This is a genomic window from Streptomyces sp. NPDC001700 (assembly GCF_053596435.1).
Genome location: NZ_JBSFGE010000002.1, coordinates 337,916 through 568,601 on the forward strand (window position 1 = coordinate 337,916; position 230,686 = coordinate 568,601).

The 230,686-nt window shown below is 72.2% G+C and carries 69 protein-coding genes and 1 tRNA gene (2 of these 70 cut by a window edge); 36 read left to right on the forward strand and 34 right to left on the reverse strand.

The window, feature by feature from the left end; all coding sequences use genetic code 11:
• A protein-coding gene (locus ACWC5C_RS04975) for an aspartate-semialdehyde dehydrogenase (protein ID WP_450873752.1) crosses the window boundary here: on the forward strand, positions 1-576 show its 3' portion. It extends 450 nt beyond the left edge of the window; only the last 576 of its 1,026 coding nucleotides appear in the window; its start codon lies beyond the left edge, outside the window; it ends in the stop codon at positions 574-576.
• A 205-nt stretch (positions 577-781) separates the two neighbouring features.
• Positions 782-3,355, forward strand: coding sequence for an aminopeptidase N (pepN, locus tag ACWC5C_RS04980; protein WP_450873754.1), 2,574 nt, complete (start codon positions 782-784; stop codon positions 3,353-3,355).
• A gap of 262 nt (positions 3,356-3,617) precedes the next feature.
• Here pepN and ACWC5C_RS04985 read toward each other — a convergent pair whose 3' ends face one another.
• The 6 genes from ACWC5C_RS04985 to ACWC5C_RS05010 form a co-directional block, all read right to left on the reverse strand.
• Positions 3,618-5,504, reverse strand: a complete 1,887-nt coding sequence (locus ACWC5C_RS04985; RefSeq protein WP_450873756.1) for a tetratricopeptide repeat protein — start codon at positions 5,502-5,504, stop codon at positions 3,618-3,620.
• A 21-nt stretch (positions 5,505-5,525) separates the two neighbouring features.
• Positions 5,526-6,500: an acyl-ACP desaturase gene (locus tag ACWC5C_RS04990; RefSeq protein ID WP_450873758.1), complete on the reverse strand. Its 975-nt coding sequence runs from the start codon at positions 6,498-6,500 to the stop codon at positions 5,526-5,528.
• Positions 6,501-6,737: 237 nt separating this feature from the next.
• A complete protein-coding gene (locus ACWC5C_RS04995; protein WP_385445900.1) occupies positions 6,738-6,983 on the reverse strand; it encodes a hypothetical protein in 246 nt (81 codons plus the stop codon).
• A 49-nt stretch (positions 6,984-7,032) separates the two neighbouring features.
• Positions 7,033-8,718 carry an alpha-L-fucosidase gene (locus tag ACWC5C_RS05000; RefSeq protein ID WP_450873760.1) on the reverse strand — a complete coding sequence of 562 codons (1,686 nt, stop codon included), beginning with the start codon at positions 8,716-8,718 and terminating at the stop codon, positions 7,033-7,035.
• 298 nt (positions 8,719-9,016) lie between these two features.
• Positions 9,017-11,230: a 4-alpha-glucanotransferase gene (malQ, locus tag ACWC5C_RS05005; RefSeq protein WP_450873762.1), complete on the reverse strand. Its 2,214-nt coding sequence runs from the start codon at positions 11,228-11,230 to the stop codon at positions 9,017-9,019.
• Positions 11,230-11,517, reverse strand: a complete 288-nt coding sequence (locus tag ACWC5C_RS05010) for a hypothetical protein (RefSeq protein ID WP_385445897.1) — start codon at positions 11,515-11,517, stop codon at positions 11,230-11,232. Before ACWC5C_RS05010 ends, malQ begins: the two co-directional genes overlap by 1 nt.
• Positions 11,518-11,943: 426 nt before the next feature.
• Here ACWC5C_RS05010 and ACWC5C_RS05015 point away from each other — a divergent pair, with 426 nt between their 5' ends.
• Positions 11,944-14,937, forward strand: coding sequence for a beta-N-acetylglucosaminidase domain-containing protein (locus ACWC5C_RS05015; protein WP_450873764.1), 2,994 nt, complete (start codon positions 11,944-11,946; stop codon positions 14,935-14,937).
• Between the two features lie 109 nt (positions 14,938-15,046).
• On the opposite strand, the gene ACWC5C_RS05020 is transcribed toward ACWC5C_RS05015, so the two are convergent.
• The gene (locus ACWC5C_RS05020) at positions 15,047-15,583 is read right to left on the reverse strand and encodes an HNH endonuclease (protein ID WP_385445894.1); all 537 of its coding nucleotides are present in this window, start codon (positions 15,581-15,583) and stop codon (positions 15,047-15,049) included.
• Between the two features lie 409 nt (positions 15,584-15,992).
• On the opposite strand from ACWC5C_RS05020, the gene ACWC5C_RS05025 reads away from it, so the two are divergent.
• The 14 genes from ACWC5C_RS05025 (at position 15,993) to ACWC5C_RS05090 (ending at position 34,796) form a co-directional block, all read left to right on the forward strand.
• Positions 15,993-17,087 (forward strand): mechanosensitive ion channel family protein, encoded by a 1,095-nt coding sequence (locus ACWC5C_RS05025; protein ID WP_450873766.1) that lies wholly within the window; start codon positions 15,993-15,995, stop codon positions 17,085-17,087.
• 128 nt (positions 17,088-17,215) lie between these two features.
• A complete protein-coding gene (locus tag ACWC5C_RS05030; RefSeq protein ID WP_450873768.1) occupies positions 17,216-18,439 on the forward strand; it encodes an ROK family transcriptional regulator in 1,224 nt (407 codons plus the stop codon).
• Positions 18,440-18,481: 42 nt separating this feature from the next.
• Positions 18,482-19,810 carry an ABC transporter substrate-binding protein gene (locus ACWC5C_RS05035; RefSeq protein ID WP_450873770.1) on the forward strand — a complete coding sequence of 443 codons (1,329 nt, stop codon included), beginning with the start codon at positions 18,482-18,484 and terminating at the stop codon, positions 19,808-19,810.
• Between the two features lie 11 nt (positions 19,811-19,821).
• Complete coding sequence (locus ACWC5C_RS05040) at positions 19,822-20,775, forward strand: carbohydrate ABC transporter permease (protein ID WP_450873771.1); 954 nt, start codon at positions 19,822-19,824, stop codon at positions 20,773-20,775.
• Between the two features lie 30 nt (positions 20,776-20,805).
• A complete protein-coding gene (locus ACWC5C_RS05045; protein WP_450873772.1) occupies positions 20,806-21,711 on the forward strand; it encodes a carbohydrate ABC transporter permease in 906 nt (301 codons plus the stop codon).
• Positions 21,708-22,970 (forward strand): 6-phospho-beta-glucosidase, encoded by a 1,263-nt coding sequence (locus ACWC5C_RS05050; RefSeq protein ID WP_450873774.1) that lies wholly within the window; start codon positions 21,708-21,710, stop codon positions 22,968-22,970. The genes ACWC5C_RS05045 and ACWC5C_RS05050 overlap by 4 nt, the downstream gene beginning before the upstream one ends.
• A gap of 77 nt (positions 22,971-23,047) precedes the next feature.
• Positions 23,048-24,097 carry an N-acetylglucosamine kinase gene (locus ACWC5C_RS05055; protein ID WP_450874006.1) on the forward strand — a complete coding sequence of 350 codons (1,050 nt, stop codon included), beginning with the start codon at positions 23,048-23,050 and terminating at the stop codon, positions 24,095-24,097.
• A 123-nt stretch (positions 24,098-24,220) separates the two neighbouring features.
• Positions 24,221-25,639, forward strand: coding sequence for a hypothetical protein (locus tag ACWC5C_RS05060; protein ID WP_450873776.1), 1,419 nt, complete (start codon positions 24,221-24,223; stop codon positions 25,637-25,639).
• A gap of 20 nt (positions 25,640-25,659) precedes the next feature.
• Positions 25,660-26,709 carry a glutamate ABC transporter substrate-binding protein gene (locus tag ACWC5C_RS05065; RefSeq protein WP_450873778.1) on the forward strand — a complete coding sequence of 350 codons (1,050 nt, stop codon included), beginning with the start codon at positions 25,660-25,662 and terminating at the stop codon, positions 26,707-26,709.
• A gap of 111 nt (positions 26,710-26,820) precedes the next feature.
• Positions 26,821-28,164 (forward strand): hypothetical protein, encoded by a 1,344-nt coding sequence (locus ACWC5C_RS05070; protein ID WP_450873780.1) that lies wholly within the window; start codon positions 26,821-26,823, stop codon positions 28,162-28,164.
• The gene (locus ACWC5C_RS05075; protein ID WP_450873782.1) at positions 28,157-30,664 is read left to right on the forward strand and encodes a tetratricopeptide repeat protein; all 2,508 of its coding nucleotides are present in this window, start codon (positions 28,157-28,159) and stop codon (positions 30,662-30,664) included. Before ACWC5C_RS05070 ends, ACWC5C_RS05075 begins: the two co-directional genes overlap by 8 nt.
• A gap of 3 nt (positions 30,665-30,667) precedes the next feature.
• Positions 30,668-31,969, forward strand: coding sequence for a PP2C family protein-serine/threonine phosphatase (locus ACWC5C_RS05080; protein ID WP_450873784.1), 1,302 nt, complete (start codon positions 30,668-30,670; stop codon positions 31,967-31,969).
• A gap of 145 nt (positions 31,970-32,114) precedes the next feature.
• Positions 32,115-33,482, forward strand: coding sequence for a vWA domain-containing protein (locus tag ACWC5C_RS05085; RefSeq protein WP_450873785.1), 1,368 nt, complete (start codon positions 32,115-32,117; stop codon positions 33,480-33,482).
• A 60-nt stretch (positions 33,483-33,542) separates the two neighbouring features.
• Entirely contained in the window at positions 33,543-34,796 is a 1,254-nt protein-coding gene (locus ACWC5C_RS05090; protein ID WP_450873787.1) for an FHA domain-containing protein, read from the forward strand.
• Between the two features lie 46 nt (positions 34,797-34,842).
• On the opposite strand, the gene ACWC5C_RS05095 is transcribed toward ACWC5C_RS05090, so the two are convergent.
• Positions 34,843-35,880, reverse strand: coding sequence for a methyltransferase domain-containing protein (locus tag ACWC5C_RS05095; RefSeq protein WP_450873789.1), 1,038 nt, complete (start codon positions 35,878-35,880; stop codon positions 34,843-34,845).
• 94 nt (positions 35,881-35,974) lie between these two features.
• Between ACWC5C_RS05095 and ACWC5C_RS05100 the strand changes: the two genes are divergently transcribed.
• Complete coding sequence (locus ACWC5C_RS05100; RefSeq protein WP_385445874.1) at positions 35,975-36,379, forward strand: globin; 405 nt, start codon at positions 35,975-35,977, stop codon at positions 36,377-36,379.
• Positions 36,380-36,411: 32 nt separating this feature from the next.
• Here the strand turns inward: ACWC5C_RS05100 and ACWC5C_RS05105 are convergent, their stop codons facing one another.
• The 7 genes from ACWC5C_RS05105 to ACWC5C_RS05135 all read right to left on the reverse strand — a co-directional run bounded on the left by ACWC5C_RS05105 (position 36,412) and on the right by ACWC5C_RS05135 (position 45,428).
• The gene (locus tag ACWC5C_RS05105) at positions 36,412-37,206 is read right to left on the reverse strand and encodes a hypothetical protein (protein WP_450873791.1); all 795 of its coding nucleotides are present in this window, start codon (positions 37,204-37,206) and stop codon (positions 36,412-36,414) included.
• Positions 37,203-37,664, reverse strand: a complete 462-nt coding sequence (locus ACWC5C_RS05110) for an acyl-CoA thioesterase (RefSeq protein ID WP_450873793.1) — start codon at positions 37,662-37,664, stop codon at positions 37,203-37,205. Before ACWC5C_RS05110 ends, ACWC5C_RS05105 begins: the two co-directional genes overlap by 4 nt.
• Before the next feature lie 4 nt (positions 37,665-37,668).
• Positions 37,669-39,333: an energy-dependent translational throttle protein EttA gene (gene ettA / locus ACWC5C_RS05115; RefSeq protein ID WP_450873795.1), complete on the reverse strand. Its 1,665-nt coding sequence runs from the start codon at positions 39,331-39,333 to the stop codon at positions 37,669-37,671.
• Positions 39,334-39,524: 191 nt separating this feature from the next.
• Entirely contained in the window at positions 39,525-40,958 is a 1,434-nt protein-coding gene (locus ACWC5C_RS05120) for a Cys-Gln thioester bond-forming surface protein (RefSeq protein WP_450873797.1), read from the reverse strand.
• 207 nt (positions 40,959-41,165) lie between these two features.
• Positions 41,166-41,618 (reverse strand): single-stranded DNA-binding protein, encoded by a 453-nt coding sequence (locus tag ACWC5C_RS05125; protein WP_385445868.1) that lies wholly within the window; start codon positions 41,616-41,618, stop codon positions 41,166-41,168.
• A gap of 163 nt (positions 41,619-41,781) precedes the next feature.
• Positions 41,782-43,815: a GTPase gene (locus ACWC5C_RS05130; protein ID WP_450873799.1), complete on the reverse strand. Its 2,034-nt coding sequence runs from the start codon at positions 43,813-43,815 to the stop codon at positions 41,782-41,784.
• Positions 43,812-45,428 carry a dynamin family protein gene (locus ACWC5C_RS05135; RefSeq protein WP_450874008.1) on the reverse strand — a complete coding sequence of 539 codons (1,617 nt, stop codon included), beginning with the start codon at positions 45,426-45,428 and terminating at the stop codon, positions 43,812-43,814. Before ACWC5C_RS05135 ends, ACWC5C_RS05130 begins: the two co-directional genes overlap by 4 nt.
• A gap of 383 nt (positions 45,429-45,811) precedes the next feature.
• On the opposite strand from ACWC5C_RS05135, the gene ACWC5C_RS05140 reads away from it, so the two are divergent.
• Positions 45,812-45,887, forward strand: a tRNA-Arg gene (locus ACWC5C_RS05140).
• Between the two features lie 5 nt (positions 45,888-45,892).
• Here ACWC5C_RS05140 and ACWC5C_RS05145 read toward each other — a convergent pair.
• Positions 45,893-46,441, reverse strand: a complete 549-nt coding sequence (locus ACWC5C_RS05145; RefSeq protein ID WP_450873801.1) for a MarR family winged helix-turn-helix transcriptional regulator — start codon at positions 46,439-46,441, stop codon at positions 45,893-45,895.
• Between the two features lie 336 nt (positions 46,442-46,777).
• Here ACWC5C_RS05145 and ACWC5C_RS05150 point away from each other — a divergent pair, with 336 nt between their 5' ends.
• The 4 genes from ACWC5C_RS05150 to ACWC5C_RS05165 all read left to right on the forward strand — a co-directional run bounded on the left by ACWC5C_RS05150 (position 46,778) and on the right by ACWC5C_RS05165 (position 52,981).
• The gene (locus ACWC5C_RS05150; RefSeq protein ID WP_450873803.1) at positions 46,778-50,605 is read left to right on the forward strand and encodes an amino acid adenylation domain-containing protein; all 3,828 of its coding nucleotides are present in this window, start codon (positions 46,778-46,780) and stop codon (positions 50,603-50,605) included.
• A 29-nt stretch (positions 50,606-50,634) separates the two neighbouring features.
• Entirely contained in the window at positions 50,635-50,859 is a 225-nt protein-coding gene (locus tag ACWC5C_RS05155) for a tautomerase family protein (protein WP_450873805.1), read from the forward strand.
• Positions 50,860-50,905: 46 nt separating this feature from the next.
• On the forward strand, positions 50,906-51,646 hold the full coding sequence (locus ACWC5C_RS05160; RefSeq protein ID WP_450873807.1) for a maleate cis-trans isomerase family protein: 741 nt from the start codon (positions 50,906-50,908) through the stop codon (positions 51,644-51,646).
• Positions 51,647-51,757: 111 nt separating this feature from the next.
• The gene (locus tag ACWC5C_RS05165; RefSeq protein ID WP_450873809.1) at positions 51,758-52,981 is read left to right on the forward strand and encodes an MFS transporter; all 1,224 of its coding nucleotides are present in this window, start codon (positions 51,758-51,760) and stop codon (positions 52,979-52,981) included.
• A 70-nt stretch (positions 52,982-53,051) separates the two neighbouring features.
• Here ACWC5C_RS05165 and ACWC5C_RS05170 read toward each other — a convergent pair whose 3' ends face one another.
• The 3 genes from ACWC5C_RS05170 to ACWC5C_RS05180 all read right to left on the reverse strand — a co-directional run bounded on the left by ACWC5C_RS05170 (position 53,052) and on the right by ACWC5C_RS05180 (position 55,752).
• Positions 53,052-53,318, reverse strand: a complete 267-nt coding sequence (locus ACWC5C_RS05170) for a GlsB/YeaQ/YmgE family stress response membrane protein (RefSeq protein WP_450873811.1) — start codon at positions 53,316-53,318, stop codon at positions 53,052-53,054.
• A 98-nt stretch (positions 53,319-53,416) separates the two neighbouring features.
• Positions 53,417-54,442 carry a hemolysin family protein gene (locus ACWC5C_RS05175; protein WP_450873813.1) on the reverse strand — a complete coding sequence of 342 codons (1,026 nt, stop codon included), beginning with the start codon at positions 54,440-54,442 and terminating at the stop codon, positions 53,417-53,419.
• A complete protein-coding gene (locus ACWC5C_RS05180) occupies positions 54,439-55,752 on the reverse strand; it encodes a hemolysin family protein (RefSeq protein WP_450874010.1) in 1,314 nt (437 codons plus the stop codon). The genes ACWC5C_RS05175 and ACWC5C_RS05180 overlap by 4 nt, the downstream gene beginning before the upstream one ends.
• 880 nt (positions 55,753-56,632) lie before the next feature.
• Here ACWC5C_RS05180 and tgmA point away from each other — a divergent pair.
• Together tgmA and tgmB are read left to right on the forward strand one after the other, a co-directional pair.
• Positions 56,633-56,824: a putative ATP-grasp-modified RiPP gene (tgmA, locus tag ACWC5C_RS05185; RefSeq protein ID WP_358617536.1), complete on the forward strand. Its 192-nt coding sequence runs from the start codon at positions 56,633-56,635 to the stop codon at positions 56,822-56,824.
• Positions 56,825-56,849: 25 nt separating this feature from the next.
• Complete coding sequence (gene tgmB, locus ACWC5C_RS05190; protein WP_385445858.1) at positions 56,850-57,782, forward strand: ATP-grasp ribosomal peptide maturase; 933 nt, start codon at positions 56,850-56,852, stop codon at positions 57,780-57,782.
• Between the two features lie 9 nt (positions 57,783-57,791).
• Here tgmB and ACWC5C_RS05195 read toward each other — a convergent pair whose 3' ends face one another.
• Positions 57,792-58,775 carry a zinc-binding alcohol dehydrogenase family protein gene (locus ACWC5C_RS05195; RefSeq protein WP_450874012.1) on the reverse strand — a complete coding sequence of 328 codons (984 nt, stop codon included), beginning with the start codon at positions 58,773-58,775 and terminating at the stop codon, positions 57,792-57,794.
• 97 nt (positions 58,776-58,872) lie between these two features.
• Positions 58,873-59,091 carry an MbtH family protein gene (locus ACWC5C_RS05200; protein ID WP_450873815.1) on the reverse strand — a complete coding sequence of 73 codons (219 nt, stop codon included), beginning with the start codon at positions 59,089-59,091 and terminating at the stop codon, positions 58,873-58,875.
• Between the two features lie 113 nt (positions 59,092-59,204).
• On the opposite strand from ACWC5C_RS05200, the gene ACWC5C_RS05205 reads away from it, so the two are divergent.
• The 3 genes from ACWC5C_RS05205 to crcB are packed head-to-tail and all read left to right on the forward strand — an operon-like array spanning position 59,205 to position 60,378.
• Positions 59,205-59,642, forward strand: coding sequence for a fluoride efflux transporter FluC (locus ACWC5C_RS05205; RefSeq protein WP_450873817.1), 438 nt, complete (start codon positions 59,205-59,207; stop codon positions 59,640-59,642).
• Between the two features lie 14 nt (positions 59,643-59,656).
• Positions 59,657-60,007: a DUF190 domain-containing protein gene (locus ACWC5C_RS05210; protein ID WP_450873819.1), complete on the forward strand. Its 351-nt coding sequence runs from the start codon at positions 59,657-59,659 to the stop codon at positions 60,005-60,007.
• Entirely contained in the window at positions 60,004-60,378 is a 375-nt protein-coding gene (crcB, locus tag ACWC5C_RS05215) for a fluoride efflux transporter CrcB (protein ID WP_450873820.1), read from the forward strand. Before ACWC5C_RS05210 ends, crcB begins: the two co-directional genes overlap by 4 nt.
• 22 nt (positions 60,379-60,400) lie before the next feature.
• On the opposite strand, the gene ACWC5C_RS05220 is transcribed toward crcB, so the two are convergent.
• Positions 60,401-61,336, reverse strand: a complete 936-nt coding sequence (locus ACWC5C_RS05220; protein WP_450873822.1) for a LysR family transcriptional regulator — start codon at positions 61,334-61,336, stop codon at positions 60,401-60,403.
• A gap of 83 nt (positions 61,337-61,419) precedes the next feature.
• Here ACWC5C_RS05220 and ACWC5C_RS05225 point away from each other — a divergent pair, with 83 nt between their 5' ends.
• From ACWC5C_RS05225 to ACWC5C_RS05235, 3 genes are read left to right on the forward strand one after another with little or no spacing between them, the layout of a single operon-like run.
• Complete coding sequence (locus tag ACWC5C_RS05225) at positions 61,420-62,166, forward strand: succinate dehydrogenase cytochrome b subunit (RefSeq protein ID WP_450873823.1); 747 nt, start codon at positions 61,420-61,422, stop codon at positions 62,164-62,166.
• Position 62,167: 1 nt separating this feature from the next.
• The gene (locus tag ACWC5C_RS05230) at positions 62,168-64,114 is read left to right on the forward strand and encodes a fumarate reductase/succinate dehydrogenase flavoprotein subunit (protein ID WP_450873825.1); all 1,947 of its coding nucleotides are present in this window, start codon (positions 62,168-62,170) and stop codon (positions 64,112-64,114) included.
• Complete coding sequence (locus ACWC5C_RS05235) at positions 64,111-64,857, forward strand: succinate dehydrogenase/fumarate reductase iron-sulfur subunit (RefSeq protein WP_450873827.1); 747 nt, start codon at positions 64,111-64,113, stop codon at positions 64,855-64,857. Before ACWC5C_RS05230 ends, ACWC5C_RS05235 begins: the two co-directional genes overlap by 4 nt.
• A gap of 76 nt (positions 64,858-64,933) precedes the next feature.
• Here the strand turns inward: ACWC5C_RS05235 and ACWC5C_RS05240 are convergent, their stop codons facing one another.
• On the reverse strand, positions 64,934-65,986 hold the full coding sequence (locus ACWC5C_RS05240) for a sulfotransferase (protein ID WP_450873829.1): 1,053 nt from the start codon (positions 65,984-65,986) through the stop codon (positions 64,934-64,936).
• Positions 65,987-66,451: 465 nt separating this feature from the next.
• On the opposite strand from ACWC5C_RS05240, the gene ACWC5C_RS05245 reads away from it, so the two are divergent.
• Positions 66,452-69,259 carry an AAA family ATPase gene (locus ACWC5C_RS05245; protein WP_450873831.1) on the forward strand — a complete coding sequence of 936 codons (2,808 nt, stop codon included), beginning with the start codon at positions 66,452-66,454 and terminating at the stop codon, positions 69,257-69,259.
• Between the two features lie 39 nt (positions 69,260-69,298).
• Complete coding sequence (locus ACWC5C_RS05250; RefSeq protein ID WP_450873833.1) at positions 69,299-70,960, forward strand: flavin monoamine oxidase family protein; 1,662 nt, start codon at positions 69,299-69,301, stop codon at positions 70,958-70,960.
• Between the two features lie 103 nt (positions 70,961-71,063).
• Here ACWC5C_RS05250 and ACWC5C_RS05255 read toward each other — a convergent pair whose 3' ends face one another.
• Together ACWC5C_RS05255 and ACWC5C_RS05260 are read right to left on the reverse strand one after the other, a co-directional pair.
• A complete protein-coding gene (locus ACWC5C_RS05255) occupies positions 71,064-72,473 on the reverse strand; it encodes a class I adenylate-forming enzyme family protein (RefSeq protein WP_450873835.1) in 1,410 nt (469 codons plus the stop codon).
• Between the two features lie 55 nt (positions 72,474-72,528).
• The gene (locus ACWC5C_RS05260) at positions 72,529-73,149 is read right to left on the reverse strand and encodes a thioesterase II family protein (RefSeq protein ID WP_385448916.1); all 621 of its coding nucleotides are present in this window, start codon (positions 73,147-73,149) and stop codon (positions 72,529-72,531) included.
• Between the two features lie 373 nt (positions 73,150-73,522).
• Here ACWC5C_RS05260 and ACWC5C_RS05265 point away from each other — a divergent pair, with 373 nt between their 5' ends.
• From ACWC5C_RS05265 to ACWC5C_RS05275, 3 genes are read left to right on the forward strand one after another with little or no spacing between them, the layout of a single operon-like run.
• Complete coding sequence (locus ACWC5C_RS05265) at positions 73,523-74,536, forward strand: ABC transporter ATP-binding protein (RefSeq protein ID WP_450873838.1); 1,014 nt, start codon at positions 73,523-73,525, stop codon at positions 74,534-74,536.
• Positions 74,533-75,999 carry an ABC transporter permease gene (locus ACWC5C_RS05270; RefSeq protein ID WP_450873840.1) on the forward strand — a complete coding sequence of 489 codons (1,467 nt, stop codon included), beginning with the start codon at positions 74,533-74,535 and terminating at the stop codon, positions 75,997-75,999. The genes ACWC5C_RS05265 and ACWC5C_RS05270 overlap by 4 nt, the downstream gene beginning before the upstream one ends.
• Positions 76,000-76,053: 54 nt before the next feature.
• The gene (locus ACWC5C_RS05275) at positions 76,054-76,992 is read left to right on the forward strand and encodes an ACP S-malonyltransferase (protein ID WP_450873842.1); all 939 of its coding nucleotides are present in this window, start codon (positions 76,054-76,056) and stop codon (positions 76,990-76,992) included.
• 95 nt (positions 76,993-77,087) lie between these two features.
• Here the strand turns inward: ACWC5C_RS05275 and ACWC5C_RS05280 are convergent, their stop codons facing one another.
• The 9 genes from ACWC5C_RS05280 to ACWC5C_RS05320 all read right to left on the reverse strand — a co-directional run.
• Positions 77,088-99,218: an SDR family NAD(P)-dependent oxidoreductase gene (locus ACWC5C_RS05280; RefSeq protein WP_450873844.1), complete on the reverse strand. Its 22,131-nt coding sequence runs from the start codon at positions 99,216-99,218 to the stop codon at positions 77,088-77,090.
• A 60-nt stretch (positions 99,219-99,278) separates the two neighbouring features.
• Positions 99,279-116,429 (reverse strand): SDR family NAD(P)-dependent oxidoreductase, encoded by a 17,151-nt coding sequence (locus tag ACWC5C_RS05285; protein ID WP_450873846.1) that lies wholly within the window; start codon positions 116,427-116,429, stop codon positions 99,279-99,281.
• A gap of 29 nt (positions 116,430-116,458) precedes the next feature.
• Entirely contained in the window at positions 116,459-126,055 is a 9,597-nt protein-coding gene (locus ACWC5C_RS05290; protein ID WP_450873848.1) for a type I polyketide synthase, read from the reverse strand.
• 56 nt (positions 126,056-126,111) lie between these two features.
• Positions 126,112-142,740, reverse strand: a complete 16,629-nt coding sequence (locus tag ACWC5C_RS05295) for a type I polyketide synthase (protein WP_450873850.1) — start codon at positions 142,738-142,740, stop codon at positions 126,112-126,114.
• 51 nt (positions 142,741-142,791) lie between these two features.
• A complete protein-coding gene (locus ACWC5C_RS05300; RefSeq protein WP_450873852.1) occupies positions 142,792-158,373 on the reverse strand; it encodes a type I polyketide synthase in 15,582 nt (5,193 codons plus the stop codon).
• 249 nt (positions 158,374-158,622) lie between these two features.
• Positions 158,623-163,572, reverse strand: coding sequence for a type I polyketide synthase (locus ACWC5C_RS05305; RefSeq protein ID WP_450873854.1), 4,950 nt, complete (start codon positions 163,570-163,572; stop codon positions 158,623-158,625).
• A 73-nt stretch (positions 163,573-163,645) separates the two neighbouring features.
• The gene (locus tag ACWC5C_RS05310; RefSeq protein WP_450873856.1) at positions 163,646-183,847 is read right to left on the reverse strand and encodes a type I polyketide synthase; all 20,202 of its coding nucleotides are present in this window, start codon (positions 183,845-183,847) and stop codon (positions 163,646-163,648) included.
• Positions 183,848-183,874: 27 nt separating this feature from the next.
• Positions 183,875-195,097 carry a type I polyketide synthase gene (locus tag ACWC5C_RS05315; protein ID WP_450873858.1) on the reverse strand — a complete coding sequence of 3,741 codons (11,223 nt, stop codon included), beginning with the start codon at positions 195,095-195,097 and terminating at the stop codon, positions 183,875-183,877.
• A 50-nt stretch (positions 195,098-195,147) separates the two neighbouring features.
• Positions 195,148-230,686 carry the 3' portion of a type I polyketide synthase gene (locus tag ACWC5C_RS05320; RefSeq protein ID WP_450873860.1) on the reverse strand. 3,530 nt of this gene lie beyond the right edge of the window, so the window shows 35,539 of its 39,069 coding nt (coding positions 3,531-39,069); its start codon lies off the right edge, out of view — the gene reads right to left on this strand; it ends in the stop codon at positions 195,148-195,150.

Consider the following 230,686-nt stretch of genomic DNA (forward strand, 5'->3'; position numbering starts at 1 on the left):
ACCACCTACCAGGCCGTCTCCGGCTCCGGGCTCTCCGGCGTCGCGGAGCTGGACAACCAGATCCGCAAGGGCGCCGAGCGCGCGGCGGAGCTGACCCACGATGGTTCGGCGGTCGACTTCCCCGAGCCGGAGGTCTACGCCCGCCCGATCGCCTTCAACGTGCTCCCGCTGGCCGGGAAGATCGTCGAGGACGGCCGGCTGGAGACCGACGAGGAGCAGAAGCTCCGCAACGAGAGCCGCAAGATCCTGGAGATCCCGGACCTGAAGGTCTCCGGCACCTGCGTCCGGGTCCCGGTCTTCAGCGGCCACTCGATCCAGGTGAACGCGCGCTTCGAGCGTCCGATCAGCGTCGAGCGGGCCGTGCAGCTGCTGGCCGGAGCCCCGGGCGTGGCCCTCAGCGACATCCCGACCCCGCTGCAGGCCGCGGGCCAGGACCCGAGCTTCGTGGGCCGCATCCGGGCGGACGAGACGGTCGAGAACGGTCTCGCGCTGTTCCTGTCCAACGACAACCTGCGCAAGGGCGCGGCGCTGAACGCGGTGCAGATCGCCGAGCTGGTGGCGGCCGACCTGAGCTGACGTGAGCTGACGCCCACACCTGCCCCCGGAGGGGGAGCGGCCCGTCGGCCGCTCCCCCTCCGGCGTTTCCCGGGGCGGTCGTACGGGGTGGTCGTACTGGCCGGTCATCTACCGGCGCGGACCGGTTCCGACGTGCGAGGATGGCAATCCGCCTGACGCATGGCGTACCACACATACCGCACATGACGAACGGGAGAGAGCCGACGTGCCTGGTACCAACCTCACCCGGGAGGAAGCGCGAGAGCGAGCGCGCCTCCTGACCGTGGACGCGTACGACATCGAGCTGGACCTGAGCGGCGCGCAGGAGGGCGGCACCTACCGCTCGGTGACCTCGGTGCGCTTCGACGCCGCCGAGGCGGGTGCGTCCTCGTTCATCGACCTGGTGGCGCCCACCGTCCACGAGGTGGTCCTCAACGGGGACGCCCTGGACCCCGCCGAGGTCTTCCAGGACTCCCGGATCGCGCTGCCGTCGCTGCTGGCCGGGCGCAACGAGTTGCGGGTCGTCGCCGACTGCGCGTACACCAACACCGGTGAGGGGCTGCACCGCTTCGTCGACCCGGTCGACCAGCAGGCGTACCTCTACACGCAGTTCGAGGTGCCGGACGCCCGCCGGGTGTACGCGAGCTTCGAGCAGCCGGACCTGAAGGCCACGTTCCAGTTCACCGTGACCGCGCCCGAGGGCTGGACGGTGATCTCCAACTCGCTGACGCCCGAGCCCAAGGACAACGTCTGGCGCTTCGACCCGACGCCGCGCATCTCGACGTACGTCACCGCGCTCATCGTCGGCCCGTACCACAGCGTGCACAGCAGCTGGGACGGCGGCGACGGCCGGTCGGTGCCGCTCGGCATCTACTGCCGTCCCTCGCTCGCCGAGTTCCTCGACTCGGACGCCATCTTCGCGGTGACGCGGCAGGGCTTCGACTGGTTCGAGGAGAAGTTCGACTACGCGTACCCGTTCGCCAAGTACGACCAGCTCTTCGTGCCGGAGTTCAACGCGGGCGCGATGGAGAACGCGGGCGCGGTGACCATCCGCGACCAGTACGTCTTCCGCTCCAAGGTGACGGACGCGGCGTACGAGGTGCGGGCCGAGACCATCCTCCACGAGCTGGCCCACATGTGGTTCGGCGACCTGGTCACCATGGAGTGGTGGAACGACCTGTGGCTGAACGAGTCGTTCGCCACCTACACCTCCATCGCCTGCCAGGCGTACGCGCCGGGCAGCAAGTGGCCGCACTCGTGGACCACCTTCGCCAACTCCATGAAGACGTGGGCCTACCGGCAGGACCAGCTGCCGTCCACCCACCCGATCATGGCCGAGATCAGCGACCTGGACGACGTCCTGGTCAACTTCGACGGCATCACGTACGCCAAGGGCGCGAGCGTGCTCAAGCAGCTCGTCGCGTACGTCGGCATGGACGAGTTCTTCCGCGGCGTGCAGGCGTACTTCAAGCGCCACGCGTACAAGAACACCCGGCTCAGCGATCTGCTCGGCGCGCTGGAGGAGACCAGCGGGCGCGATCTGAAGACCTGGTCGAAGGCGTGGCTGCAGACCGCCGGGATCAATGTGCTGCGGCCGGAGATCACCACGGACGCCTCCGGCACCATCACCGCCTTCGCGGTGCGGCAGGAGGCCCCGGCGCTGCCGACCGGCGCCAAGGGCGAGCCCACGCTGCGGCCGCACCGCATCGCGATCGGGCTGTACGACCTCGACGCGACCGGCAAGTTGGTCCGCTCCGAGCGGATCGAGCTGGACGTGGACGGCGAGCTGACCGAGGTGCCCGCCCTGGTCGGCACGAAGCGGTCCGCGGTGATTCTGCTGAATGACGACGACCTCTCGTACGCCAAGGTCCGGCTCGACGCCGATTCGCTCGCCGTCGTCACCGAGCACCTGGGCGACTTCGAGGCGTCCCTGCCGCGGGCGCTGTCCTGGGCCTCCGCCTGGGACATGACCCGGGACGGCGAGCTGGCCGCCCGCGACTACCTCGCGCTGGTGCTGTCCGGGGTGGCCAAGGAGTCCGACATCGGCGTGGTGCAGTCGCTGCACCGGCAGGTGAAGCTGGCGCTCGACCTGTACGCGGCCCCTGAGTGGCGTGAGGCCGGGCTCGCCCGGTGGACCGAGGCCACGCTGGAGCATCTGCGTGCCGCCGCCCCCGGCAGCGACCACCAGCTCGCCTGGGCGCGCGCCTTCGCGGCGACGGCTCGTACGGATGCCCAGCTCGATCTGCTCGCCGGGCTGCTGGACGGCAGCGAGACGATCGAGGGCCTGGCCGTCGACACCGAGCTGCGCTGGGCGCTGGTGGAGCGGCTTGCGGCTACTGGGCGCGCCGATGAGGCCGAGATCGCGGCGGAGCTGGAGCGCGACAAGACGTCGGCCGGTGAGCGGCACGCCGCCACGGCGCGGGCCGCGCGGCCTACGGAGGCCGCCAAGGCGGAGGCGTGGGCGTCGGTCGTCGAGGGCGACAAGCTTCCGAACGCGGTGCAGGAGGCTGTGATCGGGGGGTTCGTGCAGACCGATCAGCGGGAGCTGTTGGCGCCGTACAGCGAGAAGTACTTCGCGGCGGTCAAGGACGTCTGGAACGTCCGCAGCCATGAGATGGCGCAGCAGATCGCGGTGGGGCTGTACCCGGTGCTCCAGGTCTCCCAGGCGACGCTGGACGCCACGGACGCGTGGCTGGCGTCTGCCGAGCCCAGTGCGGCGCTGCGGCGGCTGGTGACGGAGTCGCGGGCGGGTGTCGAGCGTGCGCTCAGGGCGCGGGTGGCGGACGCGGACGCGGGCTGACGCGGCGCGTCGGCGGCAGTGCGAGCCCTTACGGCTCGCCCTGCCGCCGGGCCCTCCGGCGGGGGCTTCGCCCCCGGGTGCGGCCCGGTGGCCGGGGCGGCCCAGGCCGCCGCTGGCGGAGGTTTCGCCGCCGGGTGCGGCCCGGTGGCCGGTTTGTGCCCACCCGTTCCGCCCCGCGGAACGATTGCCCACAAACCGGCGGATTCGTCTGCGGCGAAGCCTCGTGGGGGGCCGGGGCGGGGTGGGGGAATGAGCGCCCCGGTCAGCTCAGGGGTGGGCACTCCGTCAGTACCTCGGCCGCCGCCTCGTCGCGGCCCAGCTCTACCAGGACCTCGGCCAGCTCGTGGCGGGGGTCGGGGAGGGCGTGGCGGGCCATGGGGCCGTACTCGCGCAGCAGCCGCGGATGGCGTTCGGCGGCCGTGCGCAGCCACCGTTCGGCCTCCTCCGGGCGGCCGAGTCCCCGTACGGCCTTGGCCAGCCAGTACGCGGCCTCCGCGTGGCCGCCGTCGTGCGCGGCGTGCAGCAGCGGTACGGCGTCGGCGTGGGCGCCTCGGCGGACCATGCTGCGGCCCGCGAGGAAGGCGGGCGGGACGAGGCCGGTGCGGGCGGCGCGTACGTACCAGCGCTCGGCCTGCTGCGGGTCGCCGCCGCGCTCCTCGGAGGTCCGGCCGAGCCACCACGCGGCGCCCCCGTGGCCGAGCCCGGCGGCGCGGTGGAACCAGATCTCGGCGGTGCGCCGGTCCCCGGCGTCCTCGTGGACGCGGCCGATGTCGTACGCGGCGGAGGCGTCGCCCTCGCCCGCGGCGGGTTCGTAGTACGGCACCATGAGCGTGCCCTTGGCGCCGCCCGCCTGGTGCAGCATCCGGCCGAGGGCGAGCAGGGCGCGCGGGGTGCCCGCCTTGCGGTACCACTCGGCGGCCTCGGGGAGCCGGTGGATGTGGTCGAGGGCCTCGGCGTAGGCGTACCAGGCGTCGGGCCCGCCGTCTGCGGCGCGGGCGCGCAGCGCGGGGAGGCGGTCGCGCCACTGGGCGGAGCCCTGCCGCGCGGGGTCGGCGCGGATGGCGGCGACGTCCTCCAGGGCTCTGATGACCCGGTCCTCGCTCTCCGAGAACGGGTCCCAGTTCTCCGGGTCGATGCCGGTGGACAGCAGCCACTCTTCGGCCTCGTCCAGCCGCCGCTGGCGGGTGCACAGCACGCCGAGGTTGTAGCAGGCCCAGAAGTGGCCGCCGTCCGCGTCGTCGGCGGTGCGGTACCAGGTCTCCGCGGCCCGCAGCTCGCCGCGCTCCTCGGCCCAGACGCCGAGCACGAACGCGGCGCCGTCGTAACCGCGTTCATGGGCGCGCTCGACCAGGGCGCGAGCCTCGTCCGAGCGAGCGGAATCGCGGGCGGTGAAGATGGCCTGGTCGACCAGGGCCTTGACGCTGCCGACGGCCGCGGCGCGGGCGTACAGCGCCTCGGCCTCGGCGACCAGGTGCGGGCAGGTGTCGTACATCCCCTGCCGCTCGGGGTCGAGCAGCGCGCGCAGCGCCTCGTACGCGGCGTCGGGGTCGCCCGCGGCCTCCGCTGCGGCGAGGGCGTCGCGCCAGCCCGCCAGCTCGTCGAGCAGGTCCTCGATGACCTTGCGGGTGCGGGTCGCGACGTCGTCGCCCTGGGCGGACGCCTCGGCCAGCAGCTCCAGGGCGGTGTCCCACTCGCCCCGGGCGGCCAGCATCACGGCGCCGTCGGTCTTGCAGGCGACACTGCCGAGCGCGGCCCCGCGCCGGTACCACTCCTCCGCACCGGCCGGGTCGCCCGCCTCCTGGAGGAGCCGGGCGAGCCCGAGGGCGCAGCCGCCGTCGCGGTCGGCGGCGGTCCGGTACCACCGCTCGGCCTCGGCGAAGTCGCCGCGGCCCTGGTGGCACACCGCGAGGGTGCGCGAGGCGTCCGCGTCCCCGGCGTCGGCGGCCCTGGCCCACCAGGGCAGGGCCTCGTCCAACTGACCGCGCTCCGTGAGGAGTTCGGCGTACGAGCGGTACGCGCCCGGCTCCCCGGCCGCCGCCGCGGCCCGCAACTCGGCTGCCTCGTCACGCCTTTCACCGTTTTCACGGCTGTCACCGGGGGTTTCCGCAGGAGCCGCGCCGGACGTCCCGTGCGAAGGATGATCGACCATCACCCGATGGTGCCAGAGTGATCAAGCCTGCTCGGCACGGGCCCTGCGCCGGGCCAGCAGCGCCTCGCGGCGCTCGTCGAACTTGGTGGCCTGGTCGTCGAGTCCGCCCATGTAGAGGCCCAGTTCCTCCTGCGCCTTGAGGCCGTCCGGACCGAGCCCGCCGATCTGCAGCACCTTGAGGAAGCGCAGCACCGGCTGGAGGACGTCGTCGTGGTGGATACGCAGGTTGTAAATGCCGCCAATCGCTATCTGCGCCGCGGCCCGCTCGAAGCCGGGCATGCCGTGACCGGGCATCCGGAAGCCGACGACGACGTCGCGGACGGCGCACATGGTCTGGTCGGGAGCCAGCTCGAAGGCCTTCGAGAGCAGGTTCCGGTAGAAGATCATGTGCAGGTTCTCATCGGTGGCGATGCGCGCCAGCATCCGGTCGCAGACCGGGTCGCCGGAGTGGTGCCCGGTGTTGCGGTGCGAGATGCGGGTGGCCAGCTCCTGGAAGGCGACGTAGGCCACAGTGTGCAGCATGCTGTGGTTGTTGTCGGACTCGAAGCCCTCCTCCATGTGGGTCATGCGGAACCGCTCCAGCTGCACCGGGTCGACGGCGCGGCTGGTGAGCAGGTAGTCGCGCATGACGATGCCGTGCCGCCCCTCCTCCGCCGTCCAGCGGTGCACCCAGGTGCCCCAGGCGCCGTCGCGGCCGAAGAGGGTCGCGATCTCGTGGTGGTAGCTGGGGAGGTTGTCCTCGGTGAGGAGGTTCACCACGAGCGCGATCCGGCCGACGTCGCTGACCTTGGACTGGTCGGGCGCCCAGGCCTCACCGCCCATGACCCCGTCGAAGTTGCGGCCGTCGCTCCACGGCACGTACTCGTGGGGCATCCATTCCTTGGCGACCTTCAGATGCCGGTTCAGCTCGGTCTCGACGACCTCTTCGAGTGCGTACAGGAGCTGGGTATCGCTCCACACGGCCTGACCGTTGCGGCTGGAGGGGGCGAGGGTCACTGCGAAGCTCCTGGGGACGGGAACGGCGGACTTTACCTACGGCTCCGTAGGTTACGACACCGTAGGTTAAAGCGAAAATAAACCGCTCCGGTCCCGGGCGTCGCGACCGCGGATACGGAGCGGACAGGGGAGCGGACACCGGAGGGGTCGCGCGGATACGACGAGGGCGCCCCCGGCCGTTCGGCCAGGGGCGCCCTCGCAGCGCCGTTCAGCGCTTCGTCTCTCGTTTGCCCGTCATCAGTCGGTCTGCTGCTGACCGGACTTCTTGTCACCCATCATGACGAGGCCCGCGATCACCAGGAACAGGAGGATCGGGGCGACGACGAAGAGGCCGAGCGTCTCGGCGACGCTCAGGCCCGGACCCGGGTCGTCACCGTCATCGCGGGTGAGCGCGAACGCGGGGGACGACATCAGCTGCATCGCCGTCGTCGCGGCGATGACGGCACCGGCGCGCACGGCGTTCTTTTTGACCTTGTAGCTCACATGTTCAAGCTATCGGACGCCCGCGAGTGGCGCGTGCGCGGGGTGGCCCTTAAGGCCCTTCCTGGGGTTTCTGCGCGCGGTGGACGGTCACCGGCAGCAGCTGTGGCGCGGCGCGGGTCTCCCGCACCCGCACCCGCACCGCGTCGGCGGTCACGGCCGTGGGCAGCGCCAGGATGCGCCGCGCGCCGATGGTGGTGCCGGAGGCGATGTCCCGCCAGGTCCCGGCGGTCCGCGCCTGTACGGTGAACGCCTCGACCCGCTGCCCCTGCCGGATGTCCTCGCCGAGCCGCACCCGGTCGAACGTCACGGGGTCGCCGCCGGTCGGCAGGCCGGAGCCGTAGGTGTTCCGTACGGCCGTCCCGAAGGCGGTCAGGGACGCGACGTCGGCGTCGTCGATCCGGCCGTTCTTGGCGGGCGGGACGTTGAGGAGCAGCGAGGCGTTGCGGCCCACGCTGCGCTCGTACAGGGACATCAGCTGCGCGGCCGTCTTGGGGCGCTCGGCGGGGTGGTGGAACCAGCCGGGGCGCAGCGAGACGTCCGCCTCGGCCGGGTACCACTGGAGGTACTTCACGCCGGGGGCGGTCAGCTTCGCGCGGGAGCCGATGTCGGCGTCGGTGGAGTCGTTCGGCAGCCCGCCGCCGATCACGGTCCCGGGGTCGACGGCGGACGGGGTCACCGACCACTCCGTCTCGCGGGCGACGCCGTCCTCGTTGCCCACCCAGCGCACGCCCTGGGCGCCCTGGAAGACGACGGTGTCCGGGGAGAGGGCGCGGATCAGCCGGAACCAGTTGGCGACGTCGTACTTCTGTGTGATCCCGGCGCCCGACCAGGGGTTCGCGCCGTCCAGCCAGAACTCGTCGATCGGGCCGTACTGGGTGAGGATCTCGTAGATCTGGTTGAGGTAGTACGCGTCGTAGTCGTCGGCGGTGAAGCGGAAGCTGGGGAGCTTGCCGGAGGCGACGTCGGCGGCACGGTCGTCGCCGGGCACGAGGGTCGGGATGGTGCGCTCGGTGGGCGTGCTGCCGTTGCCGTACCGGCCCTGCCCGGCGGGGGCGCGGCCCGCGTCCTCCAGCGCCATGCGCTCCGGCAGCGACAGCTGCCCGCCGTTCGCCTGCTTCTCGCGGACCTTCTCGACCCACTGGGCGTGCCAGGCGTGCGGCAGCTCGGCCCCGTCGGCGGGCGACAGGTACACCCCGACCTTGAGCCCCGCCGCGCGGGCCGCCTTCGCGTACGCCCCGAGCACGTCGCCGTCGGGGTTCTTCTGGTCAGGTCCACGGGTCCACCAGGGGCTGGCGGCCACGTCGTGCTGTGTGTAGCGGCTGGGGTAGAGCGTGAAACCGTCGTGGTGCTTGGCGGTGAGCATGACTTGGCTGGCCCCGGCCGCCTTGTACGCGGTCATCCACTGGCCGAAGTCGAGCGCGGCGGGGTCGAACCGCTTCGGGTCCTCGGTGCCGGAGCCCCATTCGCGGTTGGTGAAGGTGTTCATGCCGAAGTGGGTGAACGCGGTGACGTCGCGCTCCTGCCAGGCGGCTTGGCCGGGGGTGGGGACGGTGTGGGCGGCCTTCTCGATGATGCGGGCGGGGGTGTCGCAGGCCTCGATGACGTGCGTGTGTGCGTTGCTGACGGGGCCCTCACACCCGTCCTGGGCGGCGGCGCCACCACCACCCATGGGTATGAGCGTCGCTGCGGCGGCCATGGTGGCGAGGGCGAGGATGCGGAGTCTTCGGGCGGGCATGGGTCCCCTCCAGTTATGCGGTTGTGTCCATGACACCCTTCCCCGCACCGCGTGGCTACAGGCAGGCGCGGCCCGGTGGCCCGAGCCCCCCAGGCACCGGATGCGGGCCGCTGACCAAGTGCAGGCCGGTGGCCGGTTTGTGCCCACCCGTTCCGCCCTGCGGAACGATTGCCAACAAACCGGGGCACATGGGCCGCCCCCGCGCCATCGGCGCTCCAGCCCCGGCGGGGGTCCGCGGGCGCAGCCCCGGCGGGGGCCGGGGGCGGAGCCCCCGGTTTCGGGAAGGGGCGGGGTGGGGCTAGTCCGGCTCGGTCAGGGTCGTCATCAGGGCGTGGAGGCGGGGGGAGGCGGCCAGGGCCTCCAGGGTCATCGGCTTGCCCGCCGCGTCAGCGATCGGCAGCCGCCAGTTCGGATACTGATCCCACGTACCCGGCAGGTTCTGCGGCCGCCGGTCCCCCACCGCGTCCGGCAGCCACACACCCACCATCCGCGCGGGCGTGCGCAGCAGAAAGCGGTGGACGGCCCTGATCGCGGCCTCCTCGTCGCCCGGCCCCTCCGGCAGCAGGCCCAGCCGCCCCAGCAGCTGCGTCCACTCGGCGACCTCGGCCGCCTCGGCCGCCCGCTCGGCGGCGAGCGGGCGGGTGAGCAGGCCCAGCCGGTGGCGCAGGGCGACGTGGTCGCCCGTGAGGCGGGCCGCGGTGCTGGGGAGGTCGTGCGTCGTGGCGGTGGCCAGGCAGTCGGCGCGCCATTCGGCGGGGGCCAGCGGGCGGGCCGCGCCGCCGCCGTTCCAGTCGCGTTCGAACCACAGCACCGACGTCCCGAGCACGCCCCGCCCGGCCAGAGCCTCCCGTACGCCCGGCTCGACCGTCCCCAGGTCCTCGCCGATGACGACGGCACCGGCCCGGTGCGCCTCCAGGGCGAGCACGCCGAGCATCGCGTCCGCGTCGTACCGCACGTACGTGCCCTCGGTCGGCGGCCGTCCCTCCGGGACCCACCACAGCCGGAACAGGCCCATCACATGGTCGATGCGCAGCGCGCCCGCGTGCCGCAGCAGGCCGCGCAGCAGCTCGCGGTACGGGGCGTAGCCGGTGGCGGCGAGGGCGTCGGGGCGCCAGGGCGGGAGGCCCCAGTCCTGGCCACGGGAGTTGAAGGCGTCGGGGGGCGCGCCGATGGACATGCCGGAGGCGAAGACGTCCTGCAGGGCCCAGGCGTCGGCGCCGGACGGGTGCACCCCGACGGCGAGGTCGTGCACCAGCCCGATGCCCATGCCCGCGTCGAGCGCCGCGCGCTGGGCGTCGGCGAGCTGGCCGTCGGTGAGCCAGGCGAGCCAGGAGTGGAAGTCGGCGCGGTCCAGGTGCTCGCTCCGGGCGCGGGCGGTGCGGGCGGAGCGCGGGTCGGCCAGGCCGCCGGGCCAGGCGCGCCAGTCGGGGCCGTACGTATCGGCCAGGGCGCACCACAGGGCGTGGTCCTCCAGGGCCTGGCCGCGCTCGGCGAGGAAGTCGCAGTAGGCGGCGCGGCGGCCGGGGCTGAGGGGGACGGCCCGGACCAGCTCCAGGGCCTCGCGCTTGAGGGCCCAGACCGCGTCCCGGTCGATCAGCGCGCCGTCGCGCAGGACGGACGTACGGAGCGCGGCCGCGGCCTCCAGCAGCCGGTCGGCCCGCTCGCGGGCGGCGCCGCCCAGGTGGGCGTATTCGGGCACGTTCTCGACCCGCAGATGGACGGGGTCGGGGAAGCGGCGCGAGGAGGGGCGGTACGGGGACGGGTCGGTGGGGGCGGCCGGAGTGCCGGGCACCGCCGAGTGCAACGGGTTGAGCTGGAGGAATCCGGTGCCGAAGGCGCGCCCGGACCAGGCGGCGAGGTCGGCCAGGTCGCCGAGGTCGCCCATGCCCCAGGAGCGGGCGGAGAGCAGCGAGTAGAGCTGGACGAGAAAGCCGTGGCTGCGGGCCGGGGGCGACGGCATCCGGTCGGGGGCCACGATGAGGGCGGCGGTGGCGGTGCGCCCGTCGGGGGCGTGCGCGGTGAGGGTGTGCGTACCCAGGGGCAACCGCGCGCCCAGGGGTGATTCCGCGTCCAGGGGCGCATCCGGAGCCCAAGGCGCCCCCTCAGCACCCAGGGGAGCGCCCGGAGCCCATGGCGCGCCCAGCGGCGCGCCCAGGGGTAATAACGGGCGCTCGGCGGCCGCCGGCCCCCACCCGCGTGGTGCGCCGTCCTCGGTGCGCACGCGCAGCTCCGTGCCGTCGGGCAGGGCCTCGGCCAGGCCCAGGCCGTCGGGCAGGGCCTGGCGCGGCGTTCCGCCGGGGCGCAGGACCACGCAGGGGGGCAGCAGCCGGTCGCGCTGTCGGCGCTCGTGCCGGTCCAGCGCGTCGTTCACTGATCGGGGGGTGGAGGCGTCCACGCCCAGCGCGGCGAGTACGGCCACGACGGTGTCCTCGGGCACCTGGACGGTGCGGCCCGGGGCGGGCTCGTAAGAGGTGGCGACACCGTGCAGCTCGGCGAGCCGCGCTCTGCCCATCAGTACTCCATCGGCTCCATGGCCGCGCCCGTGCCGGTCCCGGCGGCGGTCGGCTCACTGGTCAGAGGCAGTTCGGTGGCGAGCGGGGGCTCGCTGGTCAGGGGGATGTTGTCGGCGTGTGGGGGTTCGCTGGTGAGGGGCGCCTCGGTGGCGACACCGGACCCGAAACCGTCCAGGCCGCACAGTCCGCAGTCGGGGTCGGAGACCCCGGCGAACGGGTCCGGCTCGCGCACGGCTTCGGGCACGCGTTTGGACAGGGCGGTGGGGAGAAGAGCTGACGCGGCCACACGGACCTCCGTGGGGTGTCGGCAGTGTGTCAATGACGAGCCCTACCCACTCAAACCAGCCGCAGACGTAAACGACACCCGGACGTGCCGTACGTCACACGCGCGGGACAGGCGATTTCGCGGTGGGGAGGGGTCGGGAACACAGAGCTTACGGACAGGGCCCGCCTTCATCCGTCAGACTTGCGGAGGCGACACGACGGCGCGCAGGGGGGCGGCTCCGCAGGGAGCGCACATCCGTCGGCACCACCGCGCTCGCGGCAATGCCGACAGTTCGGTCATGCGCGTTGACACCCCCACCAGCGTACTGGTGGGCTCGTCGCCGATTGGCGCCTTTTTGCGGCCAGATCGACGGGGCCAGCTATCTGAATCGAGGAGACGCCCGTGCACTTCCGGGGGAAGAGGCCGAGGGCAGTGGGGGCGACGGCCATGGCGGCCGCGGTCATCGGCGGACTGCTCGGCGGCGCCCAGGGGGCGAGCGCCGCACCCGTGGACGATCCCGGCACCGCCGGGGCCTCCACACCGGACACACCGGACCGGAACAGCACGGGGGACGTACCGCCCGTCTGGCCGCGGCCCCAGTCGCTGCGCGCGCAGGGGGCGGACGTGGCGATCCCCGGCGAGGCCACGCTCATAGCCGACGGCGACGCCGATCCGTACGCGCTGGACGCGCTGCGCGCCCTGCTGCACGACGCGGGGGTGCGTACGGTCAGCGAAGCCACACCAGGGGGCACACCCCCGGCGCGCGGGCTCGTGGTGCACGCCGGAGGCAAGGGCGCGCAGAGCGCGTTGCGGGCGCTGCGGGCGCCGGAGCGCGGCGACCTCCCGTCCGGCGGCTACCGGCTGGCCACCGGCCGGGTGGACGGGCGGGCCACGGTCGCGCTGGACGGCGTCGGGCAGGACGGCCTCTTCCACGCCGTCCAGACGCTGCGCCAACTGCTCGTCCAGCGGTCCGGACAGGAGGCCAGGGCCTTCGCCGGGGTCACCGTCCGCGACTGGCCCGGTACGGCGGTCCGCGGCACCACCGAGGGCTTCTACGGCTCCCCCTGGTCGCAGCGGGACCGGCTGGCCCAGCTCGACTTCATGGGCCGTACCAAGCAGAACCGCTACCTCTACGCGCCCGGCGACGACCCGTACCGCCAGGCCCGCTGGCGCGATCCGTACCCCGCCGAGCGGCGCGCGGAGTTCCGCGAGCTGGCCACCCGCGCCCGCGCCAACCATGTGACCCTCGGCTGGGCCGTCTCCCCCGGTCAGGAGATGTGTTTCTCCTCCGACAGCGACCGGAAGGCGCTGCTGAAGAAGGTCGACGCCATGTGGGCGCTGGGGGTGCGCTCCTTCCAGCTCCAGTTCCAGGACGTCAGCTACAGCGAGTGGCACTGCGACAAGGACGCCGACACCTTCGGCTCCGGCCCCGAGGCGGCCGCGAAGGCGCAGGCCACGATGGCCAACGCGCTGGCCCGCCACATCGCCGGGCGGCATCCGGACGCGACTCCGCTCTCGCTGATGCCGACCGAGTACTTCCAGGACGGCGACACCGAGTTCCGGCGCGCGCTGGCCGCCGAGCTGGACACCGCCATCGAGGTGGCCTGGACCGGCGTCGGGGTGGTGCCCAGGACGATCACCGGCGGTGAGCTGGCCGACGCCCGGGCCGCCTTCGGCCACCGGCTGGTCACCATGGACAACTACCCGGTCAACGACTACGCCCAGGACCGGATCTTCCTCGGCCCCTACACCGGCCGGGACCCGGCCGTGGCCACCCAGTCCGCCGCCCTGCTGGCCAACGCCATGGAGCAGCCGACCGCGTCCCGCATCCCGCTGTTCACGGCGGCCGACTTCGCCTGGAACCCGCGCGGCTACCGCCCCCAGGAGTCCTGGCAGGCGGCCATCGACGACCTGGCCGGGCCCGACGACAAGACCCGCGCGGCGCTGCGCGCGCTCGCCGGGAACGACGCGTCGTCGGTGCTCAGCGCCGACGAGTCCGCGTATCTGCGCCCCCTGACCGACGCCTTCTGGGCGACGGTCGGCCACACCGACGTGGAGCGGCTGGACCGGGCGGCGAAGCGGCTGCGCGCGGCGTTCGTCACCATGCGCGACGCCCCCGAGCGGCTGTCCGGGACGCTGGGCGAGGACGTACGGCCCTGGCTGGACCAGCTCGGGCGCTACGGCGACGCGGGCGTCCAGGCCGTGGACATGCTCACCGCCCAGGCGCACGGCGACGGCGACAAGGCCTGGACGGCGCGGCTGGCGGTGGAGGGGCTCCGCGAGAAGATCGCGGACAGCCGGGTCACGGTCGGGAAGGGCGTGCTGGACCCGTTCCTGAAGAAGGCCCTGGCCGAGGCGGACGGCTGGACCGGCGTGCACCGGTCGGGCAAGGAGAAGCTCCGTACGCACGAGGCCGACCGCGCGGCCGCCGACGGCAAGGCGACCACCACGGTGGTCTCCCCGGGCAAACCGGTCACCGTGCGCTTCGGCCGCACCCGCCCGCTGGCCTCGGTCTCCGCGCTCACCGGGCGGTCCGCCGAGGACTCGGGCACGGTCGAGGCCCATGTGCCGGGCGAGGGCTGGCGCAGCCTCGGCGCGCTGGCCTCGGACGGCTTCACCCAGGTCGGCGGCAAGGGCCTGCGGGCCGACGCGGTCCGGCTGAACTGGGCGGCGGGCACCACCCCGCCCACGGTGCACGAGATCACCCCCTGGTTCGCCGACACCCCGGCCGCCGCGCTGCGGCTGTCCCGGGGGTCCGTGGACGCGGAGGTCGGCGGGGAGTCCGCGACCATCGAGGCCGAGCTGACCTCGCTGCGCCCCGGCGATGTGAACGACAAGCTCACGCTGCGCACCCCGCAGGGCATCACGGCCCGGGCCCCCGAGGGGGTGACGGCCCCGCGCGGGGCCACGGCGACCGTCCGGATCGAGGTGTCCGTCGACAAGGACACCAAGCCGGGCACGTACGCCGTCCCGGTCCGCTTCGGGACGGAGAAGCGGATGCTGACGGTCCGGGCCTTGCCGCGCACCAGCGGCCCCGACCTGGCCCGCGCGAAGGGGACGAAGGCCAGCTCGTCCGGCGACGAGACACCCGACTTCCCGGCGTCCGCGGCCGTCGACGGCGACGCCAAGACCCGCTGGTCCTCCCCCGCCGAGGACGGCGCCTGGCTCCAGCTCGAACTGGCCCGCCCGACCCACCTCGGGCGGCTCGACCTGCGCTGGCAGGACGCGTACGCGGCGCGCTACCGGGTCCAGGTCTCGGCCGACGGACGCAACTGGCGCACGGCGGCGACCGTCACGGACGGCCACGGCGGCCGGGAGATGGTGGGGGTGGACGCCCCGGACACCCGGTTCGTCCGCATCCAGGGCATCGAGCGCGGCACCCGCTTCGGCTACTCGCTCTGGTCGGTCGCGGCGTACGCGGTGGAGAAGGGCAAGAAATAGCCCTTCGGCCCGCCCCCGGTGCTGGCCGGGGGCGGGCCGAAGCGGCGCGCCGGAGGCTGATCGGGCCTCAACGCGAATCGGGCCTCAACAAAGCACTGAGCCCGGTATCTCAGGCGGATTTGCCGTCGATCCGGGCCATCGCGTCGTCCGCGCCGAATGCCTCCAGGTACGGCATCCAGCGCGGGTCCCTATGGCCGGTGCCGATGATCCGCCAGGCGAGGCCGGACGGCGGCGCGGGTTGATGACGCAGCCGCCAGCCGATCTCGGCGACGTGCCGGTCGGCTTTGACGTGATTGCACCTGCGGCAGGCGGCGACCACGTTTTCCCAGGTGTGCTGCCCGCCACGGCTGCGCGGGATGACGTGATCGACGCTGGTTGCGACGCCACCGCAATAGGCGCATCTCCCGCCGTCGCGGGCGAACAGGGCGCGGCGGGTAAGCGGGACGGGCCCGCGAAAGGGCACCCTCACGAAGCGCTTCAGCCTGACGACGCTGGGAGCGGGTATCGCGTGGGTTGCGCTGTGCATCAGGGCGCCTGAGTCCTCGAGGCTGATGGCCTTGTCGTTGAGGACGAGAATGAGCGCGCGGCGGAGCGGTACGACGCCGAGCGGCTCGTACGACGCGTTGAGGACCAGGACATGCGGCACGGATGCCTCCTTGTACGCCGGCGGCGCGTGGCTCGCGCCGGGACGATCTCCCCCAGTTTCCCCTGAACCCTGGCCGGAACGCCACTATCACCGGGTTAACGGTTGAGAGGCATTTCCGCGTACCGCTCGTATACGGCCCGCACACACCGCTCACGGGGCCTTCAGAACTGCGTGGAGTGGCAAGAATCACGGCCCGGGCGACCCCGGAGCCGATCTTGTGGCCCTCCGGGAGATCCGGTGAGCGGCGGAAACCGCGAGCTGAGGCCGATCCCCCTGCTTTCGTGCGCCCCCCGAGCGCCTTCGCGCGCTCTCGAACACAGGAACGGCGGTTTCCCGCACCCGGCTACTGTGTGAAGGAATTGCGCGTGCGCTCTCCGCGCGGGCATGCCGTACACGAAGGGTTTCCGCTGTGTTCTGGTCCGCTGCTCTGGCCGCTGACTCGACGCCTCGTCCTACCGCCCCGACGACCCTGGACGATGCGCACCGGAGCGCCACCAACGCCGCGGGCTGGGTGGAGGAGAACTGGTCCACCTGGCTCAGCGTCGGGCTGCGTATTGCCCTGATCCTGGTGATCGCGTTCGTGCTCCGGACCGTCGTCCGGCGGGGGATCACCAAGCTGATAGAGCGCATGAACCGCACGGCCCAGGCCGTGAACGGCACGGCGCTCGGCGGGCTGCTGGTCAACGTCGAACGGCGGCGGCAGCGGTCCGCGGCCATCGGCTCGGTGCTGCGCTCGGTCGCCTCGTTCGCGATCATGGGGACCGCGGGGCTGATGATCCTCTCCGCCCTGCAGATCAACCTGGCGCCGCTGCTCGCGAGCGCTGGTGTGGCGGGTGTGGCGATCGGTTTCGGCGCCCGCAACCTGGTCACCGACTTCCTCTCCGGCGTCTTCATGATCCTTGAGGACCAGTACGGAGTGGGCGACTCGGTCGACGCCGGGGTGGCCTCCGGCGAGGTGATCGAGGTCGGCCTGCGCGTCACCAAGCTGCGCGGGGACAACGGCGAGATCTGGTACGTCCGCAACGGCGAGGTCAAGCGGATCGGCAACCTCAGCCAGGGCTGGGCGACGGCCGCGGTGGACGTGCAGATCCGCTCCGACGAGGACCTGGACCGGGTCCGCGAGGTGATCAACCAGGTCGGCGTGGACATGGGCAAGGACGAGCCGTGGAACGAACGGCTCTGGGAGCCGATCGAGGTGCTGGGGCTCGCCGCGGTCTATCTGGACTCCATGGTCGTCCAGGTCTCGGCGCGGACCATGCCGGGCAAGGCGCTCGGCGTCGAGCGCGAGCTGCGCTGGCGGATCAAGAAGGCGCTGAACGAGGCGGGCATCCAGCTGGTCGGCCACCCGCCCGAGGCGAACATGGCGACCGACGCGGCCGACGGGTCGGCGGGCATGAACGCGCCGTCCGCGCTGGCCAACCCGGACTCGCCGCAGTCCGTGGCGGCCAGCCCCCTCACACCGCCCGCGACGACGGCCCCGGCACCGGCACCTCCCACGAAGTGACGGCCCGAGCACACCGCGACAAGACACCAAATCCGGACGCTCCCACCCATTGACGCCACCCCCGCGCCGCCTTACCTTCCTCTTCATCGATAGGAAAGTTTCTTAACAGAGTGAGGCGGGGCACCACCATGGCGGCACCACCCCCCGGCAACACCCCAGGCGGCACCCCCGGGACCCCCCGGGTCCTGCGCGCCATGAACGACCGGGCCGCGCTGGATCTGCTGGCCGCGCACGGCCCGCTCACCCGGACCCGGCTCGGGGAGCTGACCGGGCTGTCCAAGCCGACCGCTTCGCAGCTGCTGACCCGCCTGGAGTCCGCCGGGCTGGTCCGGCCGACCGGCAATGTGACCGGCCGCCCCGGGCCCAACGCCCAGCTGTACGAGATCAACCCGGCCGCCGCCCATGTCGCCGCGCTCGCCGTCGACCAGGAGGGCATCAGCGCCGCCATCGCCGACATCACCGGCCAGGTGGTCGGGGAACACCGGGTGACCGCCCCCACGACCGACGAGTCGCTGACCGGCCGCACCGCGGAGCTGGTCGCCGAGGCCGTCGACGGCGCCCTGGCCGCGGCCGGGCTCGTACGGGCCGACCTGCACGGGACCGTCATCGGCACCCCCGGCGCGCTCGACCCGCGCACCGGGACCCTGCGGTACGCGCCGCACCTGCCGGGCTGGCAGTCGCGCGCCCTGCGGGACGAGTTGGCCGAGGTGCTGCACACCCCGATCGTCATCGAGAACGACGTCAATCTGGCGGCCGTCGCCGAACAGCACCACGGCGCCGCCCAGGACTTCGACGACTTCGCCCTCGTCTGGGCCGACGAGGGGGTCGGCGCGGCCATCGTGCTCGGGGGCACGCTGCTGCGCGGGGCCACCGGAGGCGCCGGGGAGATCGGCTATATGCCGCTGCCAGGGGCGCCGCTCGCCCGTGGCGGGCCGGACGCGGCGGCCCGGCCGGACGGGGGCGGCGGGTTCCAGAAGCTGGTCGGCTGCCCCGCCGTCGTGGACCTGGCCCGGGAGCACGGCATCGAGGCGCCCACGGCCGCCAAGGCGCTGACCGCCGCGCTGCGCACCCCGGGGGCGGGCGACGAGGTGCTGACCGAGCTGGCCCGGCGGCTGGCCACCGGGCTCGCCTCCGTGGTCGCGGTGGTCGACCCGGAGCTGGTGGTGCTGTCGGGGGAGGTGGCGCAGGCCGGTGGGGAGCGGCTGCGCGAGCTGGTCGAGACCGAGCTGACGGGGCTCGCACTGCCCCGGCCGGAATTGCGGATCAGCGATATCGAGGGGGATCCGATACTCATCGGCGCGCTGCGTCAGGCGGTCGCCGATGCCCGTAACACCGTTTTCGATACTGCCTGAGTTTCGTTACCGCTATTTCCTCCCCCGCAAGGAAGTACCGCCATGCCACCAAGACTGGCTGTTCTCGCGTCGGTGCTCAGCGCCGGTGCCCTTCTGCTGGCCGGTTGCGCCAATCCCCGCACCGGCAGCGCGACCGACGATCCGACCAAACCCGTCACGCTGAAGTTCTGGCACGGCTGGTCGGAGAAGAACGAGGTCAAGGCGATCGATGACAGCATCGCCCGGTTCGAGAAGCTCCACCCCAACATCAAGGTGAAGACCACCGGCAATGTCACCGACGCCACCTTGAACCAGGCCCTGCGGGCCGGCGGGAGCGACGCTCCGGACGTGGCCTCCTCGTTCACCACCAACAATGTCGGGCAGTACTGCTCGTCCGGGATGTGGGCGGATCTCGACCCGTTCATGAAGAAGACCGGGCTGGACAAGAACAAGGTCTTCCCCAAGACGCTCCTGGACTACACCAGTTACGACGGCGACCAGTGCGCCCTGCCACTGCTCGCCGACGCGTACGGCATGTACTACAACAAGGACGCGTTCAAGGAGGCCGGGATCTCCCGGCCGCCGCGCACCATGTCGGAGCTGAAGCGGGACGCCGTCAAGCTGACCAAGCGCACCAAGAACGGCGGTTATGAGCGGGTCGGCTTCATGCCGAACTTCCGGCTCTACCAGAACAGCCCGGACCGCCTCTTCGCCCAGTGGGGGCCGACCTACTTCGACAAGGACGGCAAGGCTCAGCTGGCGAAGGGAAGCGCCGCCAAGGACTTCTTCGCCACCACCCGGGATCTGGTGAAGAGCCAGGGCGGCTACGGTCCGCTGGAGAAGTTCCGTACGTCCTTCGGCGACGAGATGTCCTCGCAGAACGCCTTTCTCACCGGCAAGCTGGCCATGCACATGGACGGCGAATGGCGCGGCCTCTTCATGAAGGGTGCGAAGTTCAATTGGGGCACCGCTCCCCTGCCGGTCCCCGACGACCAGCCCGAGACCTACGGCCGGGGCTATCTCACCGGAACGGTGATCGGCATAGGACACAGCAGCAAACACCAGAACGCGGCGTGGGAACTGGTGAAGTTCCTGACCGCCGACACCAACCAGGTCGTCTCCTTCGCCAACGCCATTCACAACGTACCGTCCACCAAGGCCGCGCTCACCTCCCCCAAGCTCGACCCCGACCCCACCTTCCGCGCCTTCCTGGACATCGCGCAGAACCGCTACAGCACCGCCCTGCCCGCCTCGATCAACGGCGGACAGTATGTGGTCTCCCTCCAGGACTTCTCCTATGGCGTCGAAGAAGGCAAGAAACCCGATCTGGACAAGGGTCTGAGGGAACTGGACAAGGAAATCGACGCCGACAATCTCCAGGCCCAGAACTGACGGAGCGCGACATGGCCACAGTGATGAACAACCCCGCCCTGCGCCGCAAGGCCGTGCGCGAGCGGCTGCGCACCCTCGGTTTCCTCTCCCCCTGGCTGGTCGGTTTCACCGTCTTCTTCGGCTATCCGCTGGTCGCCACCGTCTATTTCTCCTTCATGCACTACAACCAGATCGAGACCCCGACCTTCGTGGGGCTGCGGAACTGGCGGTATGTGTTCGAGCAGATGCCACTGTTCGGCCCGGCGCTGTGGAACACGCTCTGGCTGGTCGTGGTGATGGTCGCGCTGCGGGTCGTCTTCGGCCTCGGCGTCGGCCTTCTGGTCACCAAGGTGAAGTCGGGCGTCGGTTTCTTCCGCACCGCTTTCTACCTTCCGTATCTGGCTCCCCCGGTGGCGGCCACCGTCGCCTTCGTCTTCCTGCTGAACCCCGGCACCGGTCCGGTGAACGACATCCTCGGGACGATCGGGATCTCCGCCCCCAACTGGTTCAACGACCCGACGTGGGCCAAGCCCTCGCTCGTCCTGCTGTCCCTGTGGGGCATCGGCGATCTCATGGTCATCTTCATGGCGGCGCTGCTGGACGTGCCGAAGGACCAGTACGAGGCGGCCGACCTGGACGGCGCCAACGCACTCCACAAGTTCCGCTACGTGACCTGGCCGTCGATCACCCCGATCGTGATGTTCGCGGTCGTGACGGGCGTCGTCCAGACCATGCAGTACTACACCCAGGCGCTGGTGGCCGGAAAGCTCGCCTCCGGCGTCAGCATCGGGCCCGGTTCGGTCATCCAGCCCGGCTATCCCGACCACTCCACCCTCACCGTGCCGCAGCTCGTCTACTCGCTCGGCTTCCAGAACTTCAACACCGGAGCCGCCTGCGTGCTGTCGCTCGTACTCTTCGCGATCGCGATGGCGGTGACGACGCTGCTGATGCGCCGGCGCGCCGGCCTGCTGTCGGCCGAGGACTGACCGGCCGAGGACTGAGAGGACCCGTCCGCCATGACCGCAACCACCACCATCACGGCGCCCTCCGCGCCCGTCCGTCCCCGCGCCCGGCGCTCCCCCGCCCCGGCCGCCCGCCGCCGCGCCGCGCTCCACTGGATCGCCGTGCACACCGTCGCCATCGCCGCGGCGCTCTTCTTCCTGCTGCCGTTCGTCTTCGTCTTCCTGACCGCCGTGATGAGCGACAGCCAGGCGATGAGCGGCGCCCTGTGGCCCACCGAATGGCACTGGTCGAATTACGCCGAGGTCTTCCGGACCCCCGGTTTCCTCGACTGGTGGCGCAATTCGCTGATGTACGCCGTGCTCGGCACCCTGTTCACGCTCTGTTCGTCCATTCCGGTCGCGTACGCGCTCGCCAAGTTCCGCTTCCGGGGCCGCCGTACCGCCATGCTTCTGGTCATCTCGACGATGATGCTGCCGCCGCAGGTCATCGTGGTGCCCATGTATCTGGTCTGGGCCCAGCAGTTCCATCTGTCGGGCTCGCTGTGGCCGCTGATCATTCCGATGGCGTTCGGTGACGCGTACTCCATCTTCCTGCTGCGCCAGTTCCTGCTGACGATTCCCCGGGAATACCTGGAGTCGGCGCGGGTCGACGGCTGCGGGGAGTTCCGTACGCTGCTGCGCGTCATCATTCCGATGGCGAAGCCGGGTATCGCGGCCGTCGCGCTCTTCCAGTTCTTCTACTGCTGGAACGACTACTTCGGCCCGCAGATCTACGCCGCGCAGAACCCGGGCGCCTGGACGCTCAGTTACGGGCTGGAGAGCTTCAAGAGCGCGCACAGCGTCAACTGGAACCTGACGATGGCCGCGACGTTGCTGGTCATGGCCCCCGTCATCATCGTCTTCTTCTTCGCGCAGAAAGCCTTCGTCGAGGGCGTCACACTGACAGGAGTCAAGGGTTGAAACTCGCAGTCGTGGGGGGCGGTTCCACCTACACCCCCGAACTCATCGACGGGTTCGCCCGGTTGCGGAATGTGCTCCCGATGGAGGAGCTGGTCCTGGTCGACCCGGCCGCCGACCGGCTGGAGCTGGTCGGCGGGCTCGCCCGCCGGATCTTCGCCAAGCAGGGCCATCCCGGGAAGGTCTCCTGGACCGACGACCTGGACAAGGGCGTGGACGGCGCCGACGCGGTGCTGCTCCAGCTGCGCGTCGGCGGGCAGGCCGCACGCGCGCAGGACGAGACCTGGCCGCTGGAGTGCGGCTGCGTCGGCCAGGAGACCACCGGCGCGGGCGGGCTCGCCAAGGCGCTGCGTACCGTCCCGGTCGTCCTGGACATCGCGGAGCGGGTGCGCCGCCGCAACCCGGACGCGTGGATCGTGGACTTCACCAACCCGGTCGGCATCGTGACCCGGGCGCTGCTGACGGCCGGGCACCGGGCCGTGGGCCTGTGCAACGTCGCCATCGGCTTCCAGCGCAAGTTCGCGAAGCTGCTGAACGTGGCGCCCGGGGAGGTGACGCTGGAGCACGTCGGCCTCAACCACCTCACCTGGGAGCGGTCGGTGCGCGTCGGCGGCCCCGACGGCGAGGACGTGCTGCCGGGGCTGCTCGCCGAGCACGGCGACGCGATCGCCGACGACCTGCGGATGCCGCGCGACCTGGTGGACCGGCTGGGCGTCGTCCCGTCGTACTACCTGCGCTACTACTACCAGCACGACGCCGTCGTACGGGAGCTGCGCACCAAGCCGTCGCGGGCGGCGGAGGTGGCGGCGATCGAGCGCGAGCTGCTGGAGATGTACGGCGACCCCGCGCTGGATGAGAAGCCGGAGCTGCTGAGCCGCCGCGGCGGCGCGTTCTACTCGGAGGCGGCGGTCGATCTGACCTCGTCGCTGCTGCGGGACAGCGGGGAGGTGCGCATCGTCAACGCGTTCAACGACGGCACCCTGCCCTTCCTGCCCGACGACGCGGTGCTCGAGGTCCCGGCGGCCGTGAACGCACAGGGCGCGAAGCCCCTGCCGGTGCGCCCCCTGGAGCCGCTGTACGCCGGGCTGATCGCCCATGTCACCGCGTATGAACACCTGGCGCTGGAGGCAGCGTTGAAGGGCGGGCGGGAGCGCGTCTTCCAGGCGCTGCTCTCCCACCCCCTCATCGGCCAGGTCGACTGCGCCGAGAAGCTGACCGACGACCTGATCGCGCACAACCGGGAGCACCTGGCGTGGGCCTGAAGCAGTCCGAACCGGCCGGTTCCGCACCGGCCTCCACCACCTCCGCCGTGCCGGGCTCCGCCGCGCCGGGGCCGTGCGTGCTGGCGATCGACGCGGGGAACAGCAAGACCGATGTCGCGCTGATCGGCCCGGACGGAACCGTGCTCGGCACGGCCCGCGGCGGCGGCTTCCAGCCGCCCATCGTGGGCACCGGGCGGGCCGTCGGCGCGCTCGCGCGGCTGGTGGAGGAGGCCGCGCGGCGGGCCGGTGGCACCGGCCCGCCGCGGGTCGGGCACGTCTCCGCGTGCCTGGCCAACGCCGATCTGCCGAGCGAGGAGAAGGAGCTGACGGAGGCGCTGACCGGCCACGGCTGGGGCGACACCGTCACGGTCGCCAACGACATCTTCGCGCTGCTGCGGGCCGGGGCCGCGGACGACGGCGAGCCGACCGGCGTCGCCGTCGTCTGCGGCGCCGGGATCAACTGCGCGGGGCTCGGCCACGGCGGGCGCACCGCCCGCTTCCCCGCCATCGGGCGGCTCTCCGGCGACTGGGGCGGCGGGGGCTTCCTGTCGGAGGAGGCGCTGTGGTGGGCGGCCCGCGCGGAGGACGGCCGGGGCGAGCCGACCGAGCTGGCCCGCGCCCTCCCGGCGCACTTCGGCCTGACCACGATGTACGAGCTGATCGAGGCCGTTCACCTGGGGCGGCTGGAGGCCTCCCACCGCTATGCGCTGACGCCGGTGCTCTTCGCGGTGGCCGCGAGCGGCGACCCGGTCGCGCGCGCGATCGTCGACCGGCAGGCGGAGGAGGTGGTCACGATGGCCACGGTCGCGCTGACCCGACTGGACCTGCTGGCCGAGGAGACGCCGGTGATCCTGGGCGGCGGGGTGCTCGCGGCCCGGCATCCGCAGTTGGACGGCCGGATCCGCGAACTCCTCGCGGAGCGCGCCCCGAAGGCCGCGCCCCGGGTCGTCACGGTCCCGCCCGTGCTCGGCGCGGCGCTGCTCGGCCTGGACCGCACCGGCGCGCCGCCGACCGCGTACGCCCGGCTGCGGGCGCACTACGACGGGGCTGCGGGGGCGGCGCCCGCCGAGGGCCGGATGGAAACTGACAGTGACGAAATGGGAACCGGGAGTCCCTCCCGAGCGTAATAAAAAGGGGAGCAAAGATCGCGATCCGAGCAAGATCCAGGCAAGACCGGTGACCTTGTCGGGGGGCGCGGTCCATACTTCTGCGGACAGTGACCGTGGGGTCCGGACCAAGGGGGAGGTCTCGTGTCACATCAGTCGGCTCTGTCGACCACCGGCAGACCCGCGCCGCCACCCGCGCCCGCGGCCCCGCCGCGGACCGCGTGGCGGGAGGGCCTGGACCGGTTGCGGACCGCGGCCACGACGGAGCCCGGGCGGCTGCGGATCATCGGAGCCGTGCTGGCCGCGCTGGTGGTGGCGTTCGGGGCGGTGACGGCCTGGCAGGTCTCCGCCCGGGAGACCGCGGCCGACGCGGTGGCCGAGCACAGCCAGCCGCTGAGCGCGGACGCCGCGCGGATCTACCGCTCGCTGGCCGACGCCGACACCACGGCGGCGAGCGGCTTCCTGGCGGGCGGCCGGGAGCCCGGCGCGGTGCGGCGGCGGTATGAGCGGGATATCGACACCGCGTCCGAGCTGCTGGTGCGCGCCGCGGCCAACACGGAGGGTTCGGCCTCGGCCCGCACCGAGATACGGAAGATCAGCCAACTGCTGCCGGTCTACACGGGGCTGGTCGAGTCCGCGCGCGCCAACAACCGCCAGGGCCTGCCGCTGGGCGGCGCGTATCTGCGGTACGCGAACGACACGATGCGCACCCGGCTGCTGCCCGCCGCCGACCGGCTGTACGAGGCGGAGACGGCCCGGCTCGGCGAGGACTACGGGGACGCGAAGTCCTGGCCCTGGGTGGCGATAGGGGTGGGCGTGGTCGCGCTGGCCGCCCTGGGCTGGGCCCAGCGCCGCAACTACCGGCGGACCAACCGGGTGTTCAACCACGGTCTGCTGGGCGCGTCCGCCGCCGCCACGGTGGTGCTGGTGTGGCTGGTGGCCGGTCATGCCATCGCCCGGGCCGAGCTGAACGACTCCGACGACCACGGGGCGAAGTCCCTGCGGGTGCTCAACGAGGCGCGGATCGCCTCGCTGCGGGCCCGCGCCGACGAGAACCTGACGCTGATCGCCCGTGGCGCGGTCGTCGTCGACAAGAACGGGGCCAACAAGGGCAAGGACGCCTACGAGGTCAGCTATGCCTCGCGGATGGCCGGGCTGGTCGGCAGCGGGTCCGGCGGCCCTCCCGCCGGGGGCAGCCTGCTGGACCGGGCGCGGGATCTCGCGGACGACGGCGGGGGCCGGGAGCCGGTGGAGGCGGCCGCCACGGCGGTCCGCGCGTGGCAGGCCCGCCACAAGGCGGCCCGCGGCGCCGATGACGCGGGCGACTACAAGGACGCGCTGGCGAAGGTCATCGGCGCCAAGGACAGCACGGGCGCGTCCTTCGACCGGGTGGACGACGAGCTGGCGAAGGCGCTGGACCATGAGCAGCGGCAGTTCCAGCAGGCCGCCGACAGCGGGCGCGGGGCGTTCACCGCGCTGGCGGTCGGGGCCGGGGTGCTGGCGGTGCTGGGCGCGGCGGGCGCGGTCCTGGGCATAGGCCGCAGGCTGTCGGAGTACCGGTGACGGCGACGGGGGGCGGAGACATGCGATCGGTGCGACGGGGATCAGCGCGGATGCGATCGGGGCTGGCCGCGGCGGTGTGCGCCCTCGGGGTGGCCACGGCCCTCGCGGGGCCCGCGCTGGTGGGCGGCGGGGGCGGCGGCTCCCAGGAGCCCCAGCCGTCCCAGCGGTCCCGCCTGGGGCCGCACTCCGTGGGGGACGGTGCCAAGGCGGCGGCAGAGAGCTGTGAGAAGCCGGAGGCGAGTCTGCGGCCGTCGTCGGCGAGCGGCCCGGCCATCAAGCGGATCAAGGAACGGAAGATCAACGGGCACAAGGTCGGCAAGCTGATCGCGGGCGTCGACCAGAACAGCTACCGCTGGGGCTATCGCGACCCCGCGACCGGTGAGCTGACCGGATTCGACATCGACCTCGTGCGCGCGATCGCCAAGGACATCTTCGGCGATCCGGACGCGGTCATCTATCGCACCATTCCGACCAGTCAGCGCATCAAGGCCCTCCAGCAGGGCAAGGTGGACATCGTGGTGCGCGCCATGACCATCAACTGCGACCGGATCAAGGACGTGGCCTTCTCCACGGCCTACTTCCAGGCCGGACAGCAGGTGCTGGTCCCCGACGACTCGTCCATCACCGGCTACAACACGACCCTGCGCGGCAAGAGGGTCTGCACGGCGCACGGTTCGACCGCCGAGGCCGTGCTGGACGACCCGGAAAAGGGCGTCAAGGCACTCGGTGCGATCAAGGTCAAGCTCGTCCCCAACCAGCTGGACTGCCTGGTCAGACTGCAGATGGGCCAGGTGGACGCGGTGATAACGGACAATGCGCTGGCGGCGGGCCAGGCCGCCCAGGACCCCTCCGTCAAGCTGGTCGGCCCCCGATTCACCGACGAGTTGTACGGCGTGGCGATGAACAAGAACGACGACGACCTGGTACGCCGTGTCAACAAGGTCCTGGCGGACTACCGCAAGGGCGGTGCCGACAGCCCCTGGCAGCGCGCCTACCGCACCTGGCTCGCGGAGGACTTCGGCAGCACACAGCGGAACCCGGCGCCTCCGGATCCGCTGTACAAGGACTAGAGGGAGTTATGGATTAGCGCCCGGTTCAGACGCGTAAGGATGTCGCAGCAGACGGATCACGCCTGACGGATACGGACACGGATTACGGACACGGACTCGGAGAGGTGATCGATGGGGGTCCCGGGACCCTTCCCCGGCGCCGCGGGGACACCCGAGGGGCCGGTCATGGGCCGCGAAGAGGTGGACCGTGCGCTGGCGAGGCTCGGCGCCGAGCACGAGGCGATCGAGACGTCGCTGCTCGCCCTCCAGGACCACGCGGGCAGAAGGCTGCTCGAAGGCGCCGAGCTGACGGGCGTCACCAAGGACCGGTGGGCCACCACCGAGCAGGCCATCTCCCTTCTGTGGAGCTACTTCGACGCGTACACGGACGCCCTCCGGCGCGCCCGCGAGGTGCGCTCCCGGCACCGCTGGTCCACCCCGGGTGAGCTGGCCGAGCTGACCGAGCTGCTGCGCGGCCCCGGCATCACCCTGCCCAGCACCGCCACGCTCACCGGTACGCCGCTGCTCAGCGAGCAGTTGAGCCTGGACCGGCTGGTCGACCGGATGAACCGCTGGTATGCCGAGGCGCTGGACGTCATCGTCACGGCCGACACCGTGTGGTCCGCGCTGCCCGCCCGGATCGACATGCTCTCCGCCGAGCTGCACCGCACCCGTTCGCTCGCCCACTCGGTCGGGGTGCGGCCCGGTGAGCACCCCTCGGGCGACGATCTGGAGCAGATCACCGCCGAGCTGACCGCGCTGCGCGCCGAGGTGGTCTCCGATCCGCTCGCCTTCTGGAAACCGGCCGCCGGGAGTTCGGCGCCCGGCGGCGGCATCCCCGACACCGTCCGCTACGACCGGGCCGCCCGCGCCCTGGACGACGTACGGCGCGAGATCGAGGCCGTCCTCGATGTCCGGCAGGACGCGGAGCGGCGTCTGATGCGGCTGCGCGATGTGCTGTCCCGCGCCGATCGCACCCTCGCGGAGGCCCGGCAGGCGCGCGGTGAGGTGCTGGCGAAGATCGCGGCGTCCGAGGTGCCCGCGGTCAGCGGCCCGCCGACCGCCCTGAACGAGCAGCTGGTCGCGGCCGCCGACTACCGGCGGCGCTCCCAGTGGCACCGGCTCTCCCCGCTGCTGGAGAGCCTGGAGCAGCGCGCCGACGACGAACTGCTGCGGGCCCGTGAGTCATTGACGGCGGTGACCGCGCCGCTCGCGGTCCGCGCCGAGCTGCGCGGGCGGCTGGACGCGTACAAGGCGAAGGTCGCCCGGCACGGCATGGCGGAGGACCCGCTGCTGGTCGAGCGGTACGACGCGGCGCGCCGGATGCTGTGGAGCGCCCCGTGCGATCTGCGCGTCGCCGAGCAGGCGGTCCTGCGCTACCAGCAGGCGGCCGCCGAGGCGTTGACACCCCGGCAGCCGGACCCGGCCGATCGCCGTCCCGCCGATCACGGCAGCGAGGGGGAGCGCTATGAGTGACACGGTCACCTGCCAGCGGCGCGAGTGCGGCGGGTCGTACGAGGACATGGGCGGCGGCGAGCTGTACTGCGACACCTGCGGGATGGCCCCGGTGGTCTCCCCGCAGGGCATGGTGAGTTCACCGCCCACCGGCGTCGCCGCCGGGGGCCAGGGCTCGGCCTCGGCCTCGTCGTCGTCCAGCACCTCTCGCTCATCCCGGCCGTCCCGGTCGTCGTCGTCCCGCCGCTCGGTGTCCGGGCGGCTGTCCCGCTCCTCCTCCGGGCGCTCCTCGCGTTCGGTCTCGGTGCGCGGCTCCGGCTCCTCCTCGACCTCCTCGGGGCGGAACGCGCTGGGCGCGGGCCTGGTCAGCGTCCCGGAGGTGCCGCGCCCCGATCCGCGTACGGCGGTGCTGGCCGACCCCGAGGTGCCGGAGCGCAAGCGGTTCTGCAGCCGGGGCGACTGCGGGGCGCCGGTGGGCCGCGCCCGCGGCGACCGGCCGGGCCGCACCGAGGGGTTCTGCACCAAGTGTGGCCACCCCTACTCGTTCGTGCCGAAGCTCGGCCCCGGCGACATCGTGCACGGGCAGTACGAGGTGGCGGGCTGTCTGGCGCACGGCGGGCTCGGCTGGGTCTATCTGGCCATCGACCGCGCGGTCTCGGACCGCTGGGTGGTGCTCAAGGGCCTGCTGGACACCGGCGACGAGGAGGCGCTGGCGGCCGCCGTCTCCGAGCGCCGCTTCCTCGCCGAGATCGAGCACTCCAACATCGTCCGGATCTACAACTTCGTCGAGCACCTCGACCAGAACACGGGCAGTCTCGACGGCTACATCGTCATGGAGTACGTCGGCGGCAAGTCCCTCAAGGACATCGCCAACGGGCGGCGCTCCCCGGACGGCAGGCGCGAGCCGCTGCCGGTCGAGCAGGCGTGCGCGTACGGGATCGAGGCGCTGGAGGCCCTCGGCCATCTGCACAGCCGCAATCTGCTCTACTGCGACTTCAAGGTCGACAACGCCATACAGCAGCAGGACCAGCTCAAGCTCATCGACATGGGCGCGGTCCGGCGGATGGACGACGAGGACAGCGCCATCTACGGCACCGTCGGCTATCAGGCCCCGGAGATCGCGGAGCAGGGCCCCTCGGTCGCCTCGGACCTCTACACGGTGGCGCGCACGCTCGCCGTGCTCACCTTCGACTTCCAGGGCTATACGAACGTCTTCGTGGACAGCCTCCCGGACCCCGAGCACATCGAGGTCTTCCGGCGGTACGAGTCCTTCTACCGGCTGCTGGTGCGGGCCACCGACCCCGATCCGGGGCGCCGGTTCTCCTCCGCGCAGGAGATGTCCGACCAGCTGACCGGTGTGCTGCGGGAGGCCGTGGCGCTGCAGACCGGGCGGCCGCGGCCCGCGCTGTCGACCCTGTTCGGGCCGGAGACCCGGGTGGTGGACACGCAGCTGTTCGCCGAGCACGGTCAGGATGCGTCCCTGCTGGGCGGCCGGGCGGCGGGCCGGGGCGCGCCGCCCGGCGGGCCCGTACCGCCGCAGGGGCCGCCGCAAGGACTGCCGCAGGGGCTGCCGACGCTGCCGCTGGCCGCCATCGCTCCGCTGGACACCCGGGCCGCCGCGCTCGCCCTGCCGGTGCCGCTGGTGGATCCGTCCGATCCGAACGCCGGTTTCCTGGCCGGGCTGCTGTCCGCCCCGCCCGCCGAGGTCGACGCGGCGCTGCCCACCGCGCCCGTCGACTCGCCCGAGCTGCGGCTGCGCCGGGTGCGCGCCCTGCTGGAGCTGGGCCAGGCGCAGGAGGCGGGCGTCGCGCTGACCGGTCTGGAGGCCGCGTACCGCGACGACTGGCGGATCGTCTGGTACCGGGGGGTGCACGCGCTGGCGATCCGCGACCACGAGACGGCCGCGCTGTCCTTCGACGCCGTCTACGACGCGTTCCCCGGGGAGCCCGCGCCCAAGCTGGCGCTCGGCGTCTGCGCCGAGGTGCTGGGCCAGCTGGACAACGCGGCGGAGTACTACCGGCTCGTCTGGGCGACCGATCCGAGCTTCGTGTCCGCCGCCTTCGGGCTGGCCCGGGTCCGGCTGTGCTCGGGGGACCGGGCGGACGCGGTGCGGGTGCTGGAGTCGGTCCCGGAGTCGTCGATCCACTTCACGGCGGCCCGGGTCGCCGCGGTCCGGGCCCGGCTGCGCCAGCGTGCCGCCTGGGAGGGGCTGTTGGCCGATCTGACAGCGGCCGCCCTCCAGGTGGAGCGGCTGGGCGAGTTCGGCCTCGACGCGGTGCGGCGCGAGCGGCTGTGCACGGAAGTCCTGGGCAGTGCCCTGGATTGGGTACTGTCCGGCAGCAGCGGCGCGCCGCCGGGCCAGACCCGGCCGCCGTTGCTCGGCAGCAGCCTGGACGAGCGCGGGCTGCGGTTCGGACTGGAGCGCTCGTACCGGGTACTCGCCAGGCTCGCGCAGCGCGGCGAGGAAAGGATCGAACTGGTGGAGCGGGCCAACCGCTACCGCCCCAGGACGTGGGTGTGATCGATGTCGCAGATGCCACAGCTACCGCAGCTGTCAGCCTGCCCGACCTGTGCAGAGCCGCTGGAGGCGGGAGACAACTACTGTGGCGGGTGCGGGGCCGACTTGTCGGCGGCCGTGCCGTCCCCGCGGCGGGAGCCTGAGGACTACCCGCTGGCAGCCCCGGCGCCGCCCCCGGTAGCCGACCCGCGGACCTCGGCGGCGCTCGACGCCCCGCACCCGCCGGGACCCGGCACGCAACCGACCACCCCCGCCGGTGTGTCCAACGGCGCGCACCCGCACACTCAGACACACACTCAGACGCACACGCACACCAGTACACGCACGGCAGCGAGCGCGGGCACCGGCACCGGGGCGGACCCCCGGCAGCCCGGCGGCGACAGCCGCCCCCGGTGCGCCGCGTGCCAGGAGGGCACCATCGACAGGGACGGATACTGCGAGCATTGCGGGCACGCGCAGGCGCGTGAGCGCGACCATATGGAGCGGGAGTTGGCGGGCGTCGCCGCGGCCAGTGACCGCGGCCTGCGCCACCACCGCAACGAGGACGCGTTCTCGGTGGCCACCGCCGCCCTTCCGGACGGCTCACCGGCCGTCGTCGCGGTGGTCTGCGACGGGGTCTCCTCGGCCACCCGCCCGGACGACGCGTCAGCGGCGGCCGCCCACGCGGCGGAGGAGTCGCTGCTCACCTTGCTCCCCCGGGGCACTCACCCCAAGGAGGCCATGAACGAGGCGATCGTGGCCGCCGCCGAGGCGGTCTCGTCGCTCGCCCTGGAGCCCGGCGTGCCGGCCCAGCACGAGGAGAACCAGCGCTATCAGAACGCTCCGGCCTGCACCATCGTCAGCGCCGTGGTCACCGGCGGGATGCTCACCGTCGGCTGGATCGGCGACAGCCGCGTCTACTGGGTGCCCGACGACCGGACGACCCAGCCCGCCCGGCTCACCGAGGACGACTCGTGGGCGGCCCAGATGGTGGCGGCGGGGCTGATGTCGGAGGCCGAGGCGTACGCGGACGAGCGGGCGCACGCCATCACCGGCTGGCTCGGGGCGGACGCCTATGAACTGGAGCCCCACACCGCCTCGTTCAAGCCCGACCGGCCGGGGGTCGTGGTGGTGTGCACCGACGGGCTGTGGAACTACGCCGAGTCGGCGGAGGAGATGGCCCGCGCGGTGCCGCCGGACGCCCGGGGCAGGCCGCTGCAGAGCGCGCGGGTCCTGGTGGGCCACGCCCTCAACGGCGGGGGCCACGACAACGTAACAGTGGCCGTGGTGCCGTTCCCCGCCGCGCCGGGAGGGGCAGGATCGGCCTGACGGCCCGAGGGGGGACGGGCTCCGGCCCGGAGGGGGAAGCGGGCTCCGGCTCGCGGGGCGGCTCCGGACGCCATCACTCCGCCCACGCTCTCGCGGCACGACGCTATGCCCGTACGTCCCTGTGGAGTGCCAAGGAGCGGATCAGATGGCCAATTTCTCCAAGTCCCAAGCGCCGCGGTTCTCGGTCGACGTCTATCAGAACGAGTACCTCCCGGAGGGAGGCCGTGAGGTCAACGCGATCGTCACGGTCACCTCGACCGGCGGCGGGACGACCGGAGGGATACCCATCTCCGCTCCCGTCGCCGCCCCGGGCCAGTACGCCCGGGGCGGCGACTCCACCGGCGCGGCCGTGGTGATCATGGTGGACTGCTCCGGCTCCATGGACTATCCGCCGACCAAGATGCGCCACGCCCGCGACGCGACCGCGGCCGCGATCGACACGGTGCGCGACGGGGTCGCCTTCGCCGTGATCGCGGGCACCCACAAGGCGGTCGAGGTCTTCCCGGGCAACGGGAGGCTGGCGATCGCCGATCCGCACACCCGCGCCGAGGCCAAGGACGCGCTGCGCGGGCTCTCCACGGGCGGCGGCACGGCGATCGGCACCTGGCTGAGGCTCGCCGACCGGCTGCTGGGCGCCGCCGATGTCGCGATCCGGCACGGCATCCTGCTCACCGACGGCCGCAACGAGCACGAGAAGCCGGAGGAGTTGCGGGCCGCGCTCGACGCCTGCGCGGGCCGCTTCACCTGCGACGCCCGAGGGGTGGGCACGGACTGGGAGGTCAAGGAGGTCACCGGGATCGCCTCCGCCCTGCTCGGAACGGCCGATATCGTGGCGAACCCGGCCGAACTGTCCACGGACTTCACGCGGATGATGGCGACGGCCATGCGGAAGGAAGTCGCGGACGTGCACGTGCGGCTGTGGGCCCCGGTGGGCGCCGAAGTGGTTTTTGTGAAACAGGTCGCACCCACGGTCGAGGATCTGACCGGGCGGCGCACCGAGGCCGGACCGCGCTCCGGCGACTACCCAACCGGGTCATGGGGGGACGAATCCCGCGATTACCACGTGTGTCTGAGGGTTCCGGCGGCGGAAATCGGCCAGGAAATGCTCGCGGCCCGGGTCTCCCTCGTCCTGCCGCAGCCGGACGGCCAGAGCCCTCCGGCCCCGCTGCCCCAGGGGCTCGTCCGGGCCGTGTGGACGGCCGACATGACCGCCTCCACCTCGATGAATCCGCAGGTCGCGCACTACACGGGCCAAGCCGAACTGGCACAGGTCATCCAACAGGGCATGGATGCGCGTAAGTCCGGCGATGTCGAGGGAGCGACCGCCAAGCTGGGAAGGGCCGTACAGCTGGCGAACACCTCGGGGAACAGAGACACGGCGAAACTGCTTGCGAAGGTGGTGGATGTGGTCGATGCGGCGGCAGGTACTGTGCGACTGAAAGCGAAGGTCGCGGAGGCGGACGAGATGACACTCGAAACACGCTCCACCAAGACAGTCCGCGTCAAGAAGTAGCACGAAGAGATCGCGTTACGGCAGAAATGCCAAGAACGGCACAAGAGGGGGATCACCGACATGCCGACTTGCCCTAACGGCCACCAATCGGCGGCCGACGACTGGTGCGAGGTGTGTGGCCACCGGATGTCGGGGACACCCATGCCCTCCGGCCCCGTCCCGCCGCCTCCGCCGCCCCCTCCGATGCCCGGCGGCTACGGCTACCCGGCCCCGGGCGGCCCGCCGCCCCCGCCCGGCGCGCCCTCCGGCGGCTACGGCTACCCCAGCCCCGCCCCGGCACCCCCGCAGCCGGGCGGCTACCAGCCGGAGACGTGCCCGCAGTGCCGTACCCCGCGTGAGGCGCAGGCGCCGTTCTGCGAGGAGTGCCGCTACAACTTCCTGACGCAGCAGCCCACCTCGTACGCCCCGCCGCCCCCCGGACAGGGCGGTTTCCCGCCGCCGCCCGGGCCGCCGCAGCCGTACGGACAGCAGCAGTACGGGCAGCCGCCGCAGGGTCCGCCCGGGCAGCCGCAGCCGCCGCACGGCCAGCAGCAGCCGCACCAGACCCACGGCGGCGACTACCAGGCCTCGCGCCCGTCCCAGGTCAACCGCCCTGCCGAGCCGCTGTCGCCGTCGCAGCCGAACCAGTCCTCCGGCCCGGCCTTCGGCTCCGCGGAGGACGACTGGCCGCTGGCGCCGCCGCAGGCGTCCGCGGGCGGCGCCCCGCCGCCCCCGGCTCCGGCCCCGCCACAGCAGCAGGGTTACGGCTACCCTCAGGCCCCGCAGCCGCCCGCGCCCCCGGCCCCGGCCCCGTCCTACGGCAACGAGGCGTACCAGGGCCCCGGCGCACCCCCGCCGCACGGCCAGCCCGGCCAGCCCGGCCCGTACGGACAGGGCGGCGGCCACACGCCCCCGCCCCCGGCCGGACCGGCGAACTGGACGGCGGTCGTCGCGCCGGACCGTGACTACTTCACGGCGATGATGCACCGCAGCGGCCCGGAGGCCGCCGGGCTGAACCTCCCGGCGTACTCCCCCGAGCAGCAACTGCAGCTGGGCGGCCAGCAGATCACCATCGGCCGCCGCCGCCACAGCACGGGCGAGGCCCCGGACATCGACCTCGGGCGCGCGCCCGAGGACCCGGGCGTCTCGCACCAGCACGCGGTCCTCGTCCAGCAGCCGGACGGCGGTTGGGCGGTCGTCGACCAGGACTCGACGAACGGCACGACGATCAACGGCGGCGAGGAGCCGATCCAGCCGTACGTCCCGATCCCGCTCCAGGACGGCGACCGGGTGCACGTCGGCGCCTGGACGACGATCACCGTTCGCCGAGGCTAGAGCCCAAGCGACATGTGGGCCGGGGCACTTCGCCCCGGCCCATCTCTCATCGGGCGACGTCCGCGCCCAGCGGCCAGGCGTACGCGCCCTCCGCGTCGTCCAGCCAGGCCCACTGCCGCTCGCCCCGCACCGTCACCCCGTAGCGCTCGCGGCCCGGCCGCCCCTCGTGCTCCCACAGCGCCAGCGCCTCGACCGGCTCCAACTGGCCCGCGGCCACGTTCAGCAGGAAGCGGAAGGAATCGTCCAGCAGCGGCCACGACGGCAGCCCGTGGGTGGGAACGGGCCCCGGCTTCCCACTGCCGCGCAGCGGGACGAAGTACGCGGGAGTGGCCAGAAAACGGCCCTCCGCATGCCGGGCGTCATGGACCCGCAGCACGATCAGCCCGGTGGCCAGCGGCATCAGCACCAGCGCCCCGGGCCGGCACTGACCGAGCCACGCGGACGGTACGGACGGCACGGCGCACGTCGCGATGATCCGGTCGTAGGGGGCCCGCGCGGGAGCGCCGCGCGCCCCGTCACCGGTGACGACGGCCGGACGGAAGCCGGCCGTGGCCAGATGTCTGCGGGCGGCCTCGGTGATCTCCGGGTCGAGGTCGACGGTCGTCACCCGGGTGTCGCCGAGCCGGTGGGCGAGCAGCGCCGCGTTGTAGCCGCTGCCCGCGCCGATCTCCAGCACCCGGTCCCCGTCCCGCACCCGCAGCGCGTCGAGCATCCGCGCCATCAGGGACGGCTGGCTGCTGGAGGAGATCAGCTCGCCGTCGCGCACCCGCGTCGCCAGGGGCGCGTCGGCGTACGCCCCGGCCAGCCAGCGGGCCCGGCGCAGTGGGTTCCGGTCGTCCCGCCACAGCCGGGTGGTGAGCGCCGCGCCGCCCGCCTCGCCCGCTTCGTAGTAATACGGCACGAAAAGATGGCGCGGAACCGCCTCGAACGCCGCCCGCCACCGTGGATCGGTGAGCCCGCCGCCCGCCATGATCTCCCGGACGAGCCCGTCGCGCGCCACGGCGGCCGCGTCGGCATGACGGTCGGGCCGGTCGCCCGTACGTCCGCGCCCGCCGCCCGTCTCCGTCACGCCCGTGCCGCCCATGCCTCCACTGTCCTGCGCCGGGGCCGGGCCCGCTACAGGTCCGCCGGGTCCTACGCCCCCTTACCTAGGGCGGGCTGTCTGAGAGCATGGAGGCGTGAAAGATATTCCGCGCGGCACACTTCAGGAGCAGACCTTCTACGAGCTGGTCGGCGGCGAGCCGACCTTCCGGCGCCTGGTGCGACGCTTCTACCAAGGCGTCGCGGAGGACCCGCTGCTCCGGCCGATGTACCCCGAGGACGATCTGGGCCCGGCGGAGGAGCGGCTGGTGCTCTTCCTCATGCAGTACTGGGGCGGGCCCCGCACCTACAGCGACAACCGCGGCCATCCGCGGCTGCGCATGCGCCACGCGCCGTTCACCGTGAACCGGGCGGCGCATGACGCCTGGCTGCGCCATATGCGGGACGCGGTGGACGAGCTGGAGCTGGCGCCCGACTTGGAGCGCCAGCTGTGGAACTACCTCACCTACGCGGCCGCCTCCATGGTCAACACCGAGGGCTGAGACCGCCCAGGGGCCGCCCAGGACGGGACCGCCTAGGCGGGCGTCACGGACAGCCCGGGCAGCCCTGACGTACGCACCGCGATCGAGCCGTACGGAGTACGCAGCCGCAGCCAGCCGCCCGCGGCGAGCAGGGCCAGCGGCTCGGCCGCCGGGGCGAGGGCGGTGGCACCACGGGAGCCGGTGGCGGCACCCGCGCCCGCGCTCGCCCGCGCGGGGCGCAGGAAGCCCAGCGACTGGGCGGCGTGCACGGCGCGCAGCGGCAGTCCGGTGTCCCCGAGCGTGCGGGACCAGATCTCGTGGCCGATGCGGTCGCGCTCGGCGCGCGTACGGCGCTCCTCGGGGAGCGCCTCGTCGCGGGCCCGGAACTCGGCGACCGCGGCCGCGACCGCCCGGCGCACCTCGTCCGTGCCGGGCAGCCCCGCCTCCCGGCGCCAGCCGCCGCGCGGCGGCAGCACTCCGGCCCAGGGCGGGCCGGTGACGGCTTCCGGCACGGCGACGGTGAGCCCGCCGGACGCCGTCCGGCCGGTGCCCGCCGTGTCCAGCGCGTCGGCGAACTGACCGGCGGAGACGGTGGTGTCCAGCGCCCCCGGCCCGCCGGGGGTCCCGGCGTCCGAGGCACCCGCCGTGCCGACGGCTTCCAGCCGTGCCGTGCGGATGGCCAGCACCTCGAAGGACGGCGGCCGGCCGAAGACGGCCAGCACCCCGCCGCCCGCCTGCAGCCGGACCGCCGCGGCGCGGTCGTAGTGGATCAGCCGGGCCAGGAAGGCGGCGAGGTCGGCCGCCTCCCCGGCGTCGGCGAAGTGGAGCTGCTGCCCGAATGCCGTCATACGGTGACGGCCCCCTCAGCTGACTTCCCGGCGCCCTTCCCGGTGCCCGGCTCGGGCTCCAGGTAGTCGGTCAGGAAGCTCTCCTCCTCGGACGTGACGCGGCGCGGCCGGCCCGCTTCGAGGTCGAAGGGGACGATGCGGGTGGCGGCCCGCACGTACACGGTCTCCTCGTCCTTGATCTCGTAGCGGAGGTTGATGTAGGCGGCACGGATATCCGTCACCCAGGTCTCGATGCTCACCGGCGTGTGCCGGTGGACGAGCGGCTTCAGATAGTCGATCTCGTGCCGGGCCACGACCACCCCGCCGGTGAACGCGTCACTCCCGTTACCCGGCGCCAGCCGCCACATGAAGTCGACGCGCGCCTCCTCCAGATAGCGCAGGAAGACCACGTTGTTGACATGGCCGAACGCGTCCATGTCGAACCAGCGCAGGGGGCAGGAGTAGATGTGCCGGGCCATCCAATCAGCCCCGGGTGAGCTTCTTGTAGGTGGCGCGGTGCGGACGGGCGGCGTCCGGGCCGAGCCGCTCGATCTTGTTCTTCTCGTACGACTCGTAGTTGCCCTCGAACCAGAACCACTTGGATTCGCCCTCGTACGCCAGGATGTGGGTGGCGACGCGGTCGAGGAACCAGCGGTCGTGGGAGACGACCACGGCGCAGCCGGGGAAGTCGAGCAGCGCGTTCTCCAGGGAGGACAGGGTCTCCACGTCGAGGTCGTTCGTCGGCTCGTCGAGGAGCAGCAGGTTGCCGCCCTGCTTGAGGGTGAGCGCGAGGTTGAGGCGGTTGCGCTCACCGCCGGAGAGCACCCCGGCCGGCTTCTGCTGGTCCGGGCCCTTGAAGCCGAAGGCGGAGACGTAGGCGCGGGACGGCATTTCGACCTGGCCGACGTTGATGTAGTCCAGCTCGTCGGAGACGACGGCCCACAGCGTCTTCTTGGGGTCGATGTTGGCGCGGCTCTGGTCGACGTAGGAGATCTTGACGGTGTCGCCGACCTTGATCTTGCCCGCGTCCGCGGTCTCCAGGCCCTGGATCATCTTGAAGAGCGTGGTCTTGCCCGCGCCGTTGGGGCCGATGACGCCCACGATGCCGTTGCGCGGCAGGGTGAACGAGAGGTCGTCGATGAGGACCTTCTCGCCGAACGCCTTGGAGAGGTTCTCCACCTCGACCACGACGTTGCCCAGGCGCGGGCCCGGCGGGATCTGGATCTCCTCGAAGTCCAGCTTCCGGGTCTTCTCCGCCTCGGCCGCCATCTCCTCGTAACGGCTCAGCCGGGACTTGGACTTGGCCTGGCGGCCCTTGGCGTTGGAGCGGACCCACTCCAGCTCTTCCTTGAGGCGCTTGGCGCGCTTGACGTCCTTCTGCCCCTCGACCTTGAGGCGGGCCTGCTTCTTCTCCAGGTACGTGGAGTAGTTGCCCTCGTAGCCGATGGCGCGGCCGCGGTCCAGCTCCAGGATCCACTCGGCGACGTTGTCCAGGAAGTACCGGTCGTGGGTAATGGCCACGACGGTGCCCGCGTACTTGGCGAGGTGCTGCTCCAGCCACTGGACCGACTCGGCGTCCAGGTGGTTGGTGGGCTCGTCGAGGAGCAGCAGGTCGGGTGCCTCCAGCAGCAGCTTGCAGAGCGCGACGCGGCGCTTCTCACCACCGGAGAGCTTGGTGACCGGCGCGTCGCCGGGCGGGCAGCCGAGGGCGTCCATGGCCTGCTCCAGCTGGGCGTCCATGTCCCACGCGTTGGCGTGGTCCAGGTCCTCCTGGAGCTTGCCCATCTCCTCGAGCAGCGCGTCGCTGTAGTCGGTCGCCATCTGCTCGGCGATCTCGTTGAAGCGATCGAGCTTGCCCTTGGTCTCCGCCACGCCGTCCTGGACGTTCTCCAGCACGGTCTTGGACTCGTCCAGCGGGGGCTCCTGGAGCAGGATGCCGACGCTGTAGCCCGGCGAGAGGAAGGCATCGCCGTTGGACGGATGCTCCAGCCCGGCCATGATCTTCAGCACCGTCGACTTACCGGCGCCGTTGGGACCCACGACACCGATCTTCGCGCCGGGCAGAAAGCTCAGCGTGACGTCGTCGAGGATCACCTTGTCGCCGTGCGCCTTGCGCGTCTTGCGCATGGTGTAGATGAACTCAGCCAAGAGAAACCGTCCGGCAGTCTGGTAGGTATCGATCTGCGGCCCGCGCCGCATGGGTGCATGCGGGCTCCGCCGCGTCCAGGGCAGAGACACCCCACCCCATCTTGCCGTACGGCAGGCCCGAGGCGGAAACCCATTGCTCGCCGCCCCGGCCCTTCCTCACCGTCCGTCGTCAGTAGTCACTCCACCGACGGTCACTCGCCCGTGGGGGACTTCTTCTTACGGACGAAGAAGATCGCGGCGCCGCCGACCACGACGAGCGCGATGGCGATGCCCGCGATCACCGGGGTGGTGCTGCTGCCGCCGGTCTCGGCGAGGTCACCGCCGGTGTCGTCGACGGCGGTGGTGTCACCGCTGACGACCTCGCCGGTGCCCCCGGCCGACGCCGGGCCCGCCTTGGTGGAGGGGCTGTCACTGTCGCCGCCGGTCGAGGTGCCCGCGGTCTTGCAGTCGAGGACCCCGGAGAAGGACTTCTTGAAACCGTTCGGGCCCCGGACGCTGAACGTGTAGCTCCGGTCCTCGTTCACCGGAACGGTGACGGTCTTCGACTGACCGGCCTCGACCGTGTACTTCTGATCCAGCAGCGAGAAGGTGAACGCCTCGTCGCCCTTGTTGGTCGCCGTGACGTCCACACCGCCCTCGGCGCAGTCCTTCTCGGCGGTGACGGCCGGGACCGCGCCCTCCTCCGCCCAGTGGGCGGTGGCGGAGGCGGAGACGGTGCTCTCGCTGGAACCGGCGAGTATCTGGGTCTGGCTCTTGGTGTCGCTGGAGAACGCGCGGCCGACCGGAACCTTGGTGGCGGCCTGGGCGGTCAGCGAGATGGAGCCGTCGTCCGCGCCGGACGGCACGTCGACGTAGACCTCGCCGCCGTTGGCGGCGCTGGTGATCGTCTTGCCGCTCTTGTCGACGAGCCTCGCGCCGGATTCGACGGCCTCGGTGCCCGGGGTCAGGGTGACACTCTCGGCGTTGGTGCGGACCGTGACCGGACCGATCGGCTCACCGGCCTTGCCGGAGACGGCGGACGGTTCGAGGCTCAGCGAGGCCTTGGGCTCGGCCAGGTTCCGCGCGCTCTTCTCCAGGTAGTCGGCGAGCTTCTCGGCCGCCGGGTCGACCGCGTCGACCTCCGCCCGGTCGGAGAAGCGCCAGATGGCGACCTGCGTACCGGCGGCCGCGGTCTTCTCGGTGAGGGCGCCGGAGCCCGCCTTCGAGGCGAGTTCGGCGAGGTCGTTCACCTGGGGGTAGGAGTTCTGCAGAATCCAGTTGATCTTGCCCGCTTCGCGGTTGTTGGCCAGTGAGGTCTGACTCCAGGGCTTTTCCTCGTACTTGGCCTTGCTCTGCGTCGGGTTGTGCAGATCGACGCAGTACGTCTGAATGCTGCCGCCGTTGTCGACCGCCATCTCGAAGAGACCGGCGCCGACCTCCTGGTCGCCCTTGCCGCCCTTTTCGTGGATGACCGCCTTGTCGAAGGTCTTGAGGCCGCTCAGCGTGGTGGTGGCCCCACCGCTTCCCGGAGGCACCTCGTCCGCGGCGGCGGCGCCGGCGCCGGCTATCGCGCCCACGGCGACCAGCCCAGACACCAGAACGGCGGCCGCGAATCGGGCGGCACCCCGCCTCTTCACAGAATTCATGGTTTCCCCTCCGGGCGAGCGCCGGTCAGTCGGTGCGCATCGCCAGCGAACTCAAAACTCAGTAACCCCCGTTGGGCACTCAGGGATCCTAGGGAGCGAAAAGCCGCGTGATCCCCGATTGGACCTGACCCCAACCGATCCGAATCGGAATTGTTATCTCGCCCACAGACCCCAAATGACCTGGGATTATCGATAAATCCCCCCTGGTCACGGCGACGTTGCCCCGGTCGGTGCGTTTAAAAGCGGTTTGGCCTGCGAGACCCGCCGGAAGGCGGAGGTACCGCGCGTGAGGTCATGCCCGACCGCCACCGCGTCGATCTCCGCGGTGACCCACCGCTTGGGTCCGCTCTCCCCCTCCCCCGCGCCCTGCCGGGCTCCCTCCCGCTCCCGCTCCTTCTCCCGCTCACGCACCCGCAAGGTGCCATGGACCAGCAGCGGTTCGCCGAGTGTCACCGAAGCGGCCACGTTTGCCGCGAGGGTGCGCCAGGCCCAGACCGTATAGAAGCTGGTGTACGCGTCCACCCAGCCGTCGCTCTTCCGGTCCCAGCGGCGCACCGTCGCCGCCAGCCGGAACCGGGCCACCGCGACCCCGGCCGCCGTCTCCCAGAAATCCGGCCGCGTCGCCGCGTTCCCCAGCACCGTCGTCCAGGTCTCGTTCATGCCCGCTCCCCCGATCTGCCGCGCTCCCCCGGCGGCCCACCGGACCGCCGACCCCCATGCTGCCCGCGATCCGCGCCCCTCGCCGGAGCCTGTGCACAACCCCCAGGCTGTGGATAACCCGCTCCCTCGTTCCGGTGAGCGGACCCCGTGCGTCACGTCCCCCTCAGCCCTCCCCCGCCGCGATCACGTACTGCGCCCGCACCTCCCGGTACCGCGCCAGCTCCGCGCCCACCGGACCCAGCACCCGCGCCCGCCCGCAGCCCACCGCCGCGTCCCGCAGCCGGGTCTCCGCCGCCCGGCCGTACCGCCGCGCGGGCCCCCGCGCCGCCATCCCGCACGCCCACGCCAGCCCCGTCCCGGCCAGCGCGCCACCCGCCGCCAGCGCCACGGGCGCCCACCACCCCGGCCCGCCGAACAGCCCCGCCACGGCCCCCACCAGCCAGACCACCGCCACCACCTGGAGCACCAGCAGCGCCACCTGGGCCGCCGCCATCGCCGACCACCACGCGGGCCGGGTGAGGCACTGTCCGCGCCGCGCCGCCGCCACCGCCTCGTCGACCGCCTCCGGCAGCCCCCGGCCACCCCAGCCCGCCGCCTCCCGCACCGCCTGCGCCCAGGGCCCGGGCAGCCCGGCCGTGGCCTCGTCGGCGAGCGTGCGCACGGCCTCCTCCACCGCGGGCCGGGCCGTGACCGCCTCCCGCTCCGCCGCCTTCGCCCGCGCCCCCGGGGCCTCCCGCTCGTCCTCCGCCCGTCCGCCGCCGGGCCCGCGACCCCGTACCAGCCGCCCCCACGGCGTCCCGCACGCCCACTGCGCGTCCCGCAGCCAGGCCCGCTCCGCGGCCTGCCCGGCCGCCGCCGCGCCCGCCGCCTCCGCCAGCCGGTCCTCGAACTCCGCCCGCGCCCGCCCGGTGAACCCGGCCGGTGAACCGTCCGCCACGTACTGCGGCCGCAGCCGCGCGGTCGTGCCGTCCACGTCCGCCGCCAGCCGCCGTTCCGCCGCGCCGCACTCGGCCGCGAGCCCGCCGAGCATGTCCCGCAGCTCCCCGACGCCCTCCCCGGTGAGCGCGGACAGGGCGAGCACCGCCGCGCCCGGCTCCCCGTGCTCGCCGAGCGCCAGCCCGTCCTCGTCCAGCAGCCGCCGCAGATCGTCCAGCACCTGGTCGGCGGCGTCGCCCGGCAGCCGGTCCACCTGGTTGAGGACGACGAACGTCACCTCCGCGTATCCGGCGAGCGGCCGCAGATAGCGCTCGTGCAGCACCGCGTCCGCGTACTTCTCGGGATCCACCACCCACACCACCGCGTCGACCAGCCCCAGCAGCCGGTCCACCCGGTCCCGGTGGCCCGGGGCGGCCGAGTCGTGGTCGGGCAGGTCGAGCAGGACGAGACCGCGCAGCGCCGGATCGTACGGATACGCCGGGCGGCGGCGGTCCACGGGCGGGATGCCGAGCCGGTCCAGCAGCCCGTCGGCGTGATCGGTCCACGCGCAGGAGAGTGGCACGGCGGTGGTCGGCCGCCGGATCCCGGCCTCGGAGAGCGGCGCCCCGGCGAGCGCGTTGAAGAGTGTCGACTTACCGCTTCCAGTGGCGCCCGCGAGGGCGACGACGGTGTGCCCGAGCGGATGCCGTCCGCGCGCGGCGGCCTCGTCCAGCACCCGCCCGGCCCCGGCGAGGGTGCGTCCGTCCAGCCGGGTTCGGGAGAGCCCCACGAGCTGGCGCAGGGCGTCCAGGCGCGGCCGCAGACTCCCGGCGGCGAAGCTGCGGGCGCCGGGCCCGAAGGGTCGCTCGTACGAGGCGTACGCCTCATAGGCCTCATACGCCTTATAGGGATCGCCGGAGCGGTAGTCACCGGCCCGGAAGTCAACGGACTGGTAGTCACCGGACCGGTAATCGCCCGACCGGAAGTCGCCCGACCGGTAAGGAACGCAGGACGGCTCGCGCGTCTGCCGCGCGTCATCGGTCCCGTACGGCTCGCACCGCTCGCCCTCGGGAGCGGTCCGTGCCGCCGGTGCCGCCGGTGCCGCCGGGCCGGGCACCTCCCGGGGGGCGCGGCGGGCGACCCGCCGCCCGGCGCGCCGGGCGATCAGCCCGTCGTCCCACGTCTGCCGCGCCCGCACCACACCCTCGGCGCCCGCGTCGTCCCCGTGCCCGCACTTGTCCCCGCCGTCGAGACCAGCAGCAGTAGCCGTCACGTCGGTCACTTCTCCTTCTGCAGTAGGGACAGCGCGGCGATCAGCTGGACCTGGTGGTCCGGGGTGACGTCCAGCGCGTCGAGCGGCGCGAGCCGCCGGTCGCGCTCCGCCTCCAGGGCGCGCGCGACGCAGCCGTCCAGCAGCCGTCCGCCTCGGTCGCCCAGCCGCAGCGCACGGTGCGCGCCCAGCGTCTCGGCGAGCCGTTCGCCCGCCTTACGGGCCCGCCGCCCGCCCAGCAGGGAGGCCACCAGAAAGGCGGCGACCTCGTCGGGCGTGTCGGGCCCGCCGCCGTCGGGGACGCGGGCACGGGTCTCCTCCTCGGCCAGCTCCTCGACGCAGCGGCGCCAGCGCCGTACGGCCACGCCGATCCGGTCCCCGGCCTCGCGCGCGTCGGCCGGGGCGAGCCCGGTCCTGGCGGCGGGATCCCGCTTCCCGGCCTCGGCGATCCGGTCGTCGGCGGCGGCCGCCGCGCTGCGCAGCAGGGTCGCGAGGGAGTCGGTGAGCGCCGTAAGAAGCTCATCGGGGGTGCTGTCGTGCGGTTGGCCGTGCCAGTGGGTGAGCGCGCCGCCCGCGAGGGCCGCGCCCGCGGCGATCTCCCGCCGCACCCGCTCGGCCGCCTCTCCGTACGCCCCCTCGACCCGCTGGACCAGCCGCACCGCCGCGGCGTGCTGGGCCGCGGCCGCACCGGCCAGTGCGGGCATCCGGGCCTGGAGCGAGGCGAGGACACCGGCCGCGGTGCGGGCGGCGGCGACGGTACGGGCCTGCGGGTCCTGGGCGTGCCGGGTGAGCCAGTCGCGCAGCGCGGCGACCGCGGTGGCCGGGAGCAGTCCGCTGCCGCCGCCCGCCGACTCGGGAAGCTCGGGGATGGTGAAACGGGGCACATCGCCGAGCCCGGCCGCCGTGAGGAGCGCGGCGTACTGACGTGAAACTTCGGCGGCGACCTGGTGCGGAACCCGGTCCAGCACGGTGACAAGTGTCACGTCGTACTCCTTCGCGGTCCGCAGCAGATGCCAGGGGACGGCGTCGGCGTACCGGGTGGCCGTGGTGACCAGCACCCAGATGTCGGCGGCGCAGATCAGTTCGGCCGCGAGATCGCGGTTGCGGGCGACGAGCGAGTCGATGTCGGGCGCGTCGAGCAGGGCGAGCCCCCGGGCGAGTCCCGGGTCGGTCTCGATCCGCAGCGCCGCGGGCCCCTCGCCCTCCCGGGCCCGTTCCTCCTCGTCGTACGGGCCCTCAGCGCGGTCTCCCTGGGCCGGTACCCAGACCCGGGTGAGCTGCGGAAGCACCCGTTTCCCGGCGAACCAGGAGTGATCGTCGGGGTGACAGACCAGCACCGGGGTACGGGTCGTCGGCCGCAGTACCCCGGCCTCCGTGACCCGTCGGCCGACCAGGGAATTGACCAGAGTGGACTTTCCTGCTCCGGTAGATCCGCCGATCACCGCCAGCAGAGGCGCTTCGGGGGCGCGCAACCGGGGCACGAGGTAGTCGTCCAGTTGAGCGAGCAACTCGGCACGGCTGCGGCGAGCGCGGTCGGCACCGGGAAGGGGGAGCGGAAAGCGTGCGGCGTCAACGCGGTCACGCAGAGCGGTCAGCGCGTCGAGCAGCCGGGGCCGTACGTCCAAGATCGCCACATGCGAAGAATGCCCGGTTTTGATCTCTTTTTGAAGCGTATGGTCACTCGTGCGCGTCAAAGAGACCCACCCGGATCACCTCAGATCGGACATGAGGCAGGCGGGGCGGACGGGGCTCAGGCATAACGAGTAGACAACACCCGCCGTTTGAGGCGTGAAAAACGATGCGAGTTTCGTACCTGCCTGCGATTATCGGACCGCTTCACTGAACCTCCACAACGTGCCACGGAGGTGAAGCAACCGGGGCGAGGCGCAGGGAGCCCTATCCTTGTCCCCGGCAAGGTCACGGATCCGCCGCGCCCGGCCACCGGCACCACGGCCGCACCGCGGGCCCGTCGGCACCCGGGGGCTCAGCAGTTCCAGGCCCACCACCGGCCCCCGTAGCTCAGTGGATAGAGCAGGCGCCTTCTAAGCGCTTGGCCGCAGGTTCGAGTCCTGCCGGGGGCGCCACTGGCTCACCGCCCCGGCGCGTTGGGGGGCGCCGCGTCGCCGAGGGAGAGCAGCAGCTTCCGCATCAGCTGCGACAGCTGCTCCTGCTCGGTCCGGTCCAGGGCGCTGAACAGGCGTTCCCCATTGCGGATATGCCCCTCCACCGCGTTGTCCACCAGCTCGAACCCCTCCTGGGTGAGTGAAATCACCATGCGGCGGCGGTTGGTGGGGTCGAGTTCACGGTCGACCAGGCCGCGATTCACCAGTCGGTCGACCCGGTGGGTGAGCGCCGGTGGCTTGATCATCATGGTCGCGGCCAGGGCTTTCGGGGACAAGGCGTACGGCGGGCCACTGCGCCGCAATGTTGCGAGTACGTCAAATTCCCAGCGCTCCATGCCCTCGGCGTCGAGGTGTTCCACCACTCCCCACTCGACGAGCCGGGTCGCACGGAAGAGCCGCCCCATCAGCCCCATGGACCAAGCGTCCAGGTCAGGGCGGCTTTCCGCCCACTGCTGAAGGATGCGATCGAGCGCGTCCTCGCCCTCCTCACGCACCTGTTCGTGATGCTCGTTCACCTCGCCGGTCCCATCTCTTCGAGGTGAGTTCAACATCGAACTATTTGACATGGAGCAAGCCTACTTTCTACGGTCAGTGGCTGTCAGACAGCTCTGGGTACGCAACGGGGGCACAACCAGGCGGGCCCTTGAGCACACAACCCTCGTCCATGCCCCTTGCCCGCGCCAGGCCCGGGATCCGTTCCGGTCCACAGCCCGGGCGGGGCCATGGTCCAGGGAGACCACCGAAGACCTGAACAGACCAGTCTCGTCATAACTGCTTGATCTCATCCGCCGGCGTTCGCGTCCGAAAGCCATCGCCGGAAGCCATCAACAGAGACAGCGGGAAGGTTTTTCATGCCTGTCGGAAATCACACCACTCTGCCTGCGCTTCTTCGAGCACAGGCCGCCGCACGGCCCGACGACATCGCGGTCGTCGCCGGCGACACCCACCTCACCTATGGGGACCTCCTCGACCGGAGCGCCCGTTTAACTCTTCGGCTCCAGAAGTCCGGCGTAGGCCGTGATCACCGTGTGGGGCTCTTCGCTGATCCGTCACTCGACCTCATCGTCGGCGCGTGGGGCATCCTGAGCGCCGGAGGCGCGTATGTGCCGCTCTCCCCGGACTATCCCGAGGAGCGGCTGCGCTTCATCATCGACAACGCCCGCGCCCAGGTCATCGTCTGCCAGCCGCATCTGGCCGACCGGCTGCGCCAACTCGCCCCGCCCGAGACCCTCGTCCTCACGGTGGACGAGGCCCTGACCGAGCTGCCGAGCGGGTCGCCGCCAACCCAGCCGGACCCACGGGAAGAGCCGCAGCCGGACGGGCTCGCCTACGTCATCTACACCTCCGGGAGCACCGGCAAGCCCAAGGGGGTGATGGTCGAGCACCGCAGCATCGCCGCCCAGCTCGGCTGGCTCCAGGAGTCCGGTCATCTCGGCGGCGGCACCGTCATCCTCCAGAAGACCCCGATGAGCTTCGACGCCGCCCAGTGGGAGATCCTCGGCTCGGCGTGCGGCGCCCGCGTGGTGATGGGCGCCCCGGGCGTCTACCGCGACCCGGAGGGGCTGATCGACACGATCGACCGCCACGGGGTGACCACGCTCCAGTGCGTCCCGACGCTGCTCCAGGCCCTGGTGGACACCGAGCGGCTGGGCGACTGCACCAGCCTGTCCCGGGTGTTCAGCGGCGGCGAGGCGCTCACCAGAGCACTGGCCTCGGAGTTCTTCGCGACGCTGCCGACGGCGCGGCTGGTGAACCTGTACGGACCGACCGAGTGCACCATCAACTCCTCGGCGTACGAGGTCGCCCCGGCCACCGTGGACGACGAACCCACCGTCATCCCCATCGGCGCCCCGGTCGCCCGCACCGGCTACCACGTGCTGGACGAGAGCCACCGGCCCGTGCCGCACGGCGAGACCGGTGAGCTGTACATCTCCGGTGTCCAGCTCGCCCGCGGCTATCTGCACCGGCCCGAGCTGACCGAAGAGCGCTTCGTCCACCTCGCGCCGGAGCCCGGGCAGGCCCCGGTGCGGCTGTACCGGACCGGCGACCTGGTCTCCCAGGCGCCCGACGGCATCGTCCACTTCCTCGGCCGGACCGACAGCCAGGTCAAGCTGCGCGGCTACCGCGTCGAACTGGACGAGGTCGCCCGCACCATCGAGAACCACGCCTGGGTCAAGCGGGCCGCCGTCCTGGTCAAGGACGATCCGCGCACCGGCTCCCAGAACCTCGTCGCCGCCGTGGAGCTGAACCCCAAGGAAGCCGCCCTGATGGACCAGGGCAACCACGGCTCCCACCATCAGTCCAAATCCAACAAGCTGCAGGTCAAGGCCCAGCTCTCCAACCCCGGGCTGCGTTCGTCCGAACAGCTCGCCGGGCGGACCCAGGTGGACCTTCCCGGCCGCGACGCGAGCCCGGAGCTGCGCCGCGAGGCGTTCGCCCGCAAGACCTACCGCTTCTACGAGGGCGGGGACACCAGCCGGGCACGCATCCTCAAGCTGCTCGACCACGGGGTGGACCCCTTCGCGTCGCGGCCGCTCGGCGATCTGACCCTCAGCGGTCTCGGCGCGATCCTGCGCTCCTTCGGGCAGTTCCACAGCGAGGAGCGGCTGCTGCCGAAGTACGCGTACGCCTCGCCCGGCGCGCTGTACGCGACCCAGATGTACCTGGAGATCGCGGGCATCGGCGAGCTGGCGGCCGGTATCTACTACTACAACCCGCTGGACCACCAGCTCGCGCTGATCCGCACGGTGAAGGGTGACGGATCCCCGCGGCTGAAGGTCCACTTCGTCGGCAAGCGGCAGGCCATCGAGCCCGTCTACAAGAACAACATCGGCGAAGTGCTGGAGTTCGAGACGGGCCATATGGTCGGCCTCTTCGAGCAGGTGCTGCCCGCCCATGGCCTGGCCATCCATCCGGACGGGTTCCATCCGGAGCTGCTGCCGCAGTTCGACGTGGCCGAGGACGACCACTACCTGGGCACGTTCGACATCCGGCAGAGCGACGGCCGTCAGCCGGACGACCCCACCGAGGTCTACCTCCAGGTGCATCCCGGGAAGGTCACCGATCTGCCGGGCGGTCAGTACCGCTACCGGTCCGGCGACCTGGAGAAGATCTCCGACGAACTGGTGCTGAAGAAGGACGTGATCGCCATCAACCAGGCGGTCTACGAGCGCTCCAGCTTCGGCATCAGCGCCGTCAGCCGGGCGGCCGAGCCCTGGCTGGAGTACATCGCGCTCGGCAAGAAGCTCCACCACCTCCAGGCCAACCAGCTGGGGCTGGGCCTGATGTCCTCCGGCTACAGCTCCAAGACCGGTCATCCGCTGCCCGCCGCACGGCGTCTGGACGCCATCCTGACCGAGTGCTCGATCCCGACCGGCGCCTCCTACTTCTTCGTCGGCGGCCGAATATCGGCCGAGCAGGAGGCGAGCGAGGGCATGGGCGAGGACATCGTCCATATGAAGGGCCCGACCGAGGTGATCAGGGACGACCTGGCCACCTATCTGCCGGACTACATGCTGCCCAACAAGGTCGTCGTCCTGGACGCGCTGCCGCAGACGGCCAACGGGAAGATCGACGTCAAGGCGCTGGCCGGCTTCGACGAGATGTCCCAGGGGCTGGAGAGCCGGGAGTTCGTGGCCCCGGAGACGGACATCGAGAAGGCCCTCGCCGAGCTGTGGGGCGCGGCGCTGAAGTACGAGCCCGTATCCACCGAGGACAACTTCTTCGAAGCGGGCGGCAATTCGCTCATCGCCGTGACCCTGGTCAACCGCCTCAACAAGCGATTCGGGACCAAGCTGCCGGTGCAGGTGCTCTTCGACGCGCCCACGGTCAGCCGCCTCGCCCCCCATGTCGACGGCACCGCCACCGGGGAGATATCCCGCTTCCTGCGGCTGCACCCCGAGGGCGGACAGTCGCCGGTCTTCTGCTGGCCGGGGCTCGGCGGCTATCCCATGAACCTCCAGCAGCTCGCCTCCGGCGCGGACGTCAACCGGCCGTTCTACGGAATCCAGGCGCACGGCATCAACGACGGCGAGACGCCGTACCCGACGATCCGTGACATGGCCGCGGCGGATGTGGCCGAGATCCGGAAAATCCAGCCGGAGGGCCCCTACACCCTGTGGGGCTATTCCTTCGGCGCCCGGGTCGCCTTCGAGACCGCGTGGCAGCTGGAGGACGCGGGGGAACAGGTGGAGAACCTGTTTCTGATCTGCCCCGGAAACCCCAAGGTCCGGGAGACGGAGGGGAAGCAGTACGGACGTGAGGCGACGTACCGCAATCCGGCCTACCTCACGATCCTCTACTCCGTCTTCACCGGCGGAATCAGCGGGCCCGACCGCGATCGGTGCCTCGAAACGGTCCGGCACGAGGACGAGTTCGTGGCGTTCATCCATGAACTCCTCCCGCAATTGGACGAAGCGCTCATCCGCCGGATCACCCGGATCGTGGAAGCGACGTACGAATTTGAGTACAGCTTCCGCGAACTGGCCGAGCGCAAGCTGAACACGCCCATCACCATCTTCAAGGCCACGGGCGACGACTACTCGTTCATCGAGGACAGCTCGGGCTATTCCGCGACCCCGCCGACCACGGTCGAGCTGGTCGGGGATCACTACAGCGTGCTGAAGAAGAAGGGGGTCGGTGAACTCATCTCGGCAATCCACACCCGCCTCGACAACTGATCCCCCAACTGATCCGCACGGAGGAAGACGTGCCTCATCTCAACATCAAGCACTTTCCCCTGGACGTCGGCGAAGAACAACGGAGGCAGCTCACCGAGGACCTCACCGCGCTGGTGATGCGGCACTTCGAGGTCCCCGAGGGCGCCGTCTCGATCGCACTGGAGCAGGTGGACCAGTCGTCATGGAACGACGCCGTCATCGTTCCGGAAATCATAGGGCGGCAGCACCTCCTCATCAAGGCCCCGGGCTACTGAGAATCAGCCCCAACTCACCGTCACAGCACAGCACAAGGAGCGCGATATGACCGACTGCCTCGGACCGCGTCTCAAAGTCGGCGTGGTCCTTCCGGCGACCAACACCTCCGTCCAGCCGGAAATGGAAGCCATGCGGCCGGAGGGGGTCACCAACCACACCGGGCGCATGCAGACCCAGGACACCTCGCTCACGGGCGGTATCGACGATCTGGTCAGCAGTTACCGGGAGTCGACCCACCGGGCGATCGACAGTCTGCTGCCGTGCAAACCCGACTGCTTCGTCATCGCTTTCTCCCCTGAGATCTACTGGGACGGCCCCGGCTCTCAGGACGAGGTGGTGGCTTCGATGAAGTCCGCCAGCGGGGGTCTTCCGGTCACCATGAGCCCGGACGCCTTCACCACGGCGCTGTCCCAATACGGCGCCCGGCGGCTCGGCGTCATCACCCCGTACGTTCCGGCCGGTGACGACTCGGTCAGCCGGTTCTTCACCGAATCCGGATATGACGTGGTATCGATGACGGGACTGGGGTGCAGCAGTCCGGAGCGGATCGCCCATGTGCACGAACCGGAGCTGCGCGAGGCCATCAAGGCCGTCGACACCCCGGACGTGGAGGCGATCGTGCAGGTGGGCACCAATATGGCCATGATGCGCGTCGCGGCCGGTGCCGAGGAATGGCTCGGCAAGCCGGTCATCTCCAACAACACGGTGCTCTATTGGCGGGCGCTGCGGCAGAACGGCATCGCCGACCGCATCAGGGGATTCGGCTCCCTGGCCGCGCAGTACTGAGCCACCGAGCGGTACCGAAATAACGAAGCAGCACTACATCACCGATAAAGCTGGGCGGGGGCGGCCTGAACGCCCCCGCCCGGCGCCGATTTGGAAAACAAGGAGACCTACGTGAGCAATACCGGCAGTGACACAACTGCCATCGACCCGCAGCGGGTCACCGACGGCGACCGGCTTCCCATAGGGAAACTGCTGGCGCTGACCACGGCCGGATTCCTGGCCATCATGACCGAGACGACGCCCGCGGGACTCCTCCCGCAGATCGGCGACGGCCTCGGCGTCTCCGAAGGGCTGGCGGGGCAGCTCGTCACGCTCTACGCGATCGGTTCCGTGGTAGCGGCCATCCCCGTCATCGCCGCCACCCGCAGTATGCGACGACGGCCATTGCTGCTCCTCTCGGTCGGCGGGCTGCTGATCTTCAACACGATCACGGCGCTGTCCACCAGCTACGAACTCACCCTCGTCGCCCGCTTCATCGCCGGTATGGCGGCCGGAGTCGTCTGGGGGCTGCTCGCCGGATACGGCAGGCGGCTGGTCCCCGAAAGCCTCCAGGGCCGGGCGCTGGCCATCGTCGGGGTGGGCCAGCCGGTCGCGCTGACCCTCGGGGTCCCGCTGGGCACCTGGCTGGGGTCGCTGTTCGACTGGCGCGGAGTGTTCTGGATCATGTCCGCCGTCGCGCTGCTGCTGGTCCTCTGGATCCGTGCGCTGGTCCCGGACTTCCCCGGTCAGACCGCCACCGAACGGGAGCCGATCCGGAAGATCTTCGCCCTGCCGGGCATCGCTTCCGTGCTGGCCGTGGTGCTCCTGTGGATCCTGGCGCACAACATCCTCTACACCTACATCGCACCCTTCCTGGAGCGGTCCGGTCTCGGTGGGCGCGTCGACCTCGCGCTGCTGGTGTTCGGCGCCGCGGCCATCGTGGGGATCTGGCTCACCGGAGTCCTGGTGGACCGCAAGCTGCGCCCGGTCACCCTGCTGAGCCTCGCCGGGTTCGCCCTCGCGTCCCTGGTGCTGGGCGTCGCGGGCTCGTCGGTGCCGCTGGTGTTCCTCGGCATCGTCATCTGGGGTGTGACGTTCGGCGGCGCGCCCACGCTGCTGCAGACCGCCAACGCCGACGCGGCCGGGGACGCGGCCGATGTCGCGCAGTCGATGTTCGTCACCGTCTTCAACCTCGCGGTCGCGGGCGGCGGGGTGTTCGGCGGTCTCCTCCTGGAGTCGACCGGCGCCGGGTCCATACCCTGGGTGCTGCTCGGGCTGGCCGTCCTGGCCACCGCCGTCGTCGCGCTGGCCCACCGGCACGGCTTCAAGCCCGGCCCCCGGGTCACCGACGGCTGAACCCCGCCGGCCTCCTCCCCTACGGACGTAGCGGAGGAGGCCGTTTCGCAGGACGCGCCGCCCGCCGCCGTCAGCGGCGGGAGTGGCCGAACAGCAGACGGTAGGCGATCAGCAGCACCAGGGAGCCGCCGATGGCGGCTCCCCAGGTGGCGGGGTCGAAGAACTGGTCGTCGATGGGCCGGTCGAGGAACTTGGCGGAGAGCCAGCCGCCGATGAAGGACCCGACGACGCCGATGACGGTGGTGCCGATCAGACCGCCCGGGTCACGGCCGGGGAGAAGGAACTTGGCGACGGCTCCGGCGATCAGCCCGAGGACGATCCAGCTCACGATGCTCATGGTGCGGTTCTGGCCTTTCGATGTCGCAGTACGGGACTTCGGCTGCCCGTTCCAACTTCTTTACCGGGCCACGGGGGTCAAACCTCGCGCCGGGCCGGTCAGGGCGCGTCCGATGCCGCCTCCCCCACCAGCTCCTCCAGAACGTCCGTCATGGTCACGAACCCGAGGACGGAACCGTCGTCGCCCGTCACCGCCGCCAGGTGCGTACCGGCGCCGCGCATCGCCGTCAGCGTGTCGTCCAGCGGGGTATCGGCCGGTACGCGGGTGACGGTGTGCAGGGCGGCGCCGGGGAAGGGCTGGTCGCGATCGGTGACGCCGAGGGTGTCCTTGATGTGGAGGTACCCCAGCACGGCGCCGCCGGGGCCGGTGACCGGCAGCCGGGAGAAGCCGGAGGCGGCCGCGGTGCGCTCCAGACGTGCGGGGGTGACCCGGTGGTCCACGGTGACCATCTCGCCGAGCGGGACCAGGATGTCCCCGGCCCGCCGGGTGCCCAGCTCCAGGGCGTCGCGCAGCCGCTCGCTGCCGGAGGCGTCGAGGAGGCCCGCGTCGCTGGAGTCCCGGACCAGGCGTATGAGTTCGGCGTCGGTGTAGACCGACTCGACCTCGTCCTTGGGTTCGACCTTCAGCAGCCGCAGCAGCGCGTTGGCGAAGGCGTTGACGCCGAAGACGACGGGGCGCAGCGCGCGGGTGACGGCGACCAGGGGCGGGCCGAGGAGCAGCGCGGTGCGCTCCGGGGCGGCGAGGGCGATGTTCTTGGGGACCATCTCGCCGATGAGCATGTGCAGATAGGTGGCCGCCGCCAGGGCGAGCACGAAGGCGATCGGGTGCACCAGGGGCCCGGGGACGCGGGCGGCGGCGAACACCGGCTCCAGCAGGTGGGCGATGGCCGGTTCGGCGACCGCGCCGAGGACGAGCGAGGAGATGGTGATGCCCAGCTGGGCGGTGGCCAGCAGGGCGGACAGGTGCTCCAGCGCCCACAGCACCGTGCGGGCGCGCTTCCCGCCTTCCTGGGCGCGCGGTTCGATCTGGCTGCGGCGCACGGAGATCAGGGCGAACTCGGCGCCGACGAAGAAGGCGTTGGTGAGCAGGGTGAGGGCGCCGATGGCCAGTTGGAGCAGGGTCATCGGGGGTCCTCCTCTGCGTGGGCGGCGGCCGGGGCGGTGATCCGTACGCGGTCGGCGCGGTGGTGGTCCACCTTGAGCACGGTGAGGTGCCAGCCGTCGGTCTCGATGCCGTCGCCCGCCTCGGGGATGCGCGCGAGGGCGGTGGCCATCAGGCCCGCGACGGTCTCGTACGGGCCCTCGGGCACGGTCAGGGCGATCGCGGACAGCTCGTCCAGCCGGACGGCGCCGTCCGCCTCCCAGGTGCCGGGGCCGGAGGGCACCAGGGCGGGGGTCTCGTCGGGGTCGTGTTCGTCGCGTACGTCGCCGACGACCTCCTCGACGACATCCTCCAGGGTGGCGACCCCGGCGGTGCCGCCGTACTCGTCGATGACGAGGGCCATGGTGTGCGCGCCGCGCAGCCGGTCCAGCAGCCGGTCCACCGGGAGGCTGTCGGGGACCAGCAGCGGGGCGGTGGTCAGCTCGGTGACCGGGGTGTCGGCCCGGCGGGCGGCGTCCAGCGCGAGGACGTCGCGGATGTGCACGGTGCCGACCACCTCGTCCAGGCTGTCGCGGTAGACGGGGAACCGGGACAGGCCGGTGGCGAGCGTGAGGTTGGCGGCGTCGGCGGCGCTCGCGTGCGCCTCCAGCGCCTGGACGTCCACCCGGGGGGTCATCACGTTCTCCGCGGTCAGCTCGCTCAGCCGGAGCGTACGGACGAACAGCTCGGCCGAATCGGGCTCCAGCGCGCCCTCCGCGGCGGAGTGGCGGGCCAGCGCGACCAGTTCGTCCGGGGTGCGCGCCGAGGCCAGCTCCTCGGCGGGCTCCAGTCCGGCGCGGCGCACCAAGCGGTTCGCGGTGTTGTTCAGGTGGTGGATCAGGGGGGCGAAGGCGGCGGTGAAGCCGCGCTGGGGGCCCGCGACCACCTTGGCCACGGCCAGCGGCCGGGAGATCGCCCAGTTCTTGGGCACCAGCTCGCCGATCACCATCAGGACGACGGTCGAGATCGCCACGCCCAGCACCGAGGCCACGGACGAGGCGGCGCCGCCAAGACCTGCGGCCCGCAGCGGGCCCCGCAGCAGGACGGCCAGCGAGGGCTCGGCGAGCATGCCGATCACCAGTGAGGTCACGGTGATGCCCAGCTGGGCGCCGGACAGCTGGAACGTCAGCCTGCGCGCGGCCTTGAGCGCGCTTCCGGCGCCCCGCTCGCCCGCCGCGGCGGCGCGCTCCAGCTCACCCCGCTCGACCGTGGTGAGCGAGAACTCCGCGGCGACGAAGACCGCGCAGGCCAGGGTCAGCGCCAAGGCCAGCAGGACCAACAGCACTTCGGTCAGCACGCCGGTCCCCTCTCTGTGCGCTCGGCGGACCGCTCACGGGTGGATATGGGGGCGCATAGGGGGGCGGATACGGACTCATGCGCATCCGGGTCGGGGCGGGGGGTACTGGGAGGGTCGTCCATCGCGGTGACCGCGACTCCTTCGTGGCTCGAGGGGCTGTTGGTAAAAGAACGGTAAAGCACGATCCGTGGTTCCCGCCCGTCGGCCCGGCACCCCGCTCTGGCAAGAGCCGCGGGGAAGTGCGGGCGACACCCGGCCAGTTGGCCGAATTGATCCACCCATGGCAGGGGCGTGGGAGTTGCTTTACCCGGCCGGAGCGTTCGGTCCGGCAAGAACGGTGAACGGCGCACAGAGAAGGAGTGAACGCCGCGATGGTGTTCAAACGACTGCCTGGTCGATTCGGCACCGAGAGCCCCTTCGTGGGCCCGGTACCGGCCGCCGGTCCGGTGCGCCCCGGCGGGCCGCCACGGGACGGGGCGCGAGAGACCCAGCTCACACAGGCGCTGCGCTGCGCCCTTGCGGCCGGGGAGATCGGAGTGGCGTTATCGGCCAACCCGGGCGGCCCGGATGGCGTCTTGAAGGCCGACAGGCAGGGCGGGTTGCCCGGGGAGAGGCACGGCACCCCCGGAAAAGCGGAGGTGGGGGCAGGGATGCGGCAGGTGACCGGCGTTCACGCCGGGGCCGTCGCGGCGCGGGCCGCGGACCGGAACCGGGGCATCGGTAATGGAATTGCGCGTGCGGTGTGACGTACTTCATGCTGTCACAGATCTGACATAACAGCGCGTAGCGAGACTCCTACCAATTTAGTACGTACTGTTGTGTGATGGTGCAGCTCATCTCGAAACAAGCGAATCCCGTGGAGCATTAGAGGTCAGTCATGAAGCCCTTCGCCCTGAACCACGCGGTCCCAGCCGAACAATCACCGGCTGTCATTCCGTACTCGTACAACGCCGCCCTGCAGCTGAATGTGCTGCCCGATGGACGCCCCGCCATCTCCGACCGGGGGGTGCTTCTGGAATGCGGCACGACGACCTCCACCGCGGGCTCCAAGACGCACTTCGACGACTGACCGTCCCCACCGACCCACGACGTCGATGACGGTACTCATCCTGACCTGCCAGGAGGATGTGACAGCGGACCTGGTGGTGTCCGAATTACGTGAGCGAAATGTCCCGCTGATCCGATTCGATCCCGCCGACCTTCCCGGTCAGGCAGGGATCTCCACCGAATTCGACCGCGGCGACTTCACCGGCTATCTGTCGACCGACGGCCGCCTGGTCAGCGTGAACAGCCTGCGGTCCATATGGGTGCGCCGCCCGGGGCAACCAGCGGCGCACGCCCCCGAGCCCTCCGAGTGGCTGACCGCCGAGTGCGGACAGGCCCTGTACGGAATGCTGTATTCCACCGAGGCGCGCTGGATGAACCATCCCAGTGCCGCCCAGTTGGCACGTTCCAAACCGTGGCAGTTGCGCACCGCCCATCGCAGCGGATTCGCTGTTCCGCCGACGCTCATCACCACCTATCCGCGTGCCGCCAAGGAGTTCGCCAGCCAGTTCCAGGACATCGTGGTGAAGACCGTCTCCGGCCCTCCGCCGGTCAATCCGCCCATCACACTGCCCACCACCCGTATTGACCCCGAGACGGATTTCTCGGGCGTCGCGGCAGGTGCCACGCTTCTTCAGCGCTACATTCCCAAAACGGCCGATATCCGGCTCACCTGCGTCGGCGGCCGTTTGTTCGCCGCCCGGAAGACAGCAGCTTCCGGGCAGGTTGATGGGAGGTATGGTTTCTATGGCCATCTATGGGACGCGGTGGACGTTCCCCACCGGATCGCCCGGGCCGTCCGGGAATACCTGACCTTTGGCGGTCTCGCCTACGGAGCTTTCGACTTCGCCGAGGACGAGGACGGCACCTGGTGGTTTCTGGAGTGCAATCAGGGCGGTCAGTTCGGGTTCATCGAGCTGGAGACCGGACAGCCGATCGCCGCCGCCATCGCCGACTGGCTCGCCGCGCCCCGTCCCGTCTGAGAGCGCCGCTCAGAGCGTCAGGACCGCGACGCCGTTCACCCGGTCGTTCGCGAGGTCGTCCAGCGCGGCGTCCGCGCGGTCGAAGGGGTACGGGGTGACCGTGGCGCGGATGTGGTGGGCGGCGGCCGCGGTGAGGAACTCGCGGCCGTCCTCCCGGGTGTTGGCGGTGACGCTGCGCAGGGTGCGTTCGTGGAAGAGATGGCGCTCGTACGTCAGCGCGGGGATGTCGGAGAGGTGGATTCCGGCGACGCTCAGCGTGCCGCCCGCGTCCAGCGCCTCCAGGGCCACCGGCACCAGCTCGCCCGCCGGGGCGAACAGGATCGCGGCGTCGAGCGGTTCGGGCGGCCGGTCGCGGGCGTCCCGGGCGGAGGCGGCGCCGAGTTCGAGGGCGAGGGCCCGGGCGGCCGCCGAGCGGGTCAGCACATGGACGACGGCGCCACGCGCGATGGCGACCTGCGCGGTGAGGTGCGCGGAGCCGCCGAAGCCGTAGATGCCGAGCCGTCCGCCCGCCGGGAGGTCGGCGCGGCGCAGCGCGCGGTAGCCGATGATCCCGGCGCACAGCAGCGGCGCCAGCTCCTCGGCGGCGTATCCAGCGGGCAGCTCATAGGCGTACGCCGCCGGTACGGTGACGTACGGGGCGTAGCCGCCGTCCGCGTCCCAGCCGGTGTAGACGGACGCGGGGCACAGGTTCTCCTGGCCGCGTACGCAGAAGCGGCACCGGCCGCAGGTGTGGCGCAGCCAGGGGACGCCCACCCGGGCGCCGGGTGCGGGCCCGGCGGTCCGCTCGCCCGCCGCGATCACCTCGCCGACGGCCTCGTGCCCGGGGACGACGGGGGTGCGGTGCGGCGGCAGGTCGCCGTCGCGGACGTGGAGATCGGTACGGCAGACCCCGCAGGCCCGCACCCGGACCAGCAGTTCACCGGCGGCCGGGCGCGGAATCGGCAGCTCTACCTGGTCGATCCGGCCCGGCGTGCGGACCACCCAGGCCCGCATGGTGCCCGGAATGTCAGCGTTCGCACCCGTCACACGCCCAACGTAACGCCGTGGCGGGGCCGCCTGCGATCAGGAACGGTCAGGACCGTCGGGACAGTCAGGACGCGGGGGCGTCCATCGCGGTCGCGAGGCTCTTCGGACGCATGTCGGTCCAGTGCTCCTCGACGTAGTCCAGGCACGCCTGGCGGTCGTCCTCGCCGTGGGCGACGGTCCAGCCCTCGGGCACCTCGGCGAAGGAGGGCCACAGGGAGTGCTGTCCTTCGTCGTTGACGAGCACGACGTAACGGCCGTCGGGATTGTCGAACGGGTTACTCATGGCTGTCTCCTGTCTCAACTGCTGTCCGGCACGCCTCACGATCTTCCGGCCCGACGGTACCGGCCGGGGACACGCGGCGTGAAGCCGCGCCCGCGCCACGTAGCCTGAATCGCATGGTGAAGGACGCACGACGGCCGCGGCGCGGCGCATGGCGCGGGCAGGGCCCGGTGGTGTGCGTGGTGGCGGTCGGCGGCGCCATCGGCGCGTCCGCCCGGTACGGGGCGGCCCTGCTGTGGCCGACCCCCACGGGCGCCTTCCCCTGGACGACGCTGCTGGTCAACGTGGTGGGCTGCGCGCTCATCGGTGTCCTGCTGGCGCTGATCGGCGAGGTGTGGGCGGCCCACCGGCTGGTGCGGCCCTTCCTCGGCACCGGGGTGCTGGGCGGGTTCACCACCTTCTCGACGTACGCCGTGGACTTCAGGCAGCTCGTCGTGGACGGCCACGCCGCGACCGGGGCGGCCTATCTGGTGGTGACGCTGCTGGCGGCGATGGCGGCGGTATGGGGCGCGGTGGCGGGCACCCGTCGGGTCATCGGGGCCGTTGGGGCGTAGGGCAGGAGCACGGGATGAACGCGAACGGACTGAGGCTGAGCGTCTTCGTCGGCGAGAGTGACACCTGGCACCACAAACCGGTCTTCGCCGAAATCGTGCATCGCGCACACCGGGCGGGGCTGGCGGGGGCGAGCGTGTTCCGCGGGGTGGAGGGCTTCGGCGCCTCGTCCCTGGTCCACACCTCCCGGCTGCTGTCGCTCAGCGAGGAACTGCCGGTCTGCGTGGTGATCATCGATACGGAGGAGCGGGTGCGGTCCTTCCTGCCCGAGCTGGAGGAGATCACCGGCGACGGTCCGGTGATCCTGGACCCGGTCGAGATCGTCCGCTTCCCGGAACGCGACGCCCCGGGAGGTGATGACCGGTGAACTGGCTCCTGGTGGTGGCGGGCGCGATGGTCGGCGCCCCGCTGCGGTATCTGACCGACCGGACGGTGCAGGCCCGGCATGACTCGGTGTTCCCCTGGGGGACGTTCGTGGTGAACGTGGTGGGGTGCGCGGTGCTGGGGGCGCTGACCGGGGCGGTGACGGCGGGGGCCGCGTCGTCACAGGTGCAGCTGCTGCTCGGGACGGGGCTGTGCGGGGCGCTGACCACGTACTCGACGTTCTCGTACGAGACGCTGAAGCTGGCGGAGGACGGGGCGCGCGGTCTCGCGGTCGCCAACGCGGTCGGCAGTGTGGTCGCGGGGGTGGCGGCCGCCTTCGCGGGCGCAGCGGCGGCCACCGCGCTCTGGGGCTGAGCGCGCGGCAGGATCAGCGAGGTCAGGGCAGCAGGCGGGTGCCCGGCGGGAGGCCCGGGAGGTCGTCGGCGTCGGCCAAGCGCAGATACGCCAGCAGCACCCGGCGCAGCTCGCGCGCGGCCCTCGGCGGGGCGACGTCCTTGCGGTGGGCGACCGCGATGGTGCGCCGCATCGCCGTGCCCGCGAAGGGCGTGACCCGCAGCCCCGAGCGCGCCGCCACCATGGCGGGGAGGACGGCGATGCCGAGCCCCGCCCGTACGAAGCCGAGCACCGCGTCCATCTCGCCGCCCTCGACCGTGAACGAGGGCTCGAACCCGGCAGCGCGGCAGGCCGCCGTGGTGAATTCCCGCAGGTCATAGCCTCGGCGGAACATCGCCATCGGCCGGTCGCGGAGATCCTCGACCCGGATCCGGCGGGCTTTCACGGGCGGCGGGGACGCGGGCGAGGAGGCGACCACCAGCTCCTCCCGCAGCAGCTCGGTGGCGGCGAGCGCGGGGGCCTGTCCTGGCAGCGGGGTGATGATCAGCGCGAGGTCCAGCTCACCGGCGGCGAGGGTGCGTACGAGGTCCTGGGAGCCGCCCTCGTCGATGATCAGCTCGATGCCCGGGAACTCGTCGTGGAAGCGGCGCAGCACATCCGGCACGAGGCTGGCGCACAGGCTCGGCGGGGCGCCGAGCCGCACCCGGCCGCGCCGGAGCTGGGCGACCTCCTGGACCTCGCGGCGCGCGGTCTCGGTGTCGGCGAGGATCTGGCGGGCCAGCGGAAGCAGCGCCTCCCCCGCGTCGGTGAGCGCGATGTGGCCGCGCGCACGGTGGAACAGCTCGGCGCCCAGCTCCCGTTCCAGCGCCCTGATCTGCTGGGACAGCGACGGCTGGGCGACATGGAGCCGCTCGGCGGCCCGGGTGAAGTGGCGGGTGTCCGCGACGGCGGCGAAATAACGGAGCTGCTGCAGCTGCACCCAGCGATCATAGGCATTGACTATGGAATCCAGCCATAGCATGTCTTGGACTAATCACCAGGGCGCTGCCTAGCGTCACAGACATGGCACTGGCGACACGGACGGACACGGGCCACGAGCGGCGGCCCGGCCAGAAGCGGAAGCCGCCGCGGAAGCCGTCCCTCATCGGCTCCGTGTGGCGGTCGACCATCGGTAAGAAGGCCGTGATGGCCGTCACCGGGCTGATCATGCTGAGCTACCTGGTGGCCCACATGTTCGGCAATCTGAAGGTCTTCTTCGGGCCCGGCGACCTCAACGGCTACGCGCACTGGCTGCGCACCCTCGGCGAACCGGTCCTCCCGTACGAGGGGTTCCTGTGGCTGGCCCGGGTCGGGCTGCTGGCCGCCGTCGTCCTGCACGGCGTGGCCGCGTACCAGCTCAGCCGCCGGGATCTGGCGGCCAGGCCGCGCGGCTACGCCCACCAGCGGCGGCGGGCGAGCTACGCGACCCGCACGATGCGCTGGGGCGGGGTGATCCTCGGGCTGTTCATCGTCTGGCACATCCTGGATCTCACGACGCTCACGGTGAACGAGCGCGCCGAGCCCGGCCATCCGTACGAGAACATCGTGGCGACCTTCTCCACCTGGTACGGCAACACCATCTACATCGTGGCGATGCTCGCCCTCGGCCTGCACATCCGGCACGGCTTCTGGAGCGCCGCCCAGACCCTCGGCGCGGGCCGCCCGCGCCGCGACCGGGCCCTCAAACTGGCCGCGAACGGCCTGGCTGCCGTCCTGACCTGCGGTTTCATCGCCGTACCCGTCGGCGTGATGAGTGGAGTGGTGAGCTGAGATGAACGCGTACACGGACTACGCAACCGGTGAGCCGATCGCCGACACCAAGGCCCCGGACGGGCCCGTCGAGGGGCGCTGGGACCGCCGACGCTTCGAGGCGAAGCTGGTCAACCCGGCCAACCGCCGCAAGTACACGGTCATCGTGGTCGGTACGGGGCTCGCGGGCGGCGCGGCCGGGGCGACGCTGGCCGAACAGGGCTACCACGTCGTGCAGTTCTGCTACCAGGACTCGCCGCGCCGGGCGCATTCCATCGCCGCCCAGGGCGGGATCAACGCCGCCAAGAACTACCGCAACGACGGTGACTCCGTCCGCCGCCTCTTCTACGACACCGTCAAGGGCGGCGACTTCCGCGCCCGCGAGTCCAATGTCCACCGGCTCGCCCAGGTATCCGTGGAGATCATCGACCAGTGCGTGGCGCAGGGCGTCCCGTTCGCCCGCGAGTACGGCGGGCTGCTGGACACCCGCTCGTTCGGCGGCGTCCAGGTCTCCCGCACCTTCTACGCCCGCGGCCAGACCGGTCAGCAGCTGCTGCTCGGGGCGTATCAGGCGCTCAGCCGCCAGATCGCGGCCGGGAGCGTGGAGATGCACGCGCGCACCGAGATGCTCGACCTGATCGTGATCGACGGGCGAGCCCGCGGCATCGTGGCCCGCGACCTGATCACCGGCCAGGTCTCCACCCACTTCGCGGACGCCGTGGTGCTGGCCTCCGGCGGCTACGGCAATGTCTTCTACCTCTCCACGAACGCCAAGAACTCCAACGCCACCGCGATCTGGCGGGCCCACCGGCGCGGCGCCTACTTCGCCAATCCCTGCTTCACCCAGATCCACCCCACCTGCATCCCGCGCTCCGGCGACCACCAGTCGAAGCTGACCCTGATGAGCGAGTCGCTGCGCAACGACGGCCGCATCTGGGTGCCGAAGGCGAAGGGCGACACGCGGCCGCCCGCCGCGATCCCGGAGGACGAGCGCGACTACTACCTGGAGCGGATCTACCCGGCGTTCGGCAATCTGGTGCCGCGCGACATCGCCTCCCGCGCCGCGAAGAACGTATGCGATGAAGGGCGCGGGGTGGGCCCCGGCGGGCAGGGCGTCTATCTGGACTTCGCGGACGCCATCGGGCGGATGGGCCGGGCGGCGGTCGAGGAGAAGTACGGCAACCTCTTCGAGATGTACCAGCTGATCACGGCGGAGAACCCGTACGAGGTGCCGATGCGCATCTACCCCGCCATCCATTACACGATGGGCGGACTCTGGGTCGACTACGACCTGCAGACCACCGTGCCCGGACTGTTCGCGATCGGCGAGGCCAACTTCTCCGACCACGGTGCCAACCGGCTCGGCGCCTCCGCCCTGATGCAGGGCCTGGCCGACGGCTATTTCGTCCTCCCCGCCACCATCAACGACTACCTCGCCCGCCATCCGCACGACGAGGTCGACCCGGCCCATCCGGCGGTGTCCGAGGCCCTGATGTCGGTGACCGACCGGCTGCGGCGGCTGCTGGAGAACGACGGCGACCGCACCCCCGACTCGTTCCACCGGGAGCTGGGCGAGCTGCTGTGGGACGAGTGCGGCATGGCCCGCACCGAGCCCGGGCTGCGCAAGGCGCTGGAGCGCATCCCGGCGCTGCGCGAGGAGTTCTGGCGGCGGATCAAGGTGCCGGGCCACGGCAAGGAGCTGAACCAGTCGCTGGAGAAGGCCAACCGGGTCGTCGACTACCTGGAGCTGGCCGAGCTGATGTGCCTGGACGCGCTGCACCGCGCCGAGTCCTGCGGCGGCCACTTCCGCGAGGAGAGCCAGACCCCGGACGGCGAGGCGGCCCGCGACGACGAGACGTTCTCGTACGCCGCCGCCTGGCAGTTCCATGGCACGGGTCGCGCGCCCGAGCTGCACCGCGAAGACCTGGTCTTCGAGTACGTCCACCCCACCCAGCGGAGTTACGCATGAGGCTCACCCTGCGGATCTGGCGCCAGCGCGGCCCCGAGGAGCCGGGCGCCCTGACCGTGTACGAAGTCGAGGGCATCTCGCCCGAGATGTCCTTCCTGGAGATGCTCGACACGCTCAACGAGCGGCTGACCCTGCGCGGGGAGGAGCCCGTCGCGTTCGACCACGACTGCCGCGAGGGCATCTGCGGGGCGTGCGGCATGGTGATCAACGGGCAGGCGCACGGGCCGGTGCGCACCACCACCTGTCAGCTGCACATGCGGCACTTCGAGGACGGCGACACCATCGACGTGGAGCCGTGGCGCGCCGCCGCGTTCCCCGTCGTCAAGGACCTGGTGGTGGACCGGTCGGCGTTCGACCGGATCATCGGCTCGGGCGGCTTCGTCTCCGCCCCGACCGGGAGCGCCCCGGAGGCGCACGCCACGCCCGTGCCGAAGCCGGTCGCGGACACCGCGTTCGAGCACGCGGAGTGCATCGGGTGCGGGGCGTGCGTGGCGGCCTGCCCCAATGGTTCGGCGATGCTTTTCACCTCGGCGAAGGTGACGCATCTGAACGTGCTGCCGCAGGGGCAGCCCGAGCGCGAGTCCCGGGTGCTGGACATGGTCGGCACGATGGACGAGGAGGGCTTCGGCGGCTGCACGAACACCGGTGAGTGCGCGACGGCCTGCCCGAAGGGCATCCCGCTCCAGTCCATCTCGACCATGAACCGGGAGTTCCTGCGAGCGAGCCTCAAGGGCCGCTCCTGAGAAGACGCGAGGCCCGGCAACGGCCCCCGACAGGGCCGTTGCCGGGCACTCGCGCTCTACGGGGGGGGTAGGCGCCCTACGGGTGGGCCGCCAGCGCCTCCATGCCCGGACGACAGGATTCGAGCAGCGGGGTCAGCTCCGCCTCGGGCAGCTGCCGCGCGGCACCGGGGCGGCCGCCGTCGAGCAGGGCGACGGACTCGTCCAGCCAGGCGCGGTGCGGTTCCACCCCGATGAACTCGGCCAGCCGGATCAGTTCCTTCTCCGGCTCCTCCAGCAGGGTCTCGTACGAGAGCCCGGTGCGCTGTGACGCCGGGACCGCCTCCAGCTTCCGCAGACCGTCGACGATCACACCGGACCAGATGGTGCCGAACGCGTCGAGCGGGATGGGGCGGTCCATCACCAGGGCCGGGTCCCACTCGTCGCCCAGCAGCGGAGCGAGGTCGGGCGGGAGCTGGTCCGCGTGGGCCGGGGTCAGCTCGAACGGCGAGTTCAGACCGCAGCGGGCGGCCATCTCATGCCCCAGCGGAAGCATGCGGAAGCTGACGTGCCGGCTCATGGAAACGGCGCAGTCAGGGCCTTCGCGGTAGAGGTGAACAAACCGCGCCTCGGGAAAAGCGCGGTGCATTTCCGTGACCCGGCCGATGGACATACCGCTGCGCTCGACGACGGTGCCGGGGTTGCCGAACCGTGAGCCGAGGGTGCCGAAGAGGGCCCACCAGTGATCCGCCGGACGGCGCGTGGGCCAGGAGGTGACCTCGGACGCCAACTCGTCGAAGAGCGCGTCCGGGTCGTCGGTCAGATGGGGCAGCGTCATGCCGCTGATGACCGGGATGCCGGTGGTCGCGGCGTCGAACCGCCGCTCGGGCAGCCGGTGGTAGAGGAACTCGGGCGGGACGACCCCATTCTTGATCAGAACATCGCTGACCGCGTTGGGCTGGGACAGATATTCCCAGAACTCCTGGCCGCTCAGCGGGGTCTCGCCCAGCACCTCCGGCACCTCGGCGGAGGGAATACTGGCGAACAATTCGTTGACACTGAGAACGTCTGGATGAAGATTAATGACCTTGGACAGGGCCGTCGAACCGCAGCGGCCGGTGCCAACGACGAATGTCAACTTCTGATTGAACACGCGTTCTTTCCTTACATTTGCTCGTGCAACTCGGCATCCCCATAGCGACCATGACGCACAAGGGAATCGCCTCACAACGCGACGGGAGAAGCGCATCGAGCGTTCCAGAGTTTCCGAAACTTTTGCGCAACCTACACATCCGACAGGGGCGTTACCCCCCGTCACGACCCGCCCCATCAGCGGTGAAGCCCGAGCCCAGCGGCCGTACGGGGCCTCACAACCCGGTTGCGACGCCGTAACCTTAATCGAACACATTCACCTGTGACGAGGCGGTCATCTTTTCGCATCAACAGCACTGCTAGAGTGCCCACTTACTCCACACCCCGAGTTGCACGGTTGGCAAGCCCCCAGCCTGACCGGGAGGAGTTGAGAGCGCACGTCAGAAGACGGTGCGTTACCAGGTGCACCATGCAAGGTGTTTAACCACCCCTGCGCACGAGTGAATTCGGGGAAGGTGTTTCGTACGTGTTGGTGGAGCGCGATCAGGAGATAGACCGGCTCAATCGTCTCCTCTTCGAGGACGCCCGGGAGGGAAGCCGACTCGCCGTCATCAGCGGTGCCGTGACGTCGGGAAAGACCGCGCTGCTGCACGCGGTGACGGACACCGCGGGTGCGCGGGGCGTCCGGGTGCTGCCCGCCGTCGCCTCCGCCTCGGAGCAGAAATTCCCGTACGCCGTCCTCGATCAGCTCTTCCAGGGCATGCCCGCGCGCCTTCGGCAGGCCCGGCCGGGGCCGGGTCTTGAGGCGTCCCCGAATCCGTACGGCCCTGACCAGGCCGACCTCCCGTTCCTCCAGGAATTCCACCGCACGCTCGAGGAACTGACCGAGGACGCCCCGCTGCTGATCGCGATCGACGACGTGCAGTTCGCCGATCTGCCGTCGCTGCGCTGCCTGGCGTACGGCATCCGCCGATGTCGCTCCGGGGCGCTGTCCGTCGTGGTGAGCCGCGGGTCGCTGACCGGGCCCGCCGCCCCGGCGCTTGATGAGCTGCTGCACGAGCCGAAGGTGTGCCACGTACGGCTCGCCCCGCTCACCGTCGCGGGCGTCACCACGCTGCTGACCGGGGAGTCGGGCGCCGAGGAGGCGGAGCACCACGCCGCCGCGTTCCACGACATGACGGGCGGCAACCTGCTGCTGCTGCGCGGCCTCCTGGACGACCAGTTCTCCCACATCGCCCGGAGCCCCCGGCACACCGCGCCGGGCTCCCCGGTGGCCGGGGAGCTGTTCCGGCAGGCGGCGCTGTCCTGCGTGTACCGCGGCGGCCCGGCCCACCGCCGGGTGGCCCACGGGATCGCCCTGCTGGGTGACGCCCTGTCCGTTCCCCTGCTGAGCAGGGTGATCGAGGTCGAGGAGCGGCTGGTACGGCGGTCCGTCGCGGCGCTCACCGAGGTCGGGATCCTGCACGACGGGAACTTCCGCAGCGACGCGGTGCGCACCGCGCTCCTGGAGGACCTGGAGATGGAGGAGCTGGGCCCGCTGCACCACCGGGCCGCCCGGCTGCTGTACGAGGAGGGCGCCGACCCCATCGACGTGGCCCGCCATCTGCTCAGCCACGAGGTGTCCGAGCCGGTCGAGGAGTGGATTCCGCAGGCGCTGCGGGACGCCGCCGAGCACGCGATCGCCGCCGACCGCCGGGAACTGGCGATGAACTGCCTGCAGATGGCCGCCGACCGCTGCGGCACCGATGAACGCGAGGGGCTGATCCTCCAGGCGACCATGGTCAAGGCCATGTGGCCGTTCAACCCGCTCTCCCAGATGCGGCGGCTCCAGGCGCTGGCCGGACCGGCCGGCAGCGGACTGCTGCCGACCCGGCACACCCTCGACGTGATCATCGGGCTGCTGGGGTTCGGACGGATGGACGAGGCTGCCGCCGCCCTCGGGCAGGTCAGCCGGACCGCCGCCGAGAACCCGGGCACCCAGCTCGACACGGCTCTGCGGAGCATCGGTCTCGCGCTCTCCACCACCTACCCCGACCACCCCGAACTGCGGCCCTTCCTGCACCAGGGAGAGCCCCTCGGCCCATGGGACGAGCACGCGCCGTCGCCGGACCAGGCCCCCGAGTCCCCTCAGCTCATCGCGCTCAGGGCGCTGCGTACGGTGCTGAACCGGGGCGCCGACGAGGGCGCCGTGCGGGCCGCGGAGCGGGTGCTGGAGACCGTCCAGCTCTGCGACCGGACGATGCTGACGGTGCACGCGGCACTGCAGACGCTCGTATACGCGGACCGCCACGCCTCCGCCGCCGCCTGGTGCGATCGGCTGATCGAGGCGACGGCGGAGCGCGGCGCCAAGGCGCTGCTGGCCTACTTCTGCGCGCTGCGGGCCCAGACGGCGCTGCGCGCCGGACGGCTGCGGGACACGATCCAGTACGCGGAACGGGCACTGGAGGAGCTTCCGGCCCGCGGCTGGGGCGTCACCGTCGGCATGCCGCTCGGGGTGCTGATCAACGCGCACACCGCGATGGGCGACCATGACGCGGCGGCCGAACTGCTGGCCCGCCCGGTGCCGGAGGAGATGTACCGGAACCGCTTCGGGCTGCACTACCTCTACGCCCGGGCCCGGCATCAGCTGGCCACCGGGCGCCAGCACGCGGCCCTCACCGACTTCCGCGCCTGCGGCGAGAAGATGGCCGCCTGGGGCCTGGACTCGCCCGCCACCCTGGCCTGGCGGCTCGGTGCCGCCGAGACCTGGCTGACCCTGGGCGGTCAGGAGCGGGCGGCCCGGCTGGCGGAGGAGCAGCTTGAGCTGACCGGTGAGGTCCCCTCCCGCACCCGTGGCGCCGCGCTGCGCGTGCTGGCCGCCACCCGGCCGCTGGCCGAGCGGCCCGCCCTGCTGGAGGAGGCGGTGGCGGCGCTGCGGTCGAGCGGCGGCTGTTACGAGATGGCGCGGGCGCTGGCGGATCTCGCCGAGGCGCACAAGCAACTCGGCGATCTGGACAGCGGCCGGCTGATGACCCGGCGGGCCCTGTGGCTGGCGGACAACTGCGGCGCCGAGGAGCTGTCCCGCTCGCTGCAGCGGACTCCGGGGCGCTCGGCGCTGTCGGAGGCGGCCCGCACCGGCGAGGACACCACCGCGTTCTCCGAACTGTCCGACGCCGAGAGCCGGGTGGCCGCGCTCGCCGCCTCGGGCTACACCAACCGTGAGATCGCCGCCAAGCTCTACATCACCATCTCGACCGTGGAGCAGCACCTCACCCGGGTCTACCGGAAAATCAACATAAGTCAGCGTCGGGATCTGCCCTCGAGCCTGGAATTCGATGTCGCCTACACCGCCTGATCTCCGCGCGGTACCGCTCGGCCCCAAGAGGTTCATCTCATGACGTCCGCGATCACGGCTGCCACGACGATGCTGGTGCCGGACTTTCCCTTCTCCTACGACAACTGGCTGCGCCATCCCGCCGGTCTCGGCGCCCTGCCGAGTGCGCGGCACGGCACCGAAGTCGCCGTCATCGGCGGCGGTATGTCCGGACTCACCGCGGCATATGAGCTGATGCGCCTGGGACTTCGTCCGGTTCTCTACGAAGCGGAGCAATTGGGCGGCCGGATGCGTTCCACCCCCTTTCCCGGGAATCCGGAATACAAGGCGGAAATGGGCGCCATGCGCTTTCCCGTCTCCGCGCGGTCGCTGTTCCACTACATCGACCTGCTGGGCCTGCGTACCCGGCCCTTTCCCAATCCGCTGGCACCGGCCACCCCGAGCACACTGATCGACCTGAACGGCGAGCGCGACCGGGCCCGCACGACCGATGACCTGCCGGACGTCTACCAGGAGGTCGCCGACGCCTGGGACAAGGCGCTCCAGGAGCGGGCCGAGCTGTCCACGGTGCGCGACGCCATCCAGCAGCGGGACACGGCCACTCTCAAGGCCGTGTGGAACCGGCTGGTCAGGGAGTTCGACGACCAGTCCTTCTACGGTTTCCTGGCCACCTCCCCCACCTTCCAGTCGTTCCGGCACCGGGAGATCTTCGGGCAGGTCGGCTTCGGCACCGGCGGCTGGGACACCGACTTCCCCAACTCGGTGCTGGAGATCCTGCGCGTCGTGGTCACCGAGGCCGACGACAACCAGGTCGGCATCGTCGGCGGCTCCTCCCAGGTGCCGCGCGGCCTGTGGGGGCACCGGCCCTCGGCGCTCGCGCACTGGCCGCGGGGCACCTCGCTGGCGTCGCTGCACGGCGGCCGGCCGCGCCCCGCGGTCACCCGGCTGCGGCGTACGGCGGACGGCGGCATCCGGGTGGCGGACGAGAGCGGCGCGGAGCGGGAGTTCCCCGCGGTGGTCTTCAGCCCGCATGTGTGGACGCTGCTGCACCGGATCGACTGCGACCCGGCACTGCTGTCCACCCCGCTGTGGACGGCGGTCGAGCGCACCCACTACATGGGCGCGTCCAAGCTGTTCGTCCTGGTCGACCGGCCGTTCTGGCGGGACACCGACCCGGCGACCGGGCAGGACGTGATGAGCATGACGCTCACCGACCGGATGCCGCGCGGGGTCTACCTCTTCGACGACGGGCCCGACCGGCCCGGGGTGATGTGCCTGTCGTACACCTGGAACGACGACTCGCTGAAGGTCGCCACCCTCCCGGCCGAGGAACGGCTGGAGCGGCTGCTGGGCCAGCTGGGCGAGATCTACCCGGACGTCGACATCCGCTCGCACATCGTCGCCGGACCGCTGACCGTCACCTGGGAGACCGAACCGCGCTTCATGGGCGCGTTCAAGTCCAACCTGCCCGGCCACTACCGCTATCAGCGGCGGCTGTTCACCCAGTTCATGCAGGAGGACATGGTCCCGGAGCAGCGCGGTTTCTTCCTGTGCGGGGACGACGTCTCGTGGACGGCCGGATTCGCGGAGGGCGCGGTGACCACGGCGCTCAACGCGGTGTGGGGGGTGCTCAACCATTTGGGCGGCGCCACGCCCCCGGACAACCCGGGTCCGGGCGACCGCTTTCCGGGGCTGGCTCCCATAGAGCTGCCGTACGACTAGGGGTTCCCCTAGGATCGGACTAGGGAATTCCCTAGACCCGAAATTCCCAGAATCGAAAAGGGGGCCGGTGCGTAAGCCCGGCCCCTTTCGTGTGCGTTCGCGGCTAGCCGCGCGCGACCTCTTCCAGGCGGCGCTTGTCCGGCTTCCCGTTGCGGTTGAGCGGGAAGGCGTCCAGCACCTCGACCCGGTTGGGCTGTTCGTAGACCGGCAGCACCTCGCACAGCCGCTCGCGCCAGTACTTGGCGTCCCGCCCCTCCTCGTCCTCGACGAAGAAGACCAGCTGCACATCGCCCCGGCGGCGCTCGTCGGGGAGCGGCACGATCCGGGTGGAGATGTGCGCGACGGCGGCCTTGCGCTCGATCAGCTCGGGGTAGAGCAGATAGCCGTAGCGGTGCACCGCGAACTTCCGGCCCAGGACGAAGAGGTTGTCGTCCTCGTCCAGGTAGCCGAGGTCGCCGGTGGCGTGCCAGCCGGTCGGCATGGCGTCGATGGTGCCGTCCTCGGCGACGTGGCCCTCCAGCGCGTCCGGGGTGTCGACCTCGATCTCACCGGCCTGGCCGGGGGCGGCCGGGACGCCGGACTCGTCGATGACGCGCAGCTTGATGCCGTCCATGGCGCGGCCGCAGGAGACCGGGTTCTCCAGGGTGGCGAAGGCGATGTTGCCCAGCTCGGTGCTGCCGTAGCTGTCCAGCAGCGGCAGCCCGAACTCGGCGGCGTAGCCGTCGGAGAGCGCGCCGTCGAGCGGTGCCGCGCCCGAGCAGAACATCCGGACCTGCTCCAGCCGCGCCCGCAGCGAGGGCTTGCGGCCGACCAGGTTGAGCATGGTGCGGTAGCTCGACGGGGTGGCGTCGAGCACCGTCGCACCGGTCCGCCCGGCCATCTCCACGGCCCGGTCCAGGCGCTTGTAGGGGGCGATCACCAGCGAGCAGCGGGTGAGCCAGGCGATGAGCACCATGGACAGCCCGTACTGGTGGGCGAAGGGCAGCAGCGGCAGCAGGACGTCGTCCTCCCGGTGCCCCACCTGGGCGGCGTTGCGCTCCAGGTTGGTCAGGAACTTACGGCCGGACTTGACCGCGCCCTTGGGCTCGCCGGTCGAGCCGGACGTCCACATGATGAGGCCGTCCTGCCGGTCGGCCCAGGCGTCGAACGACAGCTCACGGGTGCTGAGCGGGCGGCCCGCCGCCGGGGCGATCAGCTCGTAGAGGTTCACTACGCGGGCGTCGTCGTGGATCGGGGAGTCGTCGTCCACGAAGGCGATCCCGGCGCCGGTGCGCCGGGCTATCCGCCGGGTCTCGTCGGGGTGCTCCTGCTGGTCGATCAGCACGATGGAGGCGCCGACGTGCATGAGGGCGAACAGCACACTGACGTAGGCGGCGGAGTTGCCCGCCTTGAGGATGACGCGGTCGCCGGGGGCGACCCCGTGCTCGCGGATCACATCGGCGACGCGGATCGCGTCCAGCTCGAAGTCGGCCAGGGTCTGCACCGAGTCGAGCGCGTAGATCTTCGCGGTCATCGAACGTACTCTTTCCTTTTCACTCAGGAGTACGGGCAGCCCTGGGCTTGTCCCCCTAGGCTCCCTTGTCTTCGGCGCCGGTTTCCCACTCGGCATCGACGGTGGACTGCGAGAGCAACTGGTCGTGCACCAGGTTGACGACCTCGCGTCGACTCGAGTCGAGGTAGCCGTACGAGCCGGGAAACACCTCGAGGTCGAATCGTCCGCTCGTACGCCGCCGCCAGGCCCGTACGCCGCGCAGCGGGGTCCTGGGGTCCCCCTCACCTGCGAGGGCGACGATCCGGCAGCCGAGCGCGGGCGGCCCCAGGGTCATGCCCCAGTGCGCGGACCGGCCGGATACGAACAGGGTCAGCAGCGGCGTCCCGGTCTCCCGTTCCAGGCGCTCGGCCACGCGGTAGGCCAGGTCGGCGCCGGCCCGGTGGCCGAAGAAGGCGAGTGGGCGGTCCATCCACTCCCCCAGCGCACCGAAGATCCGGTCGGCCAGCTCCGGGGAGTCGGTCAGCCGCTCGTCGTCGCCGCCCTCACCGTCCTCGCCCCCGGCGTACAGGGGGTACTGGATCGCCAGCACCTCCACCGTGGGCAGCAACAGCTCGGACAGGGAGAGGTAGTACGCGGTGGAGCGGGCGGACTCCGGGAAACAGATCAGCCGGAAACTGCTCGGAGTTTCCGTTTGCAATATCCGAATAAGGCCCACATCATCGGGCTTGATCTGGCTCAAGGAGCACATCCCCGGGATTTCACTGAGGGGCCGGGCACGAGTACACGGTGGGGCGCGTCGACCACGCTCGTCCGAGGCGCTGACTCCGTGAGGCTATGAGCCCTTCTCCTGCGCCACAACCCCTAGTAACCGCTATTCGACGTACGGCTTATATGCGGGTACCGCGCCATCCCGGCGCGACATGGCGCAAGGGGCGCCCCCTTAAACCCCCTCACTTGCACCACCACCCCCTAAGGTGGGGTCAGTTAGGGGCTCCGAGTCAAGCGGCTGTGTTAAACATGAGGCAAAGAATGTTCTCCTCAAGCCAATTAAATTCGGTGCGACGACAGCGATGAACACAACACGTCCCATTGATTTCGCCGCCGTTGTCGACGGCTTGGTCAAGAAATACCCCGGGCGCCCCGTCCCGGCGGTCGACAATCTCAGCTTCACGGTGCGACACGGTGAGGTCTTCGGCTTCCTCGGCCCCAACGGAGCCGGCAAGACCACCACCATCGGCATCCTGACCACCCGGATCGCCCCGACCGGCGGACGCGCCTTCGTCCAGGGCGTCGATGTGATCGCCAGGCCCTCGGTGGCCCGGCAGTCCTTCGCCGTCGTGCCGCAGCGCAACAATCTCGACCGGTCGCTGACGATCCGTCAGAATCTCACGTTCCACGCCGGTTACCACGGGCTCTCCCGCGCGGAACGCGGTCGGCTGGCGGACGAGAGCCTGGAGTGGCTCGGCCTCAGCGACCACGCCAAGAACCGGGCGGACCAGGTCTCCGGCGGTCAGGCGCAGCGCGTGATGATCGCGCGGGCCCTGATGCACCGCCCCCGGGTGCTGTTCCTCGACGAACCGGCCACCGGCCTGGACCCGCAGTCGCAGATCTTCGTGCGCGACCGGATCGCTGATCTCAAGGAACGTGGCGTCACGGTGGTGCTCACCACCCACGACATGGAGGAGGCCTCCAGGCTGTGTGACCGGATCGGCATCGTCGACCACGGCAAGCTGCTCGCCCTGGACACCCCTGAGGCGCTGACCAGCAGGATGAGCAACACCGCCCTGACCGTGACGGTGCGGCCGCCGTACAGCGGTATGAACGGCGTGGTCCAGCTGGTGCAGAGCCTCGGTGTCGCGGAGCGGGTCGAGGTCCTGCAGCAGGGGGACCCCACCGCGCAGGGCGGACCCGAAGGCGACGGCACCTTCCGCATGAAGGTCTACAGCAACGCGTCGTCCTCCGTGCTTCTGCCCACCGTCATCAAGGCCCTGTCCGACACCGGCTGTGAAATCAAGGACCTGAATGTGAGCAAGGCGAGCCTGGAAGACGTCTTTGTCGAGCTGACGGGGAAGGAGATGCGATGAGCAACTCCGCACGCCCCCCGTCCTCGTCGGGCCAGAACACCGGTGGCGAGGCCGCTGAGGAGAAGCCCGAGGGCGCCGAGCGCCAGCCCACCGATACCAGGACCACGAACTTCAGGACCTCGGACTTCGGGGTCTCGGACACCAAGCCGGACGGGAACAGGGCGGCCGACCCGAGGGCAGCCGCTCCCAGGGCGGCCGACCCGAGGGCAGCTGACCCCAGGGCCTCCGACCCGAGGGCCACCGATTCGAGGGCCGCCGCTTCGAGGGCCGCCGCTTCGAGGGCCGCCGAGGACGACGGTTTCGAGGACACCCGGACCGCGCTCGTCCCGGCCAGGCAGCGCGCCCCGCTGCCCGCCGTCTCGGACCAGAAGACCCCCGCCGTCCCGCCGGTCAAGCACGAGGCCAAGCCGTACGAGGCCAGGCAGGAGGCCAGGCCGCACCCGGTCGGGGACACGGGCCCCCGGCAGAGCGACATCGGCGACACGATGACGCTGGTCATCAAGCCCATACCGGCCCCGTCGGCGTCCCAGGCCGCGCAGGACGCCAAGGCCGCGCTGAACAGCATCATCGCGGCGGCCGAGGCCCGTTCGCCCCTCGCCCCGCCCGAGCCGGAGCCCGAGCCCGAGCTCGAACTCGATCTGCCCGATGGGAAGCGCCGTGGCGGGCGCCACCGGCGCCGCGCCAACCGGTGGCGGACGTTCTTCTTCATCCTGTGGCGCGACATCTTCGTCACCGGCCGCGAGATCGGTCCCTTCCTGGGACAGGTCATCGTGGAACCGTTCTTCATGCTGTTCGTCTTCGGCAAGGTGCTCGGCGAGATCGGCATGACCCAGCCCGGGTTCCAGCAGGTGCTGCTGCCCGGTGTGGTGGCGCTCAACAGCTTCCTGGTCTCCCTGCAGAACACCGCGTTGCCCCTGGCGATCGACTTCTCCTGGACCAAGGAGATCGAGGACCGATTGCTCTCGCCGCTCCCGACCGGCCTGGTGGCGGTGGAGAAGGCGCTCTTCGGAGCGATGCGCGGGGTGATCGGCGCCCTGGTCATGATCCCGATCGGGCTGCTGCTGCTGGACGGCGTCTCCTGGCCGCTGTCCAAGATGCCGGAGACCCTGGGCATCCTCAGCCTCGGCGGACTGGTCGGCGGTGCGGTCGGGCTCACCCTCGGCACCCTGGCGCCCGCGCGCCACATCTCCATCGTCTTCGCCATGACGCTCACCCCGATCATGTTCACCGGGGCCACGCAGTTCCCGTGGCGGAGCCTGGACGGTGTCCGCTGGTTCCAGATCCTGTGCACGTTCAACCCGCTGACCTACGTCACCGAGGCGATGCGCGGGCTGCTGCTGCCCGACGCGCCCGGGGTGCCGCCGTCGATCCCGCTGTGGATCTGCGCGTGCGCCATCGCGGCGTCCCTCCTGATTTTCGGGTTCATCGGCATCCGGGGCTTCAACCGCCGGGCGCAGGACTGAGCGACGAACCACAGGACTGAGCGATCGCAGGTCCAGAGAGTAAGGCACCACACCATGACGGCATCCGAGCAGACCAAGACAGCCATTGTTTTCCCGGGCATGGGACCTTCCGGCTTCTCCGAGGTGGGCAGGTTCCTGACGCTCGACCCGTTCGCCCGGAAGCGGCTCGCCGAGGCCGACGAGGCGCTGGGCTACTCGGTCTTCGACCGGCTCCGCGACTCCGAGGACGACTACGACGAGGCCACTCAGGTCGCCTTCCTGGTGAACTCGATGGCCTCGGCGGACCGGGCGGAGCAGGAACACGGCCTCGTCCCGGACCTGTGCGTGGGCCCCAGCTTCGGGCAGAAGGCGGCGACGGCCTACGTCGGTTCGCTGCCGTTTCCCGAGGTGGTGCGGCTCACCGCGGAGCTGGCGCGCTGTGAGCACACGTACTTCACCGAGGAGTACCAGGACGCGGTCACCCACACCTTCGTCCGGACTCCGCAGGAGAAGCTGACGGACATCCTCGCCGCACTCGGTGAGCGCGGCGAGTGGTACGACTACTCCGGCTATCTGGACGACGGCTTCTTCATGGTCTCGCTGCGCGAGAAGGAACTCGACGGGTTCAAGAAGGCCATCAGCGAGGCCGGCGGCTACTCCATGTACACCATGGTCCCGGCGGTGCACGCGCCCGCGTTCGCGGAGCTGCGGCGCCGGGCCGCCGAGGAGATCCTGCCGAGGTACGACCTCCTGGACCCGAAGCTTCCCGTGGTCACCGACCAGGAGGGCACCATCGTGACCTCGGCCGGTGAGCTGCGCACGATGCTGCTGGACACCTTCGATCTGCCCATCCACTGGCCCAAGGTCGTGGACACGCTGAAGGGCGCCGGGGTGTCGAAGATGTACATCACCGGCCCGGACAACCTCTTCCACCGGCTGGACCGCACCAAGTCGAACTTCGAGGTCGTGACGGTGGGGCCGGGCAAGCGCTCGCGCCCCGCCCGTAAGCGCTGATCTGCTCCTACGTAACACCCGCACAGCTAAAGGGCCGGGCCCCGCCCCCTCCTCGGAGGGGGCGGGACCCGGCCCTTTCGGTGCCGGAGCGCCCGTCAGTCCGACAGCCAGTCCTCCACCGCTCGCGCGGTCGTACCGGCGTGGTCCTCCATCATGGTGAAGTGGTGTCCCGGCACATCGCGCACGGTGTGGGGCAGCTCCCAGTACGACCGCCAGTCCCCGTCGCGGGACCAGTCGAAGAACTGCTCCTCGGCCCGGACCAGCAGGGTCGGCGTCTTGACCTCGCGCGGCTGCCACTGTCCGAACAACCGGAAGTACGCGCCCATGGCCAGCAGCCGGGCGTCGTCCACCGGCACCGGGCCCGTGCTCCGCTCGCCGATCCCGGCCCGCAGACCGGGCTGGAGTGCCATGGCCGCCTCCGGGTCGTGCGAGTAGATGTCGAGCAGCACCACCGCGTCCGGGAAGACCCCGGTGCTCTCCAGCCGCGCCGCCACCTCATGGGCGAGCAGCCCGCCCGAGGAGTGGCCCAGCAGCACGAACGGCTGCCCGTCGGTCTGTCGCAGCACCGCCTCGGCCTGCGCCTCGATCACCGCCTCCGGGTTCGCCGGAAGCCGCTCCCCGGCGACGAAACCGGGGTTGCCCAGCGCCCAGACGTCCCGGTGGCCACGGAATCCGGCGGCGAACCGCGCGTACTGGTGCGGGCCTCCGATCGACAGGATCGAGGGGAAGCACACCAGCGCGGGCCGCGCGTCCCCGCTGGACAGCCGCACCAGCGTGGGCGCCTTGTCCAGCTCGGCGGCGCTTGAGAACGAGGGCCGGAACCGCGAGACCTCCATCAGCATCCGGGTGAACTCCCCCTGCTGACCGAGCTGTTCGGCTTCCCGCATCATCGCGCCGAACACGGCCGACGGCTCCGCGCCCGCCATCTCCGGCTGCCCGGCCGCCGACCCCGTACCGCCCTCGGCGGCCACCGAACCGGCCAGCCCGGTGAGCAGCTGCCGGGCGACCAGCTCGGGCGTCGGGTGGTCGAAGAGCAGCGTCGGGGGCAGCCGCAGCCCGGTCGCGGCATTGAGCCGGTTGCGCAGCTCGACGGAGGTCAGGGAGTCGAAGCCCAGCTCCAGGAAGCCACGCGCGGCGCCCACGGCCTCCGGGTCCTCGAAGCCGAGGACCACGGCGGCGTGGCCACGGACCAGGTCCAGCAGGGTCTTCTCCCGCTCCGCCTCGTCCTGCCCGGCCAGTCGCCGCGCCAGCGAGGGGCCACCCGCGTCGGCCGCCGCCGCCGCTGCCGTGCGCCGCTTGGGCATCGCCCGGACCAGTCCGCGGAACACGGCGGGCAGCGCGCCCTCGGCGGCCTGCTCGCGCAGCGGCGCGGTGTCCAGGTGGAGCGGTACGAGCACCGCCTCACCGTCGATCGCACACGCCGTGTCGAACAGCTCCAGACCGTCCCGCGAGGACAGCGGCGCCATCCCGGAACGCGCGATACGCCGTACGTCCGCGTCCGTCATGGTGCCGGTCATCGCGCTGCGCTGGTCCCACATGCCCCAGGCCAGCGAGAGGGCGGGCAGTCCGGCGGAGCGGCGCTGCGCGGCGAGGGCGTCCAGGAAGACGTTGGCGGCGGCGTAGTTGGCCTGGCCCGGAGCACCGAAGGTGCCCGCTACGGACGAGAACAGCACGAACGCGGTGAGGTCGAGATCGCGGGTCAGCTCGTCCAGGTTCCGGGCGGCGTCCACCTTCGGCCGGAACACCGTGTCGATCCGGTCCGGGGTGAGCGCGGGCAGCGGCCCGTCGTCCAGCACACCCGCCGTGTGCACCACGGCGGTGAGCGGATGCGCCGGGTCCACCTCGGCCAGCATCGCCGACAGCGCGTCACGGTCGGCCACGTCGCAGGCCGCGACGGTCACCTCCGCGCCCTGCTCCATCAGTTCGGCGATCAGCTCCGGCATTCCCTCGGCGCTGTGCCCCCGGCGGCTGCCCAGCAGCAGATGCCGCACCCCGTGCCCGGCCACCAGATGGCGGGCGAGCTGCCCGCCGAGGACACCGGTGGCGCCGGTGATGAGCACCGTGCCGTCCGGGTCGAACCCTGGCAGCCCCTCCGCTTCCGGAGCGGTGGCCACCTTGGCCAGCCGGGGCACGTACAGGCCGCCCGCACGGACGGCGAGCTGCGGCTCACCACTGTTCGCCGCCGCTGTGAGCGCGGCGGCCGGTGCCTTATCGCCGTCCAGATCCAGCAGCAGGAAGCGGTCCGGGTTCTCGGTCTGGGCGGTGCGGATCAGACCCCATACGGGCGCGTTCGCCAGGTCGGACACCTCGGCATCCGGGCGCGTGGCGACGGCGCCACGGGTGACGTACGCCAGCCGCGCCCCGGCGAAGCCCTCCTCCGCCAGCCACGCCTGCGCGCTCTCCAGCGCGGCGTGGGCGGCCAGCCTGGCGCCCTCGGCCACATCACCGGAGGTGGCGGCGGCGGTGGTGTGCGGGAGGAGGACGACGTCCGGCCGCTGCCCGCCGGAGGCCACCACGGCCGCCAGCTCGGCCAGATCGGGGAACACATCGCACTCGGCCCCGGTGGACTCCAGCGCGGCGATGAGCCCCAGGGTGTCCGTACCGACCAGGGCCCAGCGGGTGGCTTCGGGGGCCACCGAGGGCACCGGCACCGCAGTCCACTCCAGCCGGAACAGCGATTCGTGGTACGTCACTTGGGCCGCGTGCAGCTGCTCCGGGGCGATGCTCCGCAGCATCAGGGAGTCCACCGACGCGACCGCGCCGCCGTTCTCGTCCGCGACGGCCACGGCCACCGCGTCCGGCCCGGCCGGTGCGATCCGTACGCGCAGCGCCGTGGCGCCCGACGTGTGGAGGGTGACACCGCTCCAGGAGAACGGCAGCCGGATCCCATCGGAGTCGGCGCCCACGAAGTCACCCAGCGCCACGCCGTGCAGCGCGGAGTCCAGCAGTGCCGGGTGCAACCCGAACAGCGCGGCCTCGGTCTGCTGCCGCTGCTCCAGCCGGAGTTCGGCGAAGACCTCGTCACCGCGTCGCCAGGCGGCCGTCAGCCCCTGGAACGCGGGACCGTAGCCGATACCGGCGGCGGCGAACCGCTCGTAGAAGTCGTCCAGCTCGATGGCGACCGCTTCGGCGGGCGGCCATGCGGCCAGGGTCTGTGCAGTGTCGGCGGGCGCGCCGGAGGCGAGGACACCGCTGGCGTTACGGCTCCAGGGCTGGTCCTTGCCGTCGCCCCGGCCCGCGTCCGGCTCCGGGCGGGAGTAGACATCCAGCGTCCGGCGTCCGTCCGTGTCGGGCACGCCGACGGTCAGCCGCAGCTGGACGCCGCCCCGCTCGGGCAGGATCAGCGGCGCCTCAAGGGTCAGCTCCTCCAGCAGGTCACAGCCCACCTGGTCGCCCGCCCGGATCGCCAGTTCGACGAAGGCGGTGCCCGGCAGCAGCGCGGTACCGGCCACGGTGTGGTCGGCGAGCCAGGGGTGGGTGTGGAGGGAGAGCCGCCCGGCGAACAGGAAGCCGTCGGAGTCCGGCAGTTCGACGGCCGCGCCGAGCAGCGGGTGATCGGCGGAGCCCAGACCGGCGGAGGCGACATCGCCCACCGAGGCCGGGACCTCGATCCAGTACCGCTCATGCTGGAAGGCGTACGTGGGCAGCTCGACGCGCTGCGCGCCCGTGCCCGCGTAGTACGCCTCCCAGTCCAGCGCCACGCCCCGGGTGTGCAGAGCGGCAACGGCCGTCGTCAGCGCCTCGGCCTCGGGACGGTCCTTGCGGAGCGCGGCCACGAACGCCGCGTCCTCGGCGGTGACGGACTCCTGAGCCATGGCGGTGAGCACACCGTCCGGGCCCAGCTCGACGTACGTCGTCACGCCCTGCGCTTCGAGCGCGCGGACACCGTCGAGGAAGCGGACGGTCTCGCGGACGTGGCGTACCCAGAAGTCGGCCGTCACGATCTCCTCCCCGGCGACACCGCCGGTGAGGTTGGAGACCACCGGGATCTTCGGTGCGTGGTACGTCAGGCTCTCCGCGACCTCACGGAACGGCTGCAGCATCGGCTCCATCAGCAGCGAGTGGAACGCGTGGCTGACGGTGAGCCGCTTGGTCTTACGACCCCGCGCCTCGAAGGACGCGGCGACCGCGACGGTGGCATTCTCCTCACCGGCGACGACCACCGACGTAGGTCCGTTGAGGGCGGCGATGCTGACGCCCTCGGTGAGCAGCGGCGCCACCTCGTCCTCCGACGCCTGGACGGCGATCATCGCCCCGTCCGCCGGAAGCTCCTGCATCAAGCGGCCGCGAGCCGCCACCAGCTTCGCCGCGTCCGCGAGCGAGAGCACACCCGCGACATGCGCGGCGGCGATCTCGCCGATGGAGTGGCCGGAGACCATATCCGGCTTCACGCCCCACGATGCGACGAGGCGGAACAGCGCCACCTCGATGGCGAACAGCGCGGGCTGGGTGTACCCGGTCTGGTCCAGCGCGTCGGCGTCGTCCCCGAACACCACCGTCTTCAGCGGCTGTTCGAGGTGCCGGTCCAGCTCATCGCAGACCGTGTCCAGCGCCTCCGCGAACACCGGGTACGCCGCGTACAGCTCGCGCCCCATACCCAGGCGCTGGCTGCCCTGACCGGTGAAGAGAACCGCCACCTTGCCCCGGGTCTCCACGCCCTGAACCACTCCGGCAGCGAACTCGCCAGCGGCGAGCGCGGCGAGCCGCTCCAGGAAGGTCGCGCGGTCACCGGCGACGACGGCCGCCCGGTGCTCCAGCGCCGTACGGGACGTGGCCAGCGAGTAGCCGACCGACACCGGATCCAGGTCGGCGCGCTCGGCCACATGGCTGTGGAGCCGGGCGGCCTGAGCCCGCAGGGCGTCCTGGCTCTTGCCGGACACCACCCACGGCAGCATCGGAAGGGTCTGGGGCTCAACGGAGGCCGTGCTACCCGTCTTCCGTGGCTCCGGGGCCTGCTCGATGATGGTGTGCGCGTTGGTGCCACTGATGCCGAACGACGACACGGCGGCGCGACGCGGACGGCCGGTCTCCGGCCACTCCAACTGCTCGGTGAGCAGCGAGACCGCACCCATCGACCAGTCCACATGCGGCGACGGCTCATCCACGTGCAACGTCCTGGGCAACACACCGTGCTCAATGGCCTTGACCATCTTGATGAGCCCAGCGACACCGGCCGCAGCCTGCGTGTGCCCGAAGTTCGACTTCACCGAACCCAGCCACAGCGGGGCGTCCTCGTCGCGCTCCTGACCGTACGTGGCCAGCAGCGCCTGCGCCTCGATCGGGTCACCCAGCGTCGTACCCGTGCCGTGCGCCTCGACCGCATCGATCTCGGCGGCGGACAGTCGCGCGTTGGCGAGCGCCTGCCGGATGACGCGCTGCTGAGACGGGCCGTTGGGGGCGGTGAGGCCGTTGGACGCACCGTCCTGGTTGATGGCGGAGCCACGTACGACCGCGAGCACCGGGTGACCGTTCTTCCGCGCGTCCGACAGCCGCTCCACCAGCAGCATGCCGACACCCTCGCCCCACGCCGTACCGTCAGCGCCCGCCGCGAACGGCTTGCAGCGACCATCGGTCGCGAGCCCACGCTGCTTGCTGAACGCCACGAACGTACCCGGGGTCGCCATGACGGTGACACCGCCCGCGAGGGCGAGCGAGCATTCGCCGTTGCGCAGCGCCTGCACCGCCATGTGCAAGGTGACCAGCGACGACGAGCACGCCGTGTCGACGGTGACCGCCGGGCCCTCCAGGCCGAACGTGTACGACACGCGGCCCGAAGCGACGCTGCCCGAACTCGCGGTGCTGATGTAGCCCTCAAGACCATCGGGCGCGCGGTAGAGGAGCGATCCGTAGTCGTTGTACATCACGCCCGTGTAGACGCCGGTCTGGCTGCCCCGCAGCCCGGCCGGGTCGATGCCCGCGCGCTCGAACGCCTCCCATGACGTCTCCAGCAGCAACCGCTGCTGCGGGTCCATGGCGAGGGCCTCACGCGGCGAGATTCCGAAGAACACCGGATCGAAGTCGGGGGCGTCATGCAGGAAGCCACCGTTGCGGGCGTAGCTGGTGCCGCGCTGGTCCGGGTCGTCGTCGTAGAGCGACTCGATGTCCCAACCACGGTCGGTGGGCATGTCGGTGATGGCGTCGGTGCCGTCCACCACCAGCTTCCACAGTTCCTCGGGCGATGTCACCCCGCCGGGGAAACGGCAGCTCATCGCGACGATGGCGATGGGGTCGTCGTCGACCACCTTGGAGGCGACGACCGGTGCGGCCGCGTCCGACTGGCTGCCCTGGGCCTCGGCCCGCAGGAACGTGGCGAGGGTGATCGGGTTCGGGTAGTCGAAGATCAGCGTGGCCGGGAGGCGGACACCGCTGACCGAGGTCAGACGGTTGCGCAGCTCGACAGCCGTGAGGGAGTCGAAACCGACCTCGCTGAACGCACGCTGCGGTTCGACCGCTTCGGGTCCGGCGTAGCCGAGTACGGCCGCCACCTGCGTACGGACCACGTCCAGCACGATCGCCTCGGCCTCGGCGTCGGACGTCCCGGCCAGCTGCTGTGCCAGCGCGCCGGACTGCGCCGCCGCTGCCGCCTGAGCTGCCCGACGCGGCGGTACGCGCACCAGACCACGGAAGAGCGGCGGCAGCATCCCGACGCTCGCCTGAGCGCGGAGTGCGGCCAGATCGAGCGGCATCGGCACCAGCAGCGCCTGGTCAGCGGCGTCCGCGAGATCGAACAGCTCCAGGCCCTGATCGGGAGTGAGGGCGACGACACCACCGCGCCGCAAGCGGGCGATCTCCGCCTCGTCCAGCTCCCCGGTCATGGCACTGGCCTCGGCCCACAGGCCCCAGGCGAGGGAGGTGGCGGGCAGGCCCTGGGCACGGCGGTGCTGAGCGAGGGCGTCCAGGAACGAGTTGGCCGCCGCGTAGTTGCCCTGCCCCGCGCCACCGAAGACACCAGCGGCGGAGGAGAACAGCACAAACGCGGCCAAGTCCAGATCGGCCGTCAGCTCATGCAGGTTCCAGGCCGCGTCCACCTTCGGACGCAGCACACCCGCCATACGCTCCGGGGTCAGCGCCCCGATCACACCGTCATCCAGCACACCGGCGGTGTGCATCACGGCCGTCAGCGGATGCTCGGCGGGAACGGACGCGATGACGCCAGCCAGCGCGTCCCGGTCGGCCACGTCACACGCGACCCACCGCGCCTCGGCGCCCAACTCGGCCAGCTCGTCCGTCAGTTCAGCGGCACCGGGAGCCTGGTCACCACGGCGGCTGACCAGCAGCAGCCGACGTACACCGCGCTCGGTCACCAGATGGCGGGCGAAGAGATTGCCCAGCATGCCACCGGCACCGGTGATCAGCACCGTGCCGTCCGAACCGAACGAAGGGATCTCCTCGTCGGCGGCGGGAGCGGTGGCGCGGGCCAGCCTCGGAGCCTTGGCCGCGCCCTGGCGTACGGCGAGTTCCTGCTCGCCCGATTCCAGGGCGGCGGGGACGGCGGTGACCGAGTCCGGGTGGCCGTCGAGGTCCACCAGGATGACGCGGCCGGGATTCTCCGACTGCGCGGAGCGGATCAGGCCGGTCACGGTCGTCTGGGCCAGGCTGGTCGCCGGGTCGTCGGTGGCGGTGGCCACCGCGCCCTGGGTGAGGACGACCAGGCGCGAGTCCGCGAAGCGCTCCTCGGCCAGCCACGTCTGCAGCAGGGTCAGAGCGTGGTCAGCGATCTCGTGCGCCATGGCGACCGGCGAGTCGGCCTCGCCCGAGGGCGTCCGCGCGGACACCACCACATGGTCCGGGGCCGTGGCACCGGCCGCGATCGCCTCGGCCAGCGCGGCCAGATCGGCGTACGTCTCGGCCTCGACACCGAGGCCGGGGACGTCCGGGCCCACGACCGCCACGCGCCCGTTGAATCCGGACGCGGTCGGGACCGCGATCCAGTCCACCCGGAACAGGGCGTCCGCCGCGTCGCCACCGGCCTGATCGGCACCCAGCTGCTCGGGCGACACAGTGCGCAGCGCCAGCCGCTCCACCGACGCCACCGGAGCACCGGTCACATCAGCGAGCTGGAACGCCACCGTGCCGTTCCCGGCCGACGACAGCCGCACCCGCACGCTGTCCGCACCCACCGAATGGACGCGGACACCCGTCCAGGAGAAGGGCAGTCCGACCCCGTCCAGGTTCTCCGCCAAGTCGCCCAGGGCGATGGCGTGCAGTACGGCGTCCAGCAGCGCGGGATGCAGTCCGAACAGGTCCGCGCCGGGCTCGACGCCCTCGGGCAGCGCGACCTCGGCGTAGACCTCGCCGTCGCCGCGCCAGGCGGCCCGTACTCCCTGGAAGGCCGGGCCGTAGCCGAAGCCCGCCTCGGCCAGCCCCTCGTACAGGCCGTCGATCTCGATCCGCTCGGCACCGGCGGGCGGCCAGGCACTCAGCTCGAACGACGGGGCCGACAGCGGCGCGCTCTCCACGAGCACACCCGTGGCATGCCGCACCCACGGCACCTCGTCATCGCCCACATCGGGACGCGAGTGCAGGGCAAGGGCGCGGCGGCCGGAGCCGTCCTGGGCGGCCACGGCGATCTGCAGCTGAATCCCGCCGCGCTCGGGCAGGATCAGCGGCGCCTCAAGGGTCAGCTCCTCCACCAGATCGCAGCCGACCTGCTCACCGGCGCGTACGGCCAGCTCCACGAACGCGGTACCGGGCAGCAGGACCGAACCCATCACCGCGTGGTCGGCCAGCCACGGGTGCGTCTCCAGCGAAAGCCGCCCGGTGAACAGGAAGCCCTCGAAGTCCGGCAGTTCGACGGCCGCACCCAGCAGCGGGTGACCGGCGGCGCCCAGACCGGCGGAGGCGACATCGCCCACCGTGGCCGGGACCTCGATCCAGTAACGCTCGTGCTGGAAGGCGTACGTGGGCAGGTCCGTACGGCGTGCGCCGGTCCCCTCGAACACCGCGTCCCAGTCCACGGACACGCCACGCGACCACGCCTCACCGAGGGAGGTCCAGAAGCGGTCCAGGCCACCCGCGTCGCGGCGCAGCGAGCCGATCGCGGCCGCGTCCAGCCCGGCGTACTCGGCGGTGTCCTGCACGCCCATGGTCAGCACCGGGTGGGCGCTGGACTCGATGAACACACCGAAGCCCTCGTCCAGCAACCGCCGGACTGCGCCTTCGAGTTCGACGGTGCGACGGAGGTTGGTGAACCAGTACTCGGCGTCCAGCTCGGGGCCCTCGACCCACTCCCCCGTCACCGTCGACAGGAACGGCACCGTGGCCGCCTGCGGCTGTACGGGGGCCAGCAGCTCCAGCAGCTCATCGCGCAGCAACTCCACCTGCGCGGAGTGCGACGCGTAGTCCACCGGCACCCGGCGGGCGCGGACCTCATCCGCCTCGCAGGACGCCAGCAGCTCATCCAGGGCGGCCGGTTCGCCCGAAACCACCACGGCCGAGGGGCCGTTCACGGCGGCCACCGAGATGCGCTCCTCGCCCCACGGCGCGATCCGCTCCCGTACCTCGGACACCGGCAGCGCCACCGACACCATGCCGCCCCGACCCGCCAGCACCCGGCCAATGGCCTGGCTGCGCAAGGTCACCACGCGCGCGGCATCCTGCAGCGACAGAATCCCGGCCACGCACGCGGCCGCGATCTCACCCTGCGAGTGGCCGACCACGGCGGACGGCTCGACGCCGAACGAACGCCACAGCTCAGCGAGGGACACCATCACGGAGAACAGCACCGGCTGAACCACATCGACGCGCTCCAGCGACGGCGCACCCTCCGCACCCCGCAGCACATCCACCAACGACCAGTCGGTGAACTCCGCCAGAGCGGCGGCACACTCGTGGATACGGGCCGCGAACGCCGGTGCCGTGTTCATCAACTCCACGGCCATGCCCGCCCACTGCGAGCCCTGCCCCGGGAACACGAACGCCGTCTTGTCGGACGTCCCGATGCCCTGGACCGGAACCTCACCCTGGGCCAGCGCCGTCAGGGCGCGGATGAAGTCGTCCCGGTCGGTGCCCACCAGGACCGCGCGCCGATCGAAGGCGGCGCGGGTGGTGGCCAACGAGTAGCCGATGTCGGCCGGACGCAGACCCGGGTCGGCGTCGAGGTGGGCCAGCAGCTTGGCGGCCTGCGCGCGCAAGCCCGCCTCGCCCCTGGCGGACAGCGGCCACGGCAGCACACCGCCGGTCTCCGGGGTGTCCTGCTGCGCGTCCAGCTGCCGCTTCTCGGCGGGCGCCTGCTCGATGATGGTGTGCGCGTTGGTACCACTGATGCCGAACGACGACACGGCGGCGCGGCGTGGGCGGCCGGTCTCCGGCCACTCCAACTGCTCGGTCAGCAGCGAGACCGCACCCATCGACCAGTCCACATGCGGCGACGGCTCATCCACGTGCAGGGTCCTGGGCAACACACCGTGCTCAATGGCCTTGACCATCTTGATGAGCCCGGCGACACCGGCCGCAGCCTGGGTGTGGCCGAAGTTCGACTTCACCGAACCCAGCCACAGCGGCGCGTCCTCGTCGCGCTCCTGCCCGTAGGTGGCCAGCAGCGCCTGCGCCTCGATCGGGTCACCCAGCGTCGTACCGGTGCCATGCGCCTCGACGGCGTCCACCTCGGCGGCGGACAGCCGGGCGTTGGCGAGGGCCTGGCGGATGACGCGCTGCTGGGACGGGCCGTTGGGCGCCGTCAGACCATTCGAAGCGCCGTCCTGGTTGATGGCGGAGCCGCGTACGACCGCGAGGACCGGGTGGCCGTTCTTCCGCGCGTCCGACAGCCGCTCCACGAGCAGCATGCCGACACCCTCACCCCACGCCGTACCGTCAGCGCCCGCCGCGAACGGCTTGCAGCGACCATCGGTCGCGAGCCCACGCTGCTTGCTGAACGCCACGAACGTACCCGGGGTCGCCATGACGGTGACACCGCCCGCGAGGGCGAGCGAGCATTCGCCGTTACGCAGCGCCTGCACCGCCATGTGCAAGGTGACCAGCGACGACGAACACGCCGTGTCGACCGTGACCGCCGGACCCTCCAGGCCAAAGGTGTAGGACACCCGGCCCGAGGCCACGCTGCCCGAACTCGCGGTGCTGATGTAGCCCTCAAGGCCATCGGGCGCGCGGTGCAGCAGCGTGCCGTAGTCGTTGTACATCACGCCCGTGTAGACACCGGTCCGGCTGCCGCGCACGGTCCCCGGGTCGATGCCCGCGCGCTCGAACGCCTCCCACGACGTCTCCAGCAGCAACCGCTGCTGCGGGTCCATCGCGAGGGCCTCGCGCGGCGAGATCCCGAAGAAGACCGGGTCGAAGTGGTGGGCGTCGTGGAGGAAGCCGCCGTTACGGGCGTAGCTGGTGCCCCGCTGGTCCGGGTCGTCGCCGTACAGCGCCTCGGTATCCCAGCCACGGTCCGTGGGCATGTCGGTGATGGCGTCCGTGCCCTCGGTGACCAGCTTCCACAGGTCCTCGGGCGAGGCCACGCCACCGGGGAAACGGCAGCTCATCGCGACGATGGCGATCGGCTCGTCATCCCCCGCCCTGACAGCCGCGACCGGTCCGGCGACATCTTCCTGGCTGCCCTGGGCCTCGGCCCGCAGGAACGCGGCGAGGGCGATCGGGTTCGGGTAGTCGAAGATCAGCGTGGCGGGCAGCCGGACACCGCTGACCGAGGTCAGACGGTTGCGCAGCTCGACAGCGGTGAGCGAGTCGAAACCGACCTCGCTGAACGCACGCTGCGGATCCACGGCCTCAGGCCCGGCAAAGCCGAGCACGGCCGCCACCTGCGCACGCACCACACCCAGCACGATCGCCTCGGCCTCGGCCACGGAGGCCCCGGCCAGCTGCCGCGCCAACGCACCCGACCGCGCCGCCGCAGCGGCCCGAGCGGCCCGCCTCGGCGGTACGCGCACCAGACCACGGAAGAGCGGCGGCAGCATCCCCGCACCCGCCTGCTCACGCAACGCCGCCAGGTCGAGCGGCACCGGCACCAGCAGCGCCTCGTTGGCGGCGTCCGCGAGGTCGAACAGCTCCAGGCCCTGGTCAGCGGTGATGGCGCCGATGCCGCCGCGCTGGAGGCGGGCGATCTCCGCCTCGTCCAGGTCTCCGGCCATGCCACCGGATTCCGCCCACAGGCCCCAGGCGAAGGAGGTGGCGGGCAGACCCTGGGCACGGCGGTGCTGGGCGAGGGCGTCCAGGAAGGCGTTCGCCGCCGCGTAGTTGCCCTGCCCCGCGCCGCCGAAGACTCCGGCGGCGGAGGAGAACAGCACAAAGGCGGCCAGGTCCAAGTCCGCCGTCAGCTCATGCAGATTCCATGCCGCGTCCACCTTCGGGCGCAGCACACCCGCCATACGCTCCGGTGTCAGCGATCCGATCACACCGTCGTCCAGCACACCGGCGGTGTGCATGACGGCCGTCAACGGATGCTCGGCGGGAACGGACGCGATGACGCCAGCCAGCGCATCCCGGTCGGCCACGTCGCAGGCGACCCACCGCGCCTCGGCGCCCAACTCGGCCAGCTCGGCCGTCAGTTCAGCGGCACCGGGAGCCTGGTCGCCACGGCGGCTGACCAGCAGCAACCGACGCACACCGCGCTCGGTCACCAGATGGCGGGCGAAGAGATTGCCCAGCGTGCCACCGGCACCGGTGATCAGTACCGTGCCCTCCGCGTCGAAGACGGCGGGCTCCCGGTCGGTGGCGGGGGCGATGGTGGTCCGGGCCAGACGCGGAGTCATGACCGCGCCCTGGCGTACGGCAAGTTCCTGCTCGCCCGCTTCCAGGGCGGCGGGAAGAGCGGCGAGCGAGTCCGCGTGGTCATCGAGGTCCACCAGGATGACGCGCCCGATGTTCTCCGACTGCGCGGAGCGGATCAGGCCGGTCACGGTCGCCTGCGCGGGCTCGGTCACCGGGTCGTCGGTGCCCGTCGTGGACACCGCGCCCTGGGTGAGCACGACCAGGCGCGAGTCCGCGAACCGGTCCTCGGCCAGCCACGTCTGCAGCAGAGCGAGGACGTGATCGGCGCTCTGATGCGCCACGGTGGCAGGCGAGTCGGCCTCGCCCAAGGCCGTCCGCGCGGACACCACCACATGGTCCGGGGCCGTGGCACCGGCCGCGACCGCCTCGACCAGCGCGGCCAGATCCGCGTACGTCTCGGCCTCGACACCGAGGGCACCGAGGCCGGGGACATCCGCGCCCACGACCGCCACGCGCCCGTTGAATCCGGACGCGGTCGGGACCGCGATCCAGTCCACGCGGAACAGCGCGTCCGCCGCGCCGCCACGAGCCTGATCGGCACCCAGCTGCTCCGGGGACACCGCACGCAATGCGAGCCGTTCCACCGACGCCACCGGGGCACCGGTCACATCGGCCAGTTGCAGCGCCACCGTGCCGTTCGCGGCCGACGACAGCCGCACCCGCACGCTGTCCGCACCCACCGAATGGACGCGGACACCGGTCCAGGAGAAGGGCAGCGCGCCGCCCAGGTTCTCGGTCAGGCCACCGAGCGTGATGGCGTGCAGTACGGCGTCCAGCAGCGCCGGGTGGAGCCCGAACAGGTCCGCACCGGGCTCGACGCCCTCGGGCAGCGCGACCTCGGCGTAGACCTCGCCGTCGCCCCGCCAGGCGGCCCGCAGCCCCTGGAAGACCGGGCCGTAGCCGAAGCCCGCCTCGGCCAGCCCCTCGTACAGCCCATCGATCGCGATCCGCTCGGCACCCGCAGGCGGCCAAGCGCTCAGCTCGAACGACGGGGCCGACAGCGGCGCGCTCTCCACGAGCACACCCGTGGCATGCCGCACCCACGGCACCTCGTCATCGCCCACATCGGGACGCGCGTGGAGTTCGAAGGCGCGGAGACCGGAGTCGTCCTCGGCGCCCACGGCGATCTGCAGCTGGATTCCGCCGCGCTCGGGCAGGATCAGCGGCGCCTCAAGGGTCAGCTCCTCCACCAGATCGCAGCCGACCTGCTCACCAGCGCGTACCGCCAGCTCCACGAACGCGGTACCGGGCAGCAGCACCGAACCCATCACCGCGTGGTCGGCCAGCCACGGGTGCGTCTCCAGCGAAAGCCGCCCGGTGAACAGGAAGCCCTCCGCAGCGGCCAGGGACACGGCCGTACCGAGCAGCGGATGATCGGCCGAGCCCAGACCGGCGAACGTCACGTCGCCCACCGAGTCCGGGACCTCGATCCAGTAGCGCTCGTGCTGGAAGGCGTACGTGGGCAGCTCGACGCGCTGCGCGCCCGTACCCGCGTAGTACGCCTCCCAGTCCAGGGCCGCGCCCCGGGTGTGCAGGGCGCCGACGGCGGTCGTCAGGCTCTCGGCCTCGGGGCGGCCGGAGCGCAGCGCGGCCGTGAACGCCGCGTCCTCAGCGGTGACGCACTCCTGCGCCATGGCGGTGAGCACACCGTCCGGGCCCAGCTCGACGTACGTCGTCACGCCCTGCGCTTCGAGGGTGCGGACACCGTCGAGGAAGCGGACCGCCTCGCGGACGTGACGTACCCAGAAGTCAGCGGTGGCGATCTCCTCGGCGGAGACCACTTCGCCGGTCAGGTTGGACACGATCGGGAGGCGCGGGGCCTCGTACGACAGCCCCTGCGCCACCTCGCGGAAGGCGTCGAGCATTCCGTCCATGCGGGGCGAGTGGAAAGCGTGGCTGACGGTGAGCCGCTTGGTCTTACGACCCTGCGCCTCGAAACTGGAAGCGACCTCAGCCACGGCATCGTCGTCACCCGCGATGACCACCGAAGTGGGCCCGTTGAGGGCGCCAATGCTCACACCACCACCGAGCAGCGGCAGAACCTCGTCCTCCGAAGCCTGCACGGCGACCATCGCGCCGCCCGCCGGAAGCTCCTGCATGAGCCGACCACGCGCGGCCACCAGCTTCGCGGCGTCGGCGAGCGACAGCACACCCGCCACATGCGCGGCGGCGATCTCGCCGATGGAGTGGCCGGACAGGAAGTCGGGCTTGAGGCCCCACGCCTCGACCAGCCGGAACAGCGCCACCTCGATGGCGAACAGCGCGGGCTGGGTGAAGCCGGTCTGGTCCAACGCCTCGGCGTCGTCCCCGAACACCACCGTCTTCAGCGGCTGTTCGAGGTGTCGGTCCAGCGCATCGCAGACCGTGTCCAGCGCCTCCGCGAAGACCGGGTACGCCGCGTACAGCTCACGCCCCATACCCAGGCGCTGGCTGCCCTGACCGGTGAAGAGAACCGCCAGCTTCCCTCGGGTCTCCGCGTCCTGGACCACTCCCGTCGCGGGCTCACCAGCGGCCAGCGCGGCGAGCCGGTCCAGGAAGGTCGCGCGGTCACCGGCGACGACGGCCGCCCGGTGCTCCAGCGACGCGCGGGTGGTGGCCAGCGAGTGGCCGACCGACACCGGGTCCAGGTCGGGGTGCTCGGCCACATGGCTGTGGAGCCGGGCGGCCTGAGCCCGCAGGGCGTCCTCGTCCTTACCGGACAGCACCCAGGGGACCAGCGGAAGGGCCCGGGGCTCCACCCTCGCATCGGTCTGCCGCAGCTCCGGGGCCTGCTCGATGATGGTGTGCGCGTTGGTGCCGCTGATGCCGAACGACGACACGGCGGCGCGGCGCGGGCGGCCGGTGTCCGGCCACGTCTGCTGTTCGGTGAGCAGCGACACCGCGCCCGCCGACCAGTCCACGTGTGCGGACGGCTCGTCCACGTGCAGGGTCCTGGGGAGGACGCCGTGCTCGATGGCCTTGACCATCTTGATGATTCCGGCGACACCGGCCGCGGCCTGAGTGTGGCCGAAGTTGGACTTCACCGAGCCGAGCCACAGCGGCGCGTCCTCGGTGTGCTCCTGGCCGTAGGTGGCCAGCAGCGCCTGCGCCTCGATCGGGTCGCCCAGCGTCGTACCGGTGCCGTGCGCCTCGACGGCGTCGATCTCGGCGGCGGACAGCTGGGCCCCGGCCAGGGCCTGGCGGATGACGCGCTGCTGGGACGGGCCGTTGGGGGCGGTGAGGCCGTTGGACGCACCGTCCTGGTTGATCGCGGAGCCGCGTACTACGGCGAGCACCGGGTGGCCGTTCTTGCGGGCGTCCGACAGCCGCTCCACGAGCAGCATGCCGACGCCCTCGCCCCAGGCCGTGCCGTCGGCGGCGTCGGCGAAGGGCTTGCAGCGGCCGTCGGTCGCGAGGCCGCGCTGCTTGCTGAACGCCACGAAGGTGCCGGGGGTCGCCATGACGGTCACGCCGCCCGCGAGGGCGAGCGAGCATTCGCCGTTGCGCAGCGCCTGCACCGCCATGTGCAGGGTGACCAGGGAGGATGAGCACGCCGTGTCGACGGTGACGGCCGGGCCCTCCAGGCCGAACGTGTACGACACGCGGCCCGAGGCGACGCTGCCGGAGCTGGCGGTGCCCATGTAGCCCTCAAGGCCATCGGGCGCGCGGTGCAGCAGCGTGCCGTAGTCGTTGTACATGACGCCCGTGTAGACGCCGGTCCGGCTGCCGCGCACGGTCCCCGGGTCGATGCCCGCGCGCTCGAACGCCTCCCAGGTGGTCTCCAGCAGCAGCCGCTGCTGCGGGTCCATGGCGAGGGCTTCGCGCGGCGAGATCCCGAAGAAGACGGGGTCGAAGTGGTGGGCGTCGTGGAGGAAGCCGCCGTTGCGGGCGTAGCTGGTGCCCTGCTGGTCCGGGTCGTCGTTGTAGAGCGACTCGATGTCCCAGCCACGGTCGGTGGGCATGTCGGTGATGGCGTCCGTGCCCTCGGTGACCAGCTTCCACAGGTCGTCGGGCGAGGCCACGCCGCCGGGGAAACGGCAGCTCATCGCGACGATGGCGATGGGGTCGTCGTCGTGTGCGATCGCGGTGGCGGTGGCGGTGGGTGCTGCCGCGTCGGCCTGGCTGCCCTGGGCCTCGGCCCGGAGGTACGTGGCGAGGGCGGCGGGGGTCGGGTAGTCGAAGGTCAGCGTGGCGGGGAGCCGGACGCCGGTGACCGCGGTGAGGCGGTTGCGCAGCTCCACGGCGGTGAGCGAGTCGAAACCGACCTCGCTGAAAGCCCGTTGGGGTTCGACTGTTTCGGGCCCGGCGAAGCCGAGTACGGCCGCCACCTGCGTACGGACCAGGGTGAGGACGATCGCCTCGGCCTCGGTGGCCTCCGTATTCGCCAGTTGCTGGGCGAGGGCGCCGGACTGCGCGGCCGCGGCGGCCTGCGCGGCGCGGCGTGGCGGGACGCGGACCAGGCCGCGGAAGAGGGGTGGCAGCATGCCGACGCTTGCCTGCGTGCGGAGTGCCCCCATGTCCAGGGGCATCGGGACGAGGAGCGGCTCGCTCTGTCCGAGCGTGGCGTCGAAGAGTTCGCGGCCCTGGGCTGCGGTGATGGCGGCTACGCCGCCGCGCTGGAGGCGGGCGATCTCGGTGTCGTCCAGGTCTCCGGCCATGCCGCCGGGCTCGGCCCATAGGCCCCAGGCGAGGGAGGTGGCGGGGAGGTTGTTCGCTGCGCGGTGCTCGGCCAGGGCGTCCAGGAAGGCGTTCGCCGCCGCGTAGTTGCCTTGTCCGGCGCCGCCGAAGACTCCGGCGGCGGAGGAGAAGAGGACGAATGCCCTGAGGTTGAGGTGCTGGGTGAGGTGGTGGAGGTTCCAGGCCGCGTCTGCCTTCGGGCGCAGGACCTTGGCGATTCGGTCTGGGGTGAGGGAGGCGATGACGCCGTCGTCCAGCACGCCTGCCGTGTGGATCACGGCGGTGAGGGGGTGGGCGGCGGGGATCGTTGCCAGGGTTTCCGACAGGGCGTCTTGGTCTGCTACGTCGCAGGCCGACCAGTGCACCTCGGCGCCCAGTTCGGTGAGTTCCTTGGTGAGTTCGGCGGCGCCGGGAGCCTCGTTGCCTCGGCGGCTTACCAGGAGGAGGTTTCGTACGCCTCGCTCTGCCACCAGGTGGCGGGCGAACAGGGTGCCCAGGGTGCCGGTCGCTCCGGTGAGCAGGACCGTGCCCTCGGGGTCCCACTCGGGGGCTTCCGCCGGGGTTGTGGCGCGGGCCAGGCGGGGGGCCTTGACCTCGCCGTTGCGTACCGCGACCTCGGCCTCGCCACTCGCGAGCGCGGCAGGCAGCGCGGCCCGCGAGTCGTCCTGGCCGTCGGTGTCCACCAGGACGATGCGGTCCGGGTTCTCCGACTGGGCGGAGCGGACTAGGCCTCGGACGGCGGCGTGTGCCAGGTCGGCGCCGGAGGTGAGGACGACCAAGCGGGAGTCCGCGAAGCGGTCGTCGGCCAGCCACTGCTGCAGTAGCGCCAGCGCCTGAGTGGTGGCGTGCCGCGCCGTGGTGGCGGGCGAGGGGTCTTGCCCCACCCCGCCCCTTCCCGAAACCATGGGCTCTGCCCCTGGACCCCGGTCCTCAATCGCCGGACGGGCTTGATTTGCCGCACCCGCGCTTTCGAGTGCCGCGCCGCCTGCGGGACGCCCTTCGGGCGTGTCCTCAATCGCCGGACGGGCTTGATTTGCCGCACCGTCCGATGTCAGGTGCACCACTACGTGGTCCGGCGGCGTCGTTCCGGAAGCGATCGCTTCGGCTAGGGCGTCCAGGTCTGCGTAGTCGGGGCCCACGAACGCCCAGCCGGGCGTGGACAGCGGCTCGGCAGGAAGTGGGAGCTGGGTCCAGGACACTCGGTACAGGGCTTCCGCCGCGCCGTCGGGGCGGGATTGGAGCTGGTCCGGGGACACCGTGCGGAGGGCCAAGGACTCTACGGAGGCCACCGGGGCGCCCGTTACGTCCGCCAGCTGGAGCGACACCTTGCCGTTCGCGGCTGAGGTCAGGCGGACCCGTACCGTGTCCGCGCCCACCGAGTGGACGCGGACGCCGGTCCACGCGAAGGGGAGGCCGCCCTGGCCCGGGGTTTCGGTCAGGTCGCTGAGGCCGATGGTGTGGAGGACGGCGTCCAGCAGGGCCGGGTGGAGACCGAAGAGGGCGGCGCCGGGTTCGGTGGCCTCGGGGAGCGCGACCTCGGCGTAGACCTCGCCGTCGCCGCGCCACGCGGCGCGCAGGCCCTGGAAGGCCGGGCCGTAGGCGAAGCCCGCCTCGGACAGGTCCTCGTAAAGGGTGTCGACGGAGATCTGTTCGGTGTCCGCCGGGGGCCAGGTGGTCAGGGAGAAGGGGGTGGTCGGGGCGCTCTGCCCGAGCAGGCCCGTGGCGTGGCGTATCCACGGCTCGTCGTCGGTGGCCGCGTCGGGGCGGGAGTGGAGTGCCAGGGTGCGGCGGCCGGTGTCGTCTTCGGCGCCCACGGCGATCTGGAGCCGGACCCCGCCCTGTTCGGGCAGGATCAGCGGGGCCTCCAGGGTGAGTTCCTCGACCAGATCGCATCCGGCCTGCTCACCGGCGCGTACGGCCAGTTCCACGAACGCCGTGCCGGGCAGCAGGACCGTGCCCATCACGGTGTGGTCGGCCAGCCACGGGTGGGTGTCCAGGGCGAGCCGCCCGGTGAACAGGAAGCCCTCCGCGGCGGCCAGCGAGACGGCCGCGCCGAGCAGCGGATGGTCGGCGGTGCCGAGGCCGACCGAGGAGACGTCGCCGTACGCGGTGCCCGCGTCCAGCCAGTAGTGCTCGCGCTGGAAGGCGTACGTGGGCAGCTCGACGCGCTCCGCGCCCGTACCCGCGTAGAACGCCTCCCAGTCGGGGGCGGTGCCCCGGGTGTGCAGGGTGGCCAGGGCGGTGGTCAGCGTCTCGGCCTCGGGGCGGCCGGAGCGCAGTGCGGGGATGAACGCCGCATCGTCACCGGTGACGCACTCCTGCGCCATGGCGGACAGCACGCCGTCCGGGCCGAGTTCGAGGTACGTGGTGACGCCCTGGGCCTCCAGGGTGCGGATGCCGTCGAGGAAGCGGACTGCCTCGCGGACGTGGCGTACCCAGAAGTCGGCGGTGGCGATGTCCCCGGTCAGGTTGGAGACGACCGGGATATTCGGGGTGTCGTACGTCAGGCTCTCGGCGACCTTGCGGAACGCCTCCAGCATCGGGTCCATCAACGGCGAGTGGAACGCGTGGCTGACCGTGAGCCGCTTGGTCTTGCGGCCCTGGGACTCGAAGGACGCCGCGATCTCCAGCGCCGCGTCCTCGTCGCCCGCGATGACGACCGACGTCGGGCCGTTGAGGGCGGCCATGCTCACGCGGTCGGTGAGCAGCGGCACCACCTCGTCCTCGGACGCCTGGACGGCGATCATCGCGCCACCGCCCGGAAGCCGCTGCATCAGACGGCCGCGCGCCGCCACCAGCAGGGCGGCGTCGGCGAGCGACAGCACGCCCGCCACGTGCGCGGCGGCGATCTCGCCGATGGAGTGGCCGGAGACGAAGTCGGGCTTGAGGCCCCACGATTCGGCGAGGCGGAACAGCGCCACCTCGATGGCGAACAGCGCGGGCTGGGTGAAGCCCGTGCGGTCCAGGGCTGCGGCGTCGTCCCCGAAGAGGACATCCTTCAGCGGCCGTTCGAGGCGCGGGTCGAGCGCGGCGCACACGGTGTCGAACGCCTCGGCGAAGGCCGGGTACGTGGCGTACAGCTCGCGGCCCATGCCGAGCCGCTGGCTGCCCTGGCCGGTGAAGAGGAACGCCAGCTTGCCCCGGGTTTCCGCGCCCTCGACCAGCCCGGCGGCGGGCTCGCCCGCCGCGAGCGATGCGAGCCGGTCGAGGAACGTCTCGCGGTCGCTCGCGATGACGGCCGCGCGGTCCTGGAGGGCGGCGCGGGTGGTGGCGAGGGCGTAGCCGGTGGACAGCGGGTCCAGGTCGGGGCGTTCGGAGACGTACGTGTGCAGCCGGGCGGCCTGGGCGCGCAGCGCGTCCTCGCCCTTGCCGGACAGCAGCCACGGGAGGACGGGGAGGTCGCGCGGGGGCGCGGTGGCAACCGGTTCGGCGTCCTCGTCGGTGGCCTCGTCCGGCAATGGGGGCTGTTCGATGATCAGGTGGGCGTTGGTGCCGCTGATGCCGAACGACGACACGGCGGCGCGGCGCGGGCGGCCGGTCTCCGGCCACGGGCGGCCCTCGGTGAGCAGCGAGACGGCCCCGGCCGACCAGTCGATGTGCGGCGACGGCTCGTCCACGTGCAGGGACTTGGGCACATAGCCGTGCTCGATGGCCTTGACCATCTTGATGATCCCGGCGACACCGGCCGCGGCCTGGGTGTGGCCGACGTTGGACTTGATGGAACCGAGGAGCAGCGGCCGTTCGGCGGGCTTCTCCTTGCCGTACGTGGCCAGCAGCGCCTGCGCCTCGATGGGGTCGCCCAGCGTCGTACCGGTGCCGTGTGCTTCGACGACGTCGATCTGGTCGGCCGTCAGCCGCGCGCTGGCCAGGGCCTGGCGGATGACGCGCTGCTGGGACGGGCCGTTGGGGGCGGTGAGGCCGTTGGACGCGCCGTCCTGGTTGGTGGCGGAGCCGCGTACGACGGCCAGCACCCGGTGGCCGTTCTTGCGCGCGTCGGACAGCCGCTCCACGAGCAGCATGCCCGCGCCCTCTGACCAGCCGGTGCCGTCGGCGGCCGCCGCGAACGACTTGCAGCGGCCGTCGAAGGACAGTCCGCGCTGGCGGCTGAACTCGGTGAAGGTGCCGGGCGTCGACATCACGGTGACGCCACCGGCGAGCGCGAGTGAGCATTCGCCGTTGCGCAGCGCCTGCATGGCCAGATGCAGGGTGACCAGGGACGACGAGCACGCCGTGTCGACGGTGAGCGCCGGGCCCTCCAGGCCGAAGGTGTATGCCACCCGGCCGGACGCGATGCTGCTGGAGCCGCCGGTGCCGAGGTAGCCCTCGACACCGGGCGGTACGGCGCGCAGCCGCGACGCGTAGTCGTGGTACATGACGCCCGCGAAGACGCCGGTGCGGGTGCCGCGTACGGAGGTGGCGTCGATGCCCGCGCGCTCGAACGCCTCCCAGGTGGTCTCCAGCAGCAGCCGCTGCTGCGGGTCCATCGCGAGGGCTTCGCGCGGGCTGATGCCGAAGAACGCCGGGTCGAAGTAGTTGGCGTCGTGGAGGAAACCGCCCTCCCGGACGTAGCTCGTGCCCGAGCCGTCCGGGTCGTCGTCGAAGAGCCGCCCCATGTCCCAGCCGCGGTCGGTGGGGAACTCGGAAATGCCGTCCCCGCCCCCGGACACGAGCCGCCACAGGTCCTCGGGCGACTCGACGCCACCCGGGTAGCGGCAGCTCATGCCGACGATCGCGATGGGCTCCTGGTCCTCCGACTCCACCTCCTGGAGGCGGCGTCGGGTCTCGTGCAGGTCGGCGGTGACCCGCTTGAGAAAGTAACGGAGCTTTTCCTCATTCATACGTGCGTTCCCTCTCGAGGAATCCGGAAGTCGGGTCACTTCTCGTCGGCCACGGGCACTTCAGGAGATCCCGAATTCTTTGCCGAGGAAGTCGATGAGGTCGTCGTCCGTCGCGGACTCGATCTCATCGGCGATGTCGGCGCCGTCTTCCGGTCCTCGGTCGTCATTCCATTGCGCGAGCAGCGCCTGCAGGCGTGCGGTGATCCTGCTCCGGTCCTCGTCGTCCGGGGCGGCCTCGGCGGCCCCGGCCAGGGACTTTTCGAGCCCGTCGAGTTCGGCGAGCAGCGAGGTGACCCCTGTCGCTTCGTCCGGCAGGATCTCGCCCCGCAGGTACTGGACCAGTGCGTTCGGTGTGGGGTAGTCGAAGACCAGCGTCGCGGGGAGCCGGACTCCGGTGGTCGCGTTCAGTCGGTTGCGCAGCTCCACGGCGGTGAGCGAGTCGAAGCCGACCTCGCTGAACGAGCGGGCCGGGTCGACCGTTTCCGGGCCCGGGTAGCCGAGGACGGCCGCCACCTGGGTGCAGACCAGGTCCAGCACCGCTTCGTCCCGCTCGGGTTCGGAGAGGTGGGTGAGGCGGGTGCGGAGTTCTTCGGCGCCGGTGGTTGCTTCTGCGGATTCGGCTGTGCGGCGGGTGGTCGTCGTTCGTACCAGGCCTCGGAAGAGGGGTGGCAGCATCCCTACGCCTGCCTGGGCGCGGAGGGCGGCCATGTCGATGGGCATCGGGACGAGGAGCGGTTCGGTACGTCCGTACGTGGCGTCGAACAGCTCCAGTCCGGTGTCCGCCGTGAGTACGCCGATGCCGCCTCGGCGGATGCGGGCGATCTCGGTCTCGTCCAGCTCACCGCCCATGCCGCCTGCGACTGACCACAGGCCCCAGGCGAGGGAGGTGGCGGGGAGGTTGTTCGCTGCGCGGTGCTCGGCCAGGGCGTCCAGGAAGGCGTTCGCCGCCGCGTAGTTGCCTTGTCCGGCGCCGCCGAAGACTCCAGCGGCGGAGGAGAAGAGGACGAATGCCTTGAGGTTGAGGTGCTGGGTGAGGTGGTGCAGGTTCCAGGCCGCGTCTGCCTTCGGGCGCAGGACCTTGGCGACTCGGTCTGGGGTGAGGGAGGCGATGACGCCGTCGTCCAGCACGCCTGCCGTGTGGATCACGGCGGTGAGGGGGTGGGCCGGGGGGATGGTGGCGAGGGTCTGGGCCAGGGCGTTCTGGTCTGCTACGTCGCAGGCTGACCAGCGGACCTCCGCGCCCAGTTCGGTGAGTTCCGTGGTGAGTTCGGCGGCGCCGGGGGCCTCGTTGCCTCGGCGGCTTACCAGGAGGAGGTTTCGTACGCCTCGCTCTGCCACCAGGTGGCGGGCGAACAGGGTGCCCAGCGTGCCGGATGCGCCTGTGACGAGGACCGTGCCCTCGGGATCCCACTCGGGGGCTTCCGCCGGGGTTGTGGCGCGGGCCAGGCGGGGGGCCAGGACCTCGCCGTTGCGTACGGCCACCTGGGGTTCGCCTGTGGCGACGGCCGTCGCGAGCGTCTTCAGCGAGGTGTCCTCGGCGTCGGCCTCGATCAGCACCAGACGGTCCGGGTTCTCCGCCTGGGCGGAGCGGACCAGGCCGCGGACGGCGGCGTGCGCCAGGTCGGCGCCGGGGGTGAGGACGACCAGGCGGGAGTCCGCGAAGCGGTCGTCGGCCAGCCACGTTTGCAGTAGCGCCAGCGCCTGGGTGGTGGCGTGCTGCGCCGTGGTGGCGGGCGAGGGGTCTTGCCCCACCCCGCCCCTTCCCGAAACTTGGGGCTCCGCCCCAAGGCCCCGGTCCTCAAACGCCGGACGGGCTTGATTTGCCGCACCTGGGCTTTCGAGTGCCGCGTCGTCCGAGGACAGGTACACCACTACGTGGTCCGGTAGGGGGGTTCCGGCGGCTACTGCCTCGGCTAGGGCATCCAGATCCGGGTAGGTGGGGAGGTCCAGGGTGTCCTTGCCCAGCAGCGCCCAGTTGGCGGAGGACGGCTCGGTGGGCGTGGGCTGGATCGGGGTCCAGTCCAGGCTGAACAGGGCGTCGGATGTGGCGGTCTGGCGGGTGGCGCCCAGTTGGGACGGGGTCACCGTGCGCAGGGCCAAGCCGTCTACGGTCGCCACCGGGGCGCCCGTCGTGTCCGCCAGCTGGAGCGTCACCGTGCCCGTCGTGGTGCCCGCCAGGCGTACCCGCAGGGCGGAGGCGCCTACGGCGTGCAGGGAGACGCCGGTCCAGGCGAACGGCAGGCGGCCCTCGCCGCCGTTCTCTTCGGTGGCGGCCAGGCCTAGGGCGTGCAGGGCCGCGTCCAGCAGGGCCGGGTGGAGGCCGAAGGTCTTGGCGTCCGCCTCGGTGCCCTCCGGGAGGCGGACCTCGGCGAACACCTCGTCGTCACGCCGCCACGCCGCTTCGAGGCCCTGGAAGACCGGGCCGTAGGTGAAGCCGGAGTCGGCCAGGCCGTCGTACAAGCCATTGACGGCGACCTGCTCCGCCCCCGCCGGGGGCCAGGTGGTCAGGGCGAACTCCGCCGCCTCCGCGTCAGACGTCAGGGCGCCCGTCGCGTGGCGCAGCCACGGTTCGTCGGACGGGGCGTCCTCGGCGCGGGAGTGCATCGTCAGCGCGCGGCGGCCCGTGGTGTCGGGGGCCGCGAGTGACAGGCGGAGCTGGACGGCGCCGCGCTCGGGGACGATCAGCGGTGCTTCCAGGGTGAGTTCGTCCAGCCGTTCGCAGCCCGCGTGTTCCCCGGCGCGCAGCGCCAGTTCCACGAACGCGGTGCCGGGCAGCAGGACCGTGCCCATGACCGCGTGGTCGGCCAGCCAGGGCTGAGCCTGGAGGGAGAGGCGTCCGGTGAAGGCGAGCCCGTCCGTGTCGGGCAGTTCCACGGCGGCGCCGAGCAGCGGGTGGCCCGCCGCGTGCAGGCCGATCGCGGTGGCGTCGCCGCCGACGGGGCCGATGTCGAGCCAGAACCGGCGGCGCTGGAACGCGTACGTCGGCAGGTCCACCCGGTGCGCGCCGTACGGGGCGTACAGCGCCTCGAAGTCCACGGCGGCGCCCCGGACATGGGCCTGGCCGAGCCCGGTGAGCAGCGTCTCGGGCTCCGGGCGGCCGCCGCGCAGCGTGGCGGCGAAGGCGTGGCGCCCGTCGTCCGTGACGCAGTCCTGCGCCATGGCGGTGAGCACGCCCTCGGGGCCCAGCTCTACGTACGTGGTGACGCCCTGGGACTCAAGGGTGCGGATGCCATCGAGGAAGCGGACTGCCTCTCGGACGTGGCGTACCCAGAAGTCGGGGGTGGTGATGTCGTCGGCGGAGACGACATCACCCGTGAGGTTGGAGACGATCGGGATGCGGGGGGTCTTGTACGACAACGCCTCCGCTACCTGGCGGAACGCGTCCAGCATGCCGTCCATGTGCGGCGAGTGGAACGCGTGGCTGACGGTCAGGCGCTTGGTCTTGCGGCCCTGGGACTCGAAGCTCGCCGCGACCTCCAGCGCCGCGTCCTCGTCGCCCGCGACCACGACCGAGGTCGGGCCGTTGACGGCCGCGAGGCTCACCCGCTTGCTCAGCAACGGCGTCACCTCGTCCTCGGACGCCTGGACGGCGATCATCGCGCCACCGCCTGGAAGCCGCTGCATCAGACTGCCCCGCGCGGCCACCAACCGGCAGGCGTCCGCGAGGGAGAGCACACCTGCCACATGGGCGGCGGACAGTTCGCCGATCGAGTGGCCGGACAGGACATCGGGCTTCACACCCCAGGCTTCGGCCAGGCGGAACAGGGCCACCTCGATGGCGAACAGCGCGGGCTGGGTGTAGGCCGTCTGGTCCAGCACCGCAGCGTCCTCGCCGAAGAGAACGTCACGCAGCGGCTGGTCCAGGTGACGGTCCAGCTCATCGCATACGGCGTCCAGCGCCTCCGCGAACACCGGGTACGCCTCGTACAGCTCACGGCCCATGCCGAGCCGCTGGCTGCCCTGCCCGGTGAACAGGAACGCCACCTTGCCGTCCGACACCGTGTCCGCCACGAGCCCGGGCGCGCCGCGCCCCTCGGCCAGGGCGTCCAGCGCGGCCAGGAAGCCGTCCCGGTCCCGGGCTACCAGCGTCGCCCGGTGGTCGAAGGTGGCGCGGCCGGTGGCCAGGGAGTAGCCGAGGTCGGTGAGAGCGGCCTCGGGGTGGTCCGCCACGTGGGTACGGAGCCGGGCGCCCTGGGCGCGCAGCGCCTCCGGGGACTTGGCGGAGAGCACCCACGGCAGCGCCGCCGTGTCGCCCTCGGGACCGGGGACGGAAATCGGCTCGGGGGCCTGCTCGATGATGGCGTGGGCGTTGGTGCCGCTCATGCCGAAGGAGGAGATGCCCGCGCGGCGCGGGTGGCCGTTCTCCGGCCACTCCCTCGCCTCGGCGAGCAGCGAGACCGCGCCCGCCTCCCAGTCGACGTGCGGCGACGGCTCATCGATGTGCAGTGACTGCGGAAGCACACCGTGCCGCATCGCCAGCACCATCTTGATGATGCCCGCGACACCGGCCGCCGCCTGCGTGTGGCCGAAGTTGGACTTGATGGAGCCGAGCCACAGCGGCTGGTCCGCGTCCCGCTCGCGGCCGTACGTGGCCAGCAGCGCCTGCGCCTCGATCGGGTCGCCCAGCGTGGTGCCCGTGCCGTGCGCCTCGACCGCGTCCACCTCGGCCGCCGACAGACCGGCGTTCGCCAGCGCCTGGCGGATGACGCGCTGCTGGGACGGGCCGTTGGGGGCCGTCAGGCCGTTCGACGCACCGTCCTGGTTGACCGCCGTACCGCGCACCACGGCCAGCACCTGGTGGCCATTGCGCCGCGCGTCCGACAGCCGCTCCACGAGCACCATGCCGACACCCTCGCCCCATGCCGTACCGTCGGCCGCCGCCGCGAACGGCTTGCAGCGGCCGTCGGTGGCCAGGCCGCGCTGGCGGCTGAACTCGGTGAAGACGGCGGGCGTGGTGATGATGGTGACACCGCCCGCGAGCGCCAGCGTGCATTCGCCGTTGCGCAGCGCCTGCGCCGCCAGGTGCAGCGCCACCAACGACGACGAGCACGCCGTGTCGACGGTGACGGCCGGGCCCTCGAAGCCGAAGGTGTACGACACCCGGCCGGAGGCGATGCTGCTGGAGCCGCCGGTGCCGAGGTAGCCCTCGACGCCCTCGGGGACGGTGCTCAGCCGTGACACGTAGTCGTTGTGCATCTGGCCGACGAAGACGCCGACCTCCTTGCCGCGCAGCGTCTGCGGATCGATGCCCGCCCGCTCGAACGACTCCCACGAGGTCTCCAGCAGCAGCCGCTGCTGCGGGTCCATCGCCATGGCCTCGCGCGGGTTGATGCCGAAGAACTCGGGGTCGAAGTCGGCGGCGTCGTACGTGAATCCGCCTTCGCGGGCGTACGAGGTGCCGGGCCGGTCCGGGTCCGGGTCGTAGAACGCCTCGATGTCCCAGCCCCGGTCGTCGGGCAGCCGGGAGATGCCGTCGCGGCCCTCGGCCAGCAGCTCCCACAGGTCCTCAGGGGTGCGGACGTCGCCGGGGAAGCGGCAGCTCATGGCGACGATGGCGATCGGGTCGTCCTCGTCGGTGTCCTTGGCCGTGGCCCGCGCCTGGGCCTGCGCCGGGACGGCGGCCGCCGCCTCGGAGCCGAGGAGTTCGTCGCGCAGGTACGCGGCGAGCGCGGTCGGCGTCGGGTAGTCGAAGACGAGCGTGGCGGGCATGCGCAGCCCGGCGGCGCCGCCGAGGCGGTTGCGGAATTCCACCGCCGTCAGCGAGTCGAAGCCGAGGTCCTTGAAGGCCCGGCTGGCCTCGACCGCGTCGGGCGAGTCATGGCCGAGCACCACGGCCACCTGGCCGCGCACCAGGTCGAGCAGCAGCTGATCGCGCTCGGCCGCGTCCAGCCGGACCAGCCGCTCCACCAGCGACGCGCCGTCCCCGGCCGCGCCCGATTCGGCGGTGCGGCGGGTCGTACCGCCGCGCACCAGGCCGCGCAGCAGCGGTGGCACGCTCGCGACGGGCGCGCCCACGAGAGACGCCAGGTCGAGCTGCATGGGCACCAGGAACGCGTCGCCCGTCTCCTGGGATGTGTCGAACAGCGCCAGGCCCTCGTCCGAGGACAGGCCCAGCACACCCGACCGGCTCATCCGGGACTTGTCGGTGGCCTCCAACTCGCCGGTCATGCCACTGGCCTCGGCCCACAGGCCCCACGCCAGCGAAGTGGCGGGCAGGCCCTGGGCGTGGCGGTGGCGGGCCAGCGCGTCGAGGAAGGAGTTGGCGGCCGCGTAGTTGGCCTGCCCCGGGCCGCCGAACGTACCGGCCGCCGAGGAGAACAGGACGAACGCGGCCAGGTCCAGGTCACGCGTCAGTTCGTGCAGGTTCAGCGCCGCGTCCATCTTGGGCCGCAGCACCTTCTCCAGCCGCTCGGCCGTCAGGGAGCCGATCACCCCGTCGTCCAGCACACCGGCCGTGTGGACGACGGCGGTCAGCGGACGGTCGGCGGGGATGGCGGCGAGGACGGTGGCGAGCTGGTCGCGGTCGGCCGCGTCGCAGGCGGCGATGGTGACCTCGGCGCCCAACTCGCGCAACTCGGCGGCGAGTTCGGAGGCCCCCGCCGCCTGCTCACCGCGTCGGCTGGTCAGCAGCAGGTGCCGGGCGCCGCGCTCGGTCACCGCGTGCCGGGCGACCAGGCCGCCCAGGGTGCCGGTGCCACCGGTGATCAGCACCGTGCCGTCCGGGTTCCACGCGGCGGGCACGGTGAGGACGACCTTGCCGATGTGTCGGGCCTGGCTGAGGTAGCGGAACGCGTCCGGGGCCTGCCGCAGATCCCATGCGGTGATCGGCAGCGGCCGCAGCGCGCCCTGCTCGAACAGCTCCAGCAGTTCGCACAGCATCGCCTGAATGCGGTCCAGGCCCGCCTCGGTCAGGTCGAACGCCTGGTAGGACACGCCCGGATAGGCGGCCGCGACGTCCTCGGGGGCCCGGACGTCCGTCTTGCCCATCTCCACGAACCGGCCGCCGCGCGGCAGCAGCCGCAGCGACGCGTCCACGAACTCCCGGGCCAGCGAGTCCAGTACGACATCCACGCCACGGCCACCGCTGGCCTCGCGGAACGTCTCCTCGAAGGCCAGGTCGCGGGAGGAGGCGATACGGTCGTCGGCCAGCCCCAGCGAACGCAGCGTGTCCCACTTACCCGGGCTGGCCGTCGCGTAGACGTCCACACCCCAGTGGCGGGCCAGCTGCACGGCGGCCATGCCGACACCACCGGCGGCGGCGTGGACGAGCAGCGCTTCGCCGCCGCGCAGGTCCGCCAGGTCGCGCAGCGCGTAGTACGCCGTCATGAAGACGATCGGCACGGACGCGGCCTGGGCGTACGACCAGCCCTGGGGCATCGGCGCCACCATGCGGCGGTCCACGACCACCAGCGGCCCGAACCCGCCGGGCAGCATGCCCATCACCGGGTCGCCGGGCGCCAGATCGGTGACACCGGGGCCGGTTTCGAGGACGACACCCGCGCCCTCGCTGCCCATCAGGCCCGCGTCGCCCGGGTACATGCCCAGCGCGTTGAGCACATCGCGGAAGTTCACACCGGCGGCCCGCACCGCGACCCGCACCTGCCCGGCCTCCAGTGGCGCGGCGGCCTCCGGGGTCGGCAGCAGCGTCAGGTTCTCCAGCGTGCCCTTGTCCTGGATGTCCAGCCGCCACGCCTGCTCACCGGCGGGCGGCACCATGGGCCCGTCGGCGGCGATGCGCGCCAGCCGGGGCGCGTGGACGGCGCCACGGCGCAGCACGAACTGCGGCTCGCCGCAGGCCAGGGCGGTGCCGAGGGTTTCGTACGAGGCGTCGGTGCCGTCGAGGTCCACCAGCACCAGCCGGTCGGGGTTCTCCGACTGCGCGGAGCGCACCAGACCCCACACCGGGGCGTGCGCCAGGTCGTACGTCCCCGCGTCACCGGCCGTGGCCACCGCGCCCCGGGTCACCAGCACCAGCTGGGACGCGGCGAACCGGTCGTCGGCCAGCCACTCCCGTACGAGGGCCAGCGCGTCCTGGGTGGCGGTGTGCACCGCGCCGGTCACGTCGTCGCCCTCGGCGCGCGGGTCGAGGTAGGCGAGGACGAAGTCCGGCAGGTCCCCGGCCTCGCCCAGCGCGGCCAGATCGGCGTGGACCGCCGCGCCGGACGTCAGCGCGTCGGGCGCGCCACCGCCGAGGACTGCCCACTGCGCAGTGGCTTCTGCGGCCACAGGCACAGTGGCCCAGTCCAGCCGGTACAGCGACTCGTGGTACGTGGCCGACCTGGCGCCCGCGAGCTGACCGGCCGCGACCGGGCGCAGCGCCAGCTGCTCCACGGACGCCACCGGGGCACCGGTGCCATCGGCCAGCTCCAGCGACACCGCGTCCGTCCCGGCCGGGGTCAGCCGCACCCGGAGCGCACCAGCGCCGACCGCGTGCAGCGACACTCCACCCCAGGAGAACGGCAGCCTGCCCTGCTCATCGCCATCGGGACGCGCGAACGTGCTGTGCAGCGCGGCGTCCAGCAGCGCCGGGTGCAGCCCGAACGCCTTGGCGTCGCCCTCGGCGTCCTCGGGCAGCCGGACCTCGGCGAACACCTCGTCGCCGCGCAGCCAGGCCGCCTCAAGCCCCTGGAACACCGGGCCGTACACGAAACCGCCCTGCGCCAGGTGCTCGTAGAGCCCGTCGATCCCGGCGGGCTCGGCGCCCGGCGGCGGCCACGCCGTCAGGTCGAACGACGGCTGCGGGGCGCCCGCCACCAGCACACCGCTGGCGTGCCGGATCCACGGCACCTCGGCGGGCGCGTCCTGGGCCCGCGAGTACAGCTCCAGCGTGCGGTGTCCGGCGGCCTGCGGCGCCCCGACCATGATCTGAAGCTGCACCGCGCCGCGCTCGGGGAGGATCAGCGGCGCCTCGATGGTCAGCTCGTCCAGCCGGTCGCAGCCCACCTGGTCACCGGCGCGGATCGCCAGCTCGACGAAGGCGGTGCCGGGCAGCAGGACCGTGCCCATCACGGCGTGGTCGGCGAGCCACGGGTGGCTTTCGAGGGAGAGCCGGCCCGTGAGCAGGAAGCCATCGGAGTCGGCCAGCGGCACGGCCGCACCCAGCAGCGGGTGATCGGCCCGGCCCAGGCCCGCCGACTCCACGTCGCCCACGAAGCCCGCCGGGTTCGTCAGCCAGAAGCGGCGGTGCTGGAAGGCGTACGTGGGCAGGTCGACGCGCTCCGCGCCCGTACCCGCGAAGTACGCGGCCCAGTCCGGCGCCACGCCACGGACGTGCAGCCGGGCGAGGGCGGCGGTGACGGTGTCGGTCTCGGGGCGGTCCTTGCGGCACGTAGCGGCGAAGGTGGCGTCGCTGTCGGTGAGGCAGTCCTGCGCCATGGCGGACAGCACACCGTCGGGGCCGAGTTCGAGATAGGTGGTGACGCCCTGGGCCTCCAGGGTGCGGATGCCGTCGAGGAAGCGGACCGCTTCGCGGACGTGGCGTACCCAGAAGTCGGGCGTCGTGATCTCGTCGGCGGAGACCACGGCACCGGTCAGGTTCGACACGATGGGGATCTTCGGAGCCTCGTACGAAAGCCCCTCCGCAACCTCGCGGAACGCGTCCAGCATCCCGTCCATACGCGGTGAGTGGAACGCGTGGCTGACCGTGAGCCGCTTGGTCTTACGACCCTGCTGCTCGAACGACGCGGCAACCTCAGCCACGGCATCGTCGTCACCCGCGATGACCACGGACGACGGCCCGTTGAGGGCGGCAATGCTCACACCACCACCGAGCAGCGGCAGAACTTCCTCTTCCGAAGCCTGCACGGCGACCATCGCGCCACCGGCCGGAAGCTCCTGCATCAACCGCCCACGCGCCGCCACCAACCGGCAGGCGTCCGCGAGCGAGAGCACACCCGCCACATGCGCGGCGGCGATCTCACCGATGGAGTGCCCGGACAGGAAGTCCGCCCGCACACCCCACGCCTCGACCAGCCGGAACAACGCCACCTCGATGGCGAACAGCGCGGGCTGGGTGAAGCCGGTCTGGTCCAGCGCTGCCGAGTCATTCCCGAACAGGACTGTTTTCAGGGGCTGTTCGAGGTGCGCGTCGAGCGCGTCGCACACCGTGTCCAGCGCCTCCGCGAACACCGGGTACGCCTCGTACAGCTCACGGCCCATCCCGAGCCGCTGGCTCCCCTGGCCCGTGAACAGGAACGCGACCTGCCCGCCCCCGGTCACCGAGCCCTCGATCAGCCCTGCGGCCGACTCGCCGCGTGCCAGCGCCTCCAGGCCCGCGACCAGCGCGGCGCGGTCGTCGCCGACCACCACCGCGCGGTGGTCCAGCGCGGCGCGGGTGGTGGCGAGGGAGTAGCCGAGGTCGGTGAGCGGCAGTTCGGGCCGCTCCTCCAGGTGGGCGAGCAGCCGTACGGCCTGGCCGCGCAGCGCGTCGGCGGACTTGCCGGACAGCGTCCAGGGCAGCACCCCGGCCGCGCGCGGCGTGGCGTCCGTCGTGGCCTGGGGCTCCGCCTCCGGGGCCTGCTCGATGATGGCGTGGGCGTTGGTGCCGCTGACGCCGAAGGAGGAGATGCCCGCGCGACGCGGATGGCCGGTCTCCGGCCACGACCTCGCCTCGGCGAGCAGCGAGACCGCGCCCGACTCCCAGTCCACGTGCGGCGACGGCTCATTGATGTGCAGGGACTGCGGAAGCACACCGTGCCGCATCGCCTGCACCATCTTGATGATGCCCGCGACACCGGCAGCCGCCTGCGTGTGGCCGATGTTCGACTTGATGGACCCGAGGTAGAGGGGCAGGTCCGCATCCCGATCACGCCCGTACGTGGCCAGCAGCGCCTGCGCCTCGACGGGGTCGCCCAGCGTGGTGCCCGTACCGTGCGCCTCGACCACGTCCACATCGCCGGTCGACAGCCCCGCGCCAGCCAAAGCCGCACGGATCACCCGCTGCTGCGACGGACCATTCGGCGCCGTCAGACCATTCGACGCGCCGTCCTGGTTGACCGCCGTACCGCGCACCACGGCCAGCACCTGGTGGCCATTGCGCCGCGCGTCCGACAGCCGCTCCACCAGCAGCATGCCGACACCCTCGGCCCAGCCCGTGCCGTCCGCGTCGGCGGCGAAGGACTTGCAGCGGCCGCTGGCAGACAGCCCGCCCTGGCGGCTGAAGTCGATGAAGGTGTCCGGGGTGGACATGACGGTGACACCGCCCGCGAGCGCCATCGTGCACTCGCCGCTGCGCAGCGCCTGCGCCGCGAAGTGCAGCGCCACCAGCGACGACGAGCACGCCGTGTCGATGGTGACGGCCGGGCCTTCAAGACCGAAGGTGTACGCGACACGCCCCGAGGCGACACTGCCCGCCGTACCGGTGCCGAGGTAGCCCTCAAGCCCCTCGGGCAGCGCGGTCAGCCGGGACAGGTAGTCGTGGTACATGACGCCGGTGAAGACACCGGTCCGGCTGCCGCGCACGGCTGCCGGGTCGATGCCCGCGCGCTCGAACGCCTCCCACGAGGACTCCAGCAGCAGCCGTTGGTGGGGGTCCATGGCGAGGGCTTCGCGCGGGTTGATGCCGAAGAAGTCCGGGTCGAACTCGCCCGCCTCGTAGAGGAATCCGCCCTCGATGGTGGCGCTGGTGCCCGTCTGCCCCTGGTCGTCGCCGAGCAGCCCGTCCAGCTGCCAGCCACGGTCGGTGGGGAAGCCGGAGATGGCGTCGGTGGCGCCCATGACGAGCTGCCACAGCTCCTCGGGGCTGCTGACGCCGCCCGGGTAGCGGCAGCTCATGCCGACGATGGCGATCGGCTCGTCGTCGGCGACGGCGGTGGCCGTCGCAGAAGCGGCTGCGGTTTCGTCGGCCTGGTCGCCGAGGATTTCGGTGCGCAGGAACCCGGCGAGCGAGGTGGGCGTCGGGTAGTCGAAGACGAGGGTGGCGGGGAGCCGTATGCCCGTCACGGCGCCGAGGCGGTTGCGCAGCTCGACGGCGGTGAGCGAGTCGAAGCCCAGCTCCTTGAAGGCGCGGCCCGCGCCGACCGCCTCCGGGCCCGCGTAGCCGAGGACGGCGGCGACCTGGCCGGAGACGACCTCCAGCAGCAGCCGGTCGCGCTCGGGGACGGACAGCGCGAGGAGCCGTTCCGCGAGACCGCCGGGGGCCGTGGCGCCCGACTCGGCGGTGCGGCGGGCCGTACCGCCGCGCACCAGGCCGCGCAGCAGCGCCGGGACCATGGAGGCGTCGGCGTGGCGCAGCGACGCCAGGTCCAGGTGCATGGGGACGAGCGCGGGGTCGCCGACGGCGAGCGCGGTGTCCAGCAGGGCCAGGCCCTCGTCGGAGGAGAGGGCGGCGACTCCGGCGCGGGTGATGCGCTGCAGGTCGGCGTCGTCCAGGTCGCCGGTCATGCCGCTGCGCTCGGCCCACAGGCCCCAGGCGAGGGCGGTCGCGGGCAGCCCCTGGGCGCGGCGGCGCTGGGCGAGGGCGTCCACGAAGGCGTTGGCGGCCGCGTAGTTGGCCTGTCCGGGGCCGCCGAGGGTTCCGGCGGCGGCGGAGAACAGGACGAACGCGGACAGGTCGAGATCGCGCGTCAGCTCGTGCAGGTTCAGCGCCGCGTCCACCTTGGGCGGCAGGACGCGGTCGACGCGCTCGGCGGTGAGCGAGCCGATGACACCGTCGTCGAGGACGCCCGCCGTGTGCACGACGGCGGTCAGCGGACGGTCGGCCGGTACGGCGGCCAGCACCTCGGCCAGCGCGTCGCGGTCGGCCACATCGCAGGCGGCGAGGGTGACATCGGCGCCGGACGCGCGCAGCTCGGCGACGAGTTCGGCGGCGCCGTGCGCGTCGGCACCGCGACGGCTGAGCAGCAGCAGGTTCCGTACGCCGTGCTCGGCGACCAGGTGGCGGGCGACCAGACCGCCCAGGGTGCCGGTGGCGCCGGTGACCAGCGCGGTGCCCTCGGGGTCGAGGGCGCGGGCGGTGTGGGCGGCGTCGGAGGCCACCTTCGCCAGGCGCGGTACGACGACGGACCCGGCGCGCACCGCGAGCTGCGGCTCGCCGGTGGCGAGGGCGGGCGCGAGGGCGCGGTACGAGGCGTCGTCGCCGTCGATGTCGACGAGGGTGAAGCGGTCCGGGTTCTCGGACTGCGCGGAGCGCAGCAGGCCCCACAGCGGGGCGCCCGCCAGGTCCTCGGTGTCGGCGTCGGCGGCGGTGGCGACGGCGCCACGGGTGGCGATGACCAGCCGGGAGCCCTCGAACCGGTCGTCGGCGAGCCAGCGTTGGGCCAGCTCCAGCGCGCGGTGCAGGGAGGCGCGTACGGCGTCCTGGACGGAACTCCGCAGGTCGGCCGGGAAGAACGGCGCCACGACGGCCTGCGGCACCGGGGCGCCACCCGTCACGGCCTCGCCGAGCGCGGCCAGGTCGGCGTAGCCCACGGCGGTGGGCAGCGCGGCGGCCAGTTCGGGGGTCTGGTCACCCAGCAGCGCCCACTGCCCGGCCACCACGGTGGTGGCGGACGGCACCGGGGCGGGGGTCCACTCGACACGGAACAGGGCGTCGTAAAAGGCACCGCGCGCGGAGTGCACCTGCTCGGGCGAGACCGGGCGCAGCAGCAGCGCGTCCACCGACGCGACGGGCGCGCCGCTCTCGTCCGTCACCAGGACGGCCACGGTGTCCTGGCCCGCAGGGGAGAGCCGGACGCGCAGCGCGGAGGCGCCGACGGCGTGTAGCCGGACACCGCTCCAGGAGAACGGGAGGCGGCCGTGTTCGGTGTCCTCCAGCAGGGAGCCGATGCCTACGGCGTGCAGGGCCGCGTCCAACAGCGCCGGGTGCAGCCCGAACAGGTCGGCCTCGGCGCGGGCGCCATCGGGGAGGCGGACCTCGGCGTACACGTGGTCGCCGTGCTGCCAGGCGGCCTTGAGGCCCTGGAACACCGGGCCGTAGGCGAAACCGCTCTCGTTGAGCCAGTCGTACAGCCCGTCGACGGGGACCTCGGTGGCACCGGCCGGTGGCCAGGCGCTGAGGGCTTCATCGGGGGTGGCTGCCCCGGTGGCGAGCACACCGGTGGCGTGGCGGGTCCACTCGCCCTCGCCCCAGCTGCCATCGGCGGCCTCTTCGAGCCGCGAGTGCAGGGTCAGCGAGCGCCGCCCTGACGCGTCCGGCGCACCCACGGACACCTGCAACTGCACCCCGCCCTGCGGGGGCAGCACGAGCGGCGCTTCCAGGGTCAGCTCGTCCAGGACATCGGCGCCGACGTGGTCACCGGCGCGGATGGCCAGCTCCACGAAGGCCGTTCCGGGCAGCAGCACGGTGTCCATGACGGCGTGGTCTGCGAGCCACGGGTGGGTCTGGAGGGAGAGCCTGCCGGTGAACAGGAACCCGGCGGCGTCGGCGAGCGAGACGGCCGCGCCGAGCAGCGGGTGGTCGGCGGAGCCGAGCCCGGCGGCGGTGACGTCGCCGGTCCAGGGCCCGGCGGGCTCGGGCCAGTACAGCTCGCGCTGGAAGGCGTACGTGGGCAGCTCGACGCGGCGGGCGCCGGAGCCCGCGAACACGGCGGCCCAGTCGACGGCCACGCCGTGCGCATGGACGCGGGCGAGCGCGTCGGTCAGGGCGGTGGCCTCGGGGCGGTCGCCGCGCAGGACGGGTACGAACGTGGCGCCCTCGGCGGTGACGCAGTCCTGCGCCATGGCGGTGAGCACCCCGTCGGGGCCCAGCTCCACGAAGGTGGCGACGCCGAACTCTTCGAGCCCGCGGATGCCATCGGTGAAGCGGACCGCCTGCCGGACGTGCCGGACCCAGTAGTCGGGCGAGCAGATCTCGTCGGCGGACACGGACGCGCCGGTCAGGTTGGAGATGACGGGGATGACCGGCGGCGCGTACGTGACGCCCTGCGCCACCTCGCGGAACGCCTCCAGCATGCCGTCCATGTGCGGCGAGTGGAACGCGTGGCTGACGGTGAGCCGCTTGGTCTTACGGCCCTTCTCGGCGAAGACGTCTGCGATCCGCTGAGCCGCGTCCTCGTCACCCGCGATGACCACGGAGGTCGGGCCGTTCAAAGCGGCGATGCTCACGCGGTCGGTGAGCAGCGGCGCCACCTCGTCCTCGGACGCCTGGACGGCGATCATCGCGCCACCGCCCGGCAGCTCCTGCATCAGTCGGCCGCGCGCGGCCACCAACCGGCAGGCGTCGGGGAGCGACAGCACGCCCGCCACATGGGCGGCGGCCAGCTCGCCGATGGAGTGACCGACGAGGAAGTCGGGCTTCACGCCCCACGTTTCCAGCAGCCGGAACAGCGCCACTTCGAGGGCGAACAGGGCGGGCTGGGTGTAACCGGTGCGGTCCAGCAGACCGCTACCGTCCTCGAACATCACATCGCGCAGCGGCAGTTCAAGGTGGCCGTCGAGTTCGGCGAACACCTCGTCCAGGGCCTGCGCGAAGGCCGGGACGGCCGCGTACAGCTCACGGCCCATGCCGGTGCGCTGGCTGCCCTGCCCGGTGAACAGGAACGCGACCTTGCCCTCGCTGACCTCGCCCTGAACAACCCCGCTCGCGGGGTGTTCTTCGGCGAGCGCGGCCAGCCCGCGCAGCAGGTCGTCCCGGCCGCCGTCGCCCGCGAGGACCACGGCCCGGTGGTCCAGCGCGGCGCGGGTGGTGGCCAGGGAGTGGGCGAGGTCGACCAGTCCGAGGCCCGGGTCGCCCTGCACATGGGCGGCGAGCCGCGCGGCCTGGGCGCGCAGCGCCTCCGCGCTCTGCCCGGACACCAGCAGCGGCAGCCGCCCGCCGAGCCCGGACCAGTCCCCCTCGGCCTTCTCCGGCTGGCGGTCCTCGGCGGGCGCCTCCTCGATGACGGTGTGGGCGTTCGTACCGCTCACACCGAACGAGGAGATGCCCGCGCGGCGCGGCTGGCCGGTCTCCGGCCACGGGGTGTTCTCGGTGAGCAGGGACACCGCGCCCGCCGTCCAGTCGACGTCCCCGGAGGGCGCGTCGACGTGCAGCGTCCTGGGCAGCACACCGTGCTCGATGGCCTTGACCATCTTGATGATTCCGGCGACACCGGCCGCGGCCTGGGTGTGCCCGAAGTTGGACTTGACGGAGCCGAGCCACAGCGGGCGGCCCTCGGCCCGGTTCTGCCCGTACGTGGCGAGCAGCGCCTGCGCCTCGATGGGGTCGCCCAGCGACGTACCGGTGCCGTGCGCCTCGACGGCGTCGACCTGGGCCGGGGTGAGGCGGCCGTCGGTGAGCGCCTGGCGGATGACGCGCTGCTGGGACGGCCCGTTCGGCGCCGTCAGCCCATTGCTCGCACCGTCCTGGTTGATGGCGGAGCCACGTACGAGGGCGAGCACCTGGTGGCCGTTCTTCCGGGCGTCCGACAGCCGCTCGACGAGCAGCATGCCGACGCCCTCGCCCCAGCCGGTGCCGTCCGCGCCGTCCGCGAACGCCTTGCAGCGGCCGTCGGGGGCCAGGCCCCGCTGGCGGCTGAAGTTGATGAACGCGCGCGGGCTGTTCATGACCGTGACGCCACCGGTCAGCGCCATCGAGCACTCGCCGTTGCGCAGCGCCTGCACGGCCAGGTGCAGCGCCACCAGCGACGCCGAGCAGGCCGTGTCGACGGAGAGCGCCGGGCCCTCCAGGCCGAAGGTGTAGGAGATGCGGCCGGAGATGACGCTCGCCGCGTTGCCGGTCAGCAGATACTGCTCGACGCCCGGCGGCGCCGTGTGCATCAGCTCCGGGTAGTCCTGGCCGTTCGTACCGATGAAGACACCGGCCTTGCTGCCGCGCAGCGTGGCCGGGTCGATCCCGGCCCGCTCGAACGCCTCCCAGGACGTTTCCAGCAGCAGCCGCTGCTGGGGGTCCATGCCGAGGGTTTCGCGCGGGCTGATCCCGAAGAACCCGGCGTCGAACTCGCCCGCGCCCGCCAGGAATCCGCCCTTGTCGGTGTAGCTGGTGCCCTGCTGGTCCGGGTCGGCGTCGAAGAGCGACGAGACGTCCCAGCCCCGGTCCGTGGGGAAGTCCGTGATGGCGTCGCCGCCACCGGACACGAGCTGCCACAGCTCCTCCGGAGACGTGACGCCTCCGGGGAACCGGCAGCTCATGCCGACGATCGCGATCGGCTCAGGCTCCTGCGACTCGACCTCGCGAAGACGCTGCCGCGTCTGGTGCAGATCGGCAGTTACCCGCTTGAGGTAGTCGAGGATCTTGTCCTGATCCGCCATTGGAGTCTCACCCATGCTTATCGTCACAAACCTTGCGCCCGCGGACCTTCAGACCCTTAAATTCCGAGTTCTTTCTCGATGAAGTCGAAGACCTCATCCTGCGTCGCCTGCTGCAGCTTCTCCGTCACGGTGTCGCCGCCACCGTCGGCCGTCTCGGCACCGGCCGTACGGGGCTCCGCCCACTTCGCCGCGAGGTCCCGCAGCCGGGCCGCGATGTCGTCCCGCGCCTCGCTCTCCGGGTCGAGGACGGACAGGGCCGACTCCAGCGCGTCCAGCTCCGCGAGCCCTGGCGCGGCCGCCGAACCGCCGTCGCCGACGAGCTGGCCGCACAGGAACTCGGCCAGCGCCGCCGGGGTCGGGTAGTCGAAGACCAGCGTGGCGGGCAGCTTCTGCCCGGTGGCGACGCCCAGCCGGTTGCGCAGCTCCAGCGCGATCAGCGAGTCGAAGCCCAGCTCCTTGAACGCCCGCCCCGCGCCGACCTCGTCGGTCGTCGGGTGGCCGAGCGCCGCGGCCGCGTTGGTCCGTACGACCTCCAGGACCACCAGGGACTGTTCGGCCCGGGAGATCCCGGCCAGCCGCTGCCGCAGCGCGTCCGCCGGGGACCCGTCCGAGGCAGCCGCCACCGCCGGGTCGCCGCCCGGGCCGCTGGTCGCGCGCAGCCGCCGCACCTCGGGCAGTTCGCCGATGAGCGGGCTGGGGCGCACGGCCGTGTAGCCCTGGGCGAAGCGTTCCCACTGGATGTCGGCGACGGCCACGGCCGTGTCGTCGTGGTCCAGCGCCTGCTGCAGCGCCGCGATGGCCGCGTGCGGGTCCATCGCCGGGACACCGCCACGGTCCAGCCGCTCGCCGATGGCGCCACCGGCGGCAAGGCCCGTCTCACCCCAGCGACCCCAGGCCACGGAGGTGGCGGGCAGACCGTCCGCCCGGCGCTGCTCGGCCAGCGCGTCGAGGTACGCGTTGGCCGCCGCGTAGTTGCCCTGACCGGCGTCGCCGAGGGTGCCCGCGACACCGGAGAACAGCACGAACGCGGACAGCTCCAGGCTCCGGGTCAGCTCGTGCAGATGGCGCGCCGCGTCGGCCTTCGGGCCGAGGACGGTCGCGAACCGCTGCGGCGTGAGCGCGTCCAGTACGCCGTCGTCGAGCACGCCCGCCGCGTGCATCACGGCGGTCAGCGGCTGGTCGGCCGGGATCTCCGCGAGCAGCGCCTCGACCGCCTTACCGTCGGCCACATCGCACGCGGCGACGGTCACCCGGGCGCCGAGCGCGGTCAGTTCGTCGCGCAGCTCGGCCGCGCCGGGCGCCTCCGGGCCACGGCGGCTGGTGAGCACCAGGTGCTCGGCGCCGCTACGGGCCAGCCAGCGCGCCACATGAGCGCCCACCGCCCCCGTACCGCCGGTGACCAGCGTCGTTCCGGCGGGCTTCCAGGTCCGTACGGCGGGTGCCCCGGCCAGCGGGGAGCGGGCGAGCCTGCGGGCGAACACGCCCGCCGTGCGCACCGCGAGCTGGTCTTCGCCCTCGGCCCCGGCGAGCACGCCCACCAGCCGGGACAGTGCCCGGTCGTCGGCCGCTTCGGGCAGGTCGACCAGACCGCCCCAGCGCTCCGGGTACTCCAGCGCGGCGGTCCGGCCGAGGCCCCAGACGAGCGCCTGCTCGGGGGATTCCGTGCGGTCCGTACCGCTGACGGACACCGCGCCGCGCGTGGCACACCACAGCGGCGCCTCCACTCCGGCGTCGCCCAGCGCCTGGATCAGCGCGGCGGTGCCGGTCAGTCCAGCGCTCACACCGTCCGTGCCGGGCGCGGTCCGCTCGTCGAAGGCGAGCAGCGACAGCACACCGGAAACGGTCCCGGCCTCGGCCAGTTCCTCGCGCACCAGACGGGTCAGCGACTCGCGGTCGGCTGCCACGGCGGACGGGGTGATCTGCCGTACGTCGGCGCCGCGTTCGGCGAGCGTACGGACGGCGCCGAGCGTCCAGTCGTCGGTGACGGCGGACTCGGGCACGGCCAGCAGCCACGTCCCGGACAGCCTCGGGGCCTGCGCCTCGGACTGGGACTTCCACGTCACGCGGTAGCGCCAGCCGTCCACGGTGGACTGCTCACGGGCCTGCTTGCGCCACGACGCGAGGGCGGGCAGGACGGCGCCGAGCGGCTCGGTGTCGTCACCAAAGGCGAGGGTGTCGGCCAGCGACTCCAGGTCCTCGCGCTCGACGGCCTCCCAGAAGCGGGCGTCGACAGCGTCGGACAGCGACGCCGGGGCGTCGTCCGCCAGGATGTCGGCGGGCTGCGGCCAGAGGTGCTGGTGCTGGAAGGCGTACGTGGGCAGCTCGACGCGCGTCGTATGCGTACCGAACACCGCGTCCCAGTCGACGTCGACACCGCGTGTCCACGCCTCGCCGAGGGAGGCCCAGAAGCGGTCGAGACCGCCCTCGTCGCGGCGCAGCGACCCGATCGCGGCGGCCTCACGGCCCGCGTCCTCGGCGGTGTCCTGCACGCCCATGGCCAGCACCGGGTGGGCGCTGGACTCGATGAACACGCTCATGCCCTCGTCGAGCAGGCGGCGGATGGCGCTCTCCAGCTCGACGGTGCGGCGGAGGTTGGTGAACCAGTACTCGGCGTCCAGCTCGGAGCCGTCGACCCACTCCCCGGTCACGGTGGACAGGAAGGGGGTGTGGGCGGTCTGCGGCTGGACGGGGGCGAGCAGTGTGAGGAGTTCATCGCGCAGCAGCTCCACCTGCGCGGAGTGCGACGCGTAATCCACCGGCACCCGGCGCGCCCGGACCTCATCCGCCTCGCACGACGCCAGCAACTCATCCAGCGCGGTCGGCTCACCGGACACCACCACGGCCGAGGGCCCGTTGACGGCCGCCACCGAGATGCGCTCCTCGCCCCACGGCGCGATCCGCTCCCGTACCTCCGACACCGGCAGCGCGACGGACACCATGCCACCCTGACCGGCCAACACCCGGCCGATGGCCTGGCTGCGCAACGCCACCACGCGCGCGGCATCCCGCAGCGACAGAATCCCCGCCACGCACGCGGCCGCGATCTCACCCTGCGAGTGGCCGACGACGGCGGAGGGCCGCACACCCAGCGAACGCCACAGCTCCGCCAGGGACACCATCACCGAGAACAGCACCGGCTGAACGACATCCACCCGCTCCAGTGACGGCGCGTCCTCCGCTCCTCGCAGCACATCCACCAACGACCAGTCGGTGAATTCAGCGAGCGCGGCGGCACACTCATCAATACGGGCAGCGAACACCGGTGAAGCATCCAACAGCCCCACGGCCATGCCTACCCATTGTGACCCCTGTCCCGGGAACACGAATGCGGCCTTGCCCCCGATTGAGGCCCCCTGAACCAGATTGGGGAGGACCTGCCCCCTAGCGAGGGCATCCAAACCGCGAGCAAGATCATCCCGGTCCGAGCCCACCAGCACCGCGCGCTGGTCGAAGGCGGTACGGGTGGTGGCCAGCGCGTGGCCTATGTCGGCGGTGCGCAGACCCGGATTGGCGTCGAGGTGGGCCAGCAGCTTGGCGGCCTGCGCGCGCAGCGCCGCCTCGTTCTTGCCCGAGAGCACCCACGGCAGCACACCACCGCTCTCCGGGGTGTCCCGCTGTGCGTCCGGCTCCTCTTCGGGCGCCTGCTCCAGGATGGCGTGCGCGTTGGTGCCGCTGAAGCCGAACGAGGATACTGCGGCGCGGCGCGGGCGGCCGGTCTCCGGCCACGGCCGGGCCTCGGTCAGCAGCTCGATGTCACCCGCCGACCAGTCCACGTGCGGGGTCGGTTCGGCGATGTGCAGCGACTCGGGCAGGACGCCGTGCCGCATGGCGAGCACCGTCTTCATCACGCCCGCGACACCGGCCGCCGCCTGGGCGTGGCCGATGTTGGACTTGATGGAGCCGAGCAGTAGCGGCTGCCCCTCGGGCCGGTCCTGACCGTAGGTGGCGAGCAGCGCCTGCGCCTCGATCGGGTCGCCCAGCGACGTCCCCGTGCCGTGCGCCTCGACCACGTCGACCTCGCCGGTGCCCAGACGGGCGTTGGCGAGCGCCTGCCGGATGACGCGCTGCTGGGACGGGCCGTTCGGCGCCGTCAGACCATTGGACGCGCCGTCCTGGTTGATGGCCGAACCCCGCACCACCGCGAGCACCGGGTGGCCGTTCTTACGGGCGTCCGACAGCCGCTCCACGAGCAGCATGCCGACGCCCTCGGCCGGGCTGAAGCCGTCGGCGTCCGACGAGAACACCTTGGAGCGGCCGTCGGAGGACAGCCCGCGCTGGCGGCTGAACTCGATGAACGTGCCGGGGGTGGCCATGACCGTCACACCGCCCGCGAGGGCGAGGGAGCATTCGCCGTTGCGCAGCGCCTGCACGGCGAGGTGCAGCGCCACCAGCGACGCCGAGCACGCGGTGTCGACGGTGACCGCCGGGCCTTCCAGGCCGAAGGTGTACGAGAGGCGGCCGGAGACGACGCTCGCGGCGCTGCCGGTGGCGAGGTGGCCCTCGTAGCCCTCGGTGGTGTTGCGCATGAGGATCGAGTAGTCGGAGCCGTTGGTGCCGACGAAGACGCCGGACGGGCTGCCGTGCAGCGTGGCCGGGTCGATGCCCGCGCGCTCGAACGCCTCCCACGAGGTCTCCAGCAGCAGCCGCTGCTGCGGGTCCATCGCCATGGCCTCACGCGGCGAGATCCCGAAGAACGCGGGGTCGAACTCGGCGGCCCCGGTGAGGAATCCGCCCTCGCGGGTGTAGCTGGTGCCCTGCGCGTCCGGGTCCGGGTTGTAGAGGGCGTCGATGTCCCAGCCACGGTCGCCGGGGAACTCCGACAGCGCGTCGCCACCGGAGTCCAGCAGCTGCCACAGCTCCTCCGGGGTGCGGACACCGCCCGGGAAGCGGCAGCTCATGGCCACGATGGCGACGGGCTCGTCGTCGGCGGACGCCGCCGCGACCGGCCGCGTGGCCACGGCCGCCGACTGCCCGCCGGACAGCTCGGTGCGCAGCTGGCGCGCGAGCACCGTGGGGGTCGGGTAGTCGAAGATCAGGGTCGGGGGGAGCTTGAGCCCGCTGGCGGCGGCGAGGCGGTTGCGGAGTTCGACGGCGGTCAGCGAGTCGAAGCCCAGGTCCTTGAAGGCCCGGCCCGGCTCGACGTCGTCGGCGCCCGCGTAGCCCAGTACAGCCGCGACGGCGGTCCGTACCAGCTCCAGCACCAGCCGCTCCTGCTCGGCCTCCGACGCCCCGGCGAGCTGCCGCGTCAGCGCGCCGCTGTCGGCGGCCCCCGCCTCGGCGTCGGTGCTCATCTCCGCGATGACGTCCCGCGCCTCGGGCAGGTCGTGCAGCAGCGGACGGGAGCGGCCGGAGGTGAAGGCGAGGACGAAACGCTTCCACTCCATGTCGGCGACGGTCAGCACCGACTCGTCGCGGTCCAGTGCGTGCTGCAGCGCGGTGACGGCCGCGCCGGGCGCCATCTCGATGACACCGTGGCGGCGCATCCGGTCGCCCACACCGCCCTCGGCCATGCCGCCCTCGCCCCACGGGCCCCAGGCCAGCGAGGTGGCGGGCAGGCCCTGGGCGCGCCGCCACTCGGCGAAGGCGTCGAGGAACGCGTTGCCGGGCGCGTAGTTGCCCTGGCCGGGCGCGCCGAAGGTGGCCGCGAAGGACGAGAACAGCACGAACGCGGACAGGTCGAGGTCGCGGGTCAGCTCGTGCAGATGCCGGGTGGCGTCGACCTTGACCTTCAGCACCCGGTCGATCTGCTCCGGGGTCAGCCCCTCGATCACCCCGTCGTCCAGCACGGCGGCCGTGTGCACGACGGCGGTCAGCGGGTGTTCGGCCGGGACCGTGGCGAGGGTGGCGGCCAGCGCGTCCCGGTCGGCCGCATCGCACGCGGCGATGGTGACCTGGGCGCCGAGCGCGGTGAGTTCGTCGCGCAGCTCGGCCGCGCCGGGAGCGTCCAGGCCACGGCGGCTGGTGAGCACCAGGTGCTCGGCGCCGTTACGGGCCAGCCAGCGCGCCACATGGGCGCCGAGCGCGCCCGTACCGCCGGTGACCAGCGTGGTTCCGGCGGGCTTCCAGGTCCGTACGGCGGGTGCCCCGGCCAGCGGGGCCCGCACCAGGCGGCGTACGAGGAGCCCGGTGGTACGGACCGCCACCTGATCCTCGTCCTCGGCCCCCGTAAGCGCGGTGACCAGGCGGGACAGTGCCCGCTCGTCGGCCGTCTCGGGCAGGTCGACCAGACCGCCCCAGCGCTCGCCGTGCTCCAGCGCGGCCACCCGGCCCAGGCCCCAGATCAGCGCCTGCTCGGGCGCGTCCAGCGCATCGGCGCGTCCCACGGACACCGCGCCACGGGTGGCGGACCACAGCGGCGCGCCGATCTCCGCGTCGCCCAGGGCCTGCACCAGCGCGAACTGCGCGGCCACCCCGGCCGGGACGGAAGTGTGCAGCGGGTGCGGACGGCCGTCGAGCGCCAGCAGCGACAGCACACCGGCGAACGGGACGCCATCGGCGTTGCGCAGCTGCTCCGTCAGCTGCTCACGGCCCTCGGTGGCGGTGTCCACCACGATCTGCCGTACGTCGGCGCCGCGTTCGGCGAGCGTACGGACCACACCGGTCGCCCACGCGCCCTCGGCGGCGGACTCCGGCACGACCAGCAGCCACGCGCCGGACAGCCGCGCGGACTGCCCCTCGGCGAGCGGCTTCCACGTCACGCGGTAGCGCCAGCCGTCCACGGTGGACTGCTCACGGGCCTGCTTGCGCCACGCGGCGAGGGCGGGCAGCAGGGCGCTGACCTGCTCGTCGCCGTCGACGGCCAGCTCGGCGGCCAGCGCCTGCCAGTCCTCGCGGTCGACGGCGTCCCAGAAGCGGGCCTCGACGGGGTCGGCGGCGGTGGCGGCGGGTGCCGTACCCGACTCCAGCCAGTAGTTCTGGTGCTGGAAGGCGTACGTGGGCAACTCGACGCGCTCCGCGCCCGTACCGTCGAACACCGCCCGCCAGTTGACCTGCACACCACGGGTCCACGCCTCGCCGACCGACGCCCAGAAACGCTCCAGACCGCCTTCGTCGCGGCGCAGCGAACCGATCGCCGCCGCGTCCAGCCCGGCGTCCTCGGCGGTGTCCTGGACACCCATGGCCAGCACCGGGTGGGCGCTGGATTCGATGAAGGCCCCGAACCCCTCGTCCAGCAGCCGCCGGACCGCGCTCTCCAGCTCGACCGTGCGCCGCAGGTTGGTGAACCAGTACTCGGCGTCCAGCTCCGGACCCTCGACCCACTCCCCCGTCACCGTCGACAGGAACGGCACCTCCGCCGCCTGCGGCTGTACGGGAGCCAGCAGCTCCAGCAGCTCATCCCGCAGCAACTCGACCTGCGCGGAGTGCGACGCGTAGTCCACCGGCACCCGACGCGCCCGGACCTCATCCGCCTCGCACGACGCCAACAGGTCATCCAGGGCAGCCGGTTCCCCCGAAACCACCACCGCCGACGGCCCGTTCACGGCCGCCACCGAGATGCGCTCCTCGCCCCACGGCGCGATCCGCTCCCGTACCTCGGACACCGGCAGCGCCACCGACACCATGCCGCCCCGACCCGCCAGCACCCGGCCAATCGCCTGGCTGCGCAACGCCACCACACGCGCCGCGTCCTTGAGCGTCAGGATCCCCGCCACGCACGCGGCCGCGATCTCGCCCTGCGAGTGGCCGACGACCGCGGACGGCTCGACGCCGAACGAACGCCACAGCTCAGCGAGCGACACCATCACCGAGAACAGCACCGGCTGCACCACATCGACGCGCTCCAGCGACGGCGCACCCTCCACGTCCCGCAGCACATCCACCAACGACCAGTCGGTGAACTCCGCGAGCGCCGCCGCGCACTCCTCGATCCGCGCCGCGAACACCGGCGAGGCGTCCATCAGCCCCACCGCCATGCCCGCCCACTGCGAGCCCTGCCCCGGGAACACGAACGCCGTCCGGCCGCCGACGACGGACCCCTGCGCCACGCCCGATGCCATGCCGCCACCGGCCAGCGCGGCCAGCCCGGCGAGCAGTTCGTCGCGGTCGCGGCCGCGCACCACCGCGCGGTGGTCCAGCTGTGCGCGCGTCGTGGCGAGCGACAGGCCCACGTCCAGCGGGCGCGGCGCGGCATCATCCTGGAAACGGTCCAGCAGCCGCTGGGCCTGGGCGCGCAGTGCGGCCGCGCTCTTGCCGGACACCGTCCACGGCACCACGTCCAGCCGCTGCGACGGGGGTTCTTCGGCGGGCTCCTCCGCGTCCTCCTCGGCGGGGGCCTGCTCCAGGATGGTGTGCGCGTTGGTGCCGCTGAAGCCGAACGAGGACACGGCGGCGCGGCGCGGCCGGTCGGTCTCGGGCCACGGGGTGTTCTCGGCGAGCAGCGACACCGCGCCCGCCGACCAGTCGACGTGCGGGGTGGGCTCGTCGAGGTGGAGTGTCTTGGGCAGCACACCGTGCTCGATGGCCATGACCATCTTGATGATTCCGGCGACACCGGCCGCGGCCTGGGTGTGACCGATGTTGGACTTGATGGAGCCGAGCAGCAGCGGCTGCCCCTCGGGCCGGTCCTGGCCGTAGGTGGCGAGCAGCGCCTGCGCCTCGATCGGGTCGCCCAGCGTCGTCCCCGTACCGTGCGCCTCGACCACGTCGACGTCGGCCGCGCCGAGGCGGCCGTTGGTGAGCGCCTGGTGGATGACGCGCTGCTGGGACGGGCCGTTGGGCGCCGTCAGGCCATTCGAGGCGCCATCCTGGTTGACGGCCGAGCCACGCACGATGGCGAGCACCGGGTGGCCATTCTTACGGGCATCCGACAGCCGCTCCACGAGCAGCATGCCGACGCCCTCGCCCCAGCCCGTGCCATCGGCGGCGGCGGCGAACGGCTTGCAGCGGCCATCGGCGGCGAGCCCGCGCTGACGGCTGAACTCGGTGAACGTGGCAGGCGTGGCCATCACGGTCACACCGCCCGCGAGCGCCAGCGAGCATTCGCCGTTGCGCAGCGCCTGCACCGCCATGTGCAGGGTGACCAGCGACGACGAGCACGCCGTGTCGACAGTGACGGCCGGGCCCTCCAAGCCGAAGGTGTACGACACGCGGCCGGACGCGATGCTGCCGGAGCTGCCCGTGCCGAGGAAGCCTTCGACGCCCTCGGGGATGGAGTCGAGCCGCGAGGTGTAGTCGTGGTACATGACGCCCGCGAACACACCGGTCCGGCTGCCGCGCAGCCCGGTCGGGTCGAGGCCCGCGCGCTCGAACGCCTCCCACGACGACTCCAGCAGCAGCCGCTGCTGCGGGTCCATCGCCATGGCCTCGCGCGGCGAGATGCCGAAGAGCGTGGGGTCGAAGCCGCCCGCGTCGTAGAGGAAGCCACCTTCGTTCACATAGCTGGCGCCCGCCTGGTCGGGGTCGGCGTCGTACAGCGACTCGACGTCCCAGCCACGGTCCGTGGGGAAGCCGGAGACGGCGTCCTCGCCACCCGCGACGAGCCGCCACAGCTCCTCGGGGGTGCGCACGCCGCCCGGGTAGCGGCAGCTCATCGCGACGATCGCGATGGGCTCCTGGTGGCGCTCCTCGACCTCGCGCAGCTGGCGGCGGGCCTGACGCAGGTCGGCGGTGGCCCGCTTGAGGTAGTCGCGGAGCTTGTCCTCGTTATTCACCATTGCGTCGGCTCCTTGCGAAGGGGGAGGTGGTGCTCATGAGTTCCAGTCGCTCCCTTTCAGGAGGAGCCGAGTTCGTCGTCGAGCAGGTCGAAAAGCTCATCGTCGGTCGCGGATTCGAGGTCGTTGTCGTCGGTTTCGCCATCGGCGGCCGTGTCCTGCGCGTCGTTCCACTTCGCCAGCAGGGCCTGGAGGCGCATGGTGATCCTGGAGCGGGTGACGCTGTCGTCGGCGGCCCCCGCCAGGGCGGTTTCCAGCCGGTCGAGTTCGCCGAACACCGACGGGCCGCCGCCGTCCCCGTGCGGGAGTTCCGCGCGCAGATGGTCGGCGAGGGCGTCGGGCGTCGGGTAGTCGAAGATCAGCGTGGCCGGGAGCCGGAGCCCGGTGGCCGCGCCGAGCCGGTTGCGGAGTTCGACGGCGGTGAGCGAGTCGAAGCCGAGGTCCTGGAAGGCCGTGGCCGGTTCGATGGCCGCCGCACTGCCGTATCCGAGGACGGTGGCCACCTGCGCGCACACCAGGTGGGTCAGGTGGCGGTCCCGTTCGGCCGGGGACATGCCCGCGAGCCGGGTGGCCAGGCTCGTCGCGTCGTCCGCCCCGCCGCCACCGGCCGCGGCGGCACGCCGTACCGGGGTACGGATCAGCCCGCGCAGCAGGGGCGTCACCCCGGTGCTGGCCTGGGCGCGCAGGGCGGCGAGATCCAGGGCGGCGGGGATGAGCACCCCGTGTCCGGCGAGCCCGGCCACGTCGAACAGGGCCAGGCCCTCGGCGCCGCCGAGCGCGTTCATGCTGCCGCGGTTCATCCGCTGCCGGTCGGCGGTGGCGAGGGTGGACGCCATGCCGTCCTCGTCGTCCCACAGGCCCCAGGCCAGCGAGACGGCGGGCAAGCCCTGGTCGCGCCGGTGCTGGGCGAGGGCGTCGAGGAAGGTGTTGGCCGCCGCGTAGTTGCCCTGCCCCGGGTTGCCGAAGACACCGGCCGCCGAGGAGAACAGCACGAACTCCGCGAGGTCCAGGCCACGGGTCAGCTCGTGCAGGTTCCACGCCGCGTCGACCTTCGGCCGCAGGACGTGTGCGACGCGCTCGGGGGTGAGGGATTCGACCGTCCCGTCGTCGAGCACACCCGCCGCGTGGATCACGGCGGTCAGCGGGTGCGCGGCGGGGATGTCGGCCAGGACGGCGGCGAGCGCGCCCCGGTCGGCCGCATCGCATGCCGCCCAGGTGACGTCGGCGCCCAACGCTCCCAGTTCAGCGGCCAGTTCGGCGGCGCCCACCGCCTCGCCACCGCGACGGCTCGTCAGCAGCAGCCGCCTGGCCCCGCGCTCGGTCACCAGGTGGCGGGCCAGCAGCCCGCCCAGGGTGCCGGACGCGCCGGTGACCAGCACCGTGCCCGCCGGGTCGAGGCCGGGCACGGCCGCAGCGTCGAGGGCGGCGACGCGCGCCAACCGGGGTGCGTACGCGGCCCCGGCCCGTACGGCGAACTGCGGCTCGTCCGAGCGCAGCGCACCCAGCAGCGCGGGGAGGGCCGTGGTGTTGTCCACATCGGCCAGTACGAACCGGCCCGGGTGCTCGGCCTGCGCCGACCGCACCAGACCCCAGAGCGCGGCGTGGGTGAGGTCGTCCACGCCCTCGCCGCTCTCCCCGTCCGTCACGGCCACGGCGCCCCGGGTGAGGAGGACCAGCCGGGCGTCGGCGAACCGCTCGTCGGCCAGCCACTCCCGTACCAGGGCCAGCGCCCGCAGGGTCACGGTGTGCGTCGCGGCCGCCGTGTCCCCGGGGGTGGTGAGGTCGGGCAGGCACGGTACGAGGACCACGTCCGGCGCGATCCCCTCGGCCTCCACCGCCTCGCCGAGCGCGGACAGGCCCGCGTAGGTCTCGGCCTCGATCCCGGTGTCGGCCAGCGCCGCCGTGATCTTCAGGTCGCCGCCGCCGGTGTTGTCCAGGACGGCCCACAGACCCTGCTGTGCTCCGTCGGCTGAAGGCAGCGCGGCCCAGCCGAGCCGGAACAGCGACTCATGGTGGCGGGCGTTGCTGGCGTTGAACTGCCCGGGGTCGAGCGGCCGGAGCGCGAGCGAGCCGACCGACACCACCGGGGCACCGGCCTCATCGGTGATCTCCAGCGCCACCGCGCCCTGCCTGGCACTCTGCCCGGCCGGGGACACCCGCACCCGCAGGGCGGTCGCGCCGACCGCGTGCAGCCGTACGGAGTCCCACGCGAACGGCAGCCGGGCCTGCCCGGCCTCCTCCGCCGCCCAGAACTCGCCGAGGCCCACGGCGTGCAGCGCCGCGTCCAGCAACGCCGGGTGCAGCCCGTACGCACGGGCCTCACCCTGCTGCTCCTCGCCCAACGCCACCTCGGCGAACACCTCGTCGCCACGCCGCCACGCGGACTTCAGCCCCTGGAACACCGGGCCGTACGCGAGACCGAGCGCGGCGAAACCGTCGTACAGGCCGTCGACGTCGATCGGCTCGGCCTCGGCCGGGGGCCACTCCGTCAGGGCGGTGGCCACGGCGGTACCGGAGGCCGTGAGCACACCGGCCGCGTGCCGGGTCCACGGCTCGTCGGCGGCGCCCTCCGGGCGCGAGTAGATGTGCACCGCGCGCCGCCCCTCGGCACCGTCCGGCTCGTCCACGGACACGCGGAGCTGCACCGCGCCGCGCTCGGGGAGGATCAGCGGCGCCTCAAGGGTCAGTTCGTCGACCTGGTCGCATCCGACCTGGTCACCGGCCCGGACCGCCAGCTCGACCAGGGCCGTGCCCGGCAGCAGCACGGTGTCCATGACGGCGTGATCGGCCAGCCACGGGTGCGTACGGAGCGACAGTCGGCCGGTGAAGAGGAAGCCCTCGGAGTCGGGCAGGTCCACGGCGGCACCCAGCAGCGGGTGATCGGCGGTACCGAGCCCGGCCGACGCCACGTCCCCCACGGTCCCGGCGGGGGCCTCCAGCCAGTACCGCTCGCGCTGGAAGGCGTACGTGGGCAGCTCGGCGCGCCGCGCCCCGGTCCCGGCGAAGTACGCCTCCCAGTCGACGGCCACGCCACGGACGTACGCGTGGGCAACGGCGGTCGCCAACGCCTCGGCCTCGGGACGGCCCTTGCGGAGGGCGGACGCGAACGCCGCATCCTCGCCGGTAAGGCAGTCCTGTGCCATGGCGGTGAGCACACCGTCCGGGCCCAGCTCGACGTACGTCGTCACGCCCTGCGCTTCGAGGGTGCGGACGCCGTCGAGGAAGCGGACCGCCTCGCGGACGTGGCGGACCCAGAAGTCGGCGGTGGCGATCTCCTCGGCGGAGACCACGGCACCGGTCAGGTTGGACACGATCGGGATGCGCGGAGCCTCGTACGACAGCCCCTCGGCCACCTCGCGGATCGCGTCCAGCATCCCGTCCATGCGCGGCGAGTGGAAGGCATGGCTGACCGTGAGCCGCTTGGTCTTTCGCCCCTGCGCCTCGAAACCGGAAGCGATCTCCAGGGCAGCGTCCTCGTCACCCGCGATGACCACCGACGTGGGCCCGTTGAGGGCGGCAATGCTCACCCGGTCGGTGAGCAGCGGCAGTACTTCACCCTCCGAGGCCTGGATGGCGATCATCGCGCCACCGGCCGGAAGCTCCTGCATCAACCGCCCACGCGCCGCCACCAGCTTCGCCGCATCGCCGAGCGACAACACCCCCGCCACATGCGCGGCGGCCAACTCACCGATCGAGTGCCCGGACAGGAAGTCCGCCTTCACACCCCACGCCTCGACCAGCCGGAACAGCGCCACCTCGATGGCGAACAGCGCAGGCTGGGTGTACCCGGTCTGATCCAGTGCTGCCGCGTCATCCCCGAACAGCACCGTCTTCAGCGGCGTTTCGAGGTGCGTGTCCAGCGCATCGCACACCGCGTCCAGCGCCTCGGCGAACACCGGGTACGCCTCGTACAGCTCGCGGCCCATGCCGAGCCGCTGGCTGCCCTGCCCGGTGAACAGGAACGCCACCTTGCCGTCCTTCACCGAGCCCTCGACCAGCCCCGGAGCCGACTCGCCACGCGCCAGGGCGTCGAGTGCTGCCCGGTCATCGCCGACCACGACCGCACGGTGGTCCAGCGTGGCGCGCGTGGTGGCGAGGGAGTAGCCGAGGTCGCCCGGAGTGATCTCCGGGTGCTCGTCCAGGTGCGAACGGAGCCGTACGGCCTGCGCGCGCAGCGCGTCGGCGGTCTTCGCCGACAGGACCCACGGCGTCACACCGGGAGTCGTGGCCTCGCGCGGCGCCTCGTCCTCGACAACAACCGGCGCCTGCTCAATGATCGTGTGGGCGTTCGTGCCGCTGAAGCCGAACGACGACACCGCCGCACGTCGGGGACGCCCCGACTCCGGCCACTCCCGGGCCTCACCCAGCAGCGACACCGCGCCCGCCGACCAGTCGATGTGCGGCGACGGCTCATCCGCATGCAGGGTCTGCGGCAAGACACCATGCCGCATCGCCATCACGATCTTGATGATGCCCGCGACACCGGCGGCGGCCTGCGTGTGGCCCATGTTCGACTTGATCGACCCGAGCAACAGCGGCCGCTCCGCGTCCCGCTCCTGGCCGTAGGTGGCCAGCAGCGCCTGCGCCTCGATCGGGTCGCCCAGCGACGTACCGGTGCCGTGCGCCTCGACCGCGTCCACCTCGGCGGCCGACAGCCCGGCGTTCGAGAGGGCCTGCCGGATGACGCGCTGCTGGGACGGGCCGTTGGGCGCCGTCAGACCATTGGACGCACCGTCCTGGTTGATGGCGGAGCCACGTACGACCGCGAGCACCGGGTGACCGTTCTTACGGGCGTCCGACAGCCGCTCCACCAGCAGCATGCCCGCGCCCTCGGACCACCCCGTGCCGTCCGCGTCCGCCGAGAACGCCTTGCACCGGCCATCCGCCGCCAGCCCGCGCTGACGGCTGAACTCCACGAACGGCGCCGGAGTCGCCATCACCGTCACGCCACCGGCCAACGCCAGCGAGCATTCACCATTCCGCAGCGCCTGCACCGCCAGGTGCAACGCCACCAGCGACGACGAGCACGCCGTATCCACCGTGATCGTCGGACCCTCAAGCCCGAACGTGTACGCCAACCGGCCCGAGATCACACTCGCCGCGTTGCCCGTACCGAGGAAGCCTTCGACGCCTTCCGGCAGCGCCGGGAGCGAGGACGCGTAGTCGTGGTACATGACGCCCGCGAACACCCCGGTGCGGCTGCCGCTCAGCCTGGTCGGGTCGAGGCCCGCGCGCTCGAAGGCCTCCCACGACGTCTCCAGCAGCAACCGCTGCTGCGGGTCCATGGCGAGGGCCTCACGCGGTGAGATCCCGAAGAAAGCCGGGTCGAAGTGGCCCGCTTCCGCGACGAATCCGCCCTCGCGGGCGTACGAGGTGCCGGGGTGATCCGGGTCCGGGTGGTAGAGGCCGTCCAGGTCCCAGCCACGGTCGGTCGGGAACTCGGAAATCGCGTCCCGGCCCTCCATGACCAGCCGCCACAGATCCTCCGGAGTCTCCACCCCACCCGGATAACGGCAGCCCAGACCGACGATCGCGATCGGCTCATCGTCCACAGCCGACACCATCACGGGACCGGCCACCGTGGCCGCCGTCCCGCCCAGTTCCGTACGCAGGAACTCCGCGAGCACCAGCGGGGTCGGGTAGTCGAAGACCAGCGTTGCGGGAAGCCGCAGCTCAGTGGCCGCGCCCAGCGCGTTGCGCAGTTCCACGGCCGTCAGCGAGTCGAAGCCCAGCTCGCGGAAGGAGTGGCCGGGTTCGACGGTCTCCGGACCGGCGTATTCGAGGACCGCCGCGACGTTCGAGCGGACCAGGTCGAGCAGCAGGTCGAGCTGTTCGGCCTCGCCGAGCCCGGCGAGGCGCTGCGCCAGCGCGCCCGAAGTGGCGGCCGTGCGCTCGGCCGTACGCCGCGCAGGCGTACGCACCAGCCCTCGGAACAGCGGCGGCAGCGCGCCGCTGCTCGCTTGGGCTCGGAGCGCGGCCATTTCCAGGGACATCGGTACGAGCAGCGGGTCGTCCGCGCCACGCGCCGCGTCGAACAGGTCCAGTCCCTCGGCGGCCGACAGCGCCAGCACACCGCCCCGGCTCATCCGGGACGTATCGGTGTCATCCAGCGCGCCGGTCATCGTGCTGGCGTCGGCCCACAGGCCGTAGGCGAGGGACGTACCGGGCAGGCCCTGCGCCCGGCGGTGCTGCGCCAGCGCGTCCAGGAAGGCGTTGGCGGCGGCGTAGTTGCCCTGACCGGCGTTGCCGAAGACTCCGGCGGCGGACGAGAACAGGATGAATGCCGACAGGTCGAGGTCTGCCGTCAGGTCGTGGAGGTTCCAGGCCGCGTCCACCTTTGGGCGCAGGACGTGCGCCAGCCGTTCCGGTGTCAGGGAGCCGATCACGCCGTCGTCCAGCACGCCCGCCGTGTGGACGACGGCTGTCAGCGGATGCTCAGCCGGAACCGACCCCAGCACCTCCGCCAGCGCGTCGCGGTCTGCCGCGTCGCATGCGGCCCAGCGCACCTGGGCGCCCAGCGCGTGCAGTTCCGCGCCGAGTTCCGCAGCGCCCGGAGCGTCCGCGCCGCGACGGCTCAGGAGCAGGAGCTGACGTACGCCACGCTCCGCCACCAAGTGGCGCGCCAGCAGGCCGCCTAGCGTGCCGCTCGCGCCGGTCACCAGCACCGTGCCGCCCTCGGCGCCGAACTCCGGCGGAGCGGCGTCCACCACGGCCCGCGCCAGGCGGGGCGCCCGCACCGTCCCGGCCCGTACGGCCACCTGGGGCTCGCCCGAGGCCAGCGCGCTCGACACTGCCGTACGCGAGTCAGCCTCGCCGTCGACGTCGACCAGCACGAAACGGTCCGGGTTCTCCGACTGCGCCGAGCGCACCAGGCCCCATACGGCGGCGTGCGCCAGGTCGGCCACCGGCTCGTCCTTGGCGGCGGCGATGGCGCCCCAGGTGAGGATGACGAGCTTGGTGTCCGCGAAGCGGGCGTCGGTTAGCCAGGTTTGGAGGAGGTGGAGGGTGCGGGTGGTGGCGTCGTGTGCGGCCTGAGGGGGGTTCTCCCCTAGCCCGCCCCTTCCCGCAACCATGGGCTCCGCCCCTGGACCCCGGTCCTCAAACGCCGGACGGGCTGAAGATGCCGCACCGTCCGCGTGCGGGCCGGAACGCCCTTCGGGCGTGTCCTCAATCGCCGGACGGGCTTGATTTGCCACACCTGGGCTTCCAAGTGCCGCGTCCGGGAGGGCTTGGGGTGCCACATCCGCCCGGGCTTCGGATGCCGCGTCCGAGCGCTCACGCGCCGCATCCGCCCCGGCCTCGGGGGCCGCATTCGGGCGCTCAGGCGCCGCATCGCCCCGGGCCCCGGGTGCCGCATCCACCCGGGCCTCGGGCACCGCGTCCGGGCGTTCGAGTGCCGCGCCATACACGTGCGGCTGGGGACGCCCTTCGGGCGTGTCCTCAATCGCCGGACGGGCTTGATTTGCCACACCTGGGCTTCCAAGTGCGGCAGCCAGGGGCAGGACCACGTACTCCGGGGGCTCCGCGCCCCCGTCCACCGCAACCGCCAGGGCCTCCAGGTCCGCGTACGTGTCGAAACGCTGCGGCAGGTCGAGGACATCGGGGCCCAGCAGCGCGCACCGGCCCGCCGCACCCGCAGTCGACACCTCGGGCCACTCCAGGCGGTACAGCGACTCCTGACGCGCGCCACGGATCTGCTCGGCCGCCACCGGACGCAGCACCAGCGAATCCACCGACAGCACAGCACGACCCGCGCCATCGGCCACCGCCAACGACACCGCGTCCGCGCCCACGGCCGACAGCCGCACCCGCAGCACCGACGCACCCACCGCGTGCAGCGACACGCCCAACCACGAGAACGGCAACCGGGCGCCGTCCTCGCCCTCGATCAGGCCGCCCAGGCCCACCGCGTGCAACGCCGAATCCAGTAGAGCGGGGTGCAGACCATACGAACCCGCCTCCGCACGCACGTCCTCCGGTAGCTCCAGCTCGGCGTAGACCTCATCACCCAGCCGCCACCCGGACATCAGCCCACGGAACACCGGGCCGTACTCCAGACCAAGCCCCGCCATGCCCTCGTACAAGCCATCCAGCTCGACCGGCGTCGCACCCGCCGGAGGCCATACCTCCAGGTCAGGCGATCCGGACGACGCGCCCTCCGCCAGCGCACCCGAGGCGTGCCGCACCCATGGCTCGTCCTCAAGCCGCGAGTACACCGTCAGCGCACGCCGCCCCGACACGTCGGGCGCGGCCACCGACACCTGAAGCTGAACGCCTCCCACCTCAGGAAGCACCAACGGCGCCTCCAACGTCAGCTCCTCCACCAGATCGCACCCGACCTGGTCACCAGCGTGAACCGCCAGCTCGACAAAGGCCGTGCCCGGTAGCAGCACCGAACCCATCACCACGTGATCGAGCAGCCACGGATGCGTCTGCACCGACAACCGCCCGGTCAGCAGCAGCCCATCACCGCCCGCCAGCGGAACGGCGGCCCCCACCAACGGGTGGTCCACGGTCGCCAGCCCCAGCCCGGCCGTACCACCCAAGGCCGCCGCCGACAGCTCCGGCCAGTAGCGCTCGTACTGGAACGCGTACGTCGGAAGCTCGACCCGTGCGGCGCCCGTACCGGCGAAGACGGCGTCCCAGTCGACCGTCACGCCGCGCACATGCGCCCGCGTGACAGCCGACACCAGCGCCTCGGCCTCGGCACGGTCCTTGCGGCAGACGGAGACGAACGCGGCATCGTCGCCGGTCACACACTCCTGAGCCATCGCCGTGAGCACACCGTCCGGGCCCAGCTCCACGAACGTGGTGACGCCCTGAGCCTCCAGCGTGCGCACGCCATCGAGGAAGCGGACCGCCTCGCGGACGTGGCGCACCCAGAAATCGGCAGTCGCGATCTCCTCGGCGGAGACGACATCGCCGGTCAGGTTGGAGACGATGGGGATCTTCGGGGCCTCGTACGTCAGGCCCTGCGCCACCTCGCGGAACGCATCCAGCATCCCGTCCATGCGCGGCGAGTGGAACGCGTGGCTGACGGTGAGCCGCTTGGTCTTACGACCCTGCGCCTCAAACGACGCCGCGACTTCAGCCACGGCATCGTCGTCACCCGCGATGACCACCGAAGTGGGCCCGTTGAGGGCGGCAATGCTCACACCACCACCGACCAGCGGCAGAACCTCATCCTCCGAAGCCTGCACGGCGACCATCGCCCCGCCCGCCGGAAGCTCCTGCATCAGACGGCCACGCGCGGCCACCAACCGGCACGCATCCGCGAGCGAGAGCACGCCCGCCACATGCGCGGCAGCCAGCTCACCGATCGAATGGCCGGACAGGAAGTCAGGCCGCAGACCCCACGCCTCGACGAGGCGGAACAACGCCACCTCGATGGCGAACAGCGCGGGCTGGGTGTAGCCGGTCTGGTCCAGTGCTGCCGAGTCATCCCCGAACAGGAGACCCTTCAGGGGCGTTTCAAGGTGCCCGTCCAGCGCCTCGCACACCGCATCCAGGGCAGCCGCGAACACCGGATACGCCTCATACAGCTCACGCCCCATCCCCAGCCGCTGGCTCCCCTGCCCCGTGAACAGGAACGCCACCTGCCCGCCCGCCACCTTGCCCTCAACGAGCCCCGCAGCACCGCGATTCTCCGCCAGGGCCTCCAGACCGGCCAGCAGCCCATCCCGGTCCTCGGCGACGACGGCCGCGCGGTGGTCGAAGGCGGAACGGGTGGTCGCGAGCGAGTAGGCGAGGTCGACGGGGCGCAGCTCAGGGCGGGTGTCCACGTGTGCCCGCAGGCGCGAGGCCTGTTCCCGCAGCGCGGCCGCGCTGCGGCCGGAGATCACCCAGGGCGACACCGGAACAGCGGCATCGACAACGGCCGCCGCCTCGACCACCGGCGCCTGCTCGATGATCGTGTGCACATTGGTGCCGCTGATGCCGAACGACGAGATGCCCGCCCGGCGCGGACGCCCGGTCTCCGGCCACTCCATCCGCTCCGTCAGCAGCGACACCGCGCCCGCCGACCAGTCGACGTGCGGCGACGCCTCGCCCGCGTGCAGGGTCTGCGGCAGCACCCCGTACCGCATGGCCAGCACCATCTTCATCACGCCCGCGACACCGGCCGCGGCCTGCGTGTGGCCCATGTTCGACTTGATGGACCCCAGCCACAACGGCTGGCCGGACCGATCACGGCCGTACGTGGCCAGCAGCGCCTGTGCCTCGATCGGGTCGCCCAGCGTCGTACCCGTACCGTGCGCCTCCACCGCGTCCACATCGCCGACCGACAGCCCGGCACCCGCCAGCGCCGCCCGGATCACCCGCTGCTGCGACGGACCGTTCGGCGCCGTCAGACCGTTGGACGCACCGTCCTGGTTGACGGCCGAGCCACGTACGACCGCCAGCACCGGGTGGCCATTGCGGCGCGCGTCCGACAACCGCTCAACGAGCAGCATCCCCGCGCCCTCGGCCCAGCCCGTGCCGTCCGCGTCCGCCGAGAACGCCTTGCAGCGGCCGTCGGCGGACAGGCCGCCCTGGCGGCTGAAGCCGATGAAGGTGGCCGGGGTGGCCATCACCGTCACACCACCGGCCAGGGCGAGGGAGCACTCCCCCGCCCGCAGCGCCTGCATGGCCCAGTGCAGGGCGACCAGCGACGACGAACAGGCCGTGTCCACCGTCACCGCCGGGCCCTCCAGGCCCAGGGCGTACGCGACCCGGCCGGAGGCGATGGAGCCGGTGCTGCCGGAGCCGATCGCGCCCTCGCCGCCACCATCGGGTGCCTGCTCCACGAGCGTGGCGTAGTCGTGGTACATGACGCCCGCGAACACACCGGTCTGGCTGCCGCGCAGCGACGCGGGGTCGATCCCGGCCCGCTCGAACGCCTCCCACGACGTCTCCAGCAGCAACCGCTGCTGCGGGTCGGTGGCGACGGCCTCGCGCGGCGAGATGCCGAAGAAGGTGGGGTCGAAGTCGGCGGCGTGGTGGAGGAAGCCGCCCTCGCGGGTGTACGAGGTGCCCGGGTGCTCGGGGTCCGGGTGGTAGATGGTGTCCAGGTCCCAGCCACGGTCGATGGGGAAGCCGGAGATGGCGTCCTGGCCGGAGGCCAGCAGGTGCCACAGCTCCTCGGGGGTACGTACCCCGCCCGGGAAGCGGCAGCTCATGGCAACGATGGCGATCGGCTCATCGTCAACCGCGCCCACGGTCGACGCCGGGACCGCCAACTGGGCATCGGTGCACGCCAGTTCGTCCCGAAGGTGTTCAGCCAGGACGAGGGAGGTCGGGTAGTCGAAGACCAGGGTGGCGGGGAGCCGCATCCCGGTGGCCGCGTTCACGCGGTTGCGCAGCTCGACGGCGGTCAGCGAGTCGAAGCCCAGGTCACGGAAGGCGCGCTCGGGGTCCACGGACTCGGCGGAGCCGTAGCCGAGGACGGCGGCGACCTGCGTACGGACCAGGGTGAGCAGCAGGCCGAGCTGTTCGGCCTCGCCGAGCCCGGCCAGTCGCTGCGCCAGCGCGCCCGTCCCGGCCGTCCCGGCCGCCGCGCCCTCGGCCGTACGTCGCGCCGACGTCCGCACCAGCCCGCGCAGCAGCGGCGCCACCACGCCCGACGACGCGGCCTCGGCCCGTACCGCCGCCAAGTCCAGCCGCACCGGTACGAGCAGCGCCTCGTCCGCGCCACGCGCCGCGTCGAACAGGTCCAGTCCCTCGGCGGCCGACAGCGCGGCTACGCCGCCCCGGCTCATGCGGGACACATCGGCGTCGTCCAGCGCACCGGTCATCCCGCTGGCGTCGGCCCACAGGCCCCAGGCGAGGGATGTAGCGGGCAGGCCCTGCGCCTTGCGGTGCTGTGCCAGCGCGTCCACGTACGCGTTCGCCGCCGCGTAGTTGCCTTGGCCTGCGCCGCCGAAGACGCCGGAGGCCGAGGAGAACAGGATGAATGCCGACAGGTCGAGGTCTGCCGTCAGGTCGTGGAGGTTCCAGGCCGCGTCCACCTTTGGGCGCAGGACGTGCGCCAAGCGCTCCGGTGTCAGGGAGCCGATCACGCCGTCGTCCAGCACGCCCGCCGTGTGGACGACGGCTGTCAGCGGATGCTCAGCCGGAACCGACCCCAGCACCTCCGCCAGCGCGTCGCGGTCTGCCGCGTCGCATGCGGCCCAGCGCACCTGGGCGCCCAGGGCGTGCAGTTCCGCGCCGAGTTCCGCAGCGCCCGGAGCGTCCGCGCCGCGACGGCTCAGGAGCAGGAGCTGACGTACGCCACGCTCCGCCACCAAGTGGCGGGCGAGCAGGCCGCCGAGCGTGCCGCTCGCGCCGGTCACCAGCACCGTGCCGCCCTCGGCGCCGAACTCCGGCGGAGAGGCGTCCACCACGGCCCGCGCCAGGCGGGGCGCCCGCACCGTCCCGGCCCGTACGGCCACCTGGGGCTCGCCCGAGGCCAGCGCGCTCGACACTGCCGTACGCGAGTCAGCCTCGCCGTCGACGTCGACCAGCACGAAACGGTCCGGGTTCTCCGACTGCGCCGAGCGCACCAGGCCCCATACGGCGGCGTGCGCCAGGTCGGCCACCGGATCGTCCGGGGCGGCGGCGATGGCGCCCGAGGTGAGGATGACGAGCTTGGTGTCCGCGAAGCGGGCGTCGGTTAGCCAGGTTTGGAGGAGGTGGAGGGTGCGGGTGGTGGCGTCGTGCGCGGCCTGAGTGGGGTTCCCCCCTAGCCCGCCCCTCCCCGAAACCATGGGCTCCGCCCCTGGACCCCGGTCCTCAAACGCCGGACGGGCTGAAGATGCCGCACCGTCCGCGTGCGGGCCGGAACGCCCTTCGGGCGTGTCCTCAATCGCCGGACAGGCTTGATTTGCCACACCTGGGCTTCCAAGTGCGGCAGCCAGGGGCAGGACCACGTACTCCGGGAGCTCCGCGCCCCCGTCCACCGCAACCGCCAGGGCCTCCAGGTCCGCGTACGTGTCGAAACGCTGCGGCAGGTCGAGGACATCGGGGCCCAGCAGCACACACCGGCCCGCCTCGCCCGCAGTCGACACCTCGGGCCACTCCAGGCGGTACAGCGACTCCTGACGCGCGCCACGGATCTGCTCGGCCGCCACCGGACGCAGCACCAGCGAATCCACCGACAGCACAGCACGACCCGCACCATCGGCCACCGCCAACGACACCGCATCCGTACCAGCAACCGACAGCCGCACCCGCAGCACCGACGCACCCACCGCGTGCAGCGACACACCCAACCACGAGAACGGCAACCGGGCGCCGTCCTCGCCCTCGATCAGGCCACCCAGACCCACCGCGTGCAACGCCGAATCCAGTAGAGCGGGGTGCAGACCATACGAACCCGCCTCCGCACGCACGTCCTCCGGCAACTCCAGCTCGGCGTAGACGTCATCGCCCAACCGCCAGGCAGACGTCAGCCCACGGAACACCGGGCCGTACTCCAGACCAAGCCCCGCCATGCCCTCGTACAGGCCCTCTACCGGGAGCGCCTGGGCGCCCTTCGGGGGCCATACGCCCAGGTCGAAGGCGTCAGAAGACGACGCTCCCGAGCCCAGGACGCCCGTGGCGTGGCGCTCCCACACCTCGTCCACGGCCGCGTCCTCGGACCGCGAGTACACCGTCAGCGCGCGCCGTCCCGACGCGTCGGGCGCGGCTACCGACAGTTGAAGCTGAACGCCGCCCACCTCGGGAAGCACCAACGGCGCCTCCAGGGTCAGCTCCTCCAGGAGATCGCAGCCCACCTGGTCACCGGCGCGGACCGCCAGTTCCACAAAGGCCGTGCCCGGCAGCAGCACCGAACCGGCCACCGTGTGGTCCGCGAGCCACGGGTGGGTGTCCAGGGCCAGGCGGCCGGTGTAGAGGAAACCGTCGGTGTCGGCGAGCGCCACGGCGGCGCCCAGCAGAGGGTGGTCGGCGGCGCCGAGACCGGCGGACGCCACGTCGCCCATCGGGTATCCGGCGTCCAGCCAGTACGTTTCGCGCTGGAAGGCGTACAGCGGAAGGTCGGCGCGTGCGGTGTCCGTCCCGGCGAACACCGCGTTCCAGTCGGGGGAAACGCCGCGTACGTGCGCCTGCGCGAGGGCGGTGGCCAGGCAGTCGACCTCGGGGCGGCCGGTGCGCAGCGCGGAGACAAGGGTGGCGTCGTCACGGGTCAGGCAGTCCTGTGCCATGGCGGTGAGGACACCGTCCGGGCCCAGCTCCACGAACGTCGTGACGTTACGCTCCTCCAGCGTGCGCACACCGTCGAGGAAGCGGACCGCCTCGCGGACGTGGCGCACCCAGAAGCCGGCGGTTGTGATCTCCTCGGCGGAGACGACATCGCCGGTCAGGTTGGAGACGATCGGGATACGCGGAGCCTCGTACGTCAGGCCCTCGGCCACCTCGCGGAACGCGTCCAGCATCCCGTCCATGCGGGGCGAGTGGAACGCATGGCTGACCGTCAGGCGCTTCGTCTTTCGGCCCTGCGCATCGAACGACGTCGCGACCTCAAGCACCGCGTGCTCGTCACCCGCGATGACCACCGAACCCGGCCCGTTGAGGGCGGCAATGCTCACACCACCACCGACCAGCGGCAGAACCTCATCCTCCGAAGCCTGCACGGCGACCATCGCCCCGCCCGCCGGAAGCTCCTGCATCAAACGGCCACGAGCCGCCACCAACCGGCACGCATCCGCGAGCGAGAGCACGCCCGCCACGTGCGCGGCAGCCAGCTCACCGATCGAGTGGCCGGAGAGGAAGTCAGGCCGCAGACCCCACGCCTCGACGAGGCGGAACAGCGCCACCTCCACCGCGAACAGCGCGGGCTGCGTGTAGCCGGTCTGGTCGAGCGCCGAGGCGTCGTCCCCGAACAGGACACTCTTCAGGGGGCGTTCGAGGTGCCCGTCCAGCGCCTCGCACACCGCATCCAGGGCAGCCGCGAACACCGGGTACGCCTCATACAGCTCACGCCCCATCCCCAGCCGCTGGCTCCCCTGCCCCGTGAACAGGAACGCCACCTTTCCGCCCGCCACCTTGCCGTCGAACAGCCCGGGCGCGGGCTCCTCGTGGCTCAGCGCGTCGAGGGCCCGGACCAGGCCCTCGCGGTCGTCGGCGACGATCGCCGCGCGGTGGTCGAAGGCCGCCCGGCCGGTGGCCAGGGAGAACGCGACATCAGAAAAGGGGAGTTCGGGGTGGGCGTCCAGGTGGGCGCGGAGGTTCGCGGCCTGGGCGCGCAGCGCGGTCCGGGACTTGGCCGCTACGGTCCACAGCGGCAAGGCAGCGGCAGCGGGGGGCGCACCCTCGCCATCCTCCTCGGCGGCGGCAGCCGGATCCGGCGCCTGCTCCAGGATGGTGTGCGCGTTGGTGCCGCTGATACCGAACGAGGACACGGCGGCCCGGCGCGGCTGCCCGGTCTCAGGCCACGCACGCGCCTCGGTGAGCAGCGAGACGGCGCCCGCCGACCAGTCGACATTCGACGTGGGCTGGTCGACGTGCAGGGTCTGCGGAACGACCCCGTGCCGCATCGCCATGACCATCTTGATGATGCCCGCGACACCGGCGGCGGCCTGCGTATGCCCGATGTTGGACTTCACCGAACCCAGCCACAGCGGCTGCCCATCCGGCCGCTCACGCCCGTACGTGGCGAGCAGCGCCTGCGCCTCGATGGGGTCGCCGAGCGTCGTCCCCGTACCGTGCGCCTCGACCACGTCGATCTGCCCGGCGGAGAGCCGGGCGCCGGACAGGGCCTGGCGGATGACGCGCTGCTGGGAGGGGCCGTTGGGGGCGGTGAGGCCGCTGCTCGCGCCGTCCTGGTTGATGGCGGAGCCGCGTACGAGGCCGAGTACCTGGTGGCCGTTGGCGCGGGCGTCGGACAGCCGCTCCAGGAGCAGCATGCCCGCGCCCTCGCCCCAGCCGGTGCCATCCGCCGCGTCCGCGAACGACTTGCAGCGGCCATCCACCGCAAGCCCCCGCTGGCGGCTGAACTCGGTGAACGTGCCGGGGGTGGCCATCACCGTCACACCACCGGCCAGCGCCAGCGAGCACTCGCCACGCCGCAGCGCCTGCGCCGCGAAATGCAGGGCGACCAGCGACGACGAACAGGCCGTGTCGATGGTGACGGCCGGGCCCTCCAGGCCGAAGGTGTACGCCACCCGCCCGGACGCGATGGACCCGGAGCTGCCGTTGCCGAGGAAGCTCTCGACGTCCTCGGGCGCGGAGAACAGCCGGGACGCGTAGTCGTGGTACATGACGCCCGCGAACACACCGGTCCGGCTGCCCTTGAGCTGTACGGGGTCGATCCCGGCCCGCTCGAACGCCTCCCACGACGTCTCCAGCAGCAACCGCTGCTGCGGGTCCATGGCCAGCGCCTCGCGCGGCGAGATACCGAAGAACTCCGGGTCGAACTCGGCCGCGTCGTGCAGGAAACCACCCTCCCGGACGTACGGCTCCTGCCCGCTGTCCGGCTCCGGGTCGAAGAGGACGTCCGTACCCCAGCCACGGTCGGTGGGGTACGGAGAGGCCGCGTCACCGCCACGCGCGACGAGGTCCCACAGCTCCTCGGGCGTCCGCACGCCACCCGGGTAGCGGCAGCTCATCGCCACGATGGCGATGGGCTCCTGCTCGCGCTCCTCGACCTCGCGCAGCCGCCGCCGCGCCTCGCGCAGGTCGGTGGTGGCCCGCTTGAGGTAGTCGAGGTACTTCTCTTCGTTCGCCGTCGCCATTACGCCGTCTCCGCGGTGCTGAGATGAGTCGATGCGCTCTTGTGGAGCCGGTCAGGAGAGCCCGAGCTCGTCGTCGAGGAGATCGAAGATCTCGTCTGCTGTCGCGGACTGGATTTCACGGTCTTCCGCGGGGCTGCCCGTAGCACTGTGCGTTTCATTCCACTTCGACAGGAGGTCCCGCAGGCGGGTGGTGATGGCTGAGCTATCGGCGTCGTCGGGGGCGATCGTGGCGAGGATCGCTTCCAGCTTGTCGAGTTCCGCGTGCACGGGCGGCTGGTGTGCGGCCGCGCCGTCCAGGCCGAGTTCGTCGCGCAGATACCCGGCGAGCGCGGTGGGCGTCGGGTAGTCGAAGATCAGCGTGACCGGCAGCCGCAGCCCGGCGGCGGCACCCAGTCGGTTGCGCAGATCGACGGCGGTGAGCGAGTCGAAGCCCAGGTCCAGGAAGCCGCGCCCGGCGTCGACGTCATCCGGTGTGGCGTGTCCGAGGACCGCCGCCACATGGGTCCGTACGACCTCCAGCAGCTCCCGGTCGCGCTCGGTGCCCGAGAGGCCCGCGAGCCGTTCGGTGAGCGAACCCGCGCCGGAGTCGGCCGGGGTCCCGGCACCGGTGGCGCCGGTGTCGGCGGAGCGCCGTGCGGGCGTACGGACCAGGCCGCGCAGCAGCGGCGGCAGCAACCCGGCGGCGGCCTGGCCACGCAGGGCGCCGGTGTCGATGCGGATCGGTACGAACACGGCCTCGGACAGGGCATCCGTCAGGTCGAACAGGGCCAGGCCCTCGTCCTGCGGCAGCGCCTCGTAGCCACCGCGCGAGATGCGGCCCACGTCGGTGGTGTCCAGGCTGCCCGCCATGCCGTCGGCCGCCGCCCACAGGCCCCAGGCCAGCGAACTCGCGGGCAGGCCCTGGGCGTGGCGATGCTGGGCGAGCGCGTCCAGGAAGGTGTTCGCCGCCGCGTAGTTGCCCTGCCCCGCGCTGCCGAAGGCTCCGGCGGCCGAGGAGAACAGCACGAACGCGGACAGGTCCAGGTCGCGGGTCAGCTCGTGCAGATTCCACGCCGCGTCCACCTTGGGGCGCAGCACCGCGTCGATCCGCTCGCCGGTCAGCGAGCTGATCACCCCGTCGTCCAGCACACCGGCCGTGTGCACCACGGCGGTGAGCGGGTGTTCGGCGGGGATCGCGGAGAGGACGGCGGCCAGGGCGTCGCGGTCGGCGGTGTCGCAGGCCGCCCAGGTGACGGTGGCACCCAACGCGCCCAGTTCGGCGGAGAGTTCGACCGCGCCGGGGGCGTCGCCGCCGCGCCTGCTGAGCAGCAGCAGCTGCCGTACGCCGCGCTCGGTGACCAGGTGGCGGGCGAACAGGCCGCCCAGGGCACCGCTCGCACCGCTGAGCAGCACGGTGCCGTGCGGGTCGCCGAATCCGGCGGGCTCGTCGGTCTCCGGGGCGGCGGGGACCCGGGCCAGCCGGTAGGCGTGGGCGGTGCCGGAGCGCAGCGCGAGCTGCGGTTCGTCTGTGGCGAGCACGCTCGGCAGCGCCCGCTGCGAGGCGTCGGTGCCGTCTACGTCGACCAGTGCGAACCGGCCCGGGTTCTCCGACTGGGCGGACTTGACCAGCCCCCACACGGTGGTGTGGGTCAGATCGGCGACGTCCTCACCAGGGCGTGCCGCGACCGCGCCACGGGTCACGAACACCAGGCGGGTGTCGGCGAACCGCTGGTCGGCCAGCCACTTCTGGACGAGGTCCAGGGCGTCCCGGGCGGCGGCCTTGGCCGCCTCGGGCAGCGACGCCCCACCACCCGTGAGGGGAACGAGCACCACGTCAGGGGCGGTGCCGTCCAGAGACGCAAGGTGGGGGTAGTCGTCCAGCCGCTCGCCCGCGACCGTGAAGGCCTCCGTGAACGCGGCGTCGGCGCCGAGGGTCACCCAGCGCTCGCCCAGCGGAATGCCGGTGGCAGTGGCGGACGCGGGGGCCGTGAGGACCGTCCACTCCGGGCGGAACAGCGACTCGTGGTGTGCGGCGCGCGACGCGTTGACCTGGTCGGCCGACAGCGGGCGCAGCACCAGACCGTCGATGGTGGCGACGGTGGCGCCGGTGCCGTCCGCGACGTGGAGCGCCACGCCTTCGGCGGCCGGACGCAGCCGTACGCGCAGCGATGCGGCGCCTCCGGCGTACAGCCGTACGCCGGTCCAGGCGAACGGCAGCCGCGCCCCTTCGCTCTCCCCGCCGCCGTCCGGCGTGTCGAGGCCGAGGGTGTGGAGGGCGGCGTCCAGCAGGGCGGGATGCACCCCGTACGAGGCGGCCTCGGGCTCGTCGCCGCGCGGCAGCCGAATGTCGGCGAACAGCTCGTCGCCGCGCCGCCATGCGGCGTGCAGGCCCTGGAAGACCGGGCCGTAGCCGAGCCCGGCGGCGGCCGCGTGCTCGTAGAACGCCTCGGTCGGGAGGGCGGTCGCGTCGGTGGGCGGCCAGACGCCGAGGTCGATGTCCACCTCAGTGGGCTCGCTCGGGGTACTCGGGATGAGGAAGCCGGTGGCGTGGCGTACCCACGGCTCGTCGGCGGGGACGTCCTCCCGGCGGGAGTGCAGGGTCAGCTGGCGCCGCCCCGCGTCGTCGGCCGCCGCCAGCTCCAACCGCAGCTGTACGGCGCCCTGTTCGGGCACGACCAGCGGCGCCTGCAGCGTCAGCTCCTCGACCGTGTCGCAGCCCGCCTCCTCACCGGCCCGCAGCGCCAGCTCGACAAACGCCGTGCCGGGCAGCAGGACGGTGTCCATGACGGCGTGATCGGCCAGCCAGGGGTGGGTGAGCAGCGACAGCCGCCCGGTGAACACGAAGCCACCGGTGTCGGGGAGTTCCACCGCCGCGCCCAGCAGCGGGTGGCCCGCCGAACCGAGGCCCGCGTAGGCCACGTCCTCGGCGGAGATGCCCACGTCGAGCCAGTAGCGCTGCCGCTGGAAGGGGTACGTCGGCAGCTCGACGCGGCGGGCGCCGCGACCGGCGTAGACGGCGGCCCAGTCCAGGGCCACGCCCCGGACATGGAGCTGGGCGAGGGCGGTGGCCAGCGCCTGGGCCTCGGGACGGCCGTTGCGCAGGGCGGGTACGAACACCGCCTGATCGCCGCCATCCTCGGCTTCGGTCTCGGCGAGGCAGTTCTCGCCCATCGCGGAGAGCACCCCGTCGGGGCCGAGTTCCACGAAGGTGCCCACCCCGTTGTCGCGCAGGGTGCGCACACCGTCGACAAAGCGGACGGACTGGCGGACATGGCGCACCCAGAAGTCCGGCATGCGGATCTCGTCGGCCGTGGCCACAGTGCCGGTGAGGCAGGAGACCAGGGGGATCGTCGGGGCGTTGAAGGTGAGGCCCTCGGCGACCTTGCGGAAGTCCGCCAGCATGGCGTCCATGCGCGGCGAGTGGAAGGCATGGCTGACGGTGAGCCGCTTGGTCTTCCGACCCTGCACCTCAAAGCCCGCCGCAATCTCCAGCGCCGCGTCCTCGTCACCCGCGATGACCACCGACGACGGGCCATTCACAGCGGCGATCGACACCCGCTCACCGAGCAGCGGCGCCACCTCGTCCTCCGACGCCTGCACCGCGACCATCGCGCCACCTGCGGGAAGCTCCTGCATCAACCGCCCACGCGCCGCCACCAACTTCGAAGCGTCCGCGAGCGACAACACACCCGCCACATGCGCGGCGGCCAGCTCACCGATCGAATGCCCGGACAGGAAGTCCGGCCGCACACCCCACGCCTCGACCAGCCGGAACAGCGCCACCTCAACCGCGAACAGCGCGGGCTGGGTGAAACCGGTCTGATCCAGTACAGCGGCATCGTCCCCGAACAGCACATCACGCAGCGGCCGTTCAAGGTGCGGGTCCAGCTCCGCGCACACCGCGTCCAGCGCCTGCGCGAACACCGGGAAGACGTCGTACAGCTCGCGCCCCATCCCGAGCCGCTGGCTGCCCTGCCCCGTGAACAGGAACGCCACCTTGCCCTCGGCCGCGACCCCGCGCAGCTCTGCCGCCGGGTGTTCGCCGCGCGCCAGCGCGTCCAGCGCGCCCAGCACCTCATCGTGGCCGTCGGCGACCAGGGCGACGCGGTGTTCGAGCGCGGCGCGGGTCGTCGCGAGGGAGAAGCCCAGATCAGTCAGGCCGGTCCCGGCGGCGATCCGCGAGCGCAGCCGCCCCGCCTGGGCGCGCAGGGCGTCCTCGCCGCGCGCCGACAGCAGCACGGGGACGTACGGCAGGGCGTCGGTGTCCGCCGGGGCGTCGGCCACGTCGGACACGGGCGGCTGCTCGATGATGGCGTGCGCGTTGGTGCCGCTGATGCCGAACGAGGACACGGCGGCCCGGCGCGGGCGGCCGGTATCCGGCCACTCCGTCCGCTCCGTCAGCAGCGACACCGCGCCCGCCGACCAGTCCACATGCGGCGACGGCTCATCCACATGCAGCGTCTGCGGCAGCACACCATGCCGCATCGCCAGCACCATCTTGATGACACCTGCGACACCGGAAGCGGCCTGAGTGTGGCCCAGGTTGGACTTGACGGAACCCAGCCACAGCGGCTGCTGCTCCGCGTCCCGCTCCCGGCCGTAGGTGGCCAGCAGCGCCTGCGCCTCGATCGGGTCGCCCAGCGTCGTCCCCGTACCGTGCGCCTCGACGACGTCGACCTCGCCGGTGCCCAGACGGGCGTTGGCAAGGGCGGCACGGATGACACGCTGCTGGGACGGGCCGTTCGGCGCCGTCAGACCATTGGACGCGCCGTCCTGGTTGACCGCCGAGCCACGCACGACGGCCAGCACCTCATGGCCGTTCCTGCGAGCGTCCGACAGCCGCTCCAGGAGCAGCATGCCCGCGCCCTCGCCCCAGCCGGTGCCATCGGCGGCAGCGGCGAACGACTTGCAGCGGCCGTCGCGGGCCAGCCCGCGCTGACGGCTGAAGTCGATGAACGTACCCGGGGTGAACATCACCGTGACACCACCGGCCAGCGCCAGCGAGCATTCGCCGTTACGCAGCGCCTGCGCGGCCAGATGCAGCGCCACCAGCGACGACGAGCAGGCCGTGTCGACCGTGACGGCCGGGCCCTCCAGGCCGAAGGTGTACGCGACGCGGCCGGACACCACACTGCTGGAGCTGCCGGTGCCGAGGTAGCCCTCGACCCCGTCCGGCACGGCGTGCAGCCGGGATCCGTAGTCGTGGTACATGACGCCCGCGAACACACCGGTCCTGCTGCCGCGTACGGACGACGGGTCGATGCCCGCGCGCTCGAACGCCTCCCAGGTGGTCTCCAGCAGCAGCCGCTGCTGCGGGTCCATGGCCAGCGCCTCGCGCGGGGAGATCCCGAAGAACGCCGGGTCGAACTCGGCGGCGTCGTGCAGGAATCCGCCGTCGCGGGCGTACGAGGTGCCCGGGGTCTCCGGGTCCGGGTCGTACAGGGCGTCGAGGTCCCAGCCACGGTTGTCCGGGAAGCCGGTGATGCCGTCCTCGCCCGCGGCGAGCAGCTGCCACAGCTCCTCGGGGGTGGTGACCCCGCCCGGGTAGCGGCAGCTCATCGCCACGATCGCGATCGGATCGTCATCGGTGGCGGCCGACACCGGCACCGGCGTGTGCACCGCCGCCTGCTGCTCCTCGCCCACCAGCTCGGTCCGCAGGTGGCGGGCCAGCACCTGCGGGTCCGGGTAGTCGAAGATGAGCGTCGCGGGCAGCCGAAGACCGGTCACGGCCTTGAGCTGATTACGCAGCTCAACGGCGGTCAGCGAGTCGAAGCCCAGATCCTTGAACGCCCGCCCGGAACCGATGGTGTCCGCACCCGCGTACCCCAGCACGGTCGCGACCTGCGCCCGGACCAGGTCCAGCAGCAGCCGCTCCTGCTCCGCCACGCTCAGCCCCGCCAGCCGACCGGCCAGACCGGCGTCGCCACCGGCCGCGACGGCGTCCACCGCGCGCCGCGCCGGGATGCGCACCAGGCCACGGAAGAGGGGCGAGACGGCGGGCTGGTTGCGCAGCGCCGCGAGGTCCACCCGCATCGGCACCAGCGCGGCCGCGTCCATGGTCAGCGCGGTGTCGAGCAGTGCGAGGCCGTCCGCCACCGGCAGCGGCGGCAGCCCGGCCCGCCGCATGCGGGCGATGTCGGCCTCGTCCAGGGTGTCGCCCATCCCGGCCCCGGCCCACAGGCCCCACGCCAGCGAGGTGGCGGGCAGCCCCAGGGCGGCGCGGTGCTGGGCGAGCGCGTCGAGGAAGGCATTGGAGGCGGCGTAGTTGCCCTGCCCCGGGCCACCGAAGAGACCGGAGGAGGACGAGAACAGGACGAACGCCGCGAGGTCCATCTCGCGGGTCAGCTCGTGCAGATTCCACGCCGCGTCCACCTTCGGGCGCATGACGTGGTCGATGCGGTCGGGCGTCAGCGAGCCGATCACACCGTCGTCCAGCACACCGGCCGTGTGCACGACGGCGGTCAGCGGATGCCCGGCCGGAACCGACCCCAGCACCTCGGCCAGCGCGCCACGGTCCGCCACATCACACGCGGCCCACCGCACCTCGGCACCCAACCCGGCCAGTTCCGCGCCGAGTTCGGCGGCGCCCGGCGCTTCCGCGCCGCGACGGCTCACCAGCAGCAGCTGCCGTACGCCACGCTCCGCCACCAGGTGGCGCGCCACCAGCCCGCCCAGCGAACCGGACGCACCGGTCACCAGCACCGTGCCCTCGGGGTCCATCGGGTCCAGGCCACGGGCGTCGTCCGCGTCCGACTCCACGGGCACCCGCGCCAGCCGTGGCGTCGACACCACGCCCGCGCGGATCGCGAGCTGCGGCTCGCCGGACGCCACGGCGGCGGGCAGCGCCGCCGCCGACTCGTCCTGCCCGTCCACATCCACCAGGACGAAACGGCCCGGGTTCTCCGACTGCGCCGAGCGCAGCAGACCCCATACGGCCGCACCGGCCGGGTCCGCCACCGGCCCACCGGCGTCGGCGGCCACCGCGCCACGGGTCACGACCACCAGCGGCGCGTCCCCGAACCGCTCCTCGCCCAGCCACTGCTGGACGGTGGCGAGGGCCGTGGCGGCGGCGCGGTGCGCGCGCTCGGCCACGTCGTCGCCGTCCGTGGACGGCGCCACGACCACGTACTCGGGCGCCGGAACCGTACCCGAGGCAAGGGCCTCGCCCAGCGCCGGGAGGTCCGCGTACGCCGTGCCACCGAGGCCCAGCGTGTCCGTGCCCAGAACCGCCCACGCGCCATCGGCCGGGGTGTCCGCCATGGCCACGGGTCCCCGGTCACGCCCGGCCGCCGTCCACTCCAGGCGGAACAGCGAGTCGTGGTAAGCGGTACGCGCGCTCTGCAGCTGCTCGGCCGAGACCGGGCGCAGCCCGAGCGTCTCGACGGCCCCGACCGGCGCACCCGTGGTGTCGGCGATCTCCAGCCGCACCCCGTCGTTGCCCGAGGGCACCAGGTGGACGCGCAGCGCGGACGCGCCGCTCGCGTACAGCGACACCCCGGTCCAGGCGAACGGCAGCCGCCCCTCGCCGTTGGTGTTGCCCAGGCCGTCGAGCCCGATGGCGTGCAGGGCGGAGTCCAGGAGTGCCGGGTGCAGACCGAATACGGCGGCGTCCTCCGCCACGTCCTCGGGAAGCGCCACCTCGGCGAACACCTCGCCGTTGCGCTGCCACGCCTTGCGCAGGCCCCGGAACTCCGGGCCGTACGCGAAACCGATGTCCCGCAGGCCGTCGTAGCGGCCGTCGAGGTCGATCTCGGTGGCGTCGACGGGCGGCCAGGCACCCAGCTCGAACATCGCCTCCGGGCGCCCGCCCGCCGCCAGGAATCCGGTCGCGTGCCGGGTCCACGGCTCCTCGGCGGGCAGGCTCTCGACACGCGAGTGCAGCGACAGCGGACGGCGGCCCAGGTCGTCGGCCGCGCCCACCGAGAGCCGCAGCTGAACGCCGCCCTGCTCGGGCAGGACCAGCGGCGCTTCGAGGGTCAGCTCTTCTAGGTAGTCGCAGCCGACCTGGTCACCGGCGCGGATCGCCAGCTCCACGAACGCGGTGCCCGGCAGCAGCACGCTGTCCAGGATCGTGTGGCCCGCGAGCCAGGGGTGAGTGGACAGCGCCAGACGGCCGGTGAACAACACCCCGTCCGAGTCAGGCAGTTCGGCACTCGCACCGAGCAGCGGGTGCGCGGCCTCGCCGAGACCCACGGCGGCCACGTCGCCGAGGAACAGCGACGACACCTTCGGCCAGTAGCGCTGGCGCTGGAAGGCGTACGTGGGCAACTCGACCGGCGCGGCGCCCGTACCGGCGTAGAACGCCGCCCAGTCCACGGCCACGCCACGGACATGCGCCCGCGCGAGGGCGTTCGTCAGCGCCTCGGCCTCGGGCCGGTCCTTGCGGCAGACGGATACGAAGACGGCGTCGTCGTCACCGGTCACGCACTCCTGGGCCATGGCGGTGAGGACACCGTCCGGACCCAGCTCGATGAAGGTGGTGACGCCCTGGGCCTCCAGCACCCGCACACCATCGAGGAAGCGAACGGCCTCGCGGACATGCCGCACCCAGAAATCGGCGGTGGCGATCTCCTCGGCGGAGACGACATCCCCGGTCAGGTTGGACACGATCGGGATGCGCGGAGCCTCGTACGACAGCCCCTGCGCCACCTCCCTGAATGCGTCCAGCATCCCGTCCATACGCGGCGAGTGGAACGCGTGGCTGACCGTCAGCCGCTTCGTCTTACGACCCTGCGCCTCGAAACTGGAAGCGACCTCAGCCACGGCATCGTCGTCACCCGCGATGACCACGGACGACGGCCCGTTGAGGGCGGCAATGCTCACACCACCACCGACCAGCGGCAGAACCTCATCCTCCGAAGCCTGCACCGCGACCATCGCGCCACCGGCCGGAAGCTCCTGCATCAAACGGCCACGAGCCGCCACCAGCTCCGCAGCATCCGCGAGCGAGAGCACACCCGCCACATGCGCGGCAGCAAGCTCACCAATCGAATGCCCGGACAGGAAGTCCGCCCGCACACCCCACGCCTCGACCAGCCGGAACAACGCCACCTCAACCGCGAACAACGCAGGCTGAGTGAACCCTGTCTGGTCCAAAACCCCCGCATCGTCCCCGAACAGCACATCCCGCAGCGGCTGTTCCAGATGCGCGTCCAGGTGTGCGCACACCTCGTCCAGCGCATCGGCGAACACCGGGTAGGTCTCGTACAGCTCACGGCCCATCCCCAGCCGCTGGCTGCCCTGTCCCGTGAACAGGAACGCCACCTTGCCAGGTGCCACCGAGCCCTCGACCAGGCCCGGGGCGGGCTCGCCCGCTGCCAGCGCGTCCAGGGCGGTCAGCAGCTCATCCCGGTCGTCGGCGACCAGTGCGGCCCGCTCCTCGAACGCCGTACGGCGCGTGGCGAGCGTGAACGCCACGTCGCGGCCGTCCAGCTCGGGGCGGGAGTCGAGGTGTACGCGCAGCTGTGCGGCCTGGCCGCGCAGCGCCTCGGAGGTCTTGGCCGACAGCACCCAGGCGGCCGGACCGCCGGTCCGGGAGACTGCCCCGGCTTCCCCATCAACAGCCGGAGCCTGCTCGATGATGGTGTGCGCGTTGGTGCCGCTGATGCCGAACGAGGACACGGCGGCCCGGCGCGGGCGGCCCGTCTCCGGCCACGACCTCGCCTCCGTCAGCAGCGCGACCGCGCCCGCCGACCAGTCGACCTCGGGCGTCGGCTCGTCCACGTTGAGGGTCTGGGGCAGCACACCGTGCCGCAGCGCCAGCACCATCTTCATCACGCCCGCCACACCGGCAGCGGCCTGCGTGTGGCCGAAGTTGGACTTGATGGAGCCCAGCCACAGCGGCTGGTCCGCGTCCCGGTCCTGGCCGTACGTGGCCAGCAGCGCCTGCGCCTCGATCGGGTCGCCCAGCCGGGTGCCCGTACCGTGCGCCTCGACCGCGTCGACCTCACCGGCCGACAGCCCCGCACCGGCCAGCGCCTGCCGGATGACACGCTGCTGCGACGGACCATTCGGCGCCGTCAGACCATTCGACGCACCGTCCTGGTTGATGGCGGAGCCGCGTACGACCGCTAGCACCTCGTGGCCATTGCGGCGCGCATCCGACAGCCGCTCCACGAGCAGCATGCCGACACCCTCGCCCCAGCCGGTGCCATCCGCACCAGCCGCGAAGGCCTTGATACGCCCATCCGCAGCCAGCCCACGCTGACGGCTGAAGTCCACGAACGAACCCGGCGTCGACATCACCGTCACACCACCGGCCAGAGCAAGCGAGCACTCCCCCGCCCGCAGCGCCTGAATCGCCCAGTGCAAGGCGACGAGCGACGACGAGCACGCCGTGTCCACCGTCACCGCCGGACCCTCAAGACCCAGCGCGTACGACACCCGACCGGACAGCACACTGGCCGCGTTGCCCGTCCCGAGGAAGCCTTCCGACCCATCCGGAGCGGACAGGATCACGGGCAGGTAGTCCTGGCCGTTCGTACCGGCGAACACGCCGACCTGCTGGCCACGCAACGTCGTCGGGTCGATCCCGGCCCGCTCGAAGGCCTCCCACGACGTCTCCAGCAGCAACCGCTGCTGCGGATCCATGGCAAGGGCCTCGCGCGGCGAAATCCCGAAGAACGAAGGGTCGAACTCGGCGGCGTCCGCGAGGAATCCGCCCTCGCGCACATAGCTGGTGTTCTCGGTGCCCGACTCCGGGTCGTACAGCGACTCGACGTCCCAGCCACGGTCGGCCGGGAAGTCCACCACCGCGTCCTGCCCGGCGGCCAGCAGCCGCCACAGCTCCTCCGGCGTACGCACACCGCCCGGGAAGCGGCAGCTCATGCCGACGATCGCGATCGGGTCGTCGTCCATGGCCACGCCCACCGACGACGCCCCGGTGACGGCCGGGTGCGAGCCGATGAGTTCGGCCTGGAGGTGGTCGGCGAGAGCGAGCGGGGTCGGGTAGTCGAAGATGATGGTGGCGGGCAGCCGCAGCCCGGTGAGGGTGCCGAGCAGGTTGCGGATCTCGACGGCGGTGAGCGAGTCGAAGCCGAGGTCCCGGAAGGCGCGGCTGGGCTCCACCGAGTCAGGTCCGGGGTAGCCGAGGACGACGGCCACCTGAGCGCGGACGAAGTCCAGGGTGAGCTGGTCGCGTTCCTCATCGCTCGCCGCACCGGCCAGCTCCCGCGCCAGCGACGACGCGTCTCCGGGCATGGCGCCGGGGGTGGCCGCGACGGCGGCGCGGGCCGCGTCGAGGGCGCGCCGGGCGTCGGGGAGGTCGGCGATCAGCGGGTTCGGGCGGTTGGCGGTGAGGCCGGGCGCGAAGCGGTCCCAGTCGATGTCCACGACGAGGGAGAAGGTCTCGCCCAGGTCGAGCGCGGCGCCCAGCGCGGTGGTGGCGGCTTCGGGGGCGAGCGCGGGCAGGCCGGACTGGCGGAGCCGTTCGGCGACGAGTTCGTCGGTGGCCATGCCGCCCTCGGCCCAGGCTCCCCAGGCGACGGAGGTGGCGGGCAGGCCCTCGGCGCGGCGCTGTTCGGCGAGCGCGTCGAGGTAGGCGTTGGCGGCCACGTAGTTGGCCTGTCCGGGGGCGCCGAAGGTGGCGGCCATGGAGGAGAACAGCACGAAGGCGGACACATCGTGTGCGCGCGTCAGCTCGTCCAGGTGGCGCGCGGCGTCGGCCTTGGCGCGCAGTACGTCGGCCATCCGCTGCGGCGTCTGGGCGTCGAGTACGCCGTCGTCCAGCACACCGGCGGCGTGCACGACGGTGGTCAGCGGGTGTTCCGCCGGTACGGTCGCGAGGAGCGCGGCGAGCGCGTCCCGGTCGGCGACGTCGCAGGCGGCAAGGGTGACTTCGGCGCCCTGGGCGGTGAGTTCGTTGGCCAGCTCGGCCGCACCGGGGGCGTCGGGGCCCCGGCGCCCGGCGAGCAGCACATGATCGGCGCCGTGGGCGACCAGCCAGCGGGCGACGTGGGCGCCGAGGGCGCCGGTGCCGCCGGTGATCAGCGCGGTGCCGTGGGTGGACCAGCCGTCGCCGGTGGTCTCGTGGTGCGGTGCGCGGGCCAGCCTGCGGGCGTGGACGCCCTGCGGGCGGATCGCGAGGTGGTCCTCGTCGCGGAGCGCCTCGGACCCGGCGAGGATGTCGGCAAGCCGGGCGAGGGAGCGGTCGTCGGCGGTCTCGGGGAGGTCGATCGACCCGGCCCAGCGGTCGGGCTGTTCGAGGGCGACGGTGCGGCCGAGGCCCCAGATCTGGGCCTGAACGGCGCTGGTCAGCCGGTCGGAGCGGCTGACGGAGACGGCGCCACGGGTGGCGGACCACAGGGGCGCGTCCGTACCTGCGTCGCCGAGGGCCTGGACGAGGGCGAGGGTGCCCGCGAGTCCGGCGCTGAGCGCGGCGTACTGGGCGTGCGGGCGCTCGTCGAGGCCGAGGAGGGACAGCACACCGTCGACGCGCGTCTCCCCGTCCTCGGTACGCGGCACGGTGGCACGGATGTGTTCGGCAACGGTCGCGCGGTCGTCCGTCGTGCCGTCCACGGTGATCTGGTGGACGCGTATGCCACGTTCGGCCAGGGTCCGCAGCGGCCCCGCGACCCAGGGGTGGTCGTCGTGTCCTGCGGGGGTGGCGACGAGCCAGGTGCCGGTGAGCGGCGTGGCCTGGAACGGCGGCAGCGGCTTCCACGTGGTGCGGTAGCGCGAGCCGTTGACCGTGGTGTCGACGTGGTTGCGGTGGCGCCACGCGGACAGCGCGGGCAGCACCTCGCTGAGCGGCTGGTCGCCGTCGAGCCCGAGGGTGTCGACCAGGGTGGCCAGGTCCTCGCTGTGGACGACCTCCCAGAACCGGGCGTCGGCCACGGCCGGTGCGCTCGCCTCGGCGGCGGACTCGGCCTCGTACGAGAAGGGGTTGGACGGCCAGTAGCGCTGCCGCTGGAAGGCGTACGTGGGCAGGTCGACGCGGCGGGCGCCAGTGCCCGCGTAGTACGTGGTCCAGTCGACGGGTACGCCACGGACGTGGGCGTGGGCGAGCGCCTGGTGCACCGTGCGGGTCTCGGGGCGGCCGGGGCGCAGGGCGGGCAGGAACGCGAACGTCCTGCTCTTCGCCTCGGTGACGCACTCCTGGGCCATGGCCGAGAGCACCCCGTCGGGGCCCAGCTCGACAAAGGTCGTCACGCCGAGGTCTTCGAGGCGGCGCACGCCGTCGAGGAAGCGGACGGCCTCGCGGACGTGGCGGACCCAGAACTCGGGCGTGGTGATCTCGTCGGCGCTGACCAGGTCGCCGGTGAGGTTGGAGACGATGGGGATCTGCGGGGCCTCGTAGGTGAGGCGCTGGGCGAGCTGGCGGAAGTTGTCCAGCATCGCGTCCATGTGCGGGGAGTGGAACGCGTGGCTGACGGTGAGCCGCTTGGTCTTGCGGCCCTGTGCCTCGAAACCCTCCGCAATCGCGACAGCGGCGTCCTCGTCACCCGCGATGACGACCGACGTGGGCCCGTTCACCGCCGCGATCGACACCCGCTCGGTCATCAGCGGCAGTACCTCGTCCTCGGAGGCCTGCACGGCGATCATCGCGCCGCCGCCGGGGAGTTGCTGCATCAGCTGGCTGCGCGCGGCCACCAGGGCGGACGCGTGGGTGAGGGACAGCACCCCGGCCACGTGGGCGGCGGCGATCTCGCCGATGGAGTGGCCGCAGAGGAAGTCGGGCAGCAGGCCCCACGACTCGACCAGGCGGAACAGCGCCACCTCGATGGCGAACAGGGCGGGCTGGGTGTAGCCGGTGCGGTCCAGGGCCGCTGCGTCGTCCCCGAAGAGGACGTCCTTCAGCGGCCGGTCGAGGAAGCGGTCGAGCTGGGCGCACACCGCGTCCAGCGCCTCGGCGAACACCGGGTGGTTCTCGTACAGTTCGCGGCCCATGCCGAGCCGCTGGCTGCCCTGGCCGGTGAAGAGGAACGCGATGTTGCCCTCGGCGGCCAGACCCTCGGTGACCTCGGGGTGGTGGCGGCCGTCGGCGAGCGCTTCGAGGCCCGCGAGGAGTTCGTCCCGGTCGGCGGCGGCGACCACGGCGCGGCGGTCGAGGGCGGCGCGGGTGACGGCCTGCGAGTAGCCGATGTCGGTGGGCCGGTAGCCGGGGTTCGCGGCCAGGTGGGCGTGGAGCTGGGCGGCCTGGGCGCGCAGCGCGTCCTGGTTCTTGCCGGACAGCGCGACCGGGGTGAGGGGCGGTGTGGTCTGCGCCGGGTCCGGCTCGGCGCGACCGGGCACGACATCCGTCTGGTCGGCGGTGGCCGGGGCGGGGGGCTCCTCCAGGATGGTGTGCACATTGGTGCCACTCATCCCGAACGACGAGATGCCCGCGCGGCGCGGTTCGGCGCTCTCCGGGTCGTGCGGCCACTGGCGGGTGGCGGTGAGCAGTTCGACGTCCCCGGCCGTCCAGTCGACGTGCGGGGTGGGCTCGGTGAGGTGGAGGGTCTTGGGCAGCGCTCCGTGGCGCATGGCCATGACCATCTTGATGACACCGCCGACACCGGCGCCCGCCTGGGCGTGGCCGATGTTCGACTTGATGGAGCCGATCAGCAGCGGCTTGCCCTCGGGCCGGTCCTGCCCGTACGTGGCGAGCAGCGCCTGCGCCTCGATCGGGTCGCCCAGGGCGGTGCCGGTGCCGTGTGCCTCGACGGTGTCGACCTGGTCGGGCGAGAGCCGGGCGTTGGCGAGCGCCTGGAGGATGACGCGCTGCTGGGACGGGCCGTTGGGGGAGGTGAGGCCGTTGGACGCGCCGTCCTGGTTGACGGCGGAGCCACGGATCACGGCGAGCACCGGGTGGCCCTTGCGCTGGGCGTCCGACAGCCGCTCGACCAGCAGGATGCCGACGCCCTCGCCGAGGCAGAAGCCGTCGGCCTCGGGCGCGAAGGGCTTGGAGCGGCCGTCGAAGGCGAGCCCGCGCATCTTGCTGTAGTCCACGAAGACGCCGGGCGCGCACATCAGGGTCGCGCCACCGGCCAGGGCGAGCGAGCATTCGCCCTGCCGCAGCGCCTGCACGGCGAGGTGGATCGCCACCAGCGACGAGGAGCAGGCGGTGTCGACGGTGACCGCCGGGCCCTCGAAGCCGAAGGTGTACGAGAGGCGGCCGGAGGCGATGCTCGCGGCGTTGCCGGTGCCGAAGTAGCCCTCGAAGTTCTCGTCGGAGCTGAGGATCGCCCCGAGGTAATCGTGATTGCTGGTGCCGACGAAGACGCCGACCTGCTTGCCGCGCGCCGAAACCGGGTCGATTCCGGCCCGTTCGAAGGCTTCCCAGGAGGTTTCCAGCAGCAGCCGCTGCTGGGGGTCCATGCCGAGCGCTTCACGCGGGCTGATACCGAAGAGAGAGGGGTCGAAGTCGGCGATTCCGTCGACGAATCCACCCTCGTGCACATAACTCGTGCCGGGGTGGTCCGGGTCCGGGTGGTACATCCTGTCGACATTCCACCCGCGGTCGACCGGGAAGTCGCTGACCGCGTCGACGCCTTCGCTGACGATGCGCCACAGGTCCTCGGGTGACCGGACGCCTCCGGGATAACGGCAACCGATCCCCACGATGGCGATGGGGTCGTGGTTCTTCGCCTCGGCCTCTTGCAGGCGGAGGCGAGTCTGATGCAGATCTGCCGTTACCAGCTTGAGGTAGTCCCGCAGCGTCTCTTCATTCGCCATTTACGCAATCCATTTACGGCAGACGGCATCGGAAATGCTCCACAGATCCTCAACAGGGGAGCCGGTAACCAACAACCAATTAGTCGACTTCTCCACGACAGCCTATGCGTGGGTTAATCCTCCGGACAACCCCTATGACCCCCTGGTGACCCGGGGAATCGATAGGGGAGTCCGGTATTAGAGAAGCCTATTCAAGGGTGGGGAAAATCCTGTCCGACATCGAGAACGACGTCAATAGCAGAATTCCCGTCACGCCCTTCCGAGGCCCTTGTTGATAAATGCGAACAGCTCTTCGTCGCTGGCCGACTGAAGCTGATCGGCCTCGGTCGCGCCCTGGGCGAGGGCCTCGGACGGGGCCGCCGCGGGCTCGGCCGGGGCGGCCGTGTCGTCGGACTCGTTCCACTTCGCCAGCAGCGACTGGAGCCGCATGGTGATGCGCGCCCGGGTGATGTTGTCGGGGGCGCTGCCGGAGAGCACCGTCTCCAGCTTGTCGAGTTCTTCGAGCACCGGGGCGCCGGTGGCCACCGCGTCGGGCACGATCTCGGCCCGCATAAGGGCCGCCACGGCCGCCGGGGTCGGGTGGTCGAAGATCAGCGTCGGCGGCAGCTTGAGCCCGCTGGCCGCGCCCAGCCGGTTGCGGAATTCGACCGCGGTGAGCGAGTCGAAGCCCAGCTCCTTGAACGCCCGGCCCGCCTCGATCGCCTCGGCCCCGGAGTGTCCCAGTACGGCGGCGACCGCGCTGCGCACCAACTCCAGCAGCACCCGCTCCCGTTCGGTCTCCGGCAGCGTGGCGAGCCGACCGGCCAGCGCGTTCCCGGCGGCGGCCTCGTCGGCGGCGTCGGCCCGCATCTCCTCGGCCACCTCGCGCGCCTCGGGCAGCGCGTCCAGCAGCGGGCGCGGCCGGTCGGCGGTGAAGGCGAGGGTGAAGCGGCGCCAGTCCATGGCGATGACGGTCAGCGCCGTCTCGTCCCGGTCCAGGGCGTGCTGGAGCGCGGCGGTGGCGGACAGCGGCGCCATCTCGTTGATGCCGTGGCGGCGCATCCGGTCGCCGGTGGCGCCGTCCACCGTGCCGCCGTCGCCCCACGGGCCCCAGGACACGGTGGTGGCGGGCAGCCCGTCCGCGCGGCGCTGCTCGGCGAAGCTGTGCAGGAACGCGCTGCCCGGCGCCTGGTTGCCCTGGCCCGGTGCGCCGAACGTCGCGGAGAAGTGCGAGAACAGCACGAACGCGCTCAGGTCCAGGTCCTTCGTCAGCTCGTGCAGCTGGCGCGTGGCGTCCACCTTGAGCCGCAGGACACGTGTCGCCTGATCCGGGGTCAGCCCCTCGATCACACCGTCCTCGATGACCGCGGCGGTGTGCATGACGGCCGTCAGCGGCTGGTCGGCGGGGATGGCCGCGAGGGTTTCGGCGAGCGCCGCGCGGTCGGTCACATCGCAGGCGGCGACGGTGACCTTGGCGCCGAGGCCGGTCAGTTCGGCCTCCAGCTCCACCGCGCCGGGGGCGTCCGCGCCCCGGCGGCTCGCCAGCACCAGGTGTTCGGCGCCGTTGCGGGCCAGCCAGCGGGCCACCTCCGCGCCGAGCCGTCCCGTACCGCCGGTGACCAGCGTGGTGCCGGACGGCTTCCAGGACCGCAGGGGGGACGTGGCGGCGAGCGGGGCGCGCACCAGGCGCGGCCCGAAGACGCCCGCCTCCCGGATCGCCACCTGGTCCTCGTCGTGCCCGGCGGCGAGAACTCCCATGAGGCGGCCCAGGGCCTGCTCGTCGGGTGCCTGGGGCAGGTCGACCAGACCGCCCCAGCGCTCCAGGTGTTCCAGCGCGGCCACCCGGCCCAGGCCCCAGACGAGGGCCTGTTCGGGGCTCTCCGGCCGGTCGGCGCCGCCGATGGACACCGCGCCGCACGTCAGGCACCACAGCGGCGCACCGATTCCGGCGTCGCCGAGCGCCTGGATCAACGCGAGCTGGGCGGCGATGCCGTACTCAGAGTGTCCGTCCTCGGCGGGCGCGAGCAGCGACAGTACGCCGGTGAAGCCACCCTCGGCTTCGGCGTGCGCGGTACGAAGCCGCTCGGCCAACTCCTCGCGGCCGTCCGTGCCGGGGTCCACCACGATCTGCCGTACGTCGGCGCCGCGTCCGGTGAGCGCGCCGGTCACGGCGGCCGTCCACGCGTCGTCGGTGCTGGCCGCGACGACGAGCCAGCTGCCGTCCGGGCGCGCGGACCGCGCCTCGGTGAGCGGCTGCCATGTCACGCGGTACCGCCAGCCGTCCACGGTGGACTGCTCGCGCGCCTGCTTGCGCCACGAGGCGAGGGCGGGCAGGACGGCGCTCATCGGCTGGTCGCCGTCGACGGTCAGCTCGGCGGCCAGCGTCTGCCAGTCCTCGGCCTCCACCGCCGCCCAGAACTTCGCCTCCACGGCGTCGTGCCGGGTCTCCCCCGCCACGCGCCCCGGCCCGGCCTCGGGCCAGTAGCGCTGCTGCTGGAAGGCGTACGTGGGCAGTTCGATGCGGCGGGCTCCCGTGCCGTCGAACACCGCGTGCCAGTCCACGGCCACGCCACGCGACCACGCCTCACCGACCGACGCCCAGAAGCGGTCGAGACCGCCCTCGTCGCGGCGCAGCGAACCGATCGCGGCCGCGTCCAGCCCGGCGTCCTCGGCGGTGTCCTGCACGCCCATGGTCAGCACCGGGTGGGCGCTGGACTCGATGAACACGCCGAAGCCCTCGTCCAGCAGCCGCCGGACCGCGCCCTCCAGCTCGACCGTGCGGCGCAGGTTGGTGAACCAGTACGTGGCGTCCAGCTCCGGACCCTCGACCCACTCCCCCGTCACGGTCGACAGGAACGGCACCCGGGCGGTCTTGGGCTGGACCGGGGCGAGCAGTTCCAGCAGCTCATCGCGCAACAGCTCCACCTGCGCGGAGTGCGACGCGTAATCCACCGGCACCCGGCGCGCCCGGACCTCGTCCGCCTCGCAGGACGCCAGCAACTCATCCAGCGCGGCCGGTTCGCCCGAAACCACCACGGCCGAGGGGCCGTTGACGGCCGCCACCGAGATGCGCTCCTCGCCCCACGGCGCGATCCGCTCCCGTACGTCCGACACCGGCAGCGCAACGGACACCATGCCGCCCCGACCCGCCAGCACGCGGCCAATCGCCTGGCTGCGCAACGCCACCACACGGGCCGCGTCCTTGAGCGACAGGATCCCGGCCACACACGCGGCCGCGATCTCGCCCTGCGAGTGGCCGACCACGGCGGACGGCTCGACGCCGAGCGAACGCCACAGCTCGGCCAGCGACACCATCACCGCGAACAGCACCGGCTGGACCACGTCCACCCGGTCCAGCGACGGCGCGCCGTCCACCCCGCGCAGCACATCCACCAACGACCAGTCGGTGAACTCCGCGAGCGCCGCCGCGCACTCCTCGATACGGGCGGCGAACACCGGCGAGGCGTCCATCAGCCCCACGCCCATCCGCACCCACTGGGACCCCTGCCCCGGGAAGACGAATGCCGTCTGACCTGCGACGACCGAGCCCCGCTCGACGCCCGCCGCCATGCCGCCGTCGGCGAGCGCGGTCAGCCCGGCCACCAGCTCCTCGCGGTCCCGGCCCTGGACGACACCGCGTACGTCCAGCGCGGCACGGGTCGTGGCCAGCGACAGGCCCACGTCCACCGGGCGCAGCGCCGGTTCGTCCTGGAAGCGGTCCAGCAGCCGCCGGGCCTGGGCGCGCAGCGCCGCCTCGCTCTTGCCGGACACCACCCACGGCACCACGCCGGGCTGCTTCGACACCAGTTCGGCGGGCTCCCGCTCCTCGGCGGGCGCCTGCTCGACGATGGTGTGGGCGTTGGTGCCGCTGAAGCCGAACGAGGAGATGGCCGCGCGGCGCGGGCGGCCCGTCTCGGGCCACGGTGTGGCCGAGGTGACCAGCGACACCGCGCCCGACGACCAGTCGATGTGCGGGGACGGCTCGGCGATGTGCAGCGACTCCGGCACCAGGCCGTGCCGCATGGCCAGCACCATCTTCATCACGCCCGCGATGCCCGCCGCGCCCTGGGTGTGGCCGATGTTGGACTTCACCGACCCCAGCAGCAGGGGCAGTTCCTCGGGGCGGTCCGTGCCGTAGGTGGCGAGGAGCGCCTGCGCCTCGATCGGGTCGCCCAGCGACGTCCCCGTGCCGTGCGCCTCGACCACGTCCACATCGGCGCCGGACAGCCGCGCGTTGGCCAGCGCCTGCTGGATAACGCGCCGCTGGGACGGGCCGTTGGGCGCCGTCAGACCATTCGACGCGCCGTCCTGGTTGACGGCGGAGCCGCGTACGACGGCCAGCACCTCATGGCCGTTGCGACGCGCGTCCGACAGCCGCTCCAGCAGCAGGACGCCCACGCCCTCGGCCGGTCCGAAGCCGTCCGCGTCGGCCGAGAACGCCTTGCAGCGGCCGTCCTGGGACAGCCCGCGCTGACGGCTGAACTCGATGAACAGGCCCGGCGTGGACATCACATGGACGCCGCTCGCGAGCGCCAGCGAGCACTCGTCCAGCCGCAGCGACTGCACGGCCAGGTGCAGCGCCACCAGGGACGCGGAGCAGGCCGTGTCCACGGTGACGGCCGGGCCCTCCAGGCCGAAGGCGTAGCTCAGCCGCCCGGAGACGACACTGCTCGCGTTGCCGGTGCCGAGGTGTCCGCCGAAGTCGTCCTCGGCATCGAGCGCCACCGTCAGATAGTCGGAGGCGTTCATGCCCGCGAACACACCGGTACGGCTGCCGCGCAGAGTGGCCGGGTCGATGCCCGCCCGCTCGAACACCTCCCACGACGTCTCCAGCAGCAACCGCTGCTGCGGATCCATGGCAAGGGCCTCACGCGGCGAGATCCCGAAGAACGAGGCGTCGAACCGGGTGGCGTCCCCGAGGAAACCGCCCTCGCGGGTGTAGGTGGTGTCCGGGGTGTCCGGGTCCGGGTCGAAGAGGCTCTGCAGGTCCCAGCCACGGTCGTCCGGGAACTCCGTCTGCGCCTCGCCACCGGAGGCCATGAGCTGCCACAGCTCCTCGGGGGTGCCGACACCACCGGGGAAGCGGCAGCTCATGCCCACGATGGCGATCGGCTCATGGGCCTGGTCGTCGACTTCCCGCAGCCGCCGGTGGGCGGCGGTGAGATCGGTGGTGACCTTCTTCAGATATTCGCGGAGCTTGGCTTCGTTCGCTGTCGCCATGGACGTTCACCTATTCGCAAGTGCTCTGGATCGTCGGGGGGCCGGGAGTGGGTGCCGTTCGCGTTCAGCCGTTTCAGCCGTTGCCGAACCTCTTGTCGATGAAGTCGAAGAGTTCGTCATCGCTGACCTCTTCGAACGCGTCCGCCTCGGCGTCCGCCCCGTCGTCGTCCCCGGTGCGGCGCACGTCGTGCCACTTCGCCAGCAGCGTCTGCAGACGCACCGTGATGTTGGCGTGTGCGGCCTCGTCCGCCGCGACCGCCGCCAGATCCTCCGGCGCCAGCGAGGACAGGCTGTTCTCCAGCCGCTCCAGCTCCTCCGTGATGGACATTCCGGCGTCCGTGGCCTCCGGCGCCACCTCGTGACGCAGATGGCGCGCGAGCGCCACCGGCGTCGGGTGGTCGTACACCAGCGTCGCCGTCAGCTTCAGCCCGGTGGCCGCGTTCAGCCGGTTCCGCAGCTCCACGGCCGTCAGCGAGTCGAAGCCCAGCTCCTTGAACGCCTGCTCGGCGCCCACCTGCTCCTTCGACGCGTAGCCCAGCACGGCGGCCACCGTGCGGCGCACCAGGTCGAGCACGGTGCGCTCCTGCTGGGCCTCCGACTGCCGCGCCAGCCGCTGTGCCAGGGTCTCCGCCTCAGCAGCGTTTTCGGGCACGGCCGGGCCGCCACTGTCGGCGGCGCGGCGCACCGGGGTGCGCACCAGGCCACGGTAGAGCGGCAGCAGCTCCCCGGCGGAGGCGGCGCCGCGCAGCGCGGCCAGGTCGAGCCGTACGGGGACGAGTACCGGCGCGTCGGGCACCGCGCGGGCCGCGTCGAACAGGGCCAGGCCCTCATCGGCGGACAGCGGCAGCACACCGCCGCGCGCGGCGCGCTTCAGGTCGGCCGCGCCGAGCCTGCCGCCCATGCCCCGCTCCTCGGCCCACATGCCCCACACGAGGGACTGCGCGGGCTGGCCGGTGGCGCGGCGGTGTCCGGCGAGCGCGTCGAGGAACACGTTCGCCGCCGCGTAACCGCCCTGGCCCGGGCCGCCGATCGTCCCGGCGGCGGCCGAGAAGAGCACGAAAGCGGACAGGTCCAGATCGCGGGTCAGCTCGTGCAGGTTGACCGCCGCGTCGACCTTCGGCCGCAGTACGCGGTCGATCCGCTCCGGCGTCAGCATGTCGATGACACCGTCGTCGAGGACACCCGCCGTGTGCACCACGGCCGTCAGCGGACGGTCGGCAGGAATCCCGGCCAGCAGGGCCGACAGCGCCTCCCGGTCGGCCGCGTCGCAGGCGACGACGGTGGCCTGAGCACCCAACTCGGCGAGTTCGGAGGTCAGTTCGGCCATTCCCTCGGCGGCGGGGCCGCTCCGGCTGGTCAGCAGCAGATGGCGGGCGCCGTGCGCGGTGGCCAGATGGCGGGCCACCAGCCTGCCCAGACCGCCGGTGGCGCCGGTGATCAGGACGGTGCCCTCGGGGTCGATCCCGGTGTCGGGTTCGGTGGCCGGGGCCTCGACCCGGGCCAGGCGCGGTGCGTACGCCGCGCCCGCGCGCAGCGCGAGTTCGGGCTCGCCCGAGTCCAGCGCCGCCGCGATCGCCGGGTACGACACCTCGCCGTCGACGTCGAGGAGGACGAACTGCCCCGGATTCTCCGTCTGGGCGGACCGCAGCAGCCCCCACACGGGCGCGTTCACCAGGTCCGTGACCTCGGTGTCCCCGGCCGAGGCGACCGCGCCCCGCGTGACCAGCACCAGACGGGCGCTGCCGGGCCTGCCGCCGTTCAGCCACTCCTGGACCAGGCCCAGGGCCCGGTGGGTGGCCGCGTGCGTGTCCGCGACGAGATCGCCACCGTCGGCCAGGAAGGGGACGAGGACCGTGTCCGGCGCCGTCCCGTCGACCATGACGGCCATGTCCAGCGCCGCGAGGTCGTCGTGGACGGTGGCGGTGTGCCCGGCCGCGTCCAGGCCGACGCTCAGCTTGAGGTCGTCGCCGCCGACGACGGCGAAGCTTGTCGACCTGCCGTCTGAAGGCGCCGCCACCGGAGCCCAGTCCACCCGGAACAGCGTGTCCTGGCGCCCGGACGCCGCCGCCGCTCCGGCGATCCGGTCCGCGTCGAGCGGTTCGACGGACAGCGCGTCCACCGACGCGACGAGCGCACCCGCCTCATCGACAGCCACCAGCGACACCGTGCCGTCCGCCGCGTCCGCCACCGGGGAGAGCCGCACGCGCAGCACCTCGGCGCCCACCGCGTACAGGCTCAGCCCGCGCCATGTGGCCGCCACCATGGCCCTGTCCACGGTCAGCCCGAGCGGCTGGAGCGCACCGTCCAGCAGGGCCGGGTGCAGGGCGAAGCGGGCGGCGTCCGCCTGCCGCTCCTCGCCGATACGGACCTCCGCGTACAGCTCCTCGCCGCGCCGCCATACGTGGCGCAGGCTCTGGAACGCCGGGCCGTGCAGCAGCCCGGCGCGCCCCATGTCCGCGTACAGCGCGGCGGTGTCCACCGGCTCCGCGTCGGCGGGCGGCCATACGGCGAACTCGCCGACGCCCGCCGTCCGCACCCCGGCCGGGGCGAGAACGCCACCGGCGTGCCGCGTCCACGGCTGGTCCTGCTCCGCACCCTCCGGGCGCGAGTACACCGCCAGCGGGCGGCGGCCCTCGCCATCCGGCTCGCCGACCGACACCCGCAGCTGAACCCCGCCGCGCTCCGGCAGGATCAGCGGCTCCTCAAGGGCCAGCTCCTCCAGCAGCGCACAGCCCACCTGGTCCCCGGCGCGCACCGCCAGCTCCACGAACGCGGAGCCGGGCAGCACGGCCGTATCGGCCACCGTGTGGTCCGCCAGCCAGGAGTGCGACGCGAGCGAGAGCCGCCCGGAGAAGAGGTACGCGTCCGCGTCGGGCAGTTCCACCGCAGCGCCCAGCAGCGGGTGACCGGCCGAGCCGAGCCCGGCCGAGGTCACCTCGTCCAGGCCCAGCAGGGCGTCGACCCAGTAGCGGCTGCGCTGGAACGCGTACGTCGGCAGCCCGACCTTCCGCGCGCCCGTCCCCGCGAAGTACGCCTCCCAGTCCGGGGCCGGGCCACGGACGTAGAGCCGCGCGAGGGTGCTCGTCAGCGCCTCGGCCTCGGGCCGGTCCTTGCGGCAGACGGAGACGAACGCGGCGTCGTCATCGCCGGTCACGCACTCCTGGGCCATGGCGGTGAGCACACCGTCCGGACCCAGCTCGACGTACGTGGTCACACCCTGAGCCTCCAGAGCACGCACACCGTCGAGGAAGCGAACGGCCTCACGAACATGCCGCACCCAGAAGCCGGGGCTGGTGATCTCCTCGGCGGACACCACCTCGCCCGTCAGGTTGGACACGATCGGGATGCTCGGAGCCTCGTACGTCAGCCCCTGCGCGACCTCCCGGAACGCGTCCAACATGCCGTCCATACGCGGCGAGTGGAACGCGTGGCTGACCGTGAGCCGCTTGGTCTTACGGCCCTGGGCCTCGAAGAACGCCGCGATCTGCACGGCGTCGTCCTCGTCGCCCGCGACGACCACCGACGTGGGCCCGTTGAGGGCAGCGATGCTGACGCGCTCGGTGAGCAGCGGCAGCACCTCGTCCTCGGAGGCCTGGACGGCGATCATCGCGCCACCGGCGGGCAGCTCCTGCATCAACCGACCACGCGCCGCCACCAACTTCGAAGCGTCCTCCAGCGACAACACACCCGCCACATGCGCGGCGGCCAGCTCGCCGATGGAGTGGCCGGACAGGAAGTCCGCCTTCAGACCCCACGCCTCGACCAGCCGGAACAGCGCCACCTCGATGGCGAACAGCGCGGGCTGGGTGAAGCCGGTCTGATCCAGCGCGGTGGCGTCCTCGCCGAACAGGACATCCCGCAGCGGCCGTTCGAGATGCGCGTCCAGGTGTGCGCACACCTCGTCCAGCGCGTCCGCGAACACCGGGTAGGTCTCGTACAGCTCACGGCCCATCCCGAGCCGCTGGCTGCCCTGGCCCGTGAACAGGAACGCCACCTTGCCGCCCGCCACCGAGCCCTCGACCAGGCCCGGCACCTCGGACTCGCCACGCGCCAGCGCCGCGAGACCGGCGAGCAGCGCATCCCCGCTGTCAGCGGTGAGCACGGCCCGGTGGTCCATGGCGGTGCGGGTGGTGGCCAGCGAATAGGCCACATCGATGGGTGCGGCGTCGCCGCCGAGGTGGGCCAGCAGCCGTTCGGCCTGACCGCGTACGGCGTCCCGGGACTTGCCCGACAGCACCCACGGCACCGTCGGCAGCTCCACCGCAGGAGCGGCGGCCGGGGCGGCCTCCGGGGCCGGGGCCTGCTCCAGCACGGTGTGCGCGTTCGTACCGCTGATGCCGAACGCCGACACCGCCGCCCGGCGCGGACGGCCGGTCTCCGGCCACTCGCGCGCCTCCGTCAGCAGCTCCAACTCCCCGGCGGACCAGTCGACGTGCGGCGTCGGCTCGTCCACGTGCAGCGTCTGCGGCAGCACACCGTGTTGCAGCGCCAGCACCATCTTCATCACGCCCGCCACACCGGCAGCCGCCTGCGTGTGGCCGATGTTGGACTTGATGGAGCCGAGCAGCAGAGGCAGGTCCGCGTCCCGGTCCTGGCCGTAGGTGGCCAGCAAGGCCTGCGCCTCGATCGGGTCGCCCAGCGTCGTACCGGTGCCGTGCGCCTCGACGGCGTCAACCTCGGCGGCCGAAAGCCCCGCACCGGCCAGCGCCTGCCGGATGACCCGCTGCTGCGACGGACCGTTCGGCGCCGTCAGACCATTCGACGCACCGTCCTGGTTGATGGCAGAACCCCGCACCACAGCCAGCACCTCGTGGCCATGACGCCGCGCATCAGACAGCCGCTCCACGAGCAGCATGCCCACGCCCTCGCCCCAGCCGGTGCCATCCGCACCCGCCGCGAAGGCCTTGATACGCCCATCCGCAGCCAGCCCACGCTGACGGCTGAAGTCCACGAACGAACCCGGCGTCGACATCACCGTCACACCACCGGCCAGAGCAAGCGAGCACTCCCCCGCCCGCAGCGCCTGAATCGCCCAGTGCAGCGCCACCAGCGACGACGAGCACGCGGTGTCGACGGTGACGGCCGGACCCTCAAGACCCAGCGCGTACGACACCCGACCCGACATCACACTGGCCGCGTTGCCCGTGCCCAGGAACCCGTCGCCGCCGTCCGGCGAGTGGAGGACGAGGGACATGTAGTCCTGGCCGTTCGTACCGGCGAACACGCCGACCTGCTGGCCGCGCAGCGTCGTCGGGTCGATCCCGGCGCGCTCAAAGGCCTCCCACGACGTCTCCAGCAGCAACCGCTGCTGCGGATCCATCGCCACCGCCTCACGCGGCGAGATCCCGAAGAACGCCGCGTCGAACTCCCCGGCGTCCGCCAGGAATCCGCCGTCGCGGACGTAGGTGGTGTACTCGGCGCCGGGCTCCGGGTCGTACAGCGACTCGACGTCCCAGCCACGGTCTCCCGGGAAGCCGGAGATGGCGTCCTGCCCGGAGGACAGCAGCCGCCACAGCTCCTCGGGCGAGTCCACCCCGCCCGGGAAGCGGCAGCTCATGCCCACGATGGCGATCGGATCGTCATCGACCACGACGCCCACAGGGGTGGTGGCTTCGGCCTCGCTCTCGTCGCCCAGGAACTCCGTACGGAGGTGGTCGGCGAGCGCCGAGGACGTCGGGTAGTCGTAGACCAGGGTCGGCGGCAGCCGCAGCCCGGTCACGGTGTTCAGCCGGTTGCGCAGCTCGACGGCGGTGAGCGAGTCGAAGCCCAGCTCGCTGAACGCCCGGCTCGCCTCCACCGCCTCCGCGTCGGCGTGGCCGAGTACGTCCGCCACGGCGGAACGCACCAGGTCGAGCAGCACGCTTTCGCGCTCCGCCGCCGGAACACCCGCGAGCCGCTGCGCGAGCGAGGACTCGTCCGCACCAGCGGTACGACCTGCCACGGCCTCCATCGCCGTACGCGCCTCCGGCAGATCCCGCAGCAGCGGGCTCGGCCGGGACGCGGCGAAGCCGGGGGCCAGCCGCTCCCAGTCGATGTCCGCGACCGTCACCGCGGTCTCGTCCAGGTCCAGGGCGCGCTGCAGCGCTGCGATGGCCAGGTCCGCCGCCATCGGCGGCACACCGGCGCGGCGCATGCGCTGCTCCAGCGCGTCGTCCGCCGCCATCCCGCCCTCGGCCCACGGGCCCCAGGCGATGGACGTGGCGGGCAGGCCCTCGGCCCGGCGGCGCTCGGCGAGCGCGTCCAGGAAGGCGTTCGCGGCGGCGTAGTTGGCCTGGCCAGCGGCGCCCATGGAACCGGAGAACGAGGAGAAGAGGACGAAGGCCGTGAGGTCCAGGTCCCGCGTCAGCTCGTGCAGATTGGCGGCGGCGTCGGCCTTCGCGCGCAGCACGGTGTCGAAGCGCTCGGGGGTCAGCGACTCCAGTACGCCATCGTCGAGCACACCGGCCGCGTGGATGACGGCCGTCAGCGGCAGCTCGTCCGGGAGTCCGGCCACCAGGGCGGCCAGCGCGTCACGGTCGGCGGCGTCGCAGGCCGCGACGGTGATCCGGGCGCCCGAGGCCGCGAGTTCGTCCCGCAGCTCGGCCGCGCCGGGGGCGTCGAGGCCACGGCGGCTGGTGAGCACCACGTGCGCGGCGCCCTTGTCGACCAGCCAACGGGCCACGTGCGCGCCCAGCGCGCCCGTACCGCCGGTGACCAGCACGGACCCCGCGCCCGGCCGCCAGTCACCGCCGCCGCGCGTGGCGGCGGCGCGGGTCAGGCGACGGCCGAAGACACCGGAGGCGCGTACCGCCACCTGGTCCTCGCCCTCGGCGCCGGTCAGCACCCCGGCCAGCCGGGACAGCGCCCGGTCGTCCGCCGTCTCCGGCAGATCGACCAGACCGCCCCACCGCTCGGCCAGTTCCAGGGCGGCGACCCGGCCCAGGCCCCAGACCCGTGCCTGCCGCGGGTCCACCGGGCCGTCGGACCGGCCGGTGGAGACCGCGCCACGCGTGGCCACCCACAGCGGCGCGGCCACGCCCAGGTCGACCAGCGCCTGCGTCAGCGCGGCCGTACGGAGCAGCCCTTCGGCGCCCGTGGCGACGGACGGCAGCGCGAACACACCCGCCACCGGGCCCTCCGCGACCGCCGCGCGCAGCCCCTCGACCATGCCCGCACGGTCCTCGGCGGCCAGCTCGATCCGCTGGGGCTCGGCGCCACGCGCGGACAGCGTCCGTACGACACCCTCGGCCCAGACGTCATCGTTCACACCCGCCGGGGCGACGACCAGCCACCGGCCGCTCAGCGTCCCCGCGCCACGGGTCGGCGTCACCGGCTTCCACGTCACCTGGTAGCGCCAGGCGTCCACGGTGGACCGCTCGCCCTGGCGGCGCCGCCACGAGGACAGCATCGGCAGGACGGCGCCCAGCGAGGACAGCTCGTCCGCGTCCTCGGACTGGAGCGTCCCGGCGAGCGCGGTCAGATCCTCGCGCTCCACGGCCTCCCAGAACCGCGCGTCCACGGAATCCCTCGCCGCGACGGCCTCGCGGACCTCCTCCGGGTCCTCCACCCAGAAGCGCTGCCGCTGGAAGGCGTACGTCGGCAGGTCGACCTGCGCGGCGCCCGTACCGGCGAAGAAGGCCCGCCAGTCCAGGGCGACACCCCGGGTGTGCAGCGCGGCCACCGCACCGGTCAGCGACTCGGGCTCGGCACGGCCCTTACGCAGCGCGGTCACGAACGCCGCGTCGGCACCGGTGACGCACTCCTGCGCCATGGCGGTGAGCACACCGTCCGGGCCCAGCTCGACGTACGTGGTCACGCCCTGCGCTTCGAGCGTCCGGACACCATCGAGGAAGCGAACGGCCTCGCGGACGTGCCGCACCCAGAAGTCCGGGCTGGTGATCTCCTCGGCGGAGACGACATCCCCGGTCAGGTTGGACACGATCGGGATGCGCGGGGCTTCGTACGTCAGCCCCTGCGCCACCTCCCGGAACGCGTCCAACATGCCGTCCATACGCGGCGAGTGGAACGCATGGCTCACGGTGAGCCGCTTGGTCTTACGACCCTGCGCCTCGAAACCGGAAGCGACCTCAGCCACAGCCTCGTCGTCACCCGCGATGACCACCGAAGTGGGGCCATTGAGGGCGGCAATGCTCACACCACCACCGAGCAGCGGCAGAACTTCCTCTTCCGAAGCCTGGACGGCGATCATCGCGCCACCGGCCGGAAGCTCCTGCATCAACCGACCACGCGCCGCCACCAACTTCGAAGCGTCCGCCAGCGACAGCACACCCGACACATGCGCGGCAGCCAACTCACCGATCGAGTGTCCGGACAAGAAGTCGGGCCGCACACCCCACGCCTCGACCAGCCGGAACAGCGCCACCTCCACCGCGAACAGCGCGGGCTGGGTGTACCCGGTCCGGTCGAGCGCCGAGGCATCGTCCCCGAACAGGAGGCCCCGCAGCGGCCGTTCAAGGTGCCGGTCCAGCTCACCGCACACCGCGTCCAGCGCCTCCGCGAAGACCGGGTAGGCGTCGTACAGCTCACGGCCCATCCCCAGCCGCTGGCTGCCCTGGCCCGTGAACAGGAACGCCACCTTGCCCTCGGATACCTGGCCTTCGACCAGGCCGGGGGCCGACTCGCCACGCGCCAGGGCGTCAAGAGCGTCCCGGTCCTCACCGACGACCACCGCGCGCCGCTCCAGCGCCGCCCGGCCGGTCGCCAGCGCGTAGCCGACATCCGTGGCGTCCAGGTCGGGGTGGGTGCCGAGGTGGGCCAGGAGCCGTTCCGCCTGGCCGCGCAGCGCGGCCTCGGTCTTGCCCGAGAGCACCCACGGCACCGTCGGCAGCGCCACATCAGAGATCTGGGCAGAATCGAGAGCCGGGGGCTGCTCCAGGATGGTGTGCGCGTTCGTGCCGCTCACGCCGAAGGACGACACGGCCGCCCGGCGCGGTCGGCCGAGTTCCGGCCACGGCCGGGCGTCGGCCAGCAACTCGACGTCGCCCGACGCCCAGTCCACGTGCGGGGTGGGCTCGTCCAGGTGGAGCGTTCGCGGCAGCACCCCGTGGCGCATCGCCATGATCATCTTGATGACGCCCGCGACACCGGCCGCCGCCTGCGCGTGGCCGATGTTCGACTTCAACGACCCCAGCCACAGCGGCTGCCCCTCCGGCCGCTCACGGCCGTACGTGGCCAGCAGCGCCTGCGCCTCGATCGGGTCGCCCAGCGTCGTCCCCGTACCGTGCGCCTCGACCACATCGACATCGGCGGTGGTGAGCCGGGCGCTGGTGAGCGCGTCGCGGATGACGCGCTGCTGGGACGGGCCGTTCGGCGCCGTCAGACCATTGCTCGCACCGTCCTGGTTGATGGCGGAACCCCGCACGACCGCCAGCACCCGGTGGCCCTTGCGGCGCGCGTCCGACAGCCGCTCCACGAGCAGCATGCCCGCGCCCTCGGCCCAGCCCGTACCGTCCGCCGAGGCCGCGAAGGACTTGCAGCGGCCACTGGTCGACAGACCGCCCTGGCGGCTGAAGTCGATGAACGTCTCCGGGGTGGCCATGACGGTCACACCACCGGCCAGCGCCATCGTGCACTCGCCGTTGCGCAGCGCCTGCGCGGCCATGTGCAGCGCCACCAGCGACGACGAACACGCTGTGTCGATCGTGACCGCCGGGCCCTCAAGCCCGAAGGTGTACGCCACCCGCCCCGAGGCGACACTGCCCGCGGAGCCGGTGCCCAGATAGCCTTCGAGCCCGTCGGGAACCGCGTTCAGCCGGGACAGATAGTCGTGGTACATGACGCCCGCGAACACACCGGTCCGACTGCCGCGCGCCGTCGCCGGGTCGATCCCGGCCCGCTCGAACGCCTCCCACGACGTCTCCAGCAGCAGCCGCTGCTGCGGATCCATGGCCATGGCCTCACGCGGCGAGATCCCGAAGAAGTCCGGGTCGAACTCGGCCGCGTCGTGGAGGAAACCTCCCTGGCCCGTGGCGCTGGTGCGCGCGTTGCCGGAATCGTCGCTCCGCAGCCCGTCCAGGTCCCAGCCACGGTCGGCCGGGAAGTCGGAGATGGCGTCCACGGAACCCGTGACGAGCTGCCACAGCTCCTCGGGGGTCGTGACTCCGCCCGGGTAGCGGCAGCTCATGCCGACGATGGCGATCGCGTCGTCGTCGGCGACGGCCACGGTCGGCACAGGGCCCGCCACGCCCTCGTCCAGCTGGTCGCCCACCAACTCGGTCCGCAGATGGCGAGCGAGGACCATCGGGTCCGGGTAGTCGAAGACCAGGGTGGCGGGCAGCCGCAGCCCGGTCACCGTGTTGAGCTGATTCCGCAGCTCAACGGCGGTCAACGAGTCGAAGCCCAGCTCCTTGAACGCCCGCGCCGACCCGATGGTCTCCGCGCCCGCGTACCCGAGCACCGTCGCCACCTGCCCACGGACCAGGTCCAGCAGCAACCGCTCCTGTTCCGGCTCCGACAGCCCCGCGAGCCGCCGCGTCAGGTCCGACTCGACCGCCCCGGCGGCGGCCTCCACCGCACGCCGCGCCGGTACGCGCACCAGACCGCGCAGCAGCGGCGAGATGGCACCCGCAGCGGCCTGCGTACGCAGCCCCGGGAGGTCGACGCGCATCGGCACCAGGTGCGCCTCGCCCACGGACAGCGCGGTGTGGAACAGCGCTAGGCCCTCCGCCACCGGCAGCGGGGGAAGTCCGGCCCGCCGCATCCGGGCGATGTCGGCCTCGTCGAGCGTGTCGCCCATCCCGCCACCGGCCCACAGGCCCCACGCCAGGGCGGTGCCGGGCAGGCCACGCGCCGCACGGTGCTGCGCCAGTGCGTCCAGGAAGGCGTTGGCGGCGGCGTAGTTGCCCTGCCCCGGGCTGCCGAACACCGCGGCCACCGACGAGAACAGCACGAACGCCGTCAGGTCCAGGTCCTGGGTCAGCTCGTGCAGGTTCCAGGCCGCGTCCACCTTCGGCCGCAGGACCCCCGCCAGCCGCTCCGGCGTCAGCGAGCCGATCACACCGTCGTCCAGCACACCCGCCGTGTGCACCACGCCGGTCAGCGGATGCTCAGCCGGAATCCCGGCCAGCACCTCCGCCAGCGCGCCACGGTCCGCCACATCACACGCCGCCCAGCGCACCTGAGCGCCCGCGTCGGCCAGTTCGGCGGTCAGCTCGGCGGCGCCGGGCGCGGCCTCGCCACGTCGGCTCACCAGCAGGAGGTGCCGTACGCCGTGCTCGGCCACCAGACGCCGGGCGAACAGACCGCCCAGCGAGCCACCGGCACCGGTGACCAGCACCGTGCCGTCCGGATCCCACTCCGGGGCGCGGCTGTCGGCCCCTGACGTGGCGCGGGCGAGCCGGGGAATCTTCAGCGCGCCCTGCCGTACGGCGATGTCGGGCTCGCCGCTCTCCACCGCCGCAGGCAACGCGGCAAGCGAATCCTGACCGCCGTCGACGTCGATGAGCACGATGCGGTCCGGGTTCTCGGACTGCGCCGTACGCAGCAGACCCCGCACTGTGGCGCCCGCCAGGTCCGCCACCGGCTCACCGGCCTCGGTGGCCAGCGCGCCCGACGTCAGCAGGACCAGCTGTGAGTCCGTGAAGCGGTCGTCGGCCAGCCACTGCTGCACCAGCGCCAGCGCCTGGGTGGTCGCCTCGTGCGCCGTGGTGGCGGGCGAGGGGTCTTGCCCCACCCCGCCCCTTCCCTCAACTTGGGGCTCCGCCCCAAGACCCCGGTCCTCAAACGCCGGACGGGCTTGATCTGCCGCACCCGGGCGGTCAAGTGCCGCACCGTCCGATGTCAGGTGCACCACTACGCACTCCGGCAGCGCCGCACCGGAATCGATCGCCGCCGTCAGCTCCGCGAGGTCGGCGTACGCCGCGACGTCGAGGCCCGCGCCCGCCACGTCGCGCGCGAGGTCGTCGGAGCCCAGCACGGCCCACCGGCCGCCGCCCTCCGTACCGGCCACACCAGCGAGTTCCGTCCACTCCAGGCGGAACAGCGACTCGTGATGTTCCGTACGCGCACTCCGCAGCTGCTCGGCCGACACCGGACGCAGCCGCAGCGCCTCCACCGAGGCCACCGGAACCCCGGCCGTGTCCGCGATCTCCAGCCGCACCCCGTCGCCGCCCGTGGGCGCCAACCGCACCCGCAGCGCCGAAGCACCGCTGGCGTACAGGGACACCCCGTTCCACGCGAACGGCAGCCGCCCCTCACCATCGGTGTTGCCCAGCCCCGCGAGCCCCACGGCGTGCAGAGCCGAATCCAGCAACGCCGGATGCAGACCGAACCGGCCCGCCTCCTCCGCCGCGTCCTCGGGCAGCGTCACCTCGGCGAAGATCTCACCATCGCGCTGCCACGCCCTGCGCAGCCCCTGGAACACCGGCCCATACGCGAAACCGATGTCCAGCAGGCCTTCGTAGCGCCCGTCGAGGTCGATCTCGGTGGCATCCGCCGGAGGCCACGCGCTCAACTCGAAGGACGCCTCGGTCCGATCACCGGGCGAGAGCACACCACTGGCATGCCGGGTCCACGGCTCCTCGACCGGCAGACCCTCCTGGCGGGAGTGCAACGACAACGAACGCCGCCCCGCGTCGTCGGCGGCGCCGACCGCGAGCCGCAGCTGTACGCCGCCCTGCTCGGGCAGGGCCAACGGCACTTCGAGTGTCAGCTCTTCCAGATGGTCACATCCCACCTGGTCACCCGCCCGGACGGCCAGCTCCACCAGCGCCGTGCCCGGCAGCAGAACCGTGTCCAAGATGGTGTGCTCGGCCAGCCACGGATGGGTGGAGAGCGCCAGACGGCCGGTGAACAGCAACCCGTCCGAGTCCGGCAGCTCGGCGGTGGCCGCGAGCAGCGGATGCCCCGCCTCGCCCAGGCCCACGGCGGCCACATCGCCGAAGAACAGCGACGACACCTTGGGCCAGTAGCGCTGCCGCTGGAAGGCGTACGTCGGCAGCTCGACCCTCGTCACGCCCCTACCGGCGTAGTAGGCGGTCCAGTCCACCGTCACGCCACGGACGTGCGCCCGCGCGAGGGCGTACGTCAGCGCCTCGGCCTCGGGCCGGTCCTTGCGGCAGACGGACGTGAAGGCAACGTCATCGCCGGTCACGCACTCCTGCGCCATCGCGCTGAGCACACCGTCCGGACCCAGCTCGACAAACGTCGTCACGCCCTGCGCTTCGAGCGTCCGGACGCCATCGAGGAACCGCACCGCCTCCCGGACATGCCGCACCCAGAAGTCGGCAGACGCGATCTCGTCGCCGGAGACCAGACCACCGGTCAGGTTGGACACGATCGGGATGCGCGGAGCCTCGTACGTCAGCCCCTCGGCCACCTCCCGGAACGCGTCCAGCATCCCGTCCATACGCGGCGAGTGGAACGCATGGCTCACCGTCAGCCGCTTCGTCTTACGACCCTGCGCCTCAAACGATGCCGCGACCTCAACCACAGCGTCGTCGTCACCTGCGATGACCACAGACGACGGCCCGTTGAGGGCGGCAATGCTCACACCACCACCGAGCAGCGGCAGAACTTCCTCTTCCGAAGCCTGGACGGCGACCATCGCGCCACCAGCCGGAAGCTCCTGCATCAACCGCCCACGAGCCGCCACCAACTTCGAAGCATCCGCAAGCGAGAGCACACCCGCCACATGCGCGGCAGCCAGCTCGCCAATGGAGTGCCCCGACAAGAAGTCCGGCGTCAGCCCCCACGCCTCCACCAGCCGGAACAGCGCCACCTCCACCGCGAACAGCGCGGGCTGGGTGAAACCGGTCCGGTCCAGTACAGCGGCATCGGCCCCGAACAGCACATCCCGCAGCGGCCGTTCCAGATGACCGTCCAGATGCGCACACACCTCATCGAGCGCATCCGCGAACACCGGATAGACGTCGTACAGCTCACGCCCCATCCCCAGCCGCTGGCTCCCCTGCCCCGTGAACAGGAACGCCACCCGGCCACCGGCCACCGAGCCCTCGACGAGCCCGGCCGCCGCCTCGCCACGCGCCAAGGCGTCAAGAGCGGCGGCACGGTCGTCGCCGACCACGACCGCACGGTGGTCCAGCGTGGCGCGTGTGGTGGCGAGGGAGTAGCCGAGTTCGCCCGGAGTGATCTCCGGGTGCTCGTCCAGGTGCGAACGGAGCCGTACGGCCTGCGCGCGCAGCGCGTCGGCGGTCTTCGCCGACAGGACCCACGGCGTCGCACCGGGAGTCGTGGCCTCGCGCGGCGCCTCGTCCTCGACAACAATCGGCGCCTGCTCCAGCACCGCATGTGCGTTGGTGCCGCTGAAGCCGAACGACGAGACGCCCGCACGGCGCGGCTGACCGGTCTCCGGCCACGGCCGGGGCTCGGCCAGCAGCTCGATGTCGCCCGCCGACCAGTCCACGTGCGGCGACGGCTCATCCACATGCAGGGTCTGCGGCAACACACCGTGCCGCATCGCCAGCACGACCTTCATCACACCGGCAACGCCCGCAGCCGCCTGCGTATGGCCGAGGTTCGACTTCACCGACCCCAGCCACAGCGGCTGCCCCTCCGGCCGGTCTTGGCCGTACGTGGCGAGCAGCGCCTGCGCCTCGATCGGGTCGCCCAGGGCCGTCCCCGTACCGTGCGCCTCCACCACGTCCACATCACCGGCCGACAGACCCCCGTTGGCCAGCGCCGCACGGATCACCCGCTGCTGCGACGGGCCGTTGGGCGCCGTCAGACCGTTCGACGCGCCATCCTGGTTCACCGCCGTACCGCGCACCACCGCGAGCACCGGGTGACCGTTGCGGCGCGCGTCCGACAGCCGCTCCACCAGCAGCATGCCGACGCCCTCACCCCACCCCGTGCCATCCGCACCCGCCGCGAACGCCTTGACCCGGCCGTCCTGCGCCAGCCCGCGCTGACGGCTGAACTCGATGAACGCGCCAGGGGTGGACATCACGGTCACACCACCGGCCAGCGCCATGGAGCACTCACCGGCCCGCAGCGCCTGGACCGCCGTGTGCAGGGCGACCAGCGACGACGAGCACGCCGTGTCGATGGTGAGGGCCGGACCCTCCAGGCCGAAGGTGTACGCCAGTCGGCCCGATATCACGCTGGCCGCGTTGCCCGTACCCACATGGCCGTCGATGCCGTCCTGCTCACCGGCCAACAGCACCGACAGATAGTCCTGGCCATTGGTGCCGACGAAGACACCGGCCGTCGAACCGCGCAGCGTCGCCGGGTCGATCCCGGCCCGCTCGAACGCCTCCCACGACGTCTCCAGCAGCAGCCGCTGCTGCGGATCCATGGCAAGCGCCTCACGCGGCGAGATCCCGAAGAAGGTCGGGTCGAACTCGGCGGCGTCATGCAGGAATCCGCCGTCACGGGCGTACGAGGTGCCCGGCTGATCCGGGTCCGGGTCGTACAGCGCGTCCAGATCCCAGCCCCGGTCCGTGGGCATGCCCGAGACCGCGTCCGTACCGGACATGAGCAGCTGCCACAGCTCCTCGGGGGTCTCCACACCACCCGGGAACCGGCAGCTCATCGCCACGATCGCGATCGGTTCGTCATCGGCCACCACGGTCCCGGCCACCGCCGGGCCATCGGCACCGGCCACGTCCCCGGTCAGCAGCTCGCTGAACAAATGGTCGGCAAGGGCGGTCGGCGTCGGGTAGTCGTAGATGAGCGTGGCGGGAAGCCGCAGCTCAGTGGCAGCGTTCAGACCGTTGCGCAGCTCCACGGCGGTCAGCGAGTCGAAACCGATCTCCCGGAACGCCCGCTCGGCGCCGACCTCCGCCACATCCGCGTGGCCCAGCACGCCCGCGACATGCGTCCGCACCAGATCCAGCAGCGCGCGCTTGCGCTCCGCCTCGGGCAGTCCGAGCAGCCGCCCGGCCAGCGCGGAAGCCGACTCGGCAACGCCCTCGCCACGCCCGCCAGAACCCCCAACGGGCACGTCCGGCACCGGCGCCAGCTCGGCCAGCAACGGGCTCGGCCGGACAGCGGTGAACGTCGACAGGAACAGCTCCCAGTCGACATCCGCCACCGTCACGACGGCCTCCGGGCGGGACAGCGCCCGCTGGAGCGCCACCAGGTTCAGCTCCGGCGCCATCACCCGCAGGCCACGGCGGCGCAGCTGCTCCTCGGCGTCGCCCTCGGCGGCCATACCGCCGTCCGCCCACGGGCCCCAGGCCACGGCGGTCGCGGGCAGGCCACGCGCCCGGCGCCGCTCGGCCAGCGCGTCCAGGAACGCGTTACCGGCCGAGTACGCGCCCTGGCCGCCACTGCCCCAGATACCGGAGATGGAGGAGAAGAGGACGAAGGCGTCCAGGGGGTCGGACGACTCGTCGAAGATGCTGTCGAGGTGGATCGCCCCGGCCGTCTTCGCCTCCAGGACACGGGCCAGCTCCGACAAGTCGCTGTCCGTACCGGGCTCCTGGGAGACACCGGCCGCGTGCACCACGGCCCGCACCGGCGTACCGTCCGCCGCAAGCCGCCCCACCAGCGCCTCTAGCGCTGCACGGTCGGCCACATCGCACGCCTCGACGGACACGGCGGTGTCGGGACCGGACAGTTCGGCCACGATCTCGGACGCGCCCGGCGCGTCCGGGCCACGACGGCTGAGCAACACCAGCCGCTCCGCGCCATGCTGGGCCAGCCAACGGGCCACATGCCGCCCCAGCGCACCCGTACCGCCGGTCACCAGCACGGTGCCACGCGGCGTCCACGGCTCGGCGGACGCGACGGACGCGGCGGCCGCGTCGCGCGGAGCCCGCACCGCACGCCGTACGAACACCCCGGCGGCGCGGATCGCCACCTGGTCCTCGCCGCTCACTCCGGTGAGCACACCCGCGAGCCGGTCCAGCGCACGCCCGTCCAGCGACTCCGGCAGATCGACCAGACCACCCCAGCGCTCGGGCCACCCCAGCCCCAGAGCCCGGCCGAAGCCCCACAGCTGCGCCTGCGTCAGGCTGTCGAGCCGGTCCGCACCACCGGTCGAGACCGCGCCCCGGGTCGCACACCACACCCGCGCCGATCCATAGCCGTCCCGCTCTTCCAGCGCTTCGACCAGCGCACCGGTCAGCGCAATACCGAGCGGCACCGCCGGATGCTCCGGGTGCGGGCGCTCGTCCAGTCCCAGCAGCGACAGGACACCGGCCACCGGACCATCGGCGGCCGCCGACGCGAGGCGCGTTGCGAGGGTCTGGGGATCGGTGTCCGCCACGTCCAGCTCGACGCGTAGGACACGCACACCACGCCGCACCAGGTCATCGGCCACGGCGGCAACCCAGGGATCGTCCCCACGACCGGCCGGAACCGCCAGCAGCCAGGTGCCCGTCAGCGCGGCCGTCTTCGACGACCCACCCCGCTCACGGGACTGGGGCTTCCAGACGACGTTGTAGAGACGACCGTCGACGGTGGACAGCTCCTGCTGTTCACGGCGCCACGAGGACAGGGCGGGCAGCACCGCGCTCAGCGGCTGGTCGCCCGCGACCCGCAGTTCGCCCGCGAGTGCTTCCCAGTCGCCGCGTTCCACCGCCTCCCAGAAGCGTCCTTCGATCACGTTCACGGCCGGGGCTCCCGAGGCCGCTGTCTCCGGAGGGGCCTCAAGCCAGTACCGGCGGCGCTGGAAGGCGTACGTCGGCAGCTCGATCCGCTCCGCGCCGGTGCCCGCGTAGAACGCGGTCCAGTCGACCGTCACGCCACGCACATGCGCCCGTGCCACGGCGGTGGTCAGCGCCTCGGCCTCGGGCCGGTCCTTGCGCAGCGCGGCGATGAACGCCGCGTCCTCGCCGGTCACGCACTCCTGCGCCATCGCGCTGAGCACACCGTCCGGGCCCAGCTCGATGAACGTCGTGACGTTACGGTCCTCCAGCGTGCGCACGCCGTCGAGGAAGCGGACCGCCTCCCGGACATGCCGCACCCAGAAATCGGCGGTCGCGATCTCCTCGGCGGACACCACGCCACCGGTCAGGTTGGACACGATGGGGATGCGCGGCGCCTCGTACGACAGCCCCTGCGCGACCTCCCGGAACGCGTCCAGCATCCCGTCCATGCGCGGCGAGTGGAACGCGTGGCTGACCGTCAGCCGCTTGGTCTTACGACCCTGCGCCTCAAACGAGGCAGCGACCTCAGCCACAGCCTCGTCGTCACCCGCGATGACCACAGACGACGGCCCGTTGAGGGCGGCAATGCTCACACCACCACCGACCAGCGGCAGAACCTCATCCTCCGAAGCCTGCACGGCGACCATCGCGCCACCAGCCGGAAGCCCCTGCATCAACCGACCACGCGCCGCCACCAACCGGCACGCATCCGCAAGCGACAACACCCCCGCCACATGCGCGGCAGCCAACTCACCAATCGAATGCCCGGACAAGAAGTCCGGCTTCACACCCCACGCCTCGACCAGCCGGAACAACGCCACCTCAACCGCGAACAACGCAGGCTGAGTGAACCCCGTCTGATCCAGAGCCGCCGCGTCATCCCCGAACAGCACACTCTTCAGCGGCCGTTCCAGATGCGCGTCCAGCGCCGCGCACACCGCGTCCAGCGCCTCCGCGAACACCGGGTACGCGTCGTACAGCTCACGCCCCATGCCCAGCCGCTGACTGCCCTGCCCCGTGAACAGGAACGCCACCTTCCCCGGCACCGGCGACCCCTGCACCAGCCCCGGGGTGGTCCCGTCCGCCACCAGGGCGTCGATTCCGGCCCGGAAGCCGTCGCGGTCGGCGGCGACGACCACCGCGCGGTGCTCGAAGGCCGAGCGGGTGGTGGCGAGCGAGTGGCCGAGGTCGAGCGGGCGCAGGTCGGGATGGGCCCGCACATGCGCGGCCAGGTGCTCGGCCTGGGCACGCAGGGCGGCGGCGCCACGTCCGGACAACACCCACGGCAGCACGGCGGGGGCCACAGTCGGCGACGCCGTGGCCGGTTCGGACGCGGGCGCCTGCTCGATGATGGTGTGGACGTTGGTGCCACTGACACCGAACGACGAGATACCCGCGCGGCGCGGGCGGCCGTCCGTCTCCGGCCACTCCCTCGCCTCCGTGAGCAGCGACACCTCACCCGCCGACCAGTCGACGTGCGGCGTCGGCTCGTCCACGTGCAGGGTCTGCGGCAGCACGCCGTGGCGCATCGCCATGACCATCTTGATGACGCCACCGATCCCGGCGACGTTCTGGGTGTGGCCGATGTTCGACTTCAGCGAGCCGAGCCACAGCGGCTGGCCCTCCGGCCGCTCCTGCCCGTACGTGGCGAGCAGCGCCTGCGCCTCGATCGGGTCGCCCAGCGTCGTACCCGTGCCGTGTGCTTCCACGGCGTCCACATCGGCGGCGGTGAGGCGGGCGTTCTCCAGGGCCTGCCGGATGACACGCCGCTGCGACGGACCGTTCGGCGCCGTCAGACCATTGCTCGCACCGTCCTGGTTGACCGCCGAACCCCGCACCACGGCCAGCACCGGGTGACCGTTGCGCCGCGCGTCTGACAACCGCTCCACCAGCAGCACGCCGACGCCCTCGGACCAGCCGGTGCCGTCCGCCGACGCCGCGAAGGACTTGCACCGGCCGTCGGCGGACAACCCGCGCTGACGGCTGAACTCCACGAACACATCCGGGGAGGACAGCACAGTCACACCCGCCGCCAGGGCCAGCGAGCATTCGCTCTGCCGCAGCGCCTGGACCGCCAGGTGCAGCGCGACCGAGGAGGACGAGCAGGCGGTGTCGATGGTGGCCGCCGGGCCCTCCAGGCCCAGGGTGTACGAGAGCCGCCCGGACGCGACGCTGGCGGCGGTGCCGGTCAGCAGATGCCCCTCGACGCCCTCCGGCAGGTCGTACCCGCCCGCCCCGTACGCCTGCGTGGAGGCGCCGACGAACACACCGGTACGCGAGCCCCGCATCGTCGCCGGGTCGATCCCGGCCCGCTCGAACGCCTCCCACGACGTCTCCAGCAGCAACCGCTGCTGCGGATCCATCGCCAGGGCTTCCCTCGGCGAGATGCCGAAGAAACCGGCGTCGAACTGGTCCGCGTCGTACAGGAAGCCGCCGCCACGGGCGTAGAAGGTGCCCGCGCGCTCCGGGTCCGGGTCGTACAGCGCCTCCATGTCCCAGCCACGGTCGGCCGGGAAGCCCGAGATGGCGTCCTGGCCGCCCGCGACGAGCTGCCACAGCTCCTCGGGGCTGCCGACGTCGCCGGGGAACCGGCAGCTCATGCCGACGATCGCGATCGGTTCGCGCGACGCGTCGGTGAGCTGCTGGTTCTGCTTGCGCAGCCGCTCGGTTTCCTTCAGCGAGGCCCGCAGCGCGTCAACGAGTTTGTCGTTGGGGGTTGTCATCGTCCTACTCCGTGCTTTGGGTCCGCGTCAGGAATCGTTGCCGTCGAGGCCGTCGATATCGAGCGCCATGTCGATGAGGTGCTGGACATCCATCGTGTCGATGGCCTCGGTGTCGTCTTCGACGCCGCCGGTCTCGGTGGTGGCCGCTTGCGGTTCGGCCAGCCGCAGCAGCGTGTCCAGCAGCCCGGCTTCCCGGATCCGGCTCATGGGGAGGCTGGTCAGGATACGGCGCAGCTCGGCGTCCTGCGGATCGGTGTCCAGCTCGGCCGACGCGTGGCGCGGGCCGTCGTCCGGGACCAGTTCGGTCAGCAGATGCTCGGCGAGCACGGCCGGTGTCGGGTAGTCGTACACCAGGCTCGCGGGCAGCCCGAGACCGGTGGCCGCGCCCAGCCGGGTGCGCAGTTCGACCGCCGTAAGTGAGTCGAAGCCCAGCTCCTTGAAGGCGCGTCCGGCCTCGACCTCGTCGGCGGAACCATGGCCGAGTGCGGTGGCCACATGGGTACGGACCACCTCCAGCACCGCGTCCGCACGGTCGGCCGCCGCCAGCCCCTTGAGCCGTTCCCGCAGCGCCGACGCGCCGTCGGCCGCCGCCTCGCCCTCACCCTCGCCGCCGCCGCGCAGCAGGGTGCGGACACCCGGCAGGTCGTCGATCAGCGGGCGCGGCCGGGCGGCGGTGAAGGCCGGGGCGAAACGCGCCCAGTCGACATCGGCCACGGTCACGGCGGTCTCCCGGCGGGACAGCACCCGCTGGAAGGCGGCCATGTTCAGGCCCGGCGCCATCGGCGGCAGGCCACGGCGGCGCAGCTGCTCCTCGGCGTCGCCCTCGGTGGCCATGCCACCCTCCGCCCACGGCCCCCAGGCCACGGACGTGGCGGGGAGGCCACGGGCGCGGCGCTGCTCGGCCAGCGCGTCGAGGAACGCGTTGCCCGCCGCGTACGCGCCCTGTCCGCCACTGCCCCACACCCCGGCGATCGAGGAGAAGAGCACGAACGCGTCCAGCGGCTCTGCGCCGTCCCCGAAGAGGGCGTCGAGGTGGACCGCTCCGGTGGTCTTCCCCGCCACGATCCGGGCGAACTCCGGGAGTTCGGTGCCCGTGCCGGGCTCCTGGGAGGCCCCGGCCGCGTGCACCACGGCCCGTACGGGGGTGCCGTTGGCGGCCAGCTTCTCCACGAGGCCTTCCAGCGCCTCGCGGTCGGCCACATCGCACGCCTCGACGGACACGGCGGTGTCGGGACCGGACAGTTCGGCCACGATCTCGGCCGCGCCCGGCGCGTCCGGGCCACGACGGCTGAGCAACACCAGCCGCTCCGCGCCATGCTGGGCCAGCCAACGGGCCACATGCCGCCCCAGCGCACCCGTGCCACCGGTCACCAGCACCGTGCCACGCGGCGTCCACGGCTCGACGGACGCGGGGGCCGCGTCGCGCGGGGCCGGGACGAGGCGGCGTACGAGGACCCCGGCGGACCGGATGGCCACCTGGTCCTCGTCGTCGGCTCCAGCGAGCACACCCGCGAGCCGGTCCAGCGCGCGTTCGTTGAGCGTCTCCGGCAGATCGACCAGACCACCCCAGCGCTCGGGCTGCTCCAGGGCGACGACCCGGCCGTAGCCCCAGACCTGGGCCTGGGTGACGCTGTCCAGCCGGTCGGCGCCCCCGGTCGAGACCGCGCCCCGGGTGGCGCACCACAGACGCGCGGTGGCATAGCCGTCCCGCTCTTCCAGCGCTTCGACCAGCGCACCGGTCAGCGCGAGGCCGACCGGCACCGCCGGATGCTCCGGATGCGGCCGCTCGTCCAGCGCCAGCAGCGACAGGACACCGGCCACCGGGCCGTCGGCCGAAGCCGACGCGAGACGCGTTGCGAGGGCCTGGGGATCGGTGTCGGCGGCGTCCAGCTCGACGCGTACGACACGCACACCGCGCCGCGTCAGATCGTCGGCCACCGTGGCCACCCGGGGGTCCCCGGCGAGGCTCGCGGGGACGACGGTCAGCCAGGTCCCGGCCAGGGCACCGGACGGATCCTGCGGGCGCGGCTTCCACGCCACGTTGTAGAGACGGCCATCGGCGGCGGACTCTTCGCGCCGGGCGCGACGCCACGACGACAGGGCGGGCAGCACCGCGCTGAGCGGCTGGTCGCCCTCGACGCGCAGTTCGGTGGCCAGCGACTGCCAGTCCTCGCGCTCCACGGCGTGCCAGAACCGCGCGTCCACCGCGTCCACGGTGGTCTCGACGGCCCCTTCCGGCGCGGTGTCGGGCCAGTAGCGGCGGCGCTGGAAGGCGTACGTGGGCAGGTCGACGCGGGACGCACCGGTCCCGGCGTAGAACGCCGCCCAGTCCACCGCGAGGCCCCGGACGTACGCCTGGGCGACCGCCGTGGTGACGGCCTCGGCCTCGGGACGGCCATTACGCAGCGCGGCCACGAACGCCGCGTCGGCCCCGGTGACGCACTCCTGCGCCATGGCGGTGAGCACACCGTCCGGGCCCAGCTCGACGTACGTGGTCACACCCTGAGCCTCCAGAGCACGCACACCATCGAGGAAGCGAACGGCCTCACGGACGTGGCGCACCCAGAAGTCGGCCGTCGTGATCTCCTCAGCGGAGACGACACCCCCGGTCAGGTTCGACACGATCGGGATGCGCGGAGCCTCGTACGAAAGCCCCTGCGCCACCTCCCGGAACGCGTCCAGCATCCCGTCCATACGCGGCGAATGGAACGCATGGCTGACCGTGAGCCGCTTGGTCTTACGACCCTGCGCCTCGAAACCGGAAGCAACCTCAGCCACAGCCTCGTCGTCACCCGCGATGACCACGGACGACGGCCCGTTGAGGGCGGCAATGCTCACACCACCACCGAGCAGCGGCAGAACTTCCTCTTCCGAAGCCTGGACGGCGACCATCGCGCCACCAGCCGGAAGCTCCTGCATGAGCCGCCCACGAGCCGCCACCAACTCAGCAGCATCCGCGAGCGAGAACACACCCGCCACATGCGCGGCAGCCAACTCACCGATCGAATGCCCGGACAGGAAGTCGGGCCGCACACCCCACGCCTCGACCAGCCGGAACAACGCCACCTCCACCGCGAACAGCGCAGGCTGAGTGAAACCAGTCCGGTCAAGCGCCTCGGCTTCCTCGCCGAAAAGAACCGTCTTCAGGGGCTGTTCGAGGTGCACGTCCAACGCGTCGCACACCACATCCAGCGCCTCGGCGAACACCGGGAAGGCGTCGTACAGCTCACGCCCCATCCCCAGCCGCTGGCTGCCCTGCCCCGTGAACAGGAACGCCACCTTGCCACCGGTCACCGAACCCTCGACCAGCCCCGCCGCGCCACGCCCCTCGGCCAGCGCCGCGAGCGGCTCGCCGGGGAGTTCGCCGTCCCGGCCGAGCAGCACGGCACGGTGCTCCAGGGCGGAACGGGAGGTGGCCAGGGAGTACGCGAGGTCGAGCGGGCGGGCCCCGTCGTCCGGGCCGCCCGCCACGGCGCGCAGCCGCTCGGCCTGGGCCCGGAGCGCGTTCTCCGTACGGCCGGAAACCGGCCAGGCGAGAACGGGCAGGGTGGTCCGATCCGAAGCGACAACGTCAGCGGACACCACATCCGGGCCCTGCTCGATGATCGCGTGCGAGTTGGTGCCGCTGAAGCCGAACGACGACACGCCCGCGCGGCGCGGGCGGCCGGTCTCCGGCCACTCCCGCGCCTCGGTCAGCAACTCGATGTCGCCCGCCGACCAGTCCACATGCGGGGTCGGCTCGGTGACATTCAGGGTCTGCGGAAGCACACCGTGCCGCATCGCCATCACCATCTTGATGACTCCGGCGGCACCCGCCGCGGCCTGGGTGTGCCCGATGTTGGACTTCATCGACCCCAGCCACAGCGGTTGGCCTTCGGGCCGCTGCTGACCGTACGTCGCCAGGAGCGCCTGCGCCTCGATCGGGTCGCCCAGCGACGTCCCCGTGCCGTGCGCCTCGACGACGTCGATGTCCGCAGCCGTGAGATCGGCGTTGACGAGGGCCTGACGGATGACGCGCTGCTGGGACGGGCCGTTCGGCGCCGTCAGACCGTTGCTCGCACCGTCCTGGTTGACGGCGGTGGAGCGCAGCACGGCGAGGACCGGGTGGCCGTTCTTCCGGGCCTCGGAGACCCGTTCCACCAGGAAGAGGCCCACACCCTCGGCCCAGTTGGTGCCATCCGCGTCGCCGGAGAACGCCTTGATCCGGCCGTCGGCGGCCAGCCCGCCCTGGTGGCTGAATTCCAGGAAGACGCCCGGGGTCGACATGACCGTGACGCCGCCCACCAGGGCGAGCGAGCACTCGTCGTTGCGCAGCGCCTGCGCGGCCAGATGCAGTGCCACCAGCGAGGACGAGCACGCGGTGTCGACGGTGAGCGCGGGTCCTTCGAGGCCGAAGGCGTAGGACAGCCGACCGGACGCCACGCTGGAGGCGTTGCCGGTGCTGAGGTGTCCTCCGAGGCCCGACTCGTCCAGCAGCAGGTTCAGATAGTCCTGTTCGTTGGAGCCGATGTAGACACCGGTCCTGCTGCCGCGCAGCGACTGCGGATCGATCCCGGCCCGCTCGAACGCCTCCCACGAGGCCTCCAGCAGCAGCCGCTGCTGCGGATCCATCGCCAGGGCTTCCCTCGGCGAGATGCCGAAGAACGCCGCGTCGAAGTCGGCCACGTCGGACAGGAAGCCGCCCTCATGGGTGAAGGCGGTGGCTTCCGGTTCATCGCCGTAGAGGGTGTCCCAGCCCCGGTCGGAGGGGAAGCCGGTGATGGCGTCCTCGCCGGAGAGCAGGAGCTGCCACAGCTCCTCCGGCGACCGTACGCCGCCGGGGAAACGGCAGCTCATGGCGACGATCGCGATCGGGTCGTCGTCCTGGTCGGCCGAGGTGGTCATCCGGTGGGTCATCCGGTGGGGGGCGATCGCGTCGGCCACGTCGCCGACCAGCTCACCGCGCAGATGGCCCGCGAGGACGGCCGCGTTCGGGTAGTCGAAGACCAGCGTCGGCGGCAGCCGCAGCCCGGTCGCCTCGCGGAGGCGGTTGGACAGTTCGACGGCCGTCAGCGAGTCGAAGCCCAGGTCCTTGAACACCCGGCCCTCGTCGAGGGCCTGCGGGTCCGCGTATCCGAGCACCGCCGCGACCTGGGTACGGACCAGGTCCAGCAGCAGCTGGTCCTGCTCGGCCGCGCTCAGCCCGGCCAGCCGCCCGGCCAGGCCGGAAGCGCCGTCACTCGCGGTGTTGTCCACCACGCGGCGTACCGGAACGCGGACCAGTCCGCGCAGCAGCGGCGCGAGGGTGCCCGCCGCGGCCTGGGCGCGCAGCGCGACGGCGTCGACGCGCATGGGGACCGGCGCCACTTCGCCCGAGCCGAGCGCCGCGTCCAGGAGGGCCAGGCCCTCCGCCGGGGACAGCGGCGGCAGCCCGGCGCGCCGCATCCGGCTGATGTCGATCTCGCTCAGGCCACTGCCCATGCCGGAGCCCGCCCACAGGCCCCACGCGAGCGAGAGGGCCGGAAGCCCCTCGGCGCGACGGCGCGACGCGAGCGCGTCCAGGAACGTGTTGGCGGCGGCGTAGTTGGCCTGGCCGGGGCCGCCGAACACGCCCGAGACGGCGGAGAACAGCACGAACGCCGCCAGGTCCGCGTCCCGCGTCAGCTCATGGAGGTTCCACGCGGCGTCCACCTTCGGACGCATGACGCGGTCGACGCGCTCGGGCGTCAGCGAACCGATGACACCGTCGTCCAGCACACCGGCGGTGTGCACCACGGCCGTCAGCGGATGTTCGGCGGGAATGGCGGCCAGCACCTCGGCGAGCGCTTCGCGATCGGCCGCGTCACACGCGGCCACCGTCACCTCGGCGCCCAACTCCCTCAACTCGGCGACGAGTTCGGAGGCTCCCGCTGCCTGCTCGCCACGGCGGCTGGTGAGCAGCAGGTGCCGCACACCGCGCTCGGCCACCGCGTGCCGGGCGACCAGGCCGCCCAGGGCACCGGTGCCACCGGTGATCAGTACCGTGCCGTCCGGGTTCCATCCGGCGGGCACGGTCAGTACGACCTTGCCGACGTGCCGCGCCTGGCTCATGTAGCGGAACGCGTCCGGGGCCTGCCGTACGTCCCAGGCGCTGATCGGCAGGGGCCGCAGCGCCCCCTGGTGGAACAGGTCCAGCAGCTCGCACAGCATTTCCTGGATGCGGTCGAGACCCGCGTCGAACAGGTCGAACGCCTGGTAGGAGACGCCGGGGTACTGGGCGGCCACCTCCTCCGGCTCCCGGATGTCGGTCTTGCCCATCTCGACGAACCGGCCGCCGCGCGGCAGCAGCCGCAGCGAGGCGTCCACGAACTCCCGCGCCAGCGAGTCCAGCACCACATCGACGCCGCGACCGCCACTGACGTCACGGAACGTCGACTCGAAGGCCAGGTCGCGCGAGGAGGCGATCCGGTCGTCAGCCAGCCCCAGCGCACGCAGCGTGTCCCACTTGCCCGGGCTGGCGGTGGCGAACACGTCCACACCCCAGTGGCGGGCCAGCTGCACGGCGGCCATGCCCACACCACCCGCTGCCGCGTGCACCAGCAGCGATTCCCCGCTCTCCACACCGGCCAGGTCACGCAGCCCGTAGTAGGCCGTCATGAAGACGATCGGCACGGCGGCCGCCTCGGCGAACGTCCAGCCGCGCGGCATCGGGGCCACCATGCGCCGGTCCGCCACCACCAGCGGCCCGAACGCCCCGGGCAGCATGCCGAAGACGCGGTCGCCGGGGGCCAGATCGGTGACATCGGGGCCGGTTTCCACGACGACACCGGCGCCCTCGATGCCCATCACCGGGGCCTCGCCGGGGTACATCCCCAGCGCGTTCAGCACATCGCGGAAGTTCAGCCCGGCGGCCCGGACCTCGACCCGCACCTGCCCGGCCTCCAGCGGCGCCGCCGCCTCGGGGCACGGCAGCAGCGTCAGGTTCTCCAGCGTGCCCTTGTCCACGCTGTCCAGCCGCCACGCCCGCTCCCCGTCCGGGGGCACCATCGCGCCGTCCGAAGCCACCCGCGCCAGCTGCGGCGCGTGGACCGTGCCACGGCGCAGTGCGAACTGCGGCTCGCCCGAGGCCAGCGCGGCGCCCAGCGCCTCGTACGAGGCGTCAGTGCCATCCACGTCCACCAGCACCAGCCGGTCCGGATGCTCCGACTGCGCCGAGCGCACCAGACCCCACACCGCCGACCGCGCCGGGTCGTCCACCCCGGCATCGCCCCCGGCGGTCACCGCGCCCTGGGTGACCAGGACCAGACGGGACGCGGTCGGCCGCTCCTCGGCCAGCCACGTCTGCACCAGGGCCAGCGCGTCCCGCGCGGCGGTGTGGGCGGCACCGGCCACGTCGTCCTCGGCGGTGTCCGGGCCGACGTACGCGAGAAGGTACTCGGGCGCCCCCATCGCCCCGGATTCCACCGCATCGCCCAGCGCGGCCAGGTCGGCGTGGACCGTGGCACCGGCCGTGAGCGCGACCGGCGCACCGGCCCCGAGCACCGCCCACGCCACACCGGCCCCGGACTTGGCTCCGGACTTGGCTCCGGGCTTCTCGGCGGACACCGGCACCGTGGCCCAGTCCAGCCGGAACAGCGACTCGTGGTAGGCCGCGCGCCAGGTCAGCGCCCGCTCGGCCGGTACGGGCCGCAGGACCAGCGAGTCCACTCCGGCGACCGGCGCACCGGTCGAGTCCGCGATCTCCAGCCGGACGCCGTCCGCGCCCCGCAGCACCAGACGCACGCGCAGCGCGGAGGCGCCGCTCGCGTACACCGACACCCCGTTCCAGACGAACGGCAGCCCGCCCTGTTCACCGTCGGCCGGGCCGAGCAGGCCGAGCGCGTGCAGCGCGGAGTCGAACAGCGCCGGGTGCAGCCCGTAGTCCTGCGCGCCGGACGCGACGGAGTCGTCCAGCCGGGCCTCGACGAAGAGTTCGTTCCCCTCTCGCCAGGCGCCCGTGAGCCCCTGGAACGCCGGGCCGTACCGGAGTCCGGCGTCCGCGAGGGTCGCGTACAGCTCCTCCGTACGGACCGCCTCGGCGCCCGGCGGCGGCCACGCGGTCAGCGCGAACTCCGGCCGGGGCGCGCCCGCGACCAGCACACCGTCGGCGTGGCGCGTCCACGGCTCCTCGACCGAGGCGTCCTCGGCACGGGACAGCACGGTGAGGGGCCGCCGTCCGGTGTCGTCCGGCGCGCCGAGGGCGACCTGAAGGCGGACACCGCCGCGTGCGGGCAGCACCAGCGGGGCGTGCAGGGTCAGTTCGTCGAGCAGATCGCAGCCGACCTGGTCACCGGCGCGTACGGCGAGTTCCACGAATGCCGTGCCCGGTACCACCACCGCGCCCCGCACCGCATGGTCGGCCAGCCACGGGTGGGTGTCCACGCCGAGCCGACCGGTGAACACCAGCCCATCGGACTCCGCCAGGGGCACGGCCGCGCCCAGCAGCGGATGCCCGGCCAACTCCAGCCCCACGAGCGCCACATCGCCCACGGCCGCCGCGCTCGGCTCCAGCCAGAACCGCTCGTGCTGGAAGGCATACGTCGGCAGATCCACCCGGTCCGCGCCCGTCCCGGCGAAGAACCCGGCCCAGTCCACCGCGACCCCACGGACATGCGCCCGCGCCACGGCGGTGGTCAGCGCCTCCGCCTCGGGGCGGTCCTTGCGCAGCGCGGTGATGAACGCCGCGTCCTCGCCGGTCACGCACTCCTGCGCCATCGCGGTGAGCACACCGTCGGGGCCCAGCTCGATGAACGTGGTGACGCCCTTGGCCTCCAGGGTGCGCACACCGTCGAGAAAGCGCACGGCCTCCCGGACGTGGCGTACCCAGAAGTCCGGGCTGGTGATGTCCTCGGTGGACACCACGGCACCGGTCAGGTTGGACACGATGGGGATGCGCGGAGCCTCGTACGAAAGACCGTGCGCCACCTGGCGGAACGCGTCCAGCATCCCGTCCATGCGGGGCGAGTGGAACGCGTGGCTGACGGTGAGCCGCTTCGTCTTACGCCCCTGCGCCTCGAAGCCCGCCGCGACCTCAGCCACGACATCGTCGTCACCCGCGATGACCACCGAAGTGGGCCCGTTGAGGGCGGCAATGCTCACACCACCACCGAGCAGCGGCAGAATTTCCTCTTCCGACGCCTGCACCGCGATCATCGCGCCACCGGCCGGAAGCTCCTGCATCAAACGGCCGCGAGCCGCCACCAACCGGCAAGCGTCCGCGAGGGAGAGCACACCCGCCACATGCGCGGCGGCCAGCTCACCGATCGAGTGGCCGGAGAGGTAGTCGGGCCGCACACCCCACGCCTCTACCAGCCGGAACAACGCCACCTCAACCGCGAACAGCGCGGGCTGGGTGAAACCGGTCTGATCCAGCGCAGCGTCATCGTCCCCGAACAGCACACCCTTCAGCGGCCGTTCCAGATGCGGGTCCAGCTCCGCGCACACCGCGTCCAGCGCCTCCGCGAACACCGGGTACGCCTCGTACAGCTCACGCCCCATCCCCAGCCGCTGGCTGCCCTGCCCCGTGAACAGGAACGCCACCTCGCCACCGGCGACCGTGCCCTCGATCAGCCCCGGCGCCAGCTCCCCGCGCGCCAGCGCCTCCAGGCCCGCGACCAGTCCGGCGCGGTCCTCGCCGACGACCACCGCGCGGCGCTCCAGCGCCGCCCGGCCGGTGGCCAGCGAGTACGCCACATCGGCGGTGCCGAGGGCAGTTTCACTGTCGAGGCAGGAGAGGAGGCGCCGGGCGTTGTCGCGCAGCGCCGCGCGGTTCCTGGCGGACAGGGCCCACGGCAGTACGGCGGCGGTGACCGTGGCCGGGGCCGGGGTGCCGTCCTCGTCCGTGGACTGCGGCTCCTCCGGCTCCGGGGCCTGCTCCAGGATGGTGTGGGCGTTGGTGCCGCTCACGCCGAAGGCCGAGACACCGGCCCGGCGCGGCCTGCCGGTCTCGTCCCACGGCCGGGCCTCGGTCAGCAGGGACACCTCGCCCGCCGACCAGTCGACGGTCGGGGACGGCTGGTCGACGTGCAGCGTCTGCGGCAGCACACCGTGGCGCATCGCCATGACCATCTTGATGACGCCCGCGACACCGGCCGCCGCCTGGGCGTGGCCCAGGTTGGACTTGAGCGAGCCGAGCCACAGCGGCTGGCCCTCGGGCCGCTCCTGGCCGTACGTGGCGAGCAGCGCCTGCGCCTCGATGGGGTCGCCCAGCGTCGTCCCCGTGCCGTGCGCCTCGACGACGTCGATTTCGGCGGCGGACAGCCGGGCGTTCTCCAGGGCCTGACGGATGACGCGCCGCTGCGACGGACCGTTCGGCGCCGTCAGACCATTGCTCGCACCGTCCTGGTTGACGGCGGAGCCGCGTACGACCGCCAGCACCGGGTGGCCGTTGCGCCGTGCGTCCGACAGCCGCTCCACCAGCAGCACACCGACACCCTCGGACCAGCCGGTGCCGTCCGCCGACGCCGCGAACGACCTGCACCGGCCATCGGGGGCCAGCCCGCGCTGGCGGCTGAACTCCACGAACACATCGGGGCTGGGCATCACCGCGACGCCGCCGACCAGGGCGAGCGAGCATTCGCGCTGACGCAGCGCCTGGGCCGCCCAGTGCAGGGCGACCAGCGACGACGAGCACGCCGTGTCGATCGTGGCGGCCGGGCCCTCCAGGCCGAAGGTGTACGCGATACGGCCGGACAGCACGCTGGTGGCACCGCCGGTGAGCAGCAGGCCCTCCAGCTCCTCCGGCACGTCCTGGGTACCGAGGCCGTACCCCATGGGCGAGGCGCCCACATACACACCGGTGCGGCTGCCCTTGACCGACGTCGGGTCGATGCCCGCGCGCTCGAACACCTCCCAGGACGTTTCCAGCAGCAGCCGCTGCTGCGGGTCCATGGCCAGCGCCTCGCGCGGCGAGATGCCGAAGAAACCGGGGTCGAACGTGGTGGCGCCGTCGAGGAATCCGCCACCGGTGTTGTAGAAGGTGCCCTTGCGTTCGGGGTCCGGGTCGGCCAGTCCCTCGATGTCCCAGCCACGGTCGTCGGGGAATCCGGAAATGGCGTCGCCGCCCTCCGCGACCAGCTGCCACAGCTCCTCAGGCGATCCGACGCCGCCGGGGAAACGGCAGCTCATCGCGGTGATCGCGATGGGTTCCTGCGCGTCCGCCTCCACCTCGGTCAGGCGGCGACGGGTCCGGCGCAGCTCAGTGGTCATCCACTTCAGATTGTCGAGCAGCTTCTCTTCGTTCACGCTAGCCACGGAAACGTCACCTCCTGAGGTCAGTTGAAGAATGGTGGGCGGTCATCACGTCAGGACCTTCCGAATTCAGAGTTGATGATGTCGAAGATGTCTTCGGCGGAGGCGGAGTCCAGGTCACGTTCGTCCTCGTCGGCGCCGTCGCCGACCGCCGCGTTCTCGGTCTCGTTCCACTTTCGCAGCAGCGCTTCGAGCCGGGCCGTGACCCGCTCGCGTTCCGCCGCGTCGTCGGACACGTTCGAGAGGGTGAATTCCAGCTTGTCGATTTCCGCGAGGGCCGGGAGTTCCGGTGTGGTGTCCTCGCCCAGGAGGTCGGCGCGCAGCTGGTCCGCGAGCACGCGGGGCGACGGATGGTCGAAGACCAGGGTGGCGGTGAGCTTCAGCCCGGTCGCCGCGTTCAGCCGGTTGCGGAGTTCGACGGCGGTCAGCGAGTCGAAGCCCAGCTCCTTGAACGCCCGGCCCGCCTCGACGCCCGTGGTGTCGTCGTGTCCGAGGACGGCGGCGACCTCCGTACGCACGAGGTCGAGCAGGACGCGGTCGGCCTCGGGCCCGGTGAGCCCCGCGAGCCGCTGCCGCAGGGACTCCGCCGGTGCCTCGGCGCTCCCGTCGTCCGCGCCCTCGGCCGGGTCCGCCGCGAGGGCGCGGACGACCTCGGGCAGATCGGCGATCAGCGGACGGGGGCGGGCCACCGTGAAGGTGGTGGCGAAGCGGTCCCAGTCGACGTCGGCGACGGTGACGGCGGTGTCGTTCCGGTCCAGCGCCTGCTGCAGGGCGGCGATGGCGGAACGCGGGGCCATCACCGGCAGGCCGAGGCGGCGCAGCTGCTCGGCCGCCTCGTCGTCGGCGACGAGTCCGCCGTCCGCCCACGGACCCCAGGCCACGGAGGTGGCAGCGGCGCCCCTGGCGCGGCGCTGCTCGGCCAGCGCGTCGAGGAACGCGTTGCCCGCCGCGTACGCGCCCTGGCCGCCACTGCCCCACACCCCGGCGATCGAGGAGAAGAGCACGAAAGCGTCCAGCTCGGTGTCGCCGAGCAGCGCGTCCAGATGGGCCGCGCCCGCGACCTTCGCGGCGACCACATCGGCGACGTCCGCCGGGGTGGTCTCCGCGAGCGGTGCCAACTGCCCCGCGCCCGCCGTGTGCACGACCGCGGTGAGCGGGTGGTGCGGGTGTGCGTCGCGGATCCGGTCCAGCAGCGCGGCGAGCGCGTCCCGGTCGGTGACATCGCACGCGGCGACGGTCACCTCGGCGCCCTTCGCGGTCAGTTCGGCCGTCAGCTGCTCGGCGCCGGGCGCCTGCTGCCCACGGCGTCCGGCCAGGACGAGGTGGTCGGCGCCGTGGTCCGCCAGCCAGCGCGCCACATGGGCACCCAGCGCACCGGTGCCGCCGGTGACCAGGACCGTGCCACGCGGCCGCCACGGCGCCCCGGTGGCCGGTGTCCGCTCGGCGTGGACGAGGCGGCGGGCCAGGACTCCGGCCGTACGGAGCGCCACCTGGTCCTCGTGGCCGTCGCCGTGTCCGCCGAGCACTCCCGCCAGCCGGTCGGCGGTCCGTTCGTCGAGCGTCGCGGGCAGGTCGATCAGACCGCCCCAGCGCTCCGGGTGCTCCAGCGCCACGACCCGGCCCAGGCCCCAGATCTGCGCCTGTGCGGCGCTGACCAGCGGCTCCGAGGCGGCGGTGGCGACGGCGCCGGTGGTGGCGCACCACAGCGGGGCGTCCAGTCCCGCGTCCCCGAGCGCCTGCACCAGCAGACCGGTGCGCAGCAGCCCGGTGGGCACGGCGGGGTGGTCGGGGTGCGGCTGCTCGTCCAGGGCCAGCAGGGACAGCACACCGTGGACGGGGTCACCGGCCGCGGCGTGGCGGATCCGGTCGGCGAACGCGTTCCGGTCGAGGCCCCGGCCCCGGACGACGCGCCGGACCTCGGCGCCCCGCTCGGTGAGCGCGTCCACGAGAGCCCGTACGGTATCGGCCCGACCGGCCGGTTCGACGACCAGCCAGACGCCGGGGACGGCGGCGAGTCGCGGCTCCTCCAGCGGCTTCCACGTGACGCGGTAGCGCCAGCCGTCGAGAGCGGACTGCTCGCGTTCACGGCGCCGCCACTCCGACAGCTCCGGGAGCAGCGCGCTCAGCGGCTGGTCCACGTCGATGCCGACCGCGTCCGCCAGCGAGGTGAGGTCGCTGCTCTCCACGGCCTCCCAGAACCGGGCGTCGGCCGTGTCGATGGCCGTGGGCGCCTGGTGGTCGGGCGTGGGCCGCACGGCGCCGTCGAGCCAGTAGCGCCGCCGCTGGAACGCGTACGTGGGCAACTCGACGCGGTGTGCGCCGGTCCCGGCGAACAGCGCCTCCCAGTCCAGGGCCGCGCCCCGGACGTGCAGGGTGGCCAGCGCGCCGGTCAGCGTCTCCGTCTCGGGCCGCCCGCCGCGCAGCACGGGCACGAAGGCCACGTCGTCCGGGCCGTCGTCGGTGACGCAGTCCTGCGCCATGCCGGACAGCACACCGTCCGGGCCGAGTTCGACGTACGTGCTGACGCCCTGGGCCTCCAAGGCGCGGACGCCGTCGAGGAAGCGCACGGTGTGGCGTACGTGGCGCACCCAGTAGTCCGCGTCCATGCCCAGCTCGTCGGTCACCGGCTGCCCGGTGACGGTCGAGAGGACCGGGATGCGCGGGGCGTGGTACGTCAGACCTTCGGCGACCTTGCGGAACCCGGCGAGCATGCCGTCCATGTGCGGGGAGTGGAACGCGTGGCTGACGGTGAGCCGCTTGGTCTTCCGTCCCTGCGCCTCGAAACCGGAAGCGATCTCCAGCGCCGCGTCCTCGTCGCCCGCGATGACCACCGACGTGGGCCCGTTCACGGCGGCGATGCTCACGCCGTCGGTGAGCAGCGGCGCTACCTCGTCCTCCGCCGCCTGCAGCGCGATCATCGCGCCGCCGGTGGGCAGTTCCTGCATGAGACGCCCACGCGCCGCCACCAGCTCAGCAGCATCGGCAAGCGACAGCACCCCGGCCACATGAGCCGCGGCCAGCTCGCCGATGGAGTGCCCGGCCAGGACGTCGGGCCGCAACCCGGCGGCCTCGGCCAGCCGGAACAGCGCCACCTCGATGGCGAACAGCGCGGGCTGGGTGAATCCGGTCTGGTCCAGCGACTCCCTCTCGGTGCCGAACAGCACGTCGTACAGGGGCCGTTCGAGGTGCCGGTCCAGCTCGGCGCAGACCGCGTCCAGCGCCTCGGCGAACACGTGGCTCGCCTCGTACAGCTCACGGCCCATCCCGAGCCGCTGGCTGCCCTGCCCGGTGAAGAGCACGGCCGTACGGCCTTCCGTGGGCACGCCCCGGATCAGCTGCGCGGCGGACTCGCCCCGCGCGAGCGCGGTGAGGCCCGTGAGCAGCCGCTCCCGGTCCGGGCCGAGGACCACCGCGCGGTGTTCCAGGGCGGACCTGGTGGTGGCCAGGGAGTACGCCACGTCCACGGTGTCGAGCCCGGTGTCGGACGCGAGGTGGGTGCGCAGCCGCTCGGCCTGGGCCCGTAGCGCGTCCTCGCCCTTGGCCGACAGCGGCCAGGCCACCACATCGGGCCGGACGAGGGGCCGCTTCGGCTCGCCGCCCTCGGCCCGCTCGGCGGGCGCGGTCGGCTCCGGGGCCTGCTCCAGGACCGTATGGGCGTTGGTGCCGCTGAAGCCGAACGACGAGACGCCCACCCGGCGCGGGCGGCCGGTCTCCGGCCACGCCCGTGCCTCGGTCAGCAGCTCGATGTCGCCCGCCGACCAGTCGACGTGCGGCGACGGCTCGTCCGCGTGCAGGGTGCGCGGCAGCTCACCGTGGCGCATGGCGAGCACCATCTTGATGACGCCCGCCACACCGGCGGCGGCCTGCGTGTGGCCGATGTTGGACTTGATGGCGCCCAGCAGCAGCGGCCGCTCCGGGTCCCGCTCCTGACCGTAGGTGGCCAGCAGCGCCTGCGCCTCGATCGGGTCACCGAGCCGGGTGCCGGTGCCGTGGGCCTCGACCGCGTCCACATCCGCGGCCGACAGGCCCGCACCGGCCAGCGCCTGCCGGATGACGCGCTGCTGCGAGGGTCCGTTCGGTGCCGTCAGACCATTGCTCGCACCGTCCTGGTTGATGGCGGAGCCGCGTACGAGCGCGAGGACGGGGTGGCCGTTGCGGCGCGCGTCCGACAGCCGCTCGACCAGCAGCATGCCGACGCCCTCGCCCCAGCCGGTGCCGTCCGCGCCCGCCCCGAAGGCCTTGCAGCGGCCGTCGGAGGCCAGGCCGCGCTGACGGCTGAACTCGATGAACGCGCCGGGGCTCGACATGACCGTCACACCACCCGCGAGCGCGATCGAGCACTCGCCCTGGCGCAGCGCCTGGATCGCCCAGTGCAGCGCCACCAGCGAGGCGGAGCAGGCCGTGTCGACGGTGACCGCCGGGCCTTCCAGGCCGAAGGTGTACGCGAGGCGGCCGGACACCACGCTCGCGGCGTTGCCGGTGGCGAGGTAGCCCTCGACGTCCTCGGGGATCGTGTGCAGCGAGTCCAGATAGTCCTGCCCGTTGGAGCCGACGAAGACACCGGCCGAGGTGCCGCGCAGCGTCGCCGGGTCGATGCCCGCCCGCTCGAACGCCTCCCACGACGTCTCCAGCAGCAGCCGCTGCTGCGGATCCATGGCAAGCGCCTCACGGGGCGAGACCCCGAAGAAGCCCGCGTCGAAGTGGCCCGCGTCGTAGAGGAAACCGCCCTCGCGTGCGTAGAAGGTGCCCCGGTTGTCGGGGTCCGGGTCGTAGAGCGCGTCCAGGTCCCAGCCACGGTCGGCCGGGAACTCCGCGATCGCGTCGCCACCCGCCGACAGCAGCTGCCACAGCTCCTCGGGCGAGCGCACCCCGCCCGGGAAGCGGCAGCTCATCGCCACGATCGCGATCGGATCGTCGTCGGTCGCCACCGTCGCGGCCGTCGGCCCCGAGGTGTCGGCGGCGGTGTCCGCGCCGACCAGTTCGCCGCGCAGATAGCCCGCCAGGGCGGAGGCCGTCGGGTAGTCGAAGACCAGCGTCGCGGGCAGCTTGACGCCCGTCGCCGCGTTCAGCCGGTTGCGGAGTTCGACGGCGGTGAGCGAGTCGAAGCCCAGCTCACTGAAGGCCCGGTCGACCCCGATCGACTCCGAACCGTCATGGCCCAGCACCGCGGCCACCTGGTTACGGACCACATCCAGCAGCAACCGGTCCCGCTCGGCCTCGCCCAGCCCGGCGAGCCGCGCGGCCAGTCCGTCATCTTCCGACGCGCCAGCGGTGTCCTGCTGCGCCTGCGCCACGTCCGCGAAGTCCGCGATGAGGCGGCTCGGCCGTACGGCGGTGAACTCCGGTGCGAAGCGGGCCCAGTCGATGTCCGCGACGGCCACCGCCGCGTCGTCCAGGTCCAGCGCCCGCTGGAGGGCGGCGATCGCCACCTCGGCGTCCATCGGCGGCAGACCGCCACGGCGCAGCCGCTGCTCCAGGCCCTTGTCCGCGGCCATACCGCCCTCGGCCCACGGGCCCCAGGCGATCGACGTGGCGGGCAGGCCCTGGGCGCGCCGACGCTCGGCCAGCGCGTCCAGTGAGGCGTTGGCGGCGGCGTAGTTGCCCTGACCGGCGGCGCCGAACGTGCCGCTGATCGAGGAGAACAGCACGAACGCGGACAGGTCCAGGTCGCGCGTCAGCTCGTCGAGATGTGCCGCCGCGGACGCCTTGGCGCGCAGGACGGTCGTGAAGCGCTCGGGGGTGAGCGCGTCGAGCACGCCGTCGTCCAGCACGCCCGCCGTGTGGAACACACCGGTCAGCGGCAGTTCCTCCGGAAGCCCGGCCAGCAACTCCGCGAGCGCGTCCCGGTCGGCCACGTCGCAGGCGGCCACGGTCACGCGGGCGCCGGAGGCCGACAGCTCATCCCGCAGCTCGGTGGCTCCGGGGGCGTCGAGGCCACGGCGGCTGGTGAGCACCACGTGCCCGGCGCCGTTCGCCACCAGCCAGCGGGCCACCTGCGCGCCCAGGGCACCCGTACCGCCGGTCACCAGAGTGGTACCGGCGCCCGGTGTCCAGGAGCCGTCCGCCGCAGACGCGGTGGCCTGCACCAGTCGGCGTCCGAACAGGCCCGACGCCCGGACCGCGACCTGGTCCTCACCGCCGACCCCGGCCAGCACCTCCGCCAACCGCGCCACCGCACGGTCATCGGCCGTCTCCGGCAGATCGACCAGACCGCCCCAGCGCTCGGGCAGTTCCAGCGCCGCCGCCAGGCCAAGACCCCACAGCTGCGCCTGATCCGGGCTGACCGCGCCGTCCGAACGACCCACGGCCACCGCACCCCGCGTGGCCACCCACAGCGGCGCGCCAATGCCCGCATCGCCCAGGGCCTGCGTCAGCGCAGCCGTGGCCAGTAGCGCGTCGCCCTCGGCGAGGGCCAGCAGGGACACCACACCACCGGTCACGGCCTCGTCACCAACAGCCGAAGTCAGCCGTGCCGCCACTGCGGCACGGTCCTCATCGGCGGTCAGCTCGACCTGCGCCACGTCGACACCACGGTCGTTCAGCATCCCGACGACACCGGCAGCCCATGCGGATCCGGTCGCCTCGGCGGGTACGACGACCAGCCAACGGCCGCTCAGGGACGTAGTGGAACGGTCGGTGACCGGCTTCCACGACACCCGGTAGCGCCAGCCGTCCACCGTCGAACGCTCCGACTGCCGCCGTCGCCACGACGAAATCGAGGGCAACAGGGCTTCCAGGGCGCCATTGTCCTCGTCGCCCAGGCCCAGCGTCGCAGCGAGCGACTCCAGGTCCTCGCGCTCGATGGCCTCCCAGAAACGGGCGTCCACCGCGTCCTGGGCCGTGGCGCCGGAGGTGGCGGTGGCGGTGGCCGTCGACAGGTCGAGCCAGTAGCGGCGGCGCTGGAAGGCGTACGTCGGCAGCTCCACGCGCCGCGTACCAGCCCCGGCGTAGAACGCCTCCCAGTCCACGGCCACGCCCCGGACCTGCAGCGTGGCGAGGGCAGTCGTCACCGACTCGGCCTCCACCCGCCCCTTGCGCAGCGCGGCCACGAACCCGGCATCCTCGCCGCTCACGCACTCCTGCGCCATGGCGGTGAGCACACCGTCCGGGCCCAGCTCGACGAAGGTCGTTACGCCCTGCGCTTCCAACGTCCGCACACCATCGAGGAAGCGCACCGCTTCCCGGACGTGGCGCACCCAGAAGTCGGCGGTGGCGATCTCCTCGGCGGAGACCACTTCGCCGGTCAGGTTGGAGACGATCGGGATACGCGGGGCCTCGTACGACAGCCCCTGCGCGACCTCGCGGAACGCATCCAGCATCCCGTCCATGCGCGGCGAGTGGAACGCGTGGCTGACCGTGAGCCGCTTGGTCTTACGACCCTGCGCCTCGAACGACGCCGCGACCTCAGCCACAGCCTCGTCGTCACCCGCGATGACCACAGACGTGGGCCCGTTGAGGGCGGCAATGCTCACACCACCACCGAGCAGCGGCAGAACCTCATCCTCCGAAGCCTGCACCGCGACCATCGCGCCACCAGCCGGAAGCTCCTGCATCAACCGCCCACGAGCCGCCACCAGCTCCGCCGCATCCGCAAGCGACAACACCCCCGCCACATGCGCAGCAGCCAACTCACCGATCGAATGCCCAGACAGGAAGTCGGGCCGCACGCCCCACGCCTCGACCAGCCGGAACAACGCCACCTCAACCGCGAACAACGCAGGCTGGGTGAACCCGGTCTGATCCAGCGCAGCGGCGTCATCCCCGAACAGGACATCCCGCAACGGCCGTTCAAGATGCGCGTCCAACTCCGCGCACACCGCGTCCAGCGCCTCGGCGAACACCGGGTACGCCTCGTACAGCTCACGGCCCATCCCCAGCCGCTGGCTGCCCTGACCCGTGAACAGGAACGCCACCTTGCCAGCCACCGGCGAGCCCTGCACCACACCCGTCGCCGGTTCCCCGGAAGCCAACGCCTCCAGAGCACGCAGGAAACCCTCACGACCATCGGCCACCAGCACCGCACGGTCCTCGAACGCGGTACGCCCGGCGGCCAGGGTGTAACCGATCCCGGCCAGGTCCACGTCCTCGTCGGCGGAGCGCAACCGGTCGAGCAGACGGTGGGCCTGCTCGCCCAGCGCCTCCCGCCCCACGGCCGACAACGGCCACGCCAGCACCGGCGGCACGACAGACGGCCGCGCCGCGCTCTCGCCATCATCGACAACCGGCGGCTGCTCGATGATGGTGTGCGCGTTGGTACCGCTGATGCCGAACGACGAGATGCCCGCGCGGCGCGGACGGCCCGTCTCCGGCCACTCCACCCGCTCGGTCAGCAGAGAGACGGCTCCCTCCGCCCAGTCCACGTTCGGCGACGGCTCGTCCACATGCAGCGTCTGCGGCAACACACCGTGCCGCATGGCCATCACCATCTTGATGATGCCCGCGACACCGGCAGCCGCCTGCGTGTGCCCGATGTTCGACTTGATGGACCCCAGCCACAGCGGCTGATCCCCATCCCGGTCCCGGCCGTACGTGGCCAGCAGCGCCTGCGCCTCGATCGGGTCACCCAGCGTCGTACCCGTACCGTGCGCCTCGACCACATCCACATCGCCGGTCGTCAGCCCGGCGCTGGCCAGCGACTGACGGATCACCCGCTGCTGCGACGGACCATTCGGCGCCGTCAGACCATTCGACGCACCATCCTGGTTGATCGCCGAACCCCGCACGACCGCCAGCACCGGGTGGCCATGGCGCCGGGCGTCCGACAGCCGCTCCACGAGCAGCATGCCCGCGCCTTCGCTCCAGCCCGTACCGTCCGCAGCCGCCGCGAAGGACTTGCACCGGCCGTCCGTGGCCAGGCCGCGCTGACGGCTGAAGTCCACGAACGTCTCGGGCGTGGCCATCACCACCGCACCACCGGCCAGCGCCATCGAGCACTCGCCGGAGCGCAGCGCCTGGATGGCCCAGTGCAGCGCCACCAGCGACGACGAGCAGGCGGTGTCGATCGTGACCGCCGGGCCCTCCAGGCCAAAGGTGTACGCCACCCGCCCGGAGGCGACACTGCCCGCGTTGCCGGTGCCGATGTAGCCCTCGACGCCGTCGGGAATCTCGCCGGTCCCGGCCAGGTAGTCGTGGTAGATGATGCCCGCGAAGACACCGGTCTGGCTGCCGCGCACGGTCGACGGGTCGATACCCGCCCGCTCGAACGCCTCCCACGAGGTCTCCAGCAGCAACCGCTGCTGCGGATCCATGGCAAGCGCCTCGCGCGGCGAGATCCCGAAGAATCCCGGGTCGAAGTCCCCCGCGTCGTGCAGGAAACCGCCCTCACGCGTGTACGAGGTACCCGCGTGGTCGGGGTCCGGGTGGTACAGGCCGTCCAGGTCCCAGCCACGGTCCACCGGGAAGCCGGAGATGCCGTCGCCACCCGTGGCAACCAGCTCCCACAGGTCCTCAGGCGTACGCACCCCACCGGGGAAGCGGCAGCTCATGCCGACGATGACGATCGGGTCGTCGGCCACTGCCGGGCTTGCCTCCACCCGCGCGGGAACGAGGGGCGCCGGGGCCTCCTCCGCACCCACCAGGTCCTCACGCAGATATCCGGCGAGGGCGGTCGGGCTCGGGTAGTCGAAGACCAGCGTGGCCGGAAGCCTCAGCCCGGTGACCGTCTTCAGGTCGTTGCGCAGCTCGACCGCCGTCAGCGAGTCGAAGCCCAGCTCCCTGAACGCCCGTCCGGGCTCGATCGCCTCCGAACCCGCGTACCCCAGCACTGCGGCGACCCGCCCGCACACCAACTCCAGCAGCTCACGCTCCTGTTCGGGCCGTGTGAGCCCGGCGAGACGCTGGGCGAGCGAGGAACCGTCGGTGGCCGTGGCAACCCCGGCAGCGGCCCGGCGGGCCGGAGCCCGCACCAGGCCACGGAACAAGGACGGGACGATACCGGTCGCCGCCGCTTCGGTGCGCAGCCCCGCGTAGTCGAGCCGCATCGGGAACAGCACGGCCGCGCCATCGGTGTGCGCCGCGTCGAAGAGCGCGAGCCCCTCGTCGGCAGCGATCGGAGCGACCCCGCCCCGCGCGATACGCCGCAGGTCGACCTCGTCCAGCGTGCTGCCCATGCCCTTACCGGCCCACAGGCCCCAGGCCAGCGCGGTGGCCGGGAGCCCCTGAGCCACACGCTGCTGGGCAAGCGCCTCCAGGAAGGAGTTGGCCGCCGCGTAACTCGCCTGCCCCGGCGCGCCGAACACCGCCGCCGCACCCGAGAAGAGCACAAACGCCGACAGGTCGTCATCCCGCGTCAGCTCATGCAGATTCAGCGCCGCATCCACCTTCGGACGCAGCACCCCCGCCACCCGCTCAGGCGTCAGCGAGCCAAGAATGCCGTCGTCCAGGACACCCGCCGTGTGCACCACAGCCCTCAGCGGATGCTCAGCCGGAATGGCGGCCAGCGTCTCGGCCAACGCCTCACGGTCAGCCACATCACACGCCGCCCACGTCACGGTGGCACCGGCCGCCGTCAGATCAGCAGCCAGCTCCTCCGCGCCATCGGCGTCGGCACCGCGACGGCTGACCAGCAGCAACTGCCGCACACCGTGAGCCGAGACCAGATGGCGGGCGAAGAGGCCGCCCAGCGTTCCGGAGGCGCCGGTGACCAGCACCGTGCCGTGCTCATCGAAGGACGGAACGGTGTCGGCGTCGTCGGCGACCGGCGACCGGGCCAGCCGGGGCGCGAGCACCGCACCCCCGCGCAACGTCAGCTCCGCCTCGTCCACGCCCAGCGCGGCGGGCACCACCCCGTAGCTCTCGTCGCCGTCCACGTCCAGCAGCACCAGACGGCCAGGGTTCTCCGACTGCGCGGAACGGAACAGACCACGCACAGCGGCTTGCGACAGATCAGCCGCCACACCCGCACCCGGCTCGGTCTCCACCGCGCCGCGCGTCAGCAGCACCAGCCGCGCCCCGGCAAACCGCTCATCGGCCAGCCACGACTGCAGAGTAGAAAGCATGGCCTGCGTCGCCTCGTGCACGGCCGGTGCGTCGCCGCCACCGTCACCGAGACCGGCCAGCAGCACCGTGTCCGGCACGGCCGCCCCGGCGTCCACCGCCGTACCGAGCGCCGCCAGATCACCGTACGCGGCGAGCCGGACCCCAGGCCCGAACGCACCGTTCAGCGCGGCCAGTTGCCCGGCATCCGCGCCGAGCACCGCCCACTCGCCCGTGGCCGCACCCGTCACGGGTGCCGGAACCGCCGTCCACTCCAGCTGGAACAGCGACTCATGCACCCCGCCCCGCGCCGCGTGCACGTGGTTGGCCGAGGCCGGGCGCAGCGCCACGGACTCCACCGTGGCCACCGCACGCCCCGTACCGTCGGCCACCAGCAGCGACACATCGTTCGACGACGACTGCTCGGACAGCCGCACCCGCAGCACACCGGCTCCCGCCGCGTGCAACTGCACACCACTCCACGCGAACGGAAGCAGCGCGCCCTCCGACGACGCCGCGTCGTGGTCGACGCCCTCAGCGCCGAGGGCATGCAGCGCGGCGTCCAGCAGCGCCGGGTGCAACCCGAACCGCTCGGCTTCCGCGCCCGACGTCACCGCGTCCTCAGGGAAGCCGACCTCGGCGTACAGGTCGTCGCCAAGCCGCCAGGCGCCCCTGAGCCCACGGAACACCGGCCCATAGCCGAGTCCCGCGCCCGCCAGCTCCTCGTACAGCCCGTCGACCGCGACCTGTGTGGCACCCTGCGGCGGCCAGACACTCAGCTCATCCAGCTCAGCGCCCCGGACCCCGACCGCGAGCACACCGGTGGCATGCCGCGTCCACGGCTCCGTCCCGAGCGCGTCCTGCCGCCGCGAGTGCAGACTGAACGAACGGCGGCCAGACTCGTCCGGCCCCTCCACGACCAGCTGTACCCGCACCCCGGTGTGCTCCGGCAGCACAAGCGGGGCCTCCAGCGCCAGCTCGTCCAACCGCTCACAACCCACCTGGGCTCCGGCAGCACACACCAGCTCCACGAAGGCCGTACCGGGCAGCAGCACGGTGTCCATGACCTCGTGATCCGCCAACCACGGATGCGTGCGCGGGGAAAGCACTCCCGTGAACAGATAGCCATCGTCATCCGCGAGCGCGACGGCGGCACCGAGCAGCGGATGCTCGATGTCACCCAGGCCGACCGACTCCAGATCGCCCACCGCGAGGGCGGCGGCGCTGGGCCAGTACCGCTGGCGCTGGAAGGCGTACGTCGGCAGCTCCACGCGCCGCGCACCGGCCCCGGCGAAGACAGCCGTCCAGTCCGGCGTCACCCCACGCACATACGCCCGCGCGACGGCCGACAGCAGCGCCTCGGCCTCGGGTCGATCCTTGCGGCAGACGGCGGCGAACGCGGCGTCGTCGCCGGTCACGCACTCCTGCGCCATGGCGCTGAGCACCCCATCGGGGCCCAGCTCGACGAAGGTCGTGACACCCTGCGCTTCCAACGTCCTTACGCCATCGAGGAAACGGACCGCCTCGCGGACGTGGCGCACCCAGAAGTCAGCGCTGGTGATCTCCTCGGCGGACACCACGGCACCGGTCAGGTTGGACACGATCGGAATGCGCGGAGCCTCGTACGACAGCTCCTGCGCGACCTCGCGGAACGCGCCCAGCATCCCGTCCATGCGCGGCGAGTGGAACGCATGGCTGACGGTGAGCCGCTTGGTCTTCCGACCCTGCGCCTCGAAGCCTGCCGCGATCTCCAGCGCCGCGTCCTCGTCACCCGCGATGACCACGGACGACGGCCCGTTGAGCGCGGCGATGCTCACCCGCTCGGTGAGCAGCGGCGCCACCTCGTCCTCCGAGGCCTGCACCGCGATCATCGCGCCACCGGCCGGAAGCTCCTGCATCAACCGCCCACGCGCCGCCACCAGCTTCGCGGCGTCCGCAAGCGACAACACACCCGCCACATGCGCGGCAGCAAGCTCACCAATCGAATGCCCGGACAGGAAGTCGGGCCGCAGACCCCACGCCTCGACCAGCCGGAACAACGCCACCTCGATGGCGAACAGCGCGGGCTGGGTGAAACCGGTCTGGTCCAACGCCTCGGCGTCGTCCCCGAACAGCACATCCCGCAGCGGCCGCTCAAGGTGCAGATCCAGATGTGCACACACCGCGTCCAGGGCATCGGCGAACACCGGATAGGCGTCGTACAGCTCACGCCCCATCCCCAACCGCTGGCTCCCCTGCCCCGTGAACAGGAACGCCACCTTGCCGCCCTCAGCGACCATCCCCTCGACCACACCCGGCGCGGACTCACCCGCAGCCAGCACATCAAGCGCCCGCAGCAGCTCATCCCGGCCACCAACGCTGACCACCGCACGCCGCTCCAACGCAGCCCGCCCAACAGCCAAGGCATGGGCGACATCGAGCGGTGCCGCTTCCGGACGCGCCTCGATGTGAGTGCGCAGTCGCGCGGCCTGCTCCCGCAGCGCCTCGGCGTTCTTGGCCGACAGGACGAACGGCAGGAGGCCGCCGAGCCCGTTCCGCTCAGGCGCCTCGGTCGGTTCGTCGCTTGCCGGGGCCTGCTCGATGATGGTGTGCGCGTTGGTACCACTGATGCCGAACGAGGAGATACCGGCGCGGCGCAGACGGCCCGTCTCCGGCCACTCCGTCTGCTCCGTCAGCAGCGCGACCGCGCCCGCCGACCAATCCACGTGCGGCGACGGCTCATCCACATGCAGCGTCTGCGGCAACACGCCATGCCGCATGGCCAGCACCATCTTGATGATGCCCGCGACACCGGCCGCAGCCTGCGTGTGCCCGATGTTCGACTTGATGGACCCCAGCCACAACGGCTGACCGGACCGGTCGCGCCCGTACGTGGCCAGCAGCGCCTGCGCCTCGATCGGGTCGCCCAGCGTCGTACCCGTACCGTGCGCCTCGACCACATCCACATCGCCGGTCGTCAGCCCGGCGCTGGTCAGCGCCTGCCGGATGACCCGCTGCTGCGACGGACCATTCGGAGCCGTCAGACCATTCGACGCACCGTCCTGGTTGATCGCCGAGCCGCGCACGGTGGCAAGGACCGGGTGGCCGTTGCGGCGCGCGTCCGACAGCCGCTCCACGAGCAGCATGCCGACGCCCTCGCCCCAGCCGGTGCCATCCGCACCGGCCGCGAACGCCTTGATCCGACCATCGACCGCAAGCCCCCGCTGACGGCTGAAGTCGATGAAGTTGTCCGGCGTGGACATCACGGTGACACCACCGGCGAGCGCCATCGAGCACTCACCCGACCGCAGCGCCTGCACCGCCATGTGCAAGGCCACCAGCGACGACGAACACGCCGTGTCCACCGTCACCGCCGGGCCCTCAAGCCCGAAGGTGTACGCCACCCGCCCGGACACCACGCTCGCCGCGTTACCCGTGCCCCAGTGGCCCTCAACCCCCTCAGAGGCCCGCTCGAGCAGCGACAGGTAGTCCTGTCCGTTGGTCCCGGCGAACACACCGACCTGCTGACCACGCACCGTGGCCGGGTCAATGCCCGCCCGCTCGAACGCCTCCCACGACGTCTCCAGCAGCAACCGCTGCTGCGGATCCATCGCCAGCGCCTCACGCGGCGAGATCCCGAAGAACGACGCGTCGAAGTCGGCCACGTCGTAGAGGAAGCCACCCTCACGCGTGTACGACGTCCCCTGACGGGCCGGGTCCGGGTCGTACAGCCCAGCCAGGTCCCAGCCACGGTCGGACGGGAACTCCGCAATCGCGTCCCCACCCGCCGACAGCAACTGCCACAGCTCCTCGGGCGAACGCACCCCACCCGGGAAACGGCAGCTCATCGCCACAATCGCGATCGGATCGTCAGCCACCGCGACCGTCGGCGCAACCACACCACCGGCCACCGCCACATCCGCGCCCAGCAGTTCGCTCCGCAGATGGTCGGCCAGGACGGCCGCGTTCGGGTAGTCGTAGATGAGCGTGGCGGACAGCTTCAGCCCGGTCGCCGCGTTCAACCGGTTACGGAGTTCAACAGCGGTCAGCGAGTCGAAGCCCAGCTCCTTGAAGGCACGCCCGCCCTCGACCGCCTCGGCCCCACCATGCCCCAGCACCGACGCGACCTGCGCACGCACCAACTCCAGCAGCGCCTGCACACGCTCGGTCTCCGTCAGACCGGACAGCCGCTCGGCCAGCGTCCCGGTCCCGGCGGTGGCGGCCGGACGCGGCGCACCCGCGCCCTCCGACACCGGACGCGCCGCAGGCAGCTCGCCGAACAGCACACTCGGCCGGACGGCGGTGAACCCGCCGAGGAACCGGTCCCAGTCGATGTCCGCGACCGTCACGGCGACGTCGCCGAGGTCCAGCGCCCGCTGCAGCGCGGCGACGGCCGACTCGGGCGCCATCGGCGGCACCCCATCACGGCGCATCCGCCGCCCCAGCGCCTCATCCGCGGCCATACCGCCCTCGGCCCACGGACCCCAGGCGATCGACGTCGCAGTCAGACCCTCGGACCGACGCCGCTCGGCCAGCGCGTCCAACGAGGCGTTGGCGGCGGCGTAGTTGCCCTGCCCGGCCGCACCCACCGAACCACTGATGGACGAGAAGAGGACGAACGCGGAAAGGTCCAGGTCACGCGTCAGCTCGTCCAGATGGAACGCGGCGTCGACCTTCGCGCGGAGCACCGAGGCGAACCGCTCGGGAGTGAGCGAGTCCAGTACGCCGTCGTCCAGCACACCGGCCGCGTGGACGACGGCGGTCAGCGGAAGCTCCGCCGGAAGCCCGGCCAGCAGCTCCGCGAGCGCGTCCCGGTCCGCCACATCACAGGCGGCTACGGTCACCCGGGCACCCGACGCCGACAGTTCATCGCGCAGCTCCACCGCACCCGGAGCCTCCAGCCCACGACGGCTGGTGAGCACCACGTGCTCGGCGCCCTTGTCGATCAGCCAGCGGGCCACGTGCGCACCGAGCGCCCCCGTACCGCCGGTCACCAACGTGGTACCGGCGCCCGGCGCCCAAGACCCGTCGAAGGACGACGCGGTTGCCTGCACCAGTCGGCGTCCGAACACGCCCGACGCCCGCACCGCGACCTGGTCCTCACCGCCGACCCCGGCCAGCACCTCCGCCAGCCGCGCCACCGCACGGTCATCCGCCGTCTCCGGCAGGTCGACCAGACCACCCCAGCGCTCGGGCAGCTCCAGCGCCGCCACTCGCCCGAGACCCCACACCTGCGCCTGCACCGGGCTGACCGCGCCGTCGGAGCGCCCCACGGCCACCGCACCCCGCGTGGCCACCCACAACGGCGCACCGATGCTCGCATCGCCCAGGGCCTGCGTCAGCGCCGCCGTGGCCAGCAGCGCATCGCCGCCGTCCGCCAGGGCCAGCAGGGACACCACACCGGATACAGCCTCGTCACCAACGGCCGAAGTCAGCCGTGCCGCTACCGCAGCACGGTCCTCGTCGGCAGCCAGCTCGACCCGCTGCACCGCGACACCACGGTCGCCCAGCATCCCGACGACACCGGCAACCCACGCGTCCTCGACCGACCCCGCCGGTACGACGACCAGCCAACGACCACTCAGAGAAGCGGTAGCGCGGTCGGTGACCGGCTTCCACGACACCCGGTAACGCCAGCCATCCACCGTCGAACGCTCCGACTGCCGCCGACGCCACGACGAAATGGACGGCAGCAGCGCCTCCAGCGCCCCATTGTCCTCGGCACCGAGGCCGAGCGTCGCGGCAAGCGATTCCAGATCCCCGCGCTCCACGGCCTCCCAGAAACGGGCGTCCACCGCATCCAGCGCCGCAGCGCCGGAGGTGACGGTGGCCGTCGACACATCCAGCCAGTAGCGGCGGCGCTGGAAGGCGTACGTCGGCAGCTCCACGCGACGCGCACCGGCCCCGGCGTAGAACGCCTCCCAGTCCACGGCCACGCCCCGGACCTGCAACGCAGCAAGGGCAGCCGTCACCGACTCAGCCTCTACACGCCCCTTGCGCAGCGCGGCAACGAACCCGGCGTCCTCGCCGGTCACGCACTCCTGCGCCATGGCGGTGAGCACCCCATCGGGGCCCAGCTCGACAAACGTCGTCACGCCCTGCGCTTCCAACGCCCGCACACCATCGAGGAAGCGCACCGCTTCCCGGACGTGGCGCACCCAGAAGTCGGCGGTCGCCATCTCCTCAGCGGAAACAACGTCCCCGCTCAGGTTGGACACGATCGGAATACGCGGAGCCTCGTACGAAAGCCCCTCCGCGACCTCCCGGAACGCCTCCAGCATCCCGTCCATACGCGGCGAGTGGAACGCATGGCTCACCGTGAGCCGCTTCGTCTTACGACCCTGCGCCTCAAACGACGCGGCAACCTCAGCCACGGCATCGTCGTCACCCGCGATGACCACAGACGACGGCCCGTTGAGGGCGGCAATGCTCACACCACCACCGACCAGCGGCAGAACCTCATCCTCCGAAGCCTGCACCGCGACCATCGCGCCACCAGCCGGAAGCTCCTGCATCAACCGCCCACGAGCCGCCACCAACACACACGCATCCGCAAGCGACAACACACCCGCCACATGCGCGGCAGCCAACTCACCAATCGAATGCCCGGACAGGAAGTCCGCCCGCACACCCCACGCCTCCACCAGCCGGAACAACGCCACCTCAACCGCGAACAACGCAGGCTGAGTAAACGCCGTCTGATCCAGAACCCCCGCATCATCCCCGAACAGCACATCCCGCAACGGCCGCTCAAGATGCAGATCCAGATGAGCACACACCTCATCCAACGCATCCGCGAACACCGGGAAGGCGTCGTACAGCTCACGCCCCATCCCCAACCGCTGGCTCCCCTGCCCCGTGAACAGGAACGCCACCTTGCCGCCCTCGACCGCCGAGCCCTCGATCAGGCCCGGGGCGGACTCGCCCCGCTGCAGCGCGTCCAGGCCCGCAAGGAACCCTTCACGGTCAGTGGTGACGAGCGCCGCACGCTGTTCCAGCGTGGCGCGGCTGGTGGCAAGCGAGAAGGCGAGATCAGTTGCGGTCAGTTCGGGATGGGCCCGGAGGTGGGCGGCCAGCTGAACGGCCTGGGCGCGCAGAGCCTGCCCGTCCTTCGCCGACAGCAGCCACGGCAACGCGGCCAGCTCACGCGGCTTGGGCTCCTCAGCCGGAGCGGCCGAAAGGGCCGGGACCGGGGCCTGCTCGATGATGGTGTGCGCGTTGGTGCCACTGATGCCGAACGAGGAGATACCGGCGCGGCGCAGACGGCCCGTCTCCGGCCACTCCGTCTGCTCCGTCAGCAGCGACACCGCACCCGCCGACCAGTCGACGTGCGGCGACGGCTCGTCCACATGCAGCGTCTGCGGCAACACTCCATGCCGCATCGCCAACACCATCTTGATGATGCCCGCGACACCGGCCGCCGCCTGCGTGTGCCCGATGTTCGACTTGATGGACCCCAGCCACAGTGGCAGGTCGCGCTCCTGCCCGTACGTGGCCAGCAGCGCCTGCGCCTCGATCGGGTCACCCAGCGTCGTACCCGTACCGTGCGCCTCAACGACATCCACATCACCGGCCGACAGCCCCGCACCGGCCAACGCCTGCCGGATCACCCGCTGCTGCGACGGACCATTCGGAGCCGTCAGACCATTCGACGCACCGTCCTGGTTGATCGCCGAACCCCGCACGACCGCCAACACCGGGTGGCCGTTCTTCTCCGCGTCGGACAGCCGCTCGACCAGCAGCATGCCCGCGCCTTCGCCCCAGCCGGTGCCATCCGCACCAGCCGCAAAGGCCTTGATCCGACCATCGACCGCAAGCCCCCGCTGACGGCTGAAGTCGATGAAGTTGTCGGGCGTGGACATCACTGTGACGCCACCGGCGAGCGCCATCGAGCACTCACCCGACCGCAGCGCCTGCACCGCCATATGCAGCGCCACCAGCGACGACGAACACGCCGTGTCCACCGTCACCGCCGGGCCCTCAAGACCGAAGGTGTACGAGATCCGCCCGGACACCACACTCGCCGCATTGCCCGTGCCCAAGTGGCCTTCCAGACCCTCGGGCGCCTGCATCAGCAGCGACAGGTAGTCCTGTCCGTTGGTCCCGGCGAACACACCGACCTGCTGACCACGCACCGTGGCCGGGTCGATGCCCGCCCGCTCGAACGCCTCCCACGACGTCTCCAGCAGCAACCGCTGCTGCGGATCCATCGCCAGCGCCTCACGCGGCGAGATCCCGAAGAACGAGGCGTCGAAGTCCCCGGCGTCGTAAAGGAAGCCACCCTCACGGGCGTACGAGGTCCCCTGACGCTCCGGGTCCGGGTCGTACAGCCCCGCCAAGTCCCAGCCACGGTCGGACGGGAACTCGGCGATCGCGTCCCCACCCGCCGACAGCAGCTCCCACAGCTCCTCGGGCGAACGCACCCCACCCGGGAAACGGCAGCTCATCGCCACAATCGCGATCGGATCATCAGCCACCGCAACCGTCGGCGCAACCACACCACCGCTCACGGCCACATCCGCGCCCAGCAGCTCAGAGCGCAGGTGGTCGGCCAGGACGGCCGCGTTCGGGTAGTCGTAGATGAGCGTGGCGGACAGCTTCAGCCCGGTGGCCACGTTCAGCCGGTTACGGAGTTCAACTGCGGTCAGCGAGTCGAAGCCCAGCTCCTTGAAGGCACGCCCGCCCTCGACCGCCTCGGCCCCGCCATGCCCCAGCACCGACGCGACCTGCGCACGCACCAACTCCAGCAGCTCGCGGTCCTGTTCGGCCCTCGGGAGGCCGCTCAGCCGCTCGCCGAGAGGCGAGGCGGAGTTGGCGTCGGTGACGACGACCGGTCCGGTCTCGGCACCGGTCGCGGCACGCGTCCCGGCCTCCGGCAGATCGGCGAGCAGCAGGCTCGGCCGCACGGCGGTGAACCCGCCGACGAAGCGGTCCCAGTCGATGTCCGCGACCGTCACGGCGACGTCATGGAGGTCCAGCGCCTGCTGCAGCGCGGCGAGCGCCGACTCGGGCGCCATCGGCGGCACCCCGGCACGGCGCATCCGCCGCCCCAGCGCCTCGTCCGCAGCCATGCCGCCCTCGGCCCACGGACCCCAGGCGATCGACGTGGCAGGCAGCCCCTCGGACCGACGCCGCTCAGCCAGCGCATCCAGATAGGCGTTGGCCGCCGCGTAGTTGCCCTGCCCGGTCGTACCGACCGAACCGCTGATGGACGAGAAGAGCACGAAGGCCGACAGGTCCAGCTCACGCGTCAGCTCGTGGAGGTTCTGCGCGGAGGCAGCCTTGGCGCGGAGCACCCGCTCCAGGCGCTCGGCGTCCAGAGAGTCCACGACACCGTCGTCCAGCACACCGGCGGCATGCACGACAGCGGTCAGCGGAAGCTCCGCCGGAAGCCCGGCCAGCAGCTCCGCGAGCGCGTCCCGGTCCGCCACGTCGCACGCGGCCACCGTCACCCGCGCGCCCGACTCCACCAGCTCATCCCGCAGCTCCACCGCCCCCGGAGCCTCCAGTCCACGACGGCTGGTCAGCACCAGATGCTCGGCACCGTTCGCCACCAGCCACCGCGCCAGATGCGCGCCAAGCGCACCCGTACCGCCCGTCACCAGCACGGTCCCGGCACCCGGCGTCCAGGAGCTGTCGAAGGACGACGCGGACGCCGACGCCCGCACCAGCCGACGTCCGAACACGCCCGACGCCCGCACCGCGGCCTGGTCCTCGCCACCGGCCCCGGCCAGCACCTCCGCCAGCCGCGCCAGCGCACGGTCATCCACCGACTCCGGCAGATCGACCAGACCACCCCAGCGCTCGGGCAGCTCCAACGCCGCCACCCGGCCGAGACCCCACACCTGCGCCTGACCAGGCACCACCGCACCATCGGAACGCCCCACCGACACCGCACCCCGCGTCGCCACCCACAGCGGCGCACCGAGACCCGCATCGCCAAGCGCCTGCGTCAGAACAGCCGCCGCCAGCAGACCATCGCCGCCGTCCGCCAGGGCCAGCAGCGACACCACACCCGTCACCGCACCGTCGCCCGCAACCGTACGCAGCTCATCCGCCACCCCGGCCCGGTCCACAGCGTCCAGCTCGACCACGCGCACATCAACGCCACGCCCGGCCAGCATCCGCGCCACACCCGCAGACCACTCGTCCTCGGCCGACCCCGCCGGTACAACGACCAGCCAACGGCCACTCAGAGAAGCGGTAGCGCGGTCGGTGACCGGCTTCCACGACACCCGGTAACGCCAGCCATCCACCGCCGAACGCACAGCCTCCTGCCGCCGCCACGACGACAACGCAGGCAGTACCTCACCAAGCGAAAGCCCCGGGTCCACCTCCAGCTCCGCAGCCAGCGCGGCTACATCCCCGCGCTCCACCACATCCCAGAACCGCCCATCAACGGCAGAGCCCGACCCGGCCTCCGCCACCACGGCCGCCGGGGCCGGGGCGTCGGCCCAGTACCGCTGCCGCTGGAAGGCATACGTCGGCAGCTCGTCCGACTCCACCCGCCGCGCACCCGCCCCGGCGAAAACAGCCGTCCAGTCCGGCGTCACCCCACGCACATGCGCCCGCGCGACGGCCGACAGCAGCGCCTCGGCCTCGGGGCGGTCCTTGCGGCAGACGGCCGCGAACGCGGCGTCGTCGCCAGTCACGCACTCCTGCGCCATCGCGGTGAGCACCCCATCGGGGCCCAGCTCGACGAAGGTCGTTACGCCCTGCGCTTCCAACGCCCGCACACCATCGAGGAACCGCACAGCCTCCCGGACATGGCGCACCCAGAAGTCGGCGGTCGTGATCTCCTCAGCGGAAACAACATCCCCGCTCAGGTTGGACACGATCGGAATCTGCGGAGCCTCGTACGAAAGCCCCTCAGCCACCTCGCGGAACGCGTCCAGCATCCCGTCCATACGCGGCGAGTGGAACGCATGGCTGACCGTCAGCCGCTTCGTCTTACGCCCCTGCGCCTCGAACGACGCGGCAACCTCAGCCACGGCATCGTCGTCACCCGCGATGACCACAGACGTGGGCCCGTTGAGGGCGGCAATGCTCACACCACCACCGAGCAGCGGCACCACTTCCTCTTCCGAAGCCTGAACGGCGACCATCGCCCCACCAGCCGGAAGCTCCTGCATCAACCGACCACGCGCCGCCACCAACACACACGCATCCGCAAGCGACAACACCCCCGCCACATGCGCGGCAGCCAACTCACCGATCGAGTGCCCCGACAAGAAGTCCGGCGTCAGCCCCCACGCCTCCACCAGCCGGAACAACGCCACCTCAACCGCGAACAACGCAGGCTGAGTAAACGCCGTCTGGTCCAGAACCCCCGCATCATCCCCGAACAGCACATCCCGCAACGGCCGCTCAAGATGCAGATCCAGATGAGCACACACCTCATCCAACGCATCCGCGAACACCGGGAACGCGTCGTACAGCTCACGCCCCACCCCCAACCGCTGGCTCCCCTGCCCCGTGAACAGGAACGCCACCTTGCCGCCCTCAGCGACCATCCCCTCGACCACACCCGACGCAGACTCACCCGCAGCCAGCACATCAAGCGCCCGCAACAGCTCATCCCGGCCACCAACGCTGACCACCGCACGCCGCTCCAACGCAGCCCGCCCGACAGCCAAGGTGTGAGCGACGTCGAGCAGCCCCGCATCCGGCCGCGTCTCGACAAACGCCCGCAACCGCGCAGCCTGCTCCCGCAGCGCCTCGGCGTTCTTCGCCGACAACACGAACGGCAGCACACCACCCAGACCACGCGGCCCCGGCTCCGCCACCACACCCGGCTCATCAACCACCGGCGCCTGCTCGATGATGGTGTGCGCATTGGTACCGCTGATACCGAACGCGGACACGCCCGCGCGGCGCGGACCGCCGGTCTCCGGCCACTCCACCCGCTCGGTCAGCAGCGCGACCGCGCCCGCCGACCAGTCGACGTGCGGAGACGGCTCGTCCACGTGCAGCGTCTGCGGAAGCACACCGTGCCGCATCGCCAACACCATCTTGATGATGCCCGCGACACCAGCAGCAGCCTGCGTATGCCCGATGTTCGACTTGATCGAGCCCAGCCACAACGGCTGGCCGGACCGGTCGCGCCCGTACGTGGCCAGCAGCGCCTGCGCCTCGATCGGGTCACCCAGCGTCGTACCCGTACCGTGCGCCTCAACGACATCCACATCACCAGCGGACAACCCCGCACCCGCCAGCGCCTGCCGAATGACACGCTGCTGCGACGGACCATTCGGCGCCGTCAGACCATTCGACGCACCATCCTGGTTAATGGCCGAACCCCGAACGACCGCCAACACCGGGTGCCCGTTCTTCCGCGCATCCGACAGCCGCTCGACCAGCAGCATGCCCGCGCCCTCGCCCCAGCCCGTGCCATCCGCACCGGCCGCGAACGCCTTGATACGCCCATCGACCGCAAGCCCCCGCTGACGGCTGAAGTCGATGAAGTTGTCCGGCGTGGACATCACCGTGACGCCACCGGCGAGCGCCATCGAGCACTCACCCGACCGCAGCGCCTGCACCGCCATATGCAGCGCCACCAGCGACGACGAACACGCAGTGTCCACCGTCACCGCCGGGCCCTCAAGCCCGAAGGTGTACGCCACCCGCCCGGACACCACACTCGCCGCGTTGCCTGTGCCCCAGTGGCCCTCAAGCCCCTCCGACGCCCGCTCAAGCGACAGATAATCCTGGCCGTTGGTCCCGGCGAACACACCGACCTGCTGACCACGCACCGTGGCCGGGTCAATGCCCGCCCGCTCGAAGGCCTCCCACGACGTCTCCAGCAGCAACCGCTGCTGCGGATCCATCGCCAGAGCTTCCCTCGGTGAAACACCGAAGAACGCCGCGTCGAAGTCGGCCACGTCGTAAAGGAAGCCACCCTCACGCGTGTACGAGGTCCCCTGACGCTCCGCGTCCGGGTCGTAGAGCCCGTCCAGATCCCAGCCACGGTCGGACGGGAACTCCGCAATCGCGTCCCCACCCGCCGACAACAGCTCCCACAGCTCCTCGGGCGAACGCACCCCACCCGGGAAACGGCAGCTCATGGCCACAATCGCGATCGGATCATCGGCAACCGCAACCGTCGGCGCAACCACACCACCGGGCACCGCCACGTCCACGCCCAGCAGCTCGGTCCGCAGATAGTCCGCGAGAGCCGACGCCGTCGGGTAGTCGAAGATCAAGGTCGCGGGCAGCTGGACACCCGTCGCCGCGTTCAGCCGGTTACGCAGCTCGACCGCGGTGAGCGAGTCGAAGCCCAGCTCACTGAAGGCCCGCTCGACCCCGATCGACTCCGAACCGTCATGCCCCAGCACCGCGGCCACCTGGCCACGGACGACATCCAGCAGCAACCGGTCCCGCTCGGCCTCGCCCAGCCCAGCCAGCCGCGCGGCCAGCCCGCCATCGGCGGACGCACCACCGGTGGCCTGCCCCGACTGCGCCACGTCCGCAACATCCGCGAAGTCCGCGATCAGGCAGCTCGGCCGTACGGCAGTGAAGTCCGGTGCGAACCGAGCCCAGTCGATGTCCGCGACAGCGACAACCCCGTCGCCCAGGTCCAGCACCCGCTGCAGCGCGGCCACCGCCACCTCGGCGTCCATCGGCGGCAGACCGCCACGACGCAGCCGCTGCTCCAGGCCGTCGTCCGCAGCCATACCGCCCTCGGCCCACGGGCCCCAGGCGATCGACGTGGCAGTCAGACCCTCGGACTTACGCCGCTCAGCCAGCGCGTCCAACGAAGCATTGGCGGCAGCGTAGTTACCCTGCCCCGCAGCGCCGAACGTGCCACTGATCGACGAGAACAGCACAAACGCCGACAGGTCCAGCTCACGTGTCAGCTCATCGAGATGCGCCGCCGCGGACACCTTCGCCCGCAGCACAGTCGCGAAACGCTCCGGGGTGAGCGAGTCCAGCATCCCGTCGTCCAGCACACCCGCCGTGTGGAACACACCGGTCAGCGGCAGCTCCTCCGGCAGCGACGCCAGCAACTCCGCAAGCGCATCACGGTCAGCCACATCACACGCCGCCACCGTCACCCGCGCGCCCGACGCCGCCAACTCATCGCGCAGCTCCACCGCACCCGGAGCCTCCAGCCCACGACGGCTGGTGAGCACCACATGCTCGGCACCATTCGCCACCAGCCAGCGGGCCACCCGCGCACCCAGCGCACCCGTACCGCCCGTGACCAGCACGGACCCCGTGCCCGGCGACCAGGAGTCACCGGACGTCGCGGCCCCCGAAGCGCGCACCAGCCGACGCCCGAAGACGCCCGACGCCCGCACCGCGACCTGGTCCTCACCGCCGACCCCGGCCAGCACCTCCGCCAGCCGCGCCAGCGCACGGTCATCGGCCGTCTCCGGCAGATCGACCAGACCGCCCCAGCGCTCGGGCAGCTCCAGCGCCGCCGCCAGGCCAAGACCCCACAGCTGCGCCTGGACCGGGCTGACCGCGCCGTCCGAACGACCCACGGCCACCGCACCCCGCGTGGCCACCCACAACGGCGCACCGACACCCGCATCGCCAAGCGCCTGCGTCAGCGCCGCCGTCGCCAGCAGCGCATCGCCGCCGTCCGCCAGGGCCAGCAAGGACACCACACCGGACACAGCCTCGTCACCAACAGCCGAGGTCAGCCGTGCCGCCACCGCAGCACGGTCCTCGTCGGCAGCCAGCTCGACCCGCTGCACCGCGACACCACGATCGCCCAGCATCCCGACGACACCGGCAACCCACGCGTCCTCGACCGACCCCGCCGGTACGACGACCAGCCAACGGCCACTCAGAGAAGCGGTAGCGCGGTCGGTGACCGGCTTCCACGACACCCGGTAACGCCAGCCATCCACCGTCGAACGCTCCGACTGCCGCCGACGCCACAACGACATCGAGGGCAGCAACGCCTCCAGCGCCCCGTTGTCCTCGTCACCAAGCCCCAGCGTCGCGGCAAGCGACTCCAAGTCCCCGCGCTCCACGGCCTCCCAGAAACGGGCGTCCACCGCATCCAGCGCCGTAGCACCGGAGGTGACGGTGGCCGTCGACACATCCAGCCAGTAGCGGCGGCGCTGGAAGGCGTACGTCGGCAGCTCCACGCGCCGCGCACCGGCCCCGGCGTAGAACGCCTCCCAGTCCAGGGCCACGCCCCGGACCTGCAACGCGGCAAGAGCACCGGCCAGCGAACCGGCCTCCGAACGACCCTCACGCAGAACGGCGACGAAAGCCGCCGCGTCGCCCTCGGCGAGACAGTCCTGCCCCATCGCGGACAGCACGCCATCCGGGCCCAGTTCGAGACAGGTGGTCACACCCTGCGCCTCAAGAGTGCGGACGCCGTCGAGGAAACGCACAGCCTCCCGGACATGCCGCACCCAGAAGTCGGCAGACGTGATCTCCTCAGCGGAGACAACATCCCCGGTCAGGTTCGACACGATCGGAATACGCGGAGCCTCGTACGAAAGCCCCTCAGCCACCTCGCGGAACGCGTCCAGCATCCCGTCCATACGCGGCGAGTGGAACGCATGGCTGACCGTCAGCCGCTTCGTCTTACGACCCTGCGCCTCAAAAGACGCCGCGACCTCAGCCACGGCATCGTCGTCACCCGCGATGACCACCGAAGTGGGGCCATTGAGGGCGGCAATGCTCACACCACCACCGACCAGCGGCAGAACCTCATCCTCCGACGCCTGCACCGCGACCATCGCGCCACCAGCCGGAAGCTCCTGCATCAACCGCCCACGAGCCGCCACCAAACGGCACGCATCCGCAAGCGACAACACACCCGCCACATGCGCAGCGGCCAGCTCACCGATCGAATGCCCAGAGAGGAAGTCGGGCCGCACGCCCCACGCCTCGACCAGCCGGAACAACGCCACCTCAACCGCGAACAACGCAGGCTGGGTGAACCCGGTCTGATCCAGCGCAGCGGCGTCATCCCCGAACAGGACATCCCGCAACGGCCGTTCAAGATGCGCGTCCAACTCCGCGCACACCGCGTCCAGCGCCTCGGCGAACACCGGGTAGGCCTCATACAGCTCACGGCCCATCCCCAGCCGCTGGCTGCCCTGACCCGTGAACAGGAACGCCACCTTGCCAGCCACCGGCGAGCCCTGCACCACACCCGTCGCCGGTTCCCCGGAAGCCAACGCCTCCAGAGCGCGCAGGAAACCCTCACGGTCATCGGCCACCAGCACCGCACGGTCCTCGAACGCGGTACGCCCGGTGGCCAGCGTGTAGCCGATGTCGGCGAGGTCAAGGTCAAGGCCAAGGTCAAGGCCAGCCAGACCGTCCGTCTCATCCCCGACGCTCAGCCGATCACGCAGGCGGCGGGCCTGGTCGCGCAGCGCCTCCTGGCCCATGGCCGACAGCGGCCACGCCAGCACACCGCCCGGGACGCCCGGCTCGGACACCACCGCCGGGGCCTCGACAACCGGCGGCTGCTCGATGATGGTGTGCGCGTTGGTACCGCTGATGCCGAACGACGACACACCCGCACGGCGCGGACGGCCCTCGATCTCCGGCCACTCCCGCGCCTCCGTGAGCAGCGATACCGCGCCCTCCGCCCAGTCGACCTGCGAGGACGGCTCGTCCACATGCAGCGTCTGCGGCAACACACCGTGCCGCATGGCCATCACCATCTTGATGATGCCCGCGACACCAGCAGCAGCCTGCGTATGCCCGATGTTCGACTTGATGGACCCCAACCACAACGGCTGGCCGGACCGCTCCCGGCCGTACGTGGCCAGCAGCGCCTGCGCCTCGATCGGGTCACCCAGCGTCGTACCCGTACCGTGCGCCTCAACGACATCCACATCACCAGCGGACAGCCCCGCACCCGCCAGCGCCTGCCGGATCACCCGCTGCTGCGACGGACCATTCGGCGCCGTCAGACCATTCGACGCACCATCCTGGTTGATCGCCGAACCCCGCACGACCGCCAGCACCGGGTGGCCATGGCGCCGGGCGTCAGACAGCCGCTCCACGAGCAGCATGCCCGCGCCCTCGCCCCAGCCCGTACCGTCCGCAGCCGCCGCGAACGACTTGCACCGGCCATCCGTGGCCAGGCCGCGCTGGCGGCTGAAGTCCACGAACGTCTCGGGGGTGGCCATGACCGCCACACCACCGGCGAGCGCCATCGAGCACTCACCGCTCCGCAGCGCCTGGATCGCCAGGTGCAGCGCCACCAACGACGACGAACACGCCGTGTCCACCGTCACCGCCGGGCCCTCAAGACCCAAGGTGTACGCCACCCGCCCGGAGGCAATGCTGCCCGCGTTGCCGGTGCCGATGTAGCCCTCGACGCCATCGGGAATCTCGCCCGTACCGACGAGGTAGTCGTGGTACATGACGCCCGCGAAGACGCCGGTCTGGCTGCCGCGCACGGTCGACGGGTCGATACCCGCCCGCTCGAACGCCTCCCACGACGTCTCCAGCAGCAACCGCTGCTGCGGATCCATCGCCAGGGCTTCCCTCGGTGAGATCCCGAAGAACGCCGGGTCGAAGTCGGCGGCATCGTGCAAGAAGCCGCCCTCGCGGGTGTACGAGGTACCCGCGTGGTCGGGGTCCGGGTTGTACAGGCCGTCCAGGTCCCAACCACGGTCGGCGGGGAAGCCGGAGATGCCGTCGCCACCCCCGGCGACGAGGTCCCACAGCTCCTCGGGTGTGCTCACGCCGCCCGGGAAGCGGCAGCTCATGCCGACGATGACGATCGGGTCGTCGGCCACCGCCGACACCGCACCCGTACGCCCGATGGCGGCAGGTGCCACGGCCTCCTCGGCGCCCAGCAGCTCGTCACGCAGATAGCCAGCCAGGGCGTTCGGGGTCGGGTAGTCGAAGACGAGCGTGGCCGGAAGCCTCAGCCCGGTCACCGTCTTCAGGTCGTTACGCAGCTCGACCGCCGTCAGCGAGTCGAAGCCCAGCTCCCTGAACGCCCGCCCCGGCTCCACCGCCTCCGGACCCGCGTAACCCAGCACCGTGGCAACTCGCCCGCACACCAACTCCAGCAGCGCACGGTCCCGTTCGGGCCGCGCGAGCCCGGCCAGGCGCCGTACAAGCGAGGAGCCATCGGCGGTGGCGGCCACAGTGGCCGCACGCCGGACCGGGGCCCGCACCAGGCCACGGAACAGGGCCGGTACGGTGCCGGTCGCGGCGGCTTCGGTACGCAGCCCCGCGTAGTCGACCCGCATCGGGAACAGCACCGCCGCGCCGTCGGCCTGCGCCGCGTCGAACAGCGCAAGCCCCTCATCAGCGGCGATCGGAGCGCCGCCGCCCCGCGCGATACGCCGCAGACCCACCTCGTCCAGGCCGCTGCCCATGCCCGCACCGGCCCAGAGGCCCCAGGCCAGAGCCGTGGCCGGGAGCCCCTGCGCCACACGCTGCTGGGCAAGCGCCTCCAGGAAGGAGTTGGCCGCCGCGTAACTCGCCTGCCCCGGCGCCCCGAACACAGCCGCCGCACCCGAGAAGAGCACGAACGCCGACAGGTCGTAGTCCCGCGTCAGCTCATGCAGATTCAGCGCCGCATCCACCTTCGGACGCAGCACCCCCGCCACCCGCTCAGGCGTCAACGAACCAAGAACACCGTCATCCAACACACCCGCCGTGTGCACCACACCCGTCAGCGGATGCTCAGCCGGAACAGCCGCCAACACCCCAGCCAGCGCGTCCCGATCCGCCACATCACACGCCGCCCACGTCACGGTCGCGCCAGCCGCCGTCAGATCAGCAGCCAACTCCTCCGCACCATCGGCGTCAGCGCCACGGCGGCTCACCAGCAGCAACTGCCGCACACCATGAGCCGAGACCAGATGGCGCGCGAACAGACCACCCAGAGATCCCGAGGCGCCGGTGACCAGCACCGTGCCGTCCTCATCGAACGACGGAGCCGAATCGGTGTCGGCGTCGACCTCAGCCTCGTCGGCGACCGGCACCCGGGCCAGCCGGGGCGCGAGCACCGCACCCCCGCGCAACGTCAGCTCAGCCTCGTCCACGCCCAGCGCGGCGGGCACCACCCCGTAACTCTCGTCGCCGTCCACATCCAGCAACACCAGACGGCCAGGGTTCTCCGACTGCGCGGAACGGAACAGACCACGCACAGCGGCCTGCGACAGATCAGCCGCCACACCCGCACCCGGCACGGTCTCCACCGCGCCCCGGGTCAACAGCACCAACCGCGACCCGACAAACCGCTCATCAGCCAACCACGACTGCAACAACGAAAGCATGGCCTGCGTCGCCTCGTGCACAGCCAGCGCATCGCCACGGCCACCGCCACCAAGACCGGCCAGCACCACGGTCTCCGGCACAGCCGCCCCGGCATCCACCGCCGCGCTCAGCGCCGCCAGATCGCCATACGCCCCAACCCGGACCCCAGGCCCGAACCCGCTTTCCAACAGAGCGAGTTCACCAGCATCCGCACCGAGCACCGCCCACTCGCCCGTCGCCGCACCCGTCGCGGGCGCCGGAACCGCCGACCACTCCAGCCGGAACAGCGACTCATGCAGCCCACCCCGCGCCGCGCGCACCTGGTCGGCCGAGGCCGCCCGCAGCGCCACGGACTCGACCGTGGCCACCGCACGCCCCGTACCGTCGGCCACCAGCAGCGACACCCCATTCGACGACTGCTCGGACAGCCGCACCCGCAGCGCACCGGCCCCCGCCGCGTGCAACTGCACACCACTCCACGCGAACGGAAGCAGCGCACCCTCCGCCGACGCCGCCGACTCCGCCTCACGGGCAGAACCGCCGAGGCCGATGGCATGCAGCGCGGCGTCCAGCAGCGCCGGGTGCAACCCGAACGCCTCGGCCTCGGCGCCCGACGTCAGCGGCGCGTCCTCGGGAAAACCGACCTCGGCATAGAGATCCCCACCGAGCCGCCACGCGCCCTTGAGCCCCCGGAACACCGGCCCGTAGCCAAGGCCCTCCCGGGCCAGCTCCGCATACAGCCCGTCGACCGCGATCGGCGTGGCACCCTGGGGCGGCCAGACACTCAGCTCATCCAGCTCAGCACCCCGGACCCCGACCGCGAGCACACCGGTGGCGTGCCGCGTCCACGGCTCGGCCCCGAGCGCGTCCTGCCGCCGCGAATGCAGACTGAACGAACGGCGACCGGACTCGTCCGGCCCCTCCACAACGAGCTGCACCCGCACCCCAGTGTGCTCCGGCAGCACAAGCGGAGCTTCCAGGGTCAGTTCGTCCAACCGCTCGCACCCCACCTGCGCGCCCGCCGCGCTCGCCAGCTCCACGAAGGCCGTACCGGGCAGCAGCACGCTGCCCATGACCACGTGGTCGGCGAGCCAGGGGTGGGTGCGAGTGGAGAGCACCCCGGTGAGCAGGCAGCCATTGGCGTCCGCGAGCGCGACGGCGGCGCCGAGGAGCGGATGGTCGATGTCGCCGAGCCCGATCGACTCGGGGTCGCCCGCCGCGAGGGCGGCGGCGCTGGGCCAGTACCGCTGCCGCTGGAAGGCGTACGTCGGGAGCTCGGCGGGCTCGACACGGGCACGCGTTCCGCCGAAGACGGCGTCCCAGTCCAGCGCCACGCCACGGACGTACGCACGCGCGACGGCGGCCGTCAGCGCCTCGGCCTCAGGCCGGTCCTTGCGGCAGACGGACGTGAAGGCAACGTCATCGCCGGTCACGCACTCCTGCGCCATGGCGGTGAGCACACCGTCCGGACCCAGTTCCACGAACGTGGTGACGCCCTGAGCCTCCAGCACCCGCACACCATCGAGGAACCGCACAGCCTCCCGGACATGGCGCACCCAGAAGTCGGCAGACGTGATCTCCTCAGCGGAAACAACATCCCCGCTCAGGTTCGACACGATCGGAATACGCGGAGCCTCGTACGAAAGCCCCTGCGCGACCTCGCGGAACGCGTCCAGCATCCCGTCCATACGCGGCGAATGGAACGCATGGCTCACCACAAGCCGCTTCGTCTTACGCCCCTGCGCCTCAAACGACGCCGCGACCTCAACCACGGCATCGTCGTCACCCGCGATGACCACAGACGACGGCCCGTTGAGGGCGGCAATGCTCACACCACCACCGACCAGCGGCAGAACCTCATCCTCCGAAGCCTGCACGGCGACCATCGCCCCACCAGCCGGAAGCTCCTGCATCAACCGCCCACGCGCCGCCACCAACTTCGAAGCGTCCGCAAGCGACAACACCCCCGCCACATGCGCAGCAGCAAGTTCACCGATCGAATGCCCCGACAAGAAGTCCGGCGTCAGACCCCACGCCTCCACCAGCCGGAACAACGCCACCTCAACCGCGAACAACGCAGGCTGAGTAAACGCCGTCTGATCCAGAACCCCCGCATCATCCCCGAACAGCACATCCCGCAACGGCCGCTCAAGATGCAGATCCAGATGCGCACACACCTCATCCAGCGCATCCGCGAACACCGGATAGGCGTCGTACAGCTCACGCCCCATCCCCAACCGCTGGCTCCCCTGCCCCGTGAACAGGAACGCCACCTTGCCGCCCTCAGCGACCGCCCCCTCAACCACACCCGACGCGGACTCACCCGCAGCCAGCACATCAAGCGCCCGCAGCAGCTCATCCCGGCCACCAACGCTGACCACCGCACGCCGCTCCAACGCAGCCCGCCCGACAGCCAAGGTGTGAGCGACGTCAAGCAGCCCCGCATCCGGCCGCGTCTCGACAAACGCCCGCAACCGCGCAGCCTGCTCCCGCAGCGCCTCGGCGTTCTTCGCCGACAACACGAACGGCAGCACACCACCCAGACCACGCGGCCCCGGCTCCGCCACCACACCCGGCTCATCAACCACCGGCGCCTGCTCGATGATGGTGTGCGCGTTGGTGCCACTGAGCCCGAAGGACGACACGCCCGCGCGGCGCGGACGGCCCGTCTCCGGCCACTCCTGGGCCTCGCTCAGCAGCGACACCGCACCCGACGCCCAGTCCACATGCGGCGACGGCTCGTCCACATGCAGCGTCTGCGGAAGCACACCATGCCGCATCGCCAGCACCATCTTGATGATGCCCGCGACACCAGCAGCAGCCTGCGTATGCCCGATATTCGACTTGATGGACCCCAACCACAACGGCTGACCGGACCGCTCCTGCCCGTACGTGGCCAGCAGCGCCTGCGCCTCGATCGGGTCACCCAGCGTCGTACCCGTACCGTGCGCCTCAACAACATCCACATCACCAGCGGACAACCCCGCACCCGCCAGCGCCTGCCGAATGACACGCTGCTGCGACGGACCATTCGGAGCCGTCAGACCATTCGACGCACCATCCTGGTTGATCGCCGAACCCCGCACCACCGCCAACACCGGGTGGCCATTACGCCGGGCGTCCGACAGCCGCTCCACCAGCAGCATGCCGACACCCTCGCCCCAGCCCGTGCCATCCGCACCGGCCGCGAACGCCTTGATCCGACCATCGACCGCCAGCCCCCGCTGACGGCTGAAGTCCACGAACGCCTCGGGCGTGGACATCACGGTGACGCCACCGGCGAGCGCCATCGAGCACTCACCACTCCGCAGCGCCTGCACCGCCATATGCAGCGCCACCAGCGACGACGAACACGCCGTGTCCACCGTCACCGCCGGGCCCTCAAGCCCGAAGGTGTACGAGATCCGCCCGGACACCACGCTCGCCGCGTTGCCCGTGCCCACGTGGCCCTCAAGCCCCTCGGGCGTGGCGGAGACGAGCCCGGCGTAGTCCTGCCCGTTGGTCCCCGCGAAGACACCGGTACGGCTGCCGCGCAGTGCCACCGGGTCGATGCCCGCCCGCTCGAACGTCTCCCACGACGTCTCCAGCAGCAACCGCTGCTGCGGATCCATCGCCAGGGCTTCCCTCGGCGAGATCCCGAAGAACGACGCGTCGAAGTCGGCCACGTCGTAGAGGAAACCGCCCTCGCGCGTGTACGACGTCCCCTGACGGGCCGGGTCCGGGTCGTACAGCCCGGCCAGGTCCCAGCCACGGTCGGACGGGAACTCGGCGATCGCGTCGCCACCCGCCGTCAGCAGCTGCCACAGCTCCTCCGGCGAGCGCACCCCACCCGGGAAACGGCAGCTCATCGCGACGATCGCGATCGGATCGTCCTCGACGGCCACGGCCACATCGCCAGCCCCGCCCGCCGGGGCGATCTCGGCGGCGCCGACCAGCTCGGTCCGCAGATACTCGGCCAGCGAGGCCGACGACGGGTAGTCGTAGATGAGCGTGGCAGGCAGCGCCAGACCGGTCGCGGCGCCGAGCCGGTTACGGAGTTCGACGGCGGCGAGCGAGTCGAAACCCAGCTCCTTGAAGGCACGCCCCGCCTCGACCGCGTCGGCCCCATCGTGGCCCAGAACAGCCGCGACGTGCGTACGGACCAACTCCAGCAGCGCACGGTCCTGTTCGGCACGCGGCAGCCCGCCGAGCCGCTCCCCCAGCGGAGACGCGGCGTCGGCGTCGGTGATCACACGCCCGCCATACGGCCCGGCCGCAGGCTGCGACGCGGACCGAGACGCGGCCGACTCCGACCCGGCCACCTCCGGCAGTTCGGCGATCAGCGGGCTCGGCCGTACGGCGGTGAGGGTGCCGACGAAGCGGTCCCAGTCGACGTCCGCGACCGTCACACACGTGTCGTCGGCGTCGAGCGCCTGCTGAAGGGCGGCCAGCGCCAGTTCCGGCGCCATCGGCGGCATGCCCTCGCGACGCATACGCCGCTCCAGCGCATCGTCCGCCGCCATGCCACCCTCGGCCCACGGACCCCACGCGAGAGACGTCCCCACCAGGCCCTCGGCACGCCGCCGCTCGGCCAGCGCGTCCAGATAGGCGTTGGCCGCCGCGTAGTTGCCCTGACCGGCCGCGCCCACCGACCCACTGATCGACGAGAAGAGCACAAACGCCGAAAGATCCAGCTCACGCGTCAGCTCGTCCAGATGCAACGCGGCGTCGACCTTCGCGCGGAGCACCGAGGCGAACCGCTCGGGCGTGAGCGCGTCCAGCACTCCGTCATCCAGGACACCCGCCGTGTGGAACACACCCGTCAGCGGCAGCTCCTCCGGCAGCGACGCCAGCAACTCCGCGAGCGCGTCCCGATCCGCCACATCGCACGCGGCAACCGTCACCCGCGCGCCCGACGCCACCAACTCATCGCGCAGCTCCACCGCACCCGGAGCGTCCAGGCCACGGCGGCTGCTCAGCACCACATGCTCGGCGCCACTGTCCACCAGCCACCGCGCCACGCGCGCGCCCAACGCACCTGTACCGCCCGTGACCAGCACAGACCCCGCACCCGGGCGCCACGAGCCACCCGACGACGCGGACGACGACCCGGACACCGAAGCGTGCACCAGCCGACGCCCGAAGACGCCCGACGCCCGCACCGCGACCTGATCCTCACCACCGGAACCACCGGAAATACCGGAACCACCAGAGCCACCGGGCCCGGCCAGCACCCCCGCCAGCCGCGTCAACGCACGCTCATCCACCGACTCCGGCAGGTCGACCAACCCACCCCACCGCTCCGGCAGCTCCAGCGCCGCCACCCGGCCCAGACCCCACACCTGCGCCTGCACCGGGCTGACCACACCATCGGAACGCCCCACCGACACCGCACCCCGCGTCGCCACCCACAACGGCGCACCCACACCCGCATCGCCAAGCGCCTGCGTCAGCGCG

Excerpts from the sequence above, each read along its gene's own strand:
- ACWC5C_RS04985 (WP_450873756.1), bottom strand. The coding sequence starts at position 5,504 with ATGGTCGATCATCCTTCGCACGGGACGTCCGGCGCGGCTCCTGCGGAA.
- ACWC5C_RS05000 (WP_450873760.1), bottom strand. The coding sequence starts at position 8,718 with ATGCCCGCCCGAAGACTCCGCATCCTCGCCCTCGCCACCATGGCCGCC.
- malQ (WP_450873762.1), bottom strand. The coding sequence starts at position 11,230 with ATGGGCAGAGCGCGGCTCGCCGAGCTGCACGGTGTCGCCACCTCTTAC.
- ACWC5C_RS05015 (WP_450873764.1), top strand. The coding sequence starts at position 11,944 with ATGGCGGCCGCGGTCATCGGCGGACTGCTCGGCGGCGCCCAGGGGGCG.
- ACWC5C_RS05030 (WP_450873768.1), top strand. The coding sequence starts at position 17,216 with ATGGCGGCACCACCCCCCGGCAACACCCCAGGCGGCACCCCCGGGACC.
- ACWC5C_RS05035 (WP_450873770.1), top strand. The coding sequence starts at position 18,482 with ATGCCACCAAGACTGGCTGTTCTCGCGTCGGTGCTCAGCGCCGGTGCC.
- ACWC5C_RS05040 (WP_450873771.1), top strand. The coding sequence starts at position 19,822 with ATGGCCACAGTGATGAACAACCCCGCCCTGCGCCGCAAGGCCGTGCGC.
- ACWC5C_RS05045 (WP_450873772.1), top strand. The coding sequence starts at position 20,806 with ATGACCGCAACCACCACCATCACGGCGCCCTCCGCGCCCGTCCGTCCC.
- ACWC5C_RS05065 (WP_450873778.1), top strand. The coding sequence starts at position 25,660 with ATGCGATCGGTGCGACGGGGATCAGCGCGGATGCGATCGGGGCTGGCC.
- ACWC5C_RS05070 (WP_450873780.1), top strand. The coding sequence starts at position 26,821 with ATGGGGGTCCCGGGACCCTTCCCCGGCGCCGCGGGGACACCCGAGGGG.
- ACWC5C_RS05075 (WP_450873782.1), top strand. The coding sequence starts at position 28,157 with ATGAGTGACACGGTCACCTGCCAGCGGCGCGAGTGCGGCGGGTCGTAC.
- ACWC5C_RS05080 (WP_450873784.1), top strand. The coding sequence starts at position 30,668 with ATGTCGCAGATGCCACAGCTACCGCAGCTGTCAGCCTGCCCGACCTGT.
- ACWC5C_RS05085 (WP_450873785.1), top strand. The coding sequence starts at position 32,115 with ATGGCCAATTTCTCCAAGTCCCAAGCGCCGCGGTTCTCGGTCGACGTC.
- ACWC5C_RS05090 (WP_450873787.1), top strand. The coding sequence starts at position 33,543 with ATGCCGACTTGCCCTAACGGCCACCAATCGGCGGCCGACGACTGGTGC.
- ACWC5C_RS05095 (WP_450873789.1), bottom strand. The coding sequence starts at position 35,880 with ATGGGCGGCACGGGCGTGACGGAGACGGGCGGCGGGCGCGGACGTACG.
- ACWC5C_RS05105 (WP_450873791.1), bottom strand. The coding sequence starts at position 37,206 with ATGACGGCATTCGGGCAGCAGCTCCACTTCGCCGACGCCGGGGAGGCG.
- ACWC5C_RS05110 (WP_450873793.1), bottom strand. The coding sequence starts at position 37,664 with ATGGCCCGGCACATCTACTCCTGCCCCCTGCGCTGGTTCGACATGGAC.
- ACWC5C_RS05120 (WP_450873797.1), bottom strand. The coding sequence starts at position 40,958 with ATGAATTCTGTGAAGAGGCGGGGTGCCGCCCGATTCGCGGCCGCCGTT.
- ACWC5C_RS05125 (WP_385445868.1), bottom strand. The coding sequence starts at position 41,618 with ATGAACGAGACCTGGACGACGGTGCTGGGGAACGCGGCGACGCGGCCG.
- ACWC5C_RS05150 (WP_450873803.1), top strand. The coding sequence starts at position 46,778 with ATGCCTGTCGGAAATCACACCACTCTGCCTGCGCTTCTTCGAGCACAG.
- ACWC5C_RS05160 (WP_450873807.1), top strand. The coding sequence starts at position 50,906 with ATGACCGACTGCCTCGGACCGCGTCTCAAAGTCGGCGTGGTCCTTCCG.
- ACWC5C_RS05170 (WP_450873811.1), bottom strand. The coding sequence starts at position 53,318 with ATGAGCATCGTGAGCTGGATCGTCCTCGGGCTGATCGCCGGAGCCGTC.
- ACWC5C_RS05175 (WP_450873813.1), bottom strand. The coding sequence starts at position 54,442 with ATGACCCTGCTCCAACTGGCCATCGGCGCCCTCACCCTGCTCACCAAC.
- tgmA (WP_358617536.1), top strand. The coding sequence starts at position 56,633 with ATGAAGCCCTTCGCCCTGAACCACGCGGTCCCAGCCGAACAATCACCG.
- tgmB (WP_385445858.1), top strand. The coding sequence starts at position 56,850 with ATGACGGTACTCATCCTGACCTGCCAGGAGGATGTGACAGCGGACCTG.
- ACWC5C_RS05195 (WP_450874012.1), bottom strand. The coding sequence starts at position 58,775 with ATGCGGGCCTGGGTGGTCCGCACGCCGGGCCGGATCGACCAGGTAGAG.
- ACWC5C_RS05200 (WP_450873815.1), bottom strand. The coding sequence starts at position 59,091 with ATGAGTAACCCGTTCGACAATCCCGACGGCCGTTACGTCGTGCTCGTC.
- ACWC5C_RS05205 (WP_450873817.1), top strand. The coding sequence starts at position 59,205 with ATGGTGAAGGACGCACGACGGCCGCGGCGCGGCGCATGGCGCGGGCAG.
- ACWC5C_RS05210 (WP_450873819.1), top strand. The coding sequence starts at position 59,657 with ATGAACGCGAACGGACTGAGGCTGAGCGTCTTCGTCGGCGAGAGTGAC.
- ACWC5C_RS05225 (WP_450873823.1), top strand. The coding sequence starts at position 61,420 with ATGGCACTGGCGACACGGACGGACACGGGCCACGAGCGGCGGCCCGGC.
- ACWC5C_RS05230 (WP_450873825.1), top strand. The coding sequence starts at position 62,168 with ATGAACGCGTACACGGACTACGCAACCGGTGAGCCGATCGCCGACACC.
- ACWC5C_RS05235 (WP_450873827.1), top strand. The coding sequence starts at position 64,111 with ATGAGGCTCACCCTGCGGATCTGGCGCCAGCGCGGCCCCGAGGAGCCG.
- ACWC5C_RS05250 (WP_450873833.1), top strand. The coding sequence starts at position 69,299 with ATGACGTCCGCGATCACGGCTGCCACGACGATGCTGGTGCCGGACTTT.
- ACWC5C_RS05255 (WP_450873835.1), bottom strand. The coding sequence starts at position 72,473 with ATGACCGCGAAGATCTACGCGCTCGACTCGGTGCAGACCCTGGCCGAC.
- ACWC5C_RS05265 (WP_450873838.1), top strand. The coding sequence starts at position 73,523 with ATGAACACAACACGTCCCATTGATTTCGCCGCCGTTGTCGACGGCTTG.
- ACWC5C_RS05270 (WP_450873840.1), top strand. The coding sequence starts at position 74,533 with ATGAGCAACTCCGCACGCCCCCCGTCCTCGTCGGGCCAGAACACCGGT.
- ACWC5C_RS05275 (WP_450873842.1), top strand. The coding sequence starts at position 76,054 with ATGACGGCATCCGAGCAGACCAAGACAGCCATTGTTTTCCCGGGCATG.
- ACWC5C_RS05280 (WP_450873844.1), bottom strand. The coding sequence starts at position 99,218 with ATGAATGAGGAAAAGCTCCGTTACTTTCTCAAGCGGGTCACCGCCGAC.
- ACWC5C_RS05290 (WP_450873848.1), bottom strand. The coding sequence starts at position 126,055 with ATGGTGAATAACGAGGACAAGCTCCGCGACTACCTCAAGCGGGCCACC.
- ACWC5C_RS05295 (WP_450873850.1), bottom strand. The coding sequence starts at position 142,740 with ATGGCGACGGCGAACGAAGAGAAGTACCTCGACTACCTCAAGCGGGCC.
- ACWC5C_RS05300 (WP_450873852.1), bottom strand. The coding sequence starts at position 158,373 with ATGGCGAATGAAGAGACGCTGCGGGACTACCTCAAGCTGGTAACGGCA.
- ACWC5C_RS05305 (WP_450873854.1), bottom strand. The coding sequence starts at position 163,572 with ATGGCGACAGCGAACGAAGCCAAGCTCCGCGAATATCTGAAGAAGGTC.
- ACWC5C_RS05310 (WP_450873856.1), bottom strand. The coding sequence starts at position 183,847 with ATGACAACCCCCAACGACAAACTCGTTGACGCGCTGCGGGCCTCGCTG.